Annotated in this window: 194 protein-coding genes and 2 rRNA genes; 70 read left to right on the top strand and 126 right to left on the bottom strand. The window is 69.3% G+C overall.

Annotated elements, in window-relative coordinates:
• Positions 1-192: 192 nt before the first annotated feature.
• Positions 193-1785: a CocE/NonD family hydrolase gene (locus BLV57_RS00970; protein WP_176968457.1), complete on the top strand. Its 1593-nt coding sequence runs from the start codon at positions 193-195 to the stop codon at positions 1783-1785.
• Positions 1786-1936: 151 nt separating this feature from the next.
• Here BLV57_RS00970 and BLV57_RS00965 read toward each other — a convergent pair whose 3' ends face one another.
• Positions 1937-2902, bottom strand: a complete 966-nt coding sequence (locus BLV57_RS00965) for an NAD(P)H-dependent oxidoreductase (RefSeq protein WP_091285367.1) — start codon at positions 2900-2902, stop codon at positions 1937-1939.
• Positions 2903-3058: 156 nt separating this feature from the next.
• On the opposite strand from BLV57_RS00965, the gene sigJ reads away from it, so the two are divergent.
• Positions 3059-3922: an RNA polymerase sigma factor SigJ gene (gene sigJ / locus BLV57_RS00960; RefSeq protein ID WP_091285364.1), complete on the top strand. Its 864-nt coding sequence runs from the start codon at positions 3059-3061 to the stop codon at positions 3920-3922.
• Here sigJ and BLV57_RS00955 read toward each other — a convergent pair.
• Positions 3919-4791: a LysR family transcriptional regulator gene (locus BLV57_RS00955; RefSeq protein WP_091285362.1), complete on the bottom strand. Its 873-nt coding sequence runs from the start codon at positions 4789-4791 to the stop codon at positions 3919-3921. The genes sigJ and BLV57_RS00955 overlap by 4 nt on opposite strands.
• A 113-nt stretch (positions 4792-4904) precedes the next feature.
• Here BLV57_RS00955 and BLV57_RS00950 point away from each other — a divergent pair, with 113 nt between their 5' ends.
• From BLV57_RS00950 to BLV57_RS00920, 7 genes are all read left to right on the top strand, one after another.
• A complete protein-coding gene (locus tag BLV57_RS00950) occupies positions 4905-5285 on the top strand; it encodes a hypothetical protein (RefSeq protein ID WP_091285358.1) in 381 nt (126 codons plus the stop codon).
• A gap of 7 nt (positions 5286-5292) precedes the next feature.
• On the top strand, positions 5293-6840 hold the full coding sequence (locus BLV57_RS00945; protein ID WP_091287798.1) for a multicopper oxidase family protein: 1548 nt from the start codon (positions 5293-5295) through the stop codon (positions 6838-6840).
• An 84-nt stretch (positions 6841-6924) separates the two neighbouring features.
• The gene (locus tag BLV57_RS00940) at positions 6925-7587 is read left to right on the top strand and encodes a polysaccharide lyase family 7 protein (protein ID WP_091285356.1); all 663 of its coding nucleotides are present in this window, start codon (positions 6925-6927) and stop codon (positions 7585-7587) included.
• Between the two features lie 59 nt (positions 7588-7646).
• Positions 7647-9080 carry an FAD-dependent monooxygenase gene (locus BLV57_RS00935; protein WP_091285354.1) on the top strand — a complete coding sequence of 478 codons (1434 nt, stop codon included), beginning with the start codon at positions 7647-7649 and terminating at the stop codon, positions 9078-9080.
• A 65-nt stretch (positions 9081-9145) separates the two neighbouring features.
• Positions 9146-9661 carry a SigE family RNA polymerase sigma factor gene (locus tag BLV57_RS00930; protein WP_091287797.1) on the top strand — a complete coding sequence of 172 codons (516 nt, stop codon included), beginning with the start codon at positions 9146-9148 and terminating at the stop codon, positions 9659-9661.
• Complete coding sequence (locus BLV57_RS00925) at positions 9658-10638, top strand: hypothetical protein (RefSeq protein ID WP_091285352.1); 981 nt, start codon at positions 9658-9660, stop codon at positions 10636-10638. Before BLV57_RS00930 ends, BLV57_RS00925 begins: the two co-directional genes overlap by 4 nt.
• A 666-nt stretch (positions 10639-11304) precedes the next feature.
• On the top strand, positions 11305-13482 hold the full coding sequence (locus tag BLV57_RS00920) for a SulP family inorganic anion transporter (RefSeq protein WP_091285351.1): 2178 nt from the start codon (positions 11305-11307) through the stop codon (positions 13480-13482).
• 41 nt (positions 13483-13523) lie between these two features.
• Here the strand turns inward: BLV57_RS00920 and BLV57_RS00915 are convergent, their stop codons facing one another.
• The 5 genes from BLV57_RS00915 to BLV57_RS00895 are packed head-to-tail and all read right to left on the bottom strand — an operon-like array spanning position 13524 to position 20332.
• A complete protein-coding gene (locus BLV57_RS00915) occupies positions 13524-15485 on the bottom strand; it encodes an RICIN domain-containing protein (protein ID WP_091285348.1) in 1962 nt (653 codons plus the stop codon).
• Positions 15486-15499: 14 nt separating this feature from the next.
• On the bottom strand, positions 15500-17248 hold the full coding sequence (locus BLV57_RS00910; RefSeq protein ID WP_091285346.1) for a glycoside hydrolase family 35 protein: 1749 nt from the start codon (positions 17246-17248) through the stop codon (positions 15500-15502).
• A gap of 20 nt (positions 17249-17268) precedes the next feature.
• Positions 17269-18588, bottom strand: a complete 1320-nt coding sequence (locus BLV57_RS00905; protein WP_176968456.1) for an ABC transporter substrate-binding protein — start codon at positions 18586-18588, stop codon at positions 17269-17271.
• A 14-nt stretch (positions 18589-18602) separates the two neighbouring features.
• Entirely contained in the window at positions 18603-19412 is an 810-nt protein-coding gene (locus BLV57_RS00900; RefSeq protein WP_091285344.1) for a carbohydrate ABC transporter permease, read from the bottom strand.
• Positions 19413-19447: 35 nt separating this feature from the next.
• Complete coding sequence (locus BLV57_RS00895) at positions 19448-20332, bottom strand: carbohydrate ABC transporter permease (protein WP_176968455.1); 885 nt, start codon at positions 20330-20332, stop codon at positions 19448-19450.
• A gap of 108 nt (positions 20333-20440) precedes the next feature.
• Between BLV57_RS00895 and BLV57_RS00890 the strand changes: the two genes are divergently transcribed.
• Entirely contained in the window at positions 20441-21415 is a 975-nt protein-coding gene (locus tag BLV57_RS00890; protein WP_091287794.1) for a LacI family DNA-binding transcriptional regulator, read from the top strand.
• A 118-nt stretch (positions 21416-21533) separates the two neighbouring features.
• On the opposite strand, the gene mmsB is transcribed toward BLV57_RS00890, so the two are convergent.
• From mmsB to BLV57_RS00820, 14 genes are all read right to left on the bottom strand, one after another.
• Positions 21534-22751: a multiple monosaccharide ABC transporter permease gene (gene mmsB, locus BLV57_RS00885; protein ID WP_091287793.1), complete on the bottom strand. Its 1218-nt coding sequence runs from the start codon at positions 22749-22751 to the stop codon at positions 21534-21536.
• A gap of 9 nt (positions 22752-22760) precedes the next feature.
• Complete coding sequence (mmsA, locus tag BLV57_RS00880) at positions 22761-24275, bottom strand: multiple monosaccharide ABC transporter ATP-binding protein (RefSeq protein ID WP_091285341.1); 1515 nt, start codon at positions 24273-24275, stop codon at positions 22761-22763.
• Positions 24276-24280: 5 nt separating this feature from the next.
• Positions 24281-25402: a multiple monosaccharide ABC transporter substrate-binding protein gene (gene chvE, locus BLV57_RS00875; RefSeq protein WP_091285339.1), complete on the bottom strand. Its 1122-nt coding sequence runs from the start codon at positions 25400-25402 to the stop codon at positions 24281-24283.
• Between the two features lie 16 nt (positions 25403-25418).
• Entirely contained in the window at positions 25419-26924 is a 1506-nt protein-coding gene (araA, locus tag BLV57_RS00870; protein WP_091285336.1) for an L-arabinose isomerase, read from the bottom strand.
• Positions 26921-27607 (bottom strand): L-ribulose-5-phosphate 4-epimerase, encoded by a 687-nt coding sequence (locus BLV57_RS00865; protein ID WP_091285334.1) that lies wholly within the window; start codon positions 27605-27607, stop codon positions 26921-26923. The genes araA and BLV57_RS00865 overlap by 4 nt, the downstream gene beginning before the upstream one ends.
• The gene (araB, locus tag BLV57_RS00860) at positions 27604-29271 is read right to left on the bottom strand and encodes a ribulokinase (RefSeq protein WP_091285332.1); all 1668 of its coding nucleotides are present in this window, start codon (positions 29269-29271) and stop codon (positions 27604-27606) included. Before araB ends, BLV57_RS00865 begins: the two co-directional genes overlap by 4 nt.
• 78 nt (positions 29272-29349) lie before the next feature.
• A complete protein-coding gene (gene yjfF, locus BLV57_RS00855) occupies positions 29350-30324 on the bottom strand; it encodes a galactofuranose ABC transporter, permease protein YjfF (protein ID WP_091285329.1) in 975 nt (324 codons plus the stop codon).
• On the bottom strand, positions 30321-31355 hold the full coding sequence (locus BLV57_RS00850) for an ABC transporter permease (protein ID WP_091285325.1): 1035 nt from the start codon (positions 31353-31355) through the stop codon (positions 30321-30323). Before BLV57_RS00850 ends, yjfF begins: the two co-directional genes overlap by 4 nt.
• Positions 31352-32845 carry a sugar ABC transporter ATP-binding protein gene (locus BLV57_RS00845; RefSeq protein WP_245757083.1) on the bottom strand — a complete coding sequence of 498 codons (1494 nt, stop codon included), beginning with the start codon at positions 32843-32845 and terminating at the stop codon, positions 31352-31354. The genes BLV57_RS00850 and BLV57_RS00845 overlap by 4 nt, the downstream gene beginning before the upstream one ends.
• Before the next feature lie 31 nt (positions 32846-32876).
• Positions 32877-33815 (bottom strand): ABC transporter substrate-binding protein, encoded by a 939-nt coding sequence (locus BLV57_RS00840; RefSeq protein WP_091287792.1) that lies wholly within the window; start codon positions 33813-33815, stop codon positions 32877-32879.
• A 106-nt stretch (positions 33816-33921) separates the two neighbouring features.
• Positions 33922-34941 carry a LacI family DNA-binding transcriptional regulator gene (locus BLV57_RS00835; protein WP_091285319.1) on the bottom strand — a complete coding sequence of 340 codons (1020 nt, stop codon included), beginning with the start codon at positions 34939-34941 and terminating at the stop codon, positions 33922-33924.
• Between the two features lie 105 nt (positions 34942-35046).
• The gene (fahA, locus tag BLV57_RS00830) at positions 35047-36219 is read right to left on the bottom strand and encodes a fumarylacetoacetase (protein ID WP_091285317.1); all 1173 of its coding nucleotides are present in this window, start codon (positions 36217-36219) and stop codon (positions 35047-35049) included.
• Positions 36216-37019, bottom strand: coding sequence for a hypothetical protein (locus BLV57_RS00825; RefSeq protein ID WP_091285315.1), 804 nt, complete (start codon positions 37017-37019; stop codon positions 36216-36218). The genes fahA and BLV57_RS00825 overlap by 4 nt, the downstream gene beginning before the upstream one ends.
• A 48-nt stretch (positions 37020-37067) precedes the next feature.
• The gene (locus BLV57_RS00820; protein WP_091285312.1) at positions 37068-37601 is read right to left on the bottom strand and encodes a MarR family winged helix-turn-helix transcriptional regulator; all 534 of its coding nucleotides are present in this window, start codon (positions 37599-37601) and stop codon (positions 37068-37070) included.
• A 610-nt stretch (positions 37602-38211) separates the two neighbouring features.
• On the opposite strand from BLV57_RS00820, the gene BLV57_RS00815 reads away from it, so the two are divergent.
• Positions 38212-38637 (top strand): hypothetical protein, encoded by a 426-nt coding sequence (locus BLV57_RS00815; RefSeq protein ID WP_091285310.1) that lies wholly within the window; start codon positions 38212-38214, stop codon positions 38635-38637.
• 79 nt (positions 38638-38716) lie between these two features.
• Here BLV57_RS00815 and BLV57_RS00810 read toward each other — a convergent pair whose 3' ends face one another.
• Positions 38717-40288 (bottom strand): sigma-70 family RNA polymerase sigma factor, encoded by a 1572-nt coding sequence (locus tag BLV57_RS00810; protein ID WP_218134547.1) that lies wholly within the window; start codon positions 40286-40288, stop codon positions 38717-38719.
• A 168-nt stretch (positions 40289-40456) separates the two neighbouring features.
• On the opposite strand from BLV57_RS00810, the gene BLV57_RS00805 reads away from it, so the two are divergent.
• Positions 40457-41509 carry an LLM class flavin-dependent oxidoreductase gene (locus BLV57_RS00805; protein ID WP_091285306.1) on the top strand — a complete coding sequence of 351 codons (1053 nt, stop codon included), beginning with the start codon at positions 40457-40459 and terminating at the stop codon, positions 41507-41509.
• 88 nt (positions 41510-41597) lie between these two features.
• Positions 41598-42605 (top strand): isopenicillin N synthase family dioxygenase, encoded by a 1008-nt coding sequence (locus tag BLV57_RS00800; protein WP_091287790.1) that lies wholly within the window; start codon positions 41598-41600, stop codon positions 42603-42605.
• Here the strand turns inward: BLV57_RS00800 and BLV57_RS00795 are convergent.
• A complete protein-coding gene (locus BLV57_RS00795; protein ID WP_091287789.1) occupies positions 42602-43192 on the bottom strand; it encodes a hypothetical protein in 591 nt (196 codons plus the stop codon). The two genes, BLV57_RS00800 and BLV57_RS00795, sit on opposite strands and share 4 nt — an antisense overlap.
• Positions 43193-43318: 126 nt before the next feature.
• On the opposite strand from BLV57_RS00795, the gene BLV57_RS00790 reads away from it, so the two are divergent.
• Complete coding sequence (locus BLV57_RS00790; RefSeq protein WP_091285304.1) at positions 43319-43894, top strand: dihydrofolate reductase family protein; 576 nt, start codon at positions 43319-43321, stop codon at positions 43892-43894.
• A gap of 12 nt (positions 43895-43906) precedes the next feature.
• Here the strand turns inward: BLV57_RS00790 and BLV57_RS00785 are convergent, their stop codons facing one another.
• The 7 genes from BLV57_RS00785 to BLV57_RS00755 all read right to left on the bottom strand — a co-directional run bounded on the left by BLV57_RS00785 (position 43907) and on the right by BLV57_RS00755 (position 52770).
• The gene (locus tag BLV57_RS00785; protein WP_091285300.1) at positions 43907-46651 is read right to left on the bottom strand and encodes a DUF5682 family protein; all 2745 of its coding nucleotides are present in this window, start codon (positions 46649-46651) and stop codon (positions 43907-43909) included.
• Complete coding sequence (locus tag BLV57_RS00780; protein ID WP_091285297.1) at positions 46648-47760, bottom strand: ATP-binding protein; 1113 nt, start codon at positions 47758-47760, stop codon at positions 46648-46650. The genes BLV57_RS00785 and BLV57_RS00780 overlap by 4 nt, the downstream gene beginning before the upstream one ends.
• A gap of 10 nt (positions 47761-47770) precedes the next feature.
• Positions 47771-49108 (bottom strand): VWA domain-containing protein, encoded by a 1338-nt coding sequence (locus BLV57_RS00775; RefSeq protein WP_091285295.1) that lies wholly within the window; start codon positions 49106-49108, stop codon positions 47771-47773.
• Positions 49105-50478 carry a hypothetical protein gene (locus tag BLV57_RS00770; protein WP_245757082.1) on the bottom strand — a complete coding sequence of 458 codons (1374 nt, stop codon included), beginning with the start codon at positions 50476-50478 and terminating at the stop codon, positions 49105-49107. Before BLV57_RS00770 ends, BLV57_RS00775 begins: the two co-directional genes overlap by 4 nt.
• Positions 50478-50975, bottom strand: coding sequence for a hypothetical protein (locus BLV57_RS00765; RefSeq protein ID WP_091285290.1), 498 nt, complete (start codon positions 50973-50975; stop codon positions 50478-50480). The genes BLV57_RS00770 and BLV57_RS00765 overlap by 1 nt, the downstream gene beginning before the upstream one ends.
• Positions 50976-51624: 649 nt before the next feature.
• Positions 51625-52368, bottom strand: a complete 744-nt coding sequence (locus BLV57_RS00760) for an EI24 domain-containing protein (protein WP_091285287.1) — start codon at positions 52366-52368, stop codon at positions 51625-51627.
• Between the two features lie 30 nt (positions 52369-52398).
• Positions 52399-52770, bottom strand: coding sequence for a DUF4440 domain-containing protein (locus BLV57_RS00755; RefSeq protein WP_091285286.1), 372 nt, complete (start codon positions 52768-52770; stop codon positions 52399-52401).
• A gap of 77 nt (positions 52771-52847) precedes the next feature.
• Between BLV57_RS00755 and BLV57_RS00750 the strand changes: the two genes are divergently transcribed.
• Together BLV57_RS00750 and BLV57_RS00745 are read left to right on the top strand one after the other, a co-directional pair.
• Positions 52848-54014 carry a monodechloroaminopyrrolnitrin synthase PrnB family protein gene (locus tag BLV57_RS00750; protein ID WP_091285283.1) on the top strand — a complete coding sequence of 389 codons (1167 nt, stop codon included), beginning with the start codon at positions 52848-52850 and terminating at the stop codon, positions 54012-54014.
• 121 nt (positions 54015-54135) lie between these two features.
• A complete protein-coding gene (locus BLV57_RS00745; protein ID WP_245757081.1) occupies positions 54136-56445 on the top strand; it encodes a putative bifunctional diguanylate cyclase/phosphodiesterase in 2310 nt (769 codons plus the stop codon).
• Between the two features lie 51 nt (positions 56446-56496).
• Here BLV57_RS00745 and BLV57_RS00740 read toward each other — a convergent pair whose 3' ends face one another.
• Positions 56497-57327, bottom strand: coding sequence for a cyclase family protein (locus BLV57_RS00740; protein ID WP_091285280.1), 831 nt, complete (start codon positions 57325-57327; stop codon positions 56497-56499).
• 145 nt (positions 57328-57472) lie between these two features.
• Positions 57473-58654, bottom strand: a complete 1182-nt coding sequence (locus BLV57_RS00735; RefSeq protein WP_091285278.1) for a hypothetical protein — start codon at positions 58652-58654, stop codon at positions 57473-57475.
• A gap of 206 nt (positions 58655-58860) precedes the next feature.
• Here BLV57_RS00735 and BLV57_RS00730 point away from each other — a divergent pair, with 206 nt between their 5' ends.
• Positions 58861-59526: a LuxR C-terminal-related transcriptional regulator gene (locus BLV57_RS00730; protein ID WP_091287788.1), complete on the top strand. Its 666-nt coding sequence runs from the start codon at positions 58861-58863 to the stop codon at positions 59524-59526.
• Here the strand turns inward: BLV57_RS00730 and BLV57_RS00725 are convergent.
• Entirely contained in the window at positions 59505-60395 is an 891-nt protein-coding gene (locus tag BLV57_RS00725) for an oxygenase MpaB family protein (RefSeq protein WP_091285277.1), read from the bottom strand. The genes BLV57_RS00730 and BLV57_RS00725 overlap by 22 nt on opposite strands.
• Positions 60396-60470: 75 nt before the next feature.
• Here BLV57_RS00725 and BLV57_RS00720 point away from each other — a divergent pair, with 75 nt between their 5' ends.
• Positions 60471-61061, top strand: a complete 591-nt coding sequence (locus tag BLV57_RS00720; RefSeq protein ID WP_245757080.1) for a TetR/AcrR family transcriptional regulator — start codon at positions 60471-60473, stop codon at positions 61059-61061.
• A 105-nt stretch (positions 61062-61166) separates the two neighbouring features.
• A complete protein-coding gene (locus BLV57_RS00715) occupies positions 61167-62978 on the top strand; it encodes a M1 family metallopeptidase (RefSeq protein WP_091285272.1) in 1812 nt (603 codons plus the stop codon).
• A gap of 66 nt (positions 62979-63044) precedes the next feature.
• Here the strand turns inward: BLV57_RS00715 and BLV57_RS00710 are convergent, their stop codons facing one another.
• Positions 63045-63884 (bottom strand): hypothetical protein, encoded by an 840-nt coding sequence (locus tag BLV57_RS00710; protein WP_091285270.1) that lies wholly within the window; start codon positions 63882-63884, stop codon positions 63045-63047.
• A 525-nt stretch (positions 63885-64409) separates the two neighbouring features.
• Between BLV57_RS00710 and BLV57_RS00705 the strand changes: the two genes are divergently transcribed.
• Entirely contained in the window at positions 64410-64589 is a 180-nt protein-coding gene (locus BLV57_RS00705) for a hypothetical protein (protein ID WP_091285267.1), read from the top strand.
• Between the two features lie 59 nt (positions 64590-64648).
• Positions 64649-65782: an epoxide hydrolase family protein gene (locus BLV57_RS00700; protein WP_091285263.1), complete on the top strand. Its 1134-nt coding sequence runs from the start codon at positions 64649-64651 to the stop codon at positions 65780-65782.
• On the opposite strand, the gene BLV57_RS00695 is transcribed toward BLV57_RS00700, so the two are convergent.
• The gene (locus BLV57_RS00695) at positions 65779-66915 is read right to left on the bottom strand and encodes an alpha/beta hydrolase family protein (RefSeq protein ID WP_091285261.1); all 1137 of its coding nucleotides are present in this window, start codon (positions 66913-66915) and stop codon (positions 65779-65781) included. The two genes, BLV57_RS00700 and BLV57_RS00695, sit on opposite strands and share 4 nt — an antisense overlap.
• A 153-nt stretch (positions 66916-67068) precedes the next feature.
• On the opposite strand from BLV57_RS00695, the gene BLV57_RS00690 reads away from it, so the two are divergent.
• Both BLV57_RS00690 and BLV57_RS00685 read left to right on the top strand, forming a co-directional pair.
• Entirely contained in the window at positions 67069-68286 is a 1218-nt protein-coding gene (locus tag BLV57_RS00690) for a sensor histidine kinase (RefSeq protein ID WP_245757079.1), read from the top strand.
• A complete protein-coding gene (locus tag BLV57_RS00685; RefSeq protein WP_091285257.1) occupies positions 68283-68987 on the top strand; it encodes a response regulator in 705 nt (234 codons plus the stop codon). Before BLV57_RS00690 ends, BLV57_RS00685 begins: the two co-directional genes overlap by 4 nt.
• On the opposite strand, the gene BLV57_RS00680 is transcribed toward BLV57_RS00685, so the two are convergent.
• Positions 68950-70008 carry a serine hydrolase domain-containing protein gene (locus BLV57_RS00680; protein ID WP_091285255.1) on the bottom strand — a complete coding sequence of 353 codons (1059 nt, stop codon included), beginning with the start codon at positions 70006-70008 and terminating at the stop codon, positions 68950-68952. The two genes, BLV57_RS00685 and BLV57_RS00680, sit on opposite strands and share 38 nt — an antisense overlap.
• A 189-nt stretch (positions 70009-70197) precedes the next feature.
• Here BLV57_RS00680 and BLV57_RS00675 point away from each other — a divergent pair, with 189 nt between their 5' ends.
• Complete coding sequence (locus BLV57_RS00675; RefSeq protein ID WP_091285252.1) at positions 70198-70893, top strand: MarR family transcriptional regulator; 696 nt, start codon at positions 70198-70200, stop codon at positions 70891-70893.
• 40 nt (positions 70894-70933) lie between these two features.
• Positions 70934-73087 carry a helix-turn-helix domain-containing protein gene (locus BLV57_RS00670; RefSeq protein ID WP_091285250.1) on the top strand — a complete coding sequence of 718 codons (2154 nt, stop codon included), beginning with the start codon at positions 70934-70936 and terminating at the stop codon, positions 73085-73087.
• On the opposite strand, the gene BLV57_RS00665 is transcribed toward BLV57_RS00670, so the two are convergent.
• The 4 genes from BLV57_RS00665 to BLV57_RS00650 all read right to left on the bottom strand — a co-directional run bounded on the left by BLV57_RS00665 (position 73075) and on the right by BLV57_RS00650 (position 76481).
• Complete coding sequence (locus tag BLV57_RS00665) at positions 73075-74226, bottom strand: family 2 encapsulin nanocompartment cargo protein terpene cyclase (RefSeq protein WP_245757078.1); 1152 nt, start codon at positions 74224-74226, stop codon at positions 73075-73077. The two genes, BLV57_RS00670 and BLV57_RS00665, sit on opposite strands and share 13 nt — an antisense overlap.
• A 28-nt stretch (positions 74227-74254) precedes the next feature.
• Entirely contained in the window at positions 74255-75118 is an 864-nt protein-coding gene (locus BLV57_RS00660; protein WP_091285244.1) for a geranyl diphosphate 2-C-methyltransferase, read from the bottom strand.
• 262 nt (positions 75119-75380) lie between these two features.
• A complete protein-coding gene (locus BLV57_RS00655; RefSeq protein WP_091287787.1) occupies positions 75381-75881 on the bottom strand; it encodes a bifunctional nuclease family protein in 501 nt (166 codons plus the stop codon).
• A gap of 63 nt (positions 75882-75944) precedes the next feature.
• Positions 75945-76481, bottom strand: coding sequence for a hypothetical protein (locus tag BLV57_RS00650; RefSeq protein ID WP_245757077.1), 537 nt, complete (start codon positions 76479-76481; stop codon positions 75945-75947).
• A 269-nt stretch (positions 76482-76750) separates the two neighbouring features.
• On the opposite strand from BLV57_RS00650, the gene BLV57_RS00645 reads away from it, so the two are divergent.
• Positions 76751-79687 (top strand): AfsR/SARP family transcriptional regulator, encoded by a 2937-nt coding sequence (locus tag BLV57_RS00645; RefSeq protein WP_091285242.1) that lies wholly within the window; start codon positions 76751-76753, stop codon positions 79685-79687.
• Positions 79688-80132: 445 nt separating this feature from the next.
• Here the strand turns inward: BLV57_RS00645 and BLV57_RS00640 are convergent, their stop codons facing one another.
• The 4 genes from BLV57_RS00640 to BLV57_RS00625 form a co-directional block, all read right to left on the bottom strand.
• Positions 80133-82556: a DUF7617 domain-containing protein gene (locus BLV57_RS00640; RefSeq protein WP_245757076.1), complete on the bottom strand. Its 2424-nt coding sequence runs from the start codon at positions 82554-82556 to the stop codon at positions 80133-80135.
• A 264-nt stretch (positions 82557-82820) separates the two neighbouring features.
• On the bottom strand, positions 82821-83663 hold the full coding sequence (locus BLV57_RS00635; RefSeq protein WP_091285239.1) for an alpha/beta fold hydrolase: 843 nt from the start codon (positions 83661-83663) through the stop codon (positions 82821-82823).
• Between the two features lie 197 nt (positions 83664-83860).
• Positions 83861-84889 (bottom strand): hypothetical protein, encoded by a 1029-nt coding sequence (locus BLV57_RS00630; RefSeq protein WP_143046938.1) that lies wholly within the window; start codon positions 84887-84889, stop codon positions 83861-83863.
• A gap of 122 nt (positions 84890-85011) precedes the next feature.
• Positions 85012-85638, bottom strand: coding sequence for a GTP cyclohydrolase II (locus BLV57_RS00625; protein ID WP_091285234.1), 627 nt, complete (start codon positions 85636-85638; stop codon positions 85012-85014).
• 82 nt (positions 85639-85720) lie between these two features.
• On the opposite strand from BLV57_RS00625, the gene BLV57_RS43590 reads away from it, so the two are divergent.
• Genes BLV57_RS43590 through BLV57_RS00605 form a run of 4 tightly spaced genes read left to right on the top strand, consistent with a single transcriptional unit; the run spans position 85721 to position 88858 of the window.
• Positions 85721-86119: a 6-pyruvoyl trahydropterin synthase family protein gene (locus BLV57_RS43590; RefSeq protein ID WP_091285231.1), complete on the top strand. Its 399-nt coding sequence runs from the start codon at positions 85721-85723 to the stop codon at positions 86117-86119.
• The gene (locus BLV57_RS00615; RefSeq protein ID WP_425425927.1) at positions 86116-87123 is read left to right on the top strand and encodes a glycosyltransferase family 4 protein; all 1008 of its coding nucleotides are present in this window, start codon (positions 86116-86118) and stop codon (positions 87121-87123) included. The genes BLV57_RS43590 and BLV57_RS00615 overlap by 4 nt, the downstream gene beginning before the upstream one ends.
• Positions 87120-87905: a class I SAM-dependent methyltransferase gene (locus tag BLV57_RS00610; protein WP_091285227.1), complete on the top strand. Its 786-nt coding sequence runs from the start codon at positions 87120-87122 to the stop codon at positions 87903-87905. Before BLV57_RS00615 ends, BLV57_RS00610 begins: the two co-directional genes overlap by 4 nt.
• Positions 87905-88858 carry a lysylphosphatidylglycerol synthase transmembrane domain-containing protein gene (locus BLV57_RS00605; RefSeq protein WP_091285224.1) on the top strand — a complete coding sequence of 318 codons (954 nt, stop codon included), beginning with the start codon at positions 87905-87907 and terminating at the stop codon, positions 88856-88858. Before BLV57_RS00610 ends, BLV57_RS00605 begins: the two co-directional genes overlap by 1 nt.
• On the opposite strand, the gene BLV57_RS00600 is transcribed toward BLV57_RS00605, so the two are convergent.
• Together BLV57_RS00600 and BLV57_RS00595 are read right to left on the bottom strand one after the other, a co-directional pair.
• Entirely contained in the window at positions 88775-89473 is a 699-nt protein-coding gene (locus BLV57_RS00600; RefSeq protein WP_091285221.1) for a creatininase family protein, read from the bottom strand. The genes BLV57_RS00605 and BLV57_RS00600 overlap by 84 nt on opposite strands.
• The gene (locus BLV57_RS00595; RefSeq protein WP_091285220.1) at positions 89460-90437 is read right to left on the bottom strand and encodes a zinc-dependent alcohol dehydrogenase; all 978 of its coding nucleotides are present in this window, start codon (positions 90435-90437) and stop codon (positions 89460-89462) included. Before BLV57_RS00595 ends, BLV57_RS00600 begins: the two co-directional genes overlap by 14 nt.
• Positions 90438-90464: 27 nt before the next feature.
• On the opposite strand from BLV57_RS00595, the gene BLV57_RS00590 reads away from it, so the two are divergent.
• The gene (locus tag BLV57_RS00590) at positions 90465-91199 is read left to right on the top strand and encodes a CDP-alcohol phosphatidyltransferase family protein (protein WP_091285218.1); all 735 of its coding nucleotides are present in this window, start codon (positions 90465-90467) and stop codon (positions 91197-91199) included.
• Positions 91192-91575 (top strand): DoxX family protein, encoded by a 384-nt coding sequence (locus BLV57_RS00585; RefSeq protein ID WP_245757075.1) that lies wholly within the window; start codon positions 91192-91194, stop codon positions 91573-91575. Before BLV57_RS00590 ends, BLV57_RS00585 begins: the two co-directional genes overlap by 8 nt.
• On the opposite strand, the gene BLV57_RS00580 is transcribed toward BLV57_RS00585, so the two are convergent.
• The gene (locus tag BLV57_RS00580; protein WP_091285213.1) at positions 91562-92236 is read right to left on the bottom strand and encodes a RibD family protein; all 675 of its coding nucleotides are present in this window, start codon (positions 92234-92236) and stop codon (positions 91562-91564) included. The genes BLV57_RS00585 and BLV57_RS00580 overlap by 14 nt on opposite strands.
• A 116-nt stretch (positions 92237-92352) precedes the next feature.
• Here BLV57_RS00580 and BLV57_RS00575 point away from each other — a divergent pair, with 116 nt between their 5' ends.
• Both BLV57_RS00575 and BLV57_RS00570 read left to right on the top strand, forming a co-directional pair.
• Entirely contained in the window at positions 92353-93939 is a 1587-nt protein-coding gene (locus BLV57_RS00575) for an alkaline phosphatase family protein (RefSeq protein WP_245757197.1), read from the top strand.
• Positions 93940-94005: 66 nt separating this feature from the next.
• Complete coding sequence (locus BLV57_RS00570; RefSeq protein ID WP_245757074.1) at positions 94006-94845, top strand: 1-aminocyclopropane-1-carboxylate deaminase/D-cysteine desulfhydrase; 840 nt, start codon at positions 94006-94008, stop codon at positions 94843-94845.
• A gap of 25 nt (positions 94846-94870) precedes the next feature.
• Here the strand turns inward: BLV57_RS00570 and BLV57_RS00565 are convergent, their stop codons facing one another.
• The 21 genes from BLV57_RS00565 to BLV57_RS00470 all read right to left on the bottom strand — a co-directional run bounded on the left by BLV57_RS00565 (position 94871) and on the right by BLV57_RS00470 (position 121101).
• Positions 94871-95425, bottom strand: coding sequence for a snapalysin family zinc-dependent metalloprotease (locus BLV57_RS00565; protein WP_091285208.1), 555 nt, complete (start codon positions 95423-95425; stop codon positions 94871-94873).
• Positions 95426-95599: 174 nt separating this feature from the next.
• Positions 95600-97441 (bottom strand): OmpL47-type beta-barrel domain-containing protein, encoded by a 1842-nt coding sequence (locus tag BLV57_RS00560; RefSeq protein WP_091285204.1) that lies wholly within the window; start codon positions 97439-97441, stop codon positions 95600-95602.
• Positions 97442-97508: 67 nt separating this feature from the next.
• A complete protein-coding gene (locus BLV57_RS00555) occupies positions 97509-101420 on the bottom strand; it encodes a ThuA domain-containing protein (protein ID WP_176968453.1) in 3912 nt (1303 codons plus the stop codon).
• A 62-nt stretch (positions 101421-101482) separates the two neighbouring features.
• Positions 101483-102502, bottom strand: coding sequence for a multicopper oxidase domain-containing protein (locus tag BLV57_RS00550; protein WP_091285199.1), 1020 nt, complete (start codon positions 102500-102502; stop codon positions 101483-101485).
• Positions 102503-102516: 14 nt separating this feature from the next.
• Complete coding sequence (locus BLV57_RS00545; RefSeq protein WP_091285197.1) at positions 102517-103383, bottom strand: sugar phosphate isomerase/epimerase family protein; 867 nt, start codon at positions 103381-103383, stop codon at positions 102517-102519.
• A 9-nt stretch (positions 103384-103392) separates the two neighbouring features.
• Positions 103393-104397: a sugar phosphate isomerase/epimerase family protein gene (locus tag BLV57_RS00540; protein WP_091285195.1), complete on the bottom strand. Its 1005-nt coding sequence runs from the start codon at positions 104395-104397 to the stop codon at positions 103393-103395.
• 10 nt (positions 104398-104407) lie between these two features.
• A complete protein-coding gene (locus BLV57_RS00535; RefSeq protein WP_091285192.1) occupies positions 104408-105781 on the bottom strand; it encodes an alkaline phosphatase family protein in 1374 nt (457 codons plus the stop codon).
• On the bottom strand, positions 105778-106854 hold the full coding sequence (gene eboE, locus BLV57_RS00530) for a metabolite traffic protein EboE (protein WP_091285189.1): 1077 nt from the start codon (positions 106852-106854) through the stop codon (positions 105778-105780). The genes BLV57_RS00535 and eboE overlap by 4 nt, the downstream gene beginning before the upstream one ends.
• The gene (locus BLV57_RS00525) at positions 106851-107714 is read right to left on the bottom strand and encodes a TatD family hydrolase (RefSeq protein ID WP_091285186.1); all 864 of its coding nucleotides are present in this window, start codon (positions 107712-107714) and stop codon (positions 106851-106853) included. Before BLV57_RS00525 ends, eboE begins: the two co-directional genes overlap by 4 nt.
• A gap of 2 nt (positions 107715-107716) precedes the next feature.
• Entirely contained in the window at positions 107717-109135 is a 1419-nt protein-coding gene (locus BLV57_RS00520) for an EboA domain-containing protein (protein WP_091285183.1), read from the bottom strand.
• The gene (locus BLV57_RS00515; RefSeq protein ID WP_091285181.1) at positions 109132-109965 is read right to left on the bottom strand and encodes an SCO3242 family prenyltransferase; all 834 of its coding nucleotides are present in this window, start codon (positions 109963-109965) and stop codon (positions 109132-109134) included. The genes BLV57_RS00520 and BLV57_RS00515 overlap by 4 nt, the downstream gene beginning before the upstream one ends.
• Positions 109962-111119 (bottom strand): inositol-3-phosphate synthase, encoded by a 1158-nt coding sequence (locus tag BLV57_RS00510; protein WP_091287783.1) that lies wholly within the window; start codon positions 111117-111119, stop codon positions 109962-109964. The genes BLV57_RS00515 and BLV57_RS00510 overlap by 4 nt, the downstream gene beginning before the upstream one ends.
• A gap of 105 nt (positions 111120-111224) precedes the next feature.
• A complete protein-coding gene (locus BLV57_RS00505; protein ID WP_091285178.1) occupies positions 111225-112370 on the bottom strand; it encodes a Gfo/Idh/MocA family protein in 1146 nt (381 codons plus the stop codon).
• Between the two features lie 59 nt (positions 112371-112429).
• Positions 112430-113479 carry a substrate-binding domain-containing protein gene (locus tag BLV57_RS00500; protein ID WP_091285176.1) on the bottom strand — a complete coding sequence of 350 codons (1050 nt, stop codon included), beginning with the start codon at positions 113477-113479 and terminating at the stop codon, positions 112430-112432.
• A complete protein-coding gene (locus BLV57_RS00495; protein ID WP_425425926.1) occupies positions 113476-114489 on the bottom strand; it encodes an ABC transporter permease in 1014 nt (337 codons plus the stop codon). Before BLV57_RS00495 ends, BLV57_RS00500 begins: the two co-directional genes overlap by 4 nt.
• Positions 114486-115985, bottom strand: a complete 1500-nt coding sequence (locus tag BLV57_RS00490; protein WP_091285173.1) for a sugar ABC transporter ATP-binding protein — start codon at positions 115983-115985, stop codon at positions 114486-114488. Before BLV57_RS00490 ends, BLV57_RS00495 begins: the two co-directional genes overlap by 4 nt.
• The gene (locus BLV57_RS00485) at positions 115982-117175 is read right to left on the bottom strand and encodes an ROK family transcriptional regulator (RefSeq protein ID WP_091285170.1); all 1194 of its coding nucleotides are present in this window, start codon (positions 117173-117175) and stop codon (positions 115982-115984) included. The genes BLV57_RS00490 and BLV57_RS00485 overlap by 4 nt, the downstream gene beginning before the upstream one ends.
• Before the next feature lie 205 nt (positions 117176-117380).
• Entirely contained in the window at positions 117381-118583 is a 1203-nt protein-coding gene (locus BLV57_RS00480; RefSeq protein WP_091285168.1) for an ROK family transcriptional regulator, read from the bottom strand.
• A gap of 215 nt (positions 118584-118798) precedes the next feature.
• A complete protein-coding gene (locus tag BLV57_RS44365) occupies positions 118799-119044 on the bottom strand; it encodes a transposase (protein ID WP_143046937.1) in 246 nt (81 codons plus the stop codon).
• A 37-nt stretch (positions 119045-119081) separates the two neighbouring features.
• Entirely contained in the window at positions 119082-119249 is a 168-nt protein-coding gene (locus BLV57_RS43140) for a hypothetical protein (protein ID WP_176968452.1), read from the bottom strand.
• A gap of 589 nt (positions 119250-119838) precedes the next feature.
• Positions 119839-121101 (bottom strand): HNH endonuclease signature motif containing protein, encoded by a 1263-nt coding sequence (locus BLV57_RS00470; RefSeq protein ID WP_091285163.1) that lies wholly within the window; start codon positions 121099-121101, stop codon positions 119839-119841.
• Between the two features lie 365 nt (positions 121102-121466).
• Between BLV57_RS00470 and BLV57_RS00465 the strand changes: the two genes are divergently transcribed.
• On the top strand, positions 121467-122027 hold the full coding sequence (locus tag BLV57_RS00465; protein WP_091285160.1) for a carboxymuconolactone decarboxylase family protein: 561 nt from the start codon (positions 121467-121469) through the stop codon (positions 122025-122027).
• Entirely contained in the window at positions 122024-122296 is a 273-nt protein-coding gene (locus tag BLV57_RS00460; RefSeq protein ID WP_091285157.1) for a hypothetical protein, read from the top strand. Before BLV57_RS00465 ends, BLV57_RS00460 begins: the two co-directional genes overlap by 4 nt.
• Here the strand turns inward: BLV57_RS00460 and BLV57_RS00455 are convergent.
• Positions 122293-123162 (bottom strand): RNA polymerase sigma-70 factor, encoded by an 870-nt coding sequence (locus BLV57_RS00455; protein ID WP_091285155.1) that lies wholly within the window; start codon positions 123160-123162, stop codon positions 122293-122295. The two genes, BLV57_RS00460 and BLV57_RS00455, sit on opposite strands and share 4 nt — an antisense overlap.
• 169 nt (positions 123163-123331) lie before the next feature.
• Between BLV57_RS00455 and BLV57_RS00450 the strand changes: the two genes are divergently transcribed.
• From BLV57_RS00450 to BLV57_RS00440, 3 genes are all read left to right on the top strand, one after another.
• Positions 123332-123817 carry a carboxymuconolactone decarboxylase family protein gene (locus BLV57_RS00450; protein WP_091285150.1) on the top strand — a complete coding sequence of 162 codons (486 nt, stop codon included), beginning with the start codon at positions 123332-123334 and terminating at the stop codon, positions 123815-123817.
• Between the two features lie 165 nt (positions 123818-123982).
• Positions 123983-126643, top strand: coding sequence for a tetratricopeptide repeat protein (locus tag BLV57_RS00445; protein ID WP_091285147.1), 2661 nt, complete (start codon positions 123983-123985; stop codon positions 126641-126643).
• A gap of 139 nt (positions 126644-126782) precedes the next feature.
• Positions 126783-128378 carry an ABC-F family ATP-binding cassette domain-containing protein gene (locus BLV57_RS00440; protein ID WP_091285144.1) on the top strand — a complete coding sequence of 532 codons (1596 nt, stop codon included), beginning with the start codon at positions 126783-126785 and terminating at the stop codon, positions 128376-128378.
• Between the two features lie 70 nt (positions 128379-128448).
• Here BLV57_RS00440 and BLV57_RS00435 read toward each other — a convergent pair whose 3' ends face one another.
• Both BLV57_RS00435 and BLV57_RS00430 read right to left on the bottom strand, forming a co-directional pair.
• The gene (locus BLV57_RS00435; RefSeq protein WP_091285141.1) at positions 128449-129198 is read right to left on the bottom strand and encodes a ZIP family metal transporter; all 750 of its coding nucleotides are present in this window, start codon (positions 129196-129198) and stop codon (positions 128449-128451) included.
• A gap of 1 nt (position 129199) precedes the next feature.
• Entirely contained in the window at positions 129200-131185 is a 1986-nt protein-coding gene (locus tag BLV57_RS00430; RefSeq protein WP_091285139.1) for an APC family permease, read from the bottom strand.
• Between the two features lie 109 nt (positions 131186-131294).
• On the opposite strand from BLV57_RS00430, the gene BLV57_RS00425 reads away from it, so the two are divergent.
• Positions 131295-132497: a serine/threonine-protein kinase gene (locus BLV57_RS00425; RefSeq protein WP_091285136.1), complete on the top strand. Its 1203-nt coding sequence runs from the start codon at positions 131295-131297 to the stop codon at positions 132495-132497.
• Positions 132498-132547: 50 nt separating this feature from the next.
• Here BLV57_RS00425 and BLV57_RS00420 read toward each other — a convergent pair whose 3' ends face one another.
• The 4 genes from BLV57_RS00420 to BLV57_RS00405 are packed head-to-tail and all read right to left on the bottom strand — an operon-like array spanning position 132548 to position 139046.
• A complete protein-coding gene (locus BLV57_RS00420) occupies positions 132548-134605 on the bottom strand; it encodes a transglutaminase TgpA family protein (RefSeq protein ID WP_091285132.1) in 2058 nt (685 codons plus the stop codon).
• Complete coding sequence (locus BLV57_RS00415) at positions 134587-135741, bottom strand: DUF58 domain-containing protein (RefSeq protein ID WP_091285126.1); 1155 nt, start codon at positions 135739-135741, stop codon at positions 134587-134589. Before BLV57_RS00415 ends, BLV57_RS00420 begins: the two co-directional genes overlap by 19 nt.
• Positions 135738-137777 carry a fibronectin type III domain-containing protein gene (locus BLV57_RS00410; protein WP_176968451.1) on the bottom strand — a complete coding sequence of 680 codons (2040 nt, stop codon included), beginning with the start codon at positions 137775-137777 and terminating at the stop codon, positions 135738-135740. The genes BLV57_RS00415 and BLV57_RS00410 overlap by 4 nt, the downstream gene beginning before the upstream one ends.
• Positions 137778-137816: 39 nt before the next feature.
• Entirely contained in the window at positions 137817-139046 is a 1230-nt protein-coding gene (locus BLV57_RS00405) for a sensor histidine kinase (protein ID WP_091287781.1), read from the bottom strand.
• Positions 139047-139113: 67 nt separating this feature from the next.
• Here BLV57_RS00405 and BLV57_RS00400 point away from each other — a divergent pair, with 67 nt between their 5' ends.
• The 3 genes from BLV57_RS00400 to BLV57_RS00390 are packed head-to-tail and all read left to right on the top strand — an operon-like array spanning position 139114 to position 141982.
• Entirely contained in the window at positions 139114-140736 is a 1623-nt protein-coding gene (locus BLV57_RS00400) for an AfsR/SARP family transcriptional regulator (RefSeq protein WP_176968450.1), read from the top strand.
• 29 nt (positions 140737-140765) lie between these two features.
• On the top strand, positions 140766-141317 hold the full coding sequence (locus BLV57_RS00395) for a helix-turn-helix transcriptional regulator (RefSeq protein WP_143046935.1): 552 nt from the start codon (positions 140766-140768) through the stop codon (positions 141315-141317).
• A complete protein-coding gene (locus tag BLV57_RS00390) occupies positions 141317-141982 on the top strand; it encodes a response regulator transcription factor (RefSeq protein WP_091285111.1) in 666 nt (221 codons plus the stop codon). The genes BLV57_RS00395 and BLV57_RS00390 overlap by 1 nt, the downstream gene beginning before the upstream one ends.
• Positions 141983-142032: 50 nt before the next feature.
• Here the strand turns inward: BLV57_RS00390 and BLV57_RS00385 are convergent, their stop codons facing one another.
• Positions 142033-142683 (bottom strand): hypothetical protein, encoded by a 651-nt coding sequence (locus BLV57_RS00385; protein WP_091285110.1) that lies wholly within the window; start codon positions 142681-142683, stop codon positions 142033-142035.
• Positions 142684-142763: 80 nt separating this feature from the next.
• Between BLV57_RS00385 and BLV57_RS00380 the strand changes: the two genes are divergently transcribed.
• On the top strand, positions 142764-143492 hold the full coding sequence (locus BLV57_RS00380; protein ID WP_143046934.1) for an AfsR/SARP family transcriptional regulator: 729 nt from the start codon (positions 142764-142766) through the stop codon (positions 143490-143492).
• Positions 143493-143575: 83 nt separating this feature from the next.
• On the top strand, positions 143576-144031 hold the full coding sequence (locus BLV57_RS00375) for a hypothetical protein (RefSeq protein WP_091285106.1): 456 nt from the start codon (positions 143576-143578) through the stop codon (positions 144029-144031).
• A 21-nt stretch (positions 144032-144052) separates the two neighbouring features.
• Here BLV57_RS00375 and BLV57_RS00370 read toward each other — a convergent pair whose 3' ends face one another.
• Entirely contained in the window at positions 144053-144826 is a 774-nt protein-coding gene (locus BLV57_RS00370) for an FHA domain-containing protein (RefSeq protein WP_091285103.1), read from the bottom strand.
• Between the two features lie 63 nt (positions 144827-144889).
• On the bottom strand, positions 144890-145735 hold the full coding sequence (locus BLV57_RS00365) for a dioxygenase family protein (protein WP_091285101.1): 846 nt from the start codon (positions 145733-145735) through the stop codon (positions 144890-144892).
• 96 nt (positions 145736-145831) lie between these two features.
• On the opposite strand from BLV57_RS00365, the gene BLV57_RS00360 reads away from it, so the two are divergent.
• Positions 145832-146245 (top strand): hypothetical protein, encoded by a 414-nt coding sequence (locus BLV57_RS00360; protein WP_091285099.1) that lies wholly within the window; start codon positions 145832-145834, stop codon positions 146243-146245.
• Between the two features lie 416 nt (positions 146246-146661).
• Here BLV57_RS00360 and BLV57_RS00355 read toward each other — a convergent pair whose 3' ends face one another.
• A complete protein-coding gene (locus tag BLV57_RS00355) occupies positions 146662-147411 on the bottom strand; it encodes an AraC family transcriptional regulator (protein WP_176968449.1) in 750 nt (249 codons plus the stop codon).
• A 107-nt stretch (positions 147412-147518) separates the two neighbouring features.
• On the opposite strand from BLV57_RS00355, the gene BLV57_RS00350 reads away from it, so the two are divergent.
• Both BLV57_RS00350 and BLV57_RS00345 read left to right on the top strand, forming a co-directional pair.
• Positions 147519-147758, top strand: coding sequence for a hypothetical protein (locus BLV57_RS00350; RefSeq protein ID WP_091285096.1), 240 nt, complete (start codon positions 147519-147521; stop codon positions 147756-147758).
• Positions 147759-147846: 88 nt separating this feature from the next.
• The gene (locus tag BLV57_RS00345; protein ID WP_091287779.1) at positions 147847-148590 is read left to right on the top strand and encodes a trypsin-like serine protease; all 744 of its coding nucleotides are present in this window, start codon (positions 147847-147849) and stop codon (positions 148588-148590) included.
• Between the two features lie 355 nt (positions 148591-148945).
• On the opposite strand, the gene BLV57_RS00340 is transcribed toward BLV57_RS00345, so the two are convergent.
• Complete coding sequence (locus tag BLV57_RS00340) at positions 148946-151207, bottom strand: ATP-binding protein (protein WP_176968448.1); 2262 nt, start codon at positions 151205-151207, stop codon at positions 148946-148948.
• Positions 151208-151379: 172 nt separating this feature from the next.
• On the opposite strand from BLV57_RS00340, the gene BLV57_RS00335 reads away from it, so the two are divergent.
• Positions 151380-153926 carry a LuxR C-terminal-related transcriptional regulator gene (locus BLV57_RS00335; protein ID WP_176968447.1) on the top strand — a complete coding sequence of 849 codons (2547 nt, stop codon included), beginning with the start codon at positions 151380-151382 and terminating at the stop codon, positions 153924-153926.
• Between the two features lie 48 nt (positions 153927-153974).
• Here BLV57_RS00335 and BLV57_RS00330 read toward each other — a convergent pair whose 3' ends face one another.
• The 6 genes from BLV57_RS00330 to BLV57_RS00305 are packed head-to-tail and all read right to left on the bottom strand — an operon-like array spanning position 153975 to position 162765.
• A complete protein-coding gene (locus BLV57_RS00330; protein ID WP_091285089.1) occupies positions 153975-156341 on the bottom strand; it encodes a polysaccharide lyase 8 family protein in 2367 nt (788 codons plus the stop codon).
• Positions 156342-156393: 52 nt separating this feature from the next.
• A complete protein-coding gene (locus BLV57_RS00325; protein WP_091285086.1) occupies positions 156394-157845 on the bottom strand; it encodes an aldehyde dehydrogenase (NADP(+)) in 1452 nt (483 codons plus the stop codon).
• A 15-nt stretch (positions 157846-157860) separates the two neighbouring features.
• Positions 157861-159009, bottom strand: coding sequence for a hypothetical protein (locus BLV57_RS00320; RefSeq protein WP_091285085.1), 1149 nt, complete (start codon positions 159007-159009; stop codon positions 157861-157863).
• Positions 159010-159013: 4 nt separating this feature from the next.
• Positions 159014-160270 carry a glucarate dehydratase family protein gene (locus tag BLV57_RS00315; RefSeq protein WP_091285082.1) on the bottom strand — a complete coding sequence of 419 codons (1257 nt, stop codon included), beginning with the start codon at positions 160268-160270 and terminating at the stop codon, positions 159014-159016.
• Positions 160270-161208 carry a 5-dehydro-4-deoxyglucarate dehydratase gene (locus BLV57_RS00310; RefSeq protein ID WP_091285079.1) on the bottom strand — a complete coding sequence of 313 codons (939 nt, stop codon included), beginning with the start codon at positions 161206-161208 and terminating at the stop codon, positions 160270-160272. Before BLV57_RS00310 ends, BLV57_RS00315 begins: the two co-directional genes overlap by 1 nt.
• A 45-nt stretch (positions 161209-161253) precedes the next feature.
• Positions 161254-162765: a sodium:solute symporter family protein gene (locus BLV57_RS00305; protein ID WP_091285076.1), complete on the bottom strand. Its 1512-nt coding sequence runs from the start codon at positions 162763-162765 to the stop codon at positions 161254-161256.
• Positions 162766-162896: 131 nt separating this feature from the next.
• Between BLV57_RS00305 and BLV57_RS00300 the strand changes: the two genes are divergently transcribed.
• The 12 genes from BLV57_RS00300 (at position 162897) to BLV57_RS00250 (ending at position 175488) form a co-directional block, all read left to right on the top strand.
• Positions 162897-163712: an IclR family transcriptional regulator gene (locus tag BLV57_RS00300; protein WP_091285073.1), complete on the top strand. Its 816-nt coding sequence runs from the start codon at positions 162897-162899 to the stop codon at positions 163710-163712.
• A gap of 93 nt (positions 163713-163805) precedes the next feature.
• Positions 163806-164624: an NAD-dependent epimerase/dehydratase family protein gene (locus tag BLV57_RS00295; RefSeq protein WP_091285070.1), complete on the top strand. Its 819-nt coding sequence runs from the start codon at positions 163806-163808 to the stop codon at positions 164622-164624.
• Positions 164625-164715: 91 nt separating this feature from the next.
• Complete coding sequence (locus BLV57_RS00290; RefSeq protein WP_091285067.1) at positions 164716-165252, top strand: RNA polymerase sigma factor; 537 nt, start codon at positions 164716-164718, stop codon at positions 165250-165252.
• Positions 165249-166295, top strand: coding sequence for a CU044_5270 family protein (locus BLV57_RS00285; protein WP_091285063.1), 1047 nt, complete (start codon positions 165249-165251; stop codon positions 166293-166295). Before BLV57_RS00290 ends, BLV57_RS00285 begins: the two co-directional genes overlap by 4 nt.
• A gap of 550 nt (positions 166296-166845) precedes the next feature.
• A complete protein-coding gene (locus BLV57_RS00280; protein ID WP_143046933.1) occupies positions 166846-168036 on the top strand; it encodes a hypothetical protein in 1191 nt (396 codons plus the stop codon).
• Positions 168033-169055 (top strand): transporter substrate-binding domain-containing protein, encoded by a 1023-nt coding sequence (locus tag BLV57_RS00275; RefSeq protein WP_091285057.1) that lies wholly within the window; start codon positions 168033-168035, stop codon positions 169053-169055. Before BLV57_RS00280 ends, BLV57_RS00275 begins: the two co-directional genes overlap by 4 nt.
• 10 nt (positions 169056-169065) lie before the next feature.
• Positions 169066-169407, top strand: coding sequence for an effector-associated constant component EACC1 (locus tag BLV57_RS43135; protein ID WP_176968446.1), 342 nt, complete (start codon positions 169066-169068; stop codon positions 169405-169407).
• On the top strand, positions 169404-170636 hold the full coding sequence (locus BLV57_RS00270) for a caspase family protein (protein WP_176968445.1): 1233 nt from the start codon (positions 169404-169406) through the stop codon (positions 170634-170636). Before BLV57_RS43135 ends, BLV57_RS00270 begins: the two co-directional genes overlap by 4 nt.
• Positions 170633-172735 (top strand): serine/threonine-protein kinase, encoded by a 2103-nt coding sequence (locus tag BLV57_RS00265; protein ID WP_091285051.1) that lies wholly within the window; start codon positions 170633-170635, stop codon positions 172733-172735. Before BLV57_RS00270 ends, BLV57_RS00265 begins: the two co-directional genes overlap by 4 nt.
• Before the next feature lie 3 nt (positions 172736-172738).
• Positions 172739-173617: a protein phosphatase 2C domain-containing protein gene (locus BLV57_RS00260; RefSeq protein WP_091285050.1), complete on the top strand. Its 879-nt coding sequence runs from the start codon at positions 172739-172741 to the stop codon at positions 173615-173617.
• 1 nt (position 173618) lies between these two features.
• Positions 173619-174890: a vWA domain-containing protein gene (locus BLV57_RS00255; protein WP_091285048.1), complete on the top strand. Its 1272-nt coding sequence runs from the start codon at positions 173619-173621 to the stop codon at positions 174888-174890.
• Positions 174874-175488: an FHA domain-containing protein gene (locus tag BLV57_RS00250; protein WP_091285046.1), complete on the top strand. Its 615-nt coding sequence runs from the start codon at positions 174874-174876 to the stop codon at positions 175486-175488. Before BLV57_RS00255 ends, BLV57_RS00250 begins: the two co-directional genes overlap by 17 nt.
• Before the next feature lie 61 nt (positions 175489-175549).
• Here the strand turns inward: BLV57_RS00250 and BLV57_RS00245 are convergent, their stop codons facing one another.
• From BLV57_RS00245 to BLV57_RS00220, 6 genes are all read right to left on the bottom strand, one after another.
• A complete protein-coding gene (locus BLV57_RS00245; protein WP_091285044.1) occupies positions 175550-175981 on the bottom strand; it encodes a hypothetical protein in 432 nt (143 codons plus the stop codon).
• A 59-nt stretch (positions 175982-176040) separates the two neighbouring features.
• On the bottom strand, positions 176041-176496 hold the full coding sequence (locus BLV57_RS00240; RefSeq protein ID WP_091285041.1) for a hypothetical protein: 456 nt from the start codon (positions 176494-176496) through the stop codon (positions 176041-176043).
• A gap of 224 nt (positions 176497-176720) precedes the next feature.
• Positions 176721-178271, bottom strand: coding sequence for a P-loop NTPase family protein (locus BLV57_RS00235; RefSeq protein WP_091285040.1), 1551 nt, complete (start codon positions 178269-178271; stop codon positions 176721-176723).
• Between the two features lie 54 nt (positions 178272-178325).
• Positions 178326-180617 (bottom strand): glycosyl hydrolase family 95 catalytic domain-containing protein, encoded by a 2292-nt coding sequence (locus BLV57_RS00230; protein WP_091285037.1) that lies wholly within the window; start codon positions 180615-180617, stop codon positions 178326-178328.
• Positions 180618-180625: 8 nt separating this feature from the next.
• Positions 180626-182932 carry a glycosyl hydrolase family 95 catalytic domain-containing protein gene (locus tag BLV57_RS00225; RefSeq protein WP_091285036.1) on the bottom strand — a complete coding sequence of 769 codons (2307 nt, stop codon included), beginning with the start codon at positions 182930-182932 and terminating at the stop codon, positions 180626-180628.
• Positions 182933-183098: 166 nt separating this feature from the next.
• Positions 183099-184076, bottom strand: coding sequence for a hypothetical protein (locus tag BLV57_RS00220; protein ID WP_091285033.1), 978 nt, complete (start codon positions 184074-184076; stop codon positions 183099-183101).
• Between the two features lie 207 nt (positions 184077-184283).
• Between BLV57_RS00220 and BLV57_RS00215 the strand changes: the two genes are divergently transcribed.
• From BLV57_RS00215 to BLV57_RS00205, 3 genes are all read left to right on the top strand, one after another.
• Complete coding sequence (locus tag BLV57_RS00215) at positions 184284-184913, top strand: TetR/AcrR family transcriptional regulator (protein ID WP_091285032.1); 630 nt, start codon at positions 184284-184286, stop codon at positions 184911-184913.
• A 64-nt stretch (positions 184914-184977) separates the two neighbouring features.
• Positions 184978-186072: a sensor histidine kinase gene (locus BLV57_RS00210; RefSeq protein ID WP_091285027.1), complete on the top strand. Its 1095-nt coding sequence runs from the start codon at positions 184978-184980 to the stop codon at positions 186070-186072.
• Positions 186069-186719 carry a response regulator transcription factor gene (locus BLV57_RS00205; protein ID WP_091285025.1) on the top strand — a complete coding sequence of 217 codons (651 nt, stop codon included), beginning with the start codon at positions 186069-186071 and terminating at the stop codon, positions 186717-186719. The genes BLV57_RS00210 and BLV57_RS00205 overlap by 4 nt, the downstream gene beginning before the upstream one ends.
• 47 nt (positions 186720-186766) lie before the next feature.
• On the opposite strand, the gene BLV57_RS00200 is transcribed toward BLV57_RS00205, so the two are convergent.
• The 15 genes from BLV57_RS00200 to BLV57_RS00130 form a co-directional block, all read right to left on the bottom strand.
• Positions 186767-188104 carry a M1 family metallopeptidase gene (locus tag BLV57_RS00200; RefSeq protein WP_091287778.1) on the bottom strand — a complete coding sequence of 446 codons (1338 nt, stop codon included), beginning with the start codon at positions 188102-188104 and terminating at the stop codon, positions 186767-186769.
• Positions 188101-192015 (bottom strand): Pls/PosA family non-ribosomal peptide synthetase, encoded by a 3915-nt coding sequence (locus BLV57_RS00195; protein WP_091285022.1) that lies wholly within the window; start codon positions 192013-192015, stop codon positions 188101-188103. The genes BLV57_RS00200 and BLV57_RS00195 overlap by 4 nt, the downstream gene beginning before the upstream one ends.
• 246 nt (positions 192016-192261) lie before the next feature.
• Entirely contained in the window at positions 192262-193725 is a 1464-nt protein-coding gene (gene der / locus BLV57_RS00190; protein ID WP_091285019.1) for a ribosome biogenesis GTPase Der, read from the bottom strand.
• 8 nt (positions 193726-193733) lie between these two features.
• Positions 193734-194399: a lysophospholipid acyltransferase family protein gene (locus BLV57_RS00185; protein WP_091285017.1), complete on the bottom strand. Its 666-nt coding sequence runs from the start codon at positions 194397-194399 to the stop codon at positions 193734-193736.
• On the bottom strand, positions 194396-195100 hold the full coding sequence (gene cmk, locus BLV57_RS00180; RefSeq protein ID WP_091285014.1) for a (d)CMP kinase: 705 nt from the start codon (positions 195098-195100) through the stop codon (positions 194396-194398). The genes BLV57_RS00185 and cmk overlap by 4 nt, the downstream gene beginning before the upstream one ends.
• 100 nt (positions 195101-195200) lie before the next feature.
• Positions 195201-195785: a TetR/AcrR family transcriptional regulator gene (locus tag BLV57_RS00175; protein WP_091285011.1), complete on the bottom strand. Its 585-nt coding sequence runs from the start codon at positions 195783-195785 to the stop codon at positions 195201-195203.
• A 37-nt stretch (positions 195786-195822) separates the two neighbouring features.
• Entirely contained in the window at positions 195823-196515 is a 693-nt protein-coding gene (locus BLV57_RS00170) for an IspD/TarI family cytidylyltransferase (protein ID WP_176968444.1), read from the bottom strand.
• Positions 196516-196543: 28 nt separating this feature from the next.
• Entirely contained in the window at positions 196544-197473 is a 930-nt protein-coding gene (locus BLV57_RS00165; protein ID WP_091285004.1) for a 4-(cytidine 5'-diphospho)-2-C-methyl-D-erythritol kinase, read from the bottom strand.
• Complete coding sequence (locus BLV57_RS00160) at positions 197473-198705, bottom strand: thioesterase domain-containing protein (RefSeq protein ID WP_091285000.1); 1233 nt, start codon at positions 198703-198705, stop codon at positions 197473-197475. Before BLV57_RS00160 ends, BLV57_RS00165 begins: the two co-directional genes overlap by 1 nt.
• Positions 198702-199517: a GNAT family N-acetyltransferase gene (locus BLV57_RS00155; RefSeq protein ID WP_091284997.1), complete on the bottom strand. Its 816-nt coding sequence runs from the start codon at positions 199515-199517 to the stop codon at positions 198702-198704. Before BLV57_RS00155 ends, BLV57_RS00160 begins: the two co-directional genes overlap by 4 nt.
• Positions 199514-200908, bottom strand: coding sequence for an FAD/NAD(P)-binding protein (locus BLV57_RS00150; RefSeq protein WP_176968443.1), 1395 nt, complete (start codon positions 200906-200908; stop codon positions 199514-199516). Before BLV57_RS00150 ends, BLV57_RS00155 begins: the two co-directional genes overlap by 4 nt.
• On the bottom strand, positions 200899-202587 hold the full coding sequence (locus tag BLV57_RS00145) for a non-ribosomal peptide synthetase (RefSeq protein WP_091284990.1): 1689 nt from the start codon (positions 202585-202587) through the stop codon (positions 200899-200901). Before BLV57_RS00145 ends, BLV57_RS00150 begins: the two co-directional genes overlap by 10 nt.
• A complete protein-coding gene (locus tag BLV57_RS00140; RefSeq protein ID WP_091284987.1) occupies positions 202580-203836 on the bottom strand; it encodes a hypothetical protein in 1257 nt (418 codons plus the stop codon). Before BLV57_RS00140 ends, BLV57_RS00145 begins: the two co-directional genes overlap by 8 nt.
• Positions 203826-204452 carry a hypothetical protein gene (locus BLV57_RS00135; protein ID WP_143046932.1) on the bottom strand — a complete coding sequence of 209 codons (627 nt, stop codon included), beginning with the start codon at positions 204450-204452 and terminating at the stop codon, positions 203826-203828. Before BLV57_RS00135 ends, BLV57_RS00140 begins: the two co-directional genes overlap by 11 nt.
• Positions 204440-205690 carry an MFS transporter gene (locus tag BLV57_RS00130; RefSeq protein ID WP_091284982.1) on the bottom strand — a complete coding sequence of 417 codons (1251 nt, stop codon included), beginning with the start codon at positions 205688-205690 and terminating at the stop codon, positions 204440-204442. Before BLV57_RS00130 ends, BLV57_RS00135 begins: the two co-directional genes overlap by 13 nt.
• Positions 205691-205905: 215 nt before the next feature.
• Between BLV57_RS00130 and BLV57_RS00125 the strand changes: the two genes are divergently transcribed.
• From BLV57_RS00125 to BLV57_RS00115, 3 genes are read left to right on the top strand one after another with little or no spacing between them, the layout of a single operon-like run.
• Positions 205906-206274 (top strand): DUF4267 domain-containing protein, encoded by a 369-nt coding sequence (locus tag BLV57_RS00125; protein WP_091284980.1) that lies wholly within the window; start codon positions 205906-205908, stop codon positions 206272-206274.
• Positions 206275-206309: 35 nt separating this feature from the next.
• The gene (locus BLV57_RS00120; RefSeq protein ID WP_176968442.1) at positions 206310-206792 is read left to right on the top strand and encodes a cation:proton antiporter regulatory subunit; all 483 of its coding nucleotides are present in this window, start codon (positions 206310-206312) and stop codon (positions 206790-206792) included.
• A 5-nt stretch (positions 206793-206797) separates the two neighbouring features.
• On the top strand, positions 206798-207994 hold the full coding sequence (locus BLV57_RS00115) for a cation:proton antiporter (protein ID WP_091284976.1): 1197 nt from the start codon (positions 206798-206800) through the stop codon (positions 207992-207994).
• Positions 207995-208087: 93 nt separating this feature from the next.
• Here the strand turns inward: BLV57_RS00115 and BLV57_RS00110 are convergent, their stop codons facing one another.
• Positions 208088-209980: a Xaa-Pro dipeptidyl-peptidase gene (locus tag BLV57_RS00110; RefSeq protein WP_091284974.1), complete on the bottom strand. Its 1893-nt coding sequence runs from the start codon at positions 209978-209980 to the stop codon at positions 208088-208090.
• A 76-nt stretch (positions 209981-210056) separates the two neighbouring features.
• Here BLV57_RS00110 and BLV57_RS00105 point away from each other — a divergent pair, with 76 nt between their 5' ends.
• The gene (locus BLV57_RS00105; protein ID WP_091284971.1) at positions 210057-210710 is read left to right on the top strand and encodes an endonuclease V; all 654 of its coding nucleotides are present in this window, start codon (positions 210057-210059) and stop codon (positions 210708-210710) included.
• A 162-nt stretch (positions 210711-210872) separates the two neighbouring features.
• On the opposite strand, the gene BLV57_RS00100 is transcribed toward BLV57_RS00105, so the two are convergent.
• From BLV57_RS00100 to xerD, 6 genes are all read right to left on the bottom strand, one after another.
• Positions 210873-211625, bottom strand: coding sequence for a pseudouridine synthase (locus BLV57_RS00100; RefSeq protein ID WP_091284969.1), 753 nt, complete (start codon positions 211623-211625; stop codon positions 210873-210875).
• Positions 211615-212382, bottom strand: a complete 768-nt coding sequence (gene scpB / locus BLV57_RS00095) for an SMC-Scp complex subunit ScpB (protein WP_091284966.1) — start codon at positions 212380-212382, stop codon at positions 211615-211617. The genes BLV57_RS00100 and scpB overlap by 11 nt, the downstream gene beginning before the upstream one ends.
• A complete protein-coding gene (locus tag BLV57_RS00090; RefSeq protein ID WP_091284965.1) occupies positions 212379-213272 on the bottom strand; it encodes a segregation and condensation protein A in 894 nt (297 codons plus the stop codon). The genes scpB and BLV57_RS00090 overlap by 4 nt, the downstream gene beginning before the upstream one ends.
• Positions 213272-213667: a cobyrinic acid a,c-diamide synthase gene (locus BLV57_RS00085; RefSeq protein ID WP_091284962.1), complete on the bottom strand. Its 396-nt coding sequence runs from the start codon at positions 213665-213667 to the stop codon at positions 213272-213274. The genes BLV57_RS00090 and BLV57_RS00085 overlap by 1 nt, the downstream gene beginning before the upstream one ends.
• The gene (locus BLV57_RS00080; RefSeq protein ID WP_091284958.1) at positions 213664-214665 is read right to left on the bottom strand and encodes a ParA family protein; all 1002 of its coding nucleotides are present in this window, start codon (positions 214663-214665) and stop codon (positions 213664-213666) included. The genes BLV57_RS00085 and BLV57_RS00080 overlap by 4 nt, the downstream gene beginning before the upstream one ends.
• Before the next feature lie 92 nt (positions 214666-214757).
• Positions 214758-215693 (bottom strand): site-specific tyrosine recombinase XerD, encoded by a 936-nt coding sequence (gene xerD, locus BLV57_RS00075; RefSeq protein ID WP_176968441.1) that lies wholly within the window; start codon positions 215691-215693, stop codon positions 214758-214760.
• A 50-nt stretch (positions 215694-215743) separates the two neighbouring features.
• On the opposite strand from xerD, the gene BLV57_RS00070 reads away from it, so the two are divergent.
• Entirely contained in the window at positions 215744-216259 is a 516-nt protein-coding gene (locus BLV57_RS00070) for a DUF1707 domain-containing protein (RefSeq protein WP_091284955.1), read from the top strand.
• A gap of 91 nt (positions 216260-216350) precedes the next feature.
• Here BLV57_RS00070 and BLV57_RS00065 read toward each other — a convergent pair whose 3' ends face one another.
• On the bottom strand, positions 216351-216977 hold the full coding sequence (locus BLV57_RS00065) for an NUDIX domain-containing protein (protein WP_091284953.1): 627 nt from the start codon (positions 216975-216977) through the stop codon (positions 216351-216353).
• Positions 216974-218674: a CTP synthase gene (locus BLV57_RS00060; protein ID WP_091284950.1), complete on the bottom strand. Its 1701-nt coding sequence runs from the start codon at positions 218672-218674 to the stop codon at positions 216974-216976. Before BLV57_RS00060 ends, BLV57_RS00065 begins: the two co-directional genes overlap by 4 nt.
• Positions 218675-218768: 94 nt before the next feature.
• On the opposite strand from BLV57_RS00060, the gene aroA reads away from it, so the two are divergent.
• Positions 218769-220067 (top strand): 3-phosphoshikimate 1-carboxyvinyltransferase, encoded by a 1299-nt coding sequence (gene aroA / locus BLV57_RS00055; RefSeq protein WP_091284948.1) that lies wholly within the window; start codon positions 218769-218771, stop codon positions 220065-220067.
• Between the two features lie 66 nt (positions 220068-220133).
• Here aroA and BLV57_RS00050 read toward each other — a convergent pair whose 3' ends face one another.
• The 10 genes from BLV57_RS00050 to BLV57_RS00005 form a co-directional block, all read right to left on the bottom strand.
• Positions 220134-221081 (bottom strand): copper transporter, encoded by a 948-nt coding sequence (locus BLV57_RS00050; protein ID WP_091284946.1) that lies wholly within the window; start codon positions 221079-221081, stop codon positions 220134-220136.
• A complete protein-coding gene (gene steA, locus BLV57_RS00045; protein WP_091284944.1) occupies positions 221078-222262 on the bottom strand; it encodes a putative cytokinetic ring protein SteA in 1185 nt (394 codons plus the stop codon). Before steA ends, BLV57_RS00050 begins: the two co-directional genes overlap by 4 nt.
• Before the next feature lie 95 nt (positions 222263-222357).
• Positions 222358-224178 carry a DNA repair protein RecN gene (gene recN / locus BLV57_RS00040; protein ID WP_176968440.1) on the bottom strand — a complete coding sequence of 607 codons (1821 nt, stop codon included), beginning with the start codon at positions 224176-224178 and terminating at the stop codon, positions 222358-222360.
• A gap of 105 nt (positions 224179-224283) precedes the next feature.
• Positions 224284-225207: an NAD kinase gene (locus tag BLV57_RS00035; RefSeq protein WP_091284939.1), complete on the bottom strand. Its 924-nt coding sequence runs from the start codon at positions 225205-225207 to the stop codon at positions 224284-224286.
• Positions 225204-226019: a TlyA family RNA methyltransferase gene (locus tag BLV57_RS00030; RefSeq protein WP_091284936.1), complete on the bottom strand. Its 816-nt coding sequence runs from the start codon at positions 226017-226019 to the stop codon at positions 225204-225206. The genes BLV57_RS00035 and BLV57_RS00030 overlap by 4 nt, the downstream gene beginning before the upstream one ends.
• Before the next feature lie 4 nt (positions 226020-226023).
• The gene (locus BLV57_RS00025) at positions 226024-226221 is read right to left on the bottom strand and encodes a hypothetical protein (RefSeq protein WP_091287776.1); all 198 of its coding nucleotides are present in this window, start codon (positions 226219-226221) and stop codon (positions 226024-226026) included.
• Positions 226222-226263: 42 nt separating this feature from the next.
• Positions 226264-227244, bottom strand: a complete 981-nt coding sequence (locus BLV57_RS00020) for an HAD-IIA family hydrolase (protein WP_091284933.1) — start codon at positions 227242-227244, stop codon at positions 226264-226266.
• Positions 227237-229102: a hypothetical protein gene (locus BLV57_RS00015; protein WP_091284930.1), complete on the bottom strand. Its 1866-nt coding sequence runs from the start codon at positions 229100-229102 to the stop codon at positions 227237-227239. The genes BLV57_RS00020 and BLV57_RS00015 overlap by 8 nt, the downstream gene beginning before the upstream one ends.
• A gap of 1052 nt (positions 229103-230154) precedes the next feature.
• Positions 230155-230271 (bottom strand): 5S ribosomal RNA (rrf, locus tag BLV57_RS00010).
• A 98-nt stretch (positions 230272-230369) separates the two neighbouring features.
• Positions 230370-230686: ribosomal RNA gene (locus BLV57_RS00005) — 23S ribosomal RNA — on the bottom strand; the annotation flags it as partial.

Below are 230686 nucleotides of genomic sequence, written 5' to 3'. Positions count from 1 at the left end.
CCTTGCCCGGCTCGGCAGGCACTGAGGAGTATGAGAAGTCGTCGGTTCGACGGGGCACCCACGAAACGAAGGGAAATAGTCTTGTCTGAGTTCACTGCTGTGTTCGGCACGATACCAACGGCTGATATCCCGGTTTCCTTTCATCCCGTCAAGATCGGGGTCGCCGAGGATCCGGAGTTTCCCGGAAGGGCCGTGGAGCTCGACGCGTGCGTGGCACTGCCCGAGAACGCCCAGCCCGCTGAATACCCCTTGATCGTCCTACCCGCACCCTTGGCGCCGATCGGGTGGCGCGCCTACGCCGTTTTCCATCCACTGCTGAAGAAAGGCTTCATGGCCAACCTGGCGGCGAAAGGGTACGTCGTCGTCGCCTACAGCGAGCGCGGTCTCGCGCAGTCGGATGGGAAGATCGACGTCGCGGGGCCTCGTGACCAGGCGGATGGCACGGCGGTGATCGACTGGGTCGCGGAGCACATCCAAGCTGCGGACATGAGCCGTGTCGGCATGGCGGGCGCTTCTTACGGCGCCGGCCAGAGTCTGCTGATCGCCGCCAAGGACAAGCGGGTGAAGGCGGTCGTCGCCATGAGCGCGTGGGGTGACCTGTTCACCTCGCTCTACGAGAACGAAACCAGGCACATCAAGGCCTTCCACGCGCTGCGGGACCTGTTCCAGACCTGGCCGGGCCCGCCTTCCCTGCCCACTTTCCCACCCCAGCCCCAGCCTGATCCGATGCCGGGCGTGAGCAGGCTGAATCCCGAAACCGAGCAGGTGTTCCAGAACATCGTCGACAACGTCGAGATCAAGCAGCTGCGGGCCTACGCCGACAAACGGTCGCCGATCCAGCCCGAGTTCCTCGACGAGCTGAACCGGCCTGACCTGGCGATCCTGCTCTGCACCTACTGGCACGAAACGATTTTCTCGAACAACGCGGTCGTGGCGCTCTTCAACAGCCTGACCGGCGACGCCAAGAAGCTCATCGTCCAGGTCGGCGACCATGGCAACGCCGAGGGCACCGGCCTCGCCGGCGAGTACAGCAGGCCCACTGTCGCCGCCATGAACTGGTTCGACCTGTACCTGCGGGACGAGGGCAGCCCGGAGACCGAGCCCGTCGTCGTGGAGACGATGCCCTACCCGTACGCCGACGCGCGCCGTTACCGCACCTGGGCGGACTTCACCCACGCGCCGGTGCGGTTCCACCTGCACCAGCCCAGTCCCGACAGCGACGGCGGCCTCGACTCCCAGGGCACCGGAACGTCGTGGAGTCACACAATCCAGATCGAGGAGACCTCAGCCGAGATCGCCGACACGTTGGTACAGCGAGGAATCAGCGAACGCCTCGCGCAGTTCTACCGCTACAGCACCAGGAACATCTCCAGGAAGAACGCCGCGATCTGGAGCTGCCCGCCGTTCGGTGAGGACCAGCGGATCAGCGGCGAGGTGCGGCTGCGGCTCACGGTGACACCCCAGACCGAGCACGCGACCATCGTCGCCTACCTGTTCGACGTCACCGCGGAACCGTTCACCATCCCGCCGGGCAAGAACTTCGACCGCATCATCACCAGCGCCGCCTACACCGTCCTCGACCGTGAACCGGGCGTCCCGGTGACGATCGAAGTCCCCTTCCAGCTGACCAATTATCTCATCCGTGCCGGACGTTTCCTGCGGCTCGTCGTCGACACCAAGGACAAGTTCCTCGCCGACGCCAACGCCGACAGCACCACGCTCACTGTGTCCAGCACCGAGGAAGAACCCGCCTACATCACCATTCCCATCGCCGCGAACACGTGAGAGGCGCCACCGCGGCTAGCCTGGCCCCGTGACACCTGCCGCGCTCAAGAAACGATCTCGCGGTCCAGCTCTGCTCGAACACCGTCGTCCTGGACGGATCGGCGCCGGGCGAGCTGGTCCGCGAGATGATCGAGGACTCCTCTGACCCCGCTCAGGGTTCGAGGTCGGCCACCCCGGCGCCGGTGGTGATGTCGAACGGCACGGAGACCTGATCGTGCGTGATCAGCCACTGACCGTCGATCTTCCGGAAACAGAAGGTCGCCCTGACCCACATGCCGCCCATCACGACTCCGTCCTTCGTCGCGGCGAGCCGTCCGAAGCAGTGTCCGAACGCGACACTCCCGTCCACCGTCAGTGTCAGATCACGCACCTCGTAGGTCACGTCTTCGAAGAACGTGAAGGCGTGCGCCCAGTTCTTCAGCTTCGCGTCGACGCCGACATGCTGCAGTGGCGGCTGGACGTCGAACGACACCACGTCGGCTGAATAGAGCCGCCGAAGCGCCTCCAGGTCCTTGGCCTTGATCCCTTCGACGATCTTGCCGATGTGCTGCCTGAGCTCGGCTTCCTGGGGACCGGCACGCAGCGCGGCGAGCGCGGTGCTCCAGGCGACGACCTGGTCGAGCGTCTTGTCCAGTGCGGCGACGTTGTACTCGCCCGGCTTGAACACGGTGTAGTCCTCGAACTCGGTCACCAGCGACAGCGAAACCTGGGACGTCACATCGGCCATCTCCAGGGCCCCGCAGATCAACCGCAGCTGCTCGACCGCGCGAGTGCCACCCACGCCGCCGTAGGACACGAACCCGATCGCCTTGTCGCGCCACTCCGCGCGCAGGAAGTCGAGCGCGTTCTTCAGCACCGCCGGTGCCGAGTGGTTGTACTCGGGCGTGACCACCACGAACCCGTCGCACCGCGCGATCGTCGCCGCCCACGCGCGGGTGTGCTCGTGCCGGTACTCGCCGGGCAGCTCGTCCAGATGCGGCAGGGGGTGGTCGAGCAGGTCGATCAGCTCGAACTCCGCGTCCCCGCGCAGCCCCGCCCGCTCCTCGACCCAGCTGGCCACCTGCTCCCCGCGGCGTCCCGGCCGGGTGCTGCCGAGGATGATGCCGATCCTGATCATCGTTCTCCTTCAATCGCAGTGTCGCTTCCGAGCACTACGACGAAGCGGCCCCGGGAAACGTCAGGCCGCGTGCCACCCTGACAATGCGAGGCGGTGTTTCGTCGTACTGGATGAAGACGGCTGGATGAAGACGGCACCGACCCGACAGGAGCACCGATGACCGACGCGATCCTCAGCGAGCGCCGCCACCTGATCAACGTGGCCTACCGGCTGCTGGGCTCGCTGGCCGAGGCCGAGGACGCCGTTCAGGAGGCCTACGCCCGCTGGTACGCGCTGACGCGGCCGCGGCAGGACGCGATCGCCTCCCCCGGCGCCTGGCTCACCACGGTCACCAGCCGGATCTGCCTCGACCTGCTCGGATCGGCACGCGCCCGCCGCGAGCGGTACGTCGGCGAATGGATCCCCGAGCCGCTGCCCGACCCCACCGAAGGGCCCACCAGTGACCCGGCGGACCGCGTCACCCTGGACGAGTCGGTCAGCATGGCCTTCCTGGTCACGCTCGAAGCGATGACGCCCGCGCAGCGGGTCGCGCTCATCCTGCACGACGTTTTCCGGTACTCCTTCACCGAAATCGCCGAGATCACCGGCCGTACCCCGGCCGCGTGCCGCGAGCTGGCCTCTTCGGCTCGCCGTCGCGTGCGCACGTCCCCACCACCCGTGGCGCACCAGGCCGGGCTGGTCCGCGACTTCAAGCAGGCTTGGGAGGCCCAGGACATCACCGCGCTCGTCGGCCTGCTCGACCCGGCCGCGACGTTCACCGCGGACGGCGGCGGCTTGGCCACCACGGCACTGCACCCGATCGAGGGCGGCGAGCAGATCGCCCAGTTCCTCGTCGCCGTCACCACCGCGGTCCCCGGCGACTTCACCATCCTCGAACGCACCGTCAACGGCAGGCCCGGCCTGCTGATCCGGAACGACGGCGTCACGTCGTCGGTCTACGCGTTCGACGTCGCTGACGGCCGCATCACGAGCATCTGGGTCGTCCGCAATCCCGAAAAGCTCCGCTCCTGGGCCGGTTAGCCCCAGTCCCAGCCGGTGATGGTGGCGCGCAGCGCGCGAGCGGCGGCCGAGAGGTCGCCGTCCCCCTCCCAGAACAGGGTGAGCCTGCGACGGCAGTCGGGGCTGTCGACGCCGACCCAGACGAGCGGCAGCTGAGGCGCCATCCGCCGCGCGAAGCCGGGCACGAGGCCGATGCCGAGCCCCGCGCCGATCAGCTCCACGATGGCGCTGGGCTCGTCGACCTCGCAGACGATCCTCGGGGTGAGGCCGCGCGCGGCGAAAAGCCGCTCGAGCAGCCGCCGCTGCCAGTGGCCCGAGCGGGCGGTCACGAACGACTGCCCGGCCAGCTCTTCCACGCTCACCGAGGCGCGGCCCGCCAGCGGGTGGTCGAGAGGTGTGGCCACCCCGACCTCGTCGTCCAGCAGCAGCTCCTGCTCCAGTCCCTCGGCATGGATCGGCTGGGAGACAAGGCAAAGGTCGACGTCCCGCGCGCGCAGTAGCCGGGCCATGTCGTCGGCCGACGACCACTGGAGCTCGATCTCGACGGACGGATGCGCGCGCTTGAAGGCGGCCAACGGCGCGGTGAGGGTCAAGAACGTCTCCGACGCCAGCCGCACCGTGCGCACGCCCTCGGTGGTGGCCTCGGCGACGGCGCGCTTGCCCGTTTCCAGCTCACCGAGTGACCGTTCGACGTGTGCGCGGAACAGCTTCCCGGCCGCGTTGAGCCGGAGCCTGCCGCCACGGTCGAACAGCGGCGCGCCCAGCTCACTTTCCAGGCGCGCGATGGTGCGGCTCACCGACGGCTGGGCGACGCGCAGCTCTTCGGCCGCGCGGCTGAGGTGCTCCAGCCGTGCCACCACGAGGAACTGCCTGAGCGAGTTCAGGTCCATCGCACTCCATGCCTTCCCGAGCATAACCGCATAGCAATACTGATCTTAGACGTGATAGCTCTCAGGACATACCTTCGCTGTCGTAAGCGAGAACAAGCGAAGGGGGACGTTCCATGGTCACCGGCACGGTGCTGCGGACGCTCGTCAGCGCGCACGTGGTCACGATCTTCGCCCAGCCCGTGTTCGCCGGCGTGTATCTGAGCGGCGATTTCGACGGGCTGAGCTGGCACGCGATCGGCGCGAACGTGGTCACCTCGATCGGCTACCTGCAGCTGATCGCGACGATCGTGCTCTGGGTACGGACACGCCGGGCGTGGCCGTTCCTCGCCACGCTGGCCGTGGTGGCGGCCGAGACGGTGCAGTACTTCGCCGGGCTGGACGGGGCGCTGTGGCTGCACTTCCCGCTGGGTGTGCTGACGATCGCCGGGCTCGTCGTGCTGTTCGTCGCCATGTGGCGGCAGCCGCTCTCGCGTGCGGAGGCCTCCCGTGCGTGAGCGGACCATGAACCGGCGGCAGCTGCTGGGCATCGGCGGGGCACTCGGGCTGCTGGCGGTCACCGCGCAGACGGGCGCGGCGATCCTGGCCCGGCGGCCCGCGAACACCGGTGCCGAGCTCCGCAGCGCGGTGCCGCTGCCCGCGGCGTTCACCGTGCCGTTGCCGCTGCCCGCCGTGCTGAAGCCGGTCGGCGCCGACCGGTACGAGATCACCCAGCGCGAGACGGTCCTGGAGATCCTGCCGGGTATCAAGACTCCTTTGTGGACATACGACGGCACGTTCCCCGGCCCGACGATCGAGGCGCGCCGCGGCAGGCCGGTCACCGTGACCCACCACAACCGGCTGCCCGTGCCGACCGTCGTGCACCTGCACGGCGGCCGGACCCCGCCGGAGTCCGACGGCTATCCGACCGACCTCGTACTGCCCGACGGCTGGCACGATCCGGGGCACGGAACGCATATGCACGATCCGCGTGCGGTGGTCACCCGGCTGACGCGGGACTACACCTTCCCGATGGACCAGCGGGCGACCATGCTCTGGTATCACGATCACCGGATGGACTTCACCGCGCCCGCGATCTGGCGCGGGCTCGCCGGGCTGCACATCATCCGGGACGACGCCGAAGAGTCACTCGGCCTGCCCGCGGGTTCGCGCGAACTGCCGCTCGTGATCATGGACCGCGCGTTCGACGGCGACGGCGGCCTCGCCTATCCCGCACTCGACCCGTCACTGCGAGCGCATCCCGGCGTCCACGAGCCGTACCTCGCGGGCGTGCTCGGCGACGTGATCCTGGTGAACGGCGCGCCGTGGCCGGTGCACGAGGTCGACGCGGCGCGCTACCGGCTGCGCCTGCTGAACGCCTCGAACGCCCGGCACTACGACCTCGAAGCGGTCACCGAAGACGGGCGGCGGCTCGATCTCGTGCAGATCGGCGCCGACCAGGGACTGCTCGCCGCACCTGTCACCCACCAGACACTGCCGATCGCCCCCGCCGAACGCTACGACGTGGTCGCCGACTTCTCCGGTGTGCCGGTCGGCGGCCTGGTCAAGATTCTCAACCGGCTCGGCTCGGGCCGGACAAGCGAGGTGATGGCGTTCCGGGTCGCGCGGCGCGGCGCCGACGACAGCCGTATTCCTTCGGTGCTGTCGGCCGATCTGCCCGCGTGGAACCGGTCGGATGCCGTGCGGGTGCGCGATTTCTCCTTCCGTGCCGGGCAGATGAACGGCGGCCACGGCTGGCTGATCGGCGGGCTGCCGTTCCACCCGGCGCGCACCGATGTCACGGTCGGTCTCGGCGACGTCGAGGTGTGGCGGCTGATCGCCGACGTCCACCATCCCGTGCACCTGCATCTGGCCGGGTTCCGGGTGCTGTCGCGGGGCGGGAAGCCGCCGCTGCCGCGGGACGCGGGCCTCAAGGACACGATTTCCTTGCGGCCAGGCGAATCCGCCGAGATCATCACCCGCTTCGACGGCTATCGCGGACGGTATCTGTTCCACTGTCACAACGCCGAGCACGAGGACATGGGCATGATGGCGAATCTCGAGATCGGGTGACCGGCGGAGGTTGCCACGGCGAGGAGGTCTAGTCCACACTCAACGCTCCGCCGTGTATCCCTGCAATGACGCATAAGGAGCACGATGCAGCGCACCCGAAAACTCGCCGCCACCGCCGTGGCGGCCTTGGCCGGCGTCGTCCTGATCCAGCCAGCCGCCTCCGCCGGGCCGGTCGGCAGCGGCTGGACCGAGCACAGTCCGGCGTGGAACGTGCAGATCCAGAGCAAGGGCGTGATCACGTCCTATCCGAGCAGCACCAACAGCGCGACCGGGCCCGGCGGCTCCTACGCGCGAGCGGGCGGGGTGCAGACGTTCAAGCTCTTCAACAACGGGTCGAACCGGGTCGAGGTCCGCGTCCAGGACAACTACCGTACCGGTCAGCGGCAATTCGAGGGCGAGGTCAAGGTCACCGCGGGCACCGACGACGAAAGCGCGATGCAGATCTTCGGCAATGACGGCGACGGCGCCACCACGCTGATGATCAGGTCGTACGCGAAGAACGGCGGCACGCTCCGGGGCGGGGGCAAGGATCTGATCAGCGGCATCTACGGCAAGTGGGTGCACGTCAACGTCACCCACAACGCCACCGCCTCCGGCGGCAGCTACTCGATCTACATCAACGGCAAGCTCGTGCACACCGCCAACGGCCCCGCGGGCGACCATTACTTCAAGTACGGCGTGTACGGGACGCTGCAGAACAGCGGCGCCGAACACCAGTGGCGCAACGTGCATTTCTACCGGAAATAGCCTCGTGCGCGTTGCGGGCGGTTCTAACCGCCCGCAACGCGCACGACTACAGTGGACCTGTGGCGGAGACCGACGTGCTGATCGTGGGCGGTGGCCCGGTCGGATTGACGGCGAGGGCGTTGCTGCGGCGCTGGAATGTGCGGACGCTGCTCATCGAAAAACACGCCGAGCTGTCCCCTTTCCCTCGGTCGCGTCTGGTCAACGTGCGGTCGATGGAGATCTTCCGCGAACTGGACCTCGCCGCCGAAATCACGGCGCGCGCGTTCGCGCCGTCTTATGGCCGCGTGCGGTTCCGGGACACGCTGCGCGACGACGATTTCGCGTCGGCGGCGCTGGTCGGGGTGCACGACCCGGTGCCGGAAAGCCCTGAAGTCGGTGTGGTCACCTCCCAGGACCGGCTGGAGCCGATCCTCCTCGCCGCGGCGGACTCGGAAACGTGGTTCGGCGCGGAACTCGTCGATCTGGCCGAGGACGATGACGGCGTCGCCGCCACGGTCGTCTCGGACGGCGGCGAGACCCGCATCCGGGCTCGCTACGTGCTCGCCGCGGACGGCGCGAACTCGACCGTCCGGCAGCGGCTGGGCATCGGGCTGAGCGGGCCGGGAAAGCTGGCCGCGCTCACCACCATCGTGTTCGACGCCGAACTCGACCAGGTCACGGCCCAGCCGGCCGGGGTCTACTTCACCTCGCACGGGACGTTCCTCCCGCTGTATCCCGAGGGTGGCTGGGCCATGCTCGCCGCCACGCCCGAAGACCCCGAAACCACGGACTGGGCCGCGCTCGTCGCGCAGGCGATCGGCGCCGGGGGCGCCGTCAAGGTGGCCAGGGTGCAGCACTGGGTCATGAACGCGGCCATCGCGGACCGCTTCCGGCACGGCCGGATCCTGCTCGCGGGCGACGCCGCGCACGCACTCCCCATCCTGGGCGGCATGGGCATGAACACCGGCATCGCCGACGTGCACAACCTCTGCTGGAAACTCGCCGGTGTCCTCCAGGGCTGGGACGAGCCGTCACTGCTCGAGACCTACGAGGCGGAGCGGCACCCCATCGCCCAGCAGACGCTCACGCAAACGGTCGCCAACACGCAGCTCGCGCTCGGCGTGCAGGCCCGGCGGCGCGCGGGCGAAACACCGGCAGGCACGGTCGAGCTTCCCTGGTCGGATCGGTACTTCGCGCAACTCGGCCTCGTGCTCGGCGCCTCGTACGGCGAGGCGAGCGAGCCTCCCGGCACCGACTACGTCCCCAACCCGAGCCCGGGACATCGGCTGCCCCACGCCTGGCTCGCCGACGGCCGCTCGACCCTGGACAGCTGCGGCGCGACGTTCGCGCTGCTCACCCCGGACCCGGCCCGCTGGCGGGATCAGCGCGCCGGAGCGTGGCCGCTGCAGGTCGAGACACTGCCCCGCGCACTCGCCGGGCAGTTCGGCCTCGGGCCGCATGACGCGCTGCTCGTCCGTCCCGACAGCCATATCGATTCCCGCTTGACCGGCTGACAACCTTTCGCCGGTCCGGCCGCATCAAAGAGGTGAGAAGCGGCGAAGAACTGGGGGTGGTGCCGATGAACGCGGCACGCGGGGACACGGGGTTCACGGACTTTGTGACGGCACGGGCTCCTTGGCTCCGTAAAGTCGCCTTCCTGCTCTGCGGCGACTGGCATCGGGCCGACGACTTGGTCCAGACCACTGTGACCAGGCTGTACACCCACTGGCACCGGGCCGCGAAGGCGGACAACCTGGACGGGTACGCGCGCCGGACACTGGTCAACGCGTTCCTGGCCGAGCAGCGGACGTCCTGGTGGCGTCTCGTCGACCTGCGGGCCACCGACGACGAGCGGTCCGCGGCGGGCCCGGACGTCGAAACGGCGCTCGATCTGCGAGCCGCCATCGACTCGCTGCCACCGCGGCAACGGGCCACGCTCGTGCTCCGCTTCTACTGCGACCTGCCGGTCTCGGACGTCGCGACGACACTCGGGTGCTCGGCGGGCACCGTCAAAAGCCAGACCGCGCGGGCCGTCGACACGTTGCGCGCCCTGCTGCCCGCCGAGTCCCTCAGCATTCCGGAGGCAACAGCATGACCGAGCACGAACTGGGCACCCTGATGCGCGAGCTGGCCGACGAACCCGCCCCGCCCATGGCACTCGACCTCGACAAAGCCCGCCGGACGGGCGATCGCCGCCGTCGGCTGCGCACCACCGCGCTGGCGGCGGGCTGCGCGGCGGTCGTGGCCGCTGGCGCCATCACGGCGATCGAACTGACGGACACAGCCAAGCCCGTCCCGCCGCTCGCCGCACCGCCCCAGCCGGCTCCCTCGCCGCCACCGACCGACAATCCCTTGGTGGCCAAGGCGAGTTTCGGCTGGCTGCCCGACGGGGTTGGCAACATCGAGTACGGCGTCGGCGACCACGGCGACTACACGCTCGCGCTCGGCAGGGGCCAGCGGGCGCCGATGATCTGGCTGGCGGTGTTCGACCAGGAGCCGCCGCTGGACCGGATCCGCGACATGGGCGGCAAGGCCCAGCGCGTTCCCGTCCAGGTGGGCGCGCACCCCGGATACTGGGTGACCACGAATCCCGCCGACCCGCTCAACGCGGGCAACACCTACCTGCGCTGGCCCATCGGGGACGGCCGCTGGGCCGAAATCCACGCCTACTACCTCGATTTCCCCGAGGTACGACAGGCTTTGCTGCGAGTCGCGGGCAGCGTCACCTTCGCCACCCGCGGGGTCCCGCTGCCCTTGCGGATCGCCGGTCTGCCGCCGGGTTTCCAGCTCAGCGACGGTCAGCTCTGGCGGCGGCCGGATTCCGACGGCGTCCCTTGGAAACTTCAGCTCAGCTACACGGTCAACGGCGCGAACGTCCTGATCGAAGTCGCGCCGCCCGGCGGTTTCCCCGTGAAAGACGGCTCCCCGGTCTGCACGACCGGCAACGGGCTCAAGGTGTGCGTCACGGTGGACCGCGAAGCCGCCGCGGGCGTCGACCTCAAGGCACTGCTCGGCCGCATCACCTTGCTGGGCGTGGACGAACGCACCTGGACGCCACACGTCATCCGCTGAAATGGGGTCGTGAGTGTTCCGGGCGGCTATGGGGCGGGCCGGATGTGGCGCGCCCGGGCAGTTTGGTGAGGGCCTCCCTCACTGCCGCTTTCGCGTATGAAGGCTCCCCTCATACAGATCTGGCTGTATGAAGGGAGCCTTCATCGCGTATAGCGGCATGAAGGGAGCCTTCATCCAGGCCCGCGTGTATGAAGGGAGCCTTCATCCAGTCGCGGATGTATGAAGGGAGCCTTCATACGGACCGGGTTGGATGAGGGGAGCCTTCATACGGGCGGGGCGAGAGGATCCCCCGCTGCGCCGAGCGGAGCCGGGGAATCGCTCGCTCAGCGGGGGTGAGTGGCAACTCTCCTCCGTTGGGTGCAGCGGCGTTAACACTCGCGACCCTGGCAGCGAAGCGAGGGTGGCCCCGGGTGCTTACTACGCACCCAATGGCCCCCTCACTTCAAGCCCGCCCGACGCACGCCCTCACCAGCACGCGAAACCCTTCGCCTATCAAGGAAACCGATGGCACGCATCACTCGATAGCGTGAATGCAAGCGGAATTAACACGGCGTTCATATGCGCACATCCGCATGCCACTTAAAGGTCCGCTCGCACAGTGGGATGATCGACTCAATTTTGTCCGAAACGTCGCATCTGCCCGCATAATGCGCTATCTCTCGTTGTATGCGTGTGCGTGAAGTTCTTCGTCCTCTTGCCCGCTATGACCTACCGGCCTCCTTGGTCGTTTTCCTTGTCGCCGTTCCGCTTTCACTGGGTATCGCGCTGGCGTCCGGCGCCCCCGTGGTGGCCGGGCTGATCGCCGCGGTGATCGGCGGTGTCGTGGCAGGCGCGCTCGGCGGTTCGGCCTTGCAGGTGAGTGGTCCCGCCGCCGGGCTGACCGTGATCATGGCCGAAACCATCTCCACCTTCGGGTGGGCCGTCACCTGCGCGATCACCGCGGCGGCCGGGCTCGTGCAGATCCTGTTCGGGCTGAGCCGGATCGCGCGGGCCGCGTTGGCGATCTCGCCCGCGATCGTGCACGGGATGCTCGCGGGCATCGGCGTGACGATCGTGCTGGGGCAGTTGCACGTCATTCTCGGCGGCAAGGCGCAAAGCTCGGCCGTCGAGAACATCGCCGAGCTGCCTGGCCAGATCGTGGCGCATCACGACGCGGCGGCACTGATCGGCTTGCTGACCATCGCGATCCTCTTGCTGTGGCCCCGGTTGCCGAAGGCCGTCCGGCGCGTTCCCGGTCCGCTGGCGGCGATCGCGGTCGCGACCGTCGTGTCGGTGACGGCCGGGCTGACGCTGCCGCGGGTCGAATTGCCGGGCGATCTGTTGAACATCCGGTTCGCGCCGCAGCTGCCGTCGACCGGCTGGGGCGCGTTCGCACTGGCCGTGTTCACGATCGCGTTGATCGCGAGCGTGGAAAGCCTGCTGTCGGCGGTGGCCGTCGACCAGCTGCACACCGGCCCGCGCACGAATCTCGACCGCGAACTCATCGGGCAGGGCGCGGCCAACATGGTCTCCGGCGCGCTGGGCGGACTGCCGGTGACCGGCGTGATCGTGCGCAGCTCGACCAACGTCGCCGCCGGAGCGAAGACCCGCGCATCGGCGATCCTGCACGGTGTCTGGGTTTTGCTGTTCGTCGTCGCGCTCGCCGGGCTGATCGAGAACATCCCGCTCGCCGCGCTGGCGGGCTTGCTGGTGCACGTCGGCGCGAAACTGGTCAACCCCGCGTACATGCGCGAGGTGCTCGCCCACGGCGACCTGCCCGTCTACCTGCTCACGCTGGCCGGTGTGGTGGTGTTCGACCTGCTGACCGGCGTGCTCGCGGGCATCCTGCTCGCCATCGTGCAGATGCTGCGGCGCACCATGTGGTCCGGCGTCCACGCCGAGCGCGAAGGCGACGGCTGGCGCGTCGTCGTCGAAGGTGTGCTCACTTTCCTTTCGGTGCCGCGATTGTCGAAGGTGCTCGCGACGGTTCCAGCCGGTTCAGCCGTCCGGCTGGAGCTGATCGTCGACTACCTCGACCACGCGGCCTTCGAAAGCCTGACCAAGTGGCAGCACGCCCACGAGCTGGCGGGCGGCACGGTCGAGGTCGACGAGATCGGCCACCCCTGGGTCGCCGAAGGCAAGGCGGGCCGCCCGACCCGCAGCCGCGCCGCCGCCCGCGCGATGCCGCGCTGGCTCGCGCCCTGGTCCGCGTGGCAGGCGGTCGACGCGGGCATCCCCACCCAGCAGACCCATCGCGGCGCGACCGAGTTCCAGCGCCGCGCGGCCCCGCTGCTGCGCGACACCCTCTCCGGGCTCGCCGACGAACAGCGGCCACGCACGCTGTTCATCACCTGCGGCGACTCGCGCGTCGTGCCGAACCTGATCACCACGAGCGGCCCCGGCGACCTGTTCACCATCCGCAACATCGGCAACCTGGTGCCGTCGAAGCAGGCCGACCCGTCGATGAACGCGTCGATCGAATACGCGGTCGGCATTCTCGGCGTCTCGGAGATCGTGGTCTGCGGGCACTCCTCGTGCGGCGCGATGGCCGCACTCGCCGACGGCCCGCCCGCCGGGCCGATCGAGGACTGGCTCAGGCACGCCGAGCCGACCGCGCAGCGCGGCGGTGAGCCCACTTTGGACGGTGCCAAACCCGAGCGTGCCAACGATCGGCTGGCACTGCGCAACGTGCTCCAGCAGCTCGACCACCTTCGCGAGTACCCGAAGGTCGCGGCCGCCGAAGCCGCGGGCGAGCTTCGGCTGACCGGCATGTACTTCGACGTCGGCGCCGCGCAGGTCCACCTGTACGACGCCGACGCCCGCACCTTCGTGGCCGCCGGGGTCTCCTTGGGAGCCACCGAATAGGGGTCGTGAGTGGTATGGCCGGTTCTAACCGGCCATACCACTCACGACGCCGTCCAGCGCTGGTTGGGGCCGTTCGTCGGGTGGTAGAGGCCGACGCGGGCGCCGTCTTCGCGGGATTCGCCGATGACGTCGAGCAGCCGGCCCGTGGCCGCGTTGACGAACGTCCACGTCCCGTCGCCCGTGGTCGACGGGATCCAGCGGGCCGCGGCGCCCGAGGTGCCCGGCGGAGCCAGGGTGACCGTGCCATCGGTGGCCGTGAGGACCTGGCCGGTGCCCACGTTGGTGATCGTGAACTGGTCGCGGTTGCCGTACCGGCCCGTGCGGTCGGTGAGCGTCCAGCGCTGGGTCGCCGAGGCGTTGGCGGTGCGCTGGACCAGCGAGCCGTTCTCGGCGTTCAGCGACTTGCCGCTTTGCACGCCGGTGAACGTGAACGGCTTGCCCGACCCGAGACCCGTCCCAGGCGCGACCGAGCCGACGCCATCGACCACGAAGCTGGTCACCGAACGCGCCGGGACTCGCAGGGTCGCCCGCTGATTCACGACCTGCACCGGAGCGCCGGTCTTCAAGGCACCTCCGACGTCCGTCACGACCGGCGTGACCGACGCGCCGCGGCGGAAGCGCCCGAAGCCGGACAGGTCGAGCGTGACGTCCTGGGCGGCGCCCGCGTTGACGTGCACCACGGCCGCCAGGTTTTCGCCACGCATCGCGGCCGTGCTCGCGCGGTCGTTCACGCCGATCAGGCGGTCGCCCGGCTTGATGAAGTGCGTGAAGTTGCGCATGGTGTGGAACTTCGTGTTCGTCCTGATCGGACAGTTGGTCACCGTGGCGTCCGGGCCGCAGTCGAACGGGATCTGGATCTCGCCCCAGTTCATGCCCTCGGGCCGCTCGCCGCCCGGCTTCATCGCGTTGTAGTCCTCGATCGGCTGCCAGCCGACCCACGCGCTCGGCTCCAGCTCACGCAGGTCGCCGGTGATCTGGCCGGCCAGGCCGAGGCCGGGATCCATGCTCGTGAAGTCCTGGCCGTCCTTCCAGCTGCCGCCGACCTCGCTCATCCACAACGGTTTCCCGGCGCCTTTGGCCAGATCACGCGGGATCGGGCGGTTTCCGGTGCCGTAGGTGTGCACGTTCAGCCGCCCGGCGAGCGCCCGCGCGGTGGGTGACCAGCCGTTCCAGTCGGCGGCGAAGAGATCCGGGTTGGTCTCGTCCGGCGCGGAGACGGTCACGCCCGGCGGCAGCGCACGCGCCATCTCGGGGATCACCCGCGACTGCAGCGACGGGCCGATATGGGCGCCTTCCTGCCTGCCCCCCGTGGGGTTGCCGGAAGCGTCGAGCGTGGTCTTCCAGTAGCCGGTGTTGGGTTCGTTGAACGGGTTCACCGAGGCGAATTTGATGCCGTGCGCCTGTTCGAGGGTCTTGGTGGCCTTGGCGAGGTAGGCCGTGTAATCGCCGATCTTCTCCGTCCGGAGCTGGTCGGCGTTGGCGTCGAAGCCACCGGAAACGTAACCGGAGACCGTGTGAAACCAGGGCGGCGAATTGCTGAACGCCTCCCAGGTGGTGACGCGGTGCTTGATCCGGTCGATCCACCAGCGCTGGTTCGGGTCGGCGGCCGGGTCGAACTCGGCCGGGTCGCCGGGCGTCCACCAGTCCTTGTCGGTGCGCGTCGTGCCGGGCGGCGCCTTCCACCAGCCAGGGACCGCGCCGCCGGGCCGCAGATAGGCCGGGACGTCGGGGGCGTTGCCGCCGCCGATGTTGAACCGGGCGATCGTCATGTTCAGCCCGTCGGGCCCGAACACCAGGTCGGTCAGCTTGGTGCGGATCGGGTCCGGATAGCCGCCGGTCGCCTCGGCCATCCAAGCCAGGCTGGCGCCCCAGCCTTCGAAGGTCTGGTGCCGATAGGTCGGATCGGGCCGGACGGTGACGGTCTCGGCCGCGTCGGCCGCCGAGACGGCCGGGCCGGCCAGCAGCGGTACACAAAGGAGGGTGAGGAGGGTTCTGCGCTTCATCGGTGCACTGCCCTTCACGCTTCGGTGTGACCCAGCGACGGCCGGGACACAAAACGGGCCTCGGGTTCGAGCATCGTGTCCAGTTCCAGTACGACGATTTCGTTGCCGCCCGCCCGCACGACCGGGCGCGGGACGTACATGGTCCTTTGTGGACCTCGACGCCAGTAGCGGCCGAGTGGGAAGCCGTTGATCCAGGCCATGCCCTTGCCCCAGCCCGCCGTGTCGAGAAAGAGATCCGCGGATTCGGCGACCTCGAACTCACCGCGGACCAGCACCGGACCGGCCACCGGGCCGTCGAGGTTCTCCCCCGTTTCGGGACGCAGCTCCGGCACAGCCGACAGGTCGATCGGCAGGATTTCCCAGTCACGCAACGGTTCGCCGTCCACCGTGGCGCCGCCGATGATGCCCTTGGCCTCGCCGATCCGGTCACCGTAATTGACCCTGCCCAGGTCCTCGACCAGCACGAGCAGTTCGCCGTGTGCCTTCGGCAACCGGATCGCCCGGTCCTGGTGTTCCCGCAGCAGCGTGCCGACCGGATCACCGTTGAAGAACACGGAGGCGCGGTCACGGATCTCGCCGAAGGTCAGCAGGCCACCCTGGATCTTCTTGCGCACCAACGCCAACCGGGGCGTCGGGGTCAGTTCGTCAAAGGTCGGCAGGTCCTCGTACCGCTGCCAGTTCCCCCATCGCTCGGGCGATTCCAGCAGCCGCACGGGATCGCGCAAGGCGGCCACCGGCTTCGGCGCCGCGCGGGCCGGTGGCGGCACGCTGTCGGGCACCTTGTGATATCGGGCGATCACCTCACGAAAGGCGTGGTACTTCGGGGTGGGATCGCCCGCCTCGTCCAGCGGGGCATCGTAGTCGTACGAGGTCACCAGGGGCTGGTAGACGCCCTTGTCGTTGGCGCCGTTGGTCAGCCCGAAATTGGTGCCACCGTGGAACATGTACAGATTGACCGACGCGCCCGCCGCCAGCAGCGCGTCCAGGTCCGCCGCCGACCGCTCGACCGGGGTGGTGTGATGGTGCGCGCCCCAATGGTCGAACCAGCCGTTCCAGAACTCACTGCACATGAGCGGCCCGGCCGGCTGATGCTCACGCAGGATCGCGAGCCGATCGGTGCTGTTCGAACCGAACGACGCCGTCCGATGCAGCACGCCGTCGATGCTGCCCGCTTCGAGCATCCCGGGCAGCGGCTGGTCGACCGTGGTGAGCGGGACGGTGATCCCGGCCGCGCGGGTGTACTGAACGAGCGTGGCGAGATAGAGCTTGTCATCGCCGAACGCGCCGTACTCGTTCTCCACCTGGACGAGCAGCACCGGCCCGCCGCGGTCGACCTGATGCGGCGCGACGACCTCGAACACGCTGTCCAGATAGGACCGCACGGCCGCCAGGTAGCGCGGCTCGAACGAGCGGACGCGGAGTTCGGGATCGCGCAGCAGCCAGGTCGGCAGGCCGCCGTTGTCCCATTCCGCGCAGATGTACGGGCCTGGCCGGACGATGGCGTGCATGCCCGCTTCGGCGATCAGGCGCAGGAACCGGTCGAGGTCGAGCCCGCCGGTGAGGTCGAACTCGCCGGGCTCCGGGGCGTGGGCGTTCCAGGCGACGTAGGTCTCGATGGTGTTGAGGCCCATCCGGCGCGCCTTGTCGATCCGGTCGGCCCACAGGTCGGGATGCACGCGGAAGTAGTGCAGCGCACCGGAAAGGATCTGGAATGGGCGGCCGTCGAGCAGGAAGTCGTGCTCGCCGATGACGAACTCAGGCATCGCGGTTCCTTCTCGGTCGGTCATCCGGCGCTGACCGTGAAGCCCTGCTGGTTGCCATAGTCCACCAGCGCCTTCTGCCAGGCGGCCAGTCCCGCGTCGAGCCCGGTGCCGCTCAGGTAGGCCTTGCCGACGGTGTCGCTGAAGACGCTGTTGGCATATGTCTGGTACGGCAGGTAGCTCCAGCCCTTCGCGACCGTCTTCGAGGCCTCGGTCAGCACCTGGTTGATCTTCTGCCCGCCGAAGTACGGCACGGCTTCGTCGGTGAACGCCGGGGAGCTCAGATCCGCTGTGGTGGCGGGAAATCCGCCGCCGTCGATGAACGGCTTGACACCGTTGCCGTGGTTGAGCCAGCGCACGAAAGCCGCGGCGAGCGCCGGATTGGCGCTCTGCTTCACCACAGACTGCGTGCTGCCGCCATTTTCCGCGGTGACCGGCTGACCGTCATAGGTCGGCATCGGCGCCACGGCCCACTTTCCGGCGCCTCCGGGGACCGAGGACATGAAGTTGCTCGGCATCCAGGCGCCGGTGACCAGCGAGGCGACCGTGCCGTCGCCGAGCGAGCGGAACCAGTCGTCCGACCACTCCTTGACCGGCGCGAGCAGCTTGCCCTCGAGCAGTTTGCTCCACGTCGCGGTCCACTTCTTGGCGCCCGCGTCGGCCAGGTTGATCTTCACGTTCCGGCCGTCGGTGGTGAACGGCCGCCCGCCAGCCTGCCAGATCATGCTCAGCGCGAAACCGGGGTCGCCGGTGTCGGCCGTGATGTACTTGGCCGGGTCGGCGGTGTGCAGCTTCTTGGCCGCGTCGACGTACTCGTCCCAGGTCTTCGGCACGGCGATGCCGTACTTGTCGAAGACCTCCTTGTTGTAGAACAAGGCCATCGGGCCGGAGTCCTGCGGCAGGCCGTAGGTGCCGTTGTTCACGCGGATACTCGACCAGGTCGAAGCGCTGTAGTCCTTTTCGAACGCTCCGAAGCCATACTGGTCGAGATTCACCAGCGCGTCGGTCAGCGCGAACTGCGGGAGCGCGTAGTACTCGATCTGCGCGACGTCCGGACCACCGGAGCCCGCCTTGATCGCGTTCTGGAGCTTGGTGTACTCCTCCTTGTTAGTGCCCGCGTTGACGTAGTTGACCTTGACATTCGGGTATTCCTTCTCGAACGCGGCGACCTGGTCCTTGGCCGACGGCGTCCAGCTCCAATAGGTGATCGTCCCGCCGGCTTTCAAGGCAGCGTCGATGGAATCCTGATTGCCCGCCGGTGTGGTTCCGGACGAGCAGGCGGCCAATGTTGCCGCCAGTGCCACGGCGGCGGCCGCCCTGACACGACTGCGAATGCGCGACATCGAATGTCCTTTCCTTATTGCTTGACGCTGCCCGCGCTCAGCCCTGACTGCCAGAACCGTTGCATGAGCAGGAAAGCGAGAACGAGAGGAATGATGGTGAGCAGCGAACCGGTGAGCACCAGGTTGAAGATCGGCTGCGCGCCCGCGCCGTTCGCCTGCGCGCTCCACTGGTTGAGGCCGACGGTCAGCGGATACCACTTCGGCTCGCTGAGCATGATCAGCGGGAGGAAGTAGTTGTTCCAGGTCTGGACCATCGTGAACAAAGCGACCGTGACGATGCCCGGCACCAGCTGGCGCAGGGTCACCGTGAGGAAGATCCGGATCTCCCCCGCGCCGTCGATCCGCGCGGCCTCGAGAAGCTCGTCGGGGATGGCATCCGCGGCGTACACCCAGATGAGATAGAGGCCGAACGGGCTGATCAGCGACGGGATGATGATGGCCAGTGGCGTGTTGGTCAGCCCGAGCTTGCTGAACAGCAGGAACGTCGGCACGGCCAGCGCCGTGCCGGGGACGGCGACCGCGCCGAGCACGACCGCGAACACCGCGCGGCGGCCGGGGAACCGGTACTTCGCGAGCCCGTAGCCCGCGGCGGTGGCGAGGATCGTCGCGCCGCCTGCGCCGACGACGACGTAGAGCAAAGTGTTGCCCAGCCAGCGAAAGAAGATCCCGTCGTGGTAGGTGAACGTCTGGCCGATGTTGTCGAACAACGCGAACGGGCCGCCGAAGGACAGCCCGGACGTGGTGAACAGCGCGGCCTGCGTCTTGGTCGCGTTGATGATCAGCCAGAGCAACGGCACGAGGGTGTAGACGAGGTACAGCGCCATCACCGCGGTGAGGGCGCGTGATTTCCGTGGCCGCGTCACAGTTCCCTCCGGGTGCCGCGCAGCTGCACGACGTAGGCGATGATCGCGGTGATCACGCCCATCACGATCGCGACGGTGGCGGAGTAGTTGTACTGCTGGCCGCCGAAGGACAGGTTGTAGGCGTACATGTTCGGCGTGTAGAAGGTGCCGATCACGTTGGGCACCAGCGTGCGCATGATGTTGGGCTCGTTGAACAGCTGGAAGCTGCCGATGATCGAGAAGATGGTGGCGATCACGATCGCGCCGCGCAGTGCGGGCAGCTTGATGCTGAACACGGTCCGGAACGCGCCCGCGCCATCGATCGCCGCCGCCTCGAAGAGTTCGCCGGGGATCACCTTCAGCGCGGAGTAGAAGATGAGCATGTTGTAGCCCACGAACTCCCAGGTGACGACGTTCCCGATGGACGCGAGCATCCAGTTGTCCGACAACGGTTTCACCACATCGCGGCCGAGCAGGTGGTTCAGGTCGGCCGCGAGTCCGAAGTGGTCACCGTAGATGAAGCCCCACATCAGCGCGGCGACCACGGCGGGCACCGCGTACGGCAGGAAGATCACCACGCGGAAGAAGCCGGCCGCGTGCAGCCGCGCGCTGTCGATCGCCAGCGCCGCGATCAGCGCGAGCACCAGCATGATCGGCACCTGCACGGCGAGGAACACCAGCACCCGGCGGAAGGACTCCCAGAACTTCGGGTCGGCGAGCACCTGGGTGTAGTTGTCGGCGCCGACGAACGTCGTCCCGCCGAAGAACGCCTGGTCACGAAAGAGGCTGAGGCCGAACGCGTAGCCGATCGGGGCGAGGAAGACCAGCGCGAACACCACGATGAACGGGGCGACGAAGAGCCAGCCACGCCACTGGCGTGCCTTGAGCGCTGTGGACGACATCGTCCCTCCGGCGTGGATGTTTACGTGAACATGCGGCGGCCGATGCTAACGTGTTGACGTAAACATGTCCAGGATCAGCGAGGAGTGACCGTGGCCCGCACACCGTCGATGGCCGACGTGGCGAAGGAGGCCGGGGTCTCGGGCCAGACCGTGTCCCGGGTCGCCAACGGCAAGACGAACGTCGACGAGGCCACCCGCGAACGCGTGCTCGCCGCGATGCGCCGCGTCGGCTACCGGCCGAACAGCGCCGCGCGGGCGTTGCGCAACGGCCGGTTCTCGAGCATCGGCGTGATCATCTCGGCGCTGTCCACCTTCGGCAACAGCCGCACCCTCGAAGCCGTCACGGCCGCGGCGGCCGCGGAAGGCTTTTCGATCGTGCTCATGCCGGTGGACCGGCCGTCGCAGGGCGAGGTGGCGGGCGCCTTCAGCCGTCTCGACGAGCAGGCGGTGGACGGCGTCATCATCCTGATCGAGCAGCACCAGCTCAACGAGAGCGAGATCGAGCTGCCCCAAGGACTTCCGGTGGTCGTCATCGACGCGGGCGGACGCCGCGACCTTCCCGTCGTCGACTTCGACCAGGCCGCGGGCGCCGCCGCCGCGACCCAGCATCTGCTCGACCTCGGCCACCGCACGGTCTGGCACATCGCGGGCCCGCCCCAGTCCTACGCGGCCGAACGACGGCGGGATTCTTGGCAGGCAACGCTTTCCCGCGCGGGCCGCGAGGTTCCGCCGGTGGTCACCGGCGATTGGTCGGCGGCGTCGGGGTACGCGCACGGCCTTCGGCTGGACGCCTCGGCCACCGCAGTGTTCGCGGCCAACGACCAGATGGCGCTGGGGTTGTTGCGGGCGCTCCACGAACTCGGCCGGACCGTGCCGGGTGACGTGAGCGTCGTCGGGTTCGACGACATGGACGAGGCCGCGCATTTCTGGCCGCCGCTGACCACGGTGCGGCAGTCGTTCGGCGAGGTGGGCCGCCAAGCCGTGGGCGCGCTGCTGGCCGAGATCACGGGCGGGCGCGGAGAGCCGGTGTCGATCATGGTGCCGACCGAGCTGGTGGTCCGCTCGAGCACCGGCCCGGGATAAAGCGGGCTTTATCCCGGACGCTTTTCCCGGGATAAAGCCCGCTTTATCCCGGGCCTCCCCCGGACCTCTCCCGGGCTCGGAGGCGGACAGGCGGCGTGATGCCCGCCTCCGAGGTCCCTCAGCGGGCGCGGCGTTTCGTCCACACGTCGTAGGCGACGGCGGCGAGCAGCACGAAGCCCTTCACCAGGTTGACGCTCTCGGTCGGCGCGCCGATCAGGGACATGCCGTTGTTGATCACGCCCATGATCAGCCCGCCGGTGATCGCGCCGATCACCTTGCCGACCCCGCCCTGCACGGCCGCGCCGCCGATGAAGGCGGCCGCGATGGCGTCGAGCTCGAACATCGTCCCGGCCGTCGGGCCCGCCTGGTTGAGCCGCCCGGCGACGATGATCCCGGCGAGCGAGGCCAGCACGCCCATGTTCACGAAGATCCAGAACGTCACCGCCTTGACCTTCACGCCAGAGAGCGTGGCGGCCTGCAGGTTGCCGCCGATCGCGTAGATGTGCCGCCCGAACACCGCGCGCGTCGTCACCACCGAGTAGCCGATCACCAGCACCGACAGCAGTATCAGCACCCACGGCAGGTTCTTGTACCTGGCCAGCTGCACCACGACGAACAGCACGACCAGCGCGGCCGCCGCGATCTTCAGCACGAACATCGGCAGCGGGTCGACCTCCTGCAGATAGCGCTGCCGCGCCGCGCGCTTGCGTGACTGCGACATGATCGCGCCCGCGATGACCGCGATGCCGATCAGCAGGCTCACCAGGTCGGCGCCGCCGAGCGGGCCGAGGCCGATGTTGCCGAGATAGCCGCCGGTGAACCCGTTCGCCAGCGTCCGCACCGCGTCGGGGAATGGGCCGATCCCCTGATTACCGAGCACGGTCAACGTCAGCGCGCGGAAGATCAGCATCCCGGCGAGCGTCACGATGAACGCGGGCAACCCGAAGTAGGCGACCCAATATCCCTGCCACGCCCCGATCGCCGCGCCGGCGAGCAGGGTGATCAGCAGCGCGAGCGGCCACGCCACGTGCAGGTTCACCATCAGCACGGCCGAGATCGCGCCGGTCAGCGCCACCACCGAACCGGCGGAGAGGTCGATGTGCCCGGCGATGATGATCAGGATCATGCCGATCGCCAGGATCAGCACGTACGAGTTCTGCACGATCAGGTTCGAGATGTTCTGCGGTTCCAGCAGCGCGCCGCCGGTGAGGATCGAGAACAGCACGACGATCAACGCGAACGCGACGTAGATGCCGCTCTGGCGCGGGTTGAACGAGATCCGTTTCGGCGCTTCGGGCCTCGCCACTTCCGGCGCGCTGTCGACGGGGGACGTGATGGTCACGGTTTACTCCTGTTCCCTGGTCATGGCGCGCATCAGGCCTTCCTGCGTGGCCTCGGCCCTGCCCACTTCGCCGGTGATCCGCCCACCGGAGAGCGCGTAGATCCGGTCGCACAGCCCGAGCAGCTCGGGCAGCTCCGAGGAGATGACCAGCACGGCCTTGCCCTCGTCGGCCAGGCGGTTGATGATCGTGTAGATCTCGTACTTGGCGCCGACGTCGATGCCGCGGGTCGGCTCGTCGAGGATCAGCACGTCCGGATCGGTCAGGATCCACTTGGACAGCACGACCTTCTGCTGATTGCCGCCCGAGAGCGTGCCGGTGACGCTGTCCACGTCCGGCGCCTTGATGTTCATGCTCTTGCGGAACTCCTCCGCGACCCGATGCTCCTCGTTGCCGTGCACCCAGCCGCGTTTGGACAGCTTGCCCAGCGCCGCGGCGGAGATGTTGCGCTTGATGTCCTCGATGAGATTGAGCCCGTAGCGCTTGCGGTCCTCGGTGGCGTAGGCGATCCCGTGTGCGACCGCGTCACCGACCGACCGGACCTCGATCTCCTTGCCGTCCTTGACCAACCGGCCTGAGATGTCCTTGCCGTAGGACCGCCCGAACACGCTCATCGCGAGTTCGGTACGGCCTGCGCCCATCAGCCCGGCGAGCCCGACGATCTCGCCGCGACGCAGTGCCAGGCTCGCGCGGTCGACCACGACCCTGGTTCCATTGTGGACCGTCCAGTCCTCGATCCGGAGCACCTCGTCCCCGATCCGCGGCTCGCGCGGCGGGAACCGGTTCTCCAAGGTCCGGCCGACCATTCCGGCGATGATCCGGTCCTCGCTGACCATCGCGGCGTCCAGTGTCTCGATGGTCCGGCCGTCACGCAGGATGGTGATCGAGTCGGCGATCGCGGCGATCTCGTTGAGCTTGTGCGAGATCAGCACGGACGTGACGCCGTCCTCGCGCAACCCGCGCAGCAGGTCGAGCAGGTGCGCGGAGTCGTCGTCGTTCAACGCGGCGGTCGGCTCGTCGAGGATGAGCAGCTTGACCTCTTTGGACAGTGCCTTGGCGATCTCGACCAGCTGCTGCTTGCCGACGCCGAGGTCGAGCACCGGCGTCACCGGGTTCTCGCGCAGGCCGACCCGCCGCATCAGCACCCCGGCGTCGCGGTTCGTGCGATTCCAGTCGATCAAGCCGCCACGGGCTTGTTCGTTGCCCAGAAAGATGTTCTCCGCGATGGACAATTGCTGGCACAGCGCGAGTTCCTGATGGATGATCACGATGCCGCGCCGTTCGCTGTCGCGGATGGCGGAGAACGCGCACGGCTCGCCGTCGAAGACGATCTCGCCGTCGTACGAACCGTGCGCGTACACGCCCGAGAGCACCTTCATCAGCGTGGACTTGCCCGCGCCGTTCTCGCCGCAGATCGCGTGGATCTCGCCCCGGCGCACCGAAAGGTTCACGTCCTGCAACGCCTTGACGCCGGGAAAGGACTTGGTGATGCCACGCATGCGAAGGATTTCGTCGGTCATGGCCCCTACTTCAGCTGGTCCGCGGTGTAGTAGCCCGAGTCGATGAGTTCCTTCTGGTAGTTGCCCTTGTTCAGGATGACCGGCTGCAGCAGGTACGACGGGACCACCTTCACGCCGTTGTTGTAGTCGGTGGTGTTGTTGGCCTCGGCCTTGCCGCCCTTGAGCACCGCGTCGGCCATCTTGACCGTGACCTCGGCGAGCTTGCGGGTGTCCTTGAAGATGGTCGAGTACTGCTCACCGGCGATGATCGACTTGACCGACGCGATCTCGGCGTCCTGCCCGGTGACGACCGGATACGGCTGGCCCGCCGTGCCGTAGCCGTTGCTCTTGAGTGCCGACAGGATGCCGATCGAAAGCCCGTCGTACGGCGAGAGCACGCCCTGCACCTTGGCGCCCGAGCTGTAGGTCTTGGTCAGCAGGTCTTCCATGCGCCGCTGTGCGGTCGCGGGCTGCCAGCGCAGGATCGCCGCGACGTTGAACTGCGTCTGTCCACTCTTGACGACCAGCGTGCCGTTGTCGAGGTGCGGCTTGAGCACGGACATGGCGCCGTTGAAGAAGAACGTCGCGTTGTTGTCGTCCGGCGAACCGGCGAAGAGCTCGACGTTGAGCGGTCCCTTGGCGTCGCCGGGCGAACCGTCCTCTTTGAGCACCTTGAGCCCGGTGAGCAGTGAGGTGGCCTGCTGCACGCCGACCTTGAAGTTGTCGAAGGTCGCGTAGTAGTCGACGTTGGGGCTGTTGCGGATCAGCCGGTCGTAGGCGATGACCGGGATCTTCTTGTCGGCGGCCTCCTGCAGCTGGGTGGTGATGGCCGTGCCGTCGATCGAGGCGATCACCAGCAGCTTCGCGCCCTTGGTGATCTGGTTCTCGATCTGGTTGACCTGCGTCGGGATGTCGTCCTCGGCGTACTGCAGGTCGACCTTGTAGCCCAGCTTCTCCAGCGCGGACTTGATGTTGTCGCCGTCGTGGATCCAGCGCTCGGACGACTTGGTCGGCATGGTCACGCCGACGAGGCCGCCCGCGGCCGCGGCTCCGGCCGGCGCCTGCTGCTCGGTCGTCTTCGTGCTCGAGCCGCAGGCCGTGAGCGCGACACTCAGCGCGACCCCGACTGCCAGTTTCGTGAACCTCATTGTTCCTCTCCTGTCCTCAGAATCCTTGTGCGAGGCGGTAATACGCCTGGTTCCAGCGCATCCGGTCGGCCATCGAGGCCGGGGTGGTCGCCTGGTCGATCAGCAGCAGCTCGACGTCGAGCATGGTGGCGAAGTCGCGGATCGTCTCGGCGCCGACGGCCTGGGTGAGCACCGTGTGATGCGGCCCGCCCGCGGTGATCCAGGCCTCGGCGGACGTCGCGAGCGAAGGCGCGGGCTTCCACACCGCGCGCGCCACCGGCAGGTTCGGCAGCGGCTCGTCCGGCGGCACGACCTCGACTTCGTTGGCCACCAAGCGAAAGCGGTCACCGAGGTCGGCCATGCCGATGATGACCGCGTCGCCCGGGGCGGCGTCGAACACGAGCCGGACGGGGTCTTCCCGGCCGCCGATGCCGAGCGGGTGGATCTCGCACGACGGCCGCGCCGCCGCGATGCTCGGGCAGACCTCGAGCATGTGTGCGCCGAGGATCTTCGCCTCACCAGGGCCGAAATGGTAGGTGTAATCCTCCATAAAGGACGTTCCACGCTGGGAGCCGCGGCCCATCGCCTTGACCGCAGCAAGCAACGCCGACGTCTTCCAGTCGCCTTCGCCGCCAAAGCCGTAACCGTCGGCCATCAGTCGTTGCACGGCGATACCGGGCAACTGGCGCAGCCCGCCCAAGTCCTCAAAGTTCGTCGTGAAGGCACCGAACCCGCCGCGGGTAAGGAACGTCCGCATCCCCAGTTCGAGCCGGGCCGCGTACCGCAGCGAGCCATGCCGTTCGCCGCCCCTGTGCAGTTCGAACGCGATCGTGTAGGTGTCGCAGTACTCGGTGACGAGCTTGTCGATCTCGTCGTCGGTCACCTCGTCGACCACCGCGACCAGATCGTTGACGCCATAGGTGTTCACCGACACGCCGAACTTCAGCTCGGCCTCGACCTTGTCCCCGTCGGTGACGGCGACGTCGCGCATGTTGTCCCCGAAGCGGGCGAGCTTGAGCGAGCCGAGCGCCTGGCGGCCGACGGCCGCCCTGACCCAGTCGTCGACGCGAGTGGCCACCGCCGGGTCGGCCGCGTGCCCGGCGACGGTCTTGCGCGGCACGCCGAGCCGGGTCTGGATGTAGCCGAACTCGCGGTCACCGTGCGCGGCCTGGTTGAGGTTCATGAAGTCCATGTCGATGGACTGCCACGGCAACGCCTCGTTGAGCTGGGTGTGCAGATGCAGCAACGGTTTGCGCAACGCGTCGAGACCGCTGATCCACATCTTCGCGGGCGAGAAAGTGTGCATCCACGCGATCACGCCCACGCACGCCTCGTCGGCGTTGGCTTCGAGCATCACCCGGCGGATGGCCGCCGCTTCGGTGAGCACCGGCTTGCCGACGATCTCGGCCGACACCCGGCCCGAGTCGGCGAGCATCCGCTGGATCTGGAGCGACTGGCCCGCGACCTGGGCGAGCGTTTCCTCACCGTAGAGCGACTGGCTGCCGGTGAGGAACCAGACCTCGGTCTTGCGCTGGGTGTTCACTTTTCTCCTTGCTGCCCATAGACGTTCTGATAGCGCGCGTACAGCCGGTCGACGTCCTGTTCGGACAGTGGTTCCGGAGTGCCGAGCTGATAGGACTTGTGGACGGTCCGCGCGACGTCCTCGACCATCACCGCTGCCTTGACCGCGTCGCGCGCCGTCCGGCCGATGGTGAACGGGCCGTGGTTGCGCATCAGCACCGCGGGCGACCGGCTCCACTTGAGCGTTTCGACAATGCCCCGGCCGATCGAGTCGTCGCCGATCAGCGCGAACGGGCCGACCGGGATCTCGCCGCCGAACTCGTCGGCGATCATGGTGAGCACGCACGGGATCGGTTCGCCCCGTGCCGCCCACGCGGTCGCGTAGGTCGAATGCGTGTGCACGACTCCCCCGACCTCGGGCATGTGCCGGTACACGTACGCGTGCGCGGCGGTGTCCGATGACGGCGCGAGTTCGCCCTGCACCAGGTTTCCGTGCAGATCGGTGACGACCATCGTGGCCGCGGACAGGTCGTCGTAGGCGACCCCGGACGGCTTGATCACCATCAGGTCCTGGCCGGGCACACGGGCCGAGATGTTCCCCGCGGTCCAGATGACCAGCTCGTACCGGGTCAGCTCGCCGTGCAGTGCGGCGACTGTTTCCCGCAGCTGTTCGAAGGTTTCGGTGACCTCGGCGGCCAGGCTCATCGGCTCTGTCCTTTCCGGACGGCGCGGCGGCGTGCGGCCAGTCGGTGCATGACGTCGTTGCCGCCACGGCCGAAGTAGTCGTGAAGGTTGAGGTACTCGGCGTAAAGCTCGTTGTAGGCCAAGACGTTCTCCGGAATCGGGCGGTACACGGCGCGCCGGACCGAGCCCATGACCGCGGACGCGGCAGGCACGTCCGGATACGCGCCCGCGGCGACCGCGGCGTGGATCGCGGAGCCGAGCGCCGGTCCCTGCGCTGACCCGGCGACCGACAGCGGCAGGTTCGTCACGTCGGCGTAGATCTGCATCAGCAGCTCGTTCTTGACCAGCCCGCCCGCGACGATCAGCTCGGTGACCGGAACACCTGCCCCGCCAAAGGTTTCGATGATCTTCTGGGTGCCGAACGCGGTCGCTTCCAGCAGCGCGCGGTAGATGTCCTCCGCACGCGTGGCCAGCGTCTGGCCGACGATCACGCCGGACAGCTCATGGTCGACGAGCACCGACCGGTTGCCGCTGTGCCAGTCGAGCGCCACCAGCCCGTGCTCGCCGATCTCCTGATCCGCGGCGAGCCCGGTGAGCAGGTCATGCACAGAAACACCCGCCCGATCGGCTTCCTCCACATAGGACGCCGGGACGCCATGCTCGACGAACCAGCCGAAGATGTCCCCGACCCCGCTCTGCCCGGCCTCGTAACCCCACTGACCCGCCACGATGCCGCCGTCGACCACACCACACATCCCCGGCACCTCACGCAGTTCGGCGCCGTTCATCACGTGACAGGTCGACGTGCCCATGATCGCGACCATCTGGCCAGGCTCGACCGCCCGCACGGCGGCCGCGGTGACATGCGCGTCGACATTGCCGACGGCGACCGCGATGCCCTCGGGCAGTCCCGTCCATTCCGCCGCCCGCGCGGTGAGACCACCCGCCTTCGCGCCCAAGGCGCCCAGCGGCTGCGCGAGCTTGTCGTCCACAAAGGATTCGAAGCCCAGCTCCTTGAGGAACTCGGCGCTCGGATACCGGCCGTCCTGCAGGATTCCCTTGTACCCGGCCGTGCAGGCGTTGCGGACATAGGTGCCACAGAGCTGCCAGACGATCCAGTCGGCCAGCTCGACCCAGTGCCGCATCGCGTCGTAGACGTGCGGCGCCTCTTCGAAGACCTCCAGCGCCTTGGCGAACTCCCATTCGGCCGAGATGAGCCCGCCGTACCGTGCCAGCCACCGCTCGTCGCGCGCGGCGGCGAGTGCGTTGATCCGGTCGGCCTGGGACTGGGCGGCATGGTGGCGCCAAAGCTTCACGTAGGCGTGCGGCTCGTCCTCGAACTCGGGCAGCTCGCACAGTGGCGTGCCGTCGGCAGTGGTCGGGACCATGGTGCAGGCGGTGAAATCGGTGCCGATCCCGATCACGTCCCCTGGATCGGCCCGTGCTGCTTCGAGCGCCGCGGGCACCGCGGTGCGCAGCACGTTCAGGTAGTCCGACGGCATCTGCAACGCCCAGCCGGGCGGCAGTTCCCTGCCGGTCTTGGGCAGCACCCGATCGACCACGCCGTGCCAGTACGGCGACACGGCACTGCCCAGCTCCGCGCCGTCACGGACGCGCACGACCACCGCCCGCCCGGACAGCGTCCCGAAGTCGACGCCGACGACGAGCGGCTCCCCTGTGCTCACCTGAGTCCTCCTTGAGACGTGAGTGTTAGCGCTAACAGAGTCGTGAGTGTTCCCGACGGTTAGAACCGTCGGGAACACTCACGACCCCCTGCGGACGACCAGCCTTTGCAGAGCGATGAAGACGAACAGCAGCGCGCCCGTGATGATCGAGGTCCACCAGGAGTTCAGCGTGCCGTCGAAGGTGATCAAGGTCTGGATGATGCCCAACACCATGATCCCGAGCACGGTGCCGAGCACGTAGCCGGAGCCACCGGTCAGCAGGGTGCCGCCGATGACCACCGCCGCGATCGCGGTCAGCTCCAGCCCGATCCCGTTGAGCGGATCCCCGGAAGACTTGTACAGCACCAGAAGCAGCCCGCCCAGCGCCGAGCAGAATCCGCTCAGCGTGTAGACCGCGATCTTCACCCGGCCGACGGCCAAGCCCATCAGCGACGCGGACTTGGCATTGCCGCCGATCGCGTACACCGTGCGCCCGAACCGTGTGCCGTAAAGGACATACGCCCCGACCGCCACCACGACCAGCGCGACGACGACCCCGATCGACACGTGCAGCTCGCCGCCGAGCGGGATCTGGGTCTGCGCGAGCGCGGCGATCGCCGGGTCGTCGATCGAGTACGCCTGGGTGCTGATCGTGTAACAAAGCCCCCTGGCGAAGAACATCCCGATCAGCGTGGCGATGAACGGCTGGATCTCGAAGACGTGGATCAGCACGCCCATCCCGGACCCCAGCGCGGCGCCGAGCACCAGCACCGCCGGGACCACCGCGGCCACCGGCCAGCCCTGGTTCTGCAGCAGGTCTCCACAGACCACAGTGGACAGTGCGACCACCGAGCCGACGGACAGGTCGATCCCACCGGTGAGGATCACGAACGTCATCCCGACCGCGACCACCAGCAGGAAGGCGTTGTTGATGAACAGATCGAGCACGACCTGGCCCGATCCGAACGCCTCATAGCTCACCGCACCGAAGACATAGGCGCCGATGAGCATCGCCATCGTCGCGAGAATCGGCAGATGCCGTTGCCGAGGCCGGTAGCCCTTGAGCGTCGTCATACCGCCGCCTCCACCTTCTCCGGAGTTTCGGCCGGGGCGATCGGCCGCACCACGCGCCTGCCTGGCTTCCGCCGGAACCTGGGCGACTGCAGCAGGCAGACCGCGAGCACCACGACGGCCTTGACCAGCATGATCGCCTGCGGAGCGATACCGAGCGCGTAGACCGTGGTGGTCAGCGTCTGGATCAGCACCGCGCCGATCACCGAACCGCCGAGCGAGAACCGGCCGCCGGTCAGCTGAGTGCCGCCGATCACGACCGCGAGGATCGCGTCGAGCTCGATGAACTGCCCGGCGTTGTTGCCGTCGGCGCTGTGCACGTTCGCGCTGATCATCAGCCCGGCGATGCCCGCGCACAGTCCACAGAAGACATACGTGAGCCAGATCAGCCGGGCCGACCGCAGCCCGGCCAGCCTGCTCGCCTCGGGATTGCCGCCGACCGACTCGAGCAGCAGCCCCAGCGCCGACCGGCGCACCAGCACCGACGCGATGGCGAACACCGCCAGCGCGATCAGGATCGCGCTCGGCAGCGTCAGCACGAACCCGCTGCCGATCCACTCGTACGGCCCGGAGTTGATGGTGATGATCTGCCCGCCGGTGATCAGCTGCGCGATACCGCGCCCCGCGACCATCAGGATCAGCGTCGCGATGATCGGCTGGATGCCCAGCACCGCGACCAGCCAGCCGTTCCACGCGCCGAGCGCCAGGCTCAGCCCGAGCGCCAGCCCGACCGCCGCGAGCACGCCGCCGACGCCGCCGGGGTCACCGAGGCCGCTGATGTGCAGGCAGGCCAGCGCGCCGCTGATCGCCACCACCGCGCCGACCGAGAGGTCGATCCCGCGCGTGGCCACGACCAGTGTCATGCCGATCGCGATGAGGATCAGCGGCGCCCCGTTCTTGAGGATGTCGATCACGTTCCCGTAGAGATGACCGTCGCGCAGCTCGACCGCGAAGAACGACGGCCGCGCGATCAGGTCGGCCAGCAGCAACGCCAGCAGCGCGGCCACGGGCCAGAACAACCGGTGTTTCGTCATCGGGCCACTCCCTCGGCCATGACCGCCATGAGCCGCTCCGCGGTCAGCGAGTCGTTGTCCACCTGCGCGACCACCACGCGGTCGCGCAGCACCGCGACGCGATGACTCAGCCGCAGCACCTCCTCCAGCTCGGCCGAGACGAACACCACCGCCATCCCGTCCGCGGAGAGCCGGGTGACCAGGCGCTGGATCTCCGTCTTGGCGCCGATGTCGATGCCCCTGGTCGGCTCGTCGAGGATCAGCAAGCGCGGTTCGGTGATGAGCCATCTGGCGAGCAGCACCTTCTGCTGATTGCCGCCGCTGAGCTCACCGACCCTGGCCTCGGGATTCGCGGGCCGAATGTCCAGCGCCTCGATGTAGCGCGCGGCGATCTCGTCCTGACGGCGCCGCGTCAACGGCCGGGCCCAGCCCTTCGACGCCTGGAGCGCGAGCACGATGTTCTCGCGCACGGTGAGCTCCTCGATCAGCCCTTCGGTTTTGCGGTTCTCGGAGCAGAACGCGATCCCGTGGTCCAGCCCGGCGCGAGGACCGCGCAACGCCGTCGTCTCACCACCGATGCTCATCGAGCCGCTGTCCGCCTGGTCCGCGCCGAACAGCAACCTGGCCAGTTCGGTGCGCCCGGAACCGAGCAGGCCCGCCAGCCCCAGCACCTCGCCTTCGCGGATGTCGAGTGAGAACGGCGCGATGCCACCCCGGCGTCCGAGGTCGTCCGCCACCAGCAGGACCGGCGCGCCCGCCACCTCGGCGCGGCTGTGCCCGGCCTCCTCCAGATCCTCGAGCGCGGCGAGTTCCTTGCCGAGCATCCTGGTCACCAGCTCGACCGGGGTGATCTCCTCGGTGCGGTACTCGCCGACGAGCTTTCCGTTGCGCAGCACGGTCATCCGGTCAGCGACGGCGAAGACCTGGTCGATGAAGTGCGAGACGAACAGGATCGCCATCCCCTCGTCGCGCAGCGAGCGGAGCACGGCCAGCAGCCGGTCGACCTCGCCGGCGTCGAGGCTGGACGTGGGCTCGTCGAGCACCAGCACGCGTGCTTCGACGTCGAGCGCCCTGGCGATCGCCACGAGCTGCTGCACCGCGATCGAGCAGCTCCCGAGCTCGGCCGTGACGTCCACCTCGACGTCCAGCCTCGCCAGCAGGGCCTCGGCGCGCCGCCGCATCCCACGCCAGTCGATCCGGCCACGCCGCCGCGGTTCCCTGCCGAGGCAGATGTTCTCCGCGACCGACAGGTTCGGGCAGAGGTTGACCTCCTGATAGACCGTGCTCACCCCGGCACGCCGCGCTTCGCCCGGCGTGCCGAACGCGACGGGCGAACCGTCGAGCTCGACGCTGCCGTCGTCCACCCCGTGCACGCCGGTCAGCACCTTGATGAGCGTGGACTTGCCCGCGCCGTTCTCCCCCATCAAGGCGTGCACCTCGCCGGGGAACATCCGGAAGCCGACGTCGTCGAGTGCGAGCACACCCGGGAACTCCTTCCGGATGTGACTCATGCGCACCAGCGCGCGAGGCCGCGACATCGGCTCAGTACTGCCGCTGGGGCAGCGCGGCCTTCGCGGCCGCCTGGTCGAATTCGGTCTCCGTCGTCTCGATGCGCGGCGGCACCTGCTCGCCCGCGACGACCTTCTTGACCAGGTCCATCAGCTGCGGGCCGAGCAGCGGGTTGCACTCGACGACGTGGTTGATCTTGCCGTCGGCCAAGGCCTGCAGCGCGTCACGCACCCCGTCGACCGAGACGATCTTGATGTCCTTGCCCGGCACCTTCCCCGCGGCCTGGATGGCCTCGATCGCGCCGAGCGCCATGTCGTCGTTGTGCGCGTACAGCACGTCGATCTTGGGCTGGGACTTCAGGAAGGCCTCCATGACCTCCTTGCCTTTGGCGCGGGTGAACTCGCCGGTCTGCGAGGCGACGACCTTGAACCTCGGGTTCGCGGCGATGACGTCGCCGAACCCCTTCTTGCGGTCGTTCGCGGGCGCGGATCCGGTGGTGCCCTGCAGCTCGACGATGTTCACGTCACCGGCCGCCGACGCGTACTCCTTGGTCAGCCACTCCCCCGCCTTCTTGCCCTCCGCCACGAAATCCGAGCCCAGGAAGGTCTTGTAGAGCGTCTTGTCCGGGGAGTCGACCGCACGGTCGGTCAGGATGACGGGGATGTTGGCGGCCTTCGCCTCCTTGAGCACGGTGTCCCAGCCGGACTCGACCACCGGCGAGAAGGCGATCACCTTCACCTTCTGCTGGATGTACGACCGGATCGCGGTGATCTGGTTCTCCTGCTTCTGCTGCGCGTCGGAGAACTTCAGCTCGATCCCGGCTGCCTTCGCGGCGTCCTGGACGGACTTCGTGTTCGCCGTCCGCCAGCCGCTTTCCGCGCCGACCTGGGCGAACCCCAAGGTGATCGCGCCACTTCCGTTCGCCGCCTTGCCGCCGCCACCGCAGGCGGTGAGCAGCAGCAATCCCGCCATCGCGGCGGCCACTGTCCCTCTTGCCACATCGACTCCTAGATCCGCGTTGATCAGTTGAGTTAGCGCTAACATTCAGGCGGGACCCACCCAGCGGCGATCCCCGATCTCAAGACAAACCGGTGCTCTCCCGCACGATCAGCTCCGGCGCGACCAGATCCCTGGCCCGGTGCGCGCCGCCGTTCATCCGCTCGCTCAGCACCGCGTACGTGCGGCGGCCCACCTCGACGAAGTCCTGGCGCACCGTCGTGAGCGGCGGTGTGTAGTACGCGGCCTCGGGCACGTCGTCGAACCCGACGATCCGCAGCTCGCCGGGCACGCTGATCCCCGCCTCTGTGCACGCGCGGAGAAAGCCCAGCGCCATCTGGTCGTTGGCCATGAACACCGCGTCCATCCCGCGCTCGCCGACGAGGGATCGCCCCGCCGCGTAGCCGGACCGCGCGCTCCAGTCCCCCCGGAGCACCGGCGGGATCTTCGCGCCGTGGGCTTCCAGGGTTTCCCGCCAGCCGCGCTCCCGGTCGAGCGCTTCGAGCCAATCCCCGGGCCCCGCCACGTGCCAGACGGTCTTGTGCCCGAGCGCGAGCAGGTGCTCGGTCGCCCGGCGCGCGCCGTCGTACTGGTCGACGGACACGACCGGCACCGGCGCGTCGTCGCCGCCACCGACCGCGACCAGCGGGACGTCGCCCGGCACGGCTTCGAGCGCCCGTGCGGCGGTGACGTGCGGGGCGATCACGATGATGCCTTCGACGGCCTGGCGCCGCAGCCGGTCCACCGCGTCCGCGATGGACGACCGGCCAGGCCTGGTGATACTCGTGATCGTCGTCGCGTAGCCCGCTTCGCGAGCCGCGCTTTCGATACCGCTCAAGGTGCTCGCCGGCCCGTAAAGGTTGGCCTCCAGCGCGATCACGCCCAGCGTCCCGGACCGGCCGGTGACCAGTGCCCGGGCGACCGTGTTGAGCCGGTAGTCCAGCTTCTCGATGGCGGCCTGCACGCGGGCCTTGGTCTCGGCCCGCACCGGGCCGGTCTCGTTGATCACCCGCGACACCGTCATGTGGGACACGCCCGCCAGCGCCGCGACATCGGCCAGGCTCGCCTGTTTTCCCGCCTTGCCGGCGTCTTCGCGTGCCATTCGTCCGCATCCCGTCCACCCGCCGCCGTGACGGGTGCCGCAAATGTTAGCGATAACAACGAGTCCGTCAAGTGGCCCGACCATCACAGTCGGGTCACATGAGGGCTAGTCGGCCGGGAGCACGCGTCCCCGGACCTCGCCGAAGCCGATGCGGCCGCCGTTCGCGCCGGGCGCGGTGCCGGTGATCACCACTTCGTCGCCGTCGAGCAGGAAGGTGCGCTCCTCGCCCTTCACGGTGAGCGGTTCCTTGCCGCCCCAGCTGAGTTCGAGGAACGCGCCGCGCTGGCGCTTTTCCGGGCCGGAGATCGTGCCGGAGCCGTACAGGTCGCCGGTGCGCGACGACGCGCCGTTGACCGTCATGTGCGCCAGCATCTGCGCGGGTGACCAGTACATCTCGCGGAAGGGAGGGCGGCTGACCTCTTCGCCGTTCCATTCCACGACCAAGTCGATGTCGAGGCCCCACGGGCTGCTTTCGCGCAGGTACGGCAGCGGCTCGGGGTCTTGGCCCGGCAGCGGGATCCGCGCGGCCTCCAGCGCCAGGATCGGCACCACCCACGGCGAGATCGAGGTCGCGAAGCTCTTGCCCAGGTTCGGGCCCAGCGGCACGTACTCCCACGCCTGGATGTCCCTGGCCGACCAGTCGTTGAGCAGCACCGCGCCGAACACGTGCCTGGCGAAGTCGTCGGGGGCGATCGGGGTGTTCAGCGGCGTGCCGGTGCCGACGACGAAGCCCAGCTCGGCCTCGATGTCGAGCCGCGCGCTCGGGCCGAAGACCGGCGCCGGGTCGTTCGGGCCCTTGCGCTGGCCGCTCGGGCGCACGATGTCCGTGCCGGAGACGAGGACGGTCCCGGCGCGCCCGTGGTAACCGACCGGCAGGTGTTTCCAGTTGGGCAGCAACGGTTCCGCGTCCGGCCGGAACAGCCGCCCGACGTTCGACGCGTGGTGCTCGGAGGCGTAGAAGTCGACGTAGTCCGCGACCTCGAACGGCAAGTGGAGCGCGACGTCGGCGACCGCGTGCACGGCCGCGTCCGGCACGTCGCCACCGACGAGCGCGCTGATCCGTTCCCGGACCGCCACCCAGCGGTCGTACCCCTGCGCCATGAACGGGTTCAGCGACGGCGCGGCGAACACGTCGTCGCCGAGCGCCGCGGCGAGGTCGAGCACGGAGTCCCCCACCCGGACGCCGACCCTCGGCGTGCCACCGCCGACGGAGAACACGCCGTAGGGCAGGTTGTCGGTCCCGAACGGGGAACCGGCCGGGATGTCGATCGTGGTCATGCCTCTCCTCGGGGCAGCAGGCCGAGACCGGCCAGCTCGGTCAGTGGGTCGTTGACGCTGCAGGTGCCGAACGAGGTGAACCGCGCGCGGACCGCGCCGGCGTCCAGCTCACGCACCCGCGCCGCGACGACATCGCCGTCGCGCTCGGCGAGCAGTTCTTCGGCACGCTCGGGGTCGCCCGCCGCGAGCAGCAGATTGAGGAACCCGTGCTGCTCGAAGCCGGTCTCCGGATCGGTGTTGCGCACCGCGTGGTGCAGCCCGGCGGTGGCCTTGAACGCGACACCCGCCTCGATGGCCGCGCGAATCGCGGCGGCCAGCTCGGCCTCGTCGGGGTACAGGTCGGCGCGGACACCCCCGGTGCGGAACTTGGCACGGTGTCCCGTCCCGGCGAGCGCACGCAGCAGCGGCACGCGGCGATCGTCACGCGGGATCTCGATGTACACCGGGGCGGTCGCGGCCGTCACCGCTTCGAGCACTTCGTCCGGCCCCATGCCGTTGGGCACGGCGATTTCCAGCGCCTGCACCTCCACCGGCAGCTCCCCGGCGGCCTCGAGCACACCGGCCAGCTGAGCGGGCCCGCCGGGCAAGGTCACCGCGATCGGGAGCGGGGTTTCGCGCGGCGCGAGCAGCTCCCCCAGCCCGCCGAGCGCGGGCGCGGCGAGCACCAGCGGACCGACCAGGTCGGCGTACCAGGCCGTCTTGTACAGGTCGTGCGCGGCGATCGCGTCCGGCAGTGGCGCCAAGCCGGGCGGGAATACGGCGGCATCGTCACACAAGCCCGCGAAGACTGCGGGGATCATGCCATCAGCTCCTTCGGCCCATTTAGTTCACGTGTTAACTATCCACACTCAGTTCCGGCTCCGCGCGTCGAACTCGGCGCGGCTGGTGATCAGCTTCCCCAGCAACATGACCAGGATGCGTTGCTCGGTCTCGGTGAGCGCGTCCGTCCAGCCGAACTCGCGCTCGTTGTGCTCCCGGAACACCGAGACCATCTCCTCGTGCCCCGCCTCGGTCAGCGACAGCCGCACGGACCGGCCATCGCGCTCGTCCGGGGTCCGGTCGAGCAGGCCGTCCGCGACCAGCACCTTGACCAGGTTCGACACCGCGGCCCGACTCATCCCGGTCAGCCTGGCGGCGCTCTTCGGTTCCAGCGGCCCGGCCAGCCAGACCACGAACAGCAACCGGAAAGCCGACCACGACCGCCCGCGCGGCCGGTGCACGGCCGCTTCAAGGTCATAGGTGACCAGGTCGGAGGCGCGATTGAGAGTCAGCAGCACCTCGGTGGCCGACTGGTGCTCGAAGCCGTACTCCTCGGCGAGCCGCCGGTTGGCCAGCGCCACGAACGACCAGAAATCCAGCTCGGCCGCGTCCACGTCCTGCACGCCGCCAGCCTAGCCACCTGTCGCCAATGTAGTCAAACTCGAAACTATCTCCCGCGCGGTGTGGTTGCGCGATCAAGCTCGGGTAGGCGACCGTGCCCGCGCGGGTGGTAACTCCGCTGCGTCTAACGGAGCAGAGGTACCACTCGCACACGCCAAGTGCGCTGGGCGCACCACGTTTGACCTTTCGCGCAATACCCCAATGTCGGGTAGTTAAGGCTCGGCTCGCGTTGTCAATCGACGCGTGATCACGCGAAACCCGAGTTTGGGCCACCCACTGGCCCAAACTCGGGTTTCGCGAAGGCCAGGCCACCGCCAGCGGCCGCCCACAAGCCAACCAACGTCCACAAAGTACCCAAATCATCAATTTTTGCCCCGCAACGTCCCCTTTGCCCACCTTTTCGGGAAAGTTGGACGTAATGAGCGGGGCGTATGCGTCGCTCAGCGTTGTGAACGCCCCGTTCACAACGTTCAACCACTGCTTCGGAGGTTTACGTTCCACCTCCAATACGGCAGAAGTTGACGGCTTTGTTCAACCGCTGCGAGATTTCCGAAGAAGAGCCAGCCGCTAGCTTTTTGAGTTCCACAATCATCCAACGAAAGGAATCCAAGAATGTTGCGGAAGATAGTGGGCACACTGGGAATCGCGGGCGTGATAGCCGGTACCGCGCTTTCCGGCGCCGCGCCCGCCACGGCGGCGGCCGACGAATCGAAGGTCTACGTCGTGCACGACCTCGGAGGACAGTTCTACTGTGGCGGCCCTTATGACAGCGGCGTTCCCCGCTGCGAGGACAACTACCACTTCGGGCACACCAACCAGATCTTCGTGGTGGGCCTCGACCACGCGGTGTGGACGATCTGGAACGGGGGTGGCGGCTGGAGCGGTTGGCATTCACTGGGCGGCAAGGCGTACAGCTATGTCTGGTTCACCAACCAGCACGGCAGCGACTTCACGATCAACGTCGTCGGCGGCGACGGGAACCGCTGGTCCAAGCGCCGGTACGCGGGCGGAAGCTGGTCCAACTGGTACCGCAGCTGAATGGTCGTGAGTGTTCAGGCCGGTTAGAACCGGCCCAAACACTCACGAGCGTCGTCGACGAGCTGCTCGGTTTTCTTCGCTAGCCCGCGAAATCGTGGGTGAGCCAGACGGTGCCGCGCGCGTCGCGGGTGACGACGATGCCGATCCTGGTGAACGACGAGCTGAGGATGTTCTTGCGGTGGCCGTCGTTCGGCGGCTTCTCGTCGATCATGCTCTGCGTCAGGCCGAGCGCCATCCGGGTGATCGCGTCGGCCGAGTCGGCGACCGGGCCGCCGGTGCCGACGTTCTCCCCGCACGTGCTCCACTTGGCGCCCGCCGCCGTCGCCCGCTCGCCGAGGCCGGGTTCGCCGGGGCACTGGTGGGACAGCCCGCAGCCGCCGGCCATCTCCTGGTTGTGCTTGCCCGCGGCGGTCACCAGCGCCGGGTCCACCCGCAGCGCGGGCAACCCGGCGTCGGCGCGGGTGTCGTTGATCAGCGCGAGCACCTTCTCGGCCGCGGTCGAACCGCGCGGCTTCGGCGGCGTGGTCTTCGTCGTGGACGGCGGGGTCGTGGTCGACGGCGCCGGTTCGCTCGACTCGCTCGACTCGGTCTCGGTCGGCGACGGCGTGACGGTCGGCTCAGGCGACGGCTCCGAGGTCACCGAGACCGAAGGGGCCACGAAAGCATCGGCCGCCTGCGCGACCGGAGGCGGGGAGGACGGCGTGAGCGTCAGGACGCCGGCCACTCCGATCGCGCAGGCGACGGCGGCGCCGGTCGCCACGAGCGCCGGTTTCGCGCTGGCGAAGTTGGCCACCCGCCGGAACGGGGACACCGAAGCCAGCGGCGCACCGGCGGCGAGCTGGGCGGGCTCGTGCAGGCTCGACAGCACCCGGGGCAGGAAGCCTGCCGGGACCGAAAGGAGTGCCGCGCCGATCAGGATCCGCTCGATCGGCAGCGCGTCGAAGGCGCCGCGCCTGCAGCGCGAGCAGTCTTCGAGGTGACGCAGGAAACGCTTGCGCCACAACGGTCCCGGCTCGCCGGACCAGCCCTCGGCGGCCTGTGTGATGCCCGGGCAGCGCGGTTCGGCGGCCAGCGCGCGCACCAGTGGGCGGACGGCCTCCAGACGCGTCTTGAGCCTGCTGATGCGGACCGTGACGACGTGGGCTTCCAGTTGCAGCGCCTCGGCGACCTCGGTGCGGGTGAGGTGGCCCGCCCGCTCCAGCGTCCACAGCGCGAGCAGCTCGCGGTCGGCCGGCGCGAGCCAGCGTGCCGCCTCGTCGACCTCGCGCCGCTGCTCGGCGACCTGCAGCCGGGACAGCGCGACCTCGACGAACTCGGCCTCGGGGTCCGGGCGCTCCTCGTACTCGTCCAGCGGCGCGGGCGCGGCGTGGTTGCGGCGGTAGTGGTCGCGGATCTGGTTGAGGGTGACCGCGACCAGCCACGAGCGGAACCGGTCGGGGTCGCGCAACCGGTCGAGGTCGCGGACCACCCGGAGCATGGTCTCCTGGACGACGTCGTCGACGTCCGCCGCCGAGGACAGCGCGTGCCCGGTGATGCTGTACACGAGCTGTAGGTGGTCGGCGACCAGCGCGTCCATCGCCTCGCGGTCGCCCGCCCGCGCGGCCGTCACCTGGGTCATGTCCACTTGCGCGTGCCGCTCTCGACCGTTCACGTCAGAACCCTTACTTCTGCGACTGTTTGCCGTACGCACAGGAGACTGGGCGGCGACGGTACCGGTCACAGAAACCTCGCCACCAGTGGCCCAGATCACACTCCGAGGCCCGGGAATAGCCCCGCCCGCGCATGTGTTTGAGCGTTCAACTACTTTAGGGGAGTGGATATGGCTTACGAGATCCTGGGCACGCGGCAAGAGCCGACCTTCGGCCTGGACACCTTCGGTGACGTGGAGAACGGCGCGGACGGCCAGCCGGTGAGCCAGGCCGAGGCGATCCGGCAGGTCGTCGCGGAAGGCGTGCTCGCCGACCGGGTCGGCGTCGACTACTTCGGCGTCGGCGAGCACCACCGCACGGAGATGGCGGTGTCGTCGCCGGACGTCGTGCTGGCCTCGATCGCCGGGCAGACCGAGCGGATCCGGCTGGGCACGGGCGTCACGGTGCTCAGCTCGGACGACCCGGTCCGGGTGTACGAGCGGTTCGCCACGCTGGACGCTCTCTCCAACGGGCGCGCCGAGGTCACGCTCGGGCGAGGCTCGTTCACCGAGTCGTTCCCGCTGTTCGGCTACTCGCTGTCGGACTACGAGGTGCTGTTCGCCGAGAAGCTGGACCTGTTCACCAAGCTGCAGGAGGAGAAGCCGGTCACCTGGAACGGCACCGTGCGCCCCGCGCTCGACGGCGCGCAGGCCTACCCGGTGACCGAGTCCGGCGGCCTGCCCGCGTGGGTCGGCGTCGGCGGCACCCCGCAGTCGGTGGTCAGGGCGGCCGCGTACGGCCTGCCGCTGGTGATGGCCGTGATCGGCGGCTCACCCGAGCGCTTCACCCCGCTGGCCGACCTGTACCGCCGCGCCCTGCAGGAGGCCGGTCACGGCGAGCTGCCGCTCGGCATGCACAGCCCCGGTCACATCGCCGCGACCGACGAGCTCGCGATGGAGCAGCACTTCCCCCACCACCAGGCCGCCTTCGCGAAGATCGGCGCCGAGCGCGGCTGGGGCCCGATGTCCCGCGCCGACTACGACGCCATGGCGGGTCCCCGCGGCGCGCTGTTCGTCGGCTCGCCCGAGACGGTCGCCCAGAAGATCGCCTGGGCGGTGCGCACCCTCGGCCTGTCCCGCTTCCAGCTCAAGTACGGCGCCGGCGCGCTCCCGCACGAGCAGCGCCTGGAGTCGATCCGCCTCTACGGCGAGCAGGTCATCCCCCGCGTCAAGGAACTCCTCTGACGCCGGCGTCCGATCGGGCGGCACGTGCCGCCCGATCGGACGGCCGTTGGGCGGACATGGGCGGGTGCGCGGTGGCTACCTTCGCGTCATGACCCTCGTACCGACGATCGACATCAGCGCCTGGACCGGCGACCAGGCCGACCTGGTGACGGCCGTCGACGACGCCTTGACCCGCGTCGGCTTCCTGCAGCTCACCGGCCACGGCATCCCGCAGCCGACCATCGACACCATGCGCGAGGCCACCTCGGCCTTCTTCGCGCTCCCGATCGAGGAGAAGCTGCGCTCGGCACCCGCCGACCGCGCGTCGGACCGCGGCTACGCGGCCCAGGGAACCGAAGGCCTCGCTTACAGCCTCGGCAAGACGACCCCGCCCGACCTGGCGGAGTCGTTCGTCATCGGCGCGGAGGACATCGACGTGTCCGACCCCGCGGTCGCGGCCGAGCCGTACGGCTTCTTCGCGCCCAACATCTGGCCCGCCATCCCGGCGGACCTGCGCCCCGCGCTCACGGCGTACGCGAGCGAAGCGCACCGCGTCGCGCGAGTCCTGCTGGAGGTCTTCGAGCAGGCACTCGCACTCCCCCGCGGTTACCTCGACGCGTACACCCGCCACCCGTCACGCACCTTGCGCGTCAACCACTACGAGCGCCGCGCCGGTGTGCCGGAGCCGTTGCCTGGCCAGATGCGGCTCGGCGCGCACACCGACTACGGCATCGTCACCGTGCTCTGCGCCGACCCGGTCCCGGGCCTCCAGATCTTCGGCCCGGACGGCGCGTGGCACGACGTCGTCCCCGCCGAGGGCGCGCTGGTGATCAATCTCGGCGACCTGACGGCACAGTGGACCAACGATCGCTGGCGCTCGACCCTGCACCGGGTCGTGCCCCCGTCGGGCCCCGGTCCTTCACGACGCCAGAGTGTCGCGTTCTTCTTCGACGGCGACTACGACGCGCGTTTCGAGTGCCTGCCGACCTGTCAGTCTCCGGAGAACCCGCCGAAGTACCCGCCCGTGCTGGGCGGCGAACACCTCCACGCGAAGGTCACCGGCGGCCGGATCCTCGAGCCCGCCACCGCCATGAACACCGCCGCCGACCGGGGTTAACGCCTGCGCCAGTCCTCGAACTGCTCGGGCGTGCGGACGCCGTCGTCCAGCACCGACCGGTAGACGTCATAGCTGCTGACGATCGAGCCGTAGCCCGGATTCTCCGCCCACGCGTGCTTGATCCGCAGGATCGCCAGCCTGATGTCGTCGGTCAAGCGCTCGGGGAAAGTCTTGAGGTGTGCCAAATCGGGCTGACGGCCCGGATCGTCGACGAACCAGATGTCCAGGTTCCAGGTTTTCGCGGCCAGCGTGCGGTACTCGACCTTGAGATAGAGCCCGTCCGGGTACGCCGGGTCGACGTTCCAGTGGCCGGTGTCGTCCCGCATGGTCACCTGCCGCACCCTCGACTGGGCGATCAGGTCCGCGCCGATCCGCCAGACCGCCTCGTGGGTGGGTTCGTCGAGCTCGGGGCAGACCACCGTGAGGTCGATGTCGCGGCGGACCATCAGCCGCAAGGCCGAGCTGCCCACCCGGATGGGATCCCCCAGCGCGGCGAGTGCTTTGTCCAGCCCGAGCGCGGCGGTGACCTCGTCGGCTTCGGCCTGCAGTGCTTCCTGCCGTTCGAGCAGGTCGTCGGGAAACGCCATGATCACATTATGGGCGGCGACGCGCTCAGTAGGCTCGTGGCGAAACTTTCCCGGCGCGGTGTCGATTTCGGCGGCGGCCGTTCGACGGGTGAGTGACAGCAGGTCAGAGCAACCGAGGAGCACCAGATGCGCACCCTGATTTCCACCACGTTCGTCTCGCTCGACGGCGTCGTCGAGGCGCCTGGCGGGGAGCCGGGCTACCGCAACGCCGGCTGGACCTTCCAGGACATCGAGTTCGACCCGGCCGCCTACGAGCTCAAGGGCCGTGAGCAGGGCGAGGCGGCGGCCATGCTGATGGGCCGGGTCAGCTACCAGGTGTTCTCGCCGGTGTGGCCGACCATGACCGAGGAGTTCCCCGGATACAACGCGATGCCGAAGTACGTCGTGTCGACCACGCTCAAGGACGAGGACCTGGTGACCAACTGGGGTGAGACCACCATCCTGCGCTCGCTGGAGGACGTCGCCGCGCTCAAGGAGACCGAGGGCGGGCCGATCAGCCTGCACGGCAGCGCCACCCTGAACCGCAACCTGTCCGACGCCGGCCTGATCGACCGGTACCACCTGCTGGTGTTCCCGGTGCTGCTCGGCGCGGGCAAGCGGCTGTTCAGCGAGACCGACAAGGCCAAGCAGAACCTCAAGCTCCTCGAGAGCGAGTCGTACTCGAACGGCGTCCAGAAGCTGGTCTACGACGTGATCCGCTGACCACACCGGCGCTCACGCCCCTGTCAGTATCACCTCCAACGCGGACGCGGTGTCCGGGAAACGGCCGAGCAGCGCGGCACCGGGCTTGACCGTTTCCCAGCCGCCCTCGCAGCCCAGCAGGTTCGCCAGCGCGTTGGTGGTCGCCGGATGCGCGGCCACCAACGCGACGCCGCTCGTCCCGGCACGCCGAGGCTCCGGGGCCGCCGCCGGTTCGGCGTGCCACGGCGGCACCCACTCGTCCAGCGCCGCGAGGCGGCCGGGGAACAACCGTCCGGCCTCGCGGATGAGCAGCGGCACGAGTTCGGCGCCGCGCTCGCGGAGCGTGGTGATCAGCGTGGGCAGCCACGGCAGCAGCACCGGGTCCGGGAGCTCGGCGAAGGCGTTCGACACCGCTTCGACGACGAAGTCGGCCAAGCCGGGCGCCGGTTCCAGTGCGTGCACGAACCCGCTCAGGTACCGCGGATAAGCGGGCAGTACCAACGGGTTCGCCAGCAGTTCGGCGCACCGCGCGCGCAGTTCCGCGCGGGAAAGCACGCCGAGCTGGACCTGTGCCGCCCACAGCAGCGCCACCTTCGACGGCTCGGCCGGATGCGACCCGGCGATGGCCAGCTCCAGCTGGGCGCGGTCGCAGCCGAGCGAGAGCGCCAGCGTCTCCATGCTGAAGAGGAAGCCCAGCATGGCCGCGACCTGGTCCACGGTCGCGTCCTCGTCGGTGAACGCGGTGGGCAGCAGGGTGCAGTAATGCGCGTACCCGGCCTTGACGAAGGACTCGATCCAAGCGGGCAGCACCGGCTCGCTGGTCCGGTAGTGCGCGAGCAGCCTGCGCACCCGGTGCAGCACTTCCGGTGCGCCGTCGACGGTGCGTTCGGTCGAGAGCACCTCGAGCGCGCGGGTGCCCAGCTCGTCCGCCAGCCGGGCGCCGCGCAGGTAGAGCGTCGCGTCTTCGACAGCCGCGAGCGCCTTCGCGGCGGTGGCTTGCGGGTGGTACGCCGCCCGGCGAAGACGTTGCTCCAGCACCTGTTCGATGCTGACACCCTCGTAGCCCAGCTCGATGAGCGAGCGCTGGTGGGTGCCCAGCGCCAGGTCCCACGACTCCTGGATCGGCCGCTCGCCGAGCCGCCGCTCCCCCATGATCGGCCGCGCCGCGCCGTGCGGCATCAGGTACCGCAGCATCCACAGCACGTCGGAGCAGCGTTCGAGCTCCGGCCGGGAGGCGATGTCGAGCAACGCCCGCTGCACGCCTCGCTGCTGGAGCTTCAAGTTCAGCGGAGCGAGCCTGTCGTGCACGTCGCGGGCCAGCGGCGGCAGCGCGTCGTAGCCGACCTGGCCGATCCGGTCGCCGCCCATCATGATCTCGACGATGCGGCGGACATCGCGCCTGCCCGGCACGGAGTCCTTCTCGATGCAGGTGACCGCCGCGTCCTGGAAGTCGTACGGCGTCGGCTTCGCCCGGTCGCGCAGGCCCGCCAGCAGGATCGAGGTCTCGAACACCGCGATCGCGTCGGCGGTCGAGGCCAGGTAGCCGTTGCGGCGGGCGGCCCGCACGACCTCGACCGACCAGCCCAGCAGCTCGGCCTCGTCCAAGGTGTCCAAAGTGGGCGGCCGCCGCAGGAACCCGGACAGGTGATCGGAGGCGACCAGCTCGGCGACGGGATCGGGCGACGCCGCAGGCGGCTTGCGCTTCTTCGCGCCGGTCTGGCCGGCCAGCTGAAACGGTTTCACCTTGGTGCGCTTGAGGTTCTTCGCCCACTCGGTCGCCGCGATCGACACCGAGCCCGCCGCCAGGCCGAACTGCGCCTCGATCGCCGCGTGGCTCGACGGGATCAGCCCGTACTGCCACGTGCTCGCCGAACGCGGGCTGATCGCGAACCCGGCCGAGCCGCCGACGCCGAACTCCGCGACCCGGCTGGCCGCGTGGAACGCGCCGCAGATGTACAGGCAGTCGGCGGGATCGGCGCCCGAGGCGGCCAAGTGCTCGCGCATCCTGGTCCACATATAGCGTTCGCGGTCCTCGTCGACGCGCACCCGGCCCGTGTCGCCGGGCGCGAGACGACGGAACAGGCTGCCGATCAGGAACATGACCTGGCGGTAGGTGTCGTGGTCGCTGTCGCCGAGCGGGAGTTCGACGTACTGATGCCACCACTCCGACCAGTGCCGCACCTTGCCGTGGCGGAGCAGATGCTCCTCCAGTTCGGCGAAGCGCGGGCGCAGGTCGCCGATCTCGACCCCGACCGCGTCGCCGTGCAGCGCGGCCTCCTCGTCCTCGGGTGGGGCGTCCGGCGGCTCCGGACGGTCCCACTGGAAGACGTGGTCGGCGGACCGGTCGACGAGCACCAGCTCGACGCCCGGGGTGTCCAGCGCGTAGGCGATCGCCTGGTACTCCGCCGAGGCCTCGGTGATCGGCGCGACCACCGACAACGGCGCCCACTCGGCGGGGAACCCGTCGACCTCGGTCGCGAAGGCCTGCACCGCCACCGGCAGCCTGCAGTTGCGCAGTTCGGTCAGCAGCGGCGCCATGTCCTCGCACAGCTCCAGGTAGACCACCTTCGGCTGTTTCTCCCGCAACCGCCGAGCCATCGCGATGGCCGAGGCGGGCGAATGATGGCAGACCGGGAAGATCTCCAGCGGCTCCCGCACGGCCCGGTCGACGTCGTCGACGAGGCCGAGCAGGATGCCCTCCAGCGCTCGCGGCCCGTCCGCGAAGGCAGCGGCCGCTTCCCGCAGCTCGCCACGCAACGCCTCGAAAGCGCCGCTCATGACAAGGTGGCGATCGCGTCGCGACCACCCTCCAGGAACTCCGGCCAGTCCCCGCCCTCGTCCTTGCTGCGTGGTTCGACCACGCCATGCAGGTACTTGTTGAAGATGGCCAGATCCTCCGGTTCGCGCCGGGCCAGCGAACCGACGAGCGAGGAGGCGAGCGTGCGGGCGGTCAGCGCGCGCTCGCCGAAGAAGTTGCTGTGCAGGATCGCGTCTTCGAGCACGCCGATCTGCTCCGCGGTGGAGAGCGCGGACTCCAGCTTCTCGTCGTCGCTGCCCGCCGAGACCGCGGCGGCACGCAGGTCGCCGAAGCTGCGCAGCAGCACGTCGAGCAGCGTCGGCGGCACGTCCAGCTCGATCTGGTGACGGCGCAGCAGTTCCTCGGTGCGGAAGCGGACGATCTCGGTCTCGCTCTTCTTGTTGGTCACCACCGGGATGCGGACGAAGTTGAAGCGCCGCTTGAGCGCGGACGACAGGTCGTTGACGCCCCGGTCGCGGCTGTTGGCGGTGGCGATGATCGAGAAGCCCGGCTTGGCGAAGACGATGCTGTCGCTGTCCAGCTCCGGCACCGAGATGTACTTCTCGGACAGGATCGAGATCAGCGCGTCCTGCACGTCGCTGGTGGAGCGGGTGAGCTCCTCGAAGCGCCCGATCGAACCGGCCTCCATCGCGGTCATGATCGGCGACGGGATCATCGACTCGCGGGACTGGCCCTTGGCGATGACCATCGACACGTTCCACGAGTACTTGATGTGGTCCTCGGTGGTGCCCGCCGTGCCCTGCACGACCAGCGTGGAGTTCCGTGAGATCGCGGCGGCGAGCAGCTCGGCGAGCCAGCTCTTGCCGGTGCCGGGGTCGCCGATCAGCAGCAGGCCGCGGTCGGAGGCGAGCGTGACGATGGCCCGCTCGACGATGCTGCGCTCGCCGAACCACTTCTGCGCGATCTCGCGGTCGAGCCAGTCGGCCCGCTCGGAGCCGAGGATGAACAGCCGCAGCATCTTCGGGGACAGGCGCCAGGCGAACGGCTTGGGGCCGTCGTCGACGGACTCGAGCCAGTCCAGCTCTTCGGCGTACTTGAGCTCGGCTGGTGCGCGCAACAGGTCGGACATGTCGTGCCTTTCAGGAAGTCAGGAAGGTCTTGAGTTCGTGGACGAGCTTGGTGATGTGGCCGGAGATCACCGGGGTGCCGAGGTCTTTGAACCGCTCGCGGAACCACGGGTTGACGCTGCCGCGCCCGGCGCTGGTGACCGAGCCGACCGGGATGAACTTCGCGCCCGACCGGTGGATCGCGGCCATGCTCTCGAACAGCTGCTCCACCCTGGTCTCGTAGAAGTCCGAGATCCACACGACCACGGTGTCACGCGGCTCGGCGATCTTCGGCTGGGTCAGCCCCATGGCGACCATGCCGTCGTTGCCGCCGCCGAGATTGGTGCGCAGCAACGTCTCGAACGGATCGTGCACCCACGGCGTGAGGTCGAGCGCCTGCGTGTCGTAGGCGATCAGGTGAACGTCCACTTTGGGCAGTCCGGCGAAGATGGAGGCCAGGATGGCGCAGTTGACCATCGAATCGACCATCGAGCCGGACTGGTCGATCACCGCGATCAGCCGCTGTGGCGTGGTCTTGCGCGCGGTGTGCCGGTAGTAGAGGCGGTCGACGTACAGCCGCTCCTCTTCCGGGCTCCAGTTGGTCAGGTTCTGCCAGATGGTGCGGTCGAGGTCGAGGTTGCGGAACACCCGCTTGGGCGGGACCGAGTGGTCAGGCGCGCCGACCGTCGCCTTCTCGACCTGGGTGCGCAGCACCTCGGCGACCTCGTCGACATAGCGGCGGATCAGGGACTTCGCGTTGGCCAGCGCCACTCCGGACAGGTTGTCCTTGTCGCGCAGCAATTGCTCGATCAGCGACATGCTCGGGGTGAGCTTCGCCGCGAGCGCGGGATCGGCGAGCACTTCCCGCAGCTGCATCCGGTTGACGAGGTCGGCCTCGATCTCGCCGATCTTCGGGAGCAGTGTGCTGAGGTCCGGTGTGGGATGCCCGGCGGCGGTGCCCTGCGTGCTGGGATTCGGGACGCCCGCCTCGCAGCCGAGCGCCCGCTTGAGCCAGGTCGCGTCGGCCTGCCAGCGTGACAGCTGCGCGGCGGTGACCGAGCCGGAGCCGGTGGCGAAGACGTTGAGCAGCACCTTCGAGGCCAGCGCGGCGCGGCGCACCTCGGCGGCCTTGTCCCGTTCTTCCCCGGGCTCCGGGAGCATCAGTCCGTCGAATTCGGCGGCCAGGTCCGGATACCGCTGCACGATGGAGTCGACGCCGGCGTAGGGGTCGAGCACCGCGGAGGGCAGGCCGATGTCCTCGACCACGGCGAGGCTCGCCGACTCGAGCGCGGCCTGCTCGTCGTTGTCGAACAGCCGGGAGAGCAGGCGCCAGTACAGCACCTGGCGGCGGTTGTCGTGTGATTCGGTCATGTCCGCAGCAGCTTTCCGGCTCGTTCGCGCAAGACGGCAGCGGCGTCGGTGGCGGCCTTCTCCGCCTTGACCCCGTTCTTGTCGGCCGTGCCACCCGCCCACGCCCCGGCGTGGAGTGCGGCGACCTTCTTGCGCACCACGGTTTCGACCGCCAGCGGCTGCAGGCGGAACGTGCCCGAGTCCCACCGCAGCAGGCCGATGCACGCGCCGGACTTCGCCACCGCTTCCGGCGTGAGCGGACCGGCGGCCGGGATACGGTCGACATCCACCGGCAGCCGGTGCCCGGCGACGCGGAACGCCGACTCGTCCTCGATGTCATATCCCTCAAGGAAAACCGGCACGGCGATGCTCGCCGGATGCCGGTCCAGCGGCGCCGTCGCCGGCATGGTCGCGGTGGCCAGCGCGACCCGCGCGGTGGCGAAGGCGTCGGCGGGCTCGCCCATGCGGGCATGCTCGTCGTTCCAGAGCAGGTCGCCCTCGAGCGTGATCGGCATGCCGTCGATGTCCATCGACCGGCCCTCGCTGACGGCCGCGAGCAGCGACAGGTGCGGACGCAGCAGCTGCCAGATCCCGGCGCCGATGATCGTGTCCGGCTTCGGCGCGGACACACTGGCCCGCACCAGCCGCGACGCGGAGCCGTCTGACGGCTCGAACACGGCGTGCACCTGCGCTTGCGCGGCGGTCGAATGCTCTTGCAGGTCAACACCCAGCGGCAGGAGACGGCCCGTCACGGTGCCCACCGGGGTGGCCGTGCCGGACAATGTCAGCACCATCGCCCGCGACCACAGATCACCCCAGCGCCGTGCCGGGAAACGGTCCAGCCGCGCACCGGGACACGACGCGGCGAGCTCGGCGGCGAACCCGTCGAGCAGAGCCGCCAGCCGTCGCAGCCCCGGCTCCGGGAGCAACGCCGAAATCACCGGCGCCGCACCGGAAACGAGGTCATGGTCGATGCCCTGCCATCCGGCACGCGCCAGATCGGTCAGCCACGATCGGGCGGCCGCGAGCAGATTCGGCGACTCGCCGGACGCGGTGACCACGGCGGTCTCCTCATCGAGCGGCCGCCCGATCGCCTCGGCGACCCAAGCCAGCAGCGCGTCGTGCACCGAGCCCGCCAGCGCGACACGCGCGGCGGCGAGCGCGAGAAGATGCTCCTCACCCGCGACCCCGGCCGCGGCCTTCTCGGCCGCTTCGGCGACCCGCCCGGCCAGCGGCGAACCGGCCATGGCGTCGGCCAGCTGGGTCAAGCAGGCGATCTGGGCCTGCTGCGGCCGGAGCAGCCCGGACACCAGCGCGCGGTCGACGGCGTCGACGACGGCCAGCGCCTCGTCGAGCCCCGCGACGGGTTCGGTGAACAGATCGGCCAGCATCAGACCACCGCCCTGGTCGGAGGAAACCACTGCATCTCCGGCACCGGCGCGGTCGACGGGGCCAGTTCCAAATAGGCCAGATGCCGAAGGAACCGGCTGAACACGGCCGCGGCGGCGCCTCTGTCCCCTTGGGACGGACGCGTGTCCACCATGGCGCCGCTGATCGCCGGGGCGCTCAGCTCATCCGGCTCCACCCGCAGATACCGCGCGACCCGCTCGGCGCCGTACTGCAGCACCGCCTCGGTGATCAGCGCGAGAATATGGTTGCAGAACGACCCGCGCGCGCCACCACACGGCCGGTTGTTGTTGGTGCTGCAGGCGAACTCGAACGTCCCCGCGAGCACCGACGAGACGTACACCCGCCCGATGTCGGACCCGCTGGACACCACACCCTGCACCCGCCCGTCGGCCAGCTCGACGAACGGGACCTTGGCGAGCTTGCGCGGCGACGCGGGCGGCAGCACCCGGGCCAAGCTCGAACTTTCCCAGTCAGACAACGTACTTTCTCCTTGCGGCGACACCTCGGCGGGGACAACACAGAACCTAGCGGCAGGCACCGACAGTTTTGGCCCGCACACCCGCGGACCTCACGGGCGGGCGCGCGCGAAGTGGTAACTCCGCTGCATCCAACGGAGCGGAGTCACCACTCGCGCATGGCCTTTCGGACCTGAACGAGGGGCTCCCCAGCCGCGTTCAATGCAGCGGGGGAACCTCTCGCAGGTCGTGAGTGTTCCGGCCGGTTCTCTTGAGGGGCAGGTCCGGGGCTGGTCGGTGTGGAGTTCCTTGGCCGGGTTCGAGGTGGGTGCGCGGTGAAGCGAGGGTGCCCTTGAGTGCGTAGCAAGCACTCGGGGGTCCCCTCGCTGCGTGACCAAGCTCGGATCAGAGTTGTGTCGGCGCGAGTGGTAACTCTGCTGCGTCTAACGGAGCAGAGTTACCACTCGTGCACGCTTTTCAGGCGTGAGCGAGGGGATCCCCTGCTCCGTTGGGTGCAGCAGGGGATCCCCTCGCTCACGCCCCCGCTGACCAGCGGGAGTTCGCGGCCGCGTGGCCCGTACCTGATCGGACGACACACGTACACAGACGGACGACACGCGTACCTGGACGGACGACACGACACCTGTGTGGACCCTCAGTGCGCCAACGGTTTCAGGCGGATTCGGCGAGGGTTTCGCGGGCGACGAGGACGCCGCCGACGAAGGCCACCGGCATCACGATGATCGCCGCGAGCGGGATCGCGCAGAGCAGTGAGGCGGGCAGGCCGAGGCCGAGTGCGAGCGCGCGGCGCTTGCGCAGCAGGACCGCGCGCTGCTTCAGGTCCATCCCGCGCCGGTAGAACGGGACGGCGATCAGCTCGAGCGCCAGGAACCAGGCGGTCACCAGCGCCAGCAGGACCGGGACCACGGTCTGGCCCACGACCGGGATGAACCCGGCGAGCAGCAGCGGGATGGTGAACAGCAGCGAACGCAACACCAGGAGCAGGCCGTCACGCAGGCCCATGCCCAGCAGCCGCCACCAGGGCAGGTCCACCGCGCCGGGCACGCCACCGAGGTCGTCCTCGACCTTTTCCGCGATGTGCTCGTAGAAGGGGCCGCCGACGGCGAGGGTGAGCGCCGAGAAGCCGATCATGCCGATGGCGAGCGCCGCCGCGAAGACCGCGACGCCGACCGTGACCCTGATCGTCGCCTGCCAGCCTGCCGACCAGCTGTCCGCGAACGGGGTGGCCCATGCGGCCAGGTCGTCGATCGAGTAGGCCAGCGCGACCAGGCCGCCGAGCAGCAGCAGGGTGGTCAGCACCGCGGGCAGCGCACCGATCAGCAGCAGCCGGGGTGACCGGAGCAGGATGCCCAGGCCTTGCCCGAACATCCGGAGGCCCTTGGCGAAGTCGCGCATGCGGCTATTTCTATCTCAGCGGTCCGACACTCAGCCAACCGCAGTCTCGTGGACATAGGCCCAGCCGCCTGGGCGCAGCAGCGCGCTGACCCGGCGTGCCGTCCGCTGCTCCCCCAGCACGTGCGTCTCGAGGAAGCGCACCAGGACGGCGTCGTCGAGCCGGGCGACGATGACGACTTCGGCGATCTCGATGCGCAGTCCGGGCTGGGCGTTGGCCGCGCCGGCCAGCGCCGTGAGCAGCGCTTCCCGGTCCAGAACCTCGCCGGAGACGGTGACCAGCATGAAGTCGGCCGTGTGGGCGGCGCGCAGGTCGGCCAGCACGCTGTCCTCGGCCCGTGAGCCGAGCCAGGCGGCGAGCAGGTCGTGCTGGCGGACCACCTCGGCCTCGATCCGATCTTCCATGCCCCACCTTTTGGTTCGATCAAGATGCCTGTCAATGGTACTGGCCAGCAGACCATAGCCCTGCCCAGACTGGGCCCATGACACGGACGATCACCGACCTGGACCGCTGGATCCGCGGCGAGTTCACCGGACTCAACACCAAGCTCGAAGAGATCTACTTCGCCGAAAAGACGCTCGTCCTGCGCGGCCGGGCCGAGGTGGACGATCTGACGACCACGCTCGTACGCGACGGCGGCGCGCTGATCGGCAAGATCACCGAACAACGGCAGCTGCCGGAGCACGCGGACGCGCGCTACGAGCTGCTCGGGATGGTCGGTTTCTACCTCGCCGCCTGCCGCCGCCACGAGGTCGAGCCCGACCAGGCACAGTTCGCGCCGCTCGCGCTCGCGCTGGGGGCGTCGCTCGGGGTCGCGCCGCGGTTCGCGGCTTCGCACCAGAACATCCGCAACCGGGCCGTCGGCGGGGCGTTCGCCACCTTCACCACCCTGGACAGCGAACGTATTTTCCTGCTGTACAACGGACTTTCCGTGATGGCGTACCGCCGCGCCACGCACGCGCTGCTCAGCGTGCCCGCGCTGGGTGTCTCGAATCCGCTGGCCACCTATCACCTGACCGACGCGGTGGCCGCGTTGCGCGACGTCCTGCGCTTCAGCCAGGCACTGGCGAACGAACTCGACAAGGACCGGTTCTTCTACAACATCCGGCCCTACTTCAAAAGCTATCGCGTCGGCTCGCAGGAATTCCGCGGCGTGAACGCGGGCGACTTCGCCGCGGTCAACGCGATCGACGTGCTGCTCGGCCTCTGCTCACCCCACGACCCCTTCTACCAAGGGGTGATCACCGAGAAATACCCCTACGTCGCACCAGAAGACCAGGAGCTACTGCGGTCGCTGGTGACCACCGAGTCCTTAATGGACATGGCCGTGCGCGAACTCGAAGCCGGTCCGCCGCCTGCGTCGCTGCACGGGAACGCCGAGCTGCTGCTCGACGCCTGCCGTGGGCACGGCGCCGCGACCGTCTTCCACCACAACAAGCTGGTGGCGCCGTTCCTGCGGGAACCCGCGGGCTACGCCCCGCCGGAAGACCAAGCCGACATGACGACCAGCGGATCGCCGCTGGACGCCGTGATCGAGGCGCTGGCGCGCCTGCGCGACCTGCGTGCGGCGCACGATCGCCCGGGCGTCGTGACCGCCCGGTCCACGCTCGACCGGGTCCGCGCCCTGCTCAGCGCCGGAGATCGCTGACCGTACTTCTACCTACACCGCCGCTGAAGTCGGTGAACCGGTCCGATTCGTTCGCGTTGCCGAACTCCGTCTGGGGTAATGTGCCTCAGTCCGACCGGCGAATTTGACCACGTGAGGTGCCATGACTGTCCGGCGGTATCGGGTGGCGATCGGACTGATCGTGCTCTTGGCGTGCCTGGTGGTCCTGAACGGGTTCGCGTTCTGGGGCGACACCTTCGCCCAGTGGGTCGACGACGCGCTGCAGCTGAGCACCGGGCTGTCCGCTGTGGTCTGCGGCTGGATCGCGGCGCGGCGGGTCCGCGGCACGCAGCGCTGGTGGCGGCTGCTGATCGTGTTCGGCATGGCGGGCTGGTCGGTCGGCCAGTTCATCTGGTCCTGGTATCAGCTGGTCGACGACCGGGGCCTGCCCTCACCGTCGATGGCGGACGTCGGCTACCTCACCTTCCCGGTGTTCGCGATCGCGGCGCTGGTCGTGCTCGCGAGATCGAAGGAACGGCCGCATTCCGAACGCCGCCAGCTGTCGCAGTGGACCGCGCATTTCGGGATGACCGTGGTGCTCGACGGGCTGGTGGTGACCGGCTCGATGTTCGTGCTGATCTGGACAGCGGCGCTCGGCCAGCTGGTCCATTCCACCGGCCCCGACGCGCTGGCGTGGGCGGTGGCCATCTCCTACCCGCTCTCGGACCTGGTGCTGGTCGTCATGGCGGTGCTGCTGGTCGTGTTCGACCGGGTGGACCGGCCCTACCGCGCGAACCTGCTGCTGCTCGCCGCCGGGATCGTCGCGCTCGCCTGTTCCGACGCGGTGTTCGCCTATCTCGTCAGCATCGGCGCGCAGAGCATGAAGCCCTGGTCGGACGCCGGTTTCGTGCTCGGGCCGCTGTTCATCGCGTACGCGGTGCTGGCGTCACCCGGCCGCCGCCGCGATGAGGAAGAGGACGAGGCAGGCGTCGACTGGTGGCAGGTCGCGCTGCCCTACCTGCCGGTGACCGCGGTCGCTCTGCTGATCACCGGGCAGCTGGTGTTCGGCGACGGGCCGGACGACGTCGAGGTGTACGTCGGGCTGCTGATCGTCTTCCTCGTGCTGGCGCGGCAGCTGCTCTCGCTGCTTGACAACCGGCTGCTGCTGGTCCGGGTTTACGAAGGCCAGCGCCAGCTCGCGCACCAGGCGTTCCACGACCCGTTGACCGGGCTCGCCAACCGCGCGCTGTTCGCCGACCGGCTCGACCGTGCCGTCGCCGAACAGCCGCGTGCCGAGGGCGCGCTGGTGCTGATCTTCGTCGACCTCGACGACTTCAAGGAGGTCAACGACCGGTTCGGGCACGCGGGCGGCGACCTGCTGCTGCACGAGGTCGGCCAGCGCCTGCTCGGCTGCGTCCGGTCGACCGACACGGTCGCCCGGCTCGGCGGCGACGAGTTCGCGATCCTGCTCGAAGGCGAGGTCGACGCGCCGGAGGCCGTCGCGGAGCGGATCCGCGGCGCGCTGCGGCGGCCGTTCGCGGTGCACGGGACGCTGGTCGCGGTCCGCGCGAGCATGGGACTGGTCGTCCCGGATCCCGGCGAGCCGCTGATCACCTCCGACGTGCTGCTCGGGCGGGCGGACACGTCGATGTACGCGGGCAAGCGGCTCGGCAAGGACACCACGGTCGTCTACCGCCCCTCCTCCGACGGTCCCCCCGACTTCCCTGCCGCGATGCGCCAGGCACGCGGCGGCACCCCGGCGGGCTTCACCCTCGCGTTCCAGCCGATCGTGCTGCTCGCGGACGAGGCGCCGGTGGCCGTCGAGGCGCTCGCGCGCTGGACCGCCCCGGACGGCACCGAGGTCGCGCCGGACACCTTCGTCCGCGCCGCCGAGGCCGCCGGTCTCGGCGCCGAGCTGGACGCGCTCGTCCTCGACCTCGCCTGCCGCGAGATCACCGCTCTCGAACCCGGGTTGTCGGTGCACGTCAACGTCGGCGCGAGCAGGCTCGGGACGGCTTCGCTCGAGCAGAGCATCCGCGACGCCTTGCATCGCTACCGTCTCCCGGCGTACCGGCTGGTCGTGGAGATCACCGAGACGGTGCCGATCCTCGACCTGACCTCGGCCGCCGAGGCGATCTGGCGGCTGCGCGCGCTCGGCGTCCGCGTCGCGCTCGACGACTTCGGGGCCGGCTACAGCTCGCTGACCTGGCTGCACTCACTGCCCGTCGACCTGATCAAGCTGGACCGGGCGCTCACCACGGGCATCCAGCCCGCCCGCGACGCGGCCCTGTGCCGTTCGCTGGTCGGGTTGTGCGCGGACCTGGAGCTGGCCGTGGTCGCGGAGGGCATCGAGACCGCCGAACAGGCCGAGCTGATCACCCGCGCGGGCTGCACGATGGCACAGGGGTACCGCTTCGGACGCCCGGCGCCCCTGAGCGACCTGGGGCTCTCCGGCGCCGTTTTGCCTGGTTAGAAGGGGTCGTGCGCGTTGCGGGCGGTTCTAACCGCCCGCAACGCGCACGACTCATTCGGCTTGGACGCCCGGCGGCAGCACGCCGAAGATGGTCGCGGTCGAGCCCGCACCACGCCGGTGGATCGGCCCGCCCGCCAGCACCCAGGCGCCAGTGGCCGGCAGCGCGCGCAGGTTCGCCAGGATCTCCAGGCTGATCCGGTGCCGCTGGTAGACGAGCTTGGACACGGTGTAGGTCTCGTCGGTGCCGACGTCCGGGCTGAACGTGTCGGTGCCCGTGCCACCACGGAGGCCGATGCGGCCGGTGTCGATGAGCCACTTGACCGCCGGGATCGAGAAACCGGGCTGGTGGATGCCGCCGTTGGCGTCGAGGTTGGGGAACGCCGGCGTGCCCCACTTGGCGTCCCAGCCGGTCCACAGGATGACCATCGCGCCGTCCGGGATGCGGCCGTGCTTGCGTTCCCACGCCTTCAGGTCGTCGATCGTCACCGCGTAGTCGGCGTTGTGCGCCGCCTTCGCGCGGATGTCGATCTTGACGGCCGGCCGGAACAGGTCGGCGGGGTCCATCTCGTCGGCGAGCGGCTCGCCGGTGTTGAAGTGGCCTGGCGCGCCCCAGTGCGTCCCCGTGTGCTCGCCCTCGCGGACGAACTGCAGGTAGTAGCCGTCACGCGGGATCGTGGCGATGGTCTCCAGCGTGAACGCCGGGTCGCCGGGGAACACGTTCGTCGTGGCCGGGTCGTTGACGTGCGACAGGTTGACCAGGTTCAGCTGGTCGAGCCGGACGGGCAAGGCCGCGGTCTCCGTGGCCTCGGCGGTGCGCCCGGCCGTCATCGCGCCGAACAACCCCGCCACCCCGGCGGCCAGCACTCTTCGCCTCATCGGCATGCGATCACCTTTCGAACCAGCCCGCCGCGCGGCGGGCTTGGACGGTGATATCACCCGGCTGCCCTCTTGCCCAAGGCTTTGCGGGCCATCACACGGCGAGACACGGCGATTCGGAGTAACGCGCTGCCCCATCTGCGAAGGGGTACTACCGAGCGGGCACCGGGACCGGCTCGGCGGGGTCGTGGCCGAGTTTGAGACGGGCGCCGCCGTCGGGGAAGGTCTCCGCCCAGAACCGGTCATCCCGCTCGCAGGCGCCGCCGACATCCGACGCGATGGTCCGCGCGGTCGCCGATTCCGCTTGCGGCGCACCGAAAGTGACGTCGATCGGCGGCAGGTCCGCGCAGAGCACGCCGTCGACGTAATACCCGATGAACGAGCCGGGCGTGTTGTTGAGATCGCCCGAAGCCGCGTCGATCTTCCAGGCGCCGATCGCGATCGGATCCCGTGCCGGTTCGACGGACGCGTCACGGAACGTGCCACGCCACGTGGTCTTGCCGCCGTCGGGCTCGTCACGCGCGACGGTCAGCTCGTACCGGTGCCCTCGCTCGACCGGCAGCCCGGTGAGTTCGCAGGTCGCGCCGTCGACGCCATCGGTGCCGGTCCGGCAGGTCTCCGGGGCGGCCGGTTCCACGCCGGGGCCGAAGATGGAGAACAACACGTGCATCGTGCCGTCCGGGTACGGCTGCAGCGCGAGGTAGGCCCAGTCGTCACGGGCGAGGAAGCCGAAGTGCCTGGCGAACCGGTAGCCGCCGCCCGCGGGGAAGGCGGTCAGCGTGATCGGCAGCGTCATCGACCGCCAGCCGGCCACCTGCGGGGTCGCCGTGCTGACCAGCGAGCTTTGCGTGCCGGCGAGCCCGCCGGGCGTCCCGCGCACCGGCACCGGGACGCGGCCGGGCACCACCGAGGCGGGGTCGAGGTTCGCGGCGGTGAGCGCCAGCTCCAGCGTGATCCTGGGCAGCCGTGGCGAACCGGGCCGCAGCCGCACGGTCAGGTTTCCGGTCACGTCGGCGGGGATCTCCTTGATCTGACAGGAGAACTTGCCGCCCTGCGGCGCGAGTTCCGCGGTGCACGTCCACCGATCCGACGCGGCGGTCAGCGAGGCCAGTTCGCCGGTCAGCGTCCCCGTCACCTGGACGTCGGCGGCGGTCGCGGGCCCGTCGTTGCGCAGGCTCAGGTCGACGGCCGTGTCCACGCCGGTGCCGTGCACCTCGCGCTGCGCCGTGCTCAGCCGCAGGATGGCGGTCCCGTCGGCGTGCGCGGGCGGCGCGACCGTCCACAGCAGACAGGACAGGCCGATGACCGCGAGCTTCCTTGCCGACCTGGGCACGGCCGGACCTCCCTCGACGCGGGGCTGTTCGATCAAGGTCGACTATTACCCGCACGCGCGGGCCACGGCGCGGCATGTCCGTCGTGTGAGTGACCCCGTACCCCGGGCGGACCGATGGGGCGGACCTGTGTTCCCCTCCGGGTGGGCGCCCGCGCGGGCACTCCCGCGAACCGCCTCCGCCGGTGCATGGTGGTCAGGTGCTGAACATGATCCAGAGCGCCGCCACCGACACCGTGACCGTCGTGCTGGCCGACGAGCAGCCGGTGGTCCGCAGTGGCCTGCGCGTGCTGCTCTCGGCCATCGACGAGGTCGGCGTCGCGGGTGAGGCCGGCACGGCGCAGCAGGCACTGCGGGAAACGCTCCTGCACCGCCCCGACGTGCTGGTGCTGGATCTGCGGCTCGGGATCGGCGTGGTGCACGAGGTGCGGCGGCGCTCGCCGGGCACGGCGGTGCTCGTGTTCACCACGATCGACGACGACGAAGCGATCTTCGGCGCGTTGTGCGCCGGTGTCCGCGGCTATCTGTTGAAGGGCACCGAACCGGACGACCTCGTGCAGGCCGTGCGCAGTGTCTGCGCCGGCGCGGCGATCCTCGCCCCTTCGATCGCCGCGCGGATCGGCGAACTGCTGTCCCGCCGGATCGGGCCGCCCAGCGTGCCCGGGCTGACGGCCAGGGAGCACGAGGTGCTCACGTTGATGGCCGGCGGGCTGCGCAACTCGGAGATCGCGATGCGGCTGCGGCTCGCGTCGAAGACGGTGAGCAATCACATCTCGGCCATTTTCGCCAAGCTGGGTGTGAAAGACCGGACCGCGGCGGTCATCGTGGCGCGCGAAGCGGGCCTGGGTAAAGGTCAGCTCGCCTCGGTGAGATAGCGGGCCTGCGAGGGCGTCACGATCTCGGGCCGCACCGGGGTTTCGCCGCGCAGGTGGTCCCGCAAAGCCCGGTGGGTCATCGGAAGCGTGCCCGCGACGACGGCGAGCTTGGCTCGCGGCGGACTGGCGGCGAGCATCGCGAGACGCGCCGCCGGGCGGACGGCCACGTCGACGGCACGGAACTGGTCGAAGCCGCCGAGCTCGCGCATCCACTTCGGCAGGCTGGCGATCGTGAGCGGGGCCATCAGCCTGCTCATCGCCCACAGCCGCACTTTGCCTTGCGCACGCGGGGTGCGCAGCAGATAGTGCATTCCCTCGCGGGCGCGCTCGGTCACGCACAGGGTCGGGCGGACGGCCGCGAAGTAGTCGCGCACCGCGTCACGGGAAGCCGGCACATCCGACGGCTTGCAAGTCTGGAGTTCCGCGGCGACGACGCAGTCCGCCCAGTAGCGGGCCTCCTCCGCCGGGGACAGCGGGCCGGGCCCGTACAGCTCGTAGCACTTGAGCACCGAATGCCAGCCGGTCACGTGGATCCACAGCTGGGATTTCGGGTTGTTGGCGCTGTAGCGCTTGCCGGTGACCGGCTCGATGCCGGTCGCTTCGGCGTGCACCTTCATCAGGTGCTCGGACAGCGCGAGCACCGTGGGACTGTCGGCCACCGCGACCGTCAGGAAGTACGCCAGCGTGCGGTCGAGCCGCCCGACCGGATCGGTGTAGATGCCGCGCAGGTCGGCGACGGCCGCGGTGAGGAACGGGTCGAAATGCTCGAGCACCACGGATCGCTGGAAGCCGATCAGCGCGGTGGGCGCTGTCCACACCTTCCACGTCGGCGAGTCCGGTCCGAAGAAGCCATAGTCCTGGCGGGTCATCGCGACTCCTCTGAATTACTACGGTTGAGTAGTAATATGCTACGCTGGAGTAGCTTTGTCCATAGGGAGGCGGGATTGACCAGCAAAAGGCGCGTCTACGCGGCGAGAGTGCCCGCCGGGCAACGCCGGACCGAACTGCTCGACGCCGCGCTGTCGCTGGTGGTCACCGCCGGGCACAGCGCGGTGACGATGGAGGCGGTCGCCGAGCGCGCGGGCGTCACGAAACCGGTCGTATACGGCGTTTTCGACAATCGGGCCGCCTTGCTGAGCGCGTTGCTGCGCCGAGAGCAGGAACAAGCCTTACGCCAAGTGCTCGAAATAATGCCGGACGATCTCACCGCGCCGGACCTGTTACCTCAACTGCTGCGCGATTTTCTCGACGTGGTCGCCGCCTCGCCCGACCGCTGGCGTTGCGTCGTCATGCCGATGCCGGACCTGCCCGCGCAGTTCCACGCCGCGCGCGAGGCGGCCCGCGCGCTCACACTCGCACGCGCGCAAGACTTCGCGCGCGCGACGTTCCACTGGCTCGATCCCGAAATCGCCGCGCACACGATGGTCACGCTCGCCGAAATGGCCGCCAGGCTCGTCCTCACCGATCCGGCGCACTTCCGGCCAGACCGGTTCGTCGAAGCGCTGAACGCGCTGACCGCCTCGCGAGTCCACTGAGGACGGTTGGCCGCCGGAACAATACTCATGGCGGGTTGTTGGGGCCCCTCGCAAAGGGGACGCTGTCCGTGGCTCCGAGGCGCGGGGCCCAGGAAGGACAACCCCATGAGATCGAGGGTACTTTCCGCTGCGCTCGCACTGGCCACCAGCCTGCTGGGAGTAGCGGCCTTCACGCCATCGGCCCAAGCAGCGGCCTGCGGCGACCAGCTCATCGGCAATGGTGGTTTCGAAAGCGGCACGGCGCCGTGGACGCAGACCACCGGCGTCATCACCGCTGGTACGACCGCCGAGCCCGCCCATGGTGGCACCATGGAAGCGAAGCTGGGCGCGCGTGGCACCACGCATACGGACACTCTTTCGCAGTCGGTCACTTTGCCGACCGGATGTTCCTCGGCGACGCTCACTTATTGGGCGCATATCGACACCAAGGAAACGACCACCAGCACCAAATACGACACTTTGGTCGTACAGGCCGGATCGGACACTCTGGCCAGTTACTCCAATCTGGACAAGAACACCGGCTACGCGCTGCGCACCGTCGACATGACGCGCTATCTCGGGCAGACCGTGACGCTGAAGGTCACCGGCTCCGAGGATTCCAGCCTGGTGACCAACTTCGTACTCGACGACTTCTCGCTCACCACCGGCACCGGAACTCCCCCTGACACCACGCGGACCCCGATCAATCCCGCGTACACGGTGAACCTGACGTCGAACGCCTCCGGCGACACCTGGACCGGGCACCAGACGGCGAGCTTCACCAACGGTTCCGCGACGCCGCTGCCCGAGGTCTACCTCCGGCTGTGGGACAACTACCACGGCAGCTGCCCGAGCACGCCGATCACGGTGACCAACGTCACCGGCGGCACCGCGTCCCCGCTGAGCGTCGACTGCACCGCGCTGAAGATCACCCTGCCCACCCCGCTGGCGCAGAACCAGTCCGCCACGATCGGCTTCGACCTGGGCATCGTCGTGCCCAGCGGTGCGGACCGGTTCGGCCACGACGGCGCGTACAACATGATCGGCAACGCACTGCCCGTGCTCGCGGTCCGCGACGGCGCCGGCTGGCACCTCGATCCCTACACCAACAACGGCGAGTCGTTCTATTCGCTGATCAGCGATTTCGACGTCACACTCGTGCACCCCACCAGCCTGCTGACCCCGGCGACCGGCACGTCGACCGAGACCACCAGCGGCAGCACGACCACCACCCACGCCACCGCGGCCAAGGTGCGTGACTTCGCCTGGGGCGCCGGGCCGTTCGCCAAGATCTCGGGCACCTCGAACAAGGGCTTCAAGGTCAACGTCTACTCGGCCAGTGGTATCTCGTCGGCCAACGCGACATCCATGCTCAACCTCGCGAAGGACTCGATCGACGTCCACTCGGGACGGTTCGGGGACTACCCGTACTCCGAGCTGGATGTGGTGCTGGACAACAACTTCTGGTTCGGCGGGATGGAGTACCCCGGCTTCGTGATGGACCTCGTGTCGAACGTCGCGCTGCCGCACGAGATCGCGCACCAGTGGTTCTACGGCATCGTGGGCGACGACGAGTACAACTCGCCGTGGCTGGACGAGAGCTTCACCGACTACGCCACCGACCTCTACCGTGGCGTGACCGGCAGCGGCTGCGGCATCACCTGGCAGTCGAGCGCGGAGAAGCTGACCAACTCGATGGCCTACTGGGACGCGCATTCCTCCCGGTATTCCACGGTCGTCTACAACTACGGCAAGTGCACCCTGCACGACTTGAGGCGGCTCATCGGTGACACCGCGATGGCCAACCTCCTCAAGACCTACGCGCAGTCGCACTGGTACGGCGTCTCGACCACGGCCGAGTTCAAGGCCGCGGCCCAGGCGGCGGCGGGCTCGACCGACCTGACGTCCTTCTGGGCGTCCCACCGGGTCGAAGGCTGACAGCGAGATAAAGCGGGCTTTATCCCGGGCGCTCTTCCCGGGATAAAGCCCGCTTTATCCTGTTTCTCAAGCTTTCGTGACGAGCGCCTTGGCGTGGGTGGCGTAATGCGCGGTGGCGATCGCGCCGGACATCGCCAGCACCAGCCCGGCGACGGTGAACGAAGCGAATCCGTCACGCACCCGGTCGTCGAGGAAGACCAGCCCGATCAGCGACGACAACGCGGTGTTCGTGGTGAACATGATCGCGTTGGCTGCCGTCGCGCCACCCTTCTGCAACGCCATCGCGAACGCCACGGCCGCGCCGAGCCCGTTCAGGATCATCGCCCACACGGACGGCTCGACCAGCAGCAGCCACTTCGCGTCGGGCACGTGCAGCGTCCGCGCCGAAACCCCGACGACGCTGAACCCGAGCCCGGTGGCGAACGCCAGCACCTGGGCGGCCCACGGCCGGTCATGGCGCCGGACGTAGTACGCGATCGCGAACACCACGATCGCCATGGCGGGCAGCGCCCAGCGCCACTGCGTCGGCAGCACCCGCGCGGGCCCCGGCTGCGCGGACAGCCCCAGCAGCACCAGCCCGACCGCGCCGACCCCGAGCGCCATCCAGCCCTGCGGCGCCAGCCTGGCGCCCAGGAACGCCGAGATCACGGCCGTGACGCCGACACTGAACGCGAGCACGGACTGCACCAAGAACAACGGCAGCCGATGCAACGCGGCCGCCGCGCACGCGAACCCCACCAGGTCCACCCCGATGCCGAGGAAGTAGATCGACTGGTTGCGCAGGTTGACCAGGTCGAGCGCCCGGCCCCCGTACGCGCCCGCCCGCCGCACGCCGATCGACTCCAGCACCGAGCCACTACCCGACGCGAGCGCCGCCAGCAGCGCGAGGACGTAGCCGAGGATCATGCCCGCAGTCTTTCAAGCCGCCGCGCCCGGTCGCGGCGTGGGTGCCACCGCACGCCCGGGTGGTAGCGGTGCGTGCACGACCGCTCACCAGCCCAAACCCTCCCCCGGCGTCGTGAGTGCCGCTGCGGCTCTGAGCGCTGACGTCGTCGAGCACGTGCATACACGCGAAAGCCGAGTTCGGGACATTGAGTGGCCAAAAGTCAAGTTTCGCGTGCATACGATCTTCGCGAGTGGAGGAATCTGGCCGCTCAACGTCCAGATTCCTCCTTTCATGCCATGTTCGGGCCCTCGCCGTATGAAGGCTCCCCTCATCCACTCTGGGCTGGATGAAGGCTCCCTTCATCCAGCCATACGTGATGAAGGCTCCCCTCATACAGCCCGCGTTGGGTGAAGGAGGCCCTCATTACCCGGGCCCCGGAAAGTGCCCGTCTCGGGTCAAGATCCCTTGCCTGCGAACAGATCCATCATGCGGACGCATCACCGCCGGGATAGAGTGACAGGCCCCTCTTCGAGAGCGAGGACCGTATGCTCGCCATCGTCGCCGCGGTGCTGTTCGGGATCGCGTTGCTGCTCCAGCTGGCCGATCTGGCTTTCGGTCAGGTGATCACCGGCACCACCCTCATCACCGCCGGGCTGCTCTGCATCGCGCTGCACATGGCGGGCGTCGCCACCTCACGCAAATCCTTCAGGCGACGTCGGCGTTAAGCACTGTCCATAGTGGACCAGAGCTAAAACTGTCGGTGCCCGATGCTAGCTTCGGTGACATGATCACTTCATTCAGGATCGGGTTTCCCGACGAGCAGCTGACCGACCTCCGCGACCGTCTGCACCGCACCCGCTGGCCCGATGCCGAGCCCGTCGGTGACTGGTCGCAAGGCGTTCCCTTGGCGTACTTGCGCGAGCTGTGCGCGTACTGGGCCACCGGCTACGACTGGCGGGCGACCGAGCGAAGGCTCAACGCGCTGCCGCAGTTCCGCACGGACATAGACGGGCTCGGTGTCCACTTCATCCATGTGCGCTCGCCGCATCCGAACGCCCTGCCGCTCGTGCTCACGCATGGCTGGCCGGGTTCGGTGCTCGAATTCGAGAAGGTGATCCCGTCGCTGAGCGACCCGCCCGACCCCGCCGACGCGTTCCATGTGGTGTGCCCGTCGCTGCCCGGGTACGGCTTCAGCGATCGTCCCGGCGAGCCGGGATGGTCAGTGCAGCGGATCGCCCGCGCGTGGGCGGAATTGATGGCGCGCCTGGGTTATGAGCGCTATGGCGCGCAGGGCAGCGATTGGGGCACCAGCGTCACCACGAGCCTGGGCCAGCAGGACGGCGCCCATCTCGCGGGGATCCATGTGATGCCGCCGATCGCCGCACCCGACCCGGCGACGCTCGACGATCTCACCGACGCCGAACGGCAAGCGCTCGCCGATCTGCGGCACGCGGAGCGGCACGAGTCGGGCTACGCCGAGCAGATGACGACCAAGCCCCAGACGGTCGGCTACGCGCTGAACGACTCGCCTGCCGGTCTCGCCGCGTGGATCGTCGAGAAGTTCCGGTCGTGGACCGACGGCGAGCTGGACCGGGTACTCACCTGGGACGAGCTGCTCGACGACATCACGCTGTACTGGCTGACCGGCACGGCGACCTCGTCGGCCCGGTTGTACTGGGAGAGTTTCCGTGAGGTCGGTGAGTGGTTCTCGCGGTCCACCGAGGACACGGTGGACGTGCCGAGCGGCTGTTCGATCTTCCCGAAGGAGATGCCGCGGCCCTCGCGGCGCTGGGCGGCCAAGCGGTACACCGACATCCGTCACTGGGGCGAGCCCGGACGCGGCGGGCACTTCGCCGCGTTCGAGCAGCCCGAGTTGTTCGTCGAGGAGGTGCGTGCCTTTTTCCGGCTCGTCCGCTAAGCAGCGGGATCGCAGAACGCGACCTCGGGGTAGCGCTGGGATGGCTTGTCCAGCAACGGTTCCCGGTCATGGCGCAGGTGCAGGTCGAAGAACGCCCCGACGTAGGCGCGGGTGATCTCCGAGGTGCGCGCGGCGGACAGGGTGGCGCCGAAGTCGATGCCGAACTGCTCGGCGAGCAGGCCGACGTCGGTGAACGACGCGTGCACCGGGCCGTCCACGACGAGCCAGCGCTTCCAGCCGGTCAGGTGCCGCCAGTCGCGTTCCCAGGTGATGACCGGGCTCGGCAGGCCCGGCGTGTACTGCGACGCCCTGCCCAGGAACAGGAACGGCCGGGACAGGCCGCTGTCGGGGATCGGGGTGTTGGTGGTGCCGTCGATGTCGACGCCGGCGCGTACCCGGGCGTCCGTGACCATGGTGGTGACGGCGGCAGAGCCACCCGCGGAATGGCCTGCCATCGCGATGCGGGCCGGGTCGATCAGCCGGGCACCGGGCCACGGCGGGTGCGGACCGGTCAGTTCGTCGAGCACGAAGGAGGTGTCAGCGGCGCGTCCCGCGTCGAGCTTCGCCCAGAACGCCAGATCGTGGAGCACTTCGCAGGAGGCGCAGGTCACGACCCGGCCGTCGGGGAACTCGGTCGCCGCGTTCTCGTAGGTGTGCCCGATCGCGGCCACCACGTAGCCGTGGCTGGCCAGGTCCTCGGCGAGCGAGGAGAGCGTCGCGCGGGGCTTCGTGTAGCCCGGCGAGAGCACCACCAGAGGGAGACTGTGCTTGCCTCCCCACGGTTTCGCATCGCTGACGGCGTTGGTCCTGGTCTTGCTCAGTATGTCGGGCGGCACGGTGGTGATGCCCCCGTCGGCCAGGAACAGCTCCGACTCACGGGGCGTCATGTACTGCGCCCGGTGCCCGTCGAGAGGCAGCGCCGGGTACCACAAGGTGACCATGAGTTCCCGCGCGTGCGCTTCGGGAACCCAGGGATCAGGACGGGAGGTGTCCTTGAGATACAGCGAGGTGTTGCCGACGGGGTAGTGCCCGGTCGGCTTGGGCAGGTACGGCGTTTGCGCGGCTTCCGCCACCGAGGTGGACGTCACGATGGCCAGCAATCCGGCCACGGCGGCCAGTATGGGTTTTCGCATGGAGTCTCCCCTGGTCGATGAGGTGTTCGACGCTAGGGGCGGGCGGGAACCGGGCGCGTCGGTCGGCCGGGCCATCTTGGGCTACGCCGTCATCCGCGCGGTGTAGTCCGGCGATGGATGCCTGAGCGTCGTGCGCTCCGCGAGAATGGGCCGGTGACGAACGCGCGGCTCAGGGAGTGGATGAGGCCCGCCGGTCAGCCGCCGAGGCTGACTTGGCGCGGCAGGCTCTTCGACGTGGTGTTCGCGCTCGTGCTGGCCGCGATGGCGGTCCACTACACACTCGACAACCTGCTCGGCCTGATCAGCCCGCCCCGGCGAGTGAGCCCGCTCGCGCCGGGTGACTGGATCCCGCTGATCGCCGTCGGACTGGCTGGCACGGTGCCGCTGATGTTCCGCCGCCGGTATCCGCTGGCCGTGCTCTGGCTGGTGCTCGCCGCGATACTGGTGACCCCGCCGGACACGCCGAGGCTCACCTTCTACGCCGGGGTCGTCGCGGCGTACAGCGCGGCCGCGTACAGCCCGTACCGGATGCCGACGCTGGCGAGCCTCGCCGTGCTGGTGCTCGTGGTCGACGTGGTCACGGACGACACCCCGGTGCCCACGGTCCCCACGCAGTACGTCCCGCTGCTGGTCGTGTTCCTGGCGGTCGGGGCGGCGTACGGGGTGCGATCGTGGCGCGTCCGCACGGACGAGAGCCGCAGCCGTCTGTCCACTGTGGAGCGTGAGCGGGCGGACGCGGTTCGCCGCGCGGCCGAGCTCGAACGCACCCGCATCGCCCGCGAGCTGCACGACGTGGTGACGCACAACGTCAGCATGATGGTCATCCAGGCCGGCGCGGCCAGGAAGGTCATGGACGCTTCTCCCGAGCAGGCTCGCGAGGCCCTGCTCGCGGTCGAGGCCGCGGGCCGGGCGGCGATGGCCGAGCTGCGCCACGTCATGGGCCTGCTCGCCGCCGACGGCACGGCCACCGCCGAACTCGCCCCGCAGCCGGGACTCGACCAGGTCGCGGCGCTGGTCGGCCGTGTGCGCGAGACCGGGCTGCCGGTCGAGCTGACGGTCGCGGGTGAACCGCGTCCGCTCGCGTCCGGCGTCGAGCTGGCCGCGTATCGGGTGGTCCAGGAGGCGCTGACCAACACGGTCAAGCACGCGACGGGAGCGAAGGCGACGGTGACCGTCGACTACGGCGCCGACCGGCTCAAGGTCGAGGTCACCGACACCGGCGGCGACGCGGCGGCCGCCGTCACCGGCGCCGGGCGCGGGCTGATCGGCCTGCGCGAGCGCCTCGCGCTGTACGGCGGAACGCTCCGCAGCGGGCCTCGGGCGCACGAGGGCTACCGTGTCACCGCGCTGATCCCCTTGGAGGCACTGTGACTCCGCGCGTGGTGGTCGCCGACGACCAGGCGCTGGTCCGCACCGGCTTCCGGATGATCCTGACCGCCGACGGCATCGACGTGGTGGCCGAGGCGAGCACCGGGGCCGAGGCCGTCGACGCGGTCCGCCGCACCCGCCCTGACGTGGTGCTGATGGACATCCGCATGCCGGGGCTCGACGGCCTCGAAGCCACCCGCCGCATCCTCACCGGCGGCGAGCACGAACCCCGCGTGCTCATGCTGACCACCTTCGACCTCGACCACTACGTCTACGCCGCGCTGGCGGCGGGAGCCAGCGGCTTCCTGCTCAAGGACGTCACCCCCGAGCACCTGGTCGCCGCCGTCCGCCTGGTCCGCTCGGGCGACGCGCTGCTCGCGCCGGCCATCACCCGCCGCCTCGTCGAACGCTTCGCCCGCACCGAGCCCGCCGCCGCGCCGGTCCACCGTGACCTGTCCGCGCTGACCCCGCGCGAGCTCGAAGTGCTGCGCCTGCTCGCCCAAGGCCTCAGCAACTCCGAGCTCGCCGCCCGGCTCCACCTCTCCGAAGCGACCGTGAAAACCCACGTCGCGCGCATCCTCGCCAAACTCGGGCTCCGCGACCGCGTGCAGGCCGTCGTCGTCGCGTACGAGACCGGCTTGATCAGCCCGGCCGGGAACGCCGGCCTCACTCCGACGCGAACTCCGCCTCCAGCAGATCGGTGAACACGCCGATCGGATCCGGCCTGCCACCCGCCGCCCAGTCACCGTTCACGTTGACCACGACCAGCCGCGAGCCGTCGCGGGTGCCGAAGCTGTACGACCACGACCCGTGGATGGCGCCGCCCATGCCCCAGACCTCGGTGCCGCGGGCCAGCCGCACGGAAGCGACCCCGAGGCCGTAGCCGGTATTCGGGATCCACTTGTCCCCGGTCGCCACGGTCGTGAACATCTCCTGCTGCTCGGCCGGTTTCAGCAAGCCCCCACCGAGCAGCTCGCGGAAGAACACGCCGAGGTCGGCGGCGGTGGAGATCATGTCGCCTGCCCCGCGGGCCCACGACGGGTTCAGCTCGGTCACGTCACGCCCGTCGATGTCGGGCAGGTAGAGCTTGGAGTAGTGCCTGCTGTGCGGCCCCGCAATCGACGCGTCGTCGCCGACCGGCACGGAAGTCCCGGTGAGCCCGAGCGGCCGCAGAACGCGCCGCGAGATCTCGTCGGCCAGCGACGCCCCGGTCACCCGCTCGATGAGCAGCCCGGCCACCACGTAGTTGGTATTGGAATAGCCCCACGCCGTGCCGGGCGCGAAGTCGGCCGGATGCGACATCGCGATCTCCACCAGCCGCTCCGGCTTGATGCTGTCGAAGCGGTGCTCGAGGAACGCGAGCCCCGTGTAGGTCGCGATCAGCGCGGGAGCCAGCACGTAGTTGAAGAGGCCGCTGGTGTGGTTGAGCAACTGCCGGACGGTGATCTCGTCGCCGATCAGGCCCGGCAGCCACGTCGCCACGGTGTCGTCGAGGCTCAGTTCACCCTCGCCCGCCAGCTGCAGCACGACCGTGGCCACGAAGGTCTTGGTGGTGCTGCCGATCCGGAACCGGTGCCCGGCCTCGCGACGTGCGCCGGTCTCGATGTCGGCGACACCGGCAGTGCCGAACCAGCGGTCCTGGCCATGGTGGATTTCGGCGAGAATGCCGGGCACACCGCCGTCGGCGACCGCGCCGTCGAGTACCCGCATGACGGAGTTCTTCATTGTTGATCCCCATTTCCTGTGGTTTTCCCCTACGAGAAACGCTACAGGCGAGGTTGCTTTTCCAACAACATGAACGGCTTCACAAACCCGGAACACAGCTGGTAAATTCGCTGAATCATTGCAATGAGAATGCGAGGTAATGCAACACGGTGTTGCAATGGACTATTGCTTAACGCTTACACTGATCCCATGCCAGGAGGAAGACTCACCCGCCAGGACCGCCAGCTCATCGCCACCGGGCTGGCACGCGGGCTCAGCTTCAACGAGATCGCCAAGAGCCTGGCCCGCCCGACCTCGACCATCACCCGCGAGGTGGCCCGCAACGGCGGACCCAACGCCTACCAAGCACATCGGGCCCAGCAGGCGACCACGCGGCGCGCACGCCGGGCCAACCAGGCCGGCCCGCCCGAGCCGATCGCCGACGACACCGGCGGCCGCGACCCCGAGACGGTGCGGCGGCTCGAGGCGCGGTTCACCGAAATGCTGGTACAGGCCGGGCTTCCGCGGATGCCGACCAGGGTGCTCGCCTCGCTCTACACCACCGACACCGGCAGCCTCACCGCCGCCGACCTGGCCAGGCGCCTGCGCGTCAGCCCGGCGTCGGTGTCCAAGGCGGTCGCCTACCTCGAAGATCAGCAGCTGATCCGGCGTGAACACGACGAGCGCCGCGACCGCTACGTCCTCGACGACGACCTCTGGTACCGCTCGATGCTGGCGAGCGCCGAGCGCAACGCGACGCTGGCCGCCGCCAGCCGCGAAGCGTCCGAAGCACTCGGCGCCGAGACCCCGGCGGGCATCAGGCTGGGCAAGGCAGCCGAATTCCTCCAGCAGCTCAACCACGACATCGTCGAAGCGGCGAAGCGCCACCACCTCCTAGAGCGCTAGAGTCCTTTTCCGGCAAGAACAAACGGGGAGGGGCACCTGCTTGACCAGCCAGTTCGGGGCACGGCTGCGGCAGCTCCGGCTGCGGGCGGGGCTGACGCAGGAGGAGATGGCCGCGCGGTCCGGCGTCGGCGTCCGCACCATCCGCGGGCTCGAGACCGGTGAGCGTGCCGACCCGCGCATGGTCACCGTGCGCCTGCTCGCGGACGCGCTGAGCCTGGACATCGCCGAGCGCGACGACCTGCTCGCCGTCGCCATCGGCAAGCCAGGCCGCGCGCTCGCGCCCGCCGAGCCGGTGCCCGCCGAGGAAGACCCGCTCGCCGAGGCCGCCGATCAGCTCGCGCAAGCCGTCCGAACCCGGTGGCAGCGCGAGGAAGAACATCGCCGGATCCACGATCCGTTCCCGTTGCCGGTGCGCTGGCAGCCCGTGTCCGACGACCTGATGGACCACTGGGCGAACATCCGCCGGGCGCCCGCCGGGGAAACGGCCGAGCCGGTGTCACTCGACGGCGGGCTGGGTGAGATCGCGGAGGTCTACCGGCGCGTCCCGTCCGGCAGGCTGGTGGTGCTCGGCAGGGCCGGCGCCGGGAAAACGATCCTGACCTTGCGCTTCGTGCTGGATCGGCTCGCCGATCGGGGCCGCGCCGATCCGGTGCCGGTCCTCTTCGGCCTCGCCTCTTGGAATCCGGCCACGACGTCGCTGCGGGATTGGCTCACCGGCAGGCTCGTCCGCGACCATCCGGGACTCGCCGCGCCGGCACACGGCAGCCCGACCTTGGCGGCCGCGCTGGTCGACCACGGCTGGATCCTGCCGGTGCTGGACGGCTTCGACGAACTCGCCGACGGGCTCCATCGCCCCGCGCTGCTCGCGCTCAACGCGACCACCTTGCCGTTGCTGCTGACCAGCAGGCCCACCGAGTTCGCGGCCGCCGTCGCTGGCACCGACGTGCTCACCGCGGCCGCCGGCGTCGAACTGACCGACCTCTCCCCCGCCGACTGGGCGAGCTACCTGCCGCGCAGCGCCCGCAAGCTCACCGCCGACGACGCGACCGTCTGGGATCCGATACTCGCCCGGCTGCGCGACGATCCGGACAGCCTCGCGCATCTCACCGCGGTGCTCGCGACGCCGTTGATGGTCGTGCTGGCCCGCACGATCTACAGCGACTCCCCCGGCCGCGACCCCGGCGAACTCCTGGACACGACCCGGTTCCCCATCCCCAGCGCGATCGAAGACCACCTGCTCGACGACTTCGTCCCCACCGTCTACCGGCAGCGGCCCGGCGAGCAGCGCTGGGACCCCGACCACGCCGAGCGCTGGCTGCGCCTGCTCGCCGCGCACCTCCACGACCTCGGCACCCGCGACCTCGCCTGGTGGCAGCTCGGCGCCGGGATGCGCCGGTCCTCGCGGATGCTCTGGATCGGCCTGATCGTCGGCCTTGTCAACGGCCTGCTGAACGGCGTCGTGGTCGCGTTCCGCTATCGGCCGATCGACGGACTCGTGTCCGGCCTGGTCGCCGCGGCCTCGGTCGGCCTGGCTTTCGGGCTGGCACACGGACTGGTCGGCGGTGGCGCGCTCGGTGAACCGTCACGCACCAGGATCCACCTGGTCAGCGGCCTGCGGCAGGTGCGGGCGAAGATCGTGCGCAGACTGCTGGCCGGGCTCGCGGGCGGCCTGGCGGGCGGGCTCGTGCTCGGCCTCACCGGCGGGCTCGGCGTGGAACTCGTCGGCGGCGTCGGCAACGGCTTCGCGAGCGGGATCACCTCGGGACTGAGCATCGGGCTCGCGGGCGGTGTGGTGTTCGCGATCATGGCCGGGCTCGAGGCGCCAGCGGACATCCGCTCCGCGGTCAGCCCCGGTGAGCTGCTGGCCGCGAACCGGACGACCGTGCTCGTCCAGCTGCTCGTGTGCCTGCCCGTTTTGGCCGTCGGGATCGGGCTGTCGTTCGGGTTCGCCGACGGGGTCGTGTTCGGCGTGGTGGTCGGCTCGGGCCTGGGCGCAGGCTACGTGCTCGGCCTGACCGCGTGGGGACAATGGCTCACGCTGTCCCGGCTTTGGCTGCCGTTGACCGGGAAGCTCCCGTGGGCGGTGCTCGCCTTCCTCGACGACGCCTACCAGCGCGGAGTCCTGCGCCAGGCGGGCGCGGTGTACCAGTTCCGCCACGCCCGCCTGCAGGACCGGCTGACCTACGTGCGATAGCGCGGATTCGTGTTGTGCCACTCGAAGCCGCCGCCCATCCAAGCCCGTACCCCGCGCAGGAACCGGTGCAGCTCGGGTGAAGGCACCGCCAGCAGCGCCCGGTGCCCGGCCTCGAAGTCACGGACGAGCTGGTTGTGCAGGTCGACCGTGATCTCGGTGGCGTCCTCGATCGAGATGTCCTTGTCGGCCGCGATCTGCAGGACCATGTTGCAGACCGGGTTCTCGTCGGCCGCGTCCTTGGCGACGGAGAACAGGTCGTTGACCATCACCGACGCCGTGCCCGCCTGGGTGAGCGCGAGGCGGACGCGCGGGTCGTAGTACAGGTTGGCCGGAAGCTCATAGCCGCCAACGGCGTCCACCAACGTCATCGAGGTGTAGAAGCTGTCGTGCTGACGAGCGGCCAGATATTCCCAGGCCGGTGGGTATTCGCCGGTGTAACGCCATGCGGCATAAGCGTTCCAGGTGACGAACATCGCGAACGTCGCGTAGCAGATCCGCTGGACCTGTGACGGCGTGCCGTGCTTGGTCAGATGTTCGACGCCGGAGTTGAGCGCGATGAGGATCGGGTCGCCGCGCAGCGCCTTGTCGAGCTCCTCGGTGAACTCGCCCGCGGGCGCCACCGGGTCCATCGCCGCCATGACCAGTGCGAGGCGCGGCGGGAGCCGGGTCGGCACGGCGCCCATCTCGCTGTCGTCGGCGTAGTAGTCGTCGGCCGCCCACCAGGCGGCGTTGAGCTGGGCCGAGATCAGCAGGCGGTCAGGATCGTCGCAGTCCGCGTGCGCGAGCATGACCAGCCTGCCGAAGCCCGCCTTGAGCAGTTTTTCCTGCTCCTCCTCGGAAAACCCGCAGTCGCCAGCCCACTCGACCAGCCGCCGGTCGACTTCCGCGCCGAGCGCGTCGTTGGTCCGCTCCAGCACGGGGACGTAGAGCGGCGACGCCTTGCCGTCGCCCCACGCGACCTCCGCGTAGGCCGGGTCGGGGCCGAACTGGGTCGTCAGCCTGGCCGCCGACGTGCCCAGTCCGGACGGTCCCGCGAGCGCCGAGGCCGTCACCGCCGGAACCGTCCTCAATGGACATCCGCGGACCTGCGGTGACACCGCGGGTGCGAGTTCCTCAGTGGCGGTAACGGTCTCGGTCATCATGCTCCCGTCTTCTCGGTCGGACTGGCTAGACGCGGTCGGCGGCGATCAGCAGGTAGTGGAAGCTGCCCTCGCGGTACGCGGTGAGGAACGGCCCCTCGATCCCCGTGGCGACCGAGGACCTCTCCCGCAGTTCCCAGTACGGGATCGTCGCCGCGGTCAGGTCGACCACGTTGATCGGGACGAACCCGTTCGCCGCCAAGGCCTTAAAGTACTCCCCCCGCGAGTGGATATTGCAAATGTAGTGCTGGTCGATCTGGCTGACCGCGCGCGACCGGCCGCCCGTCACGTCGTTGTAGCACCCGGTGATGGTGACGTACCGGCCACCGGGAGCAATCTGGCGCGCGTGCTCGGCGAACAATTCGTAGAGATCCACATACATGGTGCTCTCGTTGTTCCACGCACCGCGCATCGAACCCGTTTCGAAACCGGTGTCAAGCATATTGGTCAGGTGATACTTCACTTTGTCGTCGACGCCACGCTCACGCGCCCTGGCATTCGCGAATTCCACCTGCTGCTCGGAGATCGAAACACCGTCGACCTGACAGCCGAAGCGGTGATGGGCCATGATGCTGGTGCCGCCCCTGCCGCAGCCGGCGTCGAGTAGTCGATCACCGGGCATGATGTCACCCAGATGGTCCAGCAGCACGTCCGCCTGGGCGGTCTCGAGCCGGTGCATCTCCGCGATGATGGCCTCATCACGCCGTTCCGCGGGCACTTCGAGCACCGCGGGGTCGTAGTCACCGATGCCGTAGTGGTGGTGGTAAAGACCATCGACGTCACCCAAACGCAGGTTGACCGGATCTTTCTCGGTGTTCCAATACTCCGCTACCGAACGCTGGTAGTCGGTACGCAACACCGGACGACCCGCAGTCCCGTGAACGATGGCCATTCAAGCTCCCTCGGACGAAAAATAGACACAATTGTCGTGCATAACCCGGCCGCATTCCCCCGGCCCTGAGCACAAACGAAGCTAGCACCCACCCCGCCCCCCGTACAGTCACCGAATGAGTGCAGGGAAATGGTGCTCAAATCACCACTCAATTGCGGCGAACTGTTCATTTGCAGCAATTGCTCACTCACCACGGTGACGGGAAACCACCGCGGGTGAGCACACCGGCGGCCGACTACTCCAAGCGAGTCAAAACCCTGGACTAGTCCCGGAAGTCGTCGGGCGTCAGCCGGTCGAGCAGCGCCCGGAAGTCCTCGACCTTTTTGTCCTCTTCGACGACCTCGTCGGCTTCGTCGGCGCCGTCGAACACGACCGACTCCAGCGCCGCCGCTTCGAGCACCGCTTCGGCCGCGTGGAGCGGGACGCCGGCGCGCAGGCCGAGCGCGATCGCGTCGCTCGGCCGCGCCGAGACGCGCAGTCCCCCGTCCAGCACCAAGTCCGCGTAGAAGATCCCGGCGTCCAGCGCCGTCACCTCGACCGCGCGCACGCCGCTGCCCAGCGCCTCGATGATGTGGCCGAGCAGCTCGATCGTGCCCGGCCGCTCACTCGGCTCGCCGGTGTGCGCCGTGAGCAGCGCCGACGCCTCGGCCTCGCCGATCGTGATCGCCAGCCAGCGCCGTTCGCCGACGCTTTCGCGCAGCAGCAACACCGGCGCCGCCATCGGCGGCAGCACGGCCAGCCCTCGGACATCCACCGGAACCATGTCGATCACCGCTTCCCCATCCGAAACAGTCCGGGTACCCATTGCCGCCGAAAGCAATCCTCGTCACGCCGTCCGCAGCCAAGCCGTCACGTCGACCTCCTTCGCCAGCACCCTGACCGGCGTGAACCGGTCGGGATCGACCTGGCGATAGCCGTGCCGGACCACACCCTGGTAGATCAAGTCGGACACGACGAGCACGACGTCGGCCTCGTCGTCGGCTCGCAGCCACTGATAAGCGGGTTCGCCGTTGACAAGCCTGCAGGCGAGGTTGACATCGGCGCCGACCCAGCCCGCCGCGTCACGCAGCACCTCCCCCGCGTGCAAGGAGACGCGCAGCCGGATCCTGGCCGCCGTGCCCGCCGTCGCGTTGTACGCGCGTACGGCGGCGGCCAGCGCCGGGATGACCCTGCCGAGCAAGTCCAGCTTCGAAACCCGGGCGGGCACGAGCACGATCATCCCGTCCCCGCGATCCTCGACCGCCAGCCGGAACCAGGCGACCCCGGCCGCGCGGAACGCGGCGCGGACGGAAGCGCCGAGCACCGCACGCAAATTCAGCTGCCTGCTGTTGTCGAGCCTGCCGAAACCGGAAACATCGATCACGAGAATTGATCGATGCTGTGGCACCGCTGCTCGCGTTCGCTTACCGAATAACGTGGTGGCGTGCATCATGCTCCTCCTCATGTGCGCTCCATCCGGACACCGAAAGCCTGACGGGGCAACCGGTCACCAGGCGGTCAGCGACGGCGCGGTTTGTGACAAATGCGTGTCAGAGAGGGTGAACACGGTGGGCAGCCGCTGCCGGAAATGCGAAAATCACCCCCAGCGAGCTTGCACTTCAGCAAATCCCGGGGAGGGGGCGTGCTGGTCAGGTGGACATCGCGTTCGGAATCCTCGGGCGGACGGGGATGCGGCTGCACGGGCAGCTGAGCGTGCAGTGGGGCAGGCCCAAGGAACGGGAGATCCTCGCCGCGCTGCTCGTCCAGCCGAACCGCCGGGTCAGCGTGGACCTGCTGGCCGACTGGGTGTGGGGTGATCAGGGACAAGAACCGCACAATCCCGCCTCGACGTTCCGCACGCACACCGGCCGGATCCGGTCGGCCTGGCGCGACGCCGGGCTTCCCGGTGAGCTGCGCACCGAGGACGGTTCGTACGTGCTGGCGGTCGACCGCGGCGCGATCGACTACTTCGCGTTCGCCGACCTGGTCGGCCAGGCGCGCACCCACTCCGCGCGCGGTGAGCACGCCGAAGCGCTCGCGGTGATCACGTCCGCCATCGGCCTGTGGACCGAGCAGCCGCTGGCCGATCTGCGGTCCGAAAGGGCGGAGAATTGGCGCAGGAGAGCCATTCTCGATCAGTGGCTGCCCGCGAACCAGGTGCTGGTCGGCGAACTCGTCGCACTCGGCCGGTTCGAAGCCGCGCTCGACCGGCTCGACGAGCTGCACGAGGAGCACGCCACCGACACCGGCCTGGTGAAGCGGCGCCTGGAGATCCTCTACGCGCTGGATCGGCCGATCGACGCGCAAAACCACTTTTTGACCGTGTACAAGCAACTCAAGGCCACCGGCGACCGCGACGCGGCCGACGAGCTCCGCCGCGCGCACGACAGCCTGGTGCCCACGGCCAAAGTCACGGTCACCCGGAAGCCGTGCCGATCCTTGCTGCCCAACGATCCCGGCGATTTCGTCGGGCGCGCCGAGCTGAAGTCGGCACTGGACCGCTTGGCGCGCACCGCGGACGGCAGGCTGCAGCCCGGTCTGATCATCCTCGACGGCCTCGCTGGCATCGGGAAGACGTCGCTGGCCGTGCATTGGGCGCACCGGCAGCTCGGCTCGCTCGCCGACAACGTGGTCTATCTGGACATGCACGGCTTCGAAGGCGGCAAGCGCCGCGAAGCCGCCGACGTGGTCGACGAGCTGTTGCAGTTCTTCGACGTGCCCGCCGATCGGCTCACCGACGCCGGCCGACGCGCGGCCAAGGTCCGCGAGATCCTCGACGGGACAAGGACTCTGCTCGTACTGGACAACGTCGCGGACTCCGACCACCTGCGCCCGCTGCTGCTCACGCTGTCCCGATGCCTGCTGCTGGTGACCAGCCGCCATCGCCTGACGGCGTTGGCGACCAGGCACGGCGGCAGACATTGTTCCGTGCCGCTGCTCGATTCCGCGCTGAGCGTCGAGTTCCTCACGCGACGAGTCGGCGGACGGGCCGTAGACGGACAGGAGGCCATCGACCGGCTCGCCGCGCTCTGCGCCGGCCTTCCGCTCGCGCTCCAGCTGGTCGTGCACCATATCGACGCGCGCCCGGACGCCGCGCTGACCCAGTTCGCCGACGAGTTCGCCGATCAGGGCAGGCTGCTCGACATCGGCGACGACGGCGACGATCCGCACGCGAACCTGCGCGCGGCGTTGTCGTTCACCTACAACGCACTGCGCGAGCAGGCCCGGCGGCTGTTCCGCGCGCTCGGTCTGTCGCCGACGCCCGAGATCAGCCTGCACGCCGCGACCGCGCTGCTGGGCGAGCCGCTGCGGGAAACCCAGCGACTCATCGACATTCTCGTCAGCACGCATCTGCTCACCCCGACCGGCACACCCGATCGCTATCGCATGCACGATCTGGTCCGCGCGTTCGCCCGCGAACTCGCGACGGACGGCGCGGCCGCCGAGCTGAGGCTGCTGTCGTTCTATCTGCACACGAGCTATCAAGCCGACCGGATGCTGTTTCCCTTCCGTACCCCCGTTCCCATGCTCGAACGCGAGCCCGGCGCGCCCGTTTTCGGCTTCAAGACAGAACAAGAGGCGGCGGAGTGGCTGCTCGACGAGCGCCTGTTCACGGCGCTCATTCCGTGGGCCGCCCAACGCGGCCACGACGCCTACGCGTGGCGGCTTCCCCACAACCTGTACGGGATTTTCCGGCGCCACGGTCACTACCAGCAGCTCGCGGCGATGTTCGAGATCGCTGTTTCGTCCACACAGGCCTGTGGCGACTTGGAGTCGGAAGGCGCCACGCGGAGCGACCTGAGCCTGCTCTACGGTGTGCTGGGCGACTGGACACGGTCACTCCAGGAACACCATCTCGCCGCCGCGATCGCCAGGCGGACCGGAAGTGCCGTGGGCATCCCGATCTCACTGTTCCAACTGGCGGGTCACAAAGTCCACTTAGGAGAGTTGCACGCCGCGGTCGAGACGTACCACAAGGCGCTGGCCCAAGTGGTCAGCAGCGGCGAGAAGGGCCTGCAGGCTTCAATACTTCATGACCTGGCCAAGGCCCGCCGGTTGCTCGGCGAGCACGGAACGGCCGTCGAACTGTTCCAGCGCGCGCTCCGGCTGAGGCGGGCAGCGAACAACCGCCATGGCCAGGCGGCCACCCTCACCGAACTCGCGGCGACCCTGCATGAGGAAAACCACTTGGCGACCGCGCGCATTCACGCCGACGAAGCGTTGACTATCGCGGAACGTATCAATGACATCGAGATCGCGCCGCGCGTTTGCGGGGTTTTGGCCGCCATTCATTATGACTTGGAAAACCTGGATAATGCGGTGGGTTACGCGCGGCAAGCGGTGCGGCTCGCTGCGATGAGCCGCGATTCCCAAGCCGAGGCGCACGCATTGCGCACACTCGGCCAGGCTTTGTTCGACTTGGGCCGCTATGACGCCGCGGAAGAGGGCTGGCGGCTGGCCGAGTCGATCTACACGGACCTCGGGGACCGCGCTCACCTGCGGTTGGTCCAGGCCAATTTGACAACACTGGCAACCGTCGATCGCCTGCCGAAGCCACGCCCCGAAACGAACTACTCTCGGGTTCGCTAAGCGTGTAAACCACCTACACGGGTCACATTCCCGATTTCACCTACGGCACGTGAACCCCATGTCACACATTTCGCGACACGGCACCACTTCCGTGGACTAGTCGCCGGACTGCAAACAACTGTGTGTAGACCCCACGTTCCGCTGGCACGTGACGATGATCTACGCTGCCTCGCACGCAGCCTCCATCCAGTGAGGCGCGAATTGAATTTCCCCCGAAAATGGATCCACTCAAGAGAAAGAGAACCACTCTTGATGCGAGGAACTAGGCAGGCCCTCGGCCTTGCCGCACTGATACTCGCGCTCGGCGCGACGATCGGTACCGCCAGCGCGCTGGCATCCCCCGCCCCGGAGCTGGCCAGACCGGCTTACTGGAACCACGAAGGAATCACGAAGTAGTTCCCCACTGAAGGGGCCCCGCCGCCATACCGGCGGCGGGGCCGTCAGATCAGCCTCCCAGGATGCAGAGCAGGTTGCACGCGGTCGCCGACGAGCCCGCGGTGGTCACCGGCGTGCTGCCGGTCGGCGTGTACGTCGCCGACGCCGTATTGGTCAGCGGCAGCAGTACCAGCAGGACAGATGATGAGCAGTAGACCTGTTTCGCCGTCCCCGGCGCGAGCGAGAACGTCCCGGCCGCCGTCGCGCACGACGGTTGCGCCGCGTCGTTGACCTTCGCGGCCGTGATGCCGATCGGGCCTTCGTTCGTCACCGTGATCCGCCAGTACGGGTGCGCGAGCAGCAGCCCGAGAATCCCGACCGGCGCCTGTTTCACCCAGGGTCCCGCGCCGCCCGGCCCGCAATCAGCCGCGTGGTGCGACGCGCAGATCTCCTTGTTCACCGTCACCTTCGGCAGGCACCCCTCACCAGGACTGACCGGGAAGCTCACCGTGTTGGACGTGATGGCGCCGCCCGCGTCGCCGCCGGTGGCCGTGTTCGTCACGCCGGTGGCCGTGCACGCCGCCGCGACCGTGGTCTGGAAGCAGACCTGGGGCGCGTCGCCGCGATAGGTGACCGTCGCCGATGGATGGTTGGCCGGCGTGAAGTCGCTGCCGTTGTTGAGGACCAGTGACACCGAGATCGAGATCGACGGATGCGCGGCGTACGAGATACCGGACAGGTCGATGGTGCCGTCCGGCGCGATGGCCGGGGTCGCCACCGTTCCGCCCGCGTCGGTGACCTTGACGGCCGACGCCGCCAGGTTCACGTTGGCGAGGTCGATGTTCTCCAGCTTGGCGTTCTGGTACCCCTGCACGTGACCGGTGCCGCCGTCGCAGTAGAACGCGGACGGGTTCAGGTCGATCGTGACGCCACTGTGGATACACGGTGAGGCGCCGGTCATCGGGTCCTCGGAGAACAGCACGCCCGCGTCGCCGAGGCCGATCAGGCACTGGGTGGTCGTGTCGTAGGCGTACCCGTAGTCGCGGGTCGTGCCACCGTTGACCCCCGGATGTCCGGCGGGCGTGGGGAATCCGGCGCAGGCGGCGGCCGTCGTCCAGTCGTAGCAGCTGGTCGAGCCCAGTGTGCGGCCCCAGGAACCGAAGTAGCTGCGGACGTGCCCGTCGGCGGTGGTGACGGTCTCCGGGTTGAAGACCAGCTCACCGGACAACAGCGAGGAGAAGACCGACGGCGGCGTCAGTGACGTACCGTCCAACGCGTAGCAGAAGCCCGTGGGCACGGCGCCGATGGCCGTTCCGCAGGCGCCGACCGCGTTTCCTGTTGTGTTGTAAGCGGTGTACGCACTGTAGGAGATGTAACCGGACGCCGGTCCGATGGGCCTGGGCGTGCCCCAGAACACGCACGCGGTCGTCGTCGCCGGGTCGAAGCAGCCGAGCACCGGCGCCTGGCCGCTCGGTGACGAGGAGACGAAGATCTTGTCGTTCGCGACGGTGAGCGAGCCGACGTAGTTGGCGCTGCCTTGGCCGTTTCCAGGTGCGACGGCCGCGTACGGCTGACCGGCGCACGGGGTGCGGGTCGCCATCGTCAGGCACAGCACCTGGCCGGTGCTCCCGACGCCGTAGACATTGCCGCCGGAAGCGACGAGCCCGCCGATGTTGGTGACGGCGTTGGTCGCCAGCGGGAAGAACCCGCAGTTCTCCCGCTGTTCCAGGTCGAGGCAGCCGACACCGGTGCCCGAGGCGGTGGTTCCGCCGTAGTAGACCACTCCTGGCCGTCCGGGATCCTGGACGTACTGCTCGATGAACGCACTCGCGATGTCACCGGTGTTGCCCGACCCGAACGGGCCAGGCGTGGTGTTCACCGGCTTCGGCCAAGGTCCGCCCGCGCACAGCGAGCCCGCCGACAGATCGACGCAGACGAGCTTCGCCGAGGCCGCGCCGGCGTGGTGGAACATGTTCCACGACTCGACGGAGCCCGAAGCCTTCCGGTGCAGGATCGGCGTGTAGCCGTCACCACCGGTCGCGGTCGCGGCGGCTTGCACCGGCGGCAGCAGAGTCCCGGTGAGCGTCGTGCCTCCCGGGCGCGCGTTCTGGTTGGTGGCGCGCACGGAAACCGTGGCGGCGCCGGGATCGTTCGGCTGGAACAGCGTGCCGTCCTGTGACCAGGCCGGGGTCCAGCCGGGTGGGACCTTCAGCGAGCCGGGCACGTAGGTCTGCGCGGATCCGGCGCCGGGGATCGGGTCCGTGATGGTGGACGGCCCGCCCGCGGTGTTCGCGTAGTCGACGACCCAGTTGAGCGTGTCGCCGTGGTTCACCGGGTTCGCGCCGGGATGGGTCAGATTCTGCGCGCTTTTGGTGAGCACCGAGGGCGCGGCGGCGCCCACGTCCGGTGCCAGGACGATCATCGCGGCGAGCAACATCCCCACCGCCGGTATCGCAGATTTACGCAGGCCGAACCGCCTGGCTCTTCGCGTCATTTCCGCCCCTTCACAGCATGGATCAGGTGTGACACCTGGCCAAGTGCAAGCGGAAGCCTAAGATCCGGAAGCCGTTGCCAACAACGGCGTTCACTGAAATGCCACAGCGGACCATCCGGTTGGCGCAGGGCATTTCCCCGGTTTGTTTTTCACCATTTTTCAAGTCGTGAGCACGCGCGGGCAAAAGTCGCTTGACCGTTCCGCCGAAAGGGGCTCGTGCGCGTTGCGGGCGGTTCTAACCGCCCGCAACGCGCACGAGCCTTTCTAGCCGAGCCCGCCAAGGATGTCGACCAGCGCGGCAGGCTGGCGGAAGAAGCCCGTGTGACTGCTCGGGATCGAGTGGACGCGGAAGGGGTTGGTGGGCGTCAGCGCGTCGGCTTCGGCGATGTAAAGATCCTGGGCTTCGGGCGGCATCGCGCGGTCCTGAGTGGTGCGGACGAAGGTGTGCGGGACCTGACCCCAGGTGGCTTTGTCCGCACGATGATCCCAGGCAGGGTCGGTCTGCCAGAAGATCTCGTCCGGCTGGGAGTAGCCGATGAACGCCAGGTACTGCTGCGGGGTGAGTTCCGCGCACACCGCCTTGCGAAGCCTTTCGAGTGTCGCGGCATCGGCGCCACGCCAATTCAGGCGAATGAAACCGAGGTCGACCGGATTGCCGACCGTGATCGCCAGAGCCGCCGGAAGAAAGTCACTCGAAGCCCACGACGGGCCCGCCGGATATTCGGCCGCGGCGCTGTTCACCGGGCATTGGGCCGCGATGTAAACGACGTGGGCCAGCAGCTCCGGCACCGCGTTGGCGACCGCCGTGATGACGAGGCCCCCGAAACTGTGCCCGGCCAGGATGACCGGGCCGTGTTCGCGGACGCGGCGGACCACGTCGATCACGTGGCCGATGGTCTCCTCGGCCGTCACGCCCGCCAGCGAAGACGGCTCGCTCGCGAAGGTTTCGAGGTCTTGGTCGTGATAGGCCTGACTGAAGCCCGCGCCCCGGCCAGGCAGATCGACCGCGATCGTCCGGTGGCCGCGCAGTGTCATTTCCTGCTGGACCATCGACCAAGCGCGGGCGTTGCTACCGGATCCGTGAACGAAAACGTAAGTGGGATTCATGGGCCCGATTATGAACACAGACCACGTAAACGGCGTGAGAATCGCACCTTAGGGCGAAAAACCCAGCCCTAAAAGGAATCAGCCACAATTAATTCAAAGAGGATAAAATAAGGCCCCCCATGGCCACGTTCGTATTGTACCACAAAGGGGTCGTGAGTGTTTTGGCCGGTTAGAACCGGCCGGAACACTCACGAGGGTCAACCGGCAGTGATGTTGACGACGTTGGCCGCGAGGAAGTTGTCGATCTGACCGCGTTCGACATCGGACACCGGTGCGACCGCGGCCATGCCGCCGAGCGGGCCGGGCGGGGCGCCCTTGACCAGCTCGACCGGGATGGCGAGCGAGCCGGTTTTGCCTGCCTTCAAGGGTTTCATCGTGCACACGACGATCTCGGGCACCAGGGGGTCGCGGTCGGTCAGGCGCATCTTGCAGCCCGACGGCAACGGCTTCGCGTGGTCGACGTTGATGTAGAACGGGGTCACGTAGGTGAGCTGGAGGTCACCCTTCGCTTCATAAGGCGCTTTGCTGCCGTACGTGAGAGTGACCTTGGCCGACTGCGTGTCCGAGACCGCGGGGACCGTGTTGGTCAGGTACAGGTCGACCGGGTCGCCGTCGGGCAGCTTGGGCGTCGGGCGGGTGATGACCACCTGCGCGTAGTTCCAGTTGTCGCCGAGGTCGGCGTCGGCGCCGGTGGGCGCGGCCATGGCCATGCCGCGCACGCGGCCGACGAACCGGACGCGCGTGGTCGCGGCCACCGGGATGCCGACCGTCAGCTCCTTGCCCGCGGCGATCGGGCCAGGGATACGGCAGGTGACCACCTCCGGGATCGTCGGATCCGGGTCGGTCAGGCGCATCTCGCAGCCGGCGGGCAACGGCTTGTCGTGATCCACGTTGAGGTACGTCGGGGTGACATAGGTGAGCGCGACCGGGCCCGCGAACTCGGCGGATCCGCCGTTGAGCACGCGTAACGTCTGCACGCCCGTCGCGCCCGGCGCCACGGACAGCGCGTTCGACGACAGCGTCAGGTCGGCGGTTCGCGGCGGCGCCGATGGCGCGGCGAGTGCTATCGCCGGGGCGGCCTCGACGACAGGAGCAGCCGGACCCGAAGTCACTGGATCCGACGCCGCCGGGAGCGGCAGAACCGCCCAGGCGATCACCAATGCGGACGCCGGCATCACGCGCAGCCACCGAACGGATGATGTCCCGGCGGTGCGGTGCCGACCCATGAGCCACTCCCCTGCTCGTCCAGCGCGGTTCACGCTCGATCGATGCTAGGGCACTCTGTGTCACCACAACGAGTGAATCCTGCCGCCCCCGGTACCCACTCAGCGGTGTCCACAGTGGACGGTCAGCGGGTGACGCAGCCCTCGATCTGCGGAAGGTCGTGGCCGAGCCGGTCGCGTTTCGCGGTCAGGTAGCCGATGTTGTGGTCGTTCGGGGCCATCAGCAGCGGCACCCGCTCGGTCACCCGGATGCCGGAGGACTCGAGCGCGCTGATCTTGTCGGGGTTGTTCGACATCAGCCGCACCGACCGCACCCGCAGGTGCTTCAGGATCCTGACGGCGGGTGAGTAGTCGCGGATGTCGACCGGCAGGCCGAGCGTCGTCGCGGAGTCGAGTGTGTCGAGCCCCTGCTCGTCCTGCAGGACATGGGTGCGCACCTTGGCGACCAGGCCGATGCCGCGGCCCTCGTGCCCGCGCAGGTACACCAGGATGCCGCCGCCCTCGCGGACGATCGCGTCCAGCGCGGAGTCGAGCTGCTCACCGCATTCGCAGCGCATCGCGCCGAAGATGTCACCGGTCATGCACTCGGAGTGCACCCGCACGAGCACGTCCTCACGCGGCGGCGCCGCCCCGAAGACCAACGCCATGTGCTCGAAGCCGTCGGCGCGGAAAGCCACCGCGCGGAAGGTGCCGCGGCGGGTCACCAGCTCGGATTCGGCGACGTCGTCCTGTCGAAAAGCTTGCTCGTGCATCCAGTCCCCTAGTCAGCGCGCTCCGGTTGATCGTTCACTACGCTCGGCCGGAGTCCGTACCGTAACCCCTTGGAGGACGTCGGTGTTCAGCGTCACCGTCCGCGATCACGTGATGATCGCCCACAGTTTCCGCGGCGAGGTCTTCGGTCCGGCCCAGCGTCTACATGGAGCAACGTTCGTAGTGGACGCTCGGTTCAAACGGCCGGAACTCGACGCCGACAACATCGTCGTCGACATCGGACTGGCCACTGTGGAACTCGGCAAGGTGCTCGCCGAGTTCAACTATCGCAACCTGGACGAAGTACCCGCTTTCGCCGGGATCAACACCTCGACCGAGTACCTGGCCAAGTACATCGCCGACCGGCTCGCGGACCTGGTGCACGACGGCACGCTGGGCGAAGGCGCGCGCGGGCTCTCCGCGATCGAGGTCACGCTGCACGAGTCGCACGTCGCGTGGGCCGGTTACGAACGCGCGCTGTGATCGAGGCCGTACTGCCCGGTGACGTGGACGATCCCGCCGCGCCCAGCGGCGGGAACGTCTACGACCGGCGCGTCTGCGCACGCCTGGACGTGCGCGAAACGGCCATCCCGGGCACTTGGCCGCGCCCTGACGCGCACGCCCGCGCGGAGCTGGCCGACACGCTGGCGGCGTTCCCTGACGACACCACGGTGCTGCTGGACGGGCTCGTGGCCTGCGGCGTTCCCGAAATCGTCGTGCCAGAAGCAGGCAGGCTCCGCCTGGCGGTGCTGGTTCACCTGGCGCTGGCGGACGAAACCGGCCTGGAGCCCTCACTCGCCGCCGAACTGGACCGCAAGGAGCGCGAAGTCCTGCGGGCCGCGAGCGCGGTCATCGCGACCAGCCCGGCCGCGGCGCGGCAGCTGGAGCGTCACCACGGACTCGGCAAGGTCCACGTAGTCACGCCCGGCGTCGATCCCGCGCCGCTCGCCCGAGGCACCGACGGCGTCTCCCGCCTGCTCTGCGTGGCGTCCGTGACCCCGCGCAAGGGCCATGACCTGCTCGTCGAAGCGCTCGCGGCGGTCGACGACCTGTCGTGGCACTGCGTCTGCGTCGGACCGCTTCGCGACACCGTGCACACGGAACGTATCCGCGAGCTGATCTCACACCATGGACTAGGTGACCGCGTCGAACTCACCGGCCCGCTCACCGGAAAGCCGCTCGACGAGGCCTACGCCACGGCCGACCTCTTCGTGCTCCCGTCCCGTGCCGAGACCTACGGCATGGTCGTCACCGAGGCGCTTGCGCGCGGCATTCCCGTGCTCGCCAGCGCTGTTCCTGACGCGCTCGGTGACGGCGGACTGCTCGTCCCGCCCGGCGCGCTGACCAGCGAACTCCGCCGCTGGCTGACCGACGGGGAACACCGGGACGACCTCCGGGCGAAGGCGAGGCGCCGCCGAGCCGAACTGTCCACATGGGACGAAACCGCCCGTGCGATGAACGAGGTGCTGGCTACTCTGCGGGCATGAGCTTCGCACCAGAATGGCTCGCGCTGCGCGAGCAGGCCGACGCCGACGCCCGCTCGACCGAGCTGCTCGACCTGCTCGAGCCGCTTGGCGAAACCCGATTGAACCGAACCCCCTTGGTCCTTCGTGACTTAGGTTGTGGAACGGGATCGATGGGACGCTGGCTCGGCGCGCGGCTGGGCGGCACGCCGCACTGGGTGCTGCACGACCGTGACCCGCGCCTGCTCGCGCTGGCCGGTGCGAGCATGACCGCCGGGAGCGTGGAGACACGCGAGGGCGACCTCACCGCGCTGCGTGCGGAGGACTTCGAAGGCACCTCGCTGGTGACCGCGTCGGCGCTGCTCGACCTGCTCACTCGTGACGAGTTGAACGACTTGGCGGCCGCATGCGTATCAGCCGGTGTGCCCGCCCTGTTCACGCTCTCCGTCACCGGCGAGATCGAGTTCGAGACGGCCGAGGCGCTCGACGCGGAGTTCGAGGCGGCTTTCAACGCGCATCAGCGGCGAGTGGCCGACGGCCGCCGCCTGCTCGGTCCGGACGCCGTCGCGGCGGCGGCCGAGGCGTTCGCGGACACCGAGGTCCACACCCGCCCGAGCCCGTGGCGGCTGGGCGACGGCCAGAAGGCACTGGCCGCGGAATGGCTTCGCGGCTGGGTCGGCGCGGCCGTCGAGCAGGAACCAGGCCTCGCCGCCGAAGCACCCGCCTACCTGCGACGACGGCTCGCGGACGGCCCCCATGTCCTGGTCGGGCACACCGACCTACTGGCGATACCGAGGACGACCTGATGAAGCGTTTCTGGCCGTGGCTGCGTTTGCTGCTGGCGCTCGGGATATTGGCCGCGCTGGGTTTCCGGCTCGGCACCGGCGCCTTCGTTGACGGGCTGCGTGCCGTCACTGGCCCCTCGGTGCTCGCCGCGCTCGGCATCGGGCTGCTGACCACCGTGTTCAGCGCCTGGCGCTGGTGCGTCATCGCGCGCAGGCTCGGCCTGCCGCTGAGCCTCAAGTCCGCGGTTTCCGACTACTACCGGGGTTTGCTGCTCAACGCGGTGCTCCCGGCGGGCGTGCTCGGCGACGTGCACCGCGCGGTCAATCACGGCCAGCAGTCGGGCGATGTCGGACGCGGTGTGCGCGCGGTCGTGTTCGAGCGGTTCGCCGGTCAGGCCGTTCTCATCGCCGTCGGGATCGCGGTCGTGTTCACGCAGTCGACGCTGCCGGTCGACCTGGCGCCGAGCGGTGGCGCGGTGCTGATCACGCTGGCCGTGCTCGCCGCCGCGGCCGTCTTCGTCGCGAAGAACGCTCGCGCCCGGCGCGCGGTGCTGACCACCTGGGCCGACGCCCGGGTCGGGCTGCTGTCGCGGGAAGCCTTGCCACGGGTGGTTTTCCTGTCCGCGGCGACGCTCGCGGGACATGTCGCGCTGTTCCTCGTCGCGGCCAAGGTGGCGGGTTCGACGGCGTCGATCGGGCAGCTGTTCCCGCTGATCGTGCTGACCTTGCTGGTCATGGCCGTGCCGGTCAACATCGGCGGTTTCGGGCCCCGCGAAGCGTTCCTGGCGGTCGCCTTCAACGCGGCCGGACTCGGCGCCGCGCAGGGTCTGACCACCGGCGTGGTCTACGGCGTGCTCGCGCTGATCGCCGCGCTGCCCGGGGTGTTCGTGTTATTCCGCAGGCTCGAAAAGCCCGAGGTAGTCCGCGAAAGCACTGGTCAGCGCACCGAGAAGGCCCTCGCCTTTGCGGGCTGACGCCAGCGAAGGCCGCCCGACGACCCCGGAAGCCGTGTACGGCGCCAGGCCGTGGGTCAGCATGTGCGGACGCGGGCCGCTGTCGTGATCACTCGTCTCGAAGCCGGGCCGGAGCAGTTCCGGATGCGCGTGCAGCAGGATCGACGTCTCCAGCTCGCCCGCGTGCATGTCGGCGTACGACGACGTCTCGATACCGGCCGCGGCGCGTGCGGTGTCCCAGTCGTGGGTGCCCGGGAACAGCGCCATCCGGCCGCGCGACTCCTGAACGATGTTGCGCAGCACGTAGTTGCCGCCGTGGCCGTTGACCAGCACCAGGTTCTCGACGCCGGAAAGCCGCAGCGACGCGGCGATGTCTTCGATGACCGTGATGAGCGTTTTCGCCGAAATGCTCACCGTGCCGGGCCAGGACGCGTGTTCCTGCGAGCACGAGATCGTGATCGGCGGGAGCGGCTGGACCGGGTAGGCGGCCGCGATCGCGTCGGCGATGGCGCAGGCGATGACCGTGTCGGTGGTCAGCGGCAGGTACGGGCCGTGTTGTTCGAAGCTGCCGACCGGCAGCACCGCCACGGCCGCCCGGCGGTCGCGCACGTCGGCCGTGGTGTCACGAGGAAGCATGCTCACGACGGTAGTCAATCCGGTGGCAGAGGGCCGGAAGCTCGCCGCTCGCCAGCCGGGGCAGCACCGACGGCAGCTCGTCGAACGGGCTTTCCCCGGTGACCAGCGTGTCGAACACCGGGTCGGCGAGCAGATCGAGCGCGAGTGCCATGCGGTCGGCATACGTCCGGTCCGGGCGGGCGACCGTGCCGACCTGGCTGCTGCGCACGGTCAGCCGCCGTGAGTGGAAGAACTCGCCGAGCGGCACGCTGATCCGGCGGTCGCCGTACCAGCTCAGCTCGATGACCGTGCCTTCCGGCGCGAGCAGGCCGAGCGCCGTCTCCAGCCCCGCCTCCGACGCGCTGGCGTGCACGACGAGGTCGCATGATCCCAAGGCGGCTTTCGGGTCCGCGAAGCCGACGCCCAGCCGGTCCGCGATGGCCGCCCGGCCGGGATCGGCGTCGACCAGCTGCACCCTGGCGCCGGGGAATTTCGCCAGCACCGCGGCGACGCTCGCGCCGACCATGCCGCCGCCGACGACCGCGATCCGGTCCCCGATCAGCGGTTTCGCGTCCCAGACGGCGTTGACGGCGGTCTCGACCGTCCCGGCGAGCACCGCGCGTTCCGGCGGGACGGTGTCCGGCACCAGCGTCAAAGCCGACTCGGGGACGACGTAATGCGTCTGATGTGGATAGAGGCAGAAGACGGTCCGGCCGGTCAACCGGCCTGTTTCGACCACACCCACATTGAGGTACCCGTATTTGACCGGCCACGGGAAGTCACCCTCCTGGAACGGCGCGCGCATGACCTCGTACTGGTTCTCCGGGACCTCACCACGGAAGACGAGCGCCTCGGTTCCCCTGCTCACGCCGGTGAAGAGCGTGCGGACCAGCGCCTCGCCCTCGGCGGACGCGGGCAGTGTGACGGACCGGATCTCACTTTTTCCGGATCCGTTGAACCAAAAGGCCCGTGCCTGTCGTGTCATCTACAACCTCCGAGAAAGCGGTCCACAATGGTCACACTTCAGCACAGCCCGGCGCCCGCCGTAGAAGAGCAAGGCGCCTGGGCGGGCCTGCAGGTCCTCCTGCTGGGCGTGCTCGGCGCGACGGCCGGGCTGGGCACGGCGGGCTGGCTCGCCGGGCTGGCGTACGGGCTCGCCACCTGGGTTCTCCTCAGCTACGCGATGGACCGGTCGGGCACCCGCTCGCTGGGACCGGCCGACCGGGTCACCCTCGCACGGGGCGTGCTCGTCGGCGCGGTGACCGCGCTGGTGGCGCAGCGGTCGGACGCGACCACGGTGCTCGTCACGTTCACCGCGGTGGCGCTGGCGCTCGATTTCGTCGACGGGCAGGTCGCGCGGCGCACGGGCACCGCATCGGCGCTGGGCGCGCGGTTCGACATGGAGGTCGACGCATTCCTGATCCTGGTGCTGAGCGTGCACGTCGCGTTCGCGCACGGGCCGTGGGTGCTGGCGATCGGCGCGATGCGGTACGTGTTCGTGGCGGCGTCCTGGGTGCTGCCGTGGCTCACCGGCGAACTGAAGCCGAGCTACGCGCGCAAGACAGTGGCCGCGCTTCAAGGAATTCTCCTGGTCGTGGCGGCGTCGGGGCTGCTCCCGCACGCCGGGTACCTGGCCGGGCTCGCGCTCGCGCTGCTCGTGTGGTCGTTCGGCCGCGATGTGGTCTCGCTCTGGCGTTCTCGAATGGTGTCCAACTCGTCCGTGGTGGAAGGATGTTCCCGTGTCTGAGGCAAAAGCCGCCGTCCGTATCGGCAACGTGGTGCTGTGGGTGCTGCAGGTGGCGCTCGCCGCCTACATCATCTACAGCGGGTACACGCTGTTCGGCGACAACTACGTGAAGAAGTTCGACGAGATCGGCTTCGGCCAGTGGCTGCGGTACGTCACCGGCGTGCTGGAGATCGCGGGCGGTCTCGGCTTGCTGATCCCGCGCCTGTGCGGGCTCGCGGCGCTGGGGCTGGTCGGCGTCATGGCCGGCGCGGTCGGGACGGAACTGTTCCTGCTGGCCAAGGGTGGCCCGATGCTGCCCGCGATCCTGCTCGCCGCGGCCGCGGTGATCGCGTGGTTCCGCCGGGACACGATCAAGGCGCTGGTCAGCCGCTCGTGATCTTCGGGAAGTAGCGCAGCACGGCGACGTCACCGAGTTTCACCACGTCTTCGAGGTGGAACCGGCGTGCGGGCCCGCCGGGGAATTCGGCGGGCTGGAGGAAGCGTGGCGCGGCGGCCTGGCCGATGAGCATCGGCGCGACCGCCATCCGGACCTCGTCGGCCAGTCCGGCGGCCAAGAACGCGGTGTGGATGCTCGCGCCGCCCTCGACCATCAGGCGGTCGACGCCGCGTGCGCCGAGATCGTCCAGCAGCGCGCCGAAATCGATGGACCCGCCCAGCGAGACGACGTCGGCCAGGTCGTCGAGCTTGAGCGCCCGCTCGCCGGAATCCGTGGTGTACACCAGTTTCCGGCCACCGCAGTGCCAGAACTTCAGGTCCCGGCCGAGGTCACCCGACCTGGTGACCGTGACCTTCAGCGGATATTCGGGCCGCCCGCTCGCGACGCGGTCCGACCGCCGTTCGGCACAGTTGACGAGCAGGCGCGGATTGTCCGTCCGCACCGTCTCGGCGCCGATCAGGATGGCGCCCGATTCGGCGCGGATCTGGTCGACACGATCGAAATCCTCGGCGTTGGACAACGGGAACCGGACCGCGCTGAGGTCGTCGATGTGGCCGTCGACGCTGACGGCGACGCTCAGCAGCACATACGGACGAGTCACGACTCACACGGTACCCATTGAACTGAGAAGTAGCCGCGCACGTATCTAAGGGCAGTACCGAGAGAGGCAAAGCATTGGCGTTTTTGAAAGGTCCCTGGCCGGCACGCGTCTTGACCGTGCTCGCGGGCCTGCTGGTGCTCGTCGTGCTCACCGCGCCCACCCACCTCGACCAGCTGACCCCGGCCGCGTTCCTGCGCGTCCCGATCGAAGGCCTCATCGGCGTGGTGGTGCTGCTGGCGCTCCCCGACCGTGCCCGCCGCGTGGCCGCGGTGGCAGGCGGCATCGCGCTCGGCCTGCTCGCGGTCGTGAAGATCCTGGACATCGGCTTCGACGCGGTGCTGTTCCGCCCGTTCGACCTGGTGCTGGACTGGCCGCTTTTCGGACCCGGCGTCGAGTACGTCGACGTGACCTCAGGCCGCACCGCCGCGATCGGCCTGGTCGTGCTGGCGCTGGTGCTGGTCGCGGGCCTGGTCGTGGCTTCGACGTGGTCGGTGCTGCGCCTGAGCCGCGCGGTCGTCCGGCGCCGTCCGGTGGTCTTGCGCTCGGTCGCGGTGCTCGCGGTCGTGTCGTTCACGCTCACGGTGCCGGGCGTGCCGATCATGTCCACGAACGCGGCGAACCTGGTCAGCGCGCATGCCCGCCAGGTGAACGCGGGCCTCCGCGACCGCTCGGAGTTCGCGGCGGAGGCCGCCGTCGACGCGTTCCGCGACACCCCGGCCCGCGATCTCCTGACGGCCTTGCGCGGCAAGGACGTGATCGTGTCGTTCGTCGAAAGCTACGGCCGGGTGGCGCTCGAACATCCCGAGATGGCGTGGCAGGTCGGCCAGGTGCTCGACGAGGGAACCACCACGCTGCGTTCGTTGGGTTATTCGTCGCGGAGCGCGTTCCTGACGTCGCCGGTTTCGGGTGGCGGCAGCTGGATGGCGCAGGCGACGTTCCTGTCCGGGCTGAAGGTCGACAACCAGCAGCGCTACCAAACGCTGGTGGCGAGCGACCGGCTGACGCTGAACCGGGCCTTCCAGCGCGCGGACTGGCGTTCGGTCGGGGTCATGCCGGGGATCACGCGGGCTTGGCCGGAGGGCCAGTTCTTCGGGTACGACCGGATTTACGCGGCCGACGACCTCGGCTATCGCGGGCCTCGTTTCAGCTACGCGACCATGCCGGATCAGTACACGCTTTCGGCGTTCCAGCGCGATGAGCACACTGGCCGCCATGCGCCGGTGATGGCGACGATTCCGTTGGTGTCGAGCCATTTGCCGTGGACGCCGCTGCCGCATCTGATCGGCTGGGACCAGGTCGGCGACGGCTCGGTCTACGCGCCGATGACCACCGGCGACGACCCGCACGACGCGATCTACTCGCGTGACCCGGCGGTGGTGCGCGCGGACTACCGCAAGTCGATCGAATACTCGCTGGGTTCGCTGATCTCGTACGTGAAGACGTATGGCGACAACAACCTGGTGCTGGTGTTCCTCGGCGACCATCAGCCCAACGCGATGGTCACCGGGGAGAACGCCGGGCGGGACGTGCCGATCACGATCGTGGCCCGCGATCCGTCGGTGCTGGACCGCATCTCGGGCTGGGGCTGGACGGACGGGCTCAAGCCCGCGCCCGGCGCTCCGGTCTGGCCGATGAACGCTTTCCGCGACCGGTTCCTGACGGCCTTCAGCCCGCCCGCGCCTTCTCCCCCGCCCGCGCATTGAGCTGGTCGTGAGTGTTTAGGCCGGTTAGAACCGGCCGGAACACTCACGACCCCATACGGTGGGTGCGTGGAGAACGTGGCCGGGCTGAGGCTGCCGTCGCCCCTGGTCGAGCTTGAGGACGAGCGGGTGGCCAGGCATGGGGTCCGGGTCTGGCTCAAGCGGGACGATCTGATCCATCCGGAGTTCCCGGGCAACAAGTGGCGCAAGCTCAAGTACAACGTCGCCGCCGCCAGGGAGCAGGGCGCGTCGACGCTGGTGACGTTCGGCGGGGCCTACTCGAACCACATCCGGGCGGTGGCCGCGGCCGGGCGGCACTTCGGGTTCGAGACCGTCGGGATCATCCGCGGCGAGAAGCACGAGCCGCTCAATGATTCGCTGGCCTACGCCGAACGCACCGGCATGCGGCTCGAGTACGTCGACCGCGAGACCTACCGCGAGAAGCACCGGCTCGAGTTCGGCGACGCCTACGTGATCCCCGAAGGCGGGGCGAACGCGCACGGGGTCCGGGGCTGCCGGGAACTCGTCGGCGAGATCGGTGTCGACTTCGACGTGCTCTGCTGCGCCTGCGGGACGGGCAGCACGCTCGCCGGGGTGGCAAAAGGGCTCGCCGCGCACCAGCGGGCGCTCGGGTTCGCGGTGCTGAAAGGGGCCGGGTTTCTCAACGACGACGTCAAGGCGCTCCAAAAAGCGGCCTTCGGGGAAACCACCGGGAATTGGTCGATCGAACTCGATTTCCACTTCGGCGGATACGCCAAGCGGAAACCGGAATTGGACGAGTTCATCGCGAGCTTCGAGCAGGCCGCCCTCGACTGGGTATACGAGGCCAAGATGATGTACGGGCTCTACGCCCTCATCGAGAGCGGGCGGTTCGAACGCGGCACCACCCTGGTCGCGCTCATCGCGTGAAGGCACGCGATGAGCGCGAAACGGGTCAGGCCGCGTCGGTGAGGACCGCGTTCGTCGAGACGGCCGCCGTGCCCGCGTAGTTGCGCTGGACGCGGGCGGCCTCGCTCGAGTTGGGATTGGTGTTCTGGCAGCTGACGCCGCCGGTCGAGCCCGACATCAGCGACGAGCAGGGACCCGGCTTGATGTCGGGCAGGCCCAGGGTGTGGCCGATCTCGTGGGCCGCGATGCGCACCACGTTGTAGCCCTGGTTGACGGCCTCCCGGCCCATCCAGACGGTCGCCGTCCCGGTGGGGCGGACCGGGCCGAGGTTGGCCTGCGGCCAGCCGTCGGTGGCGACGACCCGGATGTTCACGCGCTGGCCGGGGGTGGCCTTGACGATCCGGACGTTGGTGACGCTGGTGTTCCAGACGTTGACGCCCGCCGCGACCTGGGTCTTGAACTCCCCGGCCTGGCTGTCGTCGTAGGTGAGGGTGGTGGCGAGGATCTCGGGGGCCGCGGCGGCGGGCGTCGCGGAGACCGCGACCAGGGGCAGCGCCAAGGCGGCGCCGGCCAGAACACCGGCGAAAGTACGTCGAAGCACGTTCTACTCCTCGGGTCTGTACGTGCTGAGCGGTGTCGACATCTTTGGGCGCCAGTGTGATCTTATGACCGATTCGACCCCTTCCGACACCCTCCGAACGTCGCCTGTCGCCTAACGTGACGAGGGGGTCGTGAGTGGTATGGCCGGTTAGAACCGGCCACACCACTCACGACCTCAGACGACGTTGGAGCGGGCCGAATCCGGGAGCGAGGACGGCGAGCCGCCGACGCTGGACTCGAGTGCCGCCGTGACGATGCGGCCGCGGTCGTCCGAGGAGAGGACGCCGTTGTCGACCAGCTCGGCGGTGACCGCCTTGACGTGGCGCACGAAGCTGTCGTGCGACGCGTATTCGGCGTTCTCGGCGATGATGTCGTTGATCGTGCAGCCGTTGCCGGTGTCGATGTTCTCGACCTGGCTGTCGATGTCGCCGATGACGACCGTCTCGCGGACGTCCGAGTCGGGGCAGGCGTCCGGCCTCGGCCCGATCTGGACCACCTTGAAGCTGCCCGACTGCTCGGCCGCGACGTTGCCCGCCTTGTCGGTCGCGCGGTACTTGAGCACGTGCGAACCCAGCGCCGTCACCACGATCGGCGCCGGGTAGACGGTCCACAAGCCACTGTCCAGTTTGTACTCGATCGAGGCGACGCCGGAGCCGGAGTCGGCGGCGGTCACCGTGACCGTCGCTTTGCCGACATAGGACCAGTTGGCGTCCTGGTCGCCGGTCACCGCGGCCGCGACCGTCGGCGCCGTCGTGTCATCGCCCGCGACCACGGTGAACGTCACCGTGCCCTCGGGTGAGACATTGCCCGCCTTGTCGGTCGCGCGGAAGGTCACCGTGTGCGCGCCAGCCGTGGACACCGGGAACGGCGCGGCGTAAGCGGTCCACGCGCCACCGTCCACTTTGTACTCGATGGTGCCGACGCCGGAACCGGCGTCCGTGGCCGCCACCGTGACCGTGGCCTTGCCGACGTAGTTGCCGTCACCGTCCTTGGTGCCGTCGACGGCGGCCGAAACGGTGGGCGCGGTCGTGTCGCTCTTCACGACCGTGAAGTGGGACATGCCCTCCGGCGAGGTGTTGCCCGCCTTGTCCGTGGCGCGGTAGTGGAACATGTGCATGCCCGCGGTGTTCACCGCGACGGCCGCCGTGTACGCGGTCCACGCACCGCCGTCGAGCTGGTACTCGACCTTGTCCACACCGGACTCCGCGTCGGTGGCGGTCAGCGAAACCGTGGCCACCTCGACGTAGTTGCCCTGAGGATCGCGCTGCCCTGTCAGCGCGGCCGTGACCGTCGGCGGCGTGGTGTCCTGCGCGGGACCGTCGACGATCGTGAACGACGCCATGCCTTCCGGCGACGTGTTCCCGGCGACGTCCGTGGCCCGGTAATGGACCATGTGCGCGCCGAGTGTGGAGACCGTGACCGGCGCGGTGTACGCGGTCCAGGCCCCACTGTCTACTTTGTACTCGGTCTTGGCCACGCCGGACTGGGTGTCGGTCGCGGTCAGCGTCACACTGGCCGACTTGATGTAGTTGCCCTGCGGGTCCTTCTGGCCCGTCACCGCCGCGGTGACCGTCGGCGGAGTCGTGTCACCCCCACCGCCGTCGGTGACGATCAGCTCGCCGGTCATCGTCTCGTGGCCGGGGAAGGCGCAGAAGTACCGGTATTTTCCGGGCAGCAGGGTCACGGTGACCTCGTGGCGGCCGTTCGTCGGGTCGAACGGGTTCGCCACGATGTTCGTCGTCACGTTGTGGTTGTAGCCGTCGGTCGTGGTGTCGAAGGTCAGCGTGTGCGACATCCCGGAGGTGTTGCCGGTCGCCTCGCTGTTCTCGAAGACGATCGTGGTCTCACCCGCGACGGCCGTCGCCGGCGCGGACGCGTACGCGGTGACACTGTTGTTCGCGGTCCAGGTGAGCGTCTGGAGCGGGGCCAGCGGCAGCAGCCGGGCCGACGCCGGCGTCGCCAGCAGCCCTAACGTGATCAGCACCGCGCCCAGCGCGGCGAAAGCTTTTCTTACCATCGCGGGGAAAACCTTCCTCGAGGAGAAAGACCGGCCGGGCGTGTCGCGCACGCCCGGCCGGTTCGCACTACAGCTGCCGCACGCGTATGTTGCGGAACTCGACCAGATCGTTGTCACCGTGGTTCTGCAGCCCGATGTAGCCGGTCAGGAACTGCCGCAGATCCGTCGGCGGGTCACCGGCGCGGGACGACTGCTTGCCGGGCGTGTTGTCGAACTCGTTGATCACCGCGCCGTTGCGGATGATCGTGTAGTGCTGTCCGACGACCTTGATCTCGTAGTCGTTCCAGGTGCCCTTCGGCCTGGCTCCGGCTTGATCGAGCGGCTGCGGGTCGAAGTTGTAGATCGACCCCGTCTTCTGCGGCTCGCCCGTCTCACCGTCGTAGATCTGGACTTCGTGTCCACAGTAGATCGCCACCCACGCCTGCGAGGTGCGCGCGGAGCCGACCGTCCCGCAGCTACCCGGCGGCCGTTCGGCCAACGGGGTCCGCGGGTCGGGGAACCGGGTGAACACGCCGCTGTTGGCGCGGCCGTCGCCCGGCGCGATGTCCTTGAACTGCAGTTTCACCGAGAAGTCGCCGTACTGCTGCTTGGCGTACCAGAGCATGCCCAGCCCGCCGGAGGGCCGCAGTGACCCGTCCGGCTGAATGGAGAACTGCCCCGATGGCGCCTGTGCCCAGTTGCGGAACGACTCGGCCGTGCCGTCGAAGATCGCGTCGTAGCCGGTGGTCCCGGCCTTGCCGATCGGCGATGCGACGGCCGCCGCGTTGAGCTTGTCCGACTCCGCCGCGGTGATCACGCCGAGGTCCACCAGCGACTCCGTGACCAGCTCGACGTGGTTGACGAAACCGGCGTGCGAAGACCACGTGCTCTCGTCGTCGATCAGGTCGTCGACCCGGCAGCCACCGCCCGCGAGATGGTTGCCCACGGTCGTGTCGGTGTCCCCGAAGGTCACCGTGACGCCCGGATCCGCTGTCAGGCAACCGACATTGATCGAACTTCGCGTCGTCACCGCTTCGCCGTCCGCGTAGGTCACGGTCAGCTTCGCGGTGTAGATCCCGGTGCGCGGGTAGGTGTGCTTCGGATCGGCCTGAGTGGACACCGAGCCGTCACCGAACTCCCACCGGTACGAGACGCCGCCGGACTTCGAGCCGGTGAACGCCGCCATCAGCGGCTTGTTCTGCACCATGGTCGACGACGCCGTCGTGGCCGGAGTCGCACCACCGCCGATGTAGCTGATCTTCAGCAGCTTCTGGTTCTCTTGCAGGGTGAAGAAACCGCTGCCGTAGTCGAGCACGTACAACGCCCCGTCCGGCCCGAACTTGGCGTCCATCCAGCTCTGCAGCTTCGTGTCACCGCCGCCGCCGGGCAGGATCTGCCGCAGTGTCTCGGCGAACACCGGCGGCTGGTGCGTGGGCACGCCGTTCGGGTCGACGGTCACCGCGATGCGGTTCTGCGAGTTGCTCTGGTCACCGATGAGCCACTTGTTGTCCCAATAGGACGGCCAAGCGACGCCGCTGTTGATGTTGACCAGGTTGCGGTGGTACGTCGGGCCGGACATGACCGCCTGGCTGCCACCACGCAGGTACGGCTGGGTGTACGTGGCGTCCGCCGCGTTGTACGTCGGGACGGAGCTGTTGGGACGGTTGGGGAACACCGGCCCGCCACCGTCCGGCGAGTACCAGATCATGTTGTCCTTCACCGGCGGCAGGTTCACCAGGCCGGTGTTGCGCGGGGACGTGTTGATCGGGTTGTTGCAGTCGTACCAGCCGGTCAGCTCGGCCGCGTTGGTGGAACTGCGGTCGCGGTACGGCTGCCGGTTGCCCATGCAGTACGGCCAGCCGTGGTTGCCGGCCTCGGTGATGATCGTGGCCGTCTCGTACTTCGCCGGGCCGAGTTCCGGGCTCGGCGAGGACGCGTCCGGCCCGACCCACGCGGCGGTGAGCCAGTTGGTCACCGGGTCGATCTGCAGGCGCGAGATGTTGCGCACGCCCATCACGTAGATCTCGGGCTTGGTCTTGTCGGCCGGATACTGGCCGACCGGGAACAGGTTGCCTGCCGGGATCGTGTACGTCCCGTTGGCCTCCGGGTGGATCCGCAGGATCTTGCCGCCGTAGTCGTTGGTGTTACCGGCCGTGCGGCGAGCGTCCTGGAAGGACAGGCCCTTGTACTCCAGCGTCCAGTTGTTGCCGGAGTATCCGTTCGAACCCTGCGACGAGTTGTTGTCACCGGAACCGACGTAGAGGTTCCCGTCCTTGTCGAACGCCATGCCGCCACCGGCGTGGCAGCAGCTGTGGATCTGGACGTCCCACGACATCAGGTCCTTGCGGGTCGCCTGGTCCAGCGTCTGCTTGGCAAGGTCGTAGGTGAACCGCGAGATCGTCCGCTTGCCGATGCGCTTGTCACGGTCGATCGACTCGTGCGGCATCCAGTAGGCGTACATCCAGCCGTTCTCGCTGAACTTCGGGTCCAGCACGAGACCGAGCAGGCCCTCCTCGTTCTTGACCAGCTCGTCGCCGGAGCCGCGGTTGCCCATGACCTTCAACGTGGTCAGCAGCTTGACCTGCTTGGTCGCCGGGTCGTACTGGTGGATCGTGCCGCAGCCGAGGCCGACGTTCGGGTCGTCCCAGCTGACGATCGGGCCGGTCGGGCAGGCCGCGCGGCCGATGTAGAACACCCGGCCGTTGGGCGCGATCGTGAGCCCGTGCGGCTCACCGATCTGGTCCATCTGACCGGGCTGGTTCTTCGCGGTCAGGCGCTCGACTTTGTAGTTGGCCGCGATGCCCGCCTTGCAGTCACCGCGGACCATGCCGGTGGTCCAGCGCAGCGCGCCGAGCACGTGGTTGCGGAACTGCGTGTCGCCGTAGCTGGCCTCGGTGCGGCCCATGCTGGTGTAGAAGGAGCGGCCGCCGTCGTAGTCACGGCACCACGAAACCGGGTGGAACGGGCCGTTCGCGCCGGCGCCCGGGGTGTAGGTCTTCTCCTCGACCTGCGCGACCGTGTGCACGGTGCCGACCGGGTTCGTCTCCCAGTTCAGCCAGCGGTCGGTGCGCGTCCAGTTCTTCGGCAGGCCCGAGGTGGCCGGGTGCGCGCCGTCGAGCACGTCCACGACGGCCGCCTGCGGAGCGGGCTCCGGGGGCGGCGGGGTGTTCGAGTTGTCCTTGAACAGCTTGAGATCCGCGAGCTGGACGATGTTCTCGCCGGAGTTGGCGGTGATGTTCAGCCGGTAGTTCGCGTAGACCGTGGTGTTGGTGAACGTGAACGTCCTGGTCTGGAACCGCTCGCCGAAGACCTCGTTGGTCCGCGAGTCGAGGTCGGTCCAGGTGCTGCCGTCGTTCGACCCCTGCAGCGTCCAGTTCTTCGGGTCGCGGCCGGGCGCGTCGTTCGCGGAGACGAGCGCGTAGCTGCTCACCGCGACCGGCGCGGCCATCTTGTACGCGGCCCAGCCGGTGCTCTGGAAGGCCAGCCACTTGGTGTTCTCGTTGTTGTCGGCCAGCTTGTCCTTGGTCTCGTTCGGCGGGTTCTCCGCGCTCGCGGTCACCGACGCGACGGCCTCGGGGGTGGGCCGCGCGCCGACCGGGCGGGCGCCGATCAGGCCGGTGAACCACTGCGAGCCGTCCTGCGCGCGAGCCGCGTCGGACAGGCCGAGGAAGCCGCCGCCCGCCTTCATGTAGCCCTGCAGCGCGGTTTCCTGGTCACGGCTGAGCGTGACGCCTTGCGCCGAAAGGAAGACGACGCCGCGGAACTTGGCCAGGTTCGCCGGGGTGAACACGCCGGGGTCCGAAGAGGACGTGACCGTGATCCCGTTGGCCTGCCCCAGGCTCGCGATCGCGTCGGCGGCGCGGACCACCGGGTCCTTCTGGTCGGCCGCGGCGCCGGCGAACACCAGCACGTTGACCGGCACGTTCGCGGCGGGCGCCGCCTGCGCGACCGGTGTGATCGTCAGCGGCGCACCTGCCGTGACGACGGCACCGACCGCCATAGCGGCTATGGATCGCCGCCTTAACCAGCGTCTGGGAACGTTTCGCCCCATGCCTCGCTCCTTCATCCGTGGCTCATGTGCATGGAATGGACTGAGTGGTCATCGGTCGTCGTCGTCGGCGTGTGCACGTGCCCCTTGAACCGGTCGAGCGCGTCCTGCGCGCCCGCGGGCAGGCTGCCGTCGGCGTTGCGCACCAGGAAGATCCCCGACATGCCGCCGTCCGAGTGCTGCTGGACGTGGCAGTGGTACATCCACACGCCGGGGCCGACGCCGTCGCCCGCGATCACCTGGAAGCCGAACGAGCTGCCGGGGTCGAGGTTCTTGTTGTCGATCACCTGCGCGTTGTCGGTGGCGCTGGCGAGCATGCCGGTGCGGGTGTCCGCCCAGCGGTGCGCGTGCAGGTGGAAGGTGTGCGGGAGGTTGCCGTGCCCGATGCAGATCCACTCGACGCGCTCGCCGAGCCTGGCCTCGAAGATCGGGGTGTCCGGGGCCATCTTGTGGTTGATCATCATCTCGTTGAACACCACGGTGTACTGCCGCAGCGGCAGCAGGTCGCCGCGCTTGCGCACGATCAGGCCGCCGTAGAGGCCCTTGGCCAGGCCGCCGGTGCCGTGGTCGGTGCCCATCGCGTGGTCGTGGTAGTGCCAGTACCCCGCGCTGCCGGGCATCCAGAAGCCGCCGTTGGTCTGGTACTGCGTGCGCGTGCGCCAGATGTAGGTGCGGGTCTCGCGTGGCTTGTTGAACGACGCGTTGAGCGGCGCGCCGTCCGACGACGTCTCGTAGTTGACGCCGTGCGGGTGGATCGAGAGGCGCTGGTCGGTGTTGTTGACCAGCTCGATCTCGAGCGTGTCGCCTTCGTAGATCTCCAGCAGCGGCCCGGGAATCGTGGCCTGGCCCGGTTCGAGGCCGTAGCCGTACAGCCCGCCGGGCAGCTGCTCGGCGTAGATGGTGACGCGGCGGGTCAGGCCCGCCGCCGTCGCCGACGGTGGTGCGGAACTGGCGCCGACCACGACCGGGGCGAGCACCCCCGCGGTGGCGCCCGCCAATACCGACCGGCGGGAAAGTCCTCTGCTTATGTCCATTGTGGATATTCCCGTCAGTAGCGCAGATTGCGGAGGTAGTCGAAGCCGACCTTGGCGGTGGTCAGCGAGTTGACCGGGTTGTCGTGCTCCACGATGTACTCGCGCAGATTCCAGTAGGTGGCGGCGAAAATGCGCGGGAAGTTGATGACACCGGCGCCGGGGTCGACCATCTTGCCGTCCGCGGTCCGGTCCTTCACGTGGTACTGCATGACCCGCGAGAAGTTCGCCTCGTACAGGTCGATCGGGTTGACGCCGGCGTTGACCGCCCAGAACAGGTCGATTTCCAGGTGCACGTACCGCCGGTCGGTGTTCGCGGTCAGCACGTCGTACGGCCGGACCCCGTCGATGGGCTGGAACTCGTGCGAATGGTTGTGGTACCCCAGTTCGATGCCCGCCGACGCGAACGCCAGCGCCGCCGCGTCCAGCCGCCCGGCGAAGGCCTTCCACTGGTCGATGGTCGAGAACTGCGCGAACGGGACGTTGGCGTAGCGGTTGCCGAGGATCTTGGCGTCCGCGATCGTCTTGTTCAGGTCACCGTCGATGCCGACGTGTGTGGAGGTCGCGCGGATGTGGTTCTTGTCCAGCAGCGCGCGGAATTCCTGCGCTGACCGGCCATAGGTGCCCGCGAGCTCGACCTGCCGGTAGCCGATGTCGGCCAGCGCGGACAGCGTGCCGGGCAGGTCCGCCTGCAGCGCGTCGCGCAGGGTGTAGAGCTGGATGCTGATCTTGCTGAGCGGGATGGGACGGTAGCCGAATCCGGGAGCCGCGGCCGCCGAACCCGGGAGAGACAGCGCCGCGCCCGCCGCGAGTGCGGCCGTCGCCGCCGCGCCACGCAGGATCGAACGCCGGGAAAGGGCCTGCTGAGCTTCGTCACCGCACATGGACTTCCCTCATTTCTGGTTGCTGAAAGCCGCGTCGAATGCAGTCGACGGGCGGTCGAACAAGTGCTCGCGCAGATAGGTCACGGCCTCGGCCGCGCCCCGCAGCCGGTCCATGCCCGCGTCTTCCCATTCCACCGAGATCGGGCCCGCGTACCCGATCGCGTTCAGCGCCCGGAAGCAGTCCTCCCACGGCACGTCACCGTGCCCGACGGAGACGAAATCCCAGCCACGGCGCGGATCCGCCCACGCGAGGTGCGAGCCGAGCCTGCCGTTGCGGCCGTCGAACCGCTTGCGGGTGTCCTTGCAGTCCACGTGATAGATGCGGTCGGCGAAGTCGAGGATGAACCCGACCGGGTCGAGGTCCTGCCAGACGAAGTGCGACGGGTCCCAGTTGAGGCCGAACGCGGGCCGGTTGCCGACGGCCTCCAGCGCGCGCTTGGTCGTCCAGTAGTCGTAGGCGATCTCCGACGGGTGGACCTCGTGCGCGAACCGGACGCCGACGTCGTCGAACACGTCCAGGATCGGGTTCCAGCGGCGCGCGAAGTCCTCGTAGCCGTCGTCGATGACCGCCTGCGAGACCGGCGGGAACATCGCCACGTACTTCCAGATCTTCGAGCCCGTGAATCCGATGACCGTGTCGACCCCGAGCAGCCTCGCGGCCCGCGCGGTGTCGGCCATGTCGGCGGCCGCACGCTGCCGGACGCCCTCGGCATCACCGTCACCCCACACCCTCGAGGGGATGATGGCCTGGTGCCGTTCGTCGATCGGATCGTCGCAGACCGCCTGGCCGGTCAGGTGGTTGGAGATCGCCCACACCTTGAGGCCGTGGTCGGCCAGCAGCTGCAGCCGGTTCGGCACGTAGTCCGGTTCGGACAGTGCGCGGTCGACCTCGAAGTGGTCTCCGGAGCAAGCGATCTCGAGCCCGTCGTACCCCCATTCCGACGCGAGCTTGCAGACCTCGGTGAACGGCAGATCGGCCCACTGGCCGGTGAACAACGTGATGGGACGGCCCATCGGAACTCCTCTACTTCAGGCCCTGCAGATTCAGCAACAGCGGATGCACATCGGTCGCGCCCAAGCGACCGGCCGGTTCGAAGCCGGGCTCGGAGCACAGCAGGATCGGGCCGTCCTCGGCCGAATCCGGGAGCCGCCCGTGTGAACCGCGGACCCAGCGCGGATCGGTCGGCACCACGTTCATCGCGTACCGCAGCCCGGCGAACTTCTTCGCCAGGTTGAGCCCGGCGCGGGCCTTGGCGAACTTGTCGGCCGGGTCGAAGAACAACTCGGCCGGGTCATAGCCGGGTTTGCGGTGGATTTCCACGCCACGCGCGAAGTCGGGCGCGCGGGCGTCGTCGAGCCAGTAGTAATACGTGAACCACGAGTCGGGTTCGGCGACCGCGACCAGCTCACCGGCGCGCTCGTGGTCGAGCCCGTAGCGGGCCTGCGCCTCCCGGTCGAGCACCTCGTCGACGCCGGTCAGCTCGCGGATCAGTGCTTTGACCCGGTCCACATCGGACGGATCGCGGACGTAGACGTGCGCGACCTGATGATCCGCGACGGCGAACGCGCGCGACGCCCACGGGTCCAGGTATTCCATGCCCGCCTGGGTGTAGACCTCGAGCAGGCCGTCTTGGCGCAACGCCCGGTTGATGTCGACCGGCCTGCTGACCGGCGTGATCCCGTACTCGCTGAGCACGACCACGGCCGCGCCCGCGTTGCGCGCGTCGTCGAGGAGCGGCGCGAGCGCCTTGTCGAGTTCGCGGGCCGCCTTCGACGCTTCCGGCGAGTTGGGGCCGAAGCGCTGGAGGTCGTAGTCGAGATGCGGGACGTAGGCCAGCAGCAGATCGGGCCGCCGCTCGCGCAGGATCTGGCGCGTCGCGCCGATCACCCAGCGGCTCGACTTGAGCGAGGCCGTCGGTCCCCAGTACTGGAAGAGCGGGAACTCCCCCAGCTCTCCGGTGAGCCGGTCGTGCAGCTCGGGCGGGCGGACGTAGGCGTCGGGCGACTTGCGGCCGTCGGCGTGGTAGATCGGCCGGGGTGTGACCGTGACGTCGGTCGACATGCCCATCGCGTACCACCAGCAAACGTTTGCGGCCTTGTATCCCGGATGCGCCGCCCGCGCGGTCTCCCAGAGCTTCTCGCCGCCGACGAGCCGATTGTGCTGACGCCACAGGAAGATCTCACCGAGTTCGCGGAAGAACCAGCCGTTGCCGACGATCCCGTGCTGCGCGGGCATCAGCCCGGTGAGGAAGGTGGACTGCACGCTGCAGGTGACCGCGGGCAGGATCGTGCCGAGCTCCGCCTGCCAGCCGTCGCGGGCGACCGCGGCCAGCTTCGGCATGTCACGCAAGGCTTTCGGCGTCAGGCCGACCACGTCGATGACGACCAGCGGTTTCATGCGGACGCTCCTTCCCTGGCGAGCGCCGCACGCGCCCACCGCAGTTCCGCGGCGATCCCGCCGACCAGGTCACCGGCATCGGGCAGCACGCTCCAGGTGTAGGTCTCGACCTCGATGTGCGGTTCGCCGGGCAGTCCCTTGAGGACGGTGCGCAGCACGTCCGTGGTCGTGGCCAGCGGCGCCTCGGGCGTCCAATGCAGTGGCATGTGGAAGTGCACGCGCCACGGCCCCCGGCCCGGCAGGTCGCGCATGGCCTCCGGCAGGTCGTCGGCCTTGAGCACCCGGTCGCCGAGTTCGCGCACCTGGTGCAGGTACCGCGGCTCGGCGAAAGCGGCCAGCGCTTCGCGTGCCTCGGACGGCTTTTCCACGTGCAACGCGGCCGATGCCTGCACCTTGACGATGTCCACTGTGGACGCCGCGATCGCCGCAAGCGTTTGCGCCGGGTCGGCGAACGAGACCGCGAGATGACAGGTGTCCAGGCAGAGCCCGACGTACTCGGGATCGACCCGGTTCGAGAGCCAGCCGAGCGCGTCGGCGACGGTGTCGAGCACACACCCGGGTTCCGGCTCCACGGCGAGCTTGATCGGCCGGTCCCCCGTCGCACGGGCGGCCCGCACGACCCGCTCGAACGACTCGGCGGCACGCAGGTCGTCGTAGGTGCTCCACGGCTCACGCCAGGCGAGCGGCAACGTCGAGATGCTGCCGTACTCAGCGTCGTCGGCGAGCAGGTCGGCGAGCACGTTCACACAGTCGATCGTGTAGGAGACCCGCGCCTCGTCGGTCCACTGTGGAACGTAAACCGCGTGCTTGACCACCTCGTCGTGGAAGCCGCCATACGGGAAAGCGTTGAGCGTGTACACGGCCAACCCGCGCGCGTCGAGTTCCGCGCGGAACCGCCGCCGGGCGGCCCGGTCGTCCGCGAGACCGCGCGCGACCGGCGCGGACAGCCACAGCCCGACCCCGAGCCGGTCGTCGCCGAGCCGCTCGCGCACGGGCAGCGCGTACTCGTCGAGCTGGCGCATGATCCCGGCGACGTCCTCGGCCGGGTGCACGTTCGTACAGTAGGAGATCACTTACGCGCACCTCGCAGCACCGAGTTGCCGGAGAACTCCTGCGCCTCGCCGGTGAACCCTGGCAGCGGGTCGAGCGTGAGCCTGCCGCTCTGGCCGTAGAACGCGACCGGGTTGTCCCACAGCACCTTGTCCACATCGGACTGCGCGAACCCGTCGGCGAGCATCGCCTGCCCGGTCAGGAACGTCTTGAGCGGATCGGACCGGCCCCAGTCGGCGGCCGAGTTGACGATCATCTTCTCGAGCCCGTACTCACGCAGGATCGCGACCATCCGGTGTTCGTCCATTTTGGTGTCCGGGTAGATCGAGAACCCCATCCAGCAGCCGGAATCCTTGACCAGCCCGACGGTGACCTCGTTGAGGTGATCGACCACCACCCGCTCCATCGGCAGGCCGGACTCGCGGACCACGTCGAGCGTGCGCTTCGTGCCTTCGAGCTTGTCGCGGTGCGGGGTGTGCACGAGCACCGGCAGGTCGTGCTCGACGGCCAGCGCGAGCTGGCGCGCGAAGACGTCGTCCTCCTCCGGGGTCATCGAGTCGTAGCCGACCTCGCCGACCGCGACCACGCCGTCCTTGGCGAGGTAACGCGGCAGCACGTCGAGCACCTCGACGCAGCGGGGATCGTTGGCCTCCTTGGGGTTCAGCGCGATCGTGCAGTGGTGCCGGATGCCGAACTGCGCGGCGCGGAACCGCTCCCAGCCGATGAGCGCGTCGAAGTAGTCGGTGAAGGAGCCGACGCTGGTCCGCGGCTGGCCGAGCCAGAACGCGGGTTCGACGAGTGCGCGGACACCGGCCGCGTACATCGCCTCGTAGTCGTTGGTCGTCCGCGAGGTCATGTGGATGTGGGGATCGAAGATGCGCACGATCAGCCTTCCTTCAGCAACTCGAGTGCGTCGGCGGGCACGTCACGCCCGGCCGCGCCGCGTTCGGCGGCGAAGTCCGCCAGCATCCGCAGCAGCTCGCCGTCCTTCCTGACCTCGATGCTCGCGACGGCGGCCAGCGGCACGCCGACGAAAACGCACTTCAGCACCCCATGCCGCCAGGCGTGCTGATCGAGATGCCGCGCGGCGAAGGCGCCCATCGCGGCCGCGACCAGCCGGATGTCGTTGGCGCGCAAGGCGTCCGCGACCAGCTGCTGCCCGGCCTCGACCACCGGCTGCTCGAGCGTGCCGTCGGTGACCAGCCGGTTGAGTCCACGCAGGACACCGCGCCGCTCGGCGTCGTCGCCGTAGCGGTACAGCTCCCCCACCTCGCTCGCCAGCGCCGGCGCGTCGAGCTGGGCGGCGAGCACGGTGAGCAGGCGGGACCTGGCCTGGTCGTCGACCGTGCCCTCGACCAGGCCGTGCGGGTCGGTGTCCGGCCGCAGCGCGGACCGGCCGACCTCGCGGCCCACCGCGGGGAACAACCCGGCGATGGCGGACGGGGTCTCGCGGATGCGGGTTTCGGCCTTCTCCAGCCAGGTCTGCACCGGCATGGCCGCGCGCAACGCCTCGATCGACCGCCGCGCGACCTCGGGCGCGGCGTGGCTGTGCCGGGGCAGTTCGACCGCGGCCAGCCCGGTGTAGCCGGTCTCGGCAAGCGCGGCGAGGGTGGCGCGCAGGTCGAGCCGCCCGGTGCCGAATTCGAGGTGCTCGTGGACCTTCGGCATCATGTCGTCGAGCTGGACGTTCCACAGCAGGTCACCGGCCTGGCGGATGCAGGCGGCCGCGTCGACCGGCTCGACCGCGACGCAGTGGCCGACGTCGAGCGTCACGCCGAGCAGCTCGGGGTTGCCGAGCTCCTCCCGCAGCCGCAGCACGTCGGCGAGATGCTCGACGAGATGTCCTGGCTCGGGTTCCATCGCGAGCCGGACGGTCGCGTGGTCGAGCACCTCGGCGACACCGTCGCGCAGCCGTCGCCACGCGACCTCATCGTCCACAGTGGAGACCCCGGACCAGAACGACACGCAGTCGGCGCCGAGATCCGCCGCGACTTTCATGGCCCTGCCGAGGAAATCGATCCGCAGGCCGGGATCGTCGGAGAGCAGGGTCGGCTGATGCTTGCGCCACGGGTCGAGCAGGTACCGCGCCCCGGTCTCGACGACCACCCGGTTCAGCCCGAGCGAGGACAGCCGGGCGGCGACCCGGTCGACCTCCTTGGGCAGGTCGTCGTCGTACGGGTCGAGGTGATTGTGGTCGAGCGTCAGCGCGACGCCGCCGTAGCCGAGTTCGGCGATGACGGCGAGCGCGTCGTCCAGTGTGTGGTTGCCGAAGCCGTTGGTGCCGTATCCCAAGGTGAAGGTCATGTCGGGCTCACCTTCCGCGACAGTGCTCTGGCCAGTGGCAGCGCGGCCGAAACCAGAGCGGCGCCGAGCATCGAGCCGCGCGCGGCGACGGCCGCCTGCAACGGGACCATGCCGTGGATGCCGGTCATGGTCGCCTTGCGGACCTTCTTGGCCGACGGGTCGCGCGCGGCGTCCGCCTGCGCCCGCCCGACGAACCCCGCGTACCCCGAACCGGCGGCCAGCGAAGCCACGCGATGCCACCGGCCCCGAGCGGGACCGGTGACTGCCAACGTTGTCGCCACACAACTAGTCGTCATGGCGACACGCGCGGTAGTCACCGAAGCGCCGTGCACCTCCCCTGTGGACAGTGCCGTGACACCCAGCGTGTGCACCCCGACCGCCGCCGCGGCCACCGGCGCCCGGCCGCCCATGAGGACGTCGAGCGTGCGGCAGACCGCCATCCCGAGCGGCCCGGCCGCCGTCGGCTTGAGCAGCGTGTCGTACGCCCACACCGCCGCGGCCAGCGGAACCGCCACCTTGACCGCGGCCTTCCCGCCCCCGAGCGCGGCGAGCCCCAGCCCCGCCGCGGTCAGTCCGATCCCAGTGCCGAGCGCGGCGTCCGCGCTCACCCGGCCTGACGGGATCGGCCGTTCGGGACGCTCGACCGCGTCGAGCGTGCGGTCCGCCCAGTCGTTCAAAGCCATGCCCGCCCAATAGAAAGCGACCGAGGAAAGCGGAAGCAGCAACCGCTTCCCTCTCAGCGGGACACCGGCCGCCGACGCCCCGGCGACCGTGTCGCCGAGCACCGTCAGCGCGGCGGGTGCCCGCACGAGTTCGAGGTAGGCCTTCATAAAGTCGCCGCCCAGTCGAGGAGACGGCGGGTCTGCTCGGCGAACCGGTGCTCGTCGCTGCCGAGCGGGTCCTTGAAAAAGAAGCCCAGCTCGGTCAGCGCACCACGCTGCCCGGCCGCGTGCGCCGCCGTGACCAGGCGCGCGAGGTCGAGGATCAGCGGCGCGGCGAGCGCCGAGTCGTAGCCGGTCCAGGTGAACTGCAAGCTCATCCGCGCACCGAGGAAGCCCTCGAACGACACGTTGTCCCACGCGGTCTTGGTCTCGCCGAGGTCCGGCACGTTGTCGATGTGCAGTGGCGCGGTCACCTGCCCGCCGAGGAGCGCGGCCAGCCCGCGTGCCTTCGAGTCGAGCTTGCTGCCCGCGGTCACCGGGTCGGCCAGCGTCTCGCCGTCGCCGCCGCCGAGCAGGTTGGTGCCCGACCACGACCGGACCTTCAACGCCCGCGCGGTGAACATCGGCGCCAAGACCGTGCGCAGCAACGTCTCGCCGGTCTTGCCGTCGCATCCGGCGTACGGCAACCCTTCCCGCTCGGCGAGCTGCCGCAGTGCGGGCAGGGTGATGCCCGCCGACGGCGTGAACTCGACGTACGGGCACCCCGCCCGGAGTGCCGCGTACGCCGAAAGCGAGCTGGGCGGAAGCACGGACCGGGCGGGATCGGCCATCGCGCGTTCCAGCAAGGCGAGGTTCTCGTGCTCGGGCAGCAGCGGGCACGGCGCCTCGGTGGACGACACGTTGAGCACCACGACCCTGGCCAGGTCGTGCCTCTCGGCGAAGGCGCGGATGTCAGCGGACAGCCGCGCCGCCGCGTCCGCCTGCGCACCCGAGTGTGCCGCTGGGTGGTACCCGTCGCGGATCTCGGTGTCCACAGCGGACAGTCCGGATCGGACGGCGGTCAGCACAGCGTGACCGAACACCCCGGCGTCGACGAGCTGCTCGGCCCGCTTCTCCAGCCCGGTGTGCACGATGTCGTGCCCGCCGAGCACCAGGTCATCCCAGGTGGGAAGCGGCACGCCGGCGAACGCGGGCAGTTCGGTGACACAGCCGGTCGGGCCGGCGACCCGGGCACGCAGCGCGAGCAGTCCCACGGTCGCGGTGGTGGCCACCGATCCGCGAGCGCCGACGAGCCAGACGCCGGTGCGTTCCTGAGCAGGCATTTTCCCACCTTCGATCTCGTACGTCAGGACCTTTCGGATCGAACCAGCCGAACCGGCGTTTGCCATGCGACTTTCGGCCAGACTTGCGAGACAGGTTTCGCTGGTTCAGACCTCCTGCCAGCCGGAGCCCGCCGCGGCGCTCTCCTCGACCGCGCCGAGCACCCGCTGCACGCGCAGGCCGTCGTCGAAGCTCGGTTCGGGGTGATATCCGCCGCCGATCGCGGTGAGCAGGTCGGCGACCTCGTTGGTGAAGGTGTGCTCGTAGCCGAGCAGGTGACCGGGCGGCCACCAGACCCCGACGTACGGGTGCTGCGGTTCGGTGACCAGGATCCGGCGGAACCCGGCCTCGGTCGGCGGCTCGGTCCCGTCGTACCAGGACAGTTCGTTCATCGACTCGAAGTCGAACGCCAGGCTCGCCTTCGACCCGTTGACCTCCAGCCGCATGGAGTTCTTGCGCCCCAAGGCATAGCGGGTCGCCTCGAAGCTCGCGACCGCACCCGAGGTCATCCGGCCGATGAACAGCGCGCAGTCGTCGACGGTCACCTCGCCGACGCCACCGGCCGCGTCGGGCCGCTGGTGAACGAAGGTGTTGGTCAGCGCGGACACCCCGGTGATCAGCTCGCCGGTGACGAACTGCGCGGCGTCCACGATGTGCGCGCCGAGGTCGCCCAGCGCGCCGGAACCGGCGAGATCCTTGTTCAGCCGCCAGCTCATGGGCGACTTCGGGTCGGACAGCCAGTCCTGCAGATACACACTGCGCACGTGCCGGATGTCGCCGAGCGCGCCACTCGCCACGAGCTTCCTGGCGTGCGCGAGCGCGGGCACGCGGCGGTAGTTGAAGGCCACCATCGACCGCACGCCCCGCTCGCCCGCCTTGCGCGCGGCCTCGGCCATCGCCTCGGCTTCCGCGACCGTGTTGGCCATCGGTTTCTCGCACAGCACGTGTTTTCCGGCTTCGAGCGCGGCGATCGCGATCTCGGCGTGGCTGTCGCCCGGCGTGCAGATGTCGATCAGGTCGACGTCGTCACGGGCGATCAGCGCACGCCAGTCGGTCTCGACCGCGGCCCAGCCGAACTTCTGCGCCGCGGCCTTGGCCCGTGTCTCGTCACGGCCGCCGAGCACGGCGAGTCTCGGGACCAGCGGCGTGTCGAAGAACCGGTGCACGTTGCGCCACGCGTGCGAATGCACCGCACCCATGAACGCGTGGCCCACCATGCCGATCCCGATGGTTTCCCCTGCAGCCGGGCTCATGCCCCTCCTTGTCATTTGCCTGTGCGGACCGGGATAAAGCGGGCTTTATCCCGTCTGGGTCAGGAGTCGAAGCCGACGTCGAGGTACTGGTCGACGTTCTCCTTGGTGACCACCGCGGAATAGGTGGTGATCTCGGCCGGGATCTCGTGCTCGGCGAAGTCGCCGATCCCCTTCGACTGGCCGAGCAGCCGCGCCAGCGCGATGGCCGTGGACGCCATCGACGGGCTGTACAGGACCGTCGCCTTGATCGGCGAGGCGTCGGCCTTGATCAGGTTCATCATGTTCTTCGAGCCGGCGCCGCCGACCATCAGGAAGTCCTTGCGGCCCGCGTTCTGGATCGCCGCGTTGACGCCGACGCCCTGGTCGTCGTCGTGGTTCCACAGCGCGTCGAGCTTGGCGGCCGACTGCAGCAGGTTCGCGGTCTGCGCCTCACCGGACTCCGGGGTGAACTGCGCGGAGACGCGCGGCCCGACCTGGAAACCGTGCCGTGCCAACGCGTCCTTGTAGCCCTTGCTGCGTTCCTGGGTCAACGGCAGTGAGTCGATCCCGGCGACCTCGCCGATGATCGGGGCGGTGATGCCCTTGGCCTTCATCTGCGCGGCGATGTAGTTGCCCGCGTTGACGCCCATGCGGTAGTTGTCGCCGCCGATCCAGGTGCGGTACGCGAGCGGGGTGTCGAAGACGCGGTCCAGGTTGATCACCGGGATGCCCTTGTCCATCGCCTGCTGGCCGACCGCGGTGAGCGCCTTGCCGTCGAACGGCAGGATCACCAGCACGTTGACCTTGGCGTTGATCAGCGTCTCGACCTGCGAGATCTGCTGGTTGACGTCGTTGGTGCCCTCGGTCGCGTTGAGCGTGACCTCGCTGAACTTCGCGGCCTGCGCCTTGGCGTTCTTGGTCATCGCGGCCATCCAGCCGTGGTCCGCGGCGGGCGCGGAGAAGCCGATGGTGACCGGCTTGCCGGGCTGGCCGCTGTTCCCCGCGGCGACCGGCGCGTTGCCCTCGGCCTTCGGCGCCTCGTTCGAGGTGCACGCGGCGAGCAGCGCGCCCGCGCCGACGGCCGCGCCACCGAGCAGGAAACCACGGCGCTGTAACGGTTGTCCGGTCATGACGACCCTCCACTGGTCTTGGTCTTGCGGGCGCGGAACTGCAGCAGGGCGGCGAGCACGATGATCACGCCCTTGGCGATGTTCTGGATGTCGGTGTCCAGGTTGTTGAGCGTGAAGAGGTTGGACAGCACGGTGAAGATCAGCACCCCGATCAGCGTGCCGACGAGCGAGCCGCGGCCACCGGTCAGCAGCGTGCCGCCGATGACGACCGCCGCGATCGCGTCGAGCTCGTAGAGCGTGCCGTTGGTCGACGCGCCCGCGGTGGTGCGCGCGACGACCATCAGCGCGGCGATTCCGCAGCAGAGCCCGGCGACGCCGTAGACGAGCGCGGTGTGCCGCTTGACGTTGATGCCCGCGAGCCGCGAGGCCTCGGCGTTGCCGCCGACCGCATAGGTGCGGCGGCCAAAGGTGGTGCGGTTCAACAGGATCCAGCCGACCACGAAGACCAGCGCGAACATCCAGATCAGCACCGGGATGCCGAGGAGGTCGCCCCGGAAGAAGTCGAGGAAGCCGGTCTCGGCGACGACCTGGGTCCGGCGGCCGCTGATCCGCTCGGCGAGCCCGCGTGCCGAGACGTACATCGCCAGCGTCGCGATGAACGGCACGATCTTGCCGTAGGAGACCAGTATCCCGTTGATCAGGCCGCAGCCGAGGCCGACCGCGAGCCCGCAGATCACCATCACGAACGGCCCGTACGACTGGGTGGCGAGCGTGGTCAGCCAGACGCTGGACAACGCGACGATCGAGCCGACCGACAGATCGATGCCGCCGCTGATGATCACGAAGGTCATCCCCACGCTGACCACGCCGATCGCGGCGGCCAGCCGGAGGATGGTCGAGATGTTGCCTTCGGTGAAGAACTGGTCGGGCCGGGTGAGCTGCCCGGCCAGGCACAGGATCACCAGCACGCCGCCGAGCCCCACCAGGCGCGGGTCGGCACCCCAGAGGAACCGCTTTTCCTTGGCGGGCAATGGCTTCTCCGGTTCGGTCACCAGCACCGTCTCTGTCACGCCGCACTCCCTTCGAGAATCACGTCGAGCACGTCCGCTTCGGTGAGGTCCGCCGACGGGCGTTCGGCCAGTACACGTCCTTCGCGCAGCACCAGCACCCGGTCGGACAGGCCGAGCACCTCCGGGATCTCGCTGGAGACCAGCACGATCGCCACCCCGGTCGCGGCCAGTTCGCTGATCAGCCGGTACAGCTCGGCCCGCGCGCCGACGTCGACACCGCGCGTCGGCTCGTCGAGCAGCAGCACGCGGCAGCCGCGCACCAGCCACCGCGCGAGCACGGCCTTCTGCTGGTTGCCGCCGGAGAGCGTGCCGACGATCCGGTGCGGGTCGGCGGGCCGCAGGTCGAGGCGCCGCAGGCTCTCCCCCGCGTCCTCGAGTTCCTTCGCGCGTTCGGTGAAGCCGAGCGTCGCGTACCGGGTGAGGCTGGCGAGCGTCACGTTGTGGACGACCGGGAGATCGAGCAGCAGGCCCTGGCTCTTGCGCTCTTCCGGCGCGAGTCCGATGCCCGCCTTCACCGCGCCGGAGACGCTGCCAAGACGGAGCTTTTTCCCGTCGACGGTCACGGATCCGGTGTCGGCCGGGCGGGCGCCGAAGATCGTTTCGAGCAGCTCGCTGCGTCCCGAGCCGACAAGGCCCGCGATGCCGAGCACTTCGCCCGCGCGCACGCTGAAGCTGACGTCCTCGAATTCGCCCGCGCGCGAAAGTCCTCGCACCTGAAGGACTTCGGTGTCCCGGACGTGCTCTTCGTGCCGTGGCCCGAACACGGTCTCCACCTTGCGTCCGGCCATCAGCTGGACGAGGTCGGCGGTCGGCGTGGTGCGGGCGTCGAGCCCGGTGCCGACGGTCTTGCCGTCCTTGAGCACGGTCACCCGGTGCCCGATCCGGCGCAGTTCTTCGAGCCGGTGCGAGATGTAGACGATCGCGACGCCCTCGGCCGTCAGCTCCTCGACGATGCGGAAGAGATTGTCGACCTCTTCGCCCGCGAGCGCGGCGGTCGGCTCGTCCATCACGAGCAGCTTGGCGTCGTGCGCGAGCGCCCTGGCCATGGAGACCAGCTGCTGGCCCGCCGCCGAGAGCTTGCCGACCTCGGTGCCCGGCCGGATCTCGGGATGGCCGAGCCTGGTCATCAGCCTGGCGGCTTCGGCGCGGGCGTAGGCGACCCGGCTGAACCCGAACTTGGCGGGCTCGCGGCCGAGGAAGATGTTCTCCGCGACGGAAAGTCCCGGTACCAGGTCGAGTTCCTGGTACATGGTGGCGATGCCGAGCTTGAGCGCGTCGACCGGCGAGGCGAGCGTGACCGGCTCGCCCTGCCAGGTGATCTCGCCTTCGTCAGGGCGGTGCGCGCCGGCGAGCACCTTGATCAGGGTCGACTTGCCCGCGCCGTTCTGGCCGAGCAGGCAGTGCACCTCGCCGGGTTCGACGTCGAAGTCGACCCCGCCGAGCGCGCGGACACCGGGGAACGTCTTCACGATCCCGCGTACGGAAAGCAAGCTCATACCGACGCCTCCACGAGTGGGATCAGGGTTGGATCGGCGAACAGCCGTTCGGTCGCCAGGTGTGCCGCGCCCCGGAGCGGGGCGGACGTGCCGAGCGGGGACGGTTCGACGCGGCAGCGCGCGGCGGTGCCGAGCGGGCGCGCGGCGAGTTCGATGCGGATCGGCTCGACCAGCCAGGCGCCGAGCTCGGCGAAGTATCCGCCCAGTATCACGACATCCGGGTCGAGCACGTCGACCACAGTGGACAGTGCGATGCCGAGCGCGACGCCGAGTTCGAGCACGGCCGTGGCGGCGCGGCGGTCACCGCGGAGAACCCGCTCACGCAGCAACGCGACCCGGCCGTCGACACCGAGAGCGGGGTCGTGCAGCAAGTCACCCGGCGGCGCGGCGGCCCGCAGCACGGCGGCGAGCCCGGCCTTGGTCTCCAGGCACCCCGCGCGGCCGCAAGGACATTGGTCGCCATTGGGATCGACGGCGACGTGGCCGACCTCGCCGGCGAAACCGCGCGCACCGCGCAAAACCGAGCCCGCGGAGATGAGTCCGGCGCCCACCCCGATGCCACCGGAGAGGTAGAAGAGTTCGCGCACGCCGACGCCCGCGCCCGCGACGGATTCGCCGATCGCGCCGAGGTTGGCCTCGTTGTCGACGGCGATAGCGTCGGCGGGCAGCTGGAGCCGCGCGGCCATCAAGTCGGCGATCTCGGCGTCGCGCCAGCGCAGGGTCGGCGCGAACCGGAGCACGGCGGCGGCCGAGTCGACCAGGCCGGGCACGGAGATGGTGACCCCGACCGGGCGGCTCCCGTCCGAGGGCAGCACGCGCTTGGCGAGCAGCGCGAGTTCGTCCATGCCGCGGTGCAGGCCGAGCGCGGGGACGTCGGCGGACTCGGCCTCCTCGGCGATGACCCGGCCGTTGAGGTCGACGACGACCGCGGCGAACCGGTCGGCCTCGATGCTCAGCGCGAGCCCGTGTGCGCTCGCGCCGCAGAGTTCGACCAGCTGACTGGGCCTGCCGTTGCCGCCGGTGAGCACGCCTGCCGCGCGGACGAGCCCGCGTTCGGAGAGCTCGGTGACCAGTCCGGAGACGGCGGCCTTGGTGATCCCGCAGCGCGTGGCGAGCTGCGTGCGCGACAGCGGACCCTCGCGCAGCGCGCGCAAGAGCGCGGCAAGGTTCGCCACGCGCGGGCTGTCCATCACGACCACGTTGTCCCCACTTTTGCCACCGACCGAGCAAACTTTGTTACTCAGGCAGCGAAAGTAGGGTGGCGTGTGTCACTCGTCAAGGTGAATTTAAGGTCTTGTCCGACCTTGTCACCCGATTAGTCGCAGGATCAGACACAGACTTTCGCACTTCGAGTGCGAAAGTCTGCTTGATCTGAGCACTACTAGGTGAGTTGGCTCAGCTGCTTAGGGTGAATGCCCGATCGGTCGCGGACCACGCCGCGCCGATCACCCCGGCGGTGTCACCGAGCTCGGAAAGCACGATCGGAAGGTTGCCGGTGGCCAGCGGCAGCGACCGCCGGTACACCGCGCCGCGCACCTCGGCGAGCAGCTGATGACCGAGCTGCGCGACCCCGCCGCCGATCACGACCATGCCCGGGTTGATGAAGCACACGAGCGAGGCGACCACCTGGCCGAGCCTGCGCCCGCCATCGCGAATGAGGTTCACGGCGCCGAAGTCCCCCGCCGCCGCGGCCCGCCCGACATCCTGCGCGGTGACCGTCCCCCGCTCGGCCGCCGCCTCGGCGAGGAACGCCGACCGCCCGCTGCGCGCGAGCGTCAACCCATCACGCGCCAGCGCGGCTCCGCCGAAGTACGCCTCGAGACAGCCGACCTCACCACACGCGCACGTCGGGCCGTAGTCGTCGAGCCGGATGTGCCCGATGTCGCCCGCGGTCCCCGCGACACCCCGGTACACCTTGCCGCCGAGCACGATCCCGCAGCCGATCCCGGTCCCGATCTTGACGAAGACGAGGTCATCGGTCGACCGCGCGACCCCCGCGTGCCGCTCCCCGAGCGCCATCGCGTTGACGTCGTTGTCCACGGTCACCGGACAGCTCCACAGTCCCCCGAGATGATCACGCACGGAGAACCGGTCCCACCCCGGCATGATCGGCGGCGCGACCGCCATACCTTCGGCGAAACTCACCGGCCCCGGCAGCCCGATCCCGGCGGCGATCAGCTTGCCCGGCACCTCTTCGCGCACCTTCACCGCGAGTTCGGCCACCCGCCGCAACACCGGATGCGGCCCCTGCCGCACATCGCAGTCCTCAACGGTATGCGTGAGCACTTCGCAGGAGGCGTCGGTGACGGCAACCCCGACCGACGTCGCACCGACATCGACCGCGAGCACCCGCAGCCCCGGATCGAGCCGCACCAGCGTCGACCGCCGCCCACCCCGGCTCGCCGACGGCCCCGCAGTCTCGACCAGCCCGATCTCAGCGAGCCTGCCCACCTCGACGGCCACCCGCGCACGCGGCAGTTCCAGCCGCTCCCCCAGCTCGACCCGTGACATCGGGCCCTCGTCCCGCAGCAGCGTGAGCAGCTGCGTCTGGTGCCGGGTTTCGACCATCGGATGGTCGGTGGTTGATGCCGCGCTCATCCCCTGAGCCTACGGCGTGTAGTCGCCGCGAGGGGGACCGACATGGCCCGCCGGGTACCGCACAAGTCCCCTCCGCGACGCCGTTCCACTTTATCCAAAGCTTCAACTAAGTCGAGAGGCAATCGGGTGGTTTCTTGCTCACCGGGGTTGTGAGGGTTTGCGGCCGGTTCTGACGGCGGTGCCCCGAACGTGACGTGCCCTGACGCGGCTCGCGCTCACCAAGTTCGGTCCGCCGAGGGAGCTTTCATCAAGCCCACGTTCCGTGTAAGGCCGACGGCGGCGTGGCCTGCCCGGGTCAGGAGCCTAGGCATCATAGTGAAGTGGCCGGGGAGGCGTTCGTTGTCGCGGACCTTGCGTCTGGCTTGGGCGATCCAAGAGAAGGCTCGTTCGACGACCCAGCGTCGGGGCAGGATGGCGAAGGTTTTCTGCCCGGCGACTTTCTTGACGATGTCGAGTGTCATCGCGAGGTTTTTCCTCGCCCAGTCGACTAGGTCGGCGCTAGTACAGTCGCCATCGGCCCAGCCCCAGCTCACCTCGCACTGGAGGGCGTGCAGCGCGATCTTGCAGGATGGTGGCGGTGGCCAGCAGTAACCCTTGGTTGTCAGTGACGATGTGGCGTTTGCGGCCGTCGATCTCCTCGAATACCTCGTTCTTGGACCAGCGCATGAAGAATCCACGCACCGTCTACCACGGCGGGAAATCCGAAGGCAGATCACGCCATTTGATGCCGCTGGCTCACCCTGGCTGGTTCGTGAGTGTTGCCGGCGGCCGCGGAAGCAACCCTGGGTTTCGGGTTTGTCTGGGTCGCATCTAGGGCGGTCCCGTATGAACATTTCCGCTCGTGGGGTCGGGCCGCGTAGTGGGTCACCGCGGAAATATCCATACGGACCGAGGGCACAGTGGCACAACGCCGATTGGGCTCACCGGAAGCCTCGGCCGGTACTTGCTGCCTGCCTTGACGCTGGATTGGGCTGCCTTGGTCGTGGGGTGCGATGGGGGCAGCAAGGGTGATCGGGTAGGTGGTCGGCGGCGTAATGGTCCGGCCGAGGTTTTCTGTGAGGGCTCAGGGTGGTTGATGTGTTGGGTTTTCGGCCGCTGGGTGGCCGAAAAGCCTGCACATCAACCGGGTGGATCCTTGGGTTCTGCGCGGGCGCCCGTAGGCCGGGGTCGCTATCGCGCGACGAGGGGCACTTCCGGTCTCTGCTGCGCACGTGTTGGAGGCATTGCGCCACAGGCGATCCTCACCTACTTGCGATCAGATTCGGGTGGTGTGCATGGTGTTGCGACGAGGTGTGCGTGCGGGGTCGATGAACGCCGGTGGAATGAACTCGGGGTATCCGTCGCTGGCGATGCGTACTTCCCAGTCACTGTTGTGGATCAGTCGGTGGTGTCGTCCGCAGAGCAGCACGAGATTGTCGATCCGGGTTTCCCCGTGGTGGGCCCAGAAAACAATGTGGTGAGCCGTGCATTGCTGCGGCGGCGCATCACAGCCGGGGAAGGCGCAGCCACCATCCCGGATCGCCAACGCCCGCCGTTGTGCCGGTGTCGCGAGGCGTTGAGCCCGACCCACATCCAAGGGCTCGCCATGAGAGCCGAGGGTGACCGGGATGACTTTGCAGTCACACGCCAGCAGGCGTGCTTCGGTGGCGCTGATGTCCCCGACCAAGTCCAGGCAGGCCCGCCCGATCCCGGACTTGAGTTCGTCCAGGCCCAGAGTGACCACAACGTGCACACTGTCCCCGGCCTGGGTGGGGATGTCAGGGTTGCCCATCCCGATGCGGACGAAGGTGGCGAACGCATCGCCGAGTCGTTCCCACTGGGAGCGTGTATCGCGGCCTTCTTCCTCGGATGCCGGGCGGGGTTTGGCAAGTGGGTCGAGTGTTGCTTTGAGTCGGGCGATGGTTTCGGCATCGGTTTTGATCTTTATGCCGTGGGAGCCGTCGCGGTGGGTCACGAACCCGAGTTCGTGCCGTGGTTCGGCTGGATCTGGGTCTTTGGGTTCCCGTCCGTCCGGGTCGAGCCGGTCGCGCAGGTTTTTCGCGGCGTGGGTGATCTGGCGAGGCCCGGCGGTGCGCGCGAGGTTGACCAGGATCTCTTCCCCGGTCTCCCGGTCTTCGGCTGAGACTGTGGGTGGGAGTGCGCCCAGGGCGGCGATGATCGGATCCAGCTGCGCCGCGCCGAGATCACCGGCCAGCGCCGCCGCGGCGGCATGCGGTGCGAGTGCGGGAATCCGGGTGCCGCCATCCTGGCGTGGATTGAGGGCTCGGGCGCGGTCGACGCGGGCTTTGGCTTCGGAGTGCTTGATCTGCACCCAGTCCACCAGCATCCCCGGCACCGTGGCGTAGCCGGTCACTTCCTTCACGCCGCGGGATTCGATTTCGGCGAGGATCTGCCCCTGCTCGGCCTCCAGGCGCCGTTTCTCTCGTTCGCGGGCGACGTAGGCGAGCAGCAGCGTGTCTTTGTCGCAGCGCCACCACTCCGGTGGTGCTGCAGTGTCAGGACTTTCGGTGCTGATCATGCATCCCACACTACCAGCGCCCAGAGTCATATGCCACTAGACACGCCGAGCTGGCCGAGCACACGCCCAAGCAAGCAGCAAGTACCAGCCGGGGTTTCCGGTGAGCCACAACGAAATCCGACCACCGTGCCCTCGGTCCGTATGGATATTTCCGCAGCGACCCGAAACACCACCCGACCCCGGAGCGGAAATGTCCATACGGGATGTCTTGAGATCCGCCCCCGACAGACCCACACCCCAGAGCAAGAAGCCGCCCCAACGCATCCAGCGAACGGACGCCCCCCAGTTAGCCCGGGCGCCGCAATCGCAGAGCGTCTCAAGGATCCCGTGGTACTGATGTGCCCAAATCCACAGAGGAGGAATCCTTGCCCCACATCGACATCAAGTCCCCCGCCCCCGGCATCCGCGGCCTGTTCGAGTTCCGCCCCGAGACCGCCGGACCACTCGGCCTCCTCGCCGAGACCCTCCTGCGCGGCCCGAGCACGCTGACCGTCGGCGAGCGCGAGCTGATCGCCGCGACCGTGTCACGCGGCAACGAGTGCACGTTCTGCTCACTGAGCCACGGTGCCGCCGCGGCTGCCGCGCTCGACGACGGCACGCAGGTCGTCGAGGCGACCTGGCGCGGCGTTGACGAGGCCCCCGTCTCGGCGAAGCTGCGGGCGCTGCTGCGTATCGCGCTCGCCGCCCGCGAGACCGGCAAGGCCGTCACCACCGAGCTGGTCGACGCTGCCAAGGAACTCGGCGCGACCGACACCGAAATCCACGACACCGTCCTCATCGCGGCCGCCTTCTGCATGTACAACCGCTACGTCGACGGGCTGGCCACCGTCGCCTCGCCGGATCTCGCCGACTACGAAGAAGCCGGGCGTCAGTTGATCGAGCACGGTTACCTCAGGTTGGGCGGGGGTGGCACGCTGGCGTCGTGACGTTCCAGCAACCACCACCGCGTGACGAAGAGATCCTGCGCGTGCTTCAGGACCGCGACGGCGTGCCGACCACGGTCGTGCTGCGAGACGGGCGGGCGCTGACCGTCTTCGACATCAGCTGGGGGTACGACATGGGCGACGAGTTCGCCCATGTCACCACCAATGTCGAACTGGGCGATGAGAACACGCCACTCGATGTCTTCGTCACGAACGAGGTGGCCAAGATCGTCGCCCCGGAATCCGGCGAGGTGCTGCTCGAGGTGGGCTAGCGGCGCAAGGCCGTCTCGCGGTCCATGTGCGACAGCTTCTCCGGGTTGCGCACGGCGTACAGCCCGGTGACGAGGCCGTCGTCGATACGGACCGCGAGCACGGTGTCGACCTCGCCGTCGATGCGGACGACCAGCGCAGGGAAACCGTTGACCTGCACCGGTTGCAACGTACCCAGCGCGGCGATCCGGCCGATGCCGGAGGCGAGCATGCGAGCCACCTTGTCGGCTCCGCTGACCGGCCGCAAAACCGCCTGCTTGACTCCGCCACCGTCGCCCATAAGCACGACGTCCGGCGCCAGAAGGTCGAGCAGGCGCTGCAGATCGCCCGTCTCGACCGCACTCTGGAACGCCTCGAGAGCGCCTCGGGACTCGGCCGCGGAGACGGTGCCGCGCGGACGGCGGGCGGCGACGTGGGAGCGGGCGCGGTGGGCGATCTGGCGGACCGCGGCCGGGGTCTTGCCGACGGCCTCCGCGATCTCGTCGTAGCCGACGTCGAACACGTCGCGGAGCACGAAGACCGCGCGCTCGGTCGGGGTGAGCGTCTCCAGCACCAGCATCATCGCCATCGACACGCTGTCCGCCAGCTCGACGTCCTCGGCCACGTCCGGCGCCGTGAGCAGCGGCTCTGGCAGCCACGACCCGACGTAGGTCTCCTTGCGGCGCCCCAGCGTCCGCAACCGGGTGAGTGCCAGCCGGGTGGTGATCCGGACCAGGTACGCGCGCTCGTTCTCGACGATCTCCTGGTCGACACCCGCCCACCGCAGCCAGGTCTCCTGCAGCACGTCCTCCGCGTCGGCGGCCGAGCCGAGCATCTCGTAAGCCACCGTGAACAGCAGGTTCCGGTGAGTCAGGAACGCATCGGTCATGAGCTTCTCCCCCTTCGCGGTCGGACTGTAGCGCCCACGGGATGCCGGTCGTCGCGGTTTTGTGACACCCGCGCCGGGGTGTCGTGCGTCACAGCACCGGGTTGTCACACGGCTCGGGGCACCGGCATCTCATGGCCGACAGCAAGACACCACGAGTGAGGACGAAGTCATGGAACCCCGTTTCGACCTGTTCAGCAACGAGATCGGCGCCAAGATCGCGAAGCGGTTCGCCGCCACCAGCACGGTGCTCGGCCAGTCGGGACTGCCGCACAGCGTTCAGGAGCTGGTGAGCCTGCGCGCCAGCCAGATCAACGGCTGCGGCTGGTGCATCGACTACCACGTCAAGGAGGCCACCGCCGCGGGCGAGACCGCGCTCCGGCTCCACCTGGTCGCGGCCTGGCGTGAGTCCACTGTGTTCACCGAGGCCGAGCAGGCCGCGCTGGCGCTCGCGGAGGAGGGCACCCGCCTCGCCGACGCGCACCAGGGCGTGAGCGACGAGACCTGGGCTCAGGTGCGCAAGCACTTCGACGACGACCAGGTCGCCGCGCTCGTCTCACTGGTCGCCCTGATCAACGCCGCCAACCGGCTCGCCGTGATCGTGCACCAGAAGGGCGGTTCGTACGAGACCGGGGCGTTCGCCGCCGCCACCCAGTGACCACGCAGGGGTCGTGAGTGTTCCGGCCGGTTCTAACCGGTCTAAACACTCACGACTCCTTTTTCTCTAGCCACGTTGCGGTCGGGTGACGTCCCGTAACATTTTCCGATTGTCCGACGACGCGGAGGCGTAGGTTTCCTGCCTCGAAACGCGGAGCAAGGACACATGGGCGATTTGCCGGCGGCGTTGCATCGCGCGATCCTCGCGGTCGATATCGAGGGATTCAGCGCTCGCGACCGGACCAATCCGCATCAAGCGACACTGCGCAAGGGCCTGTACCACGTCCTCAAGCAGGCGTTTTCCCGATCCGGGCTGCCGTGGAACCGGTGCTATCACGAAGATCGCGGTGATGGCGTGCTTTTCTTGATCCCGCCGGATCTGCCGAAGAATTTGGCGGTTTCGCGGCTTCCCGGTGAATTGTCCACCGCGCTGCGCGAGCACAACGAAACGCAGGGCGAACGGACGAAAATCCGGGTGCGGGTCGCGGTGCACGCCGGGGAGATCGTGCAGGACGCGCATGGTGTGGTGGGTTCGGCGATCAATATGACATTCCGGTTGCTGGAAGCGCCCGCGCTCAAAGCCGCGCTGGCGTCGTCGAGTGGGGTGCTCGCGCACATCGTGTCGGAATGGTTTTACGAAGAGGTCGTGCGGCATCATCCCGAAAGCGCGCCGGCGACCTATCGGCGCGTCGAGGTCAAGGTGAAGGAAACCGAGACCACCGCTTGGATCAGCCTGCCGGATCGGCCGTACGCGCCCGTGGTGAGCTCGGTCGCGCCGCGGGCTTCGCAGGCCGCCCCGATGCAGCTTCCCGCTGCGATACAAGGTTTTGTCGGCCGCGAGCCGGAGTTGAAGGAACTCGACGAGCTGATCGACGGGCAGGACGTGAAGCACTCGACGGTGATCGTCTCGGCGATCTCGGGCACCGCGGGAATCGGCAAGACCGCGCTCGCCGCGTATTGGTCGCACGAAAACGCACACCGTTTTCCCGACGGCCAGCTTTACGTCAATCTGCGGGGTTACGACATCGAGCCGCCGCTGAGTCCCGAGCACGCGTTGGACGGTTTCCTTCGCGCGCTCGAGGTGCCGTCGAGCAAGATTCCCGCCGACCTGACCGGGCTCGCCACCCGCTTCCGCTCCGAGGTGAACGGCAGGCGGCTGCTCATCCTGCTGGACAACGCCAACGCCGCCGATCAGGTCCGCCCGCTGCTGCCCGGCTCGCCGGGCTGCCTGGTGCTGGTCACCAGCCGCAACCGCCTTTCCGGACTCGTCGCGCGGGACGGCGCGCACCGGATCACGCTCGAATCGCTGTCGCCGGAAGACTCGCTCGAACTGCTGCGGCGGATCGCCGGCGCGGAGCGGATCGACGCCGAACCCGAAGCGGCGGCCGACATCGCCGAGAAGTGCGCCTATCTTCCGCTGACGCTGCGGATCGTCGCGGAGCGGATCGCTGCCAGCGCTTACCTGACCTTGGCCGACCTCGCGGGCGAACTCGCCGAGGAACACGACCGGCTCAACGTGCTGGCCACCGAGGACGACGACCAGTCGACCGCGGCGAGAGCGGTGTTCTCGTGGTCCTACCAGGTCTTGCCACCCGATGTGGCGCGGCTGTTCCGGCTGCTCGGCCTGCATCGCGGGCCCGACATCGGCACCGCGGCCGCCGCCGTGCTGCTGGACGCGTCGGAGCACCGGGCGCGGCGCCTGCTCCACGCGCTCACCAACGTGCACCTGCTGGAGGAGACCGCCCGCGACCGCTACCGCTTCCACGACCTGCTCCGCGTCTACGCCGCCGAATGCGCCGAGGAACCGGCCTTCCGCGACGACGGCACGGCAGCCATGCGACGCCTGCTCACCTGGTACCTGGTCACGGCCGACGCGGCCGACCGGATGCTCGCCCCGCATCGCAGGCGGGTGCCGCTGGAAGGCCACGACGCGACGTTCGATTCCAGTGAGGAAGCACTGCTCTGGTGCGAGGCCGAGCGGCTCAACCTCGTCGCCGCCGCCGGCCAGGCGGGCGAGTACGGGATGGACGCGCTCGGCTGGCAGCTGCCCGCCGTGCTCGGCGAATTCCTTTACCTGCGCAGGTATCTCGCCGACTGGCTGACCACGCACGAGATCGGCCTGGCCTGCGCGCGGCGGCTCGGCGACGGGCTCGGGATCGGCTGGATGCTGACCAACCTCGGCATTCTCGCGGTCGAGCTGCGGCAGTTCGACCGGGCCGTCGACCACCTCGAAGGCGCGCGCGCCGTGCTCAGCCCGCTCGTCGCCGAGGGCGGGCACGACGGCACGCCCACCCACGTCCTCGGCGTCGCGCTGACCTGCCTCGGGCTGGCCTTCGCCGGGCTGCGGCGGCTCGACCGGGCCATCGACCGCCATCAGCAGGCACTGGCCGTGCACCGGGCGATCGCCAACCGCTGGGGTGAGGCGTGGAGCCTCAGCGGGATGGGCGCGGCCAACGCCGAGCTCGGGCAGTTCGAGGAGGCGATCACGTACCAGCGCCAGGCGCTCGCCCTCCATCAGGAGGTCGGCAACCGCTGGCGGGAGGGCAGCACGCTGACCTACATCGGCGTCGCGTACGCCGGGCTGGGCCGGTTCGACGCGGCGATCGAGTGCCAGCGCGAGGCGCTCGCCATCCATCGCGAGGTCGGGAACCAGTGGGGTCAGGCGTGGACGTTGCGCGACCTCGGTGAGGCGCTGCACGCCGCTGGCCAGGCCGATTCCGCTTACGTGGCTTGGCATCAGGCGCTCGTCCTGTTCGACGAACTCGACCCCGCCCAGGCGGCGGCACTGCGCGCGCAGGTGAAATCAACGCGACCGGATCCGGCGTAGGTGTTATCGTCGGTGATCATGATGGTGGCCGAGGACGATATCTCCGGGTGAACCGGCGTAGGAGCAGCGGTGCGCGAACAGGCGCCACCGCCGCTTGTCATGCCCTCACCTAGTCCGTTCTCGCACGAAAGCCTTCGCCATGTCCAAAACCTTTGTCGTTTGTTCCGCCCTGTCCTTTTCCTGGCCCGACGGGACCCCGGTCTTCGAAGACCTGAGCTTCAGCGTGGGCACCGGCCGCACCGGCCTGGTCGCCCCCAACGGCGCGGGCAAGAGCACCCTGCTCAAGCTGATCGCGGGTGAGTACGAGCCGCTCGGCGGCAGTGTCACGGTCGACGGCGTGCTCGGCTACCTTCCCCAGAGCCTGCCGCTGGCGGGCGAGCCGACCGTCGCCGACGTGCTGGAGATCGCGCCGATCGTCCGCGCGCTCGCCGCCATCGAATCGGGCGACGCGAGCGAAGAGCACTTCACGACCGTCGGCGCCGACTGGGACATCGAGGAGCGCGCCCGCGCCGGGCTGGACCGGCTCGGGCTCGGCGACGTCGCGCTCGACCGGACGCTCGGCACGCTCAGCGGCGGCCAGATCGTTTCGCTCGGCTTGGCGGCCCAGCTGTTGAAGCAGCCCGACGTGCTGCTGCTCGACGAGCCGACGAACAACCTCGACCGCGACGCGCGGCGCAGGCTCTACGACGTGCTCGGCGACTGGAAGGGCTGCCTGCTGCTGGTCAGCCACGATCGGCAGCTGCTCGACCAGATGGACCGCATCGCCGAGCTCGACCATGGCCAGATTCGCTTCCACGGCGGCAACTTCTCGGACTACGAGGCCGCGAAACGCGCCGCGCGTGACGTCGCCGAGAAGAACCTGCGCAACGCCGAACAGGAGCTCAAGCGCGAGAAACGTGAGCTGCAGCAGGCCCGCGAACGCGCCGCGCGCCGCGCGAGCACCGGGGCACGCACCAACGCCGACATCCCGCGCATCATCCAGGGCGGCTTGAAGCGGAAAGCGGAGGCGTCGGCCGGCAAGGCGAACGACATGCACACCCAGCGCGCCGAAGCCGCCAGGGCCAAGGTCGACGAGGCGGGCCGGGCGCTGCGCGACGACCAGACGATCGCGCTTTCCTTGCCCGACACCACGGTTCCGGCCGGTCGCATGGTCTTCCACGGCGAGCGGCTCCGGGTCCGTGATCTGTTCACCGACCTCAACCTGGCGATCCGGGGCCCGGAACGCATCGCGCTCACCGGCGCGAACGGGGTCGGCAAGTCGACACTGCTGCAGGTGATCGGCGGCCTGCTCGAACCGGACAGCGGCCTGATGAACCGCGCCGACGGCCGGGTCGCGTACCTGTCGCAGCGGCTCGACCTGCTCGATCTCGACCGCACGACGCTGGAGAACTTGCGCTCGTTCGCGCCAGCGCTGCCCCCGTCGGACACGATGAACCTGTTGGCACGCTTCCTCTTTCGGGGCGAGCGCGCCAATCTGCCGGTCGGCGTGCTTTCCGGCGGCGAGCGCCTGCGCGCGACGCTGCTGTGTGTCCTGTGCGCCGAGCCGGCGCCGCACCTGCTGCTGCTGGACGAGCCGACGAACAACCTCGACCTCGCCAGCGTCGAACAGCTGACGAGCGCGCTCAACGCCTACCGCGGCGCGTTCATCGTGGTCAGCCACGACGACCGCTTCCTGGCCGAGATCGGCGTCCAGCGCGGCCTCGAACTGGCCGACGGCAAGCTGACCGAGCGCTAGGGGTCGGGATAAAGCGGGCTTTATCCCGGGTGCTTTCCCCGGGATAAAGCCCGCTTTATCCCGGGCTGCCTCAAAGCCGGTCGATGGTGAACGCCGTCAGGAAGCCGAGCACGGTGATCAGGCCGGTGAAGATCTGGGTGCGCTCGAAGGCTTCGGGGATCATCGTGTCCGCGATCATCGCCAGGATCGCGCCAGCCGCGATGGCCGTGATGACCGCGATCGTCGCGGGCGAAGCGCCGCGCAGCCCCAGATACCCGACCGTCGAAGCCAGGCCCGACGCGACCGCGATACCGATCCAGACCCCGAAGACATACCGCGCGCTCCGTCCGGCCTGCTTCATCCCGGCGGCGCTCGAAAGCCCTTCCGGCAGGTTCGAGATGAACACCGCCGCGAGCATCGCGACCCCGACGGTTCCGCCGTCCAGCAGCGAAACCCCCAGTACGACGGACTCCGGCACCCCGTCGAGCAGAGCGCCGATCGCGATCGCCGTCCCACTACCCGCCATATCGGCTTCGCGTGTCTGCTGATCGCCCGAGCGCTTGCGATCCTTCGCGCCTTTACGAGACAGCAGGGCGTCGGCAAGCACGTACGCGCCCGCTCCGCCTAAGAAACCCAGAGCGGTCGGGAGGAGGCCGCCGGTGCGCTCGGCCTCGTCCATCAACCCGAACGACAGCGCCGAGATGAGCACCCCGGCGCCGAACGCCATCACCGCGGCGACCAGCCAGCGGGGCACGCGGACGAACCAGGCGATGCCGGCGCCCGCGACCAGCGCGGCCCCGCCGACGAGGCCCCACCAGCCCGCTTCCAGCCACTTCGGCATCTCAGCCGCCGACGTGGATGCCGGGCCTGCGTGCCGGATCCGGTTCGCTGGTGCGGAGGATCTCGCGGACCACCGGCGGGGTGTCACCGCGGCCGAGGATCAGGTAGCGGAACAGGTGCCCGAGCGGGCTGCCCTCACTCCATTCGAAGTGGCACTGGGGTTTGACGCCGGTCGCGTCGCGCAGCGCGAGCAGGATCGCGGCGATCGCGTTGGGCGCCGCGGGGCTTTCGGCACGCAGGATGCGGAAGTCGCCGATCTCGACGCCGGTCACCCGCAGCACATCACTGAACTCCGACGGGTCGACCACGTCGATCTCGAGGAACAGGATGTCCGCCGCGTCGGACACCGGGTTCATGGCGCGCTGCTCGGCCTCCTTGGCGGTGTACTCGGCGACATCGCCCGCCTGGCGGCGGTTGGCGATGATCGTCAGCGCGCCGTCGTGCGCGATCGAGTCGGTGATGAACCGGCGCGCGGCCTCGTCGAACTCGATGTGCTCGACACGCAGCTCGGTCGTGCGCGTGACCCGGGAGATCAGCGAGATCACCACGATGCCGAGGATGAAGAACGCCGAGATGGTGATGCCGTCCGGCTTCTCGATCACGTTGGCCACCAGCGCGTAGACCAGGATCAGCGTCAGCACGCTGAAGCCGATCGACGCGCGGCGCTGCCGTGACCGCACGGCCGAGATGGTCACGGCGACCGAGCCGGACACCATCATCGCCAGGATCCCGGTGGCGTACGCGCCGGCCTGCGCGTCCACGTCGGCCTGGAAGATCAGCGTCAGCACGACACAGATCAGCGTGTACACGAGCACGACCGGCCGGACGGCGCGGCCCCATTCCGGCGCCATGCCGTAGGACGGCAGGTACCGGGGCACGATGTTGATCAGCCCGGCCATCGCCGACGCGCCTGCGAACCACAGGATCAGGATGCTGCTGATGTCGTACGCGGTGCCGAACCACTCGCCGAACAGCTGGTGCGCGACATAGGCGAGCGCGCGGCCGTTGGCCTCGCCGCCGGGCGCGAACTTCTCCTTCGGCACCAGCACGGTGGTGATGAAGCTGGTCGCCACCAGGTAGACCGACATGATCAGCGCGGCGGTGGTGAGCAGCCTGCGCGTGTTGCGGACGCGGTTCGCCATCCGCTCCTCGGGGCTCTTCCCGTCGGACGCGATCAGCGGCATCATGCTCACGCCGGTCTCGAATCCGGACAAACCGAGCACCAGCAACGGGAACGCGAGGATCGCCGGGCCGACCACTCCCCCGAACCCGCCGCCGCCCGAGGTCAGCGCGTCGAGCCACGACTGCAGCGCGCCGTCCTTGGCGAACACCTCGATCACACCGCCGACCGCGACCACCGCGTTGAGCACCAGGAACACCGCGACCAGCGGGATCGCCACGCCGACGGCCTCGCTGAAGCCCATCAGGAACACCCCGCCGAGTATCAGCAGCAGCACGATGGTGACGATCACCTCCTGCCCGTGCAGGAACCCGGGGATGTGCGGGTTCTCCAGCGCGTGCACCGACGCGTCGGCCGCGGACAGCGTGATCGTGATGATCCACGAGGTGGCGACGAACCCGAGCAGCACCAGCACGAAGATCTTGCCGCGCCAGAACGGCAGCAGGTCCTCGAGCATGGCGACCGAGCCTTGGCCGTGCGGGCTTTCCTTCGCGACGCGCCAGTACATCGGCAGCATGCCGAACAACGTCAGCGCGACGATCAGCAACGTCGCCAGCGGTGACAGCGCGCCGGCGGCCAGCGCGGCGATACCGGGCAGATAGGACAATGTGGAGAAGTAGTCGACGCCGGTCAGGCACATGACCTTCCACCAGGCCTCGGGCTTGCCGTGGCCTTCGTCGGTCCCCGCGCCGCCGACGGGCTGGACCCGGTGCTGCAGCAGCCAGCGCGCCAGCTTGCCCTGTGGTGCGTGCGGTGTGACGGGGCTGTCCACCCGCGCCGGGACCGCCAGTTCAGGTTGGGTGCTCATGCCGCCTCTTCCCCTCGATGATCGCGCACGGCGGTAAGCATGCCCGATCGCGCTCGCCGCGTCCGTCCGGGACGGGTCCCGGGCGCGGCACACTAGCGTCCCCCGTGCCATGACCACACCTGCTGACCTGGTTCTTCTCGGCGAGGGCCCCGCCGCGTCCGTCTACACCGGCGGCGACGGACTCGCCATCAAGGTGTTTCCCGGCTCGCTCGACCGGGAAACACGGGCCGCCTTCGACCACGAGCGCTCGAAACTGCGCCACGTGCCGTCGATACTGCACATAGAGGACATCCAGGAGTTACCGGATGGCCGCATCGCCCTGCTCATGGCGCGCTGCGCGCAGTCGCTCACCGGCCTGGTCGGCGAAGTAGGCGGGCTCTCGGCCGAAGACACGCTCGCGGTCGGCGGCGCCGTGACGACCGCGCTGGCCGCCGCGCACCGGGCCGGTGTCGTGCACGGCGGGCTGAGCCCGAACAACGTCCTGCTGCGCACCACCGGCGAGCCGGTGGTCGCCGACTTCGGGCTGGCGCTGCGGCACCGCTTCGCGGATTCCACTGTGGACTACGCGGCGCCCGAAACCTTGCGCACGGGCCTCAGGGACGAGCGGTCGGACCTCTACGGGCTCGGCGCCGTGCTCTACTTCGCGCTCACCGGCTCCTCGCCGTTCCCTGCCGTGATCGGTGAACGGCCGGGCGCCCGGATCCTGCGGGTGCTCGGCGAACCCGCGCCGCCGATCGAACGCCCGGACGTGCCCACCAAGCTGGTCACCTTCATCGACGGCCTGCTCGCGAAGGATCCGTCGCGCCGTCCCAGCATCAGCGAGGCCGCCGATCTGCTGGCGGGCGGCGAGGCCACCCTGGATCCCGCGCTACTGGGCGAACCGATCGTCGAGATCGGACCGTCCTCTGTGGATCCCCGGCGGCTGCGGGCTCGCCATGTCTCGGCGCTCGCGATCGCGGGCGGTGTCGCGGCGCTGGTGCTGGCCAGGTTGCTGCTGTTCGGCGACGCTCCCCCGCCGTCGCCCACGCCGCCGCCACCCACGACCAGCCCGCCCATCCTGCTGGAGCTGAACCCGCCGATCGACCACGACGACTTCGTCGAGCTGAGCTGGCGCGCGCCGGACGGCTTCTACTTCTCGGTGCTGATCGAGGGCGAGGACAAGCTGCGCATCGAGAAGGCGGACTTCAAGCGCTCACTGACCATTCCGGTCGAACCGGGCCGGAAGTACTGCTTCCAGCTCCAGGCCACCGACCCGACGGGCACGCTCACGAGCAAACCCCAGCCGCTGCGCGGAGCCGAGTGCCGCCCCTGAGGGTCGTGAGTGTTGCGGCCGGTTAGAACCGGCCATACCACTCACGACCCTCAGGGGCGGAGCAGGACTCGGGCGTCGACGGCGGCGCGCAGCCTGGCCCGGATCGGACGGCGTGACAGTCCTTTGCGGACGGTCCCGACCGCGGACCACGCCTCGTCCGCAAGCGCTTGCGTCGCCGGAATACCCGACCACAGCGCGGCATCGACGGTCACCGCCAGCGTGGCCAGGCCGTCTACTGTGGACGGATCGGTCAAAGAACCGGCGGAGCCCGCGAGGTCGCGGACGGTCATCCCGGCCGTGGTCGGCACGCCGTGCGCGCGCAGCCGGTCGCGTGCCTCCGCCCACGCGCCCAGCACGGCGGCCGCGCCGGTCCGGCGGCGGCGTCTGCCCGCGCGGAACGCGGTCGCCAGCGGGACGCCGAGCAGCCACACGAGCAGGAGCCCACCGAGCCCAGCGGCGCCTGCTGCGAGCGTCACCGGCCAGTTCCACGCGGCGTCGGGCAGCTCGTCCGCCGGTTCGCCGGGAGGCGCCACCGGGTCTTTGAGCTGGTCGGGCGGCGGCAGCTCGGTCCTGGCCGCCGCGGCCGCCGCCGCGAGACCGCCCGCGCCGCCGGACTGGGCGCTGCTGGTCGGGTCGAGCGGGACCCAGCCGACGCCACGCACCGCGACCTCCGGCCAGGCGAGGATGTCGCCGCCGCGCACCACGAACGTCCCGTCCGCCGAGGGCGACGCGGGCGCGCGATAGCCGACGACCAGCCTGGCCGGGATGCCCTTGATCCGCGCGAGCGCGACGTACGCGGCGGCGAACTGCTCGCTGGTGCCGCGCCGCTCGTCGAGCAGGAACCGCCGCAGCTGCGGCCAGCCGTGACCGGTCGGGAGGCCCGGCTCCTTCGCGACCTGGTAGTTCGTGCTGAGGAAGCGTTCCAGCGCCAGCGCGGCCTGGAACGACGGCCGCACTCCGCCGACCGCGCGCTCCGCCAGGTCCGCGATGCCGGGCGGCACTTCGCCGACCGAGCCGAGACCGCCGGGCGCGCCGGGGTCGATGGGCTGGTCGATGAGCGACGAGGCTTCCGGCTCGCGCCAGGTGATCGTGTACTCCGCGCGGCCGGGCACGGGGTTCACGAGCGAGCCGCGGTCCTCGTCGACCAGCGGCTCGACGCCGGTGACCGTTGCGGGCCAGGCCTGGCTCGGCAGCCAGGGCCCGGTCTGGCCGTCGACCTTGACCGTCGCGGTGCGCGCGGTCGTCGGCACGCTGACGTGCGGCGTCAGCTCGGTGCCCAGCCGCCTCAGGACGCCGCCGGACGACCAGTTGACGCCATCGAACCGGTCCAGCACGGCCAAGGACCAGCGGTTGACGCGCGTGCCGGCCCGGTAGCTGAACACCGGGACCGCCGGATTCGCCAGCCTGGCGGCGATCCCGGACAGCGGGCCGGTCACCGGCGTCGTGTCCACTGGCGCCGTCTCACGCAGCGAGTACGCCTGTCTGCCGGCCGGATCGGCGACGGCCACCGCGACGGCGCCCAGCACGCACAGCGCCACGGCGGGCAGCACCATCCGCCTGCCCGTCCAGCTCAGCATGCCCGCCAGCACGGCGAACCACAGCGCGGCCGCCACCGCCACAGGGCCGGTCAGCGCGCTGTACGCCTGGCTCAACCCGGCGACGGCCAGGCTCGGCAGCAACGCGACCAGCGGCGCGCGCACCCAGTGCAGCAGCTCGACGCCGAGCACGCAGGCGAGCAGCACCGCCAGCGGCACGAAGACCATCAGGTCCGGCCGCATCGGCCAGGTCGACTGCAACGTCAGCTGCCACGACCGCGTCACGCCGTCGGCGAGCGCGCGCAGCGTCGAACCCGTCGGCAGGCCGGCGAGCGTCGTGCGCGCCAGCGCCGTTTCGATCACCGCGAGCAGGCCACCCGCCAGCACCAGCACCGGCCGCCACACCGTGAGCGCGGGCACCCGCCTGCTCAGCTCGACCGCACCGAAGGCCGCCAAGACGACCGCGGCCACCGGCAGTATCAGCGCGGCGATCCCGAAAACCGGGCCGAACAGCAGCCCGGCGCCCGCGGCGGCGGCGAGCACGCACGCCACCCTCACGCGATCGCGTTCCACCGCCGCACCGCCTCCCCCGCGTCGGCCGCGCTGATCGCGCGCGCACCCGGCACCCCGTCGACGCCGTGCACGCCGAGTCCTTGCATGCCCAGGCCGTGCGTGCCGACACCGAGCAGGACCATCGACGCGAACCTCGGCCGCAGCGCGGCGAGTTCACGCAGATCCGGCGCACGCAGCCGTCCGGTGACGACGACCAGGCAGCCACCCTCCGACCCCGACTTGGGCAGCGCCAGCACGCCCGGCGCCTGCTGGACCTCGCACAGCACGTCGAGCAGCTGCCGCGCCGCGTGCGCGCCGCCGGAAGTCGGCAGATCACGCCCGGCCGAGGTGAGCATCCGGCAGCGATGACCGGCCATTGTGGACGCTGTGACCAGCGAGGCCGCCACCTCGACGGCTTCCTCGAATTCCTTGTCCGACAACACTTTCGGCCGGGTGTCCAGCATCAGGGTGAACCGCGGCTGCTCCGGATCGACGTAGTCGCGGACCATGAGCTGACCCGTCCGAGCGGTCGCCTTCCAATGCAGCTGCCGCACCTCGTCGCCGAGCACGTACGGCCGCACGTCCCGCAGATCGGCCGATCCGCGCAGCGCGTCGTCCGTGGTGTGGCCCTCGTGATGGTGTCGCGGATGGCCGCCCGACCAGGCGCGCGCGGCCCGTGCTTTCGGGCGCACCCAGAGCGTCGCCGTGTCACCGGCCGGGAGCGGACGCCGGAGCAGGCCGAACGGGTCGGAGCGTTCGAGCACGAGCGGGCCGACGGTCAGCTTGCCGCGCGCGCTGGTGGGCAGCTCGTAGTGGTACGGCGCCTCTTCCCCCGGCGAGAGCGGGCGGACGGCGACCGTCACGGACTCGCCGCGCTCGACCCGTTCGCGCGCGGTGAAGCCGGGTTGCCGCCGGTCGCCGTTGTTGCTCACGAGCAGCCGGGCCAGCGCGGGCGTGCCCCGCTCGACGTGATCGGGTTCGAGCTCACGCCGGACCGTCACGTCCGGCCGCCGGACCGTGGTGAGCACGGCCGCGAGCACCGCGCCGAGCGCGATGCCCGCCAGCGCGCGGAAAAACGGGTAGCCCGCCCATTCCCCGATGCCGTAGGCGAGCGGGATGGCGGCGGCCACCGCCCAGCCCCGCCGGGTGAGCCTCATGAGGGTGGCCAGGTGTAGTGGTTCGACTCGACCCCGTCCGCGATCACCCAGACATCCCGGTTCGGCGTGCCCATCGAGAAGTCGTCGACGGTCAAGGTCCCGTCAGGCCCGACGGTGAACGTCTTGCTGCCGTGCGTGCCCTGGTCCGAGGTCATCGCGGTGATCGTGATCTTGCCGGGGGTGAACCCCTTGAGGACGATGTGCATGAAGGCACAGACCGGCGGGTCGCATTTGTCGGCCGTGGTGTCCTTGCCGCGCGAGACCACCGCCGAGCGCTTGACGTCGGGCTCGTCGCCCTTGCTCTTCGTCACGGTCGCGGCAGGCCCGACACCGTTCGAGTTCTCGGCCGTCACGGTCACCTTCAGCGGGCTCTCGATGCCGACGTCGGTGATGGTGGTCGTCCGCGTGCCGCCGGGCAGGTCGCGGCTCTGGGCGCCCTGGCCGTCGGGCCGATTCCACTCGACGTGATAGGCGGTGACCGGCGAGCCGTTGGCCGCGGCGGCGGTCCAGCTGACCTTCGCGTCGGCGTCGCCGGTCTTGATCGCGATCTTAAGCCCGCCGGGCTTACCGGGCGGCTTGGCCACGATTCTCGGTGTCACGGCAGGGGAACCGGCCCCGGTGCCGGTGCCCGCGCGGTTGATCGCTTCGACCGTGAACACGTACGAGGTCCCGTTCTCGAGTCCGGTGATCGTGGCGCTCCGGGCACCGCCGCCGACTGTCTTCGTGCCGCCGGGCCAGCTCACGCGGTAGCCCGTGATGGGCGCGCCGTTGGGATTGGCCGCCGACCACTTGACCGTCGCCGAGCCGTCGCCCGCGGTCGCGGTGACCCTGCCCGGCGCACCCGGCGGGCTGGCCGGTGCGACCGGCGCCACGGGCGGCTTACGGACGTCTTTCGGCTTCGGCTCAGGCCCTGGATCGGGCTTGACCGGATCAGGTTTGGCCGGGTCAGGCTGCGGGACCGGCTCCGGGTTCTTGCCGACGCCGGTGGCTTGCACCGGGCTGACCGCACCGTCGGCGTCCACCACCAGGACATGGTCGCCGCCTGCACTGTCCACATAGACCCGGCCGTCCTCCCCCTTGATCAGCGGGACGGGCGCCTCGCCGCCGGGAATCGGCCGATCTTCGCGCATGATGCCATCGACGCCGTAGGTGACCAGTGCCTTCTTGTCCTTGTCCACCAAGGCGACCACCGAACCGGACGACGCGATCCCGGCGTAGTTCCCGTCGAGTTCGAACGATTTCCCGCCGGTCTTGTCCATCAGGTACAGGCGCTTGCCACGCTGGTCGAGCGCCGCGATCTTGCCGCCCACATCGGTCGACGCGATCAGCACGTCACTGGGCAGGTCGACGCCGAGCGGCACCGGATCACCAAGGCCACCAGGCGTGATCTCCCGCAGCGCGTCGGCCGTGGTGTCCACAAAGGAGGGACGATCGTTCGCGACGGTGAGCGCGCCGGAGTGTCCACTGGGGACCGCGACGGGACACGCGACCCGGTCGGCGCCCTTGGGCAGCTCACACAGCGCGCCCCGGTCGATCCGGTGCAGCCACAGCGAACCTTCGCGGGTGACCACCGGAACGCCGAGTTTGCCGTCACCCGGGACCGTGACGGGTGGTTTTCCCAGCCTGGTCACGGTTCCGGCCTGCCGGAAGACCAGATACGGCCCGCCGGTCACCTCGAGCGCGACGGGCCGTTCGGTCAGCGGCTTGGTCTCACCCGGCGTGAGCGAAGACTTCTCGAACTCCGTAATCTTCGAGCTGCCGACCACGTAGCCGCCGGTGTCGCCCTGGACGACCTGGCTGCCTCGGTCGGCGTCGGGTATCGGCGCGGCGGCGTCCACGTATTTGCTGGCGCCGTCCACATGGAACACCAGACCGGCCGCGGCGTTCAGCACCCAATGCCCGTCTTGCCCGAACTCCAAGCCGGACAACGGTTTCGTCGCACCCGTGAGCGCCACGGTCAACACGGCGGCGCAGGCGAGAACGATCAACGCACCGGGGGTCTTCGCCGCGCGGCGCCCCCTTCCACCTCGGCTCACCCGCCAGAGCGTACGAACGCCGATCCATTCTCGATACATTCACGGCTTGGCGGGCAGCGCCAGCTCGAAGATCGCGCCGCCGTCCTGGGCGTTGAACACCCGCAAGGTCCCGCCGTGCGCCAGCGCCACCCACCGCACGATGCCGAGGCCGAGTCCCGAGGAGCCGCCGCCGCTGGCGAACGGCTCGAACATCTTCGCGGTGATCTCGGGATCGACGCCGGGCCCATCGTCGGCGACCAGCACCCTGCCGTCGGCGAGCACACTGACCCGAACGTCACTTTCGGCGTGGCGGATCGCGTTGACCAGCAGGTTCCGGATGGCGCGGCGCAGCAGCACCGGGTCGGCGTCGACCTTCGCCGCCTGGGTCGTGACCGTCACCTCCATGCCGTCGGCCGGGGTGTCCTCGACCATGCCCTCCACCAGCTGGTCGAGCCAGACCGGTTCGAGCGTGAGCTTTTCCGCGCCGGACGCGACCCTGGCGCGCAGCAGCGAGCCGTCGATGATGCCGCCCATCTCGCTCGCGAGCTTGACCGCGCGGGGCAGCAGTTCGGGCCGCAGATCCGGGTGCCGCTGCGCGGTTTCGGCGAGCACACGGAGTTTCGCGACCGGCGCGCGCAGATCGTGCGCGACCTCCCCGAGCATCAGTTCCTGCTCGCGCAACGCGCTGGTGGCCGGTCGCATCGCGCGGCCTGCCAGCACGTGCCCGGCCAGCCCGAGCCCGCCGATGAGCACCGCGCAGCCGCCGCACACCTGCAGCAGCATCCGGTTGTGTCTGCCCGCTTCGGGTTCGGCGTCCGCGATCGCGACCACGGCGCCGACATACTCACCTGAGCGCACTCGGAACGGCTCCGCCATGACGCGGATTTCCTTGCCGTCCACCGTTTTCCGATAGTCCGCCACCTGTGCGTGCTTCCTGACGGCCTCGGCCGCGAGCGCGCGTGGCAGCGCGTCGTCGACCGGCACGCAGCGGCGTTCGCTCGTGTAGTGGCTGAACCGCGCGGGGTCCAGCGGGACGACCTCGAACTGCGGGCAGCGGTTGTTGAGCGGATCGTTGGCCTCGTACCGGCCGTCCGCCTCGATCAGCCGCAGGATGGTCGAGCTGATCCGGCTCAGCTCCGCGTCGAGCCGCTGCCTGCCGTCGGCGGCGTCCGCGTCGATCAGCAGCCAGGCGAACACCACCAGGCCGAGCGCGTTCATCGCGGTGAAGAGCACGGTGAGCACCCGCCGGAGCCCGCGCAGCCGGTCCGAGGTCGATCCGAGCAGACCCATCCGGGGACCCCTCCCAGCTCTGGTGGCTTCCAATCCTCTGGTAGCCGGAGTTACGCGGAGGTGTGTGGTGCGGTTCGGAGTGCTCGGCAGGTTCGAGGCCTATGACCGGAACGGAGCGGCGGCCGTGGCCGGCGCCAGGAAGCCGACGATCCTGCTCACCGCGTTGCTTCTGCACCCTAACGCCTGGATCGGCGTGAATCAGCTGGTCGACGTCATCTGGCAGGAACAGGACACGCCCGCGTCGGCCGAACAGAACCTCAAGACCTACATCTGGCAGCTGCGCCGCACGCTGACCGGGCTGCACGGCGGGCACCGCATCGAGAGCAGGCCCGGCGCGTACCGCATCCGCGTGGAATCGGGCGATCTCGACATCGGCGTCGCGGAGAACCTGGAGACCGCGGCCGATCACGCCAGGGTCGACGGTGACGCGGCGGGCGCGGTCACCTGCCTCACCGAGGCGCTGCTGCTGTGGCGCGGCGAGCCGTACGAAGGTCTTCCCGACGAGTTGACCGCCTCAGCCGTCTCGCGGGCCGACCAGCTTCGGCGGCGGCTGCGCGAGAAGCTGGCCGACGGTTACGCCTGCCAGGGCCGCTATGACGTCGCCGCCCGCCTACTACAGGTGTTGACCGAGGAAGACCCGCTGCACGAAGGTTCTTGGGCACGGCTGGTCCGCGCTTTGCACCGGTCCGGCCAACGCTCGGAGGCGCTCGCCGCGTACCAGCGCGCGAGAGCCGTGCTGAGCGCGGAACTCGGCGTCGAGCCGGGGCCTGAGCTGGTCGCCGCGCACCGGAGCGCGCTCGATACTGGTCTCACCCGCCGCGACCTGCCTCGGACGGTGGCCGACTTCCTCGGCCGCGAGCCCGAGCTGAACCGGATCCGCGCCGTGCTGGGCGGCAAGACCACCGCGGTGCCCGTGCTCGTGCTCGACGGCATGCCCGGCGCTGGCAAGACCGCGCTCGCCGTGCACGCGGCCCACGAGGTCGCGGACGCCTACCCGGACGGTCAGCTGTTCGTCGACCTGCACGCCGGCCTGCCGCCGTCGACCGTGCTGGCCAGGCTGCTGCGCGCGGCGGGCGCGCCGGTGCCCACCGACCCCGACGAACGCGAAGCCGTGTGGCGTGGCGAGCTCGCCGGACGCCGCCTGCTGCTGGTGCTCGACGACGCGGCCGACGCCGCGCAGGTGCGCCCGCTGCTCCCGGGCACTCCGGGCTGCGCGGTCGTGATCACGACCAGGAACCGCGGTCTGTGGCTGGCCGGAGCGACCGCGCTGACCACGGAACCGCTTCCCGTGCACTACGCGCGGCAGCTGTTCCCGGGCGCGCCGGGCGAGGTCTTCACGCATTGCGGCGGCCTGCCCGCGGCGATCAGGGCGGTGTCGGCCATGCTGCGCAACCGTCCACTCTGGACGATCGACGCCCTCACCGCCGAACTCGCCACGCTGTTCGAGCCCGCGTTCCGCGCGCTTTCGGCCATTGAGTCGCGCGTACTGGCGCTCGGCACGTCGCACATCCAGGTCGACGCGGCCGTCACCGCCGAGCTGACCGACCTGGAAGTCCCTGTGGCACAAGAAGTCCTGGACTCGCTGTTCGGCCGCCACCTGATGACCCAGCCGTCGCCGGGCCGGTACAGCTGGCACATCGTGGTCCGTGATCAGGTCAAGCGCCAAGCCCTGATCGGAGCGGCCCGATGACGGTACTCGCGCCGAGCTTTCTTTCTTCGGTGACCACGGAAGTCATCGCGATGGCGACCGAGCGCGCGGCGCCCCGCACCCTCGCGACGCTGGCGGACAACCTCCGGCACGGGGTGACGTACCGGATACTGGTGCCGGACCGGGTCCGGTTCACGACCGGCGTGAACGCCCGGCTGAGCATGCTTTCGCTGGCGGGCGCGTCCGTCCGGACCCTGCCCGCGGTCCCGGCCGACACCATGGTCCTGGACGGGTGCATCGCGGTCGTCCCCGGTTCGCCGTCGGGGTTCGCGGTGCTCGACCTCCCGGACATCACCGCGACGGCGCTCGCGCTGTTCGCCCGCATCTGGCACACCGCGGCCCCGTTCCCCTCGGCCCCGCCGACCGAGCTGAGCACCCGCGAACGCGAGCTGCTGCACCTGCTCTCGGCGGGTTGCACCGACGAAGCGGCCGCGGCCCGCCTGGAGGTTTCGGTGCGCACGATCCGCCGCACGGTCGCGGACATCATGTCCCGCCTCGGCGCCCGCAGCCGGTTCCAGGCGGGCGCCAAGGCGGCGGACCGCGGCTGGCTGGTGGACCGCTGATGCGCGTGCTGATCACCGAAGACGACTCCGACATCCGCCTCACGGTCCAGCTGGCTTTACGCGCCGCGGGCCTGGCCGTCGACGCCGTGTCCGACCTTCCCGCCGCCGATGAGGCGTTGTACGTGAACACGTATGACTGCGCGATCTTCGACCGCATGCTGCCCGCCGGCGACGCGCTGAGTTACGTGTCCTCGAAGCGCGCCACCGGCTGGGCGGTCCCGGTCCTGTTCCTCACCGCCCGCGACGATCCCGCGGACATCGTCACGGGCCTGCGCGCGGGCGACGACTATCTGGTGAAACCCTTCGCGGTGGCGGAGCTGGTCGTCCGCGTGCGCAGCCTGTGCCGCCGCACCCCGCTCGGCGGCGCCGCGGTGCTCCGCTGCGGCGACCTCACCCTCGACACCGGCCGCCGCGAGGCCCGGCGCGCGGGCGTCCTGCTGACCTTGACGCCCACCGAGTTCGCGGTGCTGGAACGGCTGATGTCGAGTCCGGGACGCGTGGTGTCGCAGCCGGACCTCCTGCGCAGCGGCTGGGACGAGATGCTTGACCCAGCCTCGAACGTGCTGCAGGTCCTGATGGCCCAGCTGCGCCGGAAACTCCGCGAACCGGCGGTGATCCAGACCGTCCGCGGCCTCGGCTACCGCCTGGAGCCAAAGGGCTCGTGAGTGTTTTGGCCGGTTAGAACCGGCCGCATCACTCACGACCCCTTTCTGCGCTAGCCCCGGCTGACGGTGACCGAGGACGTGGCCGAGCCGTCCGCGCTGGTCTGGGTGATCGTCCGGGTCTGCCCGGGCTTCACCTGCGACGAGTCGAGTGAGACGTGCACCTTTCCGCCGGGGTGCGCGATCGGCCTCGGCAAGACGCGCGGCTTCGGCGGTTTACTGGACGGAGGCTTCGTACCGGACGTCAGCTTCGCCAGCTCGGCGCGTGCCTTCGCGGCTTCGCTCCTCGCTTTGCGCAGATCGGTCTTGGCCTGCTTGACTTTCGCGTCCGCGGCCGCGACCCGCTTCGCGGCCTTGTCGACGGCGCTGTCGTGAATCTGCGTCACGACCGGGGCCATGCGCTTGAGCGGCGTCACGGAAGCCTTGCGCACCACAGGCTTCTGCACCTTCGCGGGCTTCTTGATCGGCACCGGCTTCGCAGCAGGCGCGACCGGCACCCCGTTCACTGGCGCGACGGCCTGCGGAGCCGCTGCCGGGGCCTGGGCCGGAGCGGATGACTTGGCCGAGGCGGCATCGGCCAATGCGGTGGGCGCCTTCACCACGGCCGGTTCGCCGTCGCCGCCGAAGATCGCCACGGCGGCCACCCCGGCGCCCGCCGTGACCATGGTGGCCACGCCGTATTTCGAGAATCGCTTGAGGTCCATGGCGAGCACGATCCCGAAGGCCGGTTCACTGGCGATTCAGTGTCATCGAATCCTCATGTACGCGGAGAACAGTGAGCGGCATGCACTTCCACGTTCTGGGCCCGCTCGAAGCACGCTCCGCCGAGGGCGCCGCCGTGACACTCAAGCCGGGCAAACCGACCAAGCTGCTCGCCGCGCTGCTGCTGCACCGGGGCACCTGGGTGAGCATGGACCGGCTGATCGACCTGATCTGGCCGGACCAGGCCGTTCCGCCGTCGGCGGCGGGCAACGTGAAGTCCTATGTGTGCGGACTGCGCCGCGCGCTGCCCGAGTCGCGGATCGACAGTCGCGAGGGCGCGTACCGGGTCCGTGTCGAACCCGGCGAGGTCGACGCCGATCTGGTGACCACCCGGGCAGCCGAGGCCAGGCGCGCACTCGCGGATGGGGACGCGAAAGCCGCGGCCGGGCTGATCAGCACGACACTCGAACTGTGGCGTGGCACGCCGTTCGAAGATCTCACGGCGGACGACAACGCACCCGAGGTCGCCAGGCTCGACGAGGTGCGCTGGGAGCTGCGCGAGCTGCTGGCGGCCGCCTACCGCGAACTCGGGCGGTCCGCCGACGCAATCGGCCTGCTGCGGGCCATGACCTGCGACGACCCGTTGCGCGAAGACGTGTGGACGCGGCTGGTCTCGCTACTGCACGAGGTCGGGCGGCGCGGGGAGGCGATCGCGACGTTCCGGCGGGCGCGGTCGGCGATCGTGCGTGATCTCGGGGTCGAACCGGGCGCCGAACTCCTTGGCGCACATCGGATGGCGCTCGGCGTCTAGGGCGTGCGGGAATGGCCGTGACGTACAGTCGCGGTCAGGGCGAAGCGCCAGGCCGAAGTTTCTGGTGTGAGGGAGGGGCCAGGATGTTCGGTCGGAAGAAGAAGCGCGACGGTCTGAACGAGCTGGACGATCTGATGGAGCGGCTCAGGCCCGATCTGAGCCGGGAATCGCTCGGCGTCGGGCCCGGCTTCCCTGGCGTCGCCCCGAACCCGCTCATGAGCGGTGCCGCACGGAATCGCCAAGCGGAACTGCGTACCGGGGCGCTCGCGCTCGGCGTTCTCGTCGACTGGCGGGAAGTCAACAGCAATCCACGCGTGATCCTGATGTTCGATGTGGAGACCGCCGACGGGGCCTTGTTCCGCGGTATCGCGGACGAAGACCTCACGATCACCGAGCTCACCCGGCTCGCCCCAGGACAGACGTTGCCCGTGCGCTACCGGCCCGCCGTCATGGACCACTACGTCGCCCTCGCCAGGGACGCGGACCCCGCCTGCGTGCGGCGGCTCGCCGACGAGATCGCGAGCCGCAAGCGGGCCTGACGCGACGCACCGGCGCCGTGGTCAGCTCAGCTGGTCGAGCAGCATCAGGTCGGGCGGCACGATCGTCGTCGACAACACCAGCTCGCGCAGCAGATTGTCGTTGAGCGTGTTGCCGACGGGCTCGCCGACCTCCTCGCGGCGCAGGCCGAAGACCCCGCCGTCGGACAGGCGTTTGCGGACCGCCGCGACCATGTGCTCGACGCGCTTGACGCCCCAGCCCGCGTCCGGCTGCAGCTCGGCGAGGATCTCGGCGGCCTGCTGGCGCGCGACCGGCTGCGGCTGGGCCTCGTGGAGCAGGTACCGCTGCCCCAGCACGACCATGAGCAGCCGCTCCTCCTCGGTGAGCCGCCAGCGGCGCGGGGGCTGGGTCACCGCCTCGTGCCTGGTCGGCGGGCGGGCGCCGTCGACACCGGCGACGTAGAGCTCCAGCAGATGCTCGCGGCGCGGCGAGCTGCGCACGAACAGCGGCGTGTAGCCGTCGGGCAGCGGCACCGGGTCCTCGCTGCTGGACAGCCAGCGGCTCGACGGCAGGCGCAGGGGCAGCTGGCCGGTGTTGGTGACCCACCACTGCCCGTACTGGCGGGTCAGCAGGCCGTGCCGCCTGCTGACCCGCAGGTCGTTCTCGCCGACGCAGATGTCGACCTCCGGCCGGTTGCGGCCGAAGGTGATCGTCCGGCCCTCGACCGGCGCCACCGTCAGCCCGCCGGTCAGCGACAACGCCGAGACGGAACCGGGGTCCGCGCTCACGCCGAGCGCGAGGCTGTCATGGGACGTGGTGAGCCGAATGCCTGCCATGGCGGCCTCCTTTGAATCTGGTGTCTGGCAGTCTGCCAACGCCGGGTGGGGACCCCTCCCAATTCACCCGATCCGGAAGGTGAACTCCAGCGCTCGCCAGTCACCGTCGAGCGCCCGCCCATCGGGTGTGGGCCCGGTCCGCTCGGCGAACTCGGCGATCAGCTCCTCCTTGACGCCGAACACCGTGTCGCTGTCGAGGTACTTCCCGCCGCGCACGAACAGCTGGGTGATCAGCCGCGGATGCCCGTCCGCCTGGATCAGGAAGTGCAGGTGCGGCGCGCGGAACGGGTGCCTGCCGGTCGCGGCCAGCAGCTCGCCGACCGGCCCGTCGCCGGGCACGGGGTACTCGTGCGGCAGGATGGACCAGAACCGCAGCCGCCCGTCGCCGTCGGTGTGGAACCTGGCGCGCAGCACCGGCCCGTCCAGCTCGGGCAGCTGGACGTCGTAGAAACCGTCCTCATTGGATTGCCAGACGTCCACGACGGCGCCGGCGAGCGGCTTCCCGCCGGTGTCGGTCACCCGGACGTCGACCCAGAGCGGCGTGCCGGGCAGGCCGTCGGCGATGTCGTCGCCGTGCGCACGCGGCGGCGGGCCCTCGACGTAGAACGGGCCGAGCACGGCCGACGGGGTCGTGTCCGGGCTGCGCGAGTTCGTCAGCAGATCGACCATGCTCGACACGCCGAGCACATCCGAGAGCAGCACGAACTCCTGCCGCTTGTCGTCGGTCAGGTGTCCGGCGCGGGTGAGGAAGTCGATGGCCCGCGCCCATTCGCCCTCGGTGACGTCATGCTTGGTCACGTAGTCGTGCAGCGTCCGCACCAGCCCGGTGAGCAGCTCGCGCGTGCGCGGATCCGGGGTACCGTCGAAACTGGCGACGACCTGCTCGGTCAGCCAGGTGGTGGGTTCCATCACTCCAGATTGCACCCTCGCCGGGTGATCATCCACCCGCGCCCGATTTCGGCGATTCGCCAGCGGCCGGGGTGGTTCGTGCGCTTTGCTGTCGCTGTGCAGAGAACCGTCGCCACCATCCTGGTGCTGCTGGGCGCCGCCGCGGCACTCACCGGCTGCTCCAGCAACGAGAGCAAATTCGTCAGCGAGCTGAAGGCCGCGGGTTTCCCGAACCCGACCGGCGCGCACACCGAGACCGAGAAGAAGACCAAGAAGGTCGGCGGCCGGACGATCAAGTCGTCCGAGAAGACCCTCGAGGCCATGGTCCGCCTCAACGGCTGCGACCTCGAGTTCGCGAAGTCCGTCGGCAAGCCCGGCTACTGGCTCGACGAGCTCCACGTCAACGGCCAGGAGCCCGACTGGCCCGGCTACCCCGAGAACCTTCGCCGCGACCAGGTCGTCGCGCTGCTGGCGAGCTCGTCGGCCAAGCCAGCGGGATTCTCTGACTGCTATCGCCCCGGCCAGCCCTAAAGGGTCGTAAGCGTTGCCGCAGGCTCTGCTGGGGTGGGCGGCCGAATCGGCGTGGTTGGTGTGGCTTGGTGAGGGCCTCCCTCACTATTGAGGGGAAGGGTAAAGGTGGCGTGCGTTCGCGGCTGTCTGAATCGACGTTGTGGCGTTTGGGCAGCCAGATGGCCCAAACGCCACATCGTCGCGCCCCGCAGCCGCGAACTCCCGCTGGTCAGCGGGGACGTGAGCGAGGGGATCCCCTGCTGCGTTCAATGCAGCGGGGGATCCCCTCGCTCCAGCGTGAAAGGCCTTGCGCGAGTGGTAACTCTGCTCCGCTAGACGCAGCAGAGTTACCACTCGCGCCGACACAACCCTGATCCGAGCTTGGTCACGCAGCAAGGGGACCCTTGAGTGCTTACTACGCACTCAAGGGCGAGTCCCTAGTAGCGCTCGGCGTAGTGAGTAGGTGGTTCGCCGAACATTTCCTTGAAGTCGCGGGCGAAATGCGCCTGGTCGGCGTACCCGAGTTCGACGGCGAGCGCGGCCCAGTCGATCACGGCGCCGCGCGCGAGCCGCTCGGTGACCTCGTGCAGGCGGTACCGGCGGATCACCCACTTCGGGCCGATCCCGACGTACTCGGCGAACAGGCGCTGCAGCCCGCGAACGCTGGTCCCCCACTGCTTCGCGAGCAGGTCGACCCTGGCGATCTCGGGCCGCGCCGCGATGAACGCGACGATCTCGGCGGCTTCGTCGGCCTTGGGGTCGGGCTCCGGCAGGCGCTCGCGCAGGAACCGTTCGACGGATTCGACGCTGATTTCGGTTGGCACGTCACCGAAAACCTCGCGCGCGTCGAGTTCGCGATCCATGATGGTCGACACCGGCGCGCCGAGGTACGGGCGGAAGCCACCCGGGCGGAACTCCACCCCGAACACGCCGCCGCGACCTTCGAGCACCTTGATCCGGTGCCCGCCGCACACCCCGTTCACCACGGCGGCGCCATCGCGGAACGTCAGGTGCACCTTGGGATAGGGCACGACCAGCTGCCGGTACGGCTCGTCGTAGTCCCAGGTCACCACCCAGAATTTGGCCACGAATCTGGCGAGATCCGGCGACGGGCTCGGGAACTCGTGGCGCTGGAACTTCGTCCAGGCTCCGTTGAGTCCTCGGGCGTCCCTGATCACGCCACGCATTCTAGGCCGCTCGATCGGGTGTATCCCGCGAAAGATCATTTTGGCTGGCGTGCCGGCCGGGTATTCCCAGCTCACAGGAGTTCCGAAGCCACAAAGGAGCGTCAGCCATGAAAAGAGCAGCCATCCTCGCCGCGGCCGTCGCCGCCGCGGGTGTCCTGACCGCCGCGCCCGCCTCCGCGGACCCGGTTCCGGGCCAGCCAGGGTACGTCTTCGCAGGTTGCGTCCTCACACTCGGTGGGATTTCGATCTGCGCCGAGACCGATCTGGAGCACGCCAACCACATCTGCGCGCTGACCCCGTTCGGGTTGCTCAACCTCTACGGGTGCATGCCGTTCAACAAGCCCTGATCGAGCCATCCAGAAGACCGGGCCGCGTGCCGATGGGGCGGAGGAAGGTTTTCCGCCCCGGCAACGGGGCTCGTTGAAGGAGGAAGTTCTGCGCGCCAGGTCGCTCGTTTCCGCTGTCTCACTCGTCTGCGTCACCGCGGGCGCCACGCCCGCGTTCGCGGTGGCGCACGGGTCCGATGTGCCACCGGGACAGTTCGGGTTCGCCGCGAAGCTGACCATGACCGGCATTCCGCGTCCCAACGGCACCACGTACTCCAGTGCCTGCTCCGGGTCGCTCGTGTCGCCGCAGTGGGTGCTGACGTCCAGCCACTGTTTCCATGACATCAAAGGAAATCCCGTCTCCGGTCCCTCCCCCTATCCGACCACGGTCACGGTCGGCCGCACCGACGAGGCCGACGCCGCCGCGGGCGCGACCCGCCAGGTCGTCCGGGTCGTCCAGGCCACTGGCAGCCCGGCGGCGCTCGTCCAGCTCGACGCGCCCGTCACCGGCGTGACCCCGCTGGTCGTGCGGCGAACCGTGCCGGCATTGCACGAAAAGCTCACCCTCGCCGGGTGGGGCAGCACGGAAAAGGACGCGAAGGCCTCGACGAAACTGCAGCAGGGCACCGTCGAGGTGGGCACGATCGGCGAGAAGACGCTCGGCGTGCGCGGGGTGGCGCCGTCGACGATGACCAGCGCCTGCCGCTATGACTCGGGCGCCCCGTACTTCGTCGGGCAGGAGCTGGTGTCGATCGAAAGCAGCGGCCCGGACTGCCCGCACGACAAGCTCGAAACCACCGTCCGCGCCGACGTGCTGGCCGACTGGATCGGCTCGCAGACGACCCAGCCGTAGGGCTCGTGAGTGTTTTGGCCGGTTCTAGCGGACGGGTACTTGGCTACCTACCGCCCGAGTTCTCGCGCGAGTGGAAGGTTTGCTCCGTTGGGTGCAGAAATTCTTCCACTCGCGTGGCTCGTCCACCGTGGCACGTGACAAGGGGGACCCTTGTCACGCCCTGGGTGACAAGGGCCGCCCTTATCACCCAGACCACGGCCGGGTGAGCGGGAAATAGGCGTTCAACGCCTTAACCAGCACACATAAGCCACTTTCGTTCCCCTGAGCGTGACAAACGCCCCGTCCGTGCGCGCCAGCCAAGGCCACGTCACGGGTAGGTCATCGAATACCGGCTCGCCCTAACCGGCCAAAACACTCACGACGACCCCACAACGAGGGCGCGCTGCTTTTTGTCGGCGCGTTCCGAGCGCGGCAGTTGAGCGCAGGCGACCTCCCGGACCAGCGGATGCTCGAACACGTACCCGCCGCCCGAGCGGCGCAGGAAACCCAGGCGCTCCAGCTGTGTCATCGCGCCGGCGACCTCGGCCTCGTCACGGCGCCCGACAGACGCCACGGCCTGCGCCGAGAACGGCTCCGGCAAGACCGAAGCGTCCAGCAGCACCGTCTTTTCGGTCGACGACAGCATGTCCACCTGCGACGCGAGAACGCTGTGGACGCCCGCGGGCACTGGGAAGTCGTCGCGGCGGGGGAACTCGGCCAGCATCTTCGCGTACTCGGCGGCGAATAGCGGGATGCCGCCCGCGCGGCCTGCCAGCGCGTCGCACAGCTCGGGCAGTCCGGCGCGGTCCGCTCCCTCGCGGGAGGCGAGGTCGAGCAGGATCTCGGCCGTCGCGTGCTCGCTGAGCGGATCGAGTGTGGTCATGGTCGTGTGGCGACGGCCGCCGCCCCAGGCAGGACGGCGCTGCAGCAGCTCGGGGCGGGCGGTCGCGATCACGAGCAGTGGCACCGAGGGCAGCCGGTCGGTCAGCGTTTCGACGGCGGCGAGCAGCACGTCGTCGGCCCAGTGCAGGTCCTCCAGCACCACCACGATCGGGCCGTCGGTCGCGGTCGCTTCGACGAAGCGGCACCAGGCGGCGAGGTCCGCGTCCGGCTCGCCGATCATGGCCGTGAGCGGCAGGTACGGGGACTCCGTGGCGAACGGCGAGGTGAATCCCGTCAGGCAGGCGACGGCTTCGCGGTTCGCGCAGACCTGACGGCCGAACTCGGCGACGAGCCTGCTCTTGCCGATGCCCGGCCTGCCCAGGACCGTGAGCAGATGCGGGCGCCGCAGGTCGCGGACCTGCCCCAGCAGGCTCCGCATCAGCTGCAGCTCGTGGACCCGGCCGACCAGCGTCCCCGCACCGGCTCCCCGGGTTTCGGCTGGCGAAACGGCCAGCGCGCCGTCGAAGACGATCTGCCCTTCCGCCGCGCGGCGGGTGGCTTCGCAGGCGACGATCGAGCCCGGGGCGCCCAACAGCAACAGGGCCGTGTCCACCACCGCGCCGGTGACGACCGGCGGCGCGGCCGCGTCGTCGCGCTGGAACCGGGTCAGCGCGCCGCCGGTGGACACCGCCATCCTGACTTCGGCGCCGTCGAGCCGGTCGCGGATCGCGAGCGCGGCCCGCACGGCGCGTTCGGCGTCGTTCTCGTGGTTGCGGGGAACGCCGAACAGTGCGAGGAACATCGAGCCGATGGTGCCGCCCCCGACTCCCCCGAACCGGCGCACTTCCTCGCCCACCACCGCGGCGATCCCCGGCAGCGCGTCGTTCACGTCCTCGGGATCGGTGTCGGCGGGCGCGCCGACATGCACCAGCAGCACGCTGACCTGCTTGCGTTCCAGGCTGACGTCCGGCGACGGCGCGACCGCCACCGGCTGCGGGTGCGCCGTGAGCGCCAGATCCTGGCTGACGATCATGCTCTGCAGTTTGCGCAGTTCACGGCCCGGCTCGATGCCCAGGTCGTGGACCAGCAGCGCCTGGGTCCGCTGGTAGACGTCGAGCGCCTCGGCCTGGCGGCCCGCCCGGTAGAGCGCCACCATCAGCTGCCCGCACAGCCGTTCGCGACGCGGCTCGCGCACGGCGAACTCGGCGAGTTCGGCCAGCACCTCGTGATGCCTGCCGCAGGCGAGCTCCGCCTCGAAACAATCTTCGACCGCGCCCAGTTTGGCGATCTCCAGCGCGCTGAGCTCTGACCAGTTCAGCCCGGTTTCGACCAGATCCGACAGCGCGGGACCACGCCACAACGCCAGCGCCGCACGCAACGCGGTGGCCGCCTGCTGCGCCGAGCCCGCTGCCAGGTCCCCGCGCGCCTGATCGACGAGCCGCTGGAATCGGTGCAGGTCAAGGGACTCCGGCTCCAGGCGCAGCAGATAACCCGGTGCGTGGGTGAGCAGCACCGGCGCCTCGCTCGACGCTGTCGCGAGCATCCGGCGCAGCGCCGAAACCGCGTTCTGCACCATCTTGCGCGCCGACGGCGGCACGTCGGCGCCCCACAGCGCCTTGACCACGTGGCTCATCGGCACCACTTTGTTGGCGTGCAGCAGCAGGTAGCCGAGCACAGCGCGCTGCTTCACGCCGCTCAGCTCGACGATCTCGGTCTCATCGACGATCTCGAGCGCGCCGAGAACCTTGAATTCCACGTAACCCCACCCTCGCCACCGGATTTCCCACATGGTCACACGGGGACCACTGCCCGGGAACTGCGGAACTCCACAGGGGCGCGTGATATATGACATACTTCATCTGATGTATGTGACGGTAGGTACGAGGAAATCCTTTACCCGCAGGCCACGGCGCCCTACCCTCGCGACCGTGGATCTCGCCGAAGTCACACAGGGAAGGCGGCTCCACGGCAGGGATCGGGAACTCGATCTGCTCGCCGCTCACCTCGAGCGCATCGGCGCGGGCGAGCCCGCGGTGGTCACCCTCACCGGGGCGGCGGGAACTGGCAAGACGTCGCTGCTGACAGCGGCCGCGGAGCTGGCCGAGGCACAGGGTTTCCTGGTGCTGTCCGCGCGAGCCGCGAAGGCCGAACGGGACTTCGCCTTCGGGGTGGTCCGGCAGCTGCTGGAACGCACGCTGCCGTTGCCGCTCGACCACGACGACATCCAGGCCCAGCTGCACGGCTGGTGGCTGTGGCTTTCGGCGCATCTCGCCGAGCACTTTCCCGTGCTACTGCTGGTCGACGACGCCGAGCTGGCCGACCCGCAGTCCACCCGCTGGCTCGGCTACGCGGCCAGGCGGCTCGCGGCCGGGCACCGGATCGGCATCCTGCTCACGCGTTCCACGGACACCCCGGCAGGCGACAGCCCGCCGTTTCACCGTCTTCCCCTCCGCGGACTCGACCGGCAGGCCTGCGAGCTCGTCATCACCGACAGCCTCGGCGGCGACCTCTGCCCAGCATTCGTAGAGACCTGCCAGGTGGTCAGCGCGGGCAACCCGGCCAGGCTCACCGCGCTGATCAGGACCTGTCTCGAAATCCGGGCCAGCAGGCTCGATCTCGCCGTGTTCGGCACGCCCCGGCTGAGCGAAGCCGTGCACCGGTTCCTCGCCGAGGAAGATCCGGCGCTGGCCTCGCTCGCGCGAACCGTCGCCGCGCTCGACGACGCACCGATCGATCTCGACCTGGCGGCCGCCGTCGCCGGGCTCACACCGTCCAGCGCGCTGCGGGCCGCCAAGCGGTTGCGAGAGCTGCGTTTTCTCACCGGCGCAAGAAAACCCGCGTTCGCCGACCGCGGTGTGCGGGTGGCGATCGCCAGCGGGCTGAGCCCGGCCGAGTGCCAGGCGGCGCATGCCAAGGCCGCGCGGGTCCTGCGCCGGGAGCAGGCGCCGGACCGGCTGGTCGCCGCGCACCTGCGCAAGACGGACGAGATCGGCGAGGCCTGGGTGACCGAAGTCCTGCTCGACGCGGCGGGCACCGCGCTCGCCGACGGTGACCCGCACGAGGCCGTCGCCCACCTGCGTCGCGTGCTGCGCGAGCCACTTCCGCCCGAGCGGCGCGAAGCCGTGCTGTTCGAACTCGGCGCGGCCGAGGTGCACGCCGACCCGGCGGCGGCCGTGCGCACCCTCACCCGCGTGGTCGAAAACGACGGCGAACCGGCTCGGCGGGCGCGCGCGACCGAGCTGCTCTCCGACGCGCTGTGGCTGTCCGGCCGCTGGAACGAGGCGCTCAACGTGCTGCGGGAAGCGGTGCGGTTCTGGTCGGTCAGCCACCCCCGGCTGGCGGCCGACCTCGAAGTCTGTGTCCTCTACCAGTCACGCCACGATCCGCAGGCCGCGGTCGCGATCCCGCGGCGGCTCGCCGCGCTCGGCCACACCTCCGAGGCGGGCACGCGGCGGCTGAACGCGTTCCTCGCCGCTCGCGGATCGGTGACCGGCCAACCCGTGGCGGCCGTCCGGCGCCTCGCGCTCGAGAACGGCCCGACCGGCCCGATCACCGGCCTCGGTGAGCTGCGGGCGTTCGGGGCCGTGGTCACCGCGCTGACCAACATCGAGGAGTACGACCTCGCGCTGCTGCTCTGCGACAAAGTGCTCGACGACGGCGCGTCCGGACTGCCGCTCGCGACCGGCCTGGCACTGCTGAACCGCGCCGAAATCCATTACCAGCGCGGAGAGCTGACCAGCGCAGGCGCCGACCTCGAGGCCGCGGCCGACAAATTGTCCTTAGTGGACATCAAGGGCGAACTGCTCGACGGCGCTCGGATGCGCCTGGTCGCGGCCAGGGGCGACCAAGCGGAGATCGAGCGGCTACTCGCGCGGAAGCGGACCACGACCACGTATCTGCGGGCGTGCTTGACCTTGCACGCCCGAGGCCTGCTGCACGCGGCGGCAGGCGACCACGCGTCCGCGCTCGCCGACCAGCTCGACTGCGGCAGGCGGCTAGCGCATTTAGGACTCACCGAGCATCCTCAGGCTCCCTGGCGCATCGCCGCCGCACTCGCCCACTTCGAGCTGGGAAATCACGAGGAAGCCTTGGCACTGGCCGAAAGCGAACTCGCGTCGGCACGCGAGCGGAACCTGCCGCGCAGGCTGGGTGTCGCGCTGCGGGTCGCCGGGACAGTGCGGGACTCCCCCGCGTTGCTCATCGAGGCCGTCGAGGTGCTCGGCCGCTCACAGGCCCGCCTCGAGCTGGCGAACGCACAGGCGAGCCTCAAGCGCACGGAGCCGGACCAAGCGCTGACCGAACGCGAACGCGACGTCGCCACACTGGCCCGAAAAGGCTGGAGCAACCCCGAAATCGCGGCCGCGCTGGTGCTGAGCCGCCGCACGGTCGAGTTCCACCTGACCAACATCTACCGCAAGCTCGACATCTCCCGCCGCGGCCAGCTCGCCCACAAGCTTCCCGCCAAAACGGGATAAAGCGGGCTTTATCCCGGTCCGGAGTAAAGCCCGCTTTATCCCGTTCGCTTACCTGGGCAGGTCGACGAGCTTGGTGGCGCCGAAGGTGTTCTTGACCGGGACCTCGATCGTCTTGCGGCGCACGGTCACCTTGATGCTGTCCTGCTGCTGCGTCGGGTCGGCGACGGCGAGCTTCCAGCGCCCGCTGGCCTTGCCGAAGGCGATCGACGCCGGGCCGGACACCGTGACGTCGTCGACCGTGCCCGCCGCGAAGAAGTTCGCCAGCAGCGTGTTGTCCCACAGCTTCACGGCCTGCGCGGTCGTCGTGTTGGACCGCACCCGGAACGCCAGGCAGGACGCCATGGTCGACACCAGCGAAGCGCCCGGCAGCACCGCGTACGCGTACGTCGCGTTCACCGGCTTGACGCCGTGCGAGAGCACCAGCTTCTGGTAGCGCCGGGTGAAGGGCTCCAGGCTGCCCTTGGTGTTCGCGCCGGTGTCGATGTCACGCCAAGTCGCGGTCCGGTCTTCGCGCAGCGCGACCACGTCGGCGTCGTCCAGCAGCACATAGCCGCCGACGTTCTCCAAGTGCAAGGCGTGCGGCCGCTTCAGGACGGTCGACTGGCCCAGCTCCGTCGACACCCGCCTCAGGTCGGCGTGCAGGACCCCGCCCGGTCCCTGGAGGTTGCGGTTCTCGATGGCGGTGCGCACTTCTTGGCCGAACGCGTCGGTGATGCCCGCGCCCAGGCAGACGACGCCGGACGGCGTGAAGAACCACGACTTCTTCGCGGTCAGCGTGCCGTCGAACGAGATGAAGTCGAGGCCCTGCGCGCCATGGGAGGCATCCCAGCGGACGCCGCCGCCGTACGCGTTGGGCGTGCGGGGCACGTCCTGCAGCGGCGGGGTCGGGCCGGTCTTGATGGTCGCGCCCGGCAGCAGCAGCGGGTCGACGGTCGGCCAGTACGCGTCGGTGTAGTGCCCCTTCGCGTTCGGCAGGAACGTGTAGAGCACGCCGTCGCCGGTGTACCAGCCGTGCAGGTTCATCTGGTTGACCGACTCGTACCGCGAGATGCGGTTGGTGCCCATGCCGAGCGAGGCCGACCACGCGGTCGTCACGTGCACGACCCGGTCCTGCTGGCCGAACACCCGGTGCGCGGGCACGGTCGGTGCCGGCTTCGCGTTGCCGGCCAGCAGTTCCTGCGCGAACTCGATGCCGGGGATGCCGACCAGGTCGGGCCCGGGCGCGAACCGCTCGGGGTCCGGGATCTTGAGGTACGGCGCGTAGGTGTCTTCCTTGATCCACTTCGTGGCGAGCGCGGCCAGCTCGGTCTTGACCGGGCCGGTGGCCGACCTGGCCAGCAGCACGGTCGCGCCGGTCAGCTGGTGACCGATGTCGTGGCCGGTCTCGCCCTGGCGCGAGAGCATGCGCCCGCGGACCGACTCCATCTGCGCGCCCGCGTAGACGAACGGCGCGAAGGTGTCGGCGACCGTGGCGTAGATCTTCTGCTTGAGCTCCTCCGGCAACGCGAACGCGGTGCCCTTGGTGACGTGGATGGTGCCCGCGAGCGCGGTCAGCAGCACGATGCCGTAGTGCCCGGAATACGGGATCGAGTCGTGCTGGATGAACGAACCGTCGACGTGGAACCCGTCGCCCGCCGCCCGGTCGAGCTTCGCGACGACGCTGGCCGCGCCGCCGCCGGCGACGTCGGTCAGCGCCTCGATGCCCTTGGTGATCGTCGCGGCGTCACCGGCCATCGCGCCGGAGACGATGGCGATCAGCGACTTGTCCGCGCGGTTGGCGCCGGTCTCGATGATCGAGGCGTTGTTGGTGCGCTTGTTCGGGTCCGCGTTGAAGCGGAACACCGGCTTGAGGTACTTGGCGACGTCGGCGGGCGCCAGCTGGTCCCCTACCGCGGCCAGGGTGTGCAACAGGTAGTACGGGATGCCGATCTCGTAGGTGTACCAGTTGCCGATCTCGTCGGTCTTCTCGCTGTACTGGTTGCTGGTGTAGAGCAGCTCCAGCGCCGTCTTGATCCGGTCGAGGACGACCGGGTCACCGGAGAGCGCGCCGCCGGGCGTGCCCCAGTTGACCGCGATCGACCTCAACCGGGCGTACATCGAGGTGGTGTAGGTGCTGCCGGGACCGAGTGGCAGATCGGCCCACAACGCCCCGCCCGTCACGGACATGCTCGCGTTGTTGGCCTTCGCCACCCGGTCGATGTTCGCCAGCGCCGCGGTCCGCTCGGCGGAGTCGCGGTGGATGCCGGTCTGGAGTTCCCGGTAGGCCGTCACGATCGAACCGGTGCCCGCGTCCTCGGCCGCCGCTAGGCCGGACGCCTTGGCGGCCGAAGCCGGGCCGTTGGCGGCCAGCGGAAGCGCGACCGTGGCCGCCGCGACCGCGGTGGTGCGTAAGGCCGTTCTCCGGTTTACGGGCATGACGGAACCTCCGGGGGACTCCATTGTCACAGTGGGGACTTACGGGAAAGGACTAGCGACGGCCGTCCGTGCGCCGCGGCAGCTGCCACGGGTTGGCTTCCTGCAAGGCTTCCGGCAGCAACGCGTCCGGGAAGCTTTGCCAGGCGATCGGCCGCTGGAACCGGGTGATCGCCGCCGTGCCGACCGAGGTCGACGTCGGCGCGGTGGTCGCCGGGTACGGGCCACCGTGCTGCTGCGCCCAGCTGACCGTGACCCCGGTCGGCCAGTCGTTCCACAGCAGGCGACCGGCGATCTTGGTCAGCGACGGGAGGATCGGCCGCACCCAGTCGGCGTCGGACTCCTCGCCCTGGATGGTCGCGGTCAGTCCCGGCTCGATGATGTCGAGCAGGCTGATCAGCTCGGCCTGGTCGGTGTAGGTGACGATCAGCGAGGCCGGGCCGAAGCACTCCTCGCGAACGGTGTCGGCGTCGGCGAGGAAGCTCTTCGCCGTGGTGGCGAACAGGGTCGGGGTGAACTCCGGTCCCTGGCCACCGCCTTCCGCGAGCACCTCGACACCCGAGACGCCACGCAGCTTGTCGACACCTTCGGAGTAGCCGGCGGCGATACGGTCGTTCAGCATCGCCTGACCGGCGATCCCGGCGACGGCTTCGCGCAGCGTGTCCTCGAGGCCGTGGCCTTCCGGCAGGAACAGCAGGCCCGGCTTGGTGCAGAACTGGCCCGCGCCCAAGGTGAACGAGCCCGCGTAGCCCTTGGCGATGGCCTCGCCGCGCGCGGCGAGCGCCGCCGGGGTCACCACGACCGGGTTGACGCTGCCCAGCTCGCCGTAGAACGGGATCGGGCGGGGACGGGCGCTCGCGATGTCGAACAGCGCGCGGCCACCGGGCACCGAGCCGGTGAACGAGGAGGCCTGGATGCGCGGGTCGTTCAGCGCGGCGACACCCACGGGCTGGCCGTAGATGACGTCGAAGATGCCGGCAGGCGCACCGGCGGCGGCCAGCGCCTCCTTCACGATCTGCCCGGTGCGGGCGGACAGCTCGGGGTGACCGGAGTGCGCCTTGACGATGATCGGGCAACCCGCGGCGAGACCGGACGCGGTGTCGCCACCGGCCACGCTGAAGGCGAACGGGAAGTTGCTGGCGGCGAACACCAGCACCGGCCCGATCGCGGTCAGCGAGCGGCGGATGTCCGGGCGCGGGCCCATCGGCCAGGCCGGGTCGGCGTGGTCGACGGTGGCGCCGAGGAACTCGCCGTCCTCCAGCACCTCGCCGAACAGGCGCAGCTGGAAGGTGGTGCGCTTGAGCTCGCCCTGCAGCCGGGGCGAGACCGGCAGGTGCGTCTCGGCGTTGGCGAGCGCGGTCAGTTCGTCGGCGTTGGCGTCGAGCGCGTCGGCGACCGCGACCAGCCAAGCGGCGCGCTCGGCTGGGGTCGCGGCCGCGGCGGGCCCACTGGCCTCCGCCGCGGCCGCGAGGATCTGTTCCAGCGTGGCTGGGTCTGTCTGAGCCATGGTGTGCGTTCTCTCCTAAATCCCGTGTGCGCCGCTCGTGGCGCCGTGCATGTCCGGCCAGCGTCCGGGGCCGGCGAGCCCGAGGTGATACAGGTGCAGCTCGGCGGCACCCGCCTTCCCCAGTTCCCGAGCGTAGGCCTCCATGTCGGGTACCGGGTTGGCGGCCACGGCCGTCACGTAACTTCCGATGTCCACTGTGGACGGCAGGGCCTGCCTGGCCGCGGCGACCGCCGCGGTGGCGGCCGTGCCGGGCACCCAGTTGAACAGGACCACCGCGTCGACGTCCTCGGCGGCCGTGGGCGTCAGGCCGGGCAGCGCGCCGGTGACCCACGGGTCGAGTGCGCCGTGCAGCACGATCCGCACGCCGTCCGGGATCTGCGCGATCACCGCGCGGCGCAAGGTGTCGACGGCCGATTGGCGCGTGGTGAGAAGCAGTTCTCGCAACGACGGCAGCAGCTTGTCCTCGGTGACCGTCAAGTCGCCGGTTTCGATCAGCCGCCGGACCTCGGCGCGAAGCTTGCCGCGGATGGCTTCGGGGTCGCCACCCGCTTCGGTCCAGCCCGCCGCGCAGGCCGCACAGCAGCAGATCGACAGCAGCCGCGCCACCGCGGGCGCCCAGACACCGTCGGTCTTCTCGTGCTGGTGCTGGTGAATGGCACCGAGCGGACCGCAGGCCTCCAGGATGACCGAGGAGAACTCCAGGCCCTCCAGGCATTCCGCGGTCAGCGTGGTGGCGTACTCACGCACCTCCGGCTGCGAGGGGCACAGCGCCCACGGGTACAACTCGCCGAAGCAGTTGCGCACCGCGAACTCGGGGAATTCCGTGCCCAGCAAGGAGTTGTGCGTGAGTACGATCCACGCCGCCGCGGGAATGCCCGCCGCGTTCAGCACGCGGACGGCGTCCCCGGCGGCATCTCCAGGGTCCCACTCCGGTGCGGCCGGGCGTAACTTGGCGCCACGCCAGGCTTCCTCCCGCACCGGACGGTAGAGCGCCGCGTGCCGCGCGACGACCGCCGTGTGTTCTGGCGACCAGGGTGTCGCGGCACGGGCCGAGTGATAGGACACCGCTACCGCGACCTCGTCGACGCCCAGGTCGCGGGCGCGCTCGACGAAGCCGGGGTCGCCCAAGACGTCCCAGGAATACGCGTAACCAGTTACCCGCAAGGGTTCACCACCGTGCCGTGTTCGGTTCGAAAGAGCCGACGAAACGTCGCATGTACGTCACGTCGTCCCGCTTGGTCTGTCCACATCGGACGTAGTCCTCGTGCGCGCGGGCGAGCGCGTCGGGGTCCAGCTCGACACCGAGGCCCGGCTTGTCGGGGACGGCGACCGCACCGTCCACGAACGCCAGCGAGCCCGGCGCGATCACGTCGGTCGTCTTCCACGGCCAGTGCGTGTCGCAGGCGTAGGTCAGGTGCGGGGTCGCCGCGGCGACGTGCACCATCGCGGCCAGCGAGATGCCGAGGTGACTGTTGGAGTGCATGGAAAGCCCGACACCGAAGCATTCCGCCGTCTTCGACAGCGCCTGCGTGTCACGCAGCCCGCCCCAGAAGTGGTGATCGGACAGCACGACACCGACCGCGCGCTGGCGGAAGGCCGGCTCGATGTCGTCGAAGCTGACCACGCACATGTTGGTGGCCAGCGGCATGTTCGCCTGCGCGGCGACCTGCGCCATGCCCTCGATGCCCGGCGTCGGGTCCTCGAGGTACTCCAGCACACCGTCTAGCTCCCGCGCGACGCGGATGGCCGTGTCGACCTTCCAGCCCGCGTTCGGGTCGATCCGCAGCGGAAGACCGGGGAACGCCTCGGCCAGCGCGCGGATGCCCGCGATCTCCTGGTCCGGCTCGAAGACACCGCCCTTGACCTTGATCGACTTGAAGCCGTACCGGTCGATCATCGTGCGCGCGGCGCCGACGAGCGTCTCCGGCGTGGTGACCTCACCCCACGCGTCCTCTTCGGCGCCGAGGTGCGCGCCGTACTTGTAGAACAGGTACGCGGAGAAGTCGACCGCGTCACGGGACTTGCCGCCGAGCAGGTCGACGACCGGCCTGCCGAGGAAATGTCCTTGCGCGTCAAGGCAAGCCACCTCGAACAGCGAGTACACCGTGGCGATGGTCTTGCGGTTGGAGAAGCCGCCGGTGAGCCCGTGCTGATCGGAGAACACGGCCTTGCCGAGCACCGCGGCGATCTTGCGCTGCAGGCCGGGCAGGTCGAAGACGTCGTGGCCCTTCAGCTCGGGGATGACCTGGCGCACCTGGTCCAAAAAGGCCAGATCGCCGTACGACTCGCCCAGGCCGACCACGCCGTCGTCGCAGACCAGCTGGACGACGCCGCGCAGCGCGAACGGCTCGTGCACGCCCATCACGTTCAGCAGCGGGGGATCCGCGAACGCGACGGGAGTGAGCACGATGTCTTGGATCTTCATCAGGCGTCGATCCCCTTGAGCACCGCGAAACCACGCTCGACGACCTTCTCGAGCCGGTCGATCTGTTCGGCGGTCGGCTCGATCAGCGGCGGCCGGACCGTGCCGACCTTGTCGCCGCGCAGCCGCGCCGCGGCCTTGACCAGCGACACCGCGAAGCCGGAGGTCTCGTCGCGCAAAGCCACCAGCGGCAGGTAGAACCCGGCCAGCAGCGCGTCCATCACCTCGGTCTCGCCAGCCGCGAGCGCGGCGTGGAACCGGTGCGCGATCTCCGGCGCGAAGCAGTGCACGGCCGAGGAGTAGCGGGCGACGCCGATCGCCGCGTACGCCTTCGCCGAGACCTCCGCGGTCGGCAAACCGTTGAAGAACAGGAAGTCCCGCGCCCGGTCGGAGCCGACCGAGCGGATCGCGGTGACGATCCTGGTCATCAGCTCGACGTCGCCGAAGCCGTCCTTCAGGCCGACCACGGACGGGATGTCGAGCAGCTCCACGGCCGTGGCCGCGGTGAACACCCCGGTGCCGCGGTGGTAGACGATGACCGGCACGGTCGAGTCGCCGACCGCGTAGCGCACGTGGTCGATCAGCCCCGACGGCGGCCCGGTCACCAGGTACGGCGGCAGGAGGAGGACGCCGTCGGCGCCGCCCTCCTGAGCCGCCGCGATCCCGGCGCGGGCCGTCGCCGCGCCACCACCGGCACCTACCCAGACCGGAACCCGGCCGTCCGCCACCTCGCGCGCCTTCGCCAGTATCGCCGCTTGTTCGGCCTGCGAGAGTGAGCTGAACTCACCCGTGCCGCAGGCCACGAACAGCGCGCCGGCTCCGGCCGCGATGTGGCTCTCCACATTCTCCGCGAACGCGTCGAGGTTCAGTTCGAGATCCTCGGTGAACGGCGTCAACGGGAACGCGAGTAGACCGTCCAGCTCGATCTTGGGCTGTGCCATGTATTTCGACTCTCCCTGTGTTTCCTGGTGTTCGCACCGCCCCCGTTATGCGGGAACGGCCGAACCCTCCTTCGGTTTGTCCGACTCGACCTCGTCCGCCTGGTCGATCGTGTCGATGATTTCGTCGGTCACGGCGTTGCGCTCCGGCAGGAGCGCGCCGAGTCCGATGTAGAGCGCCAGCGAGACCAGGATCGGCAGCGAGACCGTCACCGCGAGCGAGGCGTTGAAGCCGTAGTAGGCCAGCGCGTAGGCCAGCAGGCCGCCCGCCCACGAGATGAGCGCGGCACGCGAACCCGAGCGGCGGAACCACGGCAGCAGGCCGAGCAGCAGCGGCACCGAGATCGGGCCCATCAGCGCGGCCACCCACTGCACGACGATCGTGAGCACGCCACCGAGCTTCGGCGCCTGCGTGGCGACGATCATGGTCAGCACGACGAACACGACGGTGGTGACCCGGGCGGCGAGCAGGCCCTGCGCCTCGGTGAACCGGCGCGCCTTCTTCCACAGCACCGGCATCATGTCGCGGGTGATGACCGCCGAGATCGCGTTCGCGTCGGAGGAGACCATCGCCATGGTGTGCGAGAAGATGCCGGCCAGCACCAGCCCGATCAGGCCGGGCGGCAGGAACGTGGTGGTCATGATCGCGTACGCGTTGTTCGGGTTCTTGATGCCGGGGATCAGCAGCGGGGCGGCGAACATCGGGAACATCATCACCAGCGGCCACAGCAGGTACAGCACCGAGGAGAGCCGGGCGCCGCGCTTGGCCTCATGGGTGTTCGGCGCGGCCATGTAGCGCTGCGCCAGGTTCCACATGCCTCCGTTGTACTCCAGCGTTTTCACCAGCACGTAGACCAGCAACACGATGGTGGTGAACTTCGCCGTGGTCGGGTTGAGGTGCGCCGGGGGCAGCTTGCCCCACATGGTCCACAGGCCCGAGATGCCGCCGAGCTTGGCGAGCACGACCCAGAGCATCACGATCGCGGCGATGGCCTGGATGACGAACTGGCCGAAGTCGGTGAGCGCGTCGGCCCAGAGACCGCCGACGGTGCAGTAGATCAGCGTGATCGTGCCGGTGATGATGATGCCCCAGGTGTACGGGACGCCCGCGAAGACGTTGAGGATCGTCGCGACCGCGAACCACTTGGCGGCGATGTCGAAGATCTTCAGCAGGCTGCCGCTCCACGCGAGCGCCTGCTGGGTCGGCACGTTGTAGCGCTTGGCCAGGTACTCCAGCGGCGAGGAGACACCCAGCTTCGAGCGCAGCCGGTTCCACCGGGCCGCGAAGAGCCAGGACCCGATGCCGACACCGATACCGATGGAGGCCATGCCCCAGAAGTAGACGGTGATGCCGTCCGTGTACGCCACACCCGCGTACGCGACGAAGAGCACCGCGCTGTAGCCGGACATGTGATGGGAGATGCCTGCCAGCCACCACGGCATCTTCCCGCCTGCCGTGAAGAAGTCGCTGACCGTGGAGATCCGGCTGTGTGACCAGAAGCCGATCGCCACCATCAACACGAAGTACGCGGACACCATGATCCAGTCGAGCAAATGCACCGCTGACCCCTCTCGTTGTTCACATCCGTGAACGGAGTCTGTTATAGTGATTATGTTCATCCATAAGAACGTTGTTCGGGACGCTAATATGGCCCAAGTCACCTGTCAACGACCAGAAGGAGCAGGCCCAGATGCCGCAAAAGGTCGCAATCCCGGCAGCGGGTAGCCCGGCGGGTGCCACCAGTGACAACGCGGGGGTCAAATCGGCCCGCCGCGCGATCGACTTGATCGAGACTTTCGCGGCCAACGACGTGTGGCTGTCGCTGTCCGACCTGCACACCCGCACCGGTTTCCCCAGGTCGAGCCTGCACGGACTGCTCAAGACACTGCTCGAGGCAGGCTGGCTCGAAGCCGACGCCAACACCGCGCGCTACCGCCTCGGCGTCCGCGCGCTGATCTGCGGCACGGCGTATCTCGATCGTGACCCGGTGGTGCCGTTCGCCACGGAGGCGCTGGAGCTCGTCAGGGAGAAGACGGGACTCACCGCCCACTTCGCGCGCCGCAACGGCACCGAGGTCGTCTATCTGGAGACCCGCGAGTCGACCAGGTCCACCCATCTGGTCTCCCGCGTCGGCCGTACGCTGCCCGCCCACGCCACCGCGCTGGGCAAGGCGCTGCTCGCCGAGCTCACCCACGACGAGATCAACGAGCTGATGCCGCATCAGCTCGCCGCGCTCACCCCCAACACCATCACCAGCCTCGACGCGCTGCACGCCGAATGCGCGGCCACGCGCGAGCGCGGGTACGCGTCCGAGCTCGAGGAAGGCAGCCTCGGCGTCCGCTGTGTCGCCGCGGTGATCCCGTACCGCATCCCCGGCACCGACGCGATGAGCTGCTCGATGCCGGTCGGCCAGGTCACCGACGAAGACGTCCGCCGCGTCGGCGAGCTGCTGGCCGAGACCACGGCGGAGCTCGGCCAGAGACTAAGGCGAGCGGGTATCCGCTAAGCGGGATAAAGCGGGCTTTACCCCGGGTGCTTTCCCCGGGATAAAGCCCGCTTTATCCCGGTCCTCACACACCACGAGCGAGAAGGAAACCTCATGGCAGACCAGCGCGTCCTGATCACCGGATCCGCGGGGATCGTCGGCACCCTGATGCGCCCGCGCCTGGCCAAGGCAGGCCGGGTGCTGCGCCTGCTCGACCTCGCGGAGCAGACCCCGGCAGCGGACGGCGAAGCGGTCGAGATCGTCACCGGCTCGGTCACCGATCCCGACGCGATGGCCAAGGCCTGCGAGGGCGTCGACGCGCTCATCCACCTCGGCGGGCACAGCCGCGAGAACTCGTGGGAAGCCACCCTCGACGTCAACATCAACGGCACCCAGGTCGTGCTAGACGCCGCGCAGAAGGCGGGCATCCAGCGCGTCATCCTGGCTTCCAGCAACCACTCCGTCGGTTTCCGCCGCGTGGACGAGACTCCAGAAGGCGGTCACCCGGCCGACTCTTCGCCGCGCCCCGACACCTATTACGGCGTCAGCAAGGCCGCGATCGAAGCGCTCGGCTCGCTCTACCACGACCGCTTCGGCATGGACGTGATCGCGATCCGCATCGGCTCCTGCTTCGAGTCACCGCTGGTGCTCGGCCCGCGCGGCCTGGTCACCTGGCTCTCCCCCGACGACGGCGCGCGCCTGTTCGAGGCCTGCCTTTCGGCGCCCTCCCCCGGTTACAAGCTGATCTGGGGCGTCTCGGACAACACCCGCCGCCTCTACTCGCTGACCGAGGCCGAGTCGCTGGGCTACAAGTCGCTCGACAACGCCGAGGTCTACGCCGAGCAGCTCAAGGACAAGCCGCTGCCCAGCGGCGGCGAGTGGCTCGGCGGCCCGTTCTGCACCGCCCCGCTCGGCCACTTCAACCCGATCTGAGCCGATCGAGAAGGGTGAAGATCGCTTCGGGCAAGAACGGTTGACGGCGCCCACCGGACAGGCCGGTGGGCGCACGACCGAGGAGTGCTGCATGACAGCTCCACCCGACGCGAAAGCGGAATCGCCACCGGACGCCTTCGAGGTGGTGTTCGACCGGCATTTCGCGGAGATCCACGGCTATGTCGCTAGACGACTGGGAGTCGACATAGCCGATGACGTGGCTTCCGAGACGTTCCTCGTCGCCTACCGCACCCGCGACCGGTTCGACCCGGCGCGCGGCGACCACCGGGCCTGGCTGTACGGCATCGCCAGCAACCTCATGCGCCGCCACCGCCGTTCCGAGATCCGCGGCTACCGCGCACTGACCAGGCTCGACGCCTCCTCCGCCGTACTCGGCCACGAGGACGCCGCCATCGCCCGGGTCAGCGCCCAGGACCTGCGCGAACCACTCGCCCGCGCGCTCGCCGGGCTGTCCGCGGGCGACCGCGACGTCTTGCTGCTCATCGCACTCGCGGAGCTGACCTACGACCAGGTCGCGGCCGCACTCGGCATTTCCTACGGGACCGTCTGTTCCCGCCTGAGCCGAGCCCGCCGCAAAGTCCGCACTTCCCTGGAGTCACAGTCATGAACGACCTCGAAGAAATCCGCCGTCTTTTCCCGCCCGCAGCGGCCCCCGACCCGTCGGTGGTCGCCCAGGCACGGGCCCGCGTGTTCAACGCGAAACCCGCGAGCCCGCGTATCGGCAGGCGGGCCATGCTGGCGGCGGCGATCGGCGCGGCCGTGGTCGCCGGGGTCGTGGTGGTCGCGGACACCAAGCCCGCGGGCCCGCTCTCCGGCCGCGAGGTGCTGCTGGTCGCCGCCACCCAGGCCGCCAAGGAACCGGCGACGTCAGGCCGGTTCTACCGCTCACGCAAGCTCGATGTCGCGGAGTCCGACGTCGGCAACGCGCCGGATTTCTACCAGACCAGCACGCGCATCCTCAGCGAGAACTGGGTGGCGGCCGACCCGGCCGCCCCGGATTTCGGCGGCACCGTCAACCTGGGCTCGAAGCCGACGAAGCCGTCCGACGTGGAAGCCTGGAAACGTCAGGGCTCACCTGCCCAGATCACCGCACGCGACGGCATCACCGTAATCGTGCTGGGGGCGGGCGAGCCGCGTTTCGGTGAGGTCAACCGCGAGGAAGTCCTCGGCTACGGTGTCGGCCCGAACGGGGAACGCTTGTATTTGACCAGGCAGGAAATGAACTCCCTGCCCGCCGACCCCGATCAGCTCAAGAGCTTTTTTCTCGGCAAACCGCTCGACCCGCGGATCGACGGCGAAGCCTGGCTCATCCGGTTCGCCACCTACCTGCTGTCGGAATTCCCGATCCGTCCCGAGGCCCGCGCCGGCTTGTTCCGGATGCTGGCCGGTCTCGACGGAGTCCGCTCCGAAGGCCCTGCCACGGATCCCGAGGGCAGGCCTGGAATGGCGCTCACCATCGACCCCGAGAAGGGCCGCAACGAGGGCCCGGTGCGGCTCATCGTCGACACGACCACCGGCAAACTGCTGAGCTACGAATTCAAAACGACCGTTCCGCCAGGCTCCAGCCCCATCAATTCCTTGGTCCAGGTCGTGCTCTCGGCCGAGTGGACCAACGACGAGCCCAAGCCCCCATCCGCAGAAGCGCCCTAAAGAGGTCGTGAGTGCTGCGGCCGGTTCTAACCGGCCTAAACACTCACGACCCCCTTTAGCCCGGGTGAGGGAGACCCTCGCTGCGCGATCAAGCTCGGATCAGGGAACTGTAGTCCGCGCGAGTGGCAACTCCGCTGCATCTGACGGAGCAGAGGTACCACTCGCGCAAGCACCACGGTGACGATCAACGCGGACATTCTAAACTTTTTGAGCATGGCCGCACCTTCCTGTGGTAGTCCGATTTCGTACCACCACAAGCTGATCTCTCGACCTTGACTAAACCTTGCGCGCACGCCTGACCAGGCGAGCAAGCCGCCCTAATACGCGCCAAGTCAATGCAATTACAATCGGCCGTTCGAGTGAACGAAATACGGAATTGCAACAACCTGACAATGCCGTCCCCAAAAAATCATGACTGGGGTACGGTCACAGCTCGTCGCGAACGAACACTGTGGGCATTGAGGGGTGGAAGATCATTTCGTCGTTCCGATCGCTCGTCGCCGCGCATTTCCGCCGAACGGAGGGTCGGCTTACGCTCATTGTCGCAGCGGTGGTCATTTCGTCGTTCCTCGCCGGCCTCGTCGGGGTGCTGAGCGTCGGCAACCGAGCGGACCGGCTCGACGAGATCGGCGCCGAGCACGCCGCGGTCACCACCGCCGCACTCGAGGTCTACCGCGCGCTGGCCGCCGCCGACGCGACCTCGCTCAACGTGATGCTGGTCAGCGGGGACGAGGAACCGCTCCAGCAGCAAGCCTTCCGTGACGACATCGCCGCCGCGACGGCCGCGCTCGGGTTCGCCACGCGCACCGCGCCGACCGGGGTGACCGCGCAGAAACTGGCCGAGCTGACGGACTCGATCCCGGTCTACGTCGGCCTGGTCGAAGCGGGCTGGGTCTACGCCAAGCAGGCACGCCCGCTCGGCACCTCCTACCTCACCGAGGCGACCGCGTTCGTGCGCGGCACCATGCTGACCGCGGCCACCGCCGTCCGCGACGCCGAAACGAAGGCGATCACCGCGGCGCAGGACGAGGTCGACGACTTCCCCTGGGCCGCCACGCTCGCGGGCCTGCTCGCGGTCGCGGTGCTGGTGTACTGCCAGCGTTATGTCGCCAGGCGCACGCGGCGCCGCTTCAACATCGGCATGGCGGCGGCCACCGTGCTCACGGTCGCCGCCTTCGGCTGGCTCGCCGTCGCGTCGCTGGTCGCCGCCTCGCACAGCGCGGACGCGCTCGACGAGACCCGGCAGGTGATCTCGCCGGTCGCCGACGCACGCGCGCAGGGCCGCAGCGCCGACGGCGACGAGGCACGCAGCCTGATCTTCCCGCAGCTGGGCGACCACGAGCGGCTGAGCAAGGCACTCGACGACATCGGCGAGCTGGTGCGCGAAGCCCAGGATTCCCCGGCGGGCCACGGCCAGTACGCGACGCTGTCCGACGCGCGGAAGTCGCTCACCGGCTGGCGTGACGCGCACACCTCGTTCGCGGGCAAGGGTGCCGTCACCTATGGCGAAGCCGCCGCGGCCATCACGAAACCGGCCGCCAACGAGAAGCAGACCTTCGCCGCGGGCCTCGACGACGCGCTCGGCAAGGTGGCCGCGACCGCGACCGAGGACGTCCGAATGTCCATCAAGGACTCCAGGTCGGCGCTGGCCGGGGTCGCGGGCGCGCTCGTCGTGCTGATGGTGCTCGCCGCCGCGGCCACCTTCGCCGGTCTCTGGCCCCGGATCTCGGAGTACCGATGAGACGACTCGCCCTCGCGCTCGCCTTGCTCGCCGCGGGCTGCTCGGTGCCCGCCGAACCCACGCTGCCCCACGGCCCGGCGCCGCGTCCGGTGCCCGAAGGCGTCGCGTTCTCCCCCACCGCGCCGCCGGCACCGCAGACGACGTGCACCGGCGTGCCCCAGAGCCTCAACCCGAACCGGCTGCCCAGAGGCGCGGGTGGCTTGCCGTCCGGCCCTGTCTTCGACACCATCCGCGGCAGGGGCCAGCTGGTGGTCGGCGTCAGCCAGACGCTGCAGCAGCTCAGCTCGCGCGATCTCCGCACCGGCGAGATGGACGGGCTGGAGATCAAGCTGACCGAGCGGATCGCCGACGCCCTCTTCGGGACGATCGCCCCCGAAGAGCGGCCCAAGAAGATCCGCTACGTCGCCGTGCCGACCGGCAGCCGCTTCGAATCCCTTGACACCAAGGAGAACCGCGCCCAGGCGGACAGCGCCAAGCGCAATGCCGTCAAGGTCGACATGGTCATCGCCGACGCCACCATGACCTGTCAGCGCGTGCAGACCTACGGCCTGCTCTACTCGTCGCCGTATCTGGTCGCCAAGCAGGGAATCCTGGTCCGCGGCACGGTCGAAAAGAAGCCGACGGACCTGACCGCGTTCGCCGGCCGCAAGGTCTGCGCCGCGGAGAACACGGTCAACATCACCAGGATCCTCCAGTCGGCGGCGACGCCGGTGTCCGTGCCGGACAGCGCCGACTGCATGGTCATGCTGCAGCGCGGGCAGGTCGACGCGGTCGTCACCGACGACGTGATCCTGGCCGGTTTCGCCGCGCAGGACGGGAACTCGACCGTGCTGCCCGATTCGACCGCCGGTGACGACCCCGCCGGTGTCGCCATCAGCAACGAGGCGCCGGACCTGGTCCGCCTGGTCAACGCCGTGCTGGAGCAGATGCGCGCTGACGGCAGCCTCGCGAACCTGTACAAGACGTATTTCGACGGGCTCGGCAAGACCGTGCCCTCGCCCGACTATCGCACCGAATGAGGGAGAGCACGTGCGCGCACGCATCGAGGTGGGTGGTGACGATTTCGCGTCACTGCGGGAATGGCTGGCCGGCGAGCCGGGGCTGCGCGGGCTGATCACCCCCGGGAACGCCCCGATCCGGCCCGGCGAGATGGGCGGGGTCACCGACGTGCTGGTCGCGACGCTCGGCGACGGCGGCGCGGTCGCCGCACTCGCCGCCGCGCTCGGCACCTGGCTCGGCACGCGCCGGTCCAAGGTGCGGCTGAAGGTCACGAACGCGCGAGGCGAGAGCGTCGAGCTCGACATCCACTCCAAGGACGCCGAGAAAGTGGTCCGCGCGCTGCTCGAGAACCCAGACGAGAAGGCGGGATGACCGCCCGCCTGCCGGATCCGGCGCGGTCACGCGCGGTGCTGGTGGGCGTGGGTGATTACCTTGCCTTACCCCAGCTCCCCGCCGTCGCGGGCAACCTCCGCGATCTCCGCGCGATCCTCACCTCGCCGGAGGGCACCGGCCTGCCCGGTGCGCACTGCGCGGTGCTGGCCGACCCCGCCGACGAGTCCGAGGTCGGCGAGGCGCTCGCCAAGGCCGCGGCCGAAGCCGAGGACGTGCTGCTCGTCTACTACGCGGGCCACGGCCTGATTTCGGGGCCTGGCAACGACTTGTACCTCGCGACCAGCCGCACCAAGGAGCACACGGTGAGCACGTCGGCGCTGCCGTGCGCCGAGCTGCGCGAGTCGATCCGCACGAGCCGGGCACGGGCCCGCGTGCTCGTGATCGACTGCTGCTTCAGCGGCCGCGCGATCGGCCAGACCATGGCTGGCGGCGGCGAGGTGGTGTTCGCCGAGGTCGACGTCGAAGGCGCGTACATCCTGACGTCGACGGCGCCGACCCAGACCGCGCTGGCCCCGGCGGGCGCGGAGCACACGCTCTTCACCGGCGCCCTGCTGACCGCGCTGCGCGAGGGCGTGCCGGGCGCGGGCCCGCTGCTGACCATCGGGGTGCTGACGAACTGGCTGCGCGCCGAGATGACCCGGCTGTCCGGGCCGTCCCCGCGCAATCGCGACGACGGCAACGTTTCCGGCCTCGCGCTCGCGCCCAACCACGCGCCGCGGGTGCACGCCGTGCGCGCGCTGCGCGACCGCGTCGGACGGCGCCTGACCGAGCTGGCCGCCGTCGAAGCCGACGTGGAGAGCACGCGCGCGACCGTGCGGAGCAAGATCGCCAACGCCAGTCTTCCCGGCCTGCCTCCGCTGCCGGAACTCGGCGAAGTCGACGCACTCCTCCGAACCGGACGCTGGGCTCAAGCGACGGCCGAACTCTCCACAGTGGACAAGGCCGTCTCAGCCCACGAAGCGAGACTGGAGCACGAACGCGCCCGTGCGACCGGGCTGATCGACCGGCGCGACGAGCTGCGCGGCAAGCTCGACGGCTACACGGCGATGGCCGCCCGCCTCGGTTTCGCCGAAGACGAGGATCTGTCCACTTTGCACGAAACGGCCTGGGACCTGTTGTGGAGCAGGCCGTGCGACCTGGGCGCGGCCACCGTCGCGACCACCGCGTACGTGGCCGCCGTCCAGGCCAGGCGAGGGGAAGAGCGATGACGGCCTGTGTGCGCCCCGGTTGCGACGGCGAGTACCTGAGTGACGATTCCTGCGACACCTGCGGTTTCGACAAACCCAGCGCGCCAGTCGCGCAAGAGCTGCCCGCTGTGTCGTCACGCCGCAGCACGACGGGCGCCAAGGCACGGCATCGCGGCAGTCTCATCGAGCAGGTCGAGCTGCCGCCGTTCACCCCGCGCGACCCGGCGACCGCCGTGCTCGCCGACCCGGAAGTGCCTTACCGGCGCCGGGTCTGCCACCTGTGCCGCCAGCCCGTCGGCCAGCCCCGAGGAGAGAAACCCGGGCTGACCGAGGGTTTCTGCCCGCGCGACCGGACGCCGTTCTCCTTCCGGCCGTCGCTGGACCCCGGTCAGCATGTCGACAAGTACGAGATCCTCGGCTGCCTCGCGTATGGCGGCTACGGCTGGATTTACCTGGCCAGGGACCGGAATCTGGGCGACGGCAGGGCCGAGCGCTGGGTCGTACTCAAAGGACTGATCGACACCGGCGACCCGGACGCCGTGGCCGCGGCGGTCGCCGAGCAGCGGTACCTGGTCGAGGTCGACCACCCGAACATCGTCAAGATCCACGACTTCGTCCGGCACACCGATCCGCACACCGGCGCCACCGCGGGCTACATCGTGATGGAGTACCTCGGCGGCCGGACGCTGCGGGATGTGCTGCAGCGGCACCAAGTCGACGGTGAGCCCGCGCCGCTGCCCGTGCGCGTGGTGCTCAAGTACGCCGACGAGATCCTCGGCGCGCTCGGCTACCTGCACCGGCGCGGGCTGCGGTTCTGCGATCTCAAGCCGGACAACGTGATGCAGGTCGACCAGCGCGCCAAGCTGATCGACCTCGGCGCGATGCTGCACGAGGACGACAAGGGCGCGGTGTTCGGCACCGAGGGCTACCAGGCACCGGAGATCGACGACCCGCGCGACCCGCGCCGTCCGTGCCCGGACACCGATCTCTACACGCTCGGCCGGACGATGGCCGTGCTCGGGTTCCCGTTCGCCGGGTTCACCGAGCAGTACAAGCACAGCATTCCCCCGCTCGGCCAGATTCACTGGCTGGAACGCCAGGAATCCTTTCACCGCTTGCTGATCCGGGCCGCGCATCCCGAGCCCGCGCGGCGGTTCACGGCCGCCGAAGACTTCCGCGACCAGGTCGCCGGCGTGCTCGCGGAAGTACTCGCCAAGGAGAACGACGAGCCGGGCATCGTGGTGTCGACGCTGTTCACCCGCGAGGCGCGGGCGTTCGGCACCGGCGACGCGGTGAGCTGGCAGGACGTGCCGTCCTGCCTGCCCAGCCCCCTGGTGGATCCGGACGACGCCGAGGCGGCGTTCCTGATGACACTCGGCGGCGTCGACCGGCACCAGCTGGTCGAAACGCTCGTGGACGCCAGGGATCGCAGCCCGGAAGTGCTGCTGCGGCTGGCGGGCGCCCGTATCGCGGTCGGCGAGCTGGAGGAGGCGAAGGCCGACCTGGCCGACTTCGGCAAGGCCATGCCGGGTGACTGGCGGACCGAGTGGTACCTCGGCGTGGCCGCCTTCGCGGGCGACGCTCCCGAGGAGGCCAAGACGCGGTTCGACGCCGTCTACTCGGCGCTACCCGGCGAACTCGCGCCGAAGCTCGCCCTGGCGGCCGCCCATGAGTGGCTGGAAGAGCACACGCGCGCCGAAGAGCTGTACTCCCGCGTCTGGCACACCGACGATTCGTATGTCAGCGCGGCTTTCGGGCTGGCACGCATGCTGGCTCTGCGAAGCAAGACCAGCGAAGCCGTCTCCGCACTGGACGCGGTGCCCGAACATTCCACGCATCATCTGTCCGCCCGGATCGGGGCCATCCGGCTGTTGATCGGCGACAACCGTCACACGGACGCGGTGACCCGGTTGCGCGAGGCGAAACTGGACGACCGTCGCCACACCGAACTCGAGATCGAGGTGCTCAACGCCCGGCTCGTCACCCAGGAGGCCGACGACGACCTGCGCCGCGAGCTGGAACAGGCCTATCGCAAGCTGGCCAAGCTCACCACCGACCGCGACACCCGCTCGCGGCTAGTCGACCGGGCCAATGAGGTCCGCCCGAAAACGCTGGTGTGACCGATGAACCACTGCCCCCATTGCGCTGCGCCCGCCCAGCCAGGCTGGCAGTTCTGCGAGGAATGCGGCAAACACCTCGGCGAGCCGGTCGCCGCCGAACCGACCATGCGCTTCTCGCCTGACGACAAGGGTCTGCTCGACCTCGGACGCGTCGCGGGTGTCACCGATGTCGGCCTCAACCGCCCGCGCAACGAGGACGCCGTCGCGATCGGCACCCAGGGGCCCGCGCTCGCCGCGGTGATCTGCGACGGCGTCGCCACCTCGTCGCGCTCGGAAACGGCCGCCGCGCTGGGTGTCTCCGAAGGCCTGCGCGCGCTGCTCGACGCCTGCGCGAAAGGTGAGCCGCCGGGCAGCGCGACCGCCACCGGGCTCATCGCCGCGGCGGCCGCCGTCGCCGGGCTGGGCACGCCGGGTGAGCGCAATCCTCCTTGCTGCACTTACGTTTCCGCGCTCTTCCACGAAGGCTCGGTAGTGATCGGCTGGGTCGGTGACAGCCCGGCCTACTGGATCGGCCCGGCGGGCACCCATCGGCTGACGGTCGACGACTCGGCGGCGGGCAGGCTCACCGCCGAGGGCGTCCCACCCGACGATCCCCGCTTCGCCATGCCCATGGCACACGCGCTGGACCGCTGGCTCGGCGCCGACGCCGGCCCGGTGACGCCGAAGGTGCACCGCTTCGTCCCCGACTCCCCCGGCCTGGTCGTGATCTGCAGCGACGGGCTTTCGCAATACCTCGACGCCAAGCTGGTCGCGCCGGTCGATCACGGGAGCATGCCGGCCACGGCCGTGCGGCTCCTGCTCGGCCGCGCACTCGGCGCGGGCGGCGGGGACAACATCAGCGTGGCCGCGCTCGCCTGTCCCGTTCCCGAGGAGGACGCCTGACATGCCGCTGGATTTCCAGATCCAGGTCGACCAGAACGAGTACCTGCCCGCCGACGGCAGGCTGATGGACGCGGTCATCTCGGTGACCGCGTCCGGCGAGGGGCTCACGGTGCCCGCCGCCGACCTCACGGTCGCGCAGGTGATCATGATCGACTGCTCCGGCTCGATGGAGGGCGCCAAGCTCGTCGAGGCCAAGCGCGCGGTCAAGGTCGCGGTCAACGAGCTGCGCAACGGCGTGAAGTTCGCGATCGTCGCGGGCAGCAACAACGCGCGCCTGGTCTACCCGGTCGACGGCAAGCTGGCCGTGGCCTCCGGGCAGACCCGCCAGGTGGCCGCCAAGGCCGTCGGCAGGCTCCGGGTCGAAGGCGGCACCGCGATCGGCTCGTGGCTGGAAGCGGCCTCGCGCCTGCTCTCGGGCAGTGACGCCAAGATCAAGCACGGGCTCCTGCTGACCGACGGCCAGAACGTGCTCGAGTCCGACCGAGAGTTCGCCCAGACCCTGCGCGCGTGCGAGGGCGAATTCGTCTGCGACAGCCGGGGCGTCGGCACCGGCTGGTCGGCCGACACCCTCGATCAGGTCGCGACCGCACTGCTCGGCTCCGCGAAAGGCCTGCTCGACCCGAGCGAACTGGCCGCCGACTTCCGCGAGATCAACGAAACCCTGATGGGCCGCGCCACGGCCGACGTCGGCCTGCGCCTCTGGACGCCCGCGCACGCGCGCGTCCGATTCCTCAAGCAGGTCTTCCCGCGTATCAGCGACCTGACCGGACGCGGTGTCGAGATCAGTCCCCGGATTCAGGAGTACCCGACCGGCCATTGGGGTGCCGAGACCCGCGACTACCACCTCTCGGTCGAGGTCGAGCCGGGCGCCGTCGGCGAGGGCATGGTCGCCGCGCGAGTCCGTCTCGTTGCCGGAGCCCAAGAGTCCGAGGAACATCGCGTCCGTGCAAAGTGGACAGAGGACCTGCGGCTGTCGACCAGGATCAGCCCGCAGGTCGCCCATTTCACCGGCCAAGCGGACATCGCGGAACTGGTCGAAGACGGCCTCACCGCGAAAGCCGCAGGCGACAACACCCGTGCGACAGCAAAACTTCAGAAGGCCCGCGAGATAGCGGTCGAAACGGGCAACACCCACGTCGTCAAGCGTCTCGACGACATCAACGGCGGCAAGAACATCAAGGCCGACATGGCACACGCACTCGGCGAGATGCTCAAACTCGACACCAAGCGCACCCACCGCAAGGAGGCGACCGGCGATGCCGATCTGCCCTAAAGGCCACCAGTCGGACGACCCGGTCGACTGCGACATCTGCGGCGGCTCGATGACCGGCGGCACCCCGGCCCCGCCCGCCGTCGCCGAGCCAGAGTGGGACTGCCCGAACGGCCACCCCGGCCAGATCGGCCGCTTCTGCGAGGTCGACGGCTACGACTCGCATCTCCCGGCGGACGCCCCCGACCAGGTCCGCGCGGCGGCACCGCGCCGCTGGGTCGCGACCGTGGGCGCCGACCGCGAGTTCTACGACCTGACCTGCGCCGATGACGACTCGCTCGTCTTCCCCACGCGGCTGGTCCCGCGCCGGTTCACCCTGCGCGGCGAGGCTCTGCTGATCGGCCGCAAGGACCCGGAGCTGGGCATCCACCCGGAGATCGACCTGACCGGGCCGCCGGAGGACCGGGCGGTGGGGCGCGAGCACGCGGCCTTGGTCGCGCAGGACGACGGGACCTGGGCCGTGGTCGACCGCGGCTCCGCCAACGGCACCCACGTCAACGACCGCGTACGCCCCATCCCGCCCAAGAAGCCCGTCCCGCTGCGTTCCGGCGACCAGGTCTTCGTCGGCGCCTGGACCGTCATCACGATCAACGCCGAATAGGGTCGTGCGCGTTGCGGGCGGTTAGAACCGCCCGCAACGCGCACGACCCCAGGCGTGCAGGTCAGGGGTAATACGATTTCACGCACACCGGCGGAGTAGCCCGGTAGTAACCGGAGCCGCCGCCACCGTCCCTCCAGAAGACCGCGCACCAGAGGTCACCGAACGAGCTGTCCTGGTATCCGGCCCAGTCATGCCTGCGGTCTTTCCATTCCCCGTCCAGGCTGTTGCTGATGGTACCGTGCGGGCCGAAGAGCTCCCAGTGGCCAATTCCCGTCCTGCCGAAGGAATTGACGTTCATTCTGATGACGTCGTTGGCGCCCCCGCTCCCCCGGAAGGTCACGCACACCTTGTGGGAAAAGGCAACCGAGGGATAGGTGGCATCCTGACAACGCTCGTTGTCCTCCGCTGTGGAGGCGGAGGCGGGGCCGGAGGCGATTCCGGCCAGGACGGTTCCCGCGGCCAGGGCCATCGCGGCGGCCATGCGGTATTTCATGCTCTTGTACTTCCTTTCGGAGAGGGTGTACGGAGTTTCTGGACGGATGCGTGCCGGGCTCAGGTGATGACCGGGCTGCAGGCCATGTCCATGTAGCCGCCCCCTTCGAAGAGAACGGCGCACACGCGCGATGCGTCGCGGGGCATCAGGACCGTGACCTCGAATTCGGCCCACTCGCTGCGCCGATTGCCGCCCCACGAGCGTTCCCTTTTGAACATCTCCCTGTTCTGGGCGTCCAGGACCCGGACTTCGACGCGCGGGTTGCCCACACCCCAGACGGGGGATTCGAAGCTCCCCCTGATGGTGTTGAGGTACTTGGGCGTCTGGGCGTTCCAATTGACGCACACCACACCCGTACTGTTCTGAATGGTGGTGCAGCCCGAATTCGCCGCGGCGGCGGCGGGCGTGGCGGACACCAGGGTGGCCAGAGCGGCCCCCGCTCCAGCCAGGGCAAGACCGCGCCGGGTCAGCCGGTTCCGCCACGTCTTCCGATTCTGCTTTTCCTGCAAGGACATGCTGCACCCTTCGAGATTCCGGCCAAGAGAAAGACCGTCGGTGAATATGAATTACCCCGGTGGGTATGCCACCGGAAGAAAAAGTTCTTGAATCGGCTCAGTATTGCAGCACCGCTCGACTATGCGACGTACGCTATCAGGTATATGTCCAACCTAGCGACAGTTTCAACCTGGGCTGAAACCTGTCAATGCGAGCTCCGATTATCGAGTGCCGATTCAGCTATTCACGACCCCAGGGTGCCCAGGTCGATGGCCTCGTTCGCCAGCGTGAAGCCGTCGCGCGGAACGCCCTTGGGTGACGTCAGCCAGGCGCCCCGAGCGCGGGGTTTCGCCTTCGTGTCCCCGCTCAGCAGCAGCGACACATAGCACCCGTAGTCGATGGCGAACCCGTCGTACAAGGTCCCCGGGTGCTTGCTGTCGGACAGCCCCCGCTTCAGCACGTGCAGCAGCCGGGCGTCGTAGAGCTCCTCGATCATCGTGTGCCGCGCGCCCCCGATCTGGTCGAGCAGGAACGTCCGCGACCGGCGCTTCCCCACCACCTCGTCCACGAGCTTGCGCAGCAGCCGGTGCGCGGGCTCGTTCCCGCTGATCGCCGTCTGCTTGTCACGCAGGTACCAGTCGCGCGCCGCCAACCGCACCTCGCGCACGCTGATCGGCTCGTCGTGCGCGTGCTGGGCGGCCAGCGCGGCGATGTTGATCGCGTCCCTCGGCACGCCCTCCGCGGCACGGACCAGCTCCGAGAACGCGATGCCGCGAAACGTCTCCGCCACATAGCATTCGGGGTCCGGCGGCGGATCGGGGATCATCGTGGTCAGCCGTGAACCGGCGTGGTTGTGGAACAGCTGCGCGAAGAACTCCTGCGCCCGCGTCCGCGAGCTGTCGAAGATCATGATGTCGTCGAGGCTGACGGCGGACGCCGCGTCCGCGCCGACCTCGATCCCGATGTGGTCCCCGCTGGGCGACGGCGCGCGGAACCGGGAACGCCGCTCGATCGCCGCGATCTTCACCGTGATCCCGGGCGTCGGGAGCACGCTCCGGCGCAGCAGGTCCGCGAGCAGCGGCTGCAGGTCGAGCGGGATGCTGCTCCACTCGTCCAGCAGCAGCCACAGCCTGCTCTGCCCCAGCGAACGCGTGATCCCGCGCAGCGCCCGGCTCAGCGGGCCGAACACGACGTGGTGCTCCTCGGTCCCGGTGCGGCGGAGCCTGCTCTCCTGCGTCGCGGTGCGTTTGGCCCCGAGCGACATCTTCACGGCGGACGGGCCGACCTCGACACCGTGCGAGAACTCGCCGCCCGCACCCAGCCTGGTCTCGTGCTCCACCTGGCCGACCACGCGGACCGCCGTGGCCGAGTCCGCCAGCGCGTCGAGCGAGTGCAGCAGGCCTTCGCCGTCGGCGATCTCGGTTTCGACGGCGGCCGCGAGCAGCTCCTCGTGGATGGCTTCGAGGGTGTCGACCAGCAGATGCGTGCCGCGGATGGCCGCGTCGATCGTGCTGTCGGCATAGAGACCGCCCGCGGTCCCGATGGTGCGCAGGTCGAGGTAGACCGCCACATCGCCGGTGCGGTCGACGAGGTCGGCCAGATACAGCAGCGCATGGGTCTTTCCCGCGCCGCGGCGGCCGTAGAGGATCTGATGGTCGGTCGAATGCAGCATCGCCGCGAACGACCCGGCGGCCACGAAAGTGTTGGTCAGCGTGGCCCGATCGGTGCTTTCCGCGCGCCGTGGAATGCGCATGAGCGCCTGGTTCAGATGTTGCTGCCTGCGGACCAGTCCCATTCAGTCAAGCCTGCCGCCTCCGATGGGCGGCAGGCATCCGCCATTAGGTTCCCTTTACTGCATTCCCCACGGCTTGGACGGCCCATTCGGCGTAACCGGGCCGACGGAAATGTCAGGTCGGTCGCCTTTCCGGTGCACGATCGCCTCCTCGCCCCGGCCCAGCTCGATCTGGATGTCCCCATTCGCGAGCGCGCGCCAGCGTTTCGGGCGGCCCCAGTGGTCGCGCACCACGAGCTCGCCGGAGATACCCGGCCGCAGCACACAGGGCGCACCGGCCTCACTCCGCACTTTGACCCATTTCGTCTCGCCGGCCACGCGCGACGCACTGAGGAGAAAAGCACCCTGAGTGCGGAAATCCCGCAGCGAGATATCGCGCCAGCTCGCCGGAATGGCCGGGAACAGCCGCACCACGCCGCCCCAGCTTTGGCACAGCATGTCGTGCACCGACTGCGAGGCCGAAAGCGGCGTTTCGATGACCGGGCCGGACTCCTTGTACATGGTGTTCGGCTGGATGAACCGGCGCATCAGCTCGCCGAGATAGAAGTCCGCCTTGTCGCCGCGCAACATCTGCGCGGAAATCGACGCGGCGCCGGTAAAGGTGTAGCCCTGCAACGCGCCTTCGAAACCGACCCAATGATTGAGAGACTTTTCGATCAATTCGCGGAATTCCGGCCGTTCCCACGTGATCTCGTACAGCGGGTATACCTGCAGCAGGTGCGAGTAATGCCGATGCGACTTGGCGAACGGCACGTTCGCGCCGATCATGTAACCATTGGCGTCGACCGGATAGTCGACGAGGCTGGTCAACACTTCTTGCCAGCGCCCGGCCAGCGGGTCGTCGATCCGCAGTTCCCGCGCGCAGTCGAGCAGTGTGCGGCACCCCCAGCGGATCAGCGAGAGGTCGTAGTTGCAGTCGGCCGCGTTGACGCCGTACTCCGGCGAGAACGTCGGCGGCAAATGCAGCTTGCCGTCCGCGCCGGGCTTGAGGAAGTGCAGGTAGTAGTTGATCGCCCGGCGCAGCAACGGGAACAGCGTGTCCCGCAACAGTTTCCGGTCCATGGTGTGCCGATAGGACAGCCAGACGTTGTGCAGTGCCCAGGTCAGGTTGCCGACCTCCGGCGTCGGCGGGTCCTGGCCGGGGATGCCGACCGCGTACCCGGCCGTGCCGGTGCCGCCGCCGTTGAGCAGCGTCATGTCGGTGGTGCGCGGAATGCCGGCCGAGTCCGCGCGATACGGCTCGGCGACCTGGTCGACCACGTTGTGCCGGAACTTGTCCAGCGCGTAGCTCACCGCGTCCAGTTCGAGGTGGTTCGAGCCGTGGATGAGCCAGTATTCGAGCTGGACGTTGAGGTTCCACCACGTCGCGGGCCACGGCGTCGGTTCGAGCCACGGTCCGCAGGTCGCCATGACCGGCGCTTTCCTGCGCGCGGCGGAAGCGAACTTGTACAGCTGGATCCAGTAGAAACTCTGCAGCCGAGTGTCCGGAATGGACAGAAAGCTCCGACGATAGAAGTCATGCCACCACCGCCGGTGTCCCAGCGCGAACAAGGCGAGCGGCGAAACGCACCGCACCATCCTCAGTGCTTCACGCGCGGCGGTCTTCTCCGGATGCGACCACGCGACAGCGGTGTACAACGTCCGCCTGGTGCCGAAAGTCGTCTCACGCCACGCCGTGACGTGCTCGCCACCCGCCAGCAGGCTCTGCACACTCAGTGTGGCGTCACCACTCGTCTGCAGGACCGCCGGCGGGTTCGGGAGATATCCGGCGGGCGGCGGCTTGCCGAACTTCGGGTCGGTTCGCGGGCTCACCGCGTCGGCAGGATGGAAGACCCACTTGAAGTTCCGCTCGCCCTCGGTCGGCTGCACCTCGATCGCGAGCACCGAGTCTCCACTGTGGACGATCGCGCGCAACGCGAGACTGCCAGCCGCGGTGGTGATCGTGCCCTTCAGCTCGGCGTTCCACAGGTCCATCCGCCAGTCGATCGCGGTGATCGCGCCGACCGGCTCCAGCGTGAAGTACCCGATCGGCAGCCTGGCCAGCCCGAACAGCGACCCGAACTCCGGCCGGTGATCCTGCACCTGGCTGTGCTGCACGTTGAACCGGATCGCGTTCTTGCCCGGCTCGGCGTAGATGCCCGAGCCGAGGAACCCGTTGCCGAGATACGGCCCCTCGTACCAGGTGGTCGGCATCTTCGTCCACAGCATGTCCGCGGTGCCGAGGAACTCCGCCCAGTCGACACCGTCGTACGTGCTCTCGGCGGCCGACGCCGCCGACGTGCCCAGCGCGCTCGCGGCGAGCCCGGCCAGCGCGCCGCCGAGCACGGTCCTGCGATTGAGATCGACCATCGAAACTCCTAAGCGGGAAGCCCCCAGGCGGGCGCGGATTCGAGGGCCGCGACATCCCGCGGCTTGAGGTCCGGCCTGGCGCCGGGCCGGTTGACGACGACGGATTCGCCTGCCGCGAGCGGCACGGAGATGGTGTGCGACCCTTCGACGCGATAGGGCAGCTGACGGCCCCGTTCGTCGCGGACCTCGATGGCGCCGGTGATCCCGTGATCGAGCTTGAGCGGCGCACCGGCCTCGCTGCGCACGCGTACCCACTCGGTTTTCCCGTCGCGGCGCGACGCGTCGACCAGGAAGGCGCCTTCCGCGCGCAGCTGGGAAATCGACGCCTCCGCCCATTTCGCCGACACCGACGGGAACACCTTGAGCACACCGGCCGCGCCCTGCACCATCATGTCCACAAGGGACTGAGCGGCGGTGATCGGGCTTTCGATGGCGAAGTTCGAGCCCTCGCGGTACATCGTGTTCGGCGTGAGCTGCGTGTCGTGCACGATGTTGCGGTCGAGGAAGAACCGCAGGAACGCCAGCGCGTCCTCGGGCGCGTCCATGATCGAGCTCATCGACGACGCGGCCGCGAAGCTGTAGCCGTGCCAGTTCACCCGCTGGCTTTGCCAATGCGTGAACGTGCGGATCATGATGTCCCGGTCCTCGGGACGATCCCACAGCTTCTCGCGAAGCGGGTGCAGCCACAGCAGATGCGAGAAGTGCCGGTGTGACTCGGCGAGCGGGACACCGTCGCCGATCAGCACCCCGTCGGACTGGGTTTGGTGGTACGGAACGAGTTTCGCGAGGATCTCCCGCCAGGCCGGGATCAGCGGATCGTCGATCCGCAAGATGGCCGCGGACTCGATCAGCGTGCGCGCGGCCCACCGGATCAGCGAAAGGTCGTAGGTGCAGTCGGCCGCGTCCGCGTACTCGGGCGAGCGCGTCATCGGCAGATGCAGGTACCCGTCGCCGCCCATGGCGAGGAAGTGGCGGTAGAAGTTGAGCGCCTTGACGAGCGTCGGGTACAGGACGTCACGCAGGATGCGCTTGTCCATGGAATGCCGGTACGCGAGCCAGACGTTGTGCAAACCCCAGGTGAGGTTGCCGGTGTGGTCGTTCTTGGTGGTCGGCCCGGGAATCCCGACCGCCCGCGTGCCACCGGGCCGCAGCCGCCAGTCCCCGGGATGCGAGAGCGCGTACGTCTCGCCGTCGCGATACGCGGGCGGGACGGACTGCACCAGGTTCGCGTGATCGCGGCGGAAGGTCTCGGTGACCGCGTCGAGTTCGGCGTGGTTGGTGCTGTTGACCAGCGGATAGGTGACCTGGACGTTGAGGTTCCACCAGACGGCCGTCCAGCTGTTCCCGACCTCCGGGAACCACGGCCCCCATTCGGACACGACGGGCGCGTTGGCCCTGGTCGCGGCCGCGATCTTGTACAGCTGGATCCAGTAGAAGCGCTGGATCAGCTTGTCCGGCACCGAGATGAAGCTCCGCTGGTAGTACGCGTTCCACCACCGCCGATGATCGGCGACGAGCACCTCGGGCCGGGTCGCCAGCGTCTGCCGCACCTTCTGCACGGCCTCCCCGGTCGACGTCGCCTTCGGGAAGCTGTACGCCACGGTGGCCGCGAACAGCCGCCGCGTCCCGATTTTCGTTTCCTGCCAAGCGGTCGTGTATCCGCCACCGGCCAGCAACGGCTGCTCGGCGTACCGGGTCGCGCCGCTGGCACCCAGCGTGGGCTTCGGATTCGCGATGTACTCGGGCGGCTTGCGCACCGTCCGCGTGGTGGCCGACTCGAGCGGCTGGAACCCCCAGGCGGCGGCGGTCTCCCCCGCCGACGGCTCCAGCGCGACGACCAGCACCCCCGTGTCGTTGTGCACGTACGCGGAGAACGCGACGCTGCCCTGGGTGGTCGTGATCGTCCCGGCCAGCTCGGCGTTCCACAGGTCCAGCGCCCAGTCGACGGCCGTGATCGCGCCGGCCAGCGTGAGCGTCAGATACCCGATCGGCAGCCGCGACAGCCCGATCCCGGCTTCCCACTGAATCCGCTGGTCCTGGACCTGCGTGTGGCTGAGCATGAACTTGAGCGTCTGCGCCTGCGTGCTCTTGTAGACCTGCACCCCGAGAAACCCGTTCGCGAGAAACGGCCCGTCCTGCCACCCCGTCGGTAAGCGCTTCCACACCAGCCGCGCGTCCTCGACGACCTCGCGATGCCGGTTCGGCCTCGCGAAGGCGGGCGGAGCCCCCAAGCCCCACAGTCCCCCGAGCGCGGCGGCCCCCACGGCCACCGAAGCACCCCGCAGGACAGCCCTCCTGGAGAGTCCGTCACCCATTGACAACCTCCGGATTCATACTACGTTTCGCCCACGCAACGCCCCGGCGTCAAGCATGTTTCCAGACGCAGCCCCATCCTGACCACCCCCAAAAGCCCCAAACATCAGACCTCTCCCCTCCTCGGGCTTGGACCACACAAGGGCCACCCTTGGAACGCTCTACCTCTCAAGGGGCCCCCTCGGAACGTCGCAGTGCCTGGACCGGAGGGCGGGGGCGCAGGGAAGCCGCGAGATGCGCGGCCACGAGTTCGGCCGCCACGAGCACCGGCTCGGACCGCAACCGGGACGGCGTGGTCTGGACGAACGGAACCCCGGCCGCGGCGTAGCGGGCATTGCGCGCCAACGTTCTCGCGTAACCCTCGCGGTCGAAGTGGTAGTCGAAGGAGTCGATCTCCCACGCCAAGCCGACCTCGTCGAACCACCCATCCGGCCTGGCGATGTAGTTACCGTCGCGGTCGAGCAGGTCGAAGTTCCACAGCGGCTCGGCCAGCTTCGTCCGCCGCCACACGCTCATCGCGTCCATTTCGGCCACCGAACGCGCACCTTCGGCGACCTTGAGCAGCACCTTCCTGGTGAGTGCGGTCCCGCGGTTGCTCCCCCGTCCTAGTTCTTCGAGCAAGGCGTCAGGCCGCACCTTCGCCCGCTGCACGGCCTCGCTCACCAATGCCGCGATCGAGTCGTGCGTGCCAAGGCATCTGCAGGTGTCGAGAACGGCCCGCACCACAGGCGCGAGCGGAATGTCGTCCCGCCAGAGCGGATCCGGGAATCGTTTCGTCCGTTCGATCACGACGAAGTCCGAGTCCGCTCGAGTACGAGCGTGCGGAATGAGCAGCCGTACCGAGCGATCATCCGGCGGCAGGTTGCGCAGGCCATGACGACGGCACGCTTCGGCACCCGTCACGATGGCGTGCCCACGCGCGTACAGGAGCGCGGCCTGCACCAGCTGCCACCGTGTTGGCGGCCCTGACTGGAGTACCAGCACCCCTGGCAGCACCAGCCGCCACGGCTGCCCTGGCGCGCACCGGTCGTAGCAGGTCTTCCTCGGCACCCCGAGTTCCACGAGCCGTTCGATCGTGATCACGCCGCCACGGCTCTGGCTGGTCAGCGCTTCGGGATTGTCGGCCCACTCACCTTTTTTCGTCACCCCAAGATCGTCGGGCGATCACTGGGCTCACGACAGAGGTCTCGCCAATCTGTGGATAACCTGGGGTCACGAAAGATCACGAAGGGTCAATTGGCGATATTTTGCCGTTGCCTGTGGATAACCACTCAAAGTGACGAGGGTGGCCCTTGCAACGCTAGAGGTTCCAAGGGCGGCCCTTGTCACGTTGGAGCGCCTAAGGTGGGGTGCGTGGGTGAGCAAAGCGCGGCCAGGGTTTACGGCGGGCGGACGGCGGAGGATCGCCGCGCCGAGCGGCGTGAGCGGTTGCTGGGGGCGGGGCTGGAGCTCTTCGGGACCGAGGGGTACGCGGCCAGCTCGATCGAGAAGCTGTGCGCGGCCGCCGCGGTGTCGACGCGCAACTTCTACGAGGAGTTCGCGAGCCGGGAGGCGTTGCTCGTCGCGCTGCACACGCGGGTGCTGGAGCAGGCCGTGGCGGCGGTCGGGGCCGCGTTCACCGAGGCCGAGGACGCCGATCTCGCCACGCGGATCGAGATCGCGGTGCGCGCGTACATCACCACCACCGCCAAGGATCCGCGGTGGGCGAAGCTGTCCTATGTGGAGGTCATCGGGGTCAGCGAGGCGGTCGAACAGCACCGGATCACCTGGCGTGAGCGGTGGGTCGCCTTGCTTGAGGCCGAGGCCGCGCGTGCGGTCAGCCGGGGCGAGGCTCGGGACCGGAACTTCCATCTCGGGGCGGTCGCGCTGATCGGGGCGGTGAACGAGCTCGTCTTCCACTGGGCGACCGGCGGCTACCGGATCCCGCTCGACGACGTGATCGCCGAGCTGGTCAGGGTCGCGACGGCGATCGTCACCCCTTAGGGTTCCACCCGGTCTCCATCCGCGAATGGACGCGGGACGCCGCTGATGCTGGCAAGCTGAGCGGGTGTTCCTGCCGCTGATGTTCACCCGCCCGCGCGGGCACGCGTATGCCCGCAGCGTACTGGGCACGATCGCACTGGGCTGCCTGGTCATCGCGGGGTGGGTGCCGGGCACGGACACCCCGTGGCTTGCCGTCTACGTGCTCGCCTATCTCTGCCTGATCGCGACGATCATGCTCTCCTCGCAGACCGCGACCCCGCGCCTGCTGCTCGCCGCGGTGGCCGTCACCACGCTGGGCGGCGGCGCGATGGTCGTGGCGGGTTCGACGTTGTTCGGCGCGCTGCTGCTGTGCGAGATGATGTTCATCGCGGGCTTCAGCATGCCGCTGACCACGAGTTCGGTGTTCTTCACGCTGGCCGTCGCGGCGGCGGTCTCCGGCCAGACGACCTGGGGCGGAACTCTCACCCTGTGCGCGGTCCTGCTCAGTGTCTGGCTGTCCGGCGCGTCACGGCGGCAGTACCTCAAGCGCATGGAGCAGGCCGAGCTGCTCGTCGCCGAGACCCGGCATTCGGCGGCGCTGGCCGAACGCGCTCGCATCGCGCGCGAGATCCACGACATCCAGGCGCACTCGCTGTCCGCGCTCTCGCTGCAGCTTGAGGCGGCTGGCGCGATGCTGCAGAGCGAGACCCAGGACCTGACCAAGATCACCGCGTGCGTCGACCGCGCGAGCAAGCTCGCCAGGGAAGGCATCATCGAGACCAGCCGGGCCGTGCAGGCGTTGCGCGAGGACGCCGTCTCGCTGCCGGATCTGCTTCCGTCCCTTGTGGACGGTCAGGATGTCCGGCTCAGCATCAGCGGTGACCCGCGTGAACTGCCGCCCGCCGCCGGGCTGACGCTCTACCGCACCGTCCAAGAAGCACTGACCAACGCGCGCAAGCACGCGCCCGGCTCCCCCGTCACCGTCGAAGTCGGCTACAGCACCCAGGAAGTGACCGCCACCGTGACCAATCCCGCGTCCGCGCAAGCCGCGCCGCTCACCGGAACCGGGGCGGGCTACGGCCTGACCGGCATCCGCGAACGCGCTGAACTCGTCGGCGGCACCCTGGTCGCGGGGCCGCTCGGCGACGGCTGGCAGGTTTCAGTCAAGGTGCCGTCATGACCGAACCGGTACGCGTGGTCGTCGCCGACGACCAGTCCGCGGTCCGCGAAGGACTCGCGCTGCTCATCGAGGTGCTTCCCGGCATCACGGTCGTCGGGCAGGCCCCGGACGGCGACGTCGCGGCCGAGCTCGTCGCCTCGGAGAAGCCGGACGTGGTCCTGATGGACCTCGCGATGCCGCGCTGCGACGGCGTCACCGCCACCCGCCGCATCCGCGACGATCATCCCGAAACCCAGGTCGTGGTCCTCAGCACCTACGCCGACGAGGACTCGATCCTGCGCGCGCTCGACGCCGGCGCGCTCGGTTACCTCACGAAATCGGCCACCCGCGACGAAATCGGCCGCGCCATCCACGCGGCCGCGGCCGGCCAGGCCGTCCTCGACCCCGAGGTCCAGCGCCGCCTCGTCTCGGCCGCGCTGAAACTCCCCGCGCCGACCGAAGCCGAGGCCGACGAACTCACCGCCCGCGAACGCGACGTCCTCCGCCTGCTCGCCGCGGGCCAGACCAACCGCGAGATCGCCAAAGCGTTGTTCGTCAGCGAGGCGACCGTCAAAACGCACATCAACCGCATCTACACCAAAACCGGCAGCCGCGATCGCGCCCAGGCCATCCGCTACGCCTACACCAACGGCTACGCCACGGCCTGAAGCCCGGGATAAAGCGGGCTTTATCCCGGGCTGACATAAAGCCTGCTTTATCCCGGGCCTGGCAGGGCGGGCATGACGGGGCTGTCCAGCCAGCCGCGGAAGAAGTCGCGCAGCGAGCGGCCCGCGTAAAGCTCGGCCATGGCCACGAACTCCCGCGTGGTCACGGTCCCGTGCCGATGCTCGGCGGCCCAAGCCTTCACCAGCGCGAAGAACGCGTCGTCACCCAGCGCGTGCCGCAGCGCGTGCAACGTCAACGCCCCGCGCTTGTACACGCGCTCATCGAACATCCGCTCCACACCGGGATCCGCGATCTTCAGGTCGGCGGGCTTCGCCTTCATCCGCGTGTACCAGCTGCGCGCCAGCGTCTGCGCGGACGCACCGCCGGACTCCTCCGACCACAGCCACTCCGCGTACGTCGCGAAGCCCTCGTTGAGCCAGATGTGCCGCCAGTCCGCGACGGTCAGCGAGTTCCCGAACCACTGGTGCGCCAGCTCGTGGACCACCAGCCGCTCATGCGTGCGCTTGCCGTCGACGTGGTTCGCCCCGAAGATCGACATGCCCTGGGCCTCGATCGGGTCGTCCAGCTCGTCGTCGGTCACCACGATGACGTACTCGTCGAACGGATACGGCCCGAACATGGTCTCCAAGGACTCCATGATCTGACCCTGCCGCCCGAAGTCCCGCGCGAAGTCACGGTGCAGCCGCTGCGGCACCCCGGCACGCTGCAGCACCCGCGCGGGCGGGAACTCGAACTCGTCGTACCGGCCGATCTGGACGCTCATCAGGTACGTCGGCGTCGGCTCGTTCCGCTCGAACACCCACGTCGTCGTGCTGGCGCGGGTGTACTGCGACTTCAGGTTCCCGGTCACGAACACCGCGTACGGCGACGCCGTGGTCAGCGAGACCCGGTACGTCGCCTTGTCGGCCGGGTGGTCGTTGCACGGGAACCACGAGGGCGCGCCGATCGGCTGGCTCGCGACGAGCGAGCCGTCGGTCAGCTCGTCCCAGCCGATGTCGCCCCAGATGCCCGCGATGGGCTTGGGGTTGCCGACGTAGTGCACCTCGACGGTGAACTCGGCGCCGACCGGCAGCGACTTCTGCGGTTTGACGTTCAGCTTGTGCTGGTTACGGGTGAAGCGGGCAGGCTTGCCGCCGACGAGCACCCGGTTGATCCGGAACTCGCCGAAGTCGAGCGACAGCCGCGAAAGCGCCTGCGTGCTGACACACCGGATGGACGCCTTGCCGGACAACCGGTTCGGCCCGATCCGGTAGTCCAGCTCGAGGTCGTAATGCTGGACGCGATAGCCGCCGTTTCCGTGGCGGGGCAAATAGGAATCGCCGGAGGTGTCCGCACCTGGAGCGGGAGCGGCAGCCTTGAAGATCACCCGCGACGATCCGCCTTCCATGCCGAAATCGGGTTGCCCAGCCAGCGCGAGTCGGCGGGCACCGCGTCGCCGCGGGTCACCAGTGACCCCGGGCCGACGGTGGTGCGAGCACCGATGCTCGCCCCTGGCAGCACGATACCGTGCGGGCCCAGCGTGGCGCCCTCATCGAGAGCGACCGGAGACATACTCATGATCCGATCGTGAAAGAGGTGCGTTTGGACGACGCAGCCACGGTTGATCGTCGCGCCGTCGCCGAGGCTCACCAGGTCCGACTCGGGCAGCCAGTACGTCTCCAGCCAGACACCGCGGCCCACGCGAACGCCCATCGTCCGCAGCCAGGTGGTCAGGATCGGCGTGCCGCCGACCGACCCGATCAGCCACGGCACCGCGAGCGCCTCGACGAAGGTGTCGGCCAGCTCGTTGCGCCACACGAACGAACTCCACAGCGGATGCTCGATCGCGCGGAACTTGCCGACCAGCGTCCACTTCACCACGGTCGCGGTCAGCGCGGCGACGACACCGGCCGCCAGCATCAGCGGCCCGGCCAGCAGCGCGGCGACACCGAAGCCGAACGCCGAGCCCAGCGCGAGCACCGCGCCGATCACCAGCACGGTCAGCGCGACCCCGCACATGACCGGGATGATCCGGCACAGCTCGACCAGCGCGCGCATCGCCTTGAGGTGCAGAGCGGGCGTGAACGTCCGGCTCGTGTCGGCGTCACCGATCGAGCGGCGCACCGGCAGCGGCGGCATGCCGAGGTACGACGAGCCCTTCTTGGCCTTGCGCGGCGCCGAGGACAGCACGCCGACCAGCCCGCGCTTCGGCACCGAACGGCCGGGCGCGGCCATGCCGGAGTTGCCGAGGAACGCCTGCTTGCCGATGCGCGCCGGGGCGACGTGCAGCCAGCCGTGGCCGAGCTCGTAGGTGGCGACCATGGTGTCGTCCGCGAGGAACGCGCCACTGTCGACCTGGGTCATCTTCGGCACCGCGAGCACGGTCGACGCCTCGACGTTGCGGCCGACCTTCGCGCCGAGCATGCGCAGCCACACCGGGGTGAACAGGCTGGCGTACAACGGGAACAGGCCTTCGCGGGCCATCCCCATCAGCCGCTCGGTCGCCCAGACCTGCCACGCGATCCGGCCGTGGACGGGGTGATAGCCCTCGACCATGCCGATGCTCAGCGAGCGGACGCCGATCAGCACGAGCAGCGCGTACGTCACGAAGTACGCGATCGTCGCGACGGGCACGAACACCAGCGCCTGGCCGAGCGCGGCGCTCAGCGAGGAGGCGCCCACGATCGCGCTGCCGAGGATCGCGACGGCGGGCAACGCGGCCAGCGCGGGCAGGAAGCCGAGCACCAGCGAGGTCATGCCGTAGACCGAGGCCCAGAAGCGCGAGCGCGGCGGCCGCGAGGACGGCCACTTCAGGCCTTCCTTGCTGGCCCGCGCGGCGGGCGAACCCGCCCAGCGCTGCCCGGCGGGCACCGCGCCGCGCACGGTCGACCCGGCCGCGATCTCCGCGCCCTTGCCGATCCGCGCGCCGGGGAAGAGCGTGCTGCGCGCGCCGATGCGGGCGTCGGCGCCGATCCGGATCGCGCCGATGTGGACGATGTCGCCGTCCACCCAGTGCCCGGTCAGGTCGACCTCGGGCTCGATGGCCGCGCCGCGGCCGAGCTTCAGGAACCCGGTGACCGGCGGCGGCGAGTGCAGGTCGACGTCCTTGCCGATCCGCGCGCCCAGCGCCTTGGCGTAGGTGGTCATCCAGGACGCGCCCGCGATCGAGTCGGCGCCGCTGAACTCGGCCAGCTTCTCGGCCGTCCACAGGCGCAGGTGCACGCTGCCGCCACGCGGGTAGCTGCCGGGGCGGACCCCGCTCAGCAGCACGCGCGCGCCACCGGCCGAGATCGCGATGCGACCGGCCGGGCTGAACAACAGCACCCAGGCGAGCCCGATCCACGCCCAGTTCAGCGTGGGAGCCCAGCCGAAGCCGAGCAGCGACAGGATGTTCGACAGCGCCGCGGCGATGGTCACCCAGCGCAGGCCGACGAGACCCATCAGCGGCACCATGAGCAAGCTCTGGATGACGCCCGCGCGACGCGGGGTCGGCGCGATCTCGCGGCGCTCGGTCTCCTGACCGGTCAGCGCGTCCAGCATCGACGCGAGCGCGCCGAGCTTCGGGTTCTGGTAGATGTCGTTGACCGAGACCTGCGGGTGGCGGGTCCGGATCCGGGCGATCAGCTGCGCGGCCGTGAGGCTGCCGCCGCCGTTCGAGAAGAAGTCGGCCTTGGCGCTTTTCACCGACACACCAAGGATTTCCGCCCAGCCCTCGGCCAGCCAGGCCTCGGTGGCGGACAGCCCGGAGGACGCGGCGTCCACAGTGGACAGAGGCCACGGGAGCGCGTTGCGGTCGACCTTGCCCGAGGTGCGGGTCGGCAGGTCGTCGACGAGCGCGATCAGCGGCACCAGCGCGGCGGGCAGCTGGTCACGCAGGCGCGTCGCGGCGTCGTCGGAATCGAACTCGGCGCCTTCGGCAGGGACCACGTACCCGACGAGAACCTGGTTGCCCGCCTTGGTCTTGCGGATCGCGGCGGCCGCGCCCTGCACACCGGGCAGCGACTGCAGCGCGGCGTCGACCTCGCCCAGTTCGATGCGGCGGCCGCCGAGCTTGACCTGCTCGTCGAGGCGGCCGAGGAACAGCAGGCCCTCGGCTTCGGCGCGGACCATGTCACCACTGCGGTAGGCACGCTGCCAGCCGAGCGACGGCAGCGGCGCGAACTTCTCGGCGTCCTTCTCGGGGTCGAGGTAGCGCGCGAGGCCGACACCGCCGATGACCAGCTCACCGGTCTCCCCCATGCCGACGAGCTGGCCGTCTTCGTTGACGACCGCCAGCTGCCAGCCGGACAGCGGCAGGCCGATGCGGACGGGGCCTTCGCCGGTCATCTGCGCGGCGCAGGCGACGACGGTGGCCTCGGTGGGACCGTAGGTGTTCCAGACCTCGCGGCCTTCGACGGCGAGGCGCTCGGCCAGCTCCGGCGGGCAGGCCTCGCCACCGAAGATGAGCAGGCGGACGTCCTCGAGCGCGTCGGCGGGCCACAGCGCGGCCAGCGTCGGCACGGTCGACACGACGGTGATCCGCTGCGCGACCAGCCACGGGCCGAGGTCGACGCCGGTGCGCACCAGCGAACGCGGCGCGGGCACAAGGCAGCCACCGTAGCGCCAGGCGAGCCACATCTCTTCGCACGAGGCGTCGAAGGCGACCGACAGGCCGGCGAGCACGCGGTCACCGGGGCCGATGGGCTCCTCGGTGAGGAAGAGCTGGGCTTCGGCGTCGACGAAGGCGGCGGCCGAGGCGTGCGTGACCGCGACACCCTTGGGCTTGCCGGTCGAGCCGGAGGTGAAGATGATCCAGGCGTCGTCGGACGGGCCGGGCGTGCCTGCGCGGCCACCGGGGGTGCCGTGGACGGTGATCGTGCGGCCGTCGGTGGCGACCGCGGCGACCTTGGCCTCGCCGAACACCAGCTCGGCGCGCTCTTCGGGGTCGTCGGCGTCGACCGGGACGTACGCGGCGCCGACGGTCAGCGTGGCGAGGATGGCGATGTACAGCTCGGCCGTGCCGGAGGAGATCCGGATGCCGACGCGGTCGCCGACGCCGACACCGGCCTCACGCAGGAGACGGGCGTAGGAGTCGATCTCTTCGGCGAGACGGCGGTAGGTCAGGACGGTCGTGCCGTCGTCGATGGCGCCCGCGGTGGGGTGCTTCGCGGTCGTTTCGGCGAGGATGTCGAGCAGGGTGCGCTCGCTGGCGCCGAGTCCGGACCAGAAGAGCGCGCGGTCGGCGACCGGCGTCGTGGAGGGCGCGACGGTCAGCTCGGCAGTGCAGGTGAAGAGGGAACTTTCAGCCGTCAGGGTCATCAGCAGGACACCCCGGGCAGCACAAATCTGTGGGCGCGCAAGCCCATCACTCACCTTCCAGACGAGCGTATTCGGGCTCGCACTCCGAATGAGGCGCCCGCTAACAGACCGTTGACTTTACCAAAGGTGAACGGCAGATATCCCCACGGTCACTTTTGAGTGTCGGGAATCACCAGGTCAAGGCCCTGACACGCCGAAATGGCCACAATCCGGGAGAGATTCCCAGAATGTGGCCATCACGGACCGCTACTTCTTCTTGGCGACCTTCGTCGGCTTGGAACCGGTGCGCGGTTTCTTCTCACGGACGCGGACGTTGATCCGCACCGGCGAGCCCTCGAAACCGAACCGCTCACGGAACTTGCGCTCGATGAACCGGCGGTACCCGGCCTCGAGGAAGCCGGTGGTGAACAGCACCAGCGTCGGCGGCCGGATACCAGCCTGGGTCGCGAACAGCACCTTCGGCTGCTTGCCGCCGCGCACCGGCGGCGGAGTGGCCGCGATGAGGTCGGACAGCCAGGCGTTGAGCAGGCCGGTGGGCACGCGCTGGTCCCACGAGGCGAGCGCGGTGCGCAGCGCCGGGGCGAGCTTGCGCACCGAACGCCCGGTCAGCGCCGAGATGTTGACCTTGTCGGCCCACGGCACGCGGACCAGGCCGCGCTCGAGCTCACGCACCATCTGGTGGCGGCGGTCCTCGTCGACCAGGTCCCACTTGTTGAACGCCAGCACGCACGCGCGCCCGGCCTCGACGACCATGGTCAGCACGCGCAGGTCCTGCTCGGACAGCGGCTCGCTGGAGTCCAGCAGCACGATCGCCACCTCGGCCGCGTCGATCGCGGTCTTGGTGCGCAGCGAGGCGTAGTACTCGGCGCCGTTGGCCGAGTTGACCCGCTTGCGCAGGCCCGCCGTGTCGACGAACCGCCAGGTCTGGCCGTCCAGCTCGACCAGCGAGTCGACCGGGTCGACCGTGGTGCCCGCGACCGAGTCGACGACCGAGCGCTGCTCGCCGGTGAGCTTGTTGAGCAGGCTCGACTTGCCGACGTTCGGCTTGCCGACCAGCGCGACACGGCGCGGGCCGGCGACGGCGCGGTCGCCGTCACGGGGCGCATCGGGCAGCGCCTTGATGATCGCGTCGAGCAGGTCGCCGGAGTTGCGGCCGTGCAGCGCGCTGACCGGGTACGGCTCGCCGAGGCCGAGTGACCACAGCGAGGCGGTGTCGGCGAGCAGGCGCTCGTCGTCGACCTTGTTGGCGGCCAGCAGTACCGGGGTCTTCGAGCGGCGCAGCACGCGCGCGACGGCCTCGTCGGTGGTGGTCGCGCCGACCGAGGCGTCGACGACCAGCAGCACGGCGTCGGCGGTGGACATCGCCATCTCCGCCTGCGCGGTGATGGAGGCCTGGAGGCCGGAGGCGCCGGGCTCCCAGCCGCCGGTGTCGACCAGCGTGAAGCGGCGGCCGCCCCAGAACGCGTCGTACGCGATCCGGTCACGGGTCACGCCGGGAACGTCCTGCACGACCGCCTCGCGGCGGCCGAGAATGCGGTTGACCAGTGTCGACTTGCCCACGTTCGGCCTGCCGACGACGGCGAGCACCGGCTGCGAGAGCTGGGCCTCTTCGGCCGCCTCGCCCGCTTCGATCGCCGCGTCGAGCGACGCGAATTCGGACTCGTCTGACCAGGAGCCGTCTACTTCACCGGCTCCATCGAACTCTTCCATGTGAACTACTACTTTCGCGTGTCTTGGATACCGTGTTCCAAGCGCCATTTGTCCAAAACCGCGACCAGGTCGGCGAGTGCCACGCGCAGCTGCTCGGTGCCCTCTTCCAGCCCGGTCTTGCCCCGCCCTATTTCCGGGGTGAACGGTTCGCCGACCATGATGTCGACTCGCGGCCGCCAGCGGCGTTTGCCGTCGGCCGGTTTGAGCGTCCCGCGCGTCGCGACCGGCACCACGGTGGCACCACCCGCCCGCACGAGCCATGCCGCGCCACGCTCGAAGCTCTCGGCGTCGCCGGCACCTCGGGTGCCCTCGGGAAAGATCCCGACGCACCCGCCGTCTTTGAGCACGCCCGCCGCCGTGAGCAGGGGCTTGCGGTCCACCGCGTCCCGCTTGACCGGGATCTGCCCGAGCTTCGGGAAGTACCAGCCGACGAAGCCGCGGAAGAGCTCGTCCTTCACCAGGAACGCGCTGCGGCGCGGCAGCATTCCGAACAGCAGTCCCGGCTCGGCCATCGAGCTGTGGTTGCCGATGACCACCAGCGGGCCGGTCGTCGGGATCCGGTCACGGCCGTGCACCTTGACCCGGAACGCGGGCCGCAGGCAGTACCGGCCGATGAGCCTGCCCATCTCGTGCATCCACGCGACGGAGCCCTCGGGAAGTCCCTTCGCGGTCACCGGGTGACCTCGACCGGGCATTCGCTGAGCAGGCCGCGCTGGCTGGCCAGCTCGGCCAGCGCCACGATCACCTGGTCGATGTTCAGCTCGGAGGTGTCGACGGGCACGGCGTCCTCGGCCTTGCGCAGCGGCGAGGCCGTGCGGGTCGAGTCCAGCTTGTCGCGCCGCTCGACGCTCGCCTTGGCATCGTCCACAGTGGACTCGCGACCGGCCGCCGAGTCCTGCGCGCTGCGCCGCTTGGCGCGCACGTCCGAGGACGCGGTGAGGAAGACCTTGAGCGGCGAGTCCGGCGTGACGACCGTCCCGATGTCGCGCCCCTCGACGACGATTCCGCCTTGCGCGTCCACGACTTCGGCGATGATCCGCCGCTGCTCGGCCACCAGCAGCTCACGCACGGCGGGCACGGCCGAGACCGGCGAAACGGCCAGCGTGACCTCCGGGCCGCGGATCTCGGCGGCGACGTCTTCATCGCCGAGCGCGACACTGGGCCGCTCGGGGCTGGTGCCGATGTTGAGCTCGATCGAGCGCGCCACCTCGGCGACCCGCTCGGCGTCGGCGGGGTCGACCCCCGCGCGCAGCACGGCGAGCGTGACGACCCGGTACATCGCGCCGGTGTCGAGGTACCCGGCGCTCAGCTTCGCCGCGAGCTTGCGCGCGACCGTGGTCTTCCCGGTCCCGGACGGGCCGTCCAGCGCGACCACACCACGAAGGGCTCCCGCCACCGATGTTCTCCCTGGCTCGATTGGTAACGCACCACCAGCCTGGTGCGTGACCATTCTGCCTGGTGCGTTACCAGTGCGTTCAGTCGGCCGTGCCCTGGGCGAACTGGTCGACCAGCAGTGCGAGACGTGCCTCACGCTGCCGCGGCCGATGCCGCCCGTTGCGGTCGAGCGTGACGATGCCGTGCAGCGCGGCCCAGAACGTCTCGGTCAGCGTCTCGACGTCCCGGCCACCCGCCACGGGCCCGACGATGGCGAGTAACTCGGCGAACGCGTCCTTGAGCGGCTGCGGAGTATCCGGCCCGCCGAATTTCAGCTCGGTGGGCAGGGTGAAGATCGCCTCGTAGAGCGCGGGCTTCTCGTCGGCGAAGTCGACGTACGCGCGGGCGAGAGCGGCCATCGCCTGGTGCGCGTCGCCGCCTTTCTCGCGGGCTTCGCGCAGGGTCTCGGCGAGTTCGGCACAGCCTTCGATCGCGGCGGCGGCCATGATCGCGTCCTTGCCCGCGAAGTGGCTGTAGAGCACGGGCTGGCTGTACTCGATCTTCGCCGAGAGGCGCCGCGTGGTGACGGCGTCCCAGCCTTCCGCCTCCGCCAGTTCCCTGGCGGCCGCGACGATCGCACGCCCGCGGTCGGCTCGGTCGCGTTCCTTGCGTGTCGGGATGGCCATGACCGCGATTCTAGTGCCGCTAGGAAATATAGCAACGCTAGCGCGTCTTGGCCTCGACGAGCAGCTCGGCGAGCCGCAGGTCACGCTCGGTCGTGATCTTGAAGTTGTCCGGGTCGCCGTCGATCACGGCGACGATCCCGCCGTCGTGCCGCACCACCGCCGCGTCGTCGGTGAACCCGTCCAGCGCGGCGCCCGCCCTGCGGTACGCGCGCCGCAGGCAGGCGCGGCAGAACAGCTGCGGTGTCTGCGCTCCACGAAGGACTTCGCGGTCAGCCGTGCCCACGATGCTGCCGTCCGCCGCTATCTCGTGCGTGGTGTCGAAGACCCTGCTGCCGGGCAGGATCCCGGTCACCGCCGGGCCCGCGGCGAGCAACCGGTCCAGCAGCCGGTCGATCTCACCCGCTGGCAGCAGCGGCCGCGCGGCCTCGCCGACCGCGACATGACTGACCCGGCCTGGCAACGCCGCCAGGCCGAGCGCGGCGCTTTCCGGCCGGGTCGCCCCGCCTTCCACCACGGCCGCTCCGTGCCGGTCCGCGACGGCACGGACCGCGTCCAGCGCGGCCGCGGGCGCCACCACGACGACATCGGTGACCGACGAGTTCGCGGCCACCGCCTCGAGTGCCCACGCGAGCATCGGCCGTCCGGCGAGCGGCACGAGGGCCTTGGGGCCGTGCCCCAGGCGCAGCCCTTGTCCTGCCGCCAAAATCACCACGCCCACCGCGTTGGTCATGATCACCCCAGTTTTCTCGATGAACCACTCACTCGACGGCGATGACCGCCGGTCCCGGCACCGGGCCGTACGCGTGGCGCGCGGCCCGGCACGTGCCGGAGGCTTCGAGCGCGGCGGCCAGCTGCCGGGCATGTGCCTCGTCGCGAGCCAGGAACGCGCAGGTCGCGCCGGTTCCGGAGACGATCGAGCCGAGTGCTCCCGCCGTCTGTCCCGCGGCCAGCGTCGCGCCCATTCCCGGGGCGAGCGCCAGCGCGGCGGGTTGCGCCTCGTTGGTCAGCGCCCGGCCGATCGCGACCGGGTCACCGCCGTCGAGCGCGCGCAGGAGTGCCTCGGAGCGAACCGGCTCCGGCACCGTGTCGTCGCGCATCCGGTCGAGTTCGGCGAAGACGCGGGGCGTGGACAAGAGCGTGTCGGCGAGCGCGAAGACCCAGTGCTGGGTCGAGCGGACCGGCAGGGGTGTCAACGCCTCACCGCGTCGCTCCCCGATCGCCATGCCACCCAGCAGTGAGAAGGAGACATCGCTGCCGAGTCGCGCGGCGAGTGCGAGCAACTCCGCGTCGCCGAGGTCGGCCTGCCAGAGTGCCGCGCACGCGACCAGCGCGCCCGCGGCGTCCGCACTGCCGCCCGCCATCCCGCCCCCGACCGGGATCCGCTTGCGGATGCTGATGTCCACCAGCGGTTCGACACCGATCCGGGCCGCGAGCAGCGCCGCCGCCCGCCCGGCCAGATTGTCCTGGCCATCCGGCACTTCGGCGGCGTTCTCGCCGGACGTGCGCACCCGCAGCCGGTCCGAACGCGTGACCGTGAGGTCGTCGAACAGGGAAACGGCTTGGAAGACCGTCGCCAGGTGGTGGTAGCCGTCGTCACGGAGCGGGCCGATCGACAACTGGAGGTTGACTTTCCCCGGCGCGCGCACGGTGACGCTGTGCGCGCGAGTCAGCGGCTGCTGGAAAAGCATCAGTCCCCCTGCGCCAGTGCGCTCAGCCCGGCGGCGATCGCGTCGGCCGAGCAGTCCTCCATGATCGAGACGTGGTTGGCCTCGATCCAGGTCACCCGCACGTCCGCGAGGGACTTCCGCCAGGCGTCGATACCGGCCTGACCGTCCTCAGTGGACGCGAACAGGTGCACGTCGCCGTCGAAGAACCGCGGCTGGAAACCGTTGTGCGCGGTCTGGGTCGCACAGGCGGTCGCGAAGATCCGCTCGATCCGGTCGGACGGGAAGCCGACCGGGAGGATCCCCGCCTCGACCGCCCGTTCCCGCAGCACGTCCAAGGCCTCGGCCAAGGGCAGGTCGAGCAGGTCCTTGCCCGGTTCGCCGATGCCGAGCGCGTTGCGCGACAGCGTGTAGAAGGCCGCCCACCGCGGATCCGTGAACCCGCCGCACGGTTCCCCGTCGATGAACGCGACCCGGTGCCGCCCGGGATACTCCGCACGCAGGATCCGGACGACTTCGAGCGCCACGGTCGCGCCGAACGAATACCCCGCGAACACCGTGCGTTCGAGGTCACCGTTCTCGACCACTTCGGCCACGTACCGCCTGGCCATCTGTTCGATGCTCGTGTCCGGTTCCGCTCCGGGCGTCAACCCAATCGCCTGCAGCCCGTAAACCCGGTGCCGCGCCGGAAGTCGTTGCGAGATCGACGAAAAGCGCGCGACGCTGCCCGCCAGCGGATGCACGAAGTAGAACGCGGCCCCGTCGGTCCCCTCGCGCAACCGCACCAGGCACCGTCCCGCGTCCGAGTTCGCGCTACCCCGCAGCAGCACGCACAGCGCGGACACGGTCGTCGCCCGCGCGACCACTTCGCCGGGCACGTCGAACGCGAACCGGTCACGGAGCATGCCGCGCAGGCGTTCCGCGAGTTCCTCCCAGCGCCCGCACGTGCGCAGGTCGGTGCGCATCGTCAGGCCGGGTTCCGCCAGCGACTCGCGCACGGCCTCAAGCACCGCCGCCTGCACGCTGGTCAGCGTTTTCGGCCGCAGCAAAGGCTCACCGAGCCGGGCGAGCAGGCCGTTGACCGAAGGCGCGGCCAGGAAGTCCGCGAGCGAGAGCGTGAGGCCCGCCCGGCGGGCCTTGGCCACCAGTTTCGCGGCCATCAGCGAGTTGCCGCCCGCTTCGAAGAAGTTGTCGTCCGGCGCGGGCTCCGCACCCAGCTCATCGGCCCACGCGCTGAGCAAGACGTCCTTGGTCATCGATCTTTCCGCTCTGTGTATGGAACGAGCCGTGCCACGTCCGCGCGCCCGGCGAGCCGCCCGGGATCCCCGTCGCAGTACGCGTCCAGGTAAGGCGCCGATCCCAGGAAGTGCTGCCCGGTGACCTCGGGCCGCCGGTCGACGAAGAAATGCAGTTCCTCCCGGCTCTCCGACCACTGGTAGCCGTTGAAGAACTGGAACCCGGCGAACCGTGTCTTGTAGAGGTCGCCCGCCGTGTAGCACGAACCGAGGTAGACATGATCGAACCCGGCCGAGCGCAGCTGCCCGAGCGCCGCGGCCATCATGTGATAGCCGATGCTGATCGACCGCAGCGAGGGGTCGTACACCGGGATCCCGTACTGCACGACCCCGTCGCGGACGAACAGCGGGACCAGCCCGGCCGGACGGTCGCCGTCGGTGTAGGCCATGACGTGGGTGCACCACGGGGAATCGAGCATCTCGAAGAACCGGGATCGCCGGTACTCCACCGAGATTTCCTGCGTGGCGTAATACTTTTCGGCCAGCTCACGCCACTCGGGTGACAGGTCGAACTCTCCCCGTGGCACCAGCGCGTGGTCGATCGAAGCACACCTGCGCCGGACGTACCGGGTGCGTCCGGTCTCCTCGAACCGGTGCAGGTCGACGCGAACACTGCGAGTCAGATAGAACCGCGAGAGGTCGTACGCCGCCGGCAGGAATCCTTGCGCGTACGCCGACCCGACGTCCTCGCCCTCTTCGAGGAATCCCCATACGTGGTAAGGGAAAACGTAGTGGGTGTAGTCGGGGGCGACTTCCGAGAACGCGACCTTCATGCCTTCACCCCGGCCAGATCGTCCGCCACCGCGTCCGCGGCCCGGTTGACGGCGGGCAGGCTGGCCGCGTAGTAGATGTCACCCGCGGTCAGCTCGCCCATCGCGGACAGCCTCGGGTGCGCCGCCCCCGAGGGCAGCAGGATCCGGCAGGTCACAGGATCCACGCGCAACGCGTCGTAGGCGTCCCAGGTGGCGGGCAAGCCGGCCAGCAGTTCCCGTGACAGACCGGTGGTCCGGCGCGGGCTGGCCCTGGTCGCGTCCACCACGACGTCCGCGGTCAGCCCGGCCCCGGTCCGGAAGACACCGGCCTCGTGCCGGACCGCGTCCAGTCCCGAGTGGACGGACAACTGGCCGGTGTCCATCGCGGCGAGCAGTTTCCTCGCGGTGACGGCGGGCATCGGGCATTGCAGGCTCTTGAGCTGCGGCCGGTAGCGGGCGACCAGCCGGGGCGTGCCGGGCATGGTCCGGCGGATCTCGCGGGCGAGCGGCGTCGGCACGCTCATGAAGATCGACTGGACGGCGTTGCCCCGCGCGAGCTGGTGACGCAGATATCCCGCCGCGGACGCTCCTGGGCGCAGCCACGCGGTTTCCGTTTCGCCGTCGACACCGGCGGCGGCCAATTCGGCGTGCAGCAACTCCCAGATGTCGTCGGCGGTCACCCCGGCGGCCACGCGTTCCGGAGTGAGAAAGCGCAGCCGCCGGTGCGGCGCCGGCGACAGGACCCCGGGCAGTACTCCGCGCCGGGACGCCATCGTGATCGGCCCTTCGTGCCCGAGCTCGAGCAGCCCGAGCACGGTGTCCACGGCGGTCAGGCCGGTGCCGACGATCAGCACCCGGTCGCGCGTCGCGACCCGCGGCAAGACCGAAGACAAGGGATAGGGCCGATGGAAGCCGGGCGCGCCGGCGAGTCCGTACGGATCGGCGGCGCTACCCGGCCCGACGCACAGCACGACCTGGTCGTAGCGGCGGGCTTCGTCGCCGCGTACCAGCAGCCCGCCGGGCACATCCGACACCCCGACCACGACCTCGCGGTGCACGGTGATCCGCCAGCCCCACGCCTCGGCCTCGGCGCGGCATCGGGCCAGCTGGTCGGCGAGATAGTCACCGAAGACCCGGCGGGGCGCGAACGACACGTCGTGGTCGCCGGAGTCGCCCCGCCGCCTCAGCCAGTCGGCGAAGTGACCACGCTCGTGATCCCTGATCGACATCGCGCTGTTCGGCAGGTTGATCAACGCGCTGTCCAGATCCGGGCCGAAAGCGCCGCCCCGCGCGAGATCTCCCGGCTCGAACACGTCGATCTCGAGTCCTGCCGCGAGTTCTCCGGCACGTGGCAGCAAGCTGTCCAGCAGGCTGACCAAGCCGGCGCCGCCACCGATGACCGCTACTCGCACAGGCTCGCCACCTCCGCGAGCCCGGCGACCGTCGGCCGCTGGTACACCTGGCGAATCGTCAGTTCCGTGCCGCACTCGCGGTTGACGCGGGACGCCAGCCGCATGGCGAGCACCGAATGCATGCCGTGGTCGCGCAGATCGTCCGTCAGCCCTATGCCACCCGCGTGCAGCACCTCCTGGGCGATGCGCAGGACGCGCCGTTCGGCAGGCGAGCCCGTCAACTCCCCCGGTGTGTTCGCGGCCTGCGACGGCAGCGCCCGGCGATCCAGCTTGCCGCTGGTGTTGAGCGGCATCGCGCCGAGGAACGAGTACCGGTCGACGACCATGTACGGCGGCAGCCGATCACGCAGGAAATCACGGAGTTCATCGGCGCCGACCGCGTCGCCGGCCGGAACGACGTACGCGGCGAGCATCTCCTCGTCCAGCACGACCGCGGCGTCGTGGACGGCGGGATGACTCCGCAGCGCCGACTCGATCTCACCGAGCTCCACCCGATAGCCCCGGATCTTGACCTGATCGTCGACCCGGCCGACGAACTCCAGGCTGCCGTCGGCGTGCCGCCGCGCCCGGTCACCCGTGCGGTACAACCGGCCGGTGCCGGACGGATCGGGCCCGAACCGCTCCGCGGTCAGCTCGGGCTGACCGTGGTACCCGCGTGCCAGCGCGGTGCCGCCGATGTGGATCTCACCGACCCCGTCGTCGTCGATCCCGAGCAGCCGTATCCGCGCACCACCGACAGCCTGTCCCAGCGGGACCGGCCGCCGGTCGGTCACCTGCTGCATGGTCGCCCAGATGCTCGCCTCGGTCGGCCCGTACGCGTTCCACAGTGGACGGACACCGGCTTTGACGATGTCATCGGCGAGATCGTCGGGCAGCACCTCGCCGCCCGCGATGCCGGTGAGCCCCGAAGCGGCGGTCCACCCACTCGCGACCAAGAGCCGCCAGCCGCTCGGCGTGGCCTGGAAGTGCGTCACCTCCAGCTGGTCCAGCTCATAGCCGAGCTGGTCACCGTCGGACACGACGTCCTCGGCCAGCACCTCGACGCGCCCGCCGTGCCACAGCGGGAGGAACAGCTCGACGACGGAGATGTCGAACGCGCTGGAAGACCCGGCCGCCCATACCGTATCCGGGCCGAGGCCCAGCAGCTTGCCCATGTCGCGGAACAGTTCGGCGACACCGCGATGCGGTACGGCTACGCCCTTCGGCCTGCCGGTCGATCCGGACGTGTACATCAGGTACGCCAGGTCGTCGGGGGACGCCTGCCCCGGCAACGGGTCCGCCGAACACCCGGCGATCCGCTCGCGATCCCTGTCCAGGTAGACGATCCGGCGGCCGCCGGACTCCGGGAGACGGCCGAGCAACGAGCTGTCGGTGAGCACGATCGACGCGCCCGAGTCCGCCAGAATGAGCGCGATCCGCTCGGCGGGCAGGATCGGATCGATCGGGACGTAGGCCGCCGAGGCTCGCAGGACGGCCAGCAGTGCCACGGGAAGTTCCCGTGACCGGCGCAGGAACACCGCGACCGGCCCGGTCGCGCCGAGCGCGCGCAGGTGCCAGGCCAGCCGGTTCGCGCGCTGGTCCAGCTCGCGATAGGTGTACTCGCCGAACGCGTCCGTCACGGCGATCGCGTCCGGCGACCGCAGCGCGGCGCGGCCGATCTCCCCGTGAATGTCATCCATCGGTGAACACGCCCCCGATCATCGTGCCGTCCGAGCCGCCGACGACGCCGCGATCCGCGGCGGCCAGCGCACGCAGGCACACTCCCGCGTATCCCTCGTCGCCGACGAACACACCCCAGTTGGCGACGTGGCCCGCCAGCTGCCCGCCGTCGGAGCCGACGTGCTCCTGGACCACGCAGTCCGCGGAAACGGGTGCTCGCACCAGATCCGCCCATTCCCGCCCGGTCATCCGTGCCCCGAGCCGGACGCCGACGCTGTTGTTGCCGAAGGCGGGCTTGAGGACGAGTTCCGTCCGCCTGGCCAGGCACTGATCGATCAGCTCGCGCCGCTCGGCTGGCCCGACGATCCCGAAACCGGAGCCGACGAGCGCCGTCCACGGCACCAGCCGGGTCACGAGATCGCGTTCGGCAGGCGACAGGACCGCCTGCACCGCGTCGAGGTGCAGTAACGCCAGCGCGGCCTTGCTGCCGTAGACATCCGAGTCGAAACCCGTGAACAGGACGGTCTTTCCGGCTTTGTGCGCGCGAACGAGCTGGTCCATCGCGCGCTGCCCGGCGCGGTCCCGCAGGACGTGGCCGACAAAGAAGTACCGCACCACCACGTCCACCGCCGTGGAGTCACGCAACGCGATCTTGCCGTCGACGGTGTGGACGTCGGCCAGCTCGGCCAGCTCGACGCGCAGGCCATGACGCTCGAGCGCGCGGGCGATCTGCCCGCACGAGCCGTTGGCGCCGTTCTCCTCGACGATGCCCACAACGGGATCGGGCTTTCCGCGGACTCGGCGGAGGCGGGCCGCCAGCGACTCGGCCGGGTCCTGGTAGGCCAAGGCGTGCCGCTGCGCGAACTCGCGAACATCCGGCCGTCGCAGGAAAGCGCGGTTGACCCTGGCGACGTCCACCCCGCCGACGTCGCTGCCGAGATTGAACTCGATCACCCGGAACCGGCCGCCGGACAGGATCGAGTCCGCCCGTCCATACCGCTCGAACTCGCCGGTGCTGCCCCGGCAGATCACGCCCGCCGCACGGGACGGCCTGCCCTGAGCGACCAGGAACGACTCGACGCTGCCGCCGAAGCACCGGCCGGGAAGACTCAGCAGTATGTCCAGCAGCCCGGAAAGGTCTTCGCCGAACCGGCGCAGTTCCGCTCCACTGTGGACGATCGGACGGGGCAGCAGGGGCCGCTCGTACGGTGAGGTCCCCTCCGACTGAGCGTCCGTCATCGCGGCCAGGCCGCGTAGTTCATCCAGCATCGGGGACCTCTTCGGCGAAGAACGCGCGGACCTGCTCGCTGCCGAACATCTCCTCGGCGGTGGCGGCGGCGCGCACGTGCTCGGCGGGACAGCCGGCGGGGCACTCGTGGTCGGTCGACGTGAGGTGCACCTCGGACGACAGGACCGCGCCCGCTTCCGGATCAGCGGCCGCCGCCAGATGATGGACCCAGTCCAGTTGCGCCGACGCCAGCTCCTCGGCCAGCACGAGATCGCCGCCGAGGTCCCTCTGATACCGCTCCACCAGCACCGGCTCGAAGTCGGCCAGCCGGGCGGCCGTGACCTCCGGCAGCGCCGGATCCTCCATGATCGTCCTGGCCAGTTCGAGCACTTCCCGCGGCTCGGGCGTTTCCGGGTTCACCACGATGAACCGCGCCGCACCGGTCAGCCTGGCGAACTCCCGGCCGATCACCGCAGCGGCGCAGTGCGCGATCACCACGCGCCCGCCGCCCGTGCGCTCGACGAGTTGCCGGACATGCCGTCCTAGCGCGACTTCCCTCGGGCGGATCTCGTCGAGCACGTGACGGCCCAGCCCCAGGCTCTTGATCCGCCGCTCGTGTTCCGGCCCGGGATAGTCGAGCACGACTACGTGGGACATGGCGCCTTCTCCCTTGCCTCGGCGGCCGCGGCCGCCCGGTAGGTCATGCCGGCCGAAGCGATCCCGCCACCGAGGAACACCACGCCCAGCGCCGCCCAGCCGAGCATTCCATTGGCGGTCACCAGGAACGTGGCCACACCGGGGACGACCGCCCACGCCAGCTGCCCGCCCAGTCCGTACACCGCCAGGTAAGTGGCGCGCTGGTCCGCCGGGGCCAGCCGGTAGCCGATGCTCCAGGTCGCGGCCGAAACGAAGAGTTCGCCCGCCGTGTGGACACCGATCCCGGCGACCACCACGGCCACCGTGACCCATCCGCTCGTCGCGGTGGCCACGGCGAAAACCGCACAGGCCGCGGCGAGTGCGACACCGGCGCGGCGCTGGATCCGCACCGCGCCGGGCAGATCCTCGCTGCCTTTGCTCGCGGGCAGCTGGAACACCGCGGTCAGCACCATGTTCAGCAGCAGCACCCCGGCCACGACGGTCTGGGGCGCGTCCGTTCCGTGCGTGATCCACAGTGGAAGCACGATCTCCAGCAGCGGCCCGTTGGCGTAGAAGATCCCGGTCAGCAAGGCGAGCGCGAGGAAACGACGGTCACGCAACGCGGGCGAGCGCAGCAGCGCGGGCCGGGTCGCGTGACCCGCTGCGGCGATTCGCGGCAGCGCCCAGGTGATCAACACCGCGTCCAGAAGGAACGTCGCCGCGTTCACCAAGGGCAGCGCCAGATAAGCCCATTTCGCGTCCACGGCCAACGCGAGCCCGGCCGCGCCGGCCCCCGCGGCGAAGCCGGTGTTCAGCGCCGATCGGAGCACCGCACCGGTGCGAGCCCGCTCGGCCGCCCCGAACAGGTCGCCGATGTACTTCCCGCGACCGCTGCCGCCCAGGCTGGTGGCCAGCGTCTCGACCGTCACGACGACCGCGAACGCCGCGAAGCCGTCGACGAACGGATAAGTCAGGAACATGACGGCCTGCACCAAGACCGCGACCTGCCAGGCGCGCCGCCCGCCGACCCGATCGGCGAGCACGCCCAGCGGGATCTTGGCGAGCAGGCTCGCGGTCCACGCCATCGAGAAGCCGAGGCTCACCTGCACCGCGGACAGGCCGACGTACTTGGTGAAGAAGACGGCGCCGCCTGCCATGAACATCCCGGTGCCGACGGCATAAGTGAAGGTCTGTACCAGCAACGCGCGTGGTACAGCCGTTTCCTGGCCGCGTATGAGCCCGGCCACCCGTGCCGTCATATCTCCCCAGTTGCCACGCGGCGATCGCCCAAGACTTCCCCAGCGAGTGAGCGCCACGTCCGTGTCCCCGATCACACCCTGCCAGATCTGGTCACCGGCCGTCCACCGAACAGACACCTAGCACAGCTAAACTTTCTAGCAGCGCTAGACAATCTAGCGCTGCTAGTCTAGCGTTGGCAGTGTTCCTAGCACTGCTAGATATTGGGAGTTTCCTCATGCTGATCACCGGTTACGTCCTCGCAGGCCTCCTCGCCGCCTTCATCGCTTACGTCGGCGTCATGTACCTCTGGAAGCCCGCAGCCATCGCACCCGGCTTCGGGTTCCGCGAGCTGCCGGTCCACGGCGAGACCTATTTCCACGTCAAGGGCGTGCGCGACTTCGGCGCGGGCGTGATCGTCGCGGCGCTCATGATCTACGGCGACCACCACGCGCTCGGCTGGCTACTGGCCGCGATCGCGAGCATCCCGGTCGGGGACATGCTGGTCGTGTTGCGGCACAACGGGAAGAAGGCCACCGCGTTCGGAATCCACGGCGCCACCGCGGCGTTGACCGTGGTGACCGGGATCCTGCTGCTCGTCGGCTGATCCGCCCGAATCGGACAATGGGTTACGGTGGTGAAGTGAACGTCGAGGTGACTCCCCTGCCCGGGATCGGTGTGCGTAAGGACTTCGCGACGCGCAACGGAAGGAGGATCGGCGTCGTCAGCAAACGCGACGGCCAGACCGACCTCATCGTGTCCAAAGCGGACGATCCCGACGCCTGCATGGCCTCGATTCCCCTCACCTCCGAAGAGGCGGGCGCGCTCGCGAACCTTCTCGGCGCGCCGCAGCTGGTCGCGCAGCTCAACGAGGAGCACCGCGACCTGCCCGGCATCAACACCAAGCAGCTGCCGATCAAGGCGAACTCGCCCTTCGACGGCCGCACGCTCGGCGACACCGCGCTGCGCACCCGCACCAGCGTCTCGGTGGTCGCGGTGATGCGCGCCGGGCAGGTGCACCCCTCCCCCACCCCGGACTTCACCTTCACCGGCGGCGACCTGCTCGTGGTCGTCGGCACCTCCGAAGGACTCGAAGCCGCCGCCAAGATCCTCAAGTCGGGCTGAGCGGAATGGATCACACCGCACTGTCCTTGATCGAACTCGGGGCGGTCTTCTTCGTGCTGGGCGCGCTCGGGCGCCTGGCCGGGAAGATCGGGATGTCCCCCATCCCGCTGTACCTGATCGGCGGCCTTTGCTTCGGCCAGGGCGGGTTGATCCCGCTCACCGACATCGGCGGTTTCACCCACCTCGCCAGCGAAATCGGCGTCGTGCTCCTGCTGCTCCTGCTCGGGCTCGAGTACTCGGCGGCGGAACTGTTCACCGGGCTGCGCCGGTCCTGGATGGCGGGCCTGGTCGACATCGTCCTGAACGCGGCGCCGGGCGCGGCGGTCGCGCTGATTCTGGGCTGGGGCCCGATCGGCGCGCTCGTGATGGCGGGCGTCACCTACATCTCGTCCTCGGGGATCATCGCCAAGGTGCTGGGCGACCTCGGCCGCCTCGGTAACCGGGAAACCCCGGTGGTGCTGTCGATCCTGGTCTTCGAAGACCTGGTGATGGCCCTCTATCTCCCGATCCTCACCGCGGTGCTCGGCGGCGTCAGCTTCCTCGGCGGCCTCGAGGCGGTCGGCATCTCGCTGCTGGTGATCACCGTCGTGCTGGTGATCGCGCTGAAGTTCGGCCGCTACGTCTCGGCGCTGGTCGACAGCCCCGACCGAGAGGTCTTTCTCCTCAAGGTCCTCGGCGCGGCGTTGCTGGTCGCGGGTCTCGCCTCGGCGATGCAGGTCTCGGCCGCGGTCGGCGCCTTCCTCCTCGGCATCGCGATCTCGGGGTCCACCGCCGAGAACGCGACCCACATGCTCGAACCACTCCGCGACCTCTTCGCGGCCGTGTTCTTCGTGGTCTTCGGCCTCAACACCAACCCGGCCTCGATCCCGCCCGTACTCGGCTGGGCCGTGGTCCTCGCGGTGACGACCACGCTCACCAAGGTCGGCACCGGCTGGTGGGCCGCCCGCCGCCAAGGCATCGGCAAACTGGGCCGCGCCCGAGCCGGCGCGGCGTTGGTCGCCCGAGGCGAGTTCTCGATCGTCATCGCGGGCCTGGCCGTCGCCACCGGCGCGGTCACCGGCGACCTAGCCGCCCTCGCCACGGCCTACGTCCTCCTCATGGCCATCCTCGGCCCGACCGCTGCCCGCGTAGTCGAACCCATCGCAAAAGCCTTACAGCGCAAGGTTTCCTCCCGCCCCTCCCCCGCCCCCGAACCCAGCTAAAAAATCCCAATGTGGCATTGGTCAGTTTTCAGGCCGCCAATGTGGCTTTCGTCAGCTGAAATCTGACGAAAGCCACATTGGGATTTTTTTAGCTCAGCCGAGCCGGATCTCGGGGTTCAGGCGCAGGTGACCCAGCCCGAGCGGCAGGTCGACCGAGACGTCCAGCCCGAACGTCGGAGCCGCACCGACCACAGGCAGGTTCAGCGAAGTCTTGGCCAGATCGACGCTGAACTTCGTGGTCGCACGGGGCTGGCCAAGGAAACCCGCGTCTGTGCCGCCGATGATCAGGGCGAGCTGGTGCCCCTTGGGGACGACGTGGTCAGTGCTCGCCAATCGGAAGGTCATCGTGTAGGGCTTGCCCGGGGTGAGCGGTTCTTCCTTGCTCAGCGAGCGATAGTTACCGAGATCCGCCCAGCCACGGCTGAAGATCTCGGACCCGACGTTCACCGAGTCCGTCGTGGTGACGCGGTAGCAGCCGTTGTCACCAGGAGCGTTGGCGCCCCAGCAGGTTTCGCCGGTGCCGGTCTTGATGCCCTCGCCGGAGCCGGTGTAGTTGCGGATCGTCGCGGGGCCGTAGTCGACGAGCACCGCGGACAGTTGCGCGGTCGAGGTGTTCGGCGTCGCCGTGACGGTGATCGTGGAGGTCCCGGAGATCTGCAGGTCGCGGTCGAGCTTGCCGGTCGAGTACAGCAGCCGGTTGGCCGAGACGCTCGACGGCTGCGCCGCCCAGTCGGTCTCGCTCAGCCGCGGGCTGTCGGTGAACGCCGCGGCGCCGCTCGACGGCGCCGTCGTCAGGGAGCCCAGGCCCGCCGAAGTGCCCGCGTGCGGGCGGTAGGTCACGCCGGCGGTGTTCGCGGCGGGCCAGGAGGACTGGTCGACCCACTGGTCCGGGGCGCGCTCGATGCTCGCCATCGGGCCGCGCTCGATGCCGTTGTCGATGCCGAGCAGGTAGTGGTCGAACCACTTGTGCAAGGTGTCGACCCACTGGGCGCGCCGGTAGTCGAACGGGTCGACGTGGCCGGTCTGGGACAGCCAGATCTTGCGCTCGACACCGTTGGCGGCGAGCCGGTCCCACCACTGTCCGAAGTGGATGGTCTGGACGTTGAGGTCGCCGAGTCCGTGCGACAGCAGCACGCTCGCGCGCACGCTCCCCGGCGTGCTGAGGTAGTCGCGCGCGGACCAGAACGGGCCGTAGTCACCGTTGCTGGTCGCGCCCTGGGTGAGTTTCTGGTTGGCGGCCGAGCAGTTCTGCCCGGAGTTGCCGCGTTCCACGGTCTGCGCGAGCCCCACCGGGTTGAAGCCGAAGGTGGCGCCGTCGGAACGGTAGTAGTTGTACCAGGAGCTGATCCCGGCGATCGGGACGATCGTCTTCAGCCCGTCGACACCGGTGGCGGCGACGCCGTTGGCGATGGTCGCGTCGTAGGACTTGCCGATCATGCCGACCTTCCCGGTCGACCAGCCCGCGGTCGTGGCCGAGCCGCCGGTTTTGGCGGTATAGCCCTGCGCGCGGCCGTTGAGCCAGTCGACGACGGCCTTCGCGGAGGTCACGTCCGACGGCCCGCCGACGTCCGCGCAGCCCTGCGAACGGTTGGTGCCCGCCAGGTCGACCAGCACGATCGCGTACCCGCGCGGGACGAAGTAGTTGTCATAAAACAGCGGGAACCCGACCGGCCTGCCCGCGCTGTCGTAGGTCTTGAGCTCGCTCTCGTTGCCGCGGCCACAGCACGCGTAGTACGGGCTCGCGTCCATGATCACCGGGATCTTGATCCCCTGCGCCGCGGGCTCCTTCGGGCGGACGATGTCGGCCGCCACCCGATCGGGTTGACCATCGGCGTCACCGTCGAGACCGGTGTTCACCCACACCGTCTCGCGGATGGCGCCGGCGAAGTCGTAAACAGGCTCACTGACCTGCGTCGCGGCGCTCGCCGCGATCGGGGTCACCACGGAAAACAGCAAAGCCAAGACCACCGCTACGGAAGCTCGCATGTCACCCACATTGATGGAAGATCACCCACCACCAGTAGGGCGGAAAGTGGGTAATCGGCACCGATACCCTCAATGGATGCAGTGGCCGGAGACCGAAGCCGAAGCGATCGCGCTGCAGCTCGAGCTGGCGCCACGGGTCGACTGCCACGAGCCGGAAGGCTTCTCGCCGCGCGCCGTCGCGGGCCTCGATGTCGACTATCGAGACGATCACGTGGCCGCGGCGGTGGTCGTGCTCGATGCAGACTCACTGATCGAAATCGAGTCCGCGACCGCGATCACGCCGGTGCGATTCCCTTATATCCCCGGCCTGTTCTCGTTTCGCGAACTGCCGCCGCTGCTGGCCGCGATCGCGAAGCTGACCGTGACGCCGGATCTGCTGATCGCCGACGGGCACGGCCTCGCGCATCCGCGGCGGTTCGGCCTCGCGTGCCATCTCGGTGTGGTCACCGGCATCCCGACGATCGGAGTCGCGAAGACACCGATGGGCGGTTACGACGCGCCGGCGGACACGCGAGGCGCGACCACTCCGTTGGTGGACAAGGGAGAAACGGTCGGCGCCGCGCTGCGCACCCAGCGCGGCGTGAAGCCGGTGTTCGTCTCAGTAGGACACCGGATCAGCCTGGAACGAGCGTGCGCCGAGGTGCTGCGGCTGGCGCCGAAGTACCGGCAGCCGGAAACCACGCGGCGGGCCGACCGGCTGTGCCGCGACGCCCGAGCGACAGAACGCTGACAGCGGGCCGATCTATTTTCTCCCCAGGACAATTCAACCGGAGGAGAATTAGATGAAATTTGAACTAATGCGGGCGGCCACGGCGATCGCTCTGGCCTGAGCCGACCCCAATGCTCGTGCGCGTTGCGGGCGGTTAGAACCGCCCGCAACGCGCACGAGCCTTTACAGCTCGACAGCCCGGTACAGCGCGCCGACCTCGCCCTTGTTGAGGCGCCGGATCGAGCCCGGCCGCTGGTTGCCCAGCTGCACGTCGGCGATCGCGGTGCGCACCAGCTTGCGCACGGGGTGGCCGACCTCGGCCATCAGCCTGCGCACGATGTGCTTGCGTCCTTCGTGGATGACCAGCTCGACGAGCGTGTTGCCCGCGTGCATGTCCTTCACCCGGAACTGGTCGACCTTGATCGGCCCGTCGCCCAGCTCGATGCCGGCCCGCAGGTCCTTGCCGAGCCCGCGCGGGACGAGACCGTCGACCTCGGCCAGGTAGGTCTTGAGCACCCGGTACGACGGGTGCATCAGCCGGTGCCCGAGGTCACCGTCGTTGGTCAGCAGCAGCAGACCCTCGGTGTTCTCGTCGAGCCTGCCGACGTGGACGATGCCGCCCTCGTCGTCGTAGCGCCCGCGCAGATAGTCGCCGACGCACGGGCGGCCGCGGTCGTCCTTCATGGTGCTGTGCACGCCCTTGGGCTTGTTCAGCGCCAGGTAGACGAGGTCCTCACGCAGGTTGACGCGGGTGCCGTCGACGTGGATCACCGCGTTGACCGGGTCGACGCGGCGGCCGAGCTCGGTGACCACGTCACCGTCCACCATGACGCGCCCGCGCACGATGAGGTCTTCGGCGGCACGGCGCGAGGCCACTCCGGCCTGCGAAAGCACCTTCTGCAGGCGTACGCCCTCTGGATGCGGGTCAGATGTCATCGATGGTGTCCACTTCGGGTAGCAACGGGGCGATCGGGGGCAGGTCCGTCAGTGAGGACAGGCCGAGGCGCTCCAAGAACAGTTCAGTTGTCACGTACAGGGTGCCAGTCGTGTCCGGGTCGGTACCGGCCTCCTCGATGAGACCACGCGCGAGCAGGGTCCGGATGACCCCGTCCACGTTGACGCCACGGACCGCGGCCACCCGCGCCCTGGTCACCGGCTGGCGGTAGGCGATCACCGCCAGGCTCTCCAGCGCGGCGCGGGTGAGCTTGGACCGCTGGCCGTCGAGCAGCAGCTTTTCCACGTACGGGGCATAAGTGTCCCTGGTGTAGAAACGCCACCCTTCACCGGCTCTCCGCAGGTCGATCCCGCTGGCCCGGTCGGTGAACTTCTGGGCCATCGTGCGCAGCGCGACCGTGACCCGCGCGACCGGCTGTTCGACGGTCGTGGCCAGCGCTTCCTCGTTGATCGGCGAGTCGACCACGAGCAGCAGCGACTCCAGCACGGCCTCGAGTCCCTCGTCGTCGAGCTCGGGCAGCTCGATCGGCTCGATGCCCTCGTCGTCGCCCTCGTCTTCAGAAACCTCAGAAGCCTCCTCGGAAGGCTCAGCGGCTTCCGAAGGCTCCTCGGCGGGAGGCTCTTCAGCAACCGGCTCTTCGGCAGCGGGCTCCTCGGGCTCTTCGGGCGCGTCGACGTCGAACGCGTCGAGGTCGATCGGCTCGGTCTCATCCACAGCGTGGTCTTCGGGGGTGGTCACCCGTACTCCTCTTCCTCCGCCACGTCGGCGGCCTGCGCGCCCGCCGCGGCGGCTTCCTCGACAGAACCCCCGGTCCACCGCACCCGCAACTCGGCGAGCGCCTCGAGCTGGTCGAACTGCACCGAAGACTCGCGGTAGAGCTCCAGCAGCGCGAGGAACCGCGCGACCCGCTCGATCGTGTGCTCGCAGTCCTCGCACAGCTCGGCGAACGTGGCCTCGCCCTTCTCGGCGAGCTTGAGCCGCAGCAGTGCCGCGGTCTCGCGCACCGAGACCTTGCCCATGTGCAGGTGGTCCAGTGAGACCGTCGGCGGCGGCTTGGGCCGGAACACCGCGAGCGCGATCTCGCCGAACTTCGCCGCGTCGACGCCGAGCATGACCTCGGGCAGCAGCCCGACGTACCGCTCTTCGAGCGCGACCGAGCGGGGATACCGCCGCAGCGCGCTGGCCTCCAGCTCGCCGAACAGCGCCGCGACCTGCTTGTACGCGCGGTATTGCAGCAACCGCGCGAACAGCAGGTCCCGCGCTTCGAGCAGCGCGAGGTCGTCCTCGTCCTCGACGTCGGCCGACGGCAGCAGCCGGGCGGCCTTGAGGTCGAGCAGCGTCGCCGCGATGACCAGGAACTCGGTCACCTCGTCGAGGTTCCAGTCCGCGCCGAGCGCCCGCGTGTAGCGGATGAAGTCGTCGGTGACGGTGTGCAGCGCGACCTCGGTGACGTCGAGCTGGTGTTGCGAGATCAGCTGCAGGAGCAGGTCGAACGGGCCCTCGAAGTTGGCGAGGTGAACCTTGAACTTCCCCGACGACGCTGCTGCCGCTTCTTCGGGGACCATGCCCCCGTGCACGAGGATCTGTTCGACCGGCGCCGGCGTCTCCTCCGCTGCCGGTTCGTCCATCAGTCCTCTGTCCCGCCCGCCCGCAGCCGCTTGACCAGCACGGATTCCTCGCCGTGCTCATCGAAGTCGGCGAGCAGGACGGCCACCGCCTCACGCACGAGCCGTCCGCGGTCGAGCACGAGGTTGTGCTTGCCGCGCAGGTTCAGCCGGGCCTGTTCCATCGCGAGCAGCTCTTCACCCGACACGTACACGGTGATCTTCGCGTCGTGCTTGGTGCGGCCGGAGCCCTGGGCGGCGGCCCGGTTCAGCTGCTGGCTGTGGCCGTTCCCGGTGCTCTTGGGCGGCTCGGGTTTTTCGTGCCGTTCGACGGGAGGCAGATCGAGTGCGGGGCTGGTCGTGCTGGTCGTGATCCGAAACAGTTCCGACGCTCCGGGCAGGGATGCGCGCCTGCTCACCGAGCGATCACCTCGCGGGCCAGCGCGCGATAAGCCGCCGCGCCAGCGGACTTGGGAGCCCAGGTAGTGATCGGCTCCCCAGCCACCGTGGTTTCTGGGAACCGCACGGTGCGGTTGATGACCGTGTCGAACACGGTCTCCCCGAATGCCTCCACCACGCGCGCCATGACCTCCTTCGAATGCAGGGTTCTCGGATCGAACATGGTGGCGAGAATCCCGGTGATGTCCAGTTTGGGGTTGAGCCGCTCCTGCACCTTTTCGATCGTGTCGATGAGCAGCGCGACTCCACGGAGACTGAAGAACTCGCACTCAAGCGGGATGATCACGCCGTCCGCAGCGGTCAGCGCGTTCACCGTCAGCAAGCCGAGCGAGGGCTGGCAGTCGACAAGAACATAGTCGTAGTCCTCCATCACCGGACGAAGGACCCTTAACAATGTGTGTTCGCGTCCTACCTCAGCGACGAGCTGGACCTCGGCGGCGGACAGGTCGATGTTGCTGGGCAGCAGGTCGACGTAGTCAACGCGGGTCTTGCGGATGACGTCGGTGATGGAGACGGACCGCTCCATGATCACGTTGTAGACGGTCTGGTCCAGCTCATGGGGCTGGATGCCGAGACCGACCGAGAGCGCGCCCTGCGGGTCGAAGTCCACGAGCAGCACCTTGCGGCCGCACTCGGCGAGCGCGGCACCGAGGTTGATCGTCGAGGTGGTCTTGCCGACGCCGCCCTTCTGGTTGCACATCGCCATCACCTTGGCCGGACCATGACGTTCCAGCGGCGGCGGCTCCGGGAGCTCCCGGTAGGGACGGCCGGTCGGGCCGTTCCCGTGTTTGTCCTGTGGTCGGTTGTTTCGGAGTTGCGCGGCGATGGCTAGGTTCTCGTTTTCAGGGTCGTAATCGGCATCGCGCCGGCCTTCGGTGGCGATGGTGACCTGGTTCAGCGAAGCTGCCGCCGAGCCGGCGGACGCGGCCGGTCTTCCCGGCTGGTTCGGTGTCGACATGGCGCGAAAGCTCCTTTTACCGAGGTCTCCCGAAGACTATGCGCGGATATCGGCGACCGCCAACGAGGCACGCCGGGCTACTACCGAGTTAGTCACCCGAGTGCACGCGGATGGGCAGTCGCATACACCTCGCGCAGGGTGTTGACGGTGACCAGCGTGTAGACCTGCGTGGTGGTCACCGAGGCGTGTCCCAGCAGCTCCTGGACGACACGGACGTCCGCGCCGCCTTCCAGCAGGTGGGTGGCGAAGGAGTGCCGCAGGGTGTGCGGCGAGACGGTCGCCGAGATGCCCGCCTGCTCGGCCGTGTCTTTGAGAACCTGCCAAGCGCTCTGCCGCGAGAGCCTGCTGCCGCGGGCGTTGAGGAACACCGCCGCCGTGCCGCGGCCGCGTCTGGCCAGCTCGGGACGGGCGCGCACGAGGTAGGCGTGCAGTGCTTCGACGGCCGGTCTGCCGATGGGCACCAGGCGTTGCTTGCCGCCCTTGCCGTCGAGCAGGACGGTGCGCTCGTCGGCGTCGATGTCGTCGATATCCAGCCCGACGGCTTCGGAGATGCGCGCGCCGCTCGAGTAGAGCAGTTCCAGCAGCGCGCGGTCCCGGAGCGAGCGCTCGCCCTCGGCGGGCGGGGTGTCGAGCAGCCGGAGAACGTCGCCGACCGGTAACGCTTTGGGCAGCCGTTTCGCCGGCGAAGGCGGGCGCACCTCACGGGCCGGGTCGTGTTCGGTGATGCCGTCGGCGTGGGCGAACTTGTGCAGCCCGCGCACCGCGACCAGTGCCCGCGCGGCCGAGGACGCGGCGAGCGGCTGATGCTCCTCGTCACCCTCGCGCAAGGCCACCCCGAAGGCGCTGACCTGCTCCGAAGTGACTTCGGCGAAGTCGCGCACACCCGCCGTCTCGAGATGCTCGGTGTACCGGCGAAGATCACGCGCGTAGCTGTCCAGGGTGTTGCGCGCCGTGCCGCGCTCGACCGTCAGATGATCGAGATACGCCGCCACGACGTGGGCCACACCGGTGGTGCCCGCCTTTGCCACGGACGACACTCTAAGGCCTCTCACGGGTGATTCGAGCTACCGTTCAAGGCATGTCCACCGCACCGGAACCGGAGAACCTCCGCATCGGCACCGCCGAACGAGAAGAGGCGATGAAGGTGCTGAGCGATCACTTCGCCGAGGGGCGGCTCAGCACGGAGGAGTACGAGGCCCGGGTGACCGGTGTGCTCGACGCGAAGACCAGGGCGGAGCTGCGGCCGCTCTTCGACGACCTGCCCGCGCCCAAGCCGGTCTTCCTGCTCCCGCCGATGACGTTCGCGCAGCCCGCCTACTCGCCGCCGCCCCCGGGGGCGTTGCCGGTGCCGCACTGGGCGCCGCCGCCCCCGGCGCAGTACTCGCCGAAGTCCAGGATGGTCGCGGGCGTGCTGCAGATCGTGTTCCCGTTCGGGACCGGGCGGTTCTACACGGGGCACACGGGCATCGCGGTGGCCCAGCTCCTGGTCACCCTGTTCACCTTCGGCATCGGCGCGATCTGGCCGTTCATCGACGGCATCCTGCTGCTCGCCAACGGCGGCACCGACCCCTTCGGCCGCCGCCTCCGCGACTGACGCTTTTTGCCCGAAAGTGGCTTTCGTCAGATGACATCCCCCGAAAGCCACTTTCGTCAGATGACACCTGACGAAAGTGGCTTTCGGGCTTTCAGAGGCCTCGGGATGCGAAGCGGGTGGGGCGGTCTTCCCAGGGCGCGTCGGCGGGACGGGCCTGGCCGTAGCCGCTGATCACCGTGTGCGCCGCGAGGACGCCGCTCACGGTCGCGCCGTTGACGAGCTCGCCCGCGAGCGCCATCCGGACGGCCTCGGCCAGCGAGACCTTGTGCACCACCAGATCGGCCTCCTCGTCACCGAGCACGTCCCTGTCCACTTCGGACAGTTCGCGGGCCAGGTAGACGCGGACCACCTCGTCGGTGAACCCTGGCGACGCGGCGACGTCGACCAGGGTCTCCCACTTTTCGGCGCCGAGACCGACTTCTTCGACCAGCTCGCGCTTGGCCGCCTCGACGGGGTCCTCCCCCAGCTTGTCGATCAAGCCCGCTGGCAGTTCCCACAGCCGGTGCCCGAGCGCGTGCCGGTACTGGTGGATGAGCGTGACGTTGCCGTCGGCGTCCAGCGCGACGATCGCGACCGCGCCGAGGTGCTCGACGATCTCGCGTTTCGCCGTGCCGCCACCCGGCATGCGGACCTCGTCGACCCGCATGCCGACCACGCGTCCGATGTGGATGTCCCTTGTGGACTCCACGGTGAACTCGTGCGTGCCGGGCTCGGTCATCGGGCGGCCACCGGGGTCTCCGGCAGCTCGACCGGCAGCCGCTCGGCGGTCCGGCGGGCGACGACGGCCTGCACGAACGCGTCGAACAGCGGGTGCGGGCGGGTCGGACGGCTCTTCAGCTCCGGGTGCGCCTGCGTGCCGACGAAGAACGGGTGCACGTCCGCGGGCAGCTCGACGAACTCGACCAGGCGGTCATCGGGCGAGGTGCCCGAGAACACCAGACCGGCGTCGGAAAGACGCTTGCGGTAGGCGTTGTTGACCTCGTAGCGGTGCCGGTGCCGCTCGGAGACCTCGGTCGACCCGTACGCCTTCGCGACCTGGGAGCCCGCCTTGAGCTTCGCCGGGTACGCGCCGAGACGCATGGTGCCGCCCATGTCCCGCTCGCCCGCGACGACGTCGAGCTGGTCGGCCATCGTCGAGATCACCGGGTACTGGGTGTTCTCGTCGAACTCGGTCGAGCCCGCGTTCTCCAGGCCAGCCAGGTTGCGCGCGGCCTCGATGACCATGCACTGCAGGCCAAGGCAGAGACCCAGCAGCGGGATGCCGCGGGTACGGGCGTACTCGACGGCGCCGAGCTTGCCCTCGATGCCGCGGATGCCGAATCCACCCGGGATCAGCACACCGTCGACGGTGGACAGTGCGGCGGCCGCGCCCGCCTTGGTCTGGAGGTCGTCGGAGGCGACCCAGACGATCTCGACCTTCGCCCGGTTGGCGAAACCACCCGCGCGCAGCGCCTCGGTGACCGAGAGGTACGCGTCCGGCAGGTCGATGTACTTGCCGACCACGGCGACCCGGACGGTCTCCGAGGGGTTGTGCACCCGGCTGAGCAGATCGCCCCAGACCGTCCAGTCGACGTCACGGAACGGCAGTCCGAGGCGGCGGACGACGTAGGCGTCGAGCGCCTCGCCGTGCAGCACCTTGGGAATGTCGTAGATGGACGGCGCGTCGGGGCAGGCGATGACGGCGTCGGTGTCGACGTCGCACATCAGGCCGATCTTGCGCTTGAGATCCTCCGGCAGCTCACGGTCGGCCCGGCAGACCAGCGCGTCCGGCTGGATGCCGATGTTGCGCAGCGCCGCGACCGAGTGCTGGGTCGGCTTCGTCTTCAGCTCGCCCGACGGCGCCAGGTACGGCACCAGCGAGACGTGCAGGAAGAAGCAGTGATCCCGGCCGACGTCGTGCCGGACCTGACGGCACGCCTCGAGGAACGGCAGCGACTCGATGTCGCCGACCGTGCCGCCGACCTCGGTGATCACCACGTCCGGCGCCTGGCCGGAGACGTCGGCCTCGGCCGCCGCCATGATCCGCGACTTGATCTCGTCGGTGATGTGCGGGATGACCTGCACAGTGTCACCGAGGTACTCCCCGCGCCGCTCCTTGGCGATCACTTCGGAGTAGACCTGGCCGGTCGTGACGTTGGCCTTGCCGTCGAGGTCGCGGTCGAGGAAGCGCTCGTAGTGCCCGATGTCGAGGTCGGTCTCGGCGCCGTCCTCGGTGACGAAGACCTCGCCGTGCTGGAACGGGTTCATCGTGCCCGGATCCACGTTCAGGTAAGGATCCAGCTTCTGCATCGTGACCCGGAGCCCACGTGCGGTAAGGAGCTGACCCAGGCTCGAAGCCGTGAGTCCCTTACCCAGAGAGGAGGCAACGCCTCCGGTGACAAAGACATACTTGGTAGCCCGCGACTGAAGTCCCACGGGCTTCCACCCTATCTCACGACCGCCGGGGCGCGCGATGGCCACGCCGGTAACCGCCAAACGAGTGGAAATCTTTCGTGGAGTGTCCACTAGGATGCCTCGCGTGACGGACGAAGACAGCTGGACCGCCCCGGTCGCCGAGGCTCCGCTGGACGCGGTGGTCCGCGTCCCCGGTTCGAAATCGATCACCAACCGCGCCTATGTGCTCTCGGCGCTCGCGACCGCGCCCACGCGCGTGCGCGCGCCGCTCGATTCCCGCGACGCCAGGCTGATGCTGGGCGCGCTCGCCGCGCTCGGCGCCCGCTCCGAGGAGACGCCGGGCGGCGGCTACCTGGTGCATCCGCTCAACCCCGCCAGGATCCACGTCGAAGAGACGGTGAACGTCGTGCTGGGCAACGCGGGCACGGTCGCCCGCTTCACCCCGGCGCTGGCCACGCTCGGCTCCTCCCCCGTGCTCTTCGACGGCGACGAGGCCATCCGCCGCCGCCCGATCGGCCCGCTGCTGCAGGCGCTGCGCGACCTCGGCGCCGACATCGACGACGACGGCCGCGCCGCGCCCCCGTTCACCGTCCGCGGCCACGGCGGCCTGCCCGGCGGCCGCGTCGACCTGGACTCGTCGGCCTCCAGCCAGTTCCTCTCGGCGCTGCTGCTGGCCGCGCCCGCGACCGAGAAGGGCGTCACCGTGCGCCTGGTCGGCGGCAACCCGCCGAGCGAGCCGCACATCGCGATGACGCTCGACATGCTGCGCCGCTTCGGCGCCACAGTGGACCGCGACGGCGTCGAGTTCCACGTCCCGCCCGCGCGCCTGTCCTGCCCGGTCTACACGGTCGAGCCCGACCTCTCGACGGCCGCGCCGTTCGTGGTCGCCCCGCTGCTGACCGGCGGCAAGGTCCGGATCGAGGGCTGGCCGTCGTCGACCACCCAGCCCGGCGACTACCTGCGCGGCCTGGTGACCCAGCTGGGCGCCTCGGTCTCACTCGACGAGGGCGGCCTGACGGTCGAGGGTGGCGGCTCGTTCTCGGGCGCGACGCTGGACCTGCACGAGGTCGGCGAGCTGACCCCGGTCATCGCCTCGCTGCTGTGCTTCGCGGACAGCCCGTCGGTGATCACCGGCGTCGCGCACCTGCGCGGCCACGAGACCGACCGCCTGGCCGCTTTGGCCGCCGAGCTGTCCGGCCTGGGCGCCGACGTGAAGGACACCGAGGACGGCCTGCGAATCACCCCGGCCCCGATGACCGCGGGCGTCTTCCACACCTACGACGACCACCGCCTGGTCATGGCAGGCGCGGTGCTCGGCCTCCGCATCCCCGGCATCGACGTCGAAAACCCGGCCACAGTCGGCAAGACCTTCCCCGGCTTCGTCGACGCCTGGTCCTCGATGGTCACCGCCTGACCCCGTATGCAAACCCCGAAAGTGACTTTCGTCAGATAACACCTGACGAAAGTCACTTTCGGGGTTTCACGAACCTGGCTGCTTGACGCCTGGGGCGGGGCCCTGGGCGTTGCCCGCCAGGCCGTAGCGGCCTGAGGCGCCTTCGAGTTGTTCGCGGAGGGCGAGGACGGTGGTGATTCGCCCGGCCGAGGTGTCGACGTTGTCCACTGTGGACAGGATGGACGTGGCCGAGGTGTCGGCGCGGACGACGCCGATGGCGCCAGTGCCGTCAGCCGAGCCCGGCACACCGGCCAGCACGGTCCCCGCGCCCGAGCGGTCCAGCTGCGTCGCGAAGCGGGCGATGGTCGCCGCCTTGTCGCCCGCGCCGTCACCGGTCGCCTGAGCGCCGATCAGCACGACGGCCAGCTGGGCGGGCTTGACGTCGCCCGCCGCCTTCACGAAACCGCCGTCGGTCAGCCCGCTCAGAGCCGCGGTCAACTCCTCCGGCGACGACTGCGGCTTCGCGGTGTCCTTGTTCAGCTGCAGCACGGACCCGAGCAGCGCGCCCGCGAGCGTCCCGGAGTCGGGCGCCGTCGGGAACTGCACGCCGGCGGGCTGCAGACGCGTGACGATCTGGCGGAGCTGGTCCGACTTCGACGGGTCCGAGAACGACGCGGTCAGCTGGACCTCGCCGGTGACCGAAGCGCCCGACTGGCCGATGAGCTGCTTGAGCGCGTCGCGGTCGGCGGGCTTGGCGTCCTCTGTGGTCACCAGCACGACCGAGCGCTTGTCGAGCAGACCGGAGACGATGCGCGCGCCCTGCGAGCCCGCGAAGGCGTCCGCGTCGGCGAGACGCGCGTTCAACGCGTTGCGCTGACCCTCCAAATCGGACACCTGCTTGGCGAGGTCGTCCTTCTGGTTGGACAGGCCGGACATCAGCGAGCCGTTCAGCGCGGTGGAGCCGAGCACGACCCCGACGGCGAGCGCCAGGAAGCAGGCGGCGATGGAAACGACGTGGTACCGCAGAGAAATCACGTGAAGAGCCCCTTGACCCAGCTGATGAACGAGTTCCAGGTGTCGCGCACCCAGTCGAGATAGACCGACCCGACGTCGGAGACGAGCAGCGCGGCGACGACCACCACGATGGCGGCGAGCACCAGCAGCACGATGGCGCCGATCGAGACCCGGCTGCGGTGCAGCGTGGCCACCGCCTTGCCGTCGACGAGCTTGGTGCCCAGCTTCAGCCTGGTGAGGAAGGTGGACGGGTTGGAGCCGGACCGGCCCTGGTCGAGGAACTCGCGCAGGGTGGCCTGGAAGCCGACGGTGACGACGAGCGACGCGTCGTGCGCGTCCGCGAGCAGCAGCGCGAGGTCTTCGGCGTTGCCGGACGCGGGGAAGGTGACCGCGCCGATGCCGAGGTCCTGGATGCGTTCCAGGCCGGGCGCGTGCCCGTCCGGCTGCGCCGGCACGACGACCTCCGCCCCCTGGCGCAGCGTGTCCGCGCCGATGCCCTGCGGGTCGCCGACGATGATGTCCGGCCGGTGCCCCTGCGCGCGCAGCGTGTCCGCGCCGGCGTCGACGCCGACCAGCACCGGGCGATGCTCGGCGATGTATTTCTTGAGCTTCTTCAGGTCCTCGGCGTGCCCGTTGCCCGGCGCGACCACGAGCACGTGGCGCTCCTTGAGCGGCACCCGCAGCTCGGGCACGCCGACGCCGTCGAGGATCAGTGTGCGCTCACGGCGCAGGAATTCGATGGTGTTCGCGGAGAAGGCCTCGAGCTGGGTGGACATACCGGCCTTCGCCTCGATCATCAGATCGGCGACGCTTTCCGCGGTCTGTTCGAAACCCTTGGCGATCTCGCGGTCACCGACATAAACCACGCCATCGAGCACGCGCAGTTTCGTGCCGTCCTTCACCCGGCGCAGGATCTCGCTGCCCGCCGAGTCGATCAGCGGAATGCCGGCCGCGAGCAGGATTTCCGGCCCGAGATTGGGAAAGCGCCCGGAAATGGAGGGTGAAGCGTTGATGACGGCCGCGACCTCGGCGTCGACGAGCGCGTCGGCCGTCGACCGGTCCAGGTCGATCTGGTCGAGCACGACGATGTCACCTGCCCCGATGCGGCGGAGCAGTTCGCGGGTGCGGCGATCGACACGGGCCACTCCGGTGACCCCGGGCAGCGTTTCGGAGTTACGGGCGAGCAGACCGGTGAGCTTCATGCTTCTGATGGTGACAAAGTGACACGCGAGAACGCGTCCGCCACGCCGAAGCGACCACGGACAATTACCCGTGACCCTTACCGCACCTGAACTGGCTATTTACCACGTTTTCCCGCGGTGGCGCCTTTCTTCTTACCCGTACGGGTGGGTGATTCCTTCCACGACTCGGGCACGCTCTTGTCCGCCTCGGCGACCGCGAGCAGTTCCTCCGCGTGCGCGCGGCCCGTTTCGGTGCTTTCCATTCCGGCGAGCATGCGCGCGAGTTCGATCACCCGCTCCGACTGCTCCAGCACGCGCACGCCACTGCGGGTGATCCCGCCGGACGTGCCCTTGTCCACCACCAGATGCTGATCGGCGAACGCGGCCACCTGCGGCAGGTGCGTGACCACCAGGACCTGGTGACTGCGCGCGAGCCGCGCCAGCCGCCTGCCGATCTCGACCGCCGCGCGGCCGCCGACCCCGGCGTCGACCTCGTCGAACACCAGCGTCGGCGTGGTGTCGGCGTGCGCGAGCACGACCTCGATCGCCAGCATGACGCGCGAGAGCTCACCGCCGGACGCCGCCTTGTGCACCGGCAGCGACGGGGCGCCGTTGTGCGCGCGCAGCAGCAGCTCGACCTCGTCGACGCCGTCCGTGCCCGCGTGCACCATCGTGTCGAACACCTTGAGCGCGTACGGGTCGTTGGCCTCGGCGGGCCGCCGCTGCACGGTGACCTCGATTTCGGCCTGGCCCATCGCCAGCCCGGCCATCTCCGAGGTGATCGCCTCGGCCAGCTCGGTGGCGGCCAGCGCACGCGCGGCCGACAGCGTCGCCGCGTGCTCGGCCAGCTCGGCGGCCAGCTCGTCCCGGCGGTCGGCGAGCGCGGCGAGCGCCTCCTCCGACGTATCCATTGTGGACAGCCGCGCGCGGGCGTCCTCGGCCCACGCCAGCACGCCGTCGACGTCGGCCGCGTACTTGCGCGTCAGCCGCTTCAGGTCGGCCTGGCGGGCGAGCACCTTCTCCAGCAACGCCGGATCGGCGTCGAGCCCGTCGAGATACCCGGTGAGCTCGGTGCCCACATCGGACAGCAGCACGGCCGCCTCGGCGAGCCTGGGCTCCATGTCACGCAGGATCGGGTCCTCGGAAGAGCTCACCCGGCGCCGCGCCTCGGCGATCAGCGCGAGCGCGCTCACCACGTCCGGATCACCGTCGGCGGCGCCGGAGACGGCGGCCTGCGCGCCCGCCGCGGACTCACGCAGCTCGTCGACCGCGGCCATCCGCTTGATCTTCTCGGTGAGCTCGTTGTCCTCGCCGGGCTCCGGGTTGACCGCCTCGATCTCGCTGAGCCCGAGCTTGAGCATGTCGGCCTGCTGCGCGAGCTCCCGTGACCGGCTGGTGCGCTCGTTGAGCTCGTTGACCACCGCCAGCCAGTCCTCACGGACCTCGCGATAGGCGGCGAGCGGATCGGCGACGGCGACCCCGGCGAACCGGTCGATCACGTCCCGCTGCTCGGACGGGCGCAGCAGCCGCAGCTGGTCGTTCTGCCCGTGCACCGCGAGCAGCTGCTCCGACAGGTCGGACAGCACCCCGACCGGCACCGAACGCCCGCCGAGGTGGGCCCGCGAGCGCCCATCGGCCGCGACGGAGCGCAGCGCGATCACACTGCCGTCCTCGTCGACGTCCGCGCCGGAGTCTTCGACGATCCCCTTGGCGTTCTCGGCCCCGACCAGGATGAACCGGCCCTCGACGGTGGCCTTGTTCGTGCCGACGCGCACCTTCGACGCCTCGGCCCGGCCTCCGGAGAGCAGGTGCAGCCCGGTCACGACCATGGTCTTCCCTGCGCCGGTCTCCCCGGTGACCACGGTGAAGCCCGGGTGGAACTCCAGCAGGGCGTCCTCGATCACTCCGAGGCCCTGAATGCGCATCTCGGCAAGCACGGGCACCACCGTAGTCGCCTACCCGGAGGCTTCGCGCAGCACAGGGGGCCTTTTGGCGCCGAAACCGCGAGAAAGCGCGGTGAACGGCGCATTCAAACACTTGTTCTATTCGGTGCCCCGGGCGTGTCGCTCACGCCAGCTCTTCACCGGCAGCGCGAACTTCTGCACCAGCCGGTCGGTGAACGGCCCGTCCCACAGCCGCACCAGCCGCACCGGGACCCGGCCGCTGACCACCTGGATCCGCGTGCCGGCTGGCAGGTCGAAGTGCCGGGAGCCGTCGCAGGTGAGCACCGCGGTCGACCCGTCGGGGTCGATGCCCACGGTGATCTCGGAGTCCTTGGACACCACCAGCGGGCGCGCGAACATGGCGTGCGCGTTGCTCGGCACGACCAGCAGCGCCTGCACGTCCGGCCAGATGATCGGCCCGCCCGCGGAGAACGCGTACGCGGTCGAGCCGGTCGGCGTCGCGCACAGCACGCCGTCGCAGCCGAACGCCGACACGGGCCTGCCGTCGACCTCGATCAGCGCGTCCAGCACGCGGTCACGGCTGCTCTTCTCGACGCTCGCCTCGTTCAGCGCCCAGGTCTCGGCGATGACCTCGCCGTCGCAGGTGGCGGTGACGTCGATGGTCATCCGCTCTTCGACGCGGTAGTTGCGCTCGACCACGCGCTGCATGGTGTCCTCGAGCTTGTCGAAGTCCGCCTCGGCCAGGAACCCGACCCGCCCGAGGTTCACGCCGAGCACCGGCACCCCGTGCGGGCGCGCCAGCTCGGCCGCGCGCAGCAGCGTCCCGTCACCACCGAGCACGAACACCAGCTCGGTGCCCTCCGCCGGGTCCTCCTCGGGCGCGACCACCAGGCACGGTGAGCCGAGGCCCTGGTTCGGCTCGATGAGGTCGCGGACCTCCTTGTCGAGCACCCGCAGCCGGATGCCCGCCTTGGAGAACTTCGCGGACACCTCGCGCGCGGCGGAGCGGGTGGTGTCGTAGTCGGGGTGCACGACGAGCAGCACTTCACGGTCGGCGTTCACTGCGGGCCCTCCAGGACGGCCTTCCGCACCTGTGCCTCGATCTCCACGGTGTCCACAGTGGAGGTCTCCGGATCCCGGCGCAACCAGATGAAGTATTCGACGTTGCCGGACGGCCCCGGCAACGGGCTTGCGGCGACGCCCCGGAAGCCGAGGCCGAGCTTCGCGGCCTCGGCCAGCACGCCGAGCACGGTCTCGACCCGCAGTTCCGGATCGCGCACCACACCGCCGCTGCCCAGGCGTTCCTTGCCGATCTCGAACTGCGGCTTGACCATCGGCACCAGGTCGGCGCCGGGTTTCGCGCACGCGGCCAGCGCGGGCAGCACGAGCTTGAGCGAGATGAACGAAAGGTCGCCGACGACCAGGTCGACCTGCCCGCCGAGGTCCTCGGGGGTCACGCTGCGGACGTTGGTCTTGTCTTTGACCACAACGCGCTCGTCGGTACGCAGCCGCCAGTCGAGCAGACCACGGCCGACGTCGGCGGCGATCACGGTCGACGCGCCGTTGCGCAGCAGCACGTCGGTGAAGCCGCCGGTGGACGCCCCCGCGTCGAGGCAGCGCTTGCCCTCGACGGTGAGTTCCTCGAAGGCCTCCAGCGCGCCGAGCAGCTTGTGCGCGCCGCGCGAGGCCCAGCCGGGGTCGTCTTCGTCGCGCACCACGATGGGCGCGTCGGATTCCACGCCGGTGGCGGGCTTGCTCGCGACCATGCCGCGCACGGTCACCTTGCCGCCGGTGATGAGCGCCGAGGCCTGTTCGCGGGAGCGGGCCAGACCGCGCCGGACGAGTTCCGCGTCGAGGCGGGCCCTGCGGGGCATGGGCTCAGACCTTGTCGATGCTGGACAGTGCGACCGTGAGCTCGGTGTGCACGGCGTCGAACCGCTCGACGTGCTCGGACAGCGGCAGCCTGTCCAGCTCGTCGAGCGCGCTCACGGCTTCGTCGATGCCGGCACGCGGGTCCGTGTCCTGAGGCTCTGTCTGGTCCGCATCGACCGGCCGGGACGGCGGTGGTCCCGGCATCGGCCGCGGGTACGGCGTGTGTTGCGGATGCACCCCGTCACGCTAGCCGATACCGAGTTCGGCCAGCGTTCGGCTGGCCGTTTGCCCGTCCGCGCGGACACCGGTCACACCCGACTCCCAAGCCGCGTGGCACAGCGCCCGCAGCAGGTCGAGCGCGTCACCGTCCCCGGAGACGACCAGCTCGTCGCGGACGTCGACCGTCCACGTCTGGCTGGGACCGACTTTCAGGGTTTCGGCCGGTTCGCGGAGGCCGGTGAGATCCCTCGCGATGAACTGCGGCCGCTCCTTGGGGATGGCCGTGACCAGGGTGGATGGCGTGGCGACCCCGCCGAGCACGCACAAGACGGGCATCTCGGCCGCGATAGCGCCCGCGATGTCGGTGTCGAGCCGGTCCCCGACAACCAGCGGCCGCTCGGCGCCCTTCGCCGCGGCCAGGAACTGCCCCGGCTGCGGCTTCCCGGCGACGAGCGGCTCAGCGTCGGTGGCCGACCGCACGGCGGCGACCATCGAGCCGTTGCCGACCAGCAGGCCCCGTTCACTCGGCAGCGTCTTGTCCACGTTGGTGGCGACCCAGAGCGCGCCCGCGCGGATGGCGAGCGCGGCCTCGGACAGGATCCGCCAGCCGTTGTCGGGGGAATGCCCCTGCACCACGGCCCCGACGGTCTCGCTCGCTTCCCTGACCGGCACGAGGCCCGCCCGGCGCACCTCGTCGGCCAGCGACTCGGCGCCGACGACCAGCACGTGCGTGCCGGCGGGCACGCGCTCCTTGAGCAGCGCGACACCCGCCTGAGCACTGGTGCTGACCTCGTGGGCCTGTGCTTCGATGCCGAGTTCGCCGAGGTGCTCGACGACGGCTTCAGGGGCCTTCGAGGCGTTGTTCGTGACGAACCGGACAGCCGCGCCCTGAGCGCGGATGTCGGCGATCACGTCAACGGCGCCCTCGATCACCTGCGCGCCGTGGTACACGGTGCCGTCCAAGTCGAACAGCACCGCGTCGTACCCGGCGAGCAGGGCGTCACTCACTGCCCAGCTCCGCGGCCCGCTCGGCGGCGTCGGTCTCGTCTTCCTCATCGGCCTCGGCGGCGTTGAGGAACCACTTGAGCGCGTCTTCCTTGCGCCCGGCCGCCTCGAGGTTGTCGGCGTAGGCGTAGAAGAGGCGAGCGCTCCACGGGTCCCGCTTGGACGGAACCAGGTCATCGGTCTGCAACGCGACCACGGCCGCATCCAGCTGCCCGAGGTCACGCCGCGCGCCTGCGGCCACGATCCGCAGCTCGACCTGCACATCCTTCGGCAGCGAGTCGGTGTTGACCTCCTTGGCGAGGTCGAGCGCCCGCTCCGGACGGCCCATGGCCCGCTCGGAGTCCGCGATGACGGCGATGTGCACATCGCTCCGCGTCATCCGCCGCACCGCCCGCAGCTCCGAAAGCGCCTCGGACCAGTTGCCGGCTTGATAAGCGACGAGGCCGAGCGCCTCACGCACGACCGGCACGCGGGAGGCCTTCGCCTTGGCGTACTTGACGTGCTCGAGCGCCTTCTCGGGGTCGGTGTCCATCAGGCCACCGGCGGCGACCAGGTGCTTGCCGACGGTCTCCGCGAGCGCCTTGGGCAGCGTGCGGAGGTCCTGGCGGATCTCGTCGTCGAGGTCCGAGAACTCGATGCCCTCGGGCAGTTCGGGGGCCTGCAGGAGCTCCCTGGCGAGCTCGGCGTCGTCCTTGGGGCCCGGCGGACGGGACGAGTGCTTCGCGCGCATCTCGTCGCGGTTGCCGCGGGACGGACGGTCGTCCTTGCGCTCGAAGCGGGGCTTGCTGTCGCGGTCCTTGTACGACGGGCGGTCGTCCTTGTTGTAGCTCGGCCGCTCACCACGGTCTTTGTTGTATGCGGGCCGGTCGCCACGGTCCTTGTTGTAGGACGGGCGGTCGTCGCGGTTGTAGCTCGGCCGGTCCCCGCGGTCCTTGTTGTAGGACGGCCGGTCCCCACGGTCCTTGTTGTAGGACGGGCGGTCCCCGCGATCTTTGTTGTAGCTCGGGCGGTCGCCCCGGTCGTTGTTGTCCCGGTTGTACGACGGCCGGTCACCACGGTCCTTGTAGGACGGACGGTCCCCGCGATCCTTGTTGTACGAAGGGCGATCGTCGCGGTTGTAGCCGCCGGAACGCTTGTCGTCGCGGTTGCCCTGGTAACCACCACGACGATCGTCCGAAGAGGACCGATTGCCCTGGTAGCCACCGCTCGGGCGACGGTCGTTGTCACGGTTGCCTTGGTAGCCACCGCTGCTCGGCCGGCGATCGTTGTCGCGATTGCCCTGGTAACCACCGCTGCTCGGGCGACGGTCGTTGTCACGGTTCCCCTGGTAACCACCGGAGCGCCGGTCGTCAGAGCGGTCATCCCGGTTGAACCCGCCACTGGGGCGCCGATCATCCCGGTTGTAGCCACCGGAGCGCCGGTCATTGTCACGGTTGCCCTGGTAGCCACCCGAACGACGGTCATCGGACCGGTTCCCCTGGTAGCCACCCGAAGAACGCCGGTCATCGGAGCGCCGGTCCTCACGGTTGCCCTGGTAACCCCCGGTCGGCCGGTCGCCACGGTCCTTGTTGTACCCACCACCGGCAGGCCGGTTCCCCTGGTAACCACCGGAGCGCTGCCCCCGGTCACCCGAGCCACCACCATCACGGCCACCGCCGCCCCGGTTGCCCTGGTAACCACCCCGGTCGCCCCGGTCATCGCGGCGCGGACGGCCCTGATAGCCACCATCCCGTCCACCGCGGTCTTGCCTGGCGCCGCCCCGCGGGCCGCCAACGCTCTTCCCTCGCGGGGCGGCGTCGCGACGAGCCGACCGGCCAGACGCCGCCTCATCCTCTGAGTCACGTCGACCGAACTCGGACACTTGGGGCCTCCTGCCACCGAAAAAACACTGAACATACGAAGAAGGTCCGCCAACGCGGACAATCGGCAATTCTAACGGACCGCACTCAGGCCAAATGCGGCGGAGCCCCGTCCCCCGCTCACCCCATTGCCCCGCTTCTCAAACCAGTGACCCACCCAACAAAAACACCCCATCCCCCACGAAAACCCCACCCCGCCGACCCGCCCGTACACAGAAAGCAAACACCCGTACGAGCCCGGCAAACACCCGTACCTGAGCAGCAAAAACCCAGCCCGAGCCACCCCGGCGCCGCCCGGCCATACCCCGCCCGACCATGCCCCCACGTTCGCCCGGCCATGCCCGGCCAGCCATGCCCCCACGGTTGCCCGGCCACTCGCTCACCCGAGCGCTCAGCCCGCGTGCCTAGCTGGGCGCCTCGCGTGCCAGAGCCGTCGGTACGCCTACCCAGCGAGTCGGTGCGCGTACCAGAGGAGTCGGCACGCGCACCTGGGAAGTCAGGACTCGTGCCCGGGCGTTCAACACGAGGTGCCGGAGTGGTCGACACGAGGTGCCCGGGTGGTCGACACGAGGTGCCCGGGTGTGGGACACGGCGTTCGTGGATGGACGACACGCGTACCCAGACGGACGACACGCGTACCCAGACGGACGACGCGCGTTCGTGGATGGACGACACGCGTGCACAGACGGACGACGTGCCCGGGCGCCGCGGGTTTCCGCAGCCTTGCCGACTGCTTGGGCACGCGCGCCGACCCGCGAGGTACACGTCCCGCCTTGCTGGGTACGCGCGCCGGCCATCCAGTACGGCTGGCGGCCGCCGGGGTACGAGCGTCGGGCGCGGGAGGTCGCGTCGTCCATCCAGGGACGCGTGTCGTCCATCCGCGTACGCGTGTCGTCCCGCTGTGCACGGGTGTCGTCCCGTTGTGCACGGATGATGCCCGTCCGAGGGGCGCGGGCGGGGCCGGTGCGGCCGGGTTTTGGGTATGAAAAAGAGGCCCGAGGCTCGGGAGAACACTTGGTTCTCGACCGAGGCCTCGGGCCTCTTTCCACGGTAAGTTCGGCGGCGTCCTACTCTCCCACAACCCTTCGGTTGCAGTACCATCGGCGCTACCAGGCTTAGCTTCCGGGTTCGGAATGGGACCGGGCGTTTCCCTGGCGCTATAACCACCGAAACACTACGAAACACTCACACCGCGGTACCGACAGATCCTGCTTGCCGGCCCACGTGGTGTGGGGTTTCAGAGCTGTAGAGTGGATGCGAAGCATTTTTGTGGGCAAGCCCTCGGCCTATTAGTACCAGTCAACTCGATAACACATTACTGTGCGTCCATTTCTGGCCTATCAACCCAATGGTCTGTTGGGGGCCTTAACCCCTCAAAGGGGGTGGGATACCTCATCTTGGAACAGGCTTCCCGCTTAGATGCCTTCAGCGGTTATCCCTTCCGAACGTGGCCAACCAGCCATGCCACTGGCGTGACAACTGGCACACCAGAGGTTCGTCCGTCCCGGTCCTCTCGTACTAGGGACAGCCTTCCTCAAGTATCCTACGCGCGCGGCGGATAGGGACCGAACTGTCTCACGACGTTC

Source organism: Amycolatopsis xylanica (assembly GCF_900107045.1).
Lineage (GTDB): Bacteria > Actinomycetota > Actinomycetes > Mycobacteriales > Pseudonocardiaceae > Amycolatopsis > Amycolatopsis xylanica.
Note: the sequence above shows the minus strand (reverse complement) of the source record. Positions and strands in the feature narration are given on the sequence as shown.

Coding starts and splice junctions, on each gene's coding strand:
- BLV57_RS00310 (WP_091285079.1), bottom strand. CDS start 161,208: ATGGCACAGCCCAAGATCGAGCTGGACGGTCTACTCGCGTTCCCGTTG.
- BLV57_RS00725 (WP_091285277.1), bottom strand. CDS start 60,395: ATGACCCGCCAGGACTATGGCTTCTTCGGACCGGACTCGCCGACGTGG.
- BLV57_RS00500 (WP_091285176.1), bottom strand. CDS start 113,479: ATGACCGGACAACCGTTACAGCGCCGTGGTTTCCTGCTCGGTGGCGCG.
- BLV57_RS00790 (WP_091285304.1), top strand. CDS start 43,319: ATGCGCACCCTGATTTCCACCACGTTCGTCTCGCTCGACGGCGTCGTC.
- BLV57_RS00505 (WP_091285178.1), bottom strand. CDS start 112,370: ATGAGCCCGGCTGCAGGGGAAACCATCGGGATCGGCATGGTGGGCCAC.
- BLV57_RS00300 (WP_091285073.1), top strand. CDS start 162,897: ATGCCGCAAAAGGTCGCAATCCCGGCAGCGGGTAGCCCGGCGGGTGCC.
- BLV57_RS00705 (WP_091285267.1), top strand. CDS start 64,410: ATGCTCGCCATCGTCGCCGCGGTGCTGTTCGGGATCGCGTTGCTGCTC.
- BLV57_RS00610 (WP_091285227.1), top strand. CDS start 87,120: ATGAGCTTCGCACCAGAATGGCTCGCGCTGCGCGAGCAGGCCGACGCC.
- BLV57_RS00865 (WP_091285334.1), bottom strand. CDS start 27,607: ATGAGCCTGGCCGCCGAGGTCACCGAAACCTTCGAACAGCTGCGGGAA.
- der (WP_091285019.1), bottom strand. CDS start 193,725: ATGGAAGAGTTCGATGGAGCCGGTGAAGTAGACGGCTCCTGGTCAGAC.
- aroA (WP_091284948.1), top strand. CDS start 218,769: ATGCCTCGCGTGACGGACGAAGACAGCTGGACCGCCCCGGTCGCCGAG.
- BLV57_RS00090 (WP_091284965.1), bottom strand. CDS start 213,272: ATGGACGAACCGGCAGCGGAGGAGACGCCGGCGCCGGTCGAACAGATC.
- BLV57_RS00955 (WP_091285362.1), bottom strand. CDS start 4,791: ATGGACCTGAACTCGCTCAGGCAGTTCCTCGTGGTGGCACGGCTGGAG.
- BLV57_RS00795 (WP_091287789.1), bottom strand. CDS start 43,192: ATGGCGTTTCCCGACGACCTGCTCGAACGGCAGGAAGCACTGCAGGCC.
- BLV57_RS00485 (WP_091285170.1), bottom strand. CDS start 117,175: ATGGACAGCCCGCGCGTGGCGAACCTTGCCGCGCTCTTGCGCGCGCTG.
- BLV57_RS00225 (WP_091285036.1), bottom strand. CDS start 182,932: ATGGGTGACGGACTCTCCAGGAGGGCTGTCCTGCGGGGTGCTTCGGTG.
- BLV57_RS43140 (WP_176968452.1), bottom strand. CDS start 119,249: ATGCGCTGGTCCAAGAACGAGGTATTCGAGGAGATCGACGGCCGCAAA.
- BLV57_RS00675 (WP_091285252.1), top strand. CDS start 70,198: ATGCCAGGAGGAAGACTCACCCGCCAGGACCGCCAGCTCATCGCCACC.
- BLV57_RS00770 (WP_245757082.1), bottom strand. CDS start 50,478: ATGCTGGCCGATCTGTTCACCGAACCCGTCGCGGGGCTCGACGAGGCG.
- BLV57_RS00290 (WP_091285067.1), top strand. CDS start 164,716: ATGACAGCTCCACCCGACGCGAAAGCGGAATCGCCACCGGACGCCTTC.
- BLV57_RS00625 (WP_091285234.1), bottom strand. CDS start 85,638: ATGCACGAGCAAGCTTTTCGACAGGACGACGTCGCCGAATCCGAGCTG.
- BLV57_RS00715 (WP_091285272.1), top strand. CDS start 61,167: ATGAGATCGAGGGTACTTTCCGCTGCGCTCGCACTGGCCACCAGCCTG.
- BLV57_RS00595 (WP_091285220.1), bottom strand. CDS start 90,437: ATGACACGACAGGCACGGGCCTTTTGGTTCAACGGATCCGGAAAAAGT.
- BLV57_RS00965 (WP_091285367.1), bottom strand. CDS start 2,902: ATGATCAGGATCGGCATCATCCTCGGCAGCACCCGGCCGGGACGCCGC.
- BLV57_RS00145 (WP_091284990.1), bottom strand. CDS start 202,587: ATGGATGACATTCACGGGGAGATCGGCCGCGCCGCGCTGCGGTCGCCG.
- BLV57_RS00925 (WP_091285352.1), top strand. CDS start 9,658: ATGACCGAGCACGAACTGGGCACCCTGATGCGCGAGCTGGCCGACGAA.
- BLV57_RS00160 (WP_091285000.1), bottom strand. CDS start 198,705: ATGACCAAGGACGTCTTGCTCAGCGCGTGGGCCGATGAGCTGGGTGCG.
- BLV57_RS00370 (WP_091285103.1), bottom strand. CDS start 144,826: ATGGCAGGCATTCGGCTCACCACGTCCCATGACAGCCTCGCGCTCGGC.
- BLV57_RS00110 (WP_091284974.1), bottom strand. CDS start 209,980: ATGCGAGCTTCCGTAGCGGTGGTCTTGGCTTTGCTGTTTTCCGTGGTG.
- BLV57_RS00350 (WP_091285096.1), top strand. CDS start 147,519: ATGAAAAGAGCAGCCATCCTCGCCGCGGCCGTCGCCGCCGCGGGTGTC.
- BLV57_RS00105 (WP_091284971.1), top strand. CDS start 210,057: ATGCAGTGGCCGGAGACCGAAGCCGAAGCGATCGCGCTGCAGCTCGAG.
- BLV57_RS00265 (WP_091285051.1), top strand. CDS start 170,633: ATGACGGCCTGTGTGCGCCCCGGTTGCGACGGCGAGTACCTGAGTGAC.
- BLV57_RS00245 (WP_091285044.1), bottom strand. CDS start 175,981: ATGAAATACCGCATGGCCGCCGCGATGGCCCTGGCCGCGGGAACCGTC.
- BLV57_RS00260 (WP_091285050.1), top strand. CDS start 172,739: ATGAACCACTGCCCCCATTGCGCTGCGCCCGCCCAGCCAGGCTGGCAG.
- BLV57_RS00195 (WP_091285022.1), bottom strand. CDS start 192,015: ATGACCCTGACGGCTGAAAGTTCCCTCTTCACCTGCACTGCCGAGCTG.
- BLV57_RS00165 (WP_091285004.1), bottom strand. CDS start 197,473: ATGCTTTTCCAGCAGCCGCTGACTCGCGCGCACAGCGTCACCGTGCGC.
- BLV57_RS00835 (WP_091285319.1), bottom strand. CDS start 34,941: ATGGCACGCGAAGACGCCGGCAAGGCGGGAAAACAGGCGAGCCTGGCC.
- BLV57_RS00355 (WP_176968449.1), bottom strand. CDS start 147,411: ATGCGTGGCGTGATCAGGGACGCCCGAGGACTCAACGGAGCCTGGACG.
- BLV57_RS00635 (WP_091285239.1), bottom strand. CDS start 83,663: ATGAATCCCACTTACGTTTTCGTTCACGGATCCGGTAGCAACGCCCGC.
- BLV57_RS00285 (WP_091285063.1), top strand. CDS start 165,249: ATGAACGACCTCGAAGAAATCCGCCGTCTTTTCCCGCCCGCAGCGGCC.
- BLV57_RS00365 (WP_091285101.1), bottom strand. CDS start 145,735: ATGGAACCCACCACCTGGCTGACCGAGCAGGTCGTCGCCAGTTTCGAC.
- BLV57_RS00905 (WP_176968456.1), bottom strand. CDS start 18,588: ATGTCGCGCATTCGCAGTCGTGTCAGGGCGGCCGCCGCCGTGGCACTG.
- BLV57_RS00025 (WP_091287776.1), bottom strand. CDS start 226,221: ATGCCGGGACCACCGCCGTCCCGGCCGGTCGATGCGGACCAGACAGAG.
- BLV57_RS00515 (WP_091285181.1), bottom strand. CDS start 109,965: ATGAAGGCCTACCTCGAACTCGTGCGGGCACCCGCCGCGCTGACGGTG.
- BLV57_RS00535 (WP_091285192.1), bottom strand. CDS start 105,781: ATGAAACCGCTGGTCGTCATCGACGTGGTCGGCCTGACGCCGAAAGCC.
- BLV57_RS00295 (WP_091285070.1), top strand. CDS start 163,806: ATGGCAGACCAGCGCGTCCTGATCACCGGATCCGCGGGGATCGTCGGC.
- BLV57_RS00605 (WP_091285224.1), top strand. CDS start 87,905: ATGAAGCGTTTCTGGCCGTGGCTGCGTTTGCTGCTGGCGCTCGGGATA.
- yjfF (WP_091285329.1), bottom strand. CDS start 30,324: ATGACGACGCTCAAGGGCTACCGGCCTCGGCAACGGCATCTGCCGATT.
- BLV57_RS00900 (WP_091285344.1), bottom strand. CDS start 19,412: ATGGCGCTGTACCTCGTCTACACCCTCGTGCCGTTGCTCTGGCTGATC.
- BLV57_RS00315 (WP_091285082.1), bottom strand. CDS start 160,270: ATGAAGATCCAAGACATCGTGCTCACTCCCGTCGCGTTCGCGGATCCC.
- BLV57_RS00780 (WP_091285297.1), bottom strand. CDS start 47,760: ATGTCCGACCTGTTGCGCGCACCAGCCGAGCTCAAGTACGCCGAAGAG.
- BLV57_RS00390 (WP_091285111.1), top strand. CDS start 141,317: ATGCGCGTGCTGATCACCGAAGACGACTCCGACATCCGCCTCACGGTC.
- BLV57_RS00555 (WP_176968453.1), bottom strand. CDS start 101,420: ATGGCGGTCGGTGCCGTCGTCACGGCAGGTGCGCCGCTGACGATCACA.
- BLV57_RS00815 (WP_091285310.1), top strand. CDS start 38,212: ATGTTGCGGAAGATAGTGGGCACACTGGGAATCGCGGGCGTGATAGCC.
- BLV57_RS00890 (WP_091287794.1), top strand. CDS start 20,441: ATGGCCGACGTGGCGAAGGAGGCCGGGGTCTCGGGCCAGACCGTGTCC.
- BLV57_RS00590 (WP_091285218.1), top strand. CDS start 90,465: ATGGTCACACTTCAGCACAGCCCGGCGCCCGCCGTAGAAGAGCAAGGC.
- BLV57_RS00250 (WP_091285046.1), top strand. CDS start 174,874: ATGCCGATCTGCCCTAAAGGCCACCAGTCGGACGACCCGGTCGACTGC.
- BLV57_RS00510 (WP_091287783.1), bottom strand. CDS start 111,119: ATGCCTGCTCAGGAACGCACCGGCGTCTGGCTCGTCGGCGCTCGCGGA.
- BLV57_RS00470 (WP_091285163.1), bottom strand. CDS start 121,101: ATGATCAGCACCGAAAGTCCTGACACTGCAGCACCACCGGAGTGGTGG.
- BLV57_RS00950 (WP_091285358.1), top strand. CDS start 4,905: ATGGTCACCGGCACGGTGCTGCGGACGCTCGTCAGCGCGCACGTGGTC.
- BLV57_RS00640 (WP_245757076.1), bottom strand. CDS start 82,556: ATGACGCGAAGAGCCAGGCGGTTCGGCCTGCGTAAATCTGCGATACCG.
- BLV57_RS00895 (WP_176968455.1), bottom strand. CDS start 20,332: ATGTCGTCCACAGCGCTCAAGGCACGCCAGTGGCGTGGCTGGCTCTTC.
- BLV57_RS00270 (WP_176968445.1), top strand. CDS start 169,404: ATGACCGCCCGCCTGCCGGATCCGGCGCGGTCACGCGCGGTGCTGGTG.
- BLV57_RS00630 (WP_143046938.1), bottom strand. CDS start 84,889: ATGGGTCGGCACCGCACCGCCGGGACATCATCCGTTCGGTGGCTGCGC.
- BLV57_RS00130 (WP_091284982.1), bottom strand. CDS start 205,690: ATGACGGCACGGGTGGCCGGGCTCATACGCGGCCAGGAAACGGCTGTA.
- BLV57_RS00710 (WP_091285270.1), bottom strand. CDS start 63,884: ATGATCCTCGGCTACGTCCTCGCGCTGCTGGCGGCGCTCGCGTCGGGT.
- fahA (WP_091285317.1), bottom strand. CDS start 36,219: ATGACCACGATCGACATCCCGGCCGGTTCCCCGTTCGGGACCGACAAC.
- BLV57_RS00325 (WP_091285086.1), bottom strand. CDS start 157,845: ATGGCTCAGACAGACCCAGCCACGCTGGAACAGATCCTCGCGGCCGCG.
- BLV57_RS00100 (WP_091284969.1), bottom strand. CDS start 211,625: ATGACATCTGACCCGCATCCAGAGGGCGTACGCCTGCAGAAGGTGCTT.
- BLV57_RS00380 (WP_143046934.1), top strand. CDS start 142,764: ATGCACTTCCACGTTCTGGGCCCGCTCGAAGCACGCTCCGCCGAGGGC.
- BLV57_RS00775 (WP_091285295.1), bottom strand. CDS start 49,108: ATGACCGAATCACACGACAACCGCCGCCAGGTGCTGTACTGGCGCCTG.
- BLV57_RS00840 (WP_091287792.1), bottom strand. CDS start 33,815: ATGGCGGGATTGCTGCTGCTCACCGCCTGCGGTGGCGGCGGCAAGGCG.
- BLV57_RS00740 (WP_091285280.1), bottom strand. CDS start 57,327: ATGCCGATGAGGCGAAGAGTGCTGGCCGCCGGGGTGGCGGGGTTGTTC.
- BLV57_RS00755 (WP_091285286.1), bottom strand. CDS start 52,770: ATGGAAGATCGGATCGAGGCCGAGGTGGTCCGCCAGCACGACCTGCTC.
- BLV57_RS00540 (WP_091285195.1), bottom strand. CDS start 104,397: ATGGGCCGTCCCATCACGTTGTTCACCGGCCAGTGGGCCGATCTGCCG.
- BLV57_RS00680 (WP_091285255.1), bottom strand. CDS start 70,008: ATGAAGAACTCCGTCATGCGGGTACTCGACGGCGCGGTCGCCGACGGC.
- BLV57_RS00825 (WP_091285315.1), bottom strand. CDS start 37,019: ATGATCCCCGCAGTCTTCGCGGGCTTGTGTGACGATGCCGCCGTATTC.
- BLV57_RS00665 (WP_245757078.1), bottom strand. CDS start 74,226: ATGACCGAGACCGTTACCGCCACTGAGGAACTCGCACCCGCGGTGTCA.
- BLV57_RS00545 (WP_091285197.1), bottom strand. CDS start 103,383: ATGTGCGGTGACGAAGCTCAGCAGGCCCTTTCCCGGCGTTCGATCCTG.
- BLV57_RS00915 (WP_091285348.1), bottom strand. CDS start 15,485: ATGAAGCGCAGAACCCTCCTCACCCTCCTTTGTGTACCGCTGCTGGCC.
- BLV57_RS00920 (WP_091285351.1), top strand. CDS start 11,305: ATGCGTGTGCGTGAAGTTCTTCGTCCTCTTGCCCGCTATGACCTACCG.
- BLV57_RS00430 (WP_091285139.1), bottom strand. CDS start 131,185: ATGAGCACCCAACCTGAACTGGCGGTCCCGGCGCGGGTGGACAGCCCC.
- BLV57_RS00760 (WP_091285287.1), bottom strand. CDS start 52,368: ATGCGCGACTTCGCCAAGGGCCTCCGGATGTTCGGGCAAGGCCTGGGC.
- BLV57_RS00125 (WP_091284980.1), top strand. CDS start 205,906: ATGCTGATCACCGGTTACGTCCTCGCAGGCCTCCTCGCCGCCTTCATC.
- BLV57_RS00660 (WP_091285244.1), bottom strand. CDS start 75,118: ATGGCCATCGTTCACGGGACTGCGGGTCGTCCGGTGTTGCGTACCGAC.
- BLV57_RS00205 (WP_091285025.1), top strand. CDS start 186,069: ATGACCGAACCGGTACGCGTGGTCGTCGCCGACGACCAGTCCGCGGTC.
- BLV57_RS00240 (WP_091285041.1), bottom strand. CDS start 176,496: ATGTCCTTGCAGGAAAAGCAGAATCGGAAGACGTGGCGGAACCGGCTG.
- BLV57_RS00115 (WP_091284976.1), top strand. CDS start 206,798: ATGGATCACACCGCACTGTCCTTGATCGAACTCGGGGCGGTCTTCTTC.
- BLV57_RS00850 (WP_091285325.1), bottom strand. CDS start 31,355: ATGACGAAACACCGGTTGTTCTGGCCCGTGGCCGCGCTGCTGGCGTTG.
- BLV57_RS00080 (WP_091284958.1), bottom strand. CDS start 214,665: ATGTCGACACCGAACCAGCCGGGAAGACCGGCCGCGTCCGCCGGCTCG.
- BLV57_RS00030 (WP_091284936.1), bottom strand. CDS start 226,019: ATGCCCCGCAGGGCCCGCCTCGACGCGGAACTCGTCCGGCGCGGTCTG.
- steA (WP_091284944.1), bottom strand. CDS start 222,262: ATGAAGCTCACCGGTCTGCTCGCCCGTAACTCCGAAACGCTGCCCGGG.
- BLV57_RS00255 (WP_091285048.1), top strand. CDS start 173,619: ATGCCGCTGGATTTCCAGATCCAGGTCGACCAGAACGAGTACCTGCCC.
- BLV57_RS00230 (WP_091285037.1), bottom strand. CDS start 180,617: ATGGTCGATCTCAATCGCAGGACCGTGCTCGGCGGCGCGCTGGCCGGG.
- BLV57_RS00375 (WP_091285106.1), top strand. CDS start 143,576: ATGTTCGGTCGGAAGAAGAAGCGCGACGGTCTGAACGAGCTGGACGAT.
- BLV57_RS00405 (WP_091287781.1), bottom strand. CDS start 139,046: ATGGGTCTGCTCGGATCGACCTCGGACCGGCTGCGCGGGCTCCGGCGG.
- BLV57_RS00930 (WP_091287797.1), top strand. CDS start 9,146: ATGAACGCGGCACGCGGGGACACGGGGTTCACGGACTTTGTGACGGCA.
- BLV57_RS44365 (WP_143046937.1), bottom strand. CDS start 119,044: ATGACACTCGACATCGTCAAGAAAGTCGCCGGGCAGAAAACCTTCGCC.
- BLV57_RS00520 (WP_091285183.1), bottom strand. CDS start 109,135: ATGACCTTCACCTTGGGATACGGCACCAACGGCTTCGGCAACCACACA.
- BLV57_RS00440 (WP_091285144.1), top strand. CDS start 126,783: ATGTCCAAAACCTTTGTCGTTTGTTCCGCCCTGTCCTTTTCCTGGCCC.
- BLV57_RS00415 (WP_091285126.1), bottom strand. CDS start 135,741: ATGAGGCTCACCCGGCGGGGCTGGGCGGTGGCCGCCGCCATCCCGCTC.
- BLV57_RS00550 (WP_091285199.1), bottom strand. CDS start 102,502: ATGGACATAAGCAGAGGACTTTCCCGCCGGTCGGTATTGGCGGGCGCC.
- BLV57_RS00805 (WP_091285306.1), top strand. CDS start 40,457: ATGGCTTACGAGATCCTGGGCACGCGGCAAGAGCCGACCTTCGGCCTG.
- BLV57_RS00600 (WP_091285221.1), bottom strand. CDS start 89,473: ATGCTTCCTCGTGACACCACGGCCGACGTGCGCGACCGCCGGGCGGCC.
- BLV57_RS00480 (WP_091285168.1), bottom strand. CDS start 118,583: ATGAGCGCGGCATCAACCACCGACCATCCGATGGTCGAAACCCGGCAC.
- BLV57_RS00785 (WP_091285300.1), bottom strand. CDS start 46,651: ATGAGCGGCGCTTTCGAGGCGTTGCGTGGCGAGCTGCGGGAAGCGGCC.
- BLV57_RS00490 (WP_091285173.1), bottom strand. CDS start 115,985: ATGAGCTTGCTTTCCGTACGCGGGATCGTGAAGACGTTCCCCGGTGTC.
- BLV57_RS00445 (WP_091285147.1), top strand. CDS start 123,983: ATGGGCGATTTGCCGGCGGCGTTGCATCGCGCGATCCTCGCGGTCGAT.
- BLV57_RS00700 (WP_091285263.1), top strand. CDS start 64,649: ATGATCACTTCATTCAGGATCGGGTTTCCCGACGAGCAGCTGACCGAC.
- BLV57_RS00945 (WP_091287798.1), top strand. CDS start 5,293: ATGAACCGGCGGCAGCTGCTGGGCATCGGCGGGGCACTCGGGCTGCTG.
- chvE (WP_091285339.1), bottom strand. CDS start 25,402: ATGAGGTTCACGAAACTGGCAGTCGGGGTCGCGCTGAGTGTCGCGCTC.
- BLV57_RS00655 (WP_091287787.1), bottom strand. CDS start 75,881: ATGGTTCCGGTGGATGTCCGAGGGCTGGCCGTGCTGCCGCCGATGGCG.
- BLV57_RS00695 (WP_091285261.1), bottom strand. CDS start 66,915: ATGCGAAAACCCATACTGGCCGCCGTGGCCGGATTGCTGGCCATCGTG.
- BLV57_RS00730 (WP_091287788.1), top strand. CDS start 58,861: ATGATCCAGAGCGCCGCCACCGACACCGTGACCGTCGTGCTGGCCGAC.
- BLV57_RS00845 (WP_245757083.1), bottom strand. CDS start 32,845: ATGAGTCACATCCGGAAGGAGTTCCCGGGTGTGCTCGCACTCGACGAC.
- BLV57_RS00560 (WP_091285204.1), bottom strand. CDS start 97,441: ATGGTAAGAAAAGCTTTCGCCGCGCTGGGCGCGGTGCTGATCACGTTA.
- sigJ (WP_091285364.1), top strand. CDS start 3,059: ATGACCGACGCGATCCTCAGCGAGCGCCGCCACCTGATCAACGTGGCC.
- BLV57_RS00065 (WP_091284953.1), bottom strand. CDS start 216,977: ATGACCGAGCCCGGCACGCACGAGTTCACCGTGGAGTCCACAAGGGAC.
- BLV57_RS00235 (WP_091285040.1), bottom strand. CDS start 178,271: ATGGGACTGGTCCGCAGGCAGCAACATCTGAACCAGGCGCTCATGCGC.
- BLV57_RS00275 (WP_091285057.1), top strand. CDS start 168,033: ATGAGACGACTCGCCCTCGCGCTCGCCTTGCTCGCCGCGGGCTGCTCG.
- BLV57_RS00175 (WP_091285011.1), bottom strand. CDS start 195,785: ATGGCCATCCCGACACGCAAGGAACGCGACCGAGCCGACCGCGGGCGT.
- BLV57_RS00910 (WP_091285346.1), bottom strand. CDS start 17,248: ATGCCTGAGTTCGTCATCGGCGAGCACGACTTCCTGCTCGACGGCCGC.
- BLV57_RS00170 (WP_176968444.1), bottom strand. CDS start 196,515: ATGACCAACGCGGTGGGCGTGGTGATTTTGGCGGCAGGACAAGGGCTG.
- BLV57_RS00135 (WP_143046932.1), bottom strand. CDS start 204,452: ATGTCCCACGTAGTCGTGCTCGACTATCCCGGGCCGGAACACGAGCGG.
- BLV57_RS00140 (WP_091284987.1), bottom strand. CDS start 203,836: ATGCTGGATGAACTACGCGGCCTGGCCGCGATGACGGACGCTCAGTCG.
- BLV57_RS00070 (WP_091284955.1), top strand. CDS start 215,744: ATGTCCACCGCACCGGAACCGGAGAACCTCCGCATCGGCACCGCCGAA.
- BLV57_RS00455 (WP_091285155.1), bottom strand. CDS start 123,162: ATGACCGATGCGTTCCTGACTCACCGGAACCTGCTGTTCACGGTGGCT.
- BLV57_RS00750 (WP_091285283.1), top strand. CDS start 52,848: ATGACACGGACGATCACCGACCTGGACCGCTGGATCCGCGGCGAGTTC.
- BLV57_RS00450 (WP_091285150.1), top strand. CDS start 123,332: ATGGAACCCCGTTTCGACCTGTTCAGCAACGAGATCGGCGCCAAGATC.
- BLV57_RS00940 (WP_091285356.1), top strand. CDS start 6,925: ATGCAGCGCACCCGAAAACTCGCCGCCACCGCCGTGGCGGCCTTGGCC.
- BLV57_RS00385 (WP_091285110.1), bottom strand. CDS start 142,683: ATGGACCTCAAGCGATTCTCGAAATACGGCGTGGCCACCATGGTCACG.
- BLV57_RS00155 (WP_091284997.1), bottom strand. CDS start 199,517: ATGAAGGTCGCGTTCTCGGAAGTCGCCCCCGACTACACCCACTACGTT.
- BLV57_RS00330 (WP_091285089.1), bottom strand. CDS start 156,341: ATGCCCGTAAACCGGAGAACGGCCTTACGCACCACCGCGGTCGCGGCG.
- BLV57_RS00800 (WP_091287790.1), top strand. CDS start 41,598: ATGACCCTCGTACCGACGATCGACATCAGCGCCTGGACCGGCGACCAG.
- BLV57_RS00425 (WP_091285136.1), top strand. CDS start 131,295: ATGACCACACCTGCTGACCTGGTTCTTCTCGGCGAGGGCCCCGCCGCG.
- BLV57_RS00435 (WP_091285141.1), bottom strand. CDS start 129,198: ATGCCGAAGTGGCTGGAAGCGGGCTGGTGGGGCCTCGTCGGCGGGGCC.
- mmsA (WP_091285341.1), bottom strand. CDS start 24,275: ATGACCGACGAAATCCTTCGCATGCGTGGCATCACCAAGTCCTTTCCC.
- BLV57_RS00745 (WP_245757081.1), top strand. CDS start 54,136: ATGACTGTCCGGCGGTATCGGGTGGCGATCGGACTGATCGTGCTCTTG.